This is a genomic window from Rhizobium sp. Root1212 (genome assembly GCF_001424985.1).
Classification (GTDB): Bacteria; Pseudomonadota; Alphaproteobacteria; order Rhizobiales; family Rhizobiaceae; genus Pararhizobium.
Window position 1 is genome coordinate 1 of sequence record NZ_LMDA01000024.1, and the last position, 223,304, is coordinate 223,304.

Consider the following 223,304-nt stretch of genomic DNA (forward strand, 5'->3'; position numbering starts at 1 on the left):
TCCAGAGCCCCCGCTGAAAACATGCGAGGGACGGTTGAAACATGGGTCAATTCTCAATGGAAATATCTGGCTGCGCCGGGTCAGCTCTCAGTGGAAATCAACACATGTGACCTCCAGTGATTCTGTTAAACGCGACAACGCGGATTTGTTCGTCGAATTCATTTTGAATACGTTAATGTTCAAAATGTCAACAATGACATTCATTTTGAATAATGTTGACATTTTTTCGCGTGCCGCGTTTTTCGCATTTATGGGGATAATTCCGACCGCAGAAATGTTGCGCGCTGCCAGGGCAATGGTAGGGTGGAACCAGCGTCAGCTGGCCGCTTCAGCGGGCGTGGCTCGGCCCACTGTCTATAAGCTGGAAACTCGTGGAGCCACTCGGGGCGACAGGGGGCGGGAGATTGCGGATAACGCCACGCTCGAATCTGTAGAGGCGATAGTTTACGCCTACGAAGCCCAGGGGATAGAGTTCATCGAGGCGACATCATCGACAGGGTCCGGCGTTCGTTGGCGGACGCCAGCGGGCCGAACCGGAGAGGACCCTTCGGAAGAATCCGTTAAAAAGAAGAAGTAGACGGATTAAGGCCTTTAAGCGCCTCTCAAAGCCCAGAGGGTCCGGAGCGGCTGATCGCCGATAAGGAGACGGCCCATGGCCGTCGCATTGTTTTTAGAAAGCCTGAATGAACGTCTTAGCAGCATTCATGCCGCTCATTCAGGCTTTCTAATCAAAGCGGAATCCGCCTGCGGCGGACGCATTGTTGGATGCGCTCGCGGTGCGAGCGATTTAAACTCTCAGAAAAGATGCAGTGATAACGAGAAAAGGCAGGCTATGAGGGAACGATAGCAGCATCGACGTCGACTAACTCATATCAGTTTGTCGTATAACGCCCCCGGGTCCAATAGGTTTATTTCATCGGCCGTTTATTGCCATAGTCGCCCGAAGACGACGTCTGTCATATAGGTCTTTCGGGCCACGGAGAAAAGGGGGTATTCCGCGAAAATCAACGCTGTACCCCTGTCGGCTGTTTTCATCTTGACTTGCTCGCCAAGCGTGAAAAAGTCCCGGCAGCGCCCGCAGTTGCTGGTGGCGCGGCTGTTCAGTCAAACAGAGTGAGGAAAAACCATGACCGACTATCTCGCAGACGTTCAGAAATACGACGCCGGTGCCGATGAGGCCGTCGTCGGCAAGATCGTGAAGCACCTCGGCATCGCACTGCGCAACCGCGACTCCTCGCTCGTGTCCGCGTCCGACCTGAAGGAACTCGACCGCGTCAAGGAAAGCTGGTGCGGCAAGAAGCTCGGCGTGACCGGCGGGGATGCCGACGCCGCCGTCGATGCCGCCGCCAAGGCGATGGCCGGCGACCGCTCGAAATCGCGGGTGACCTTCTACTATCTCGTCGCCAAACACCTCGACAAGCTCGCCACGCTTTAGGACCGACCGCCCTTCAGCCCATGCCGGCCTGCAAATGGCGCTTTCCCGTGCTTCCGGCGCTCACGTACCGAAGTACGCTCAAGCTCCGGGTCACGGAAAATCACCATTTTCGGCTCGACCTGAGCTGAATGTCGACCGGCCCTGCGTCTTTCATCGCCATCCCCAGACACTTGCTTCTGGGGATGGCCTGCCTTTGTTATTGGTTCGCGCGGCCGTTCGGCCTATCTTGCCGGCGATGGATCATTCGAGCGGGCTTTCATGAAACAGTATCTCGACCTTTTGCGGCATGTGATGGAGCACGGTTCCGACCGCGGCGACCGGACCGGCACGGGCACGCGCTCCGTCTTCGGCTACCAGATGCGCTTCGATCTTTCCGAAGGCTTTCCGGTCACGACGACCAAGAAGCTGCACCTGCGGTCGATCATCCATGAGCTTCTGTGGTTCCTGAAGGGCGATACCAATATCGCCTATCTGAAGGACAACGGCGTCACCATCTGGGACGAATGGGCCGACGAGAACGGCGATCTGGGACCGGTCTACGGCTATCAGTGGCGTTCATGGCCGACCCATGACGGACGTCATCTCGATCAGATCGCCGCACTTGTCGATGGCATTCGCCGCAATCCGAATTCGCGCCGGCATATCGTGACGGCGTGGAACCCTGCGCTGGTGGACGAGATGGCGTTGCCGCCGTGCCACTGCCTGTTCCAGTTCTATGTCGCGGACGGCAAGCTGTCGTGCCAGCTCTATCAGCGCTCGGCGGATATCTTTCTCGGGGTGCCGTTCAATATCGCCTCCTATGCGTTGCTGACGATGATGGTCGCCCAGGTTTGCGATCTGGAGCCGGGCGACTTCGTGCATACGCTGGGGGATGCGCATATCTACAAGAACCATTTCGAGCAGGCCGAGTTGCAGCTGACGCGCACGCCGAAGCCGTTGCCGAAGATGGAGATCAATCCCGACGTGAAGGATCTTTTCTCCTTTGTTTTCGAGGACTTCAAGCTGGTCGGCTACGAGGCTGATTCAAGCATCAAGGCGCCGATCGCGGTTTGATGAAAGCGGAGACTTGGGAGTTCGCCGCCTCACCCCCCTCTGTCAGCTGCGCTGACATCTCCCCCTCAAGGGGGGAGATCGGGCCGAGAGGTTGATCCCAGCTAATCTCCCCCCTTGAGGGGGAGATGCCCGACAGGGCAGAGGGGGGTGAGGCGGCTTGTTCTGACGTTGCGGAGGGTCCCCCTCATCCGGCCCTTCGGGCCACCTTCTCCCCGCTGGGAAGAAGGGAAGTATGCCGCACTTTCATTGATCATGGCTTCGGCCACAGGGAGGACACATGCTGACATTGATCCACGCACCGATGTCGCGCTCGTCGCGGATGATCTGGCTTCTGGAGGAACTGGGGGCGGAGTATGAAATCCGTTATGTCAGCATTCGTCGTCGCGACGGCTCGGGCGGGCCGGACGAGGCCAATCCGCATCCGCACAAACAGGTGCCGGCACTGCTGCATGGCAAGACGCTGGTGACCGAATCGGCAGCCGTCACGCTCTACCTCACCGACCTGTTTCCCGATTCGCCGCTCGGGCGGCCGGTCGGCCATGCGGAGCGCGGTCCGTATCTTTCGTGGCTCGCCTACTACGCGGGTGTCGTTGAGCCGACGGCGACCGCGCATCTGACGGGCATGACGGCGTCGAACCCGATGATGGCCAAGGGTTACACCGATATGGCCGCGCATGTGGTCGGCACGCTTTCCCGTCAGCCCTATCTGCTCGGCGACAAGATCAGCGCCGTCGACATCCTGCTCGGCAGCGCGCTTTCCTGGGTGCGGACACTGCTGCCGGAAAGCGAGGCGGTCGATCGTTACGTGACGACCGTCAATTCGCGGCCTGCGCTGGCCCGTGCCCGCGAGATCGACAGCAAGCCGGATGGTTTTCATGACTGAGGCGGATGTTCCGATCGAGATCGTGGTTGCGGTTTCCGAGAATGGCGTGATCGGCCGCGACGGCGAACTGCCGTGGCGGCTGCCGACGGATCTCAAGCGCTTCAAGGCGCTGACCATGGGCAAGCCCGTGGTGATGGGGCGCAAGACCTGGGCTTCGCTCGGCCGGCCGCTGCCGGGGCGGCCGAATATCGTCATTACCCGCGATCAGGGTTTTGCCGCGGATGGCGCCGTCGTTGTCCACACGCTCGATGCGGCGCTGGAAAAGGCGCAGGCGCTGGCGAAGGAGACTGGGGCCGGCGCGGTGTCCGTGATCGGCGGCGGCGAAATCTACCGGCAGGCAATCGGGCGGACGGATACGCTCTACGTGACGGAGGTCGCGGCTGTGGTCGATGGCGACACCCGCTTTCCCCATATCGATCCTGCCGTCTTCGAAAAGACCTCTGAAGAGAAAATGCCGCAGGGCGAAAAGGACAGCCATGCGATGACACTGGTCGTCTGGCGCCGTAAAATGCCTGTACGCTAACTATTTTCCGCGTTTTACGGTGAACTTGAAGACGCTGCGTTGAAAGCGGTTCCGGGGATACCTATAACGGGAAAACCTCGTTCCCGCGGGCATTCCGCGGGTGCGACGACATGGCAGTTTCAACGGAAGAGGTATTGATGCCCTGGAGCAATCAGAATGGCGGCGGCGGTGGCCCTTGGGGCGGCGGCGGCGGCAACAAGGGGCCTTGGGGCCAGGGGCCTAACCGCCCGCGCGGCGGCGGTGGCCGCGGCAATGGCGGTCCGCCGGATCTCGAAGAGATCTTTCGTCGCGGACAGGATCAGCTGAAGAGCGTCGTACCCGGCGGTTTCAACGGCGGCGTCGCCGTCATCATCGGCCTCCTGATCGTCGGCTTCTTCCTCATCAATTCCATCTACACCGTGCAGCCGGACGAACGCGGCGTCGAGATGCGCTTCGGCAAGCCGAAGGACGAAGTCTCCATGCCCGGCCTGCACTATATGTTCTGGCCGGTCGAGACCGTCGAGATGGTCAAGATCACCGAGCAGCAGCAGAATATCGGCGGCCGCGGTGCGGGCGAGCAGAATTCCGGCCTGATGCTTTCGGGCGACCAGAACATCGTCAACGTGCAGTTCTCGGTGCTGTTTTCGGTCACCGATCCCAAGGCTTTCCTGTTCAACGTCGAAAACCCGGCGGAAACCCTGCAGCAGGTCGCCGAAAGCGCCATGCGCGAGGTCGTCGGCCGCCGTCCGGCACAGGACATCTTCCGCGATAACCGTCAGGCGATCGCCGCCGACGTGAAGACGACGATCCAGGCGACCATGGACACCTATGGCGCCGGCATCTCCGTTAACACGGTCGCGATCGAGGATGCGGCGCCGCCGCGTGAAGTCGCCGATGCCTTCGACGAAGTGCAGCGCGCCGAACAGGACGAAGACCGCTTCGTCGAAGAAGCCAACCAGTATGCCAACCAGGTTCTCGGCCGTGCCCGCGGCCAGTCCGCGCAGATCCGCGAAGAGGCGGCCGCCTACAAGGACCGCGTCGTGAAGGAAGCCGAGGGTGAGGCCCAGCGCTTCATCTCCGTCTACGACGCCTATGCCAAGGCGCCGGACGTGACACGCAAGCGCCTCTATCTCGAAGCGATGCAGGACGTTCTCGGCAAATCCAAGAAGGTCATCATCGACGAGAAGAATGGCCAGGGCGTCATGCCCTATCTGCCGCTCAACGAAATCGGCAAGCCGGCGACGGTGGGAGGCAAGCAGTAAATGAGCAACCGACTTCCCTTTTTCCTGATCGCGCTCGGCGTGGTGCTGATGGCGGCCTATTCCTCGGTCTTCGTCGTCAATGCACGCCAGCAGGCGATCGTCGTGCGCTTCGGCCAGATCAAGGACGTGAAGACCGAGCCGGGCCTTTACTTCAAGCTGCCGTTTGCCTTCATGGATGCAGACCGCGTCCAGTATGTCGAAGACCAGGCCCTGCGCTTCGACCTCGACAATATCCGTGTGCAGGTCTCGGGCGGCAAGTTCTACGAGGTCGATGCCTTCGTGGTCTATCGCATCTCGGATGCCCGCCGCTTCCGCGAAACCGTCTCGGGCGATCGCGAATCGGCCGAATCACGGCTCCGCACCCGCCTCGATGCCTCGCTGCGCCGTGTCTACGGTCTGCGCGGCTTCGAATCGGCGCTTTCGGACGAGCGTGCCTCGATGATGCGCGAAGTGCGCGCCGATCTGACGCCGGACGCCGAATCGCTCGGCCTCAACATCGAGGATGTCCGCATTCGCCGCACCGACCTGACGCAGGAAGTTTCCCAGCAGACCTTCGACCGCATGAAGGCCGAGCGTCTGGCGGAGGCCGAACTGATCCGCGCCCGCGGTAACGAAGAGGGCCAGCGCCGCCGCGCCATCGCCGACCGTCAGGTCGTCGAGTTCGTCGCCGAAGCGCAGCGCGATTCGGAAATCCTGCGCGGTCAGGGCGAAGCCGAACGGACCCGTGTGTTCGCCGACGCTTTCGCTCGCGATCCGAAGTTCTTCGAGTTCTATCGCTCGATGACGGCCTATCAGGCCGCGGTCGGCAGCCCGGATACGACCTTCGTGCTGTCGCCGGATTCGGAGTTCTTCCGCTATTTCAATAGCTCGGAAGGCCAGGCGGCTCCCGCCGCTGCGGCGCCTGCAACACAGAACTAAGCAGGGCCATGAGCGATTTTCTGATCGGAATCGCATTCTTCCTGATCATTGAGGGGCTGGTGTACGCACTGGCCCCTTTGGTTTTGGTGGAAATGGCGAAGCGTTTGCCGCATATACCGGAGCAGCAGCTTCGGCTGTTCGGCCTTGTGTCGGTGGCCGCCGGCGTCGGGCTGGTCTGGATCATCAGAGGATAGAGAATGTCACGGAAATTGCTCATCCGCCTCGTGGACGCAGAGTATGCGATCACGCGGCTCAATATCGGGTCCCAGATTCCGGAGTGGCTGCCGGGCGCAGGCTTCTGGACCGTTTCCAGTTCACGTGAAGAAATGACGCTGGTCTGCCGTGCCGCGCGGATTCCCAATGGCGTGCAATCGTCGCTCGGCTGGCGCTGCCTGCGCATCGAGCAGCATTTTGCCTTCGACGTGCCGGGTGTGCTCGAATCCGTGCTGGCGCCGCTGGCGGCCGCAGGCGTCGGCGTCTTCGCCAATTCGACCTTCAGTACCGATTATATCTTCATCGGCGGATCGAGCGTCGACAAGGCCGTCGAGGCGTTGAAGGCCCATGGCCATGAGGTCACGATCTGACCTTGCGCCGGACGGTTGCATATCGCCGGGAAATCATGCAGGGATTCAAAATGTTACAGGCTGCATCGGGGTGTTTTCGCCTGCTGCGGCCGTAACGAAAAGATGACTGGACGCCTCCCAAAACAGCCTTATCTTCGGCTAGACTGAGCGGTAGTCCCGACAGGGCCGCGCGGCGACGGGCGGGCCGTCTAAAGCGCATTGCGATCTTTCAGATTCGCTCCCTGCGCTTTAGGTTCTTGATTTTTCGCATGTCGTTTGCGCAAAACCGCTGCACACTTTTGCGCGACATGCTTTAGTCGCAATCGAGAGGATACTCATGGGCTTGTCCATCCGTTCTTGCTTCTTCCGGTCGACCGCTGCGGCGATGGTGCTTGCTCTTTCCCTGCCGCCGGCGTTTGCCGCCGGGATCGAGACGGCGCAGGCGGGCGCCAACCCGGCCGTGGGAGCCGCGCCCCTGCAGGCGGTGCCGGGCAAATCGGCGCAAGCCGGCCACGGGCCGGAATCGGTCGCCGATCTCGCCGCCGGCCTGCTCGATGCCGTCGTCAACATCTCGACCTCCCAGAACGTCAAGAACGACGACGATGCGCCGATGCCGCAGGTGCCGGAGGGCTCGCCGTTCCAGGATTTCTTCGACGAGTTCTTCAAGGGGCAGGGTGGTCCGGGCGGGCGTGAACGGACCGTCAGTTCGCTGGGCTCCGGCTTCGTTATCGATCCCACCGGCTATATCGTCACCAACAATCACGTGATCGAGGGGGCCGACGATATCGAGGTGAATTTCGCCAATGGCGGCAAGTTGCAGGCGAAGCTGATCGGCAAGGACACCAAGACGGACCTCGCACTGTTGAAGGTCGAGCCGAAGAAGCCGCTGACGGCGGTGCCCTTCGGCGACAGCAAGACGATGCGGATCGGCGACTGGGTGATGGCGATCGGCAATCCCTTCGGGCTTGGCGGCACGGTGACCGTCGGCATCATCTCCGCGCGTGGGCGCAACATCAATGCCGGGCCTTACGACAACTTCATCCAGACGGATGCGGCGATCAACCGGGGCAATTCCGGCGGGCCGCTGTTCAACATGAAGGGCGAGGTCATCGGCATCAACACGGCGATTATTTCGCCGAGTGGCGGCTCGATCGGCATCGGTTTCTCGGTGCCGACGGAGCTTGCCGAAAACGTCATCAAGCAGTTGCGTGAATTCGGCGAGACCCGGCGCGGCTGGCTTGGCGTTCGCATCCAGCCGGTGACGGCGGATATTGCCGAGAGCCTGAAGATGGAGACGCCGAAGGGCGCGCTGGTCGCCGGCATCGTCGCGGGCGGACCGGTCGAGGGCGGGGCGATCAAGACCGGCGACGTGATCATCAAGTTCGACGGGCGCGATGTTGTCGAGATGCGTGATCTGCCGCGCGTGGTGGCGGAAAGCCCGGTCGGCAAGGCCGTCGATGTCGTCATTGTCAGGGACGGCAAGGAGATGACCGTCAAGGTGACGCTCGGCCGGCTTGAGGACGGCGAGGAGGCGGATGCGGCGGTTGTCGAGGATGCGCCGGACGGGCAGGAAGGCACCGATCAGGCCGAACCGCCGGCCGCCGAACTGCCGGCCGCCGATGTGGTGCTCGGCATGACGCTGGCGCCGCTTGATGCGGACAGCCGCAAGACCTATGGCATTGCCGAGGATATCGAAGGCGTGGTCGTCACCAAGGTTGCGGAGAACTCCGCAGCCGCCGAACGCCGGATCGTGCCGGGTGACGTGATTGTCGAGATCGGCCAGGAGGCGATGCGGGCGCCGGAGGATGTTTCGGCCCGCGTCGAGGAGCTGAAGGCGGACGGTCGGCGCAATGCGCTGCTGATGATCTCCAACAAGACGGGCGAGCTTCGCTTCGTGACCGTGCGGATGGAGTGACCCAGAGCATGTCTGGCTCAGACATGCTCTGGATTCCTTTGTCGTTTGTCTCTACGGGAACACCGGTTCCCACTTTTCCCTGACAAACTAGTGGGCGCGGTTGCGCCAGTCTTCGGCGGTGATGACGTAGAGCGCGTGGCGCTTCAGGTGCGGGGTCTCGTCGGGCACGCGGGGGTGGTCGAAATCCCTGAGATAGTGCATGCCGAGGCGCTGCATGACGGCGGTCGAGCGGGTGTTTTCCGGCACGGCGAAGGAGACGATTTCCGGCAGTTTCAGGGTTTCGAACGTGTGGTGGAGAAGGGCGTTTGCCGCTTCGGTCACGTAGCCTTTTCCCCAGTAACGGCGTGCCATGCGCCAGCCGATTTCGACCGCATCGGCGCCGAGGATGGGTTGAAGGTCCGGGCGGTTGAGACCGCAGAAGCCGACCAGTTCGCCGGTTTCCTTCAAGGCCAGCGCATAGAAGCAAAGGCCGGTTTCATCGATCCGTCGCTTCACTTCGTCGAAGAGAGCGTCGGACTCGGCAACCGTCCTCCTGCGGGGGAAGAAGGTCATGACCTCCTGGTCGGAATTGATCTCGTGGAAGAACGCCCGGTCTTCCGGCGTATCCTGCCAGTTTCGGATGATGAGGCGTCCGGTTTCGAGTTTCATAGGACGAAATCCGTCTTGCGGTAGCCTTGGATATAGAGAAGGGCGGTGAGATCGCCGTGGTCGATGCGGATATCGGCTTCGGCGGCGAGGGCGGGCTTGGCATGCAGCGCGACGCCGGCGCCGGCGAGATGGAGCATGCCGAGATCATTGGCGCCGTCGCCGACGGCGATAGCCTCCGAAGGATCGATGCCGAGCGTCTTGCAGATGTCGAGGAGGGCATCGACCTTGGCCTGCTTGCCGAGAATCGGTTCGGCGACCTTGCCGTTCAGGTGGCCGTTTTCAGAGAGCAGAATGTTGGCGCGGTTTTCGTGGAAACCGATGCGGGCGGCGATGGGACCGGTGAACAGGGTGAAGCCGCCGGAGACGAGCGCGGTGTAGTGGCCTTTGGCCTTCATGGTCGCGACCAGTTCGAGGCCACCTGATGTCAGCGTGATGCGCTTGGCGATGACGTCGTCGATGACGGCGAGGGGCAGGCCCTCCAGCAGCGCGACGCGCTCGATCAAGGCCGGTTCGAAGGCGATCTCGCCATTCATGGCGCGGGCGGTGATAGTGGCGACCTTTTCCTTCAGGCCGACTTCGGCGGCGAGTTCGTCGATGCATTCCTGGCCGATCATGGTGGAATCCATGTCGGCGATCAGCAGCTTCTTGCGGCGGGTCTCTGCCTGCTGCACCACGACGTCGATGGGCTCGCCGGTCATCAGGTCGCGCAGTTGCTGTTCGGCTTCCGTGGGGTCGGTGCCGTCGCGGAGCGCAATGTCGCAGGCGATGCCATCCGCCAGCCAGTAGAGGCCCGATGCCGAGAGGCTGTCGGCTGCCGCTTCCGCCAGGCGCGGCGTCAGCACGGGATTTGACGGATTGGCAACAAGCGTGGCAACGAAAGCCATGATGAAAAACCTTGAGAATGGACAGGACGCGATCCTGATAACCGGGCCGACCGCCAGCGGCAAGTCTGCTCTCGCCGTGGAGCTTGCCGCACGCTACGGCGGCGTGGTGATCAATGCCGACAGCATGCAGGTTTACGACACCCTGCGGGTGCTGACCGCGCGGCCTTCGGAGGCGGATATGGGCGGGGTGGCGCATCATCTTTACGGCCATGTGCCGGCGGGGCGGCTCTATTCCACCGGGGAATGGCTGCGGGAGGCGTCGGTTCTGGTCGAGCAGCTGCGGGGCGAGGGCAGGTTGCCGGTTTTCGTCGGCGGCACGGGGCTTTATTTCAAGGCGCTGACCGGGGGGCTTTCGGAGATGCCGGAGATACCGGCCGAACTTCGCGAGGTTTTGCGGTTGCGGCTCAAGGACGAGGGGGCGGAGGTGCTGCATGCGGAGCTTGCGATGCGCGATCCCGAAACGGCGGCGGCGTTGAAGCCGGCGGATGGGCAGCGCATCGTGCGGGCGCTGGAGGTTGTGGCTGCGACGGGGCAGTCGATCCGGCATTTCCAGACGGGGCGGGGGCCGGTCGTCATCGATGCCGAGCGGGCGATGAAGATCGTGGTGCAGCCGGAGCGGGATGTTTTGCGCGCGCGGATCGACCGGCGTTTCGGGGTGATGCTGGAGACGGGGGCAGTCGAGGAAGTGAAGGCCTTGCTGGCGCAGGATTTGCCGCCGGAGATGCCGGCGATGAAGGCCATCGGGGTTTCGCAGATCGCGGCGATGCTGAGGGGGGAGATGAGCCGCGACGAGGTGATCGAACGCGGCTCGGCGGCGACGCGGCAATATGCCAAGCGGCAGATGACGTGGTTTCGCAACCAGCTGGATAAGAGCTGGGAGAGGGTCGATCCGCTGGCGCGGGGGTGAGTGCAAAGCTTTCGCGTGTTGCGGATGCTCTACTGTGCGGTTTTTGACATTCCCCTGTGCCTGGTAGTCAACGGGTGATCGCCATCCAAATGAGGTTCAAGACAAGCATGAAGAGCATTACGACCGTCGGATAAAAGGTCAGGGCGAAGCCGAATGCCCGTGCCGATGCCCCATGCGCATATCCACGCCAAAAGAGCGCGCGGCCCAGGAAAAAGAGGATTGCCGCCACGGGAATTGCTGCCTGCCACCGCCATGGCATGGCTGCTGCCCAGATGAGGTGGATTACGAGCGCGAGAACCATTTGCTCCAGCGTGTTCTGCAGAACCGACTGGAGGATTTTGGTGGTGGGTGTCGCATCGGAAAGCCCGCCGCCATCGATATCCGATGGCGTAAAGAAACGATGACGCGCCAAGGCTGCTATGCTCGCGGCGAGCCATGCCACCACGAGAACATCCCATCGAAGGGCATGGGAAATTGCCGAGACGGCGTCGCTGTCATCCGGAAGAAAAGCGCGGGGCGCAAAAACGATCGCGAGCGCCAAGGCGAGCAAGGTGACGGTCAGGCCGCCCGTCATGCCCTTGAAGACCCCGTGCTGTTTTTCGGTAAACATCAATGATGGGTCATAGTTGTTGTGATGAAATCCCGTCCTAACAGGGCGCATGGGGCCATGCAAGGTTTGTCGCTCATTGGTCTTCATAGCTGCCGGCGAACATGCGCGGCATCGCTTGCGGAGCCCTTTCGGGCTATCTTCGGATGATACTGCTGAGCGGTTTTTTCAGCAGGCTTTCGCGCAGTGACTGCCTTGGCTGGTCGCTGGCGGTCGTCGGTGCATAGGACGGCTGGGGCGGGGCGGACTGATAGGGGCGCGGTTCGGCGCGGCGCGGATCGGGTTGCGGCGTGTCTTCGGCCAACAACTGGCTGCGGATCTGGTTGAAGCGTTCCAGTTGCGGATTGGCCTGCTCTGAGCGCGGCAGCATTCCCGGATTGTAGGGTTCCAGCTTTTCGTCGTCCTCAACGGATGCCGGGGCCGGGCGTTGCTGCGTCAAGGACTGATAGGATGATGCCGGCTGCTGCGGAGCGGCCTGATAGGCCGGTTGCGGGGGCGATTGCCGCAGGGGCGGTGTGGCGATCTCATCGTCATAGTCGACGAAATCGCTCTGGCTCAGGCCGCTGCTGTAGCTTTGCTGGAAGCTCGAAATATCCGGGCCGTGGATGGCGCGCATGCGGGCGACGACGTTGCGAAGGTCGATCGTGCCCGGCGTTTCCTCGGTCGCCTGCACGGCGACGCCGTTTGCCTTCGGCAGGTTTTGCTCGGCGACGCGGGTGAAGCGCATGCGCATCGGTACGGCGACGGCTTCGCCGAAGGCGATCGCCTCGCCGTTGCCGATCGAGGAGATGAAGCTGGTCGTCGAGATCGACGAGTTCGGAATGGCCGAGCGGATGATGTCCTGGTCGCGATCGTTGGCAAGGCGCATCGCAAAGACCGTCGAGCACTGCGACAGGATCGTCGGATCGAGTTCGCCGGGGCGCTGGGTGATGATGCCGAGCGAAACGCCGTATTTGCGGCCTTCCTTGGCAATGCGGGCGATGGCCTGGCGGGTCGGGACGAAGCCTAGATTGGGATCGGACGGCACGTAACGGTGCGCCTCTTCGCAGACGACCAGCATATGCACGCCGCCATTGCTCCAGAGACCGATTTCAAACGCCATGCGGCAGAGCACCGAAGCGACGGAATTGACCACTTCGGAGGGGATGCCGGCGAGCTGGAAGGTCGTGACCGGCCTGCCGTCTCCGGGAATGCGGAAAATCTTGGCGATGGTCTCCAGGATCGTGTCGGTGATCGTGTTCGAGGAAAACATGAAGTTGTAGCGCGGATCGTTGATCGCGCCCATGACCTTGACCTTCAGCGAGCGCAGATAGGGCTTGTCGGAGCGGCCTTCGAGGCGGCCGATGCGCTCGTCGATCATCGCGAGCAGGTCGGCCATTCGGTAGGGAACCGGGGTGTCGGCGGTGATCGAGCTTTTTTCGGTCTGGCGGCGCATCAGCCCGCCTTCGCCCTTGAAGGCCTTCTTTGCCTCGGGAATGACGTCGCGCAGGATATCGAGTTCTTCCGGCACGGCTGGGCGGCCACGGAAGATGACTTCCGCGAACTCCTCCAGCTTCATCAGCCAGAAGGGCAGGTCGAGCGTATCGGTGTCGATGACCACGGCATGGTCGGGGAAGGCGGCGGCGAACTCGTTGTGCGGATCGAGGATCAGCACGCGCAGCTTCGGATCGGACTGGATCGCCTTGTGGAGCAGCAGCGTCACGGCGGTCGACTTGCCGACGCCGGTCGTGCCGACGATGGCGAAATGCTTGGCGAGCATTGAGGGCACGTGGATGGCGGCATCCAGGCTTTCGTCCTGGGTCAGCGTGCCGATGACGCAGGTCTCGTTTTTGCCGGTGTCGTAGATGCGGGCGAGATCGGCGGTGCGGATGCGGTGGGCGATCGAGCCGAGATAGGGATACTGGCTGATGCCGGCGGAGAATTCTTCGCGGCCGCTCGGGCCGACATGGACTTCGCCCATCAGCTCGACCTCGATGCGGAAGGTGTTGTCGATTTCCTCGCCCCATTCGTTGGTGGCGGTCTGCATGGAATAGACCAGCGCGACGACGCGGTTTTCACCGACGCTGATGGAGATGAGGCGGCCGACGGACCAGAGTTCGGTGAGCGAGGTTTCGCCTTTTTCGGCGATGGCGGCGATCGTGGCGCGCGAGCCGCTGCAGGCGACGACGCGACCCAGGAAGCGATTGCCCCTTTTCAGGACATCGCGCCTTTCCTGTTCTCCCGCGCTCATCGCGGAATGGAGATCGCTGTTCAGCAAGTGGCACCTTTCTCGTGAATGTCGGAGTTTAACGCGATGGTTTTAACAAGTTGTTTCGCGCCGTGGCACGCCGTTGTGCCAATATGGCAGGCCAAAGGCCGTTGACGGGGCGGGGCTTTGCCGTTAACACTTGCCCCCATGAAAAATTTCTTCGCAATTCTTGTGGTGGGACGGCGCATGGGCAGGATGGTGTAACCATCCGGCGATAGCCACCCATGCGCGACACGAGGCTCCTGACGGGGCCTTTTTTTATGTCTTCAAACAAGATACTCACAGCCGAACGCGGGATAGGACGGAAACAGGCCAATGAGCGGTACAGACACAAAGACGGCAGCAAACCAGATGACGGGCGCGGAGATCGTTCTCCAGGCGCTCCGGGACAACGGCGTCGAGCATATCTTCGGGTATCCCGGCGGCGCGGTGCTGCCGATCTATGACGAGATCTTCCAGCAGGACGATATCCAGCACATCCTCGTTCGCCACGAGCAGGGCGCCGGCCACATGGCCGAAGGTTACGCCCGCTCCACCGGCAAGGTCGGCGTCATGCTCGTCACCTCCGGCCCCGGCGCCACCAATGCGGTGACGCCGCTGCAGGACGCGCTGATGGACAGCATCCCGCTCGTCTGCCTCACCGGCCAGGTTCCGACGACGCTGATCGGCTCGGACGCCTTCCAGGAATGCGATACCGTCGGCATCACCCGGCCCTGCACCAAGCACAACTGGCTGGTCAAGGACGTCAACGAACTGGCCAGCATCATCCATGAGGCCTTCCGCATCGCCCAGTCCGGCCGTCCCGGCCCGGTCGTCGTCGATATTCCGAAGGACGTGCAGTTCGCCACCGGCACCTATACGCCGCCGTCCGCCGCCCGCATCCAGACGAGCTACCAGCCGAAGGTTCAGGGCGACCTGAAGGCGATCGAGGAGGCCGTCGAGCTGATGAAGACGGCGCGGCGCCCGGTCATCTATTCCGGCGGCGGTGTCGTCAATTCCGGTACCGATGCCTGCCAGATGCTGCGCGAGCTGGTCGAACTGACTGGCTTTCCGATCACCTCGACGCTGATGGGGCTGGGCTCCTATCCGGCCTCGGGCAAGAACTGGCTCGGCATGCTCGGCATGCACGGCACCTACGAAGCCAACATGGCGATGCACGATTGCGACGTCATGGTCTGCATCGGCGCGCGTTTCGACGACCGCATCACCGGCCGTCTCAATGCGTTTTCGCCGAACTCCAAGAAGATCCACATCGACATCGATCCCTCGTCGATCAACAAGAACGTCCGCGTCGATATCCCGATCCTCGGCGATGTCGGCCGGGTGCTGGAAGACATGATCCGCCTGTGGCGGGCCAAGGCCGGCAACGTCGACAAGGCGCGCATGGACGACTGGTGGCATAGCATCACCCGCTGGCGTGCCCGCAACTCGCTGGCCTACAAGGCCAATGACGACGTGATCATGCCCCAGTACGCGATCCAGCGGCTCTATGAGCTGAGCAAGGACCGCGATACCTACATCACTACCGAAGTCGGCCAGCACCAGATGTGGGCGGCGCAGTTCTTCGGCTTCGAGCAGCCGAACCGCTGGATGACCTCGGGCGGCCTTGGCACCATGGGTTACGGCTTCCCGGCCGCCATCGGCGCGCAGGTCGCGCATCCGGAAAGCCTCGTCATCGACATCGCCGGCGATGCCTCGATCCAGATGTGCATCCAGGAAATGTCCTGCGCCGTACAGTATAACCTGCCGGTCAAGATCTTCATCCTCAACAACCAGTACATGGGCATGGTGCGCCAGTGGCAGCAGCTCTTGCACGGCAACCGGCTGTCGAACTCCTATACGGAAGCGATGCCGGACTTCGTCAAGCTCGCTGAAGCCTATGGCGGCGTCGGCATCCGCTGCGAAAAGCCGGGCGAACTGGACGACGCGATCCGCAGGATGATTGACACGCCGGCGCCGGTGATCTTCGATTGCCGCGTGGCAAACCTTGCCAACTGCTTCCCGATGATCCCCTCGGGCAAGGCGCACAACGAAATGCTGCTGCCGGACGAAGCCACGGACGAGGCGGTCGCCAACGCGATCGACGCCAAGGGCCGCCAGCTGGTTTGATGGAATAGGATAGAGGAACCGACATGAACGCACATCTTCAGCCGACGGGCTCTGCCTACTTCATCGCCAAGGAAACCGAAAAGGTCGAGAAGCATACGCTTTCGGTTCTGGTCGACAACGAGCCGGGCGTGCTTGCCCGCGTCATCGGCCTGTTTTCGGGCCGCGGCTACAACATCGAAAGCCTGACCGTTTCGGAAACGGAGCATGAAGCGCACCTATCGCGCATCACCATCGTCACCAGCGGCACGCCGCACGTGCTGGAGCAGATCAAGGCGCAGCTCGAACGGATCGTGCCGGTACACCGGGTCGTCGACCTGACGGTACGCGCCGGTTCGCTCGGCCATGACCGGCCGATCGAGCGCGAAGTGGCGCTGGTGAAGGTCGTCGGCGAAGGCGACCACCGCGCCGAGACGCTGCGGCTGGCCGATGCCTTCCATGCCAAGGTGGTGGATGCGACGGTCGATCACTTCATTCTGGAGATCACCGGCAAGTCGTCGAAGATCGACCAGTTCGTGGCCGTGATGAAGCCGCTGGGGCTGATCGAGGTTTGCCGCACCGGCGTTGCCGCGATGAACCGGGGTGGGCAGGGAATGTAAGGGAGGGGTGGTCCGGAGGCATCCGGACTGCTCGCAAAACTCCCTCCTTCGTCATGCTCGGCCTTGAGCCGAGCATCTGCTGGCCCTCGGTTTTCGCGGAGACGCTGGAAGATCCTCGGCACAAGGCCGAGGATGACGACGGAATATGACGACAGACTATGAAAGAAGCCGCTCAGATCATTTCGAGCGGCTTCTTTCGTTTCGGCGGGGCGAAGACCTGATCGAGGTTGGCGAGGTTTTCCGGGGTCAGGTGGAGATCGACTGATGCACGGTTTTCCTCGGCGCGCTGGCGTGAGCCGGTCTTCGGAATGGCGATGACGCCGGGGCGGCTGAGGAGGAAGGCGAGCGCCACCTGCGCGGGCGTCGCCTGATGCGCCTTGGCGATGTGGACGAGTTCGGGATGGCGCAGCAGCCGACCCTCGTCGAGCGGCGAATAGGCCATGACCGGGATGCCGCGCTTCTGGCACCAGGGCAGGAGATCAAACTCGATGCCGCGGCGGGCGAGGTTGTAGAGTACCTGGTTGGCGGCGCAGTCTTTGGAGAAAGAATCCAGTTCCTCCATGTCGTCGACATCGAAGTTGGAGACGCCCCAGGCCTTGATCTTGCCGGCCTCCAGCAGGCGCTCGAAACCTTCCAGCGTTTCGTCGAGGCCGTAACCGCCGCGCCAGTGCAGCAGGTAGAGATCGACATGATCGGTGCCGAGGCGCATCAGGCTTTCCTCGCAGGCGCGCACGGTGCCGGCGGTGCTGGCATTGTAAGGCAGGACTTTCGAGACGAGGAATGCTTCCTCGCGCCGCCCGCGAATGGCTTCGCCGACGACGGATTCCGAGCCGCCCTCGGCGTACATTTCGGCCGTGTCGATCAGCGTCATTCCGAGGTCGAGGCCATGGCGCAGGCTTTCCGCCTCCTGTTTCCAGTCTCCGCCGCGCTCGCCCATGTGCCAGGTGCCTTGGCCGAGAACGGGGACGTCGATACCGCCGGGAAAACGGGTTTTCGGGATGGGAGAGGTCATGGGACGGTCCTCGATGTGAAAGGTCGGATGAGCATATAGGCAAAGACACGGCCTTGTGGAGGGGAGGCGGGGAGAAGCAGTTTCTTGTGAAATGACATCACTGGGATGCCGCCGGTGCCCTTCCTTTCTTGTCACCATGACAAGTTTCGGGTGGTCGTTCGCAATAGGTCAGCTACCTTGACCTAAAATTCCGGAGGATACCCATGCAGGCCGATACGCTTCTGGCGCTGTTTCTTTTTGCCTTCACGACGTCGATCACGCCCGGCCCGAACAACATGATGCTGTTTGCCTCAGGCGTGAATTTCGGCTTCGTGCGCACCATTCCGCACATGTTGGGCATCGGGGTCGGGTTTCTGATCCTGCTGATCGCCGTGGGGCTCGGGCTCGGGGCGCTGCTGCATTCGGTGCCGCTCCTCTATACCATCCTAAAATTCGCCGGTGGGGCCTATCTGATCTGGATCACGTGGAAGATCGGTTCTTCGCGCAGCCTGTCGGACGGCCAGGCGGGAACGGAGCCGATGAGCTTCCTGCAGGCGGCGGCCTTTCAATGGGTCAATCCGAAGGCCTGGGTGATGGCGGTTTCGGCGATGGCGACCTATACCAGCGAGCAGAGCTATCTCACGAGCGTCATGATCGTCGGGGTGATCTTTGCCATCGTCAATGTACCGAGCGTTTCGACCTGGGCAGGTTTCGGCTCGGCGCTGCGGCAATGGCTGTCCGATCCCGTCCGGCTCAAATGGTTCAACATCACCATGGCAGTCTTGCTCGTGGTCAGTCTTTGGCCGATGCTGCAATAGCATCGGGTTGCAGGAGAGCGTGACATGCACGATCACGATGACGACCACCATCACGACAACCATTTTTCCGACATGCAGGCGCGGGTCAAAGCGCTCGAAACGCTCTTGACCGCCAAGGGGCTGATCGATCCGAAGGCGATCGATGCCATCGTCGAGACCTATGAGACCAAGATCGGGCCGCGCAACGGCGCGCATGTGGTGGCCAAGGCCTGGACGGACCCGGAGTTTGCGGCGTGGCTGAAGCGGGACGCCACCGCGGCCATCGCCAGCCTCGGCTATACCGGCCGGCAGGGCGAGCATATGCGCGCCGTGTTCAATACGCCGGAAACCCACAATCTCGTCGTCTGCACGCTGTGCTCCTGTTATCCGTGGTCGGTGCTGGGGCTGCCGCCGGTCTGGTACAAGGCGCCGGCCTATCGGTCGCGGGCGGTGATCGATCCGCGCGGGGTGCTGGCCGAATTCGGGCTGGCGCTGCCGGAAGGGCAGGCGATCCGGGTGTGGGATTCGACGGCGGAACTGCGCTATCTCGTCATTCCCGAACGGCCTGCCGGGACGGAAGCGATGGGCGAGGCGGAGCTTGCGGCGCTGGTGAGCCGCGATGCGATGATCGGCACGGCGATCGTGCACTTGGCGGAGGCTGCCTGATGAACGGGCCGCACGATCTCGGCGGACAACATGGGCTCGGGCCGGTCGCGCCGGAAAAGGATGAGCCCATTTTCCATGCCGAATGGGAGAAGCGGGCGCTGGGTGTGACGCTCTCCTGCGGCGCCTTCGGTGCCTGGAGCATCGACGAAAGCCGGCATGCGCGGGAAAACATTCCGCCGGCCACGTATCTTTCGGCCAGCTATTACGAAATTTGGATCAGGGCACTGGAGACGCTGCTGGAGCGGCATGGTTTTGCCACCACCGAAGAGCTTGAGAGCGGCGTGTTGGCCGGGCCGGGCAGGGCGCCGAAGCGGGTGCTGACGGCGGATATGGTCGAAGGCGTGCTGGCGAAGGGCGGGCCTTGTGATCGGCCGGCATCCGGGCCGGCGCTTTTCAAGCCGGGCGAGCGGGTGCGGACGCGGAATTTCAATCCGACGACCCATACGCGGTTGCCGCGTTATGCGCGCGGGCGGGGCGGTACCGTCGAGGCAGTGCAGGGGAGTTTCGTGTTTCCCGACGACAATGCCCATGGCAAGGGCGAGAGCCCTCAGTGGGTCTATACGGTCGTCTTCGATGCCGCCGAGATATGGGGCGAGGGGGCGGCGCCGGGACTGACCGTTTCGATCGATGCCTGGGAGAGTTATCTTGAACGCGCGTGATCTTTTGGGGACGCCCGGCCTGCCGCTGGCGCAGGATGGCGGGCCGGTTTTTGCCGAGCCCTGGCAGGCGGAAGCCTTTGCCATGACGGTGCGGCTGCATGAGCGCGGGGTGTTTTCCTGGAGCGAGTGGGCCGAAGTGCTGTCGCAGGAGCTTTATCGGCCGGGGCGCTGTGTCGATGGCAGCGACTATTATGATTGCTGGGTGGCGGCGTTGTCGCGCATCCTGTCGGAGCTTTCGATCGTGCGCGGGGATGATCTGGTGCGGCTGAGTGAAGCCTGGCAGCGGGCGGCGGAAGCGACGCCGCATGGGATGCCGATTGTTTTGGAGAATGATCCTCTGGGGAAGGGGGCGGCTTAGGACCGGCCGCCATTCAGCTTAGGCCGGTCTGCAAATGGCGCTTTCCCGTGCTTCCGATGCTCACGTACTCGAGTACGCTGCGCTTCGGGTCACGGAAAATCACCATTTTCGACTCGGCCTGAGCTGAATGGCGACCGGTCCTCGGCGACTGTGGGCAGCGGGCTTGGAGTTTGCGGAGAGACCCCCTCATCCGGCCCTTCGGGCCACCTTCTCCCCGCTGGGGAGAAGGGAGAACCGCATCAGCTTTCGAACTGCCGGTAGCATTCCTCGGCGATCTCCTGCAGGTTTTGGCGGGTGATCTCGCCGGTGACGGCGTAGCCGATCTCGCCGTCGATCCAGTAGAAGGTTTCGAGACTGCCGGCGCTGGCGAAGCGGAAGCTGGTCTCGGCATTGTCGGGATTGCGGCCGATGAGCACCGTCAGGCGCTTGCCGCTGTCGTCCTCGTACATCAGCATCGCGCCGGCCTTGCCGCTGACCGGCAGCAGGCGGCCGCCGATCAAATGGAAGCCTTGCGCCTTGAGATCGGGCGCGCGCAGCTTGTAATCCAGCCGTTTGCCCAGCCAGGAGACCAGATGCGCCTCCTGATCGGCGCCGACTTCCACCGGATGGCGGACTTCGCTCGTGTAGATGAGGAAGGCGGATTTGGCCTGGGCCGGCAGATCGGTAAGAGCAAAGGCCGTCTGCTGCAGCGGCGGGCGGGCGAGCAACTGCTGGCCAAAGATGCCGGTGGCGGCGCCGGCGATGAAAAGCGCGAGGCCCGCGGCAGCGGCGGGAAGCCAGCGCGGCAGGAAGCGGGCGTTTTTCGCCGACGTGGCGATGAGATCGCGGTCATCATCTTCCGCGTGGGCGTAGGCGGCAAACAGCGTGCGCAGGCCTTCCGCGTGGTTCCTCCATTGGCGGACTTCGTCGGCAGCGTCCGGGTTTTCGGCAAGCCAGGCCTCGACATCCGCGTGGCGTTTCTCATCGAGGAAGCCGTCGATATAAGCGTGCAGGTCGTTTTCGGTGACCGTGTTGTTTTCCGTGTTCATTTCGGTCTCCGCAGGGGGACGATATTGCTGCGCGACAGATGTTCCGCCATCTGCCGGCGGGCGCGCGACAGGCGCGACATGACGGTGCCGATCGGGACGCCGAGCGTATCGGCGACCTCCTGATAGCTGTAGCCTTCGACGACGACCAGCATCAGCACGGTGCGGTAATCCGGCGAGAGCGCGTTGACCGCCTGATTGAGCCGTTGTTTTTCAAGCGGATCGCCGGGTTCGGTCGCGCTATCCTGCGGGGCGGTTTCGTCGGTCAGCTCGACGGGTGGATGTAGCTTTTGCCGGCGATAGCCGTCGCGGTAGAGATTGGTCATGATCGTGAAGGCCCAGGAGCGCAGGCTGCCGCCGCGCCACTGGGCGCGGCGGACAAGCACTTTCTCGACGCAATCCTGCAGCAGGTCCTCGCCATCGGCATCCGAGCGGGCGAGGCTGCGCGAATAGCGGCGCAAGAGCGGGAGCAGCGAAAGCACCTGTTCCTCGAAGGGCTCGGTCTTCATGGCCGTTCTTTCCGCTGTCGGTTCGCGGCCATCAGGGGCGCGCGGCATCCCAGACGCTCTTCACGCCGTCGCCGGTGGCGTCGCCCTGCTTCTTGTCCTTGACCCAGAAATAGAGCGGCATGCCCTTCAATGCCCATTGCTTGCTGCCGTCCTCGCGCTCGACCAGCGTGTAATCGCCTTCCGGTGCGGCCGAGGCGTCGGCAAGGTAAGGCGGCCAGTTCTTGGCGCAGTCATCATAGCAATTGGACTTGCCGCTTTCATCCTTCTTGAAGGTGTAGAGCGTCATGCCGTTTGCGGCGGCGATCACGTCGCCCTTGTCGGTCTTGACGGTCTGCATCGGCGGGGCGGCAAAGGCGGGCAGGGCCGCAAGGAGCGTGAAGCCGGCGGCGAGAGACAGAATGGTTTTCATGGGATCGTCCTAGCTCGTGTTTCGCCGCTTCCTGCGGCACGCAGCTTAGGACCGATAAGGCACGGGTTTTATTCCCGCTTTCCCGCAATGTTTTTCATATCAGGGGTTTTGCGCCCGTCTTTGCCGCGACGAAGCGGGCGAGGCTCGGGCCGATGGCCATGATCATCAGCAGGCGCGCCGTTTGCAGCGACATGACGAAGGCGATATCGACATTGCTGGAGGCGGCGATGATCGCGATCGAATCCATGCCGCCGGGGCTGGTGGCGAGATAGGCCGTCAGCGGATCGATGCCGACCGTGCGCGTCAGGATGAAGGCGAGCAGGCCGGAAAAGCCGATCAGGACGAGGATGGAGAGGACGGTCGGGATCAGCGCGCGGCGGGCGTGGGCGATGATCGGCCGGGTGAAGCCGAGGCCGATGTTCCAGCCGAGCAGGCCGTAGCTGATCGCCAGCAGCCATTCGGGGATCTCGATAGTGATGAGGCCGGCCATGCTGAGCGCCGCGCCGATCAGGAACGGAAACAGGAAGATGCCGGCGGGGATGCGCAGCGTCTTGCCGAGGAAGGCGGCGATGGCGGCGAGCGCCAGTGTTTCGGCAAAGGCGACCGGGTGGATCGGCGCGAACCATGGAATCGGGGGCGGTGTGCCGTCGATGCCGGCCCAATAGCGGGCGACGAGGGAGGCTGCGGCAGCGACGAAGACGACGCGCAGATATTGCATGAAGGCGACGAGGCGGGTGTCGGCGCCATAGGCATCGGCCATGACCATCATCGTGGTGGCGGCGCCGGCCGACGAGCCCCAGATCGCCGTCGTGCCCGGCAGGATGCCAAGGCGGCTGATGGCATAGCCGGAAAAGGTGCTCATGCCGATGACGCAGGCGATGACGGCGAGGAACAGCGGGGCATTGGCGATGAGGCTGGTGAGGATGCCGGGGGTGATGGCTTCGGCGATCATCGTGCCGATCAGGGCTTGTGCGCAGTAATAGAGCGGGCGGGGCAGGCGGATCGACGCGCCGTTGATGCCGCAGATGGCGGCGGCGATCATCGGCCCCATCAGCAGAGCGGCGGGGATGCCGGTGAGTTCGAGAAGGGTGGCGAGGATGACGGAGAGGACGGTCAGCAGCAGCCATTGAAGGCTGGGGTGAAAACGGCCGAGGCCGGTTTTGAGCGGCGTCTTTTCCTGTGCGTCTTCCGCCGCACCGATGTCGGTCGGGGTTTCCTCGTCGGAGGTTTCGGGGAGAAGTTGGGAAAATTCCGGTCTCGTCACGGGCGCGATGTCCTTTGCCGGGGAGATAGCCGGATCGCGTGAGATTTCCAAGACGGATATGCGGCGCAGGCAAGATATCGGGACATGGGGCGATCCGTGGCGGGATTGGAAGACGATAGCAGGCAGAGCTGTCGATTGCCTGACAGGTCGTGAACGGCGCAGGGCTTGCATCCTCGCCCCGAATCCTGCCACTTCGGGCGATGGAATTTGCACCGCAACAGGATGAAGCGCTGAAAGCCGTCTCGGCGTGGCTGAAGGAAGGGCGCAAGCCACTCTTCCGGCTGTTCGGCTATGCTGGCACCGGCAAGACGACGCTGGCGCGGCATTTTGCCGAGCATGTCGATGGCGACGTGTTGTTTGCCGCCTTCACCGGCAAGGCGGCGCAGGTGCTGCGCTCCAAGGGCGCGAGCAATGCCAAGACCATCCATTCGCTGATCTACCGGCCGCGTGGCGAGGAGGAGGTTTCCGACGAGGAGACCGGCAAGACCTCGATCGCGCCGATGTTTGCGATCAACCGGCAGTCTCCGGTCGCCAAGGCGGCGCTGATCATCGTCGATGAATGCTCGATGGTGGACGAGGCGCTGGGGCGGGACCTCATGAGTTTCGGCACGCCGATCCTGGTGCTCGGCGATCCCGGACAGTTGCCGCCGGTTTCGGGCGGCGGTTATTTCACCAATGACGAGCCGGATTTCCTGCTGACCGACATTCACCGGCAGGCGCGCGACAATCCGATCATCAAGCTTGCCATGCAGGTGCGCGAGGGCCGGGAGATCGCTCCTGGCGATTATGGCGCGGCGCGGGTCATCTCCAAGAACGAGGTGACGCAGGAACTGGTGCTCGGGGCCGATCAGGTGCTGGTCGGCACCAATCGCACCCGGCGGCGCTACAATATGCGGCTTCGGGAGCTGAAGGGTTTCACCACCGACTATCCGCAATCCGGCGACAAACTGGTGTGCCTGCGCAACGATCCCGCCAAGGGGCTGCTCAACGGCTCGCTCTGGCAGGTGATGACCTCGTCCAAGGAAACGGTGAAGCCGGGCATCAACCTGCTGATCCGCCCCGAAGACGACGACATGGATCGCGGCGCGGCGAAGATCAAGCTGTTGAAGCAGGCCTTCGAGGACGTCGAGGGCGAAATTCCGTGGTCGACGCGCAAGCGTTACGACGAGTTCGATTACGGTTATGCGCTGACGGTGCACAAGGCGCAGGGCTCGCAGTGGAACAATGTCGTGCTGTTCGACGAGAGCTGGGCGTTTCGCGATACGCGGGAGCGCTGGCTTTACACCGCGATCACGCGGGCTGCGGAAACGCTGACGATCGTGCGTTAGCGTATTTCGGCGCATTTCCGGACGCAAAACCGCTTCGCACTTTTGCTGGAAATGCTTTAGTCTGCCGAAACAAACCCCATCAGCACGGCCTTTGCGACCGCCTGAAAGCGGTTGTGGCCGTTGAATTTGCGGATGATGTCGGATTCGAGCGTCAGCACCGCCGTCAAGTCCATGTTCATCAATGCGGCGATGCGGGTGGCCGGGTAGCCTTCGGCCATGAAGGCCACGCATTTGAGTTCGATGGGCGAGAGGTGGATCGGCTTGACCTGTTGGCGCTCGGCAGCACCGTCTTCCGCCGATTCGAGCAGTTCGCTGACGCGCTGCATCTGCCGGCGCAGGATCGATTGCTGGGCGGCGAGTTCGCGCTTGTGGGCATGCATGGCATCGCGGAAGGTTTGCGCGGCTTGCTCCTGGGAGGTGGCGGCGACCAGGGCGGCCATCAGTTCCTGGATGGCGACGATCGGCATGTCGATCTCGCGGCAGGCATTGATGACGGCCATGCGGCGGATGTCTTCAAGGCCGTAGACGCGCATGGGTCCCATGCGATTTGCAGTCAGAAGGCCCTTTTCCTCGTAGAAATGCAGGGTGCGGTGAGTGACGCCGAAGGCATCGGCCATGTCGGCGATGGCGACCTGATTTTCCGGGATATTGCCGGGCAGCGGCAGCTGCGGCAGATATGCACCTTGCGCGCGTGGCGCGAAGGTCTCCAGTTTCATTTCTTCCTGCATATGTGCTCCGCCCCAATCCGTCGGAAGCCTGCTCTTCTTGGCTTTGCATGCCATCGGAGATGGCGACGAGAGACCATTGCACCGACCTGACGAGCAATCAGGCTTCTTCACTTCCCGCATTTATGGTTACACGCGAAGCGGGAAGGTAAACAATTAGTAATATTAGGGAGAAAAACCGCTGCCGGCGGGCGGATCAGCGTTCGAGGCTGCCTGGCAGCGCGCCGGCGCTGACGATGAACTGCAGCGTGTTGCGGCGATCGATGGGAAGTCCGTCCTGGCACTTGCGCGCGCTGTGGAAGGCATCCTTGGTCTGTTCGCGCCGGTAGGTTTCGGTCAGCGCCATGCAGCTCATCAGCGGGCTTTCGAGGCCCTGGGCGCGGGCGTAGCGGTAGATCGCACCGTCGAGCGTCAGGACGCGGTTTGCGAGCGACACGCTTTCGAACAGGAGATCGCTCTCGTCCTCAAGCCGCTCGCTCTCGATGACCGTGGTGAAGACGCTGTCGGCGGTCAGGTCGTTGACGACGCTGATCTTGACGCCGTTTGTCTCTTCGTCGTCGGCAACCGTGATGGTGAAGGAAAGCTGCGTGCTGCGCAGGCGGGTGCCGCGGGTCGACACCGTCCGGAAATGCGATGCGGCGGTGCGAACGGTATCGGCAAACCGGGCCGGCAGGCTGCGGCGCGGCCACTGGCCGGAGACCGTCACCTGCGGCAGGTCCTGCGTCCGCTCAAGCTGCAGACCGCTTGCGGCCTGGGATGGGCCGAGGCCGGAATTGATGCTCATGGCCGGTGTCGCGAGCGGCGCGACGATCAGCAGCGGCAGAACCGAAAGCAGGGCGAAGTGCGAGGAGATCGGCGCGGGCAGCCAGGAACGGCGCGGGCGGATCGCCATGCGGCGCGGAGCGGCGTGGGGTTTGCCGGCCTTGGAGGAAGCGGCCGTGTTTTCGGGCTCTTCGGCCGCGGGGGTTTCGACGGGCGCGGCAGGTTGGCGCCGGTGGTATTCGGGGACGTAGCTGCCCTTGGGAATGACGATGCGCCATTCCTCGTCCGCGCCCTCGGTCTCGTAATAGGCATCGAGCAGCTTGCGCAGCTTGCCGGCATGGACGCGCACCAGCGGGTCGCCGTCGGCGTCGAAGGCGGCGGGGCGGCCGAAGACGTCGATGGCGATGGTGTAGCCCTTCAGCTGGGCGCCGCCGTTTTCCAGTTCCGTTTCGACGACATAGCTCAGGAAGGCGCGCAGCCGCTCCGAGCGGGAGAACGTGTTGCTCGCGAGAACGCGCTGTAGGGCGGACAGCAGGACAGCCGCTGCCGGGCGGTGCGCGTCGCGTGCCGTAGCGCTCATCGGGCGCTCCGCAGGCGGCGACATCTCGCAAATCGGGGCTCGATATGACGAGCAAAACGGTTCATCGGTTTGTTTCGGTCCTAACGTGGGATCATCCGCGCGCTGCAGGGAGCGACTGGCAGTGGATTGGTATTAAATCGGAAATTATTTGGCTTGTCAGGACCCCTTCCATTAAATTTTCATTGGATGTGAAATAGAGGCGGCGTTTTTCCATCGATTGCGGGGCGGGGAGAGACGCGATAGAACAGGCGACTACCCTCGCAAACTGTTCGAAAGTGCTGAAATGGCTGCGAAACTCTCCGTCAACCTGAATGCCGTCGCAATGCTTCGCAACCGCCGGGATCTGCCCTGGCCTTCCGTGACCGGGCTCGGGCGCATCGCGCTCGAAGCGGGCGCAAGCGGGCTGACGGTGCATCCGCGGCCCGATCAGCGCCATATCCGCTTTTCCGACCTCGCACCGATTCGCAATCTGATCGACGACGAATTCCCGGATGCGGAATTCAATATGGAAGGTTATCCGAACGCCGAATTCCTGGAACTGGTGGAGCGTCATCAGCCGGAACAGGTGACGCTGGTGCCGGACGATCCGTCGCAGGCGACATCGGATCACGGCTGGGATTTTCGCGCCCATGCCGATCTTCTCGCCGAGGTGACGGCGCGGCTGAAGAAGAGCGGCTTGCGCGTTTCCATGTTTGCGGACGGAACGCCGGACAGAGAGGCGCTGACCATCGCCAAGCAGGCCGGCGCCGACCGGATCGAGCTTTATACCGGCCCCTATGGCGGCTGTTTCGACGATGCGGACAAGGCGCAGGCGATCGCTGTCGAACTTGGCCGGACGGCTGCGATCGCCCATGAGCTTGGGCTTGGGGTCAATGCGGGGCACGACCTGACGGTTGATAATCTGCCGCTTCTGGCCCGGCATGTGCCGATGCTGGAGGAGGTCTCCATCGGCCACGGGCTGACGGCGGATGCGCTGCAATACGGTATGGCGGAAACGGTTCGGCGGTTCCGTCGGGCTTGCGGGCAGGCTGTTTAAGAGGTCACGGTCTTTTTTGGGATGCTCCGGCCACCTTCTCCCCGCTGGGGAGAAGGGAAAGCCGACCGCGGCGGCCTCGAATATCAGCCTGCGAAGGCTGCCTTGTTGGCTTCGAGGAAGGATTCGAGCGTCGTCAGCGGTTTGCCGGCGAGGGTGGCGGCATCGTCCGTGACCATGGCGATCTTGCCTTCGCGGGTGTTGGTGTCGAAGGAGACGATGACCGGGATCAGGACCGGGGGAAGGCCGGCGCCGGCAAGGCCTGCGGCCAGTTGGTCGTCGGTCACCGTCACGACCTCCAGCGGTTTGCCGACGGCCTTTGCTGCGATCTCGGCGATTTCCGCCGTCGTGCGGGCCACAGGGCCGGTCAGGGTGTAGGTCCGGCTTTCGCTAGAGGCGGAAAGCATGGCGTTGGCGATGGCGGCCGCCATGTCGGCGCGGGCGATATGGGCGATCTTGCCGTCACCGGAGGCGCTGTACCACTTGCCGCCGGCAAAGGCGTGCGGCAGGCCCATGAACAGGTTTTCCATGTACCAGCCGTTGCGCAGGATCGTGTAGGGGATGCCGGTCGCCTTGACGGCGTTTTCGCTGCCCAGATGCTCCGGCGCGAAGGTCACGGCCGAGTGTTCCGGGTTCGGCATCGAGGTGTAGAGGATGTGTTTCGCGCCGGCCGCCTTGGCGGCGTTGATCGCGGCCGTATGCTGAATCTGGCGCTTGCCGGGGGTATCGAGCGCATCGGTGGAAACCACCAGGATGCGGTCTGCGCCGGCAAAGGCCGTGGCGAGCGAGGCCGGATCGTCGAAATCGGCGCGGCGGGTCTGAACGCCCTTGTCCGCATAGGCGGCGAGCTTTGCGGGATCGCGCGAGGTCGCGATGATATCGGCCGGCGCGACCTTGTTGGAGGCAAGCAGCGCATCGAGCACGAGGCGGCCGAGGTGGCCGGCGGCGCCGGTGACGAGAAGTGTTTCGGACATGGCTTCATTCCCTGGCTGTCTCGAAACCGGTGCCTTTCTTGCTGAAAGTTCCGATTTGAGATATGGTTCCTTTTTGAGACCATATCTTATTCGCGAAGCGCCCGTCGCTGTAAAGACGGCAGTTTTTCATGCCATAGTTACGTCGGCGTAACCTCCAATTGGCGCCGACTCAGCTGGGGCAAGAGGTGGAGACCATGAACCAGATCACCAAGACATCCGCCGCCGAAAAGGTGATGGTAATCTGCGGCGTCGCCTACACCATGTCCAACTGCCCGGTGCGCGATGTGCTCGACAATATCGGCGGAAAGTGGAATACGCTGATCATTCAGGGGCTTGCCGATGGGCCGGTGCGCTTTTCGGCCTTGCGGCGGATGATCCCCGACATCTCGCAGCGCATGCTGACCCAGACGTTGCGCGACCTGCAGCGCGATGGTTTTTTGACGCGCACGGTGTTTCCGACGCAGCCGCCGAGTGTGGAATATGCGCTGACGGATCTCGGGCGGTCGTTTCTGGCGGTCGTGCTGCAGCTTGTGACGTGGTCCACCGACAATCACGCGCAGATCAGGGATGCGCGCAAGGCGTATGATGAGGCGGAGGGGTAGGGCGGCGCGACTTTAGCTCTTGCCTTCGGCATCGACCCCAAGGGCGAAGTTCACCGCGGCTTCGGCGTGGATGCGGGTCGAATCGAAGCCCGGCAGCGGCAGGTGTTCCGGGTCGAGGATCAGGCAGATTTCCGTGCAGCCGAGAATGATGCCATCGGCGCCGCGCGCCGTCGCCCGCTCGATGACGCCGAACAGCGCGTCGCGGGAGCTGTCCAGCACCTTGCCGGCGCAGAGTTCGTTGAAGATGATGTCGTGGACGAGGGTGCGGTCGTCGGCTTCCGGCACGACGACGTCGAGGCCGTGGGTCGCCATACGGTCGGTGTAGAAACCGTGCTCCATCGTGTAGCGGGTGGCGAGCAGCAGAGGCCGTTTCAGGCCGGCCCCGCGGATGGCGGCGGCGGTTTCGTCGATGATGTTGATGAGCGGGATCGCGGTTGCGGCCTCAACGGCGTCGGCGACGATGTGCATGGTGTTGGTGCAGATCAGCGTGCAGGCGGCGCCGGCGGATTCGAGGCCGCGCGCGACCCCGGCGAGATGCGCGCCGGCATCGTCCCAGCGGCCGGTCTTCTGCATATCGACGATGGTCTGGAAATCGACGGAATGCAGAAGCAGTTCGGCCGAATGCAGCGCGCCCAGGCGCTCACGCACCATCTCGTTGATCAGCTTGTAATAGACAAGCGAGCTTTCGAAGCTCATTCCGCCAATGAGGCCGATCTTGCGCATGGGTTTCTCCCCTTCTTTATTGTGGCGGGTCGAGATTGGGGTCGTTTTCGCATTTCGACAGCGGCAGCTGCCGGAAGGAAAGGATGCGGTTGATGCGCTCCTCGTCCGCATCGGTCTCGACCGACATGCAGGCGCAGGCATAGCCGTAATTGCCGTTGGTGCGGGCGTAATCGCCTTCGGAAATATCCGGAATGATATCCATGCCTTCCGGCTCATAGCCGCCGCCCTGGGTCATCAGGGTCCAGCTCGCGTCGGCGTCGTCGAGCCACCAGTTGCCGGGCGTCGGGTTCTGTAGCCAGCCGCAGCGGTTTTCGGCGGCTGCGAGCGGGGTGGCGGCGAGGCCGACGAGCGGGGTCGCGGCGAGGCCGGCGAGCAAGGTGACGGCGAGGAGGCGTTTCATGGCTTGATCTTCCTGCGGTGGGGGCGACGGTCAATTGTTGATGGCGGTGATCGCCCAATGGGAAATCGCGCAATCGTCGTCGTCGCAGATCGCGCCCATCCAGACCGCGCCATCGGCCAGCATCACGCCGTCGCTGTTGACGAAGAGCGTGTCGTAGCGCTGGCGGGCGACGGCCCTGCGGGTTTCCGCCATGACCAGCGAATCGAAATTGTCGATGAAATCCTGCGCGTTCTGGATGTCGTAGGTCTCGCCGTTGGCGTTGACCTGCAGCGGGTATTCGGCGAGGTCGGCGATGGTTTCGGCATCGCCTTCGCCCATGGCTTCCGTCAGGGCGGTAAAGGGGCCGGCGAAGGCTTCGGCATTGCCGTGCAGCTCTTCGATGCGGCTATAGACCTCGCCTTCGGATTGGGCCTGCACGGGGAGAATTGAAAATGCCAGCAAGGCCGCGGCGATAGCGAAGGAAAAGCGAGGGGACATGAAGGGCTCCGGCGGCTGAAATTGTCCGGGAAGGTAATGAAATGGTGGGCAAAACGGAAGGCCCGCCGGCCGCGCGGGATGTATCCATTTCGGGGTCGTTTTGTGCGATTTTCCATCACAAACACGCTTGACGGTTCGAAAGCTTTGCTGCATAAGCCGCGTACCGTACAGTACGGTACAGATTTAGGAGCCCAACGTGCAGATCGCCGTCCACACCAGCAAGCCGGATTATTCGCCGCGCCAGAACGCCGTTCTGGACAGCGCGCTGCGCTTGCTCGTCGATGGCGGTGAGAAGGCGCTGACGACGGCCGGCGTGGCACGCGCCGCCAACTGCTCCAAGGAAAGCCTCTACAAGTGGTTCGGCGATCGCGACGGGCTGCTGTCGGCGATGATCAGCTTCCAGGCGAGCAAGGTCCGGACCTTCGAGGCCCATGCGGGCCGGCTCGATGCCGCCAAGCTCCGCGACCATCTCATCGCCTTTGCCCATGACCTGCTCGACGTGCTCTCCGGCGATGTCTCGCTGGCGCTGAACCGGCTGGCGATCGGGCAGGCGAGCCGCGAGGGTTCCAAGCTCGGCCATATGCTGCAGGAGCGCGGCCGCAGCCAGATCGGTCGGCGCGCCGGTGCGCTGCTGGAGGCCGCGCGGCGTTCGCGGCTCATTCGTTTCGACGATGCCGACGAAGCCTATGGCACGCTTTACGGTCTGGTGGTATCGGACCTGCACTTGCGCATGCTGCTCGGCGAGCCGATCGCGGCCAAGGAAAAGAATTACGACCGGCGGGCGGAGAAGGCGATCGACGCTTTTCTCAAGCTCTACGGGACGAGTGAAGCTTCGGCAGCGGGCTGAAGGCGCTGCGGAAACCATTGAAGACAAGCAACGGGAAGGAACAATTCAATGCGCGTTTATTACGATCGTGATGCCGATCTCAATCTCATCAAGTCCAAGAACGTCGTCATCGTCGGCTACGGCTCCCAGGGCCGCGCCCATGCGCTGAACCTCAAGGACTCGGGCGCCAACAACGTCGTGATCGCGCTCAAGGCCGGTTCCGCCACGATCAAGAAGGCCGAAGCCGACGGCTTCAAGGTCATGACCGTTGCCGACGCCGCCAAGTGGGGCGACCTGATCATGATGGCGACCCCGGACGAACTGCAGGCCGACATCTACAAGAGCGAAATCGCTGGCAACATCCGTGACGGTGCTGCCATCGCTTTCGCCCACGGCCTCAACGTTCACTTCGGCCTGATCGAGCCGAAGGACACCCTCGACGTCGTCATGATCGCACCGAAGGGCCCCGGCCACACGGTTCGCGGCGAATACCAGAAGGGCGGCGGCGTTCCCTGCCTCGTTGCCGTCGAGAAGAACGCTTCCGGCAACGCGCTTGACCTCGCTCTCTCCTACGCCTGCGGCGTCGGCGGCGGCCGTTCGGGCATCATCGAGACCAACTTCAAGGAAGAGTGCGAAACCGACCTCTTCGGCGAACAGGTCGTTCTCTGCGGCGGTCTGGTCGAGCTGATCCGCGCCGGCTTCGAAACCCTGGTCGAAGGCGGCTACGCCCCGGAAATGGCCTATTTCGAGTGCCTGCACGAAGTGAAGCTGATCGTCGACCTGATCTATGAAGGCGGCATCGCCAACATGAACTACTCGATCTCCAACACGGCCGAGTGGGGCGAATACGTCACCGGTCCGCGCATCATCACCGACGAAACCAAGGCCGAGATGAAGCGTGTCCTGAAGGACATCCAGACCGGCAAGTTCACTTCGGACTGGATGCAGGAATACCGTTCGGGCGCTGCCCGCTTCAAGGGTATCCGCCGCGTCAACGACGCTCACCAGATCGAAGAAGTCGGCGCGAAGCTGCGCGGCATGATGCCGTGGATCGGCAAGAACAAGCTGGTCGACAAGGCCCGCAACTGATCGATCGTCCTTCGAGGCGATGTGCGAAAGCCGGGGCTCGTCCCCGGCTTTTTGCGTTTCGGGGTCGTTCGCAGTTGCGTTTTTCTGTGAGCGGAATTGTTGCGGTGCAGTATAAATTGATGATTTTATTGAAGAAATTAAGTTGAAAAAAGGAAGTATCAGGAACAGACTGAAGCTGCATCTCGTTCCGCAATCAGGAGGATCGCGTGATGACGGCCATTATGGATTATTTTGCCTGGTTCGATGCTGTAATACTCTGCGCCATCTGTTTGCTGGTGATCTTGAGCCTCTATACCGGGGAAGATGCCGGCGAGACCTGAACGACGCTTCGTTCGCAGGACTAGCCTGAAGAGGCTTGGTTTGGCGGGTTGCTTTGCCTTGGGCGATTGAGGTGCCTTGCGAGGGGCGCTGACCATGCTGCGATGTCAAAATTTGCCTCTACTTGCGGGGTTGTATTTAGGTCAGCAACATTGACTTAAATGGTCCGGCGTGGTCTTGTTTCCCAAAACATAATCTTGAGGAAACCTCCAATGCTGGATTGGGAAAAAATCTTCGCCACGCGCTCCGTGCGGATGCGCGCTTCGGAAATCCGCGAGCTGCTGAAGCTGCTAGACCGGCCGGACATCATCTCCTTTGCTGGCGGCATTCCTGACCCTGCGTTGTTTCCGGCCGAAGAATTCCAGTCCGTCTATTCCGAGATTTTCAGCGGCCCGGCGGTGAACGCAGCGCTGCAATATTCCGTCAGCGAAGGCTATCTGCCGCTGCGCCGCTGGCTTTCCGGCGAAATGGGCAAGATCGGCATCACCGCCGGGCCGGAAAACATCTTCATCGTTTCCGGCTCGCAGCAGGGGCTGGATTATCTCGGCAAGCTGTTCCTTTCGCCCAACGATACGGCGCTGGTGACGTGGCCGACCTATCTCGGCGCGCTGCAGGCCTTCAATGCCTATGAGCCGAAATACGACCAGCTGACGCCGGGCGGCAACCGCACGCCGGAAACCTACCGCACCAATGCGGCGGAAGCCGGCGGCGCGGTGAAGTTCGCCTATCTTTCCGCCGATTTCTCCAACCCGACGGGCGAGACCGTGGATCGCGCCGGCCGCGAAAAGCTGCTCGATCTTGCCGAAGAGCTGGATATCGCCGTGATCGAGGACGGCGCCTATCAGTCGCTGCGTTATGACGGCGAGCCGGTGCAGCCGATTCTGGCGATGGAACTGGCGCGCAATGGCGGCGACATCGACAAGACGCGCACGATCTATTGCGGCAGCTTCTCCAAGACGCTGGCGCCCGGTCTGCGTGTCGGCTACATCGTCGCCAATGCGACGGTCATCCGCAAGCTGGTGCTGCTGAAGCAGGCCGCCGACCTGCATTCCTCGACCATCAACCAGATGGCGATCTGCCTCGTGGCCGAGCGCGGCTTCGACAAGCAGGTCGACAAGATCAAGGCCGTCTACAGCCATCGCCGGGATTGCATGCTGGCGGCGCTTGAAAAATACATGCCGGAGGGCGTGAGCTGGACGAAGCCGGAAGGCGGCATGTTCATCTGGCTGACCCTGCCGAAGGGCATGGACGGTGCCGAATTGCTGGCGAAATCGCTAGAGACGGCCAAGGTGGCCTTCGTTCCGGGCAAGGCGTTCTTCGCCGACGGCTCGGGCGCCAACACCTGCCGCATCAGCTTCTCCTGCGCCAACGACGAGATGATCGAGGCCGGCATTTCCCGCCTCGGCAAGCTGATCCGCAGCGAAATCGCGGCCTGACGCTTCTCCGTTGCGCCCGGCTCAAGGTACGGTCACGCCCTTGAGCCGGCGCTTGAAACGCATCGTTTCCGGGGGGCGCGCAAAACCGCGCCCGCGACAACATCTAGTTTGTCGGCATGGTGACGGTGAAATACGCAACGAAATCGGGATCGATGACGTCCTGGCCTGATGGGCTGGTGTAGGTGCCTTCTTCCGCCGGTTCGAATGCGTCGAGGATCGGAGGCAATGTCAATTCCTCTTCCGCATCGTCTCCTTCGAGTTTGATCGTCACGCCTTCGTTCGGATCGACCGAGCGCACGTAGCCGTGAAAATGTTTTTGATCGACGGTGCCGCCGCCTGCATCCTGATACGTAATCCCGATTACGACGAGGCTGCCGAGCAATTCGTCGGCAAACTCCTGGTCCCAGTCCGCGTCGAACCCGTTTTCCGGAAACTGGTCTTCACCCATGCATGCATCCTCGTTTTCCCGCTTCGACATGAGCGGCAATTTTACTCGCGACACAACTGTTCGCGCTTAAAATTTATGCGAAACTTCAATGCTTGTGTCAGGCTTCAGTCGTTGAAAACAGCGAGCGCGCATTCGTAGATCAGGTCGGGCATGACCTCGAAGGCATAGGGCATGTGCACCCGCTCCCATTTCTGGTGATAGTCGCGGCCCCAGGGGCCGATATTGACGACGGGGTAGGCAAGGGCGGTTTGCGGCGGGCGGTCGACGAAGGCGGGAACGGGGGTGTTGTCTGCCAGAGTGCCCGCCTGCTCGGCTTGCGGCCGATGGCCGAAGAAGCTCATGTCGGAAATGCCCTGGAAATACTGCTTGAAGCGGATGCTCGTGCCGTGGCGGGTTTCGATGGTTCTGGTTGCCGTTTCCAGCCGGCGGGCGAAATCGCGGCCGGCGTTTCCGGCGTCATCGACATGCACGCGCGGATAATGCAGAGTCGAGAAGCCGATGACGACGAGCGGGCCTTCGAGGCCTGTGGCTGTCAGCATTTCGGAGACGACGGCGCGGGTGGCCGAGAGCGGTTCGTCGCTGGCGGAGAGCGAGGCTTCGAGCGCTTCGATGCGGGCAAGCGCCCGGCTGTCGGCGGTTTTTGCGGCGTGTCTGCGCAGATCGGCATAGGTCAGCACCTGTCCCCGGAGATCGATTGTCCGGTCGGAGCCTTGGCGCTCGAAGAAGATGCGGGCGTTTTCGGCCTGCGCCTGTAGCGCCGTGTCCATCGCGTTCGAGACCAGCGCGCGGAATTCCTCCAGAATATCGGTCGGGGCGCGGCGGTGGGTGAGCCAGTTGAAGGACAGCCAGACATGGGCGGGCGTGGTGACCTCGTAGCCGTGGCGCACGTCTTTGGCTTCCAGGCAGACGGGCGCGGGCGAGATTTCGCCATGGGCCTCGTCGCAGAGCGCGCTGTTGGCCTCCATGGCGCGGATGATTTCGGCTGAAATCAGATGGGCGCTGACGCCGTCATAGGCATAGCCGGCGTGGGTCGGTCGTCCGGCGACGAAAGCGAAGGGCGAGAATTTACCGACCGAACCGAGATAGACGGCGCGGCCCTGCTCGCCGTCGCCGTCATCGCCGCTGGCATCGAGATTGATGCCGCCGATGATATCGAGATCGAATTGTCTGGCGATGTCCGGGAGGTGATCGCGCAGGGCTCGCATGCCGCGGGAGCGGTTTTCCTCGTCGGGCGTGGCGACGAACAGCAGGTTGCCGGGGCGCTCGTCACGTTCGGCGAAGCGTTCCAGAGCCGCGATGCCGGCGGCGAGGCCGCTCTTCATGTCGAGCAGGCCGCGGCCGGCGAGGAAATTGCCGCTCAGGAGATCGGTCAGCGCCTTGTCTTCGACAGGGTTGCGGGGTTTTGCGGAAAGTTCTGCAATCAGTGCTTCGGTCAGGGCTTCGGGATCGCAGGCAAGATCGATCAGCGTGCCGTAATTGGCGACGGAGACGGTATCGAAATGGCCGGCAAGCACGAGACAGCGGCGGCCCTTGCCGCGCACCAGTGCCAGCACGTTTTGACGCGCGGGTTCGCCATGGGTGTCGAAGCCGACGAGGTTTTCCGGATGGTTGCGGAAGGCGGGGAGGGCGCCGAGGAGATCGAACAGGCGGACGGAAAAGGCCGCTTCGCCATCGCTGCCGGTGACGCTTGGCCAGGTGGTCATCTCGACCGAAAGCTGGCCGGTGCGCGAGAGAAGGCGGTTGGAAATCCGGTCGGGCATGAAGCGTCTTCCTCGGGATAGATAGTGGCGGCGATGTAACCGGGAGCGGTCTGCTGGGGCACGCTGCCCCTCATCCGACCTGTCGGCCACCTTCTCCCCGCTCGCGGGGAGAAGGGACAAGCGGCGACCTCCGTCATTTCCTCTCCCCGCGTGCGGGGAGAGGGCTAGGGTGAGGGGCAGACGTACCCCGCGGTTGCTTCGAGCCTAGCCGGGGGGGCGAGGTTACTTCAAGCCGGAATCGGCGCCCGCACACAGCTATCAATCGCGCGCCAGCACGATCACCCGATCCGCCGCCGTATAGCTCAACGCCTCCGACTTCAGCGGGTTGACCACCACGCCGCCGAGATTGCGGTGATCGGGATCGTCCTGCCGCTGGCGGCGGTAGCCGATGGCGACTTCGCCTCGGCGCAAGGCCGAAAGGGCGATAGTGTAGAAATTCACCGGCTTGTCGATCGCGACATATTCGGAGACCGGCCGCATGTAGATTTCCGAGCCCTCCTCGTCGAGCAGGTCGTCGAAGATGGCGGCCATGGATTCGTTTTCCGAGGCCTGGGCCAGCATCAGGCTGACCAGCTTGTTGCTGACGACGAAATCGTCGGCGCGGGTGACTTCGGCAAGCTCGCGGTTGCGCACGTCGGTCATCTCGCTGACGACGCTGATGTGCCGGCCCGCCTGTTCGGCGATCTTGCGTAGCTGCAAGAGAGTGACGAGGGTTCGGGTATCGGCCGGTTGCGGCGCCATGTGGTCGCTGTAGCCGAGCACCAGCACGTGGTCGTAGGCCGGGATATCCAGCGCATCGAGCGCGGCGCGGTTGCTGGTGTCGATGATGCTGTATTCGACGGCCATATGATCGTTGGCAACGCGCAAGGCGGCGATATCGGCCTCGATTTCCGGCGTATCGGCGGCGATGGTGAGCAGCGAGCCGGGAGCGACATAACGCGACAGTTCGAAGGTGATGATCGGACCACGGCGGTTCCAGCCGAGGATCAGGGTGCGCTCCGGTTTCTGGATGCGGGGCTCGGGTGCGCGGATGGCGTCCTTGTCGACGGTGAGGTTGCTGTCGCCGGTTTTGACTGCGGCGTCGTCCTCGGCGATGAGAATAGCGCGCTCGCCGGCGGCAAAGACGCGGTTTGCGGCGGGGTTGAGATGCACCTTGCCAGAGGTGTCACAGACGCCGATCAGGGTGCAGCCCTCATAGGCCATGACGGCGGCGGCGAAGGATTTGCCGGCAAGGTCCGGCTGTTCGAGCGTGTAGATTTCGCAGCCGTCGAAATCCAGCAGTTCCGAATAGACGGCGCTCAGGCCCGACTGGCGGCTGGAATGCACGACGATGCGGGAAATGAGGTCGTCGGCCAGCACCAGCTGCAGCTCGCTGCCGCCGACGATGCGGGCGACGTCGGCATTCTTGCCGTCGCGGATTTCGGCGGCGATCTGGTAGGGCTTTTCCCGGCGGGCCGGATCGTTGACGAGGGCAAGCACGCTCTTGATCACCTGCGAATCCGGGTCGTCTCCTTCGGGAGACAGAACGATGATCGAGCGCGAGGTCTGCGGGTTGATGATCGAGAGATCGTAAAGGTCGGTCGGATCGCCGCTGCGGCAGATGATGCGAGTGTTTTTAAGATCCGGCACCTTGGCGGCGATCTCGTCTTCCATCTCCACCTTGTCCTTGTTGGCCATGATGACGATGCGCGGCTTCTTGCGGCTGGCATTGGCGATGACCAACTCGGAGATGACGTCGAAGATCGAGGGCGACCAGTTGAGGATGACGGTCTGGTCTTTTTCCAGCACGAGCGAGCGGCCCTTGCGCAGCTCTTCGAGCTTGTTTTCGAGGCCGGCGCTCAACACGCCGATCAAGGCCGAGAAGACGAAGATCCCGGCGATGGTGACGACCAGCGACACGCCGCGGAACCCCCAGCCCATATCTCCGCCCATGGCGCCGGCATCCATGGTGCGCATCAGCGATTCCCAGGCGCCTTCGAAGAAGCTCACGGGCTCGCCGCCCTCGGGCGCGATGCGGGTGATGGCGAGAAAGGCACCGGCAATGACGATGACGATCAGCGAAATGACCGCCAGCCAGCCGATCAGCGCGATCGGCCCGGCGGCCATGCTCTTGTCGAACTCGTAGCGCAGCCGCGCGGCTAGACCCGTATTCCTGCTCATGCTTATCCCCGAAGTCTCTCTCTAGGCTGCCACGTCCCCGGCAATCGCGGCGGACTATACTTTCAAGGGATTAAGGCGAGCTAAAACAGGCCGCTCTTTCCATCGTCACTGCGCGCCGGAGCATTGCCAGCGGATGACCCGGCAGCCGCCGGAATGGCGCGCGCAGGCGGCGATGGCTGCCCGCTGGGCGCGGCGCGGCGTTTCCGCCCAATCGGCACCCCAGCCGTCCGGCCCGCGCGCGACGGCGCCGCAGGCATTGCGGAACCAGATGGCGACGCGGCAATCGGAAGCGTAATCGTAGCAATTGCCCTGCGAGATATCCTCGGCCCGCCAGCGCGACTGCGCATCGAAGGACCAGCCGGTGGCGCCGGTCTCCGGCGAAAGCGAAATCGCCCCGAAACTTTCGGCGTGGGCGGCGCCTGCGAGCAACGTGATTGCGACCGCAAGACCCAGGAATTTGAATGTCGTCATGGTTTTCCCCTCATGCCCCTCGGGCATATGTCGTTCTATCCGGTGGGAAAACGGGCGGGAAAGCGCCTTTATTCGGGAGACGGCCATTCACCCAAATATGGTCCCTTCGCGACTGCAGCTATTCGACATTTGCCGCCGAATGGCTACAGTCGCGGCAGCCCGGATTCGCCATGGATGCCCCGATGTCGCTTCGCCTTGCCACCTTCAACATCGAAAACCTGATGAGCCGGTTCGATTTTTCCGGCTATCGCAACCAGTTGAAGCAGGACCGTGTGCTCAGGCTGTTCGAGGTGCGAAGCGAGGAGGAATACCAACGGCTGGAAGAGGCGCGCACCATCGCCCATACCGACGATACCCGCCAGATGTCGGCGCTGGCGATCGCCGATTGCGATGCCGATATCCTCTGCCTGCAGGAAGCCGACAACATGGCGGCGCTGCAGGCCTTTGAATACGGCTATCTGTTCCGCATGGTCGGCAACGGCTACCGGCAGAAATATCTGATCGAGGGCAATGACCGGCGGGGCATTGATGTCGCCGTGCTGGTGCGGGAGGAGACCCGCGACGGCCAGCGCATCGAATGCGTCGACGTCAAATCCCATGCCGGCGTTACCTATAGCGATTTCGGCCTGTTCAACGACGGGCTGGCGAGCACCGAACTTCCCGGAGACCGCATCTTCCGGCGCGACTGCCTCGAGCTTGAATTCCGCATCGGCGGACGGCCGCTGACGCTGTTCGTCGTGCATTTCAAATCCATGGGCCCGGCGCGCGACGGGCTCGACGGGCGGATTGCGACCATGCCGGTGCGTCGCGCCGAGGCGCTGGCCGTGCGGCGCATCATCGAGGACCGCTTCGGTGCCGAGGGCGTGGCGCAGGCGAGCTTTGCGATCTGTGGCGATATGAACGACTATCAGGAGCGCGTCGATATCCTCGGCGACCGACGCACGGGCTATACCTTCCGCCCGGCGCAGGAGGCGGAAAGCGCGCTCGATGCCTTCAGCCATGACGGTTTTGCCGAAAACGTCATGCGCCGGCGACCGGAACTCGACCGCTGGACGCTGTTCCACAGCCGCGGGCCGCAGGAGCGGCATCTCTGCCAGCTCGACTATATCTGGCTGTCGCCGGCGCTGGCTGCCCGCAATCCGTCCGCCGTGCCGGAGATCATCCGCGGCGGGCAGCCATTCCGCACCATCTTTCCGGCGGGCCAGGAGGTCGAGCGATATCCGCGCGTCGGCTGGGATCGGCCGAAGGCCTCCGACCACTGCCCGGTCGTTCTTTCCATGGATATCTGACGATGCTTGCCAGCAATTTCGACAAATGGCCGGCGGCCGGCCACATCTTTCCGGTGACGGCGCTCGATCTGCGCGTGCTGGAGGAGCCGCATCCCTTCGAGCTTGCCGAACACGAGCGGGCGGCGGAGAACTGGAAGCGGGAGGTGACCCGCAACCCCGCGCTTTTCAACGGCAAGATGCTGTTGCAACGGGCGGTGACCATCGAGGACGGCGCGATATCGGGGGAAGCCCATATCATCGACTACGCCACCTTTCTCCTCTGGCGCAAGACGTGGCCGGGCGAGCGCGCCCTGCATCTTTTCAGCCTGCCGGTGATCCTGTCTTCGGACGGGGCCGTCATCGCGGTGCGCATGGCGCGGCATACGGCCAATCCGGGACGGGTCTATTGCGCCGCCGGCTCGCTCGACAACCAGGACATCCGCGACGGGCGCTGCGACCTCGAAGGCAACATGCACCGCGAGGTCAGGGAGGAAACCGGTCTGGATCTCGCGTCAGCCGCGACCGACGACGGTTTTCACGCGCTGCATGACAAGAGTGTCATAACGCTTTTCAAGGTTTACCGCTTTGCCGCAACCGCCGACGCGCTGATTGCCGCGATCGAACGGCATATCGCCTCCGAAACCGAATCGGAGGTCGACGCGGCGGTTGCGATCCGCACGGCCGATCCGGCCGCATACGACTATCCGTCCTTCATGCCCAAAATCCTCGACTGGATTCTTGTGCGCGAAGGATGACGACGGACAACCTTCCGCTTATGCTCCGTTGCATCCGACGCGTTTAAAAAGGAGAGTTTCGTGGCTCGACCCTATGCAATCTACGATGTCTTCACTTCGCAGAAGCTTGAGGGAAATCCGCTGGCCGTCGTCTTCGATGCCGAAGGGCTGGACGACCGGGCCATGCAGGTGATCGCCACGGAATTCAATCTTTCGGAGACAGTGTTCGTCTTCAAGCCCGAGCATGTATCCCATGTCGCACGCTTGAGGATTTTCACGACGACGCGGGAACTGCCCTTTGCCGGTCATCCGACCGTGGGGGCGGCCGTGGCGCTCGCCGAGCTTCGTAACGGCGAGGACCGGGACATCGTGCAGGTGCTGGAGGAGAATGTCGGACCGGTGCGCTGCGCGGTGCGGCTGAAGACGGGCAGCGCCACCTTTGCCGAATTCGACCTGCCGCGCAAATCAAGACGTCTCGACGCGCGTTTCGACCGGCAGGCGCTGGCTGATGCGCTGAGCCTCAAGAGCACGCAGATCGGTTTCGAGAATCACGTGCCGTCGCTCTGGAGCGCGGGCGTGCCCTTCGTCATGCTGCCACTGCACGACGTTGCCGCCGTGTCGGCGATCGATTTCGATCCCGCGGCCTGGGAGCAACTGGCGCCGATGGCCGATGGCGTGCTGGCCAGTGCTTACGTCTATTGTCGCGGCGGCATCAACCATCAGGCGCGGTTCCATGCGCGCATGTTCTCCTGCGGCCTCGGGATCATGGAAGACCCGGCGACGGGATCGGCGGCGGCGGCTCTTTCCGGTGCGATCCATCATTTCGACCAACTGATCGACGGGCATTATCCGATCCTGATCGAGCAGGGCGTGGAGATGGGCCGGCCGTCCTTCATCCATCTCCATCTCGATATCCACAAGAGCGAGATCGCCACCGCCCGGATCGGCGGCGCGGCGATCAAGGTTGCATCGGGAGAGCTTTATCTTTGAAAAACAGGGGGTAAGCGGCGCGTTCGCAAATTTTTTCGAATTTCTGCAAAGAAATTCGATTTCGGAACTAGACAATCCCGGACAAGCTCTTTATACGCCCAATCACACCGCGGCGACGCGGTCCGGATGGGTGATTAGCTCAGTTGGTAGAGCAGCTGACTCTTAATCAGCGGGTCCACGGTTCGAGCCCGTGATCACCCACCATTTTTCCTCAATGGAAATAATGGATTACGCTGATTTTTTATTAAAAATGAAATACGAATGCTTTGTTGGACGACCATTAGGTCGCGCTAGCTAATTAGCTGTTTTTCCGTTTTATTTCCGCTCCAAGTCGACAGACTTGTGGAGCGCCGTCGGCAGCTACCCGCAACTCCCCATGAAACGTGCAGAACTTGTGAATCCGAGAGCGTTTCTCGCGGGTCAAGTATTGCGACCACCTCCGTTAACCAAATTTTAACACTTCGCTCCCGGCTGGGGTTGGTTTCAACCATTTCCCTTGATAGGAATTACAACCAGAAGCCGCGACGGAAATGAATCGGGGCGTGCGTTTGAGTGTAAACGGGGCCAGAGAATGGCAACCTATACCTACTATTGGCCGGGCAAGACTTACCTTCCGAATGAAGGAAAAAATCCAAATTTTGCAGAGTATCTCGACTCGCAATGGAGGGATTCCGAAGTTTCGATGAGTTCGAGCGATGTCACGTTCGCGCATTGGAACGGCATGACTCTAAAATTTTCGGGAGAAAATCTTGAGTTTGAGGCGGATGGGCTGATCGGCAGCGGCGGTACGCTGACCGGCATCGAGTTGCGCGATGAAAACGGTACTCTCTATCAAAAGATCGACCTGAGCGCCGACAACGTCGCGTTTGCAGACTTCACGACCCTTATGGAGGTGAGCGATAGCTGGTCCGACATTTATCAGTGGCTCTTTTCCGGTAACGACACCATCCAGGGGACTACCGTTGATGACGTTTTTCTCGGTGGAGGCGGTAACGACACGCTGATTGGCGGAGGCTCGGTGCGCGGCGATTTCTTCCAGGGTGGCGCGGGTGTCGACACCTATGTCGCCAGTTCCGGCGAAACGAATACGTTGAGCTTCAGCGACGCCTACGGCGACTTAACCGCTCGTCGTGGGGTAACACTCGACGCTCATCTCGGCACGGTCACCGACCCGTGGGCGAATGCAGAAACATTCGTCGGAATGACCACGTTCTACGGTACTCAGTTTGGCGATACCCTGCTTGGGTCAGATGCCGATGAAACATTCAGAGGCCTTGGCGGCCGCGATGTAATCGATGGCCGCGGTGGATTCGATTGGGTCGAATATCAGAGCGACGCTTCAAAAAGCGGCTGGCGAGGTGTTACCGTCAATCTCGCAACGGGCTATGCCACAGATGGTTTCGGGCACCGTGATACGCTAACGGGGATCGAAGGCGTACAGGGTATCGATTCAAGCGACACATTGATCGGCAACAGTGACGCCAACACACTTCTTGGGCGAAACGGGGACGACTTTATCGATGGTGGTGCCGGAGCCGACCTCATGTCCGGCGGTACAGGCAACGATACGTATGTCGTCGATAACGTGGGTGATATCCTGCAGGAGAAGGGCGATGAATGGGATATCGATTTGGTGAAGTCCTCGGTAAGCTTCAGTCTTGCCAATAAAGCCCAGGTGACCGGCGTTATCGAGAACCTGACGCTCACCGGCAATGCCGCGATCAATGCCACCGGCAATGCGGGCAATAACGTGTTGACAGGAAACAGCGGCGCCAACGTATTGAGTGGTGGGGCGGGCAATGACACCTACGTCGTCGGCGCCGGAGACAAGGTGAATGAAGCCGGCTCCTCCGGGACCGACCTGGTGAAATCCTCGGTCAGCTTCAGCCTCGCCAATGCGGCTCAGGCGGTCGGCAGTATCGAGAACCTGACGTTGACAGGCACCGCTGCTATCAATGCCACGGGCAATGCTCTGAACAACGTGCTGACCGGTAACGCAGGCGCCAATGTGTTGAGCGGTGGGGCAGGCAACGACACCTATATTGTCGGAGCCAAAGACAAAGTCGATGAGACCGGGGCTTCCGGCACTGATCTGGTGAAATCCTCGGTTAGCTTCAGCCTCAGCAACAAGACGCAATCGCTCGGTGACGTCGAGAACCTGACGCTGACGGGGTCCGCCGCCATCAGCGCCACGGGCAACGCTTTGAACAATGTGCTGACCGGTAACGATGGCGCCAACACGCTCATCGGTCTCGCGGGCAACGACACCTATGTCGTCGGCGCCGGGGACTTCGTCGATGAATCGGTTTCCGGATCGGCCGGAACGGATGTGGTCAGGTCCTCGGTCGACTTCAACCTCTCGGACGCCAACCAGGCAGCCGGTAGTATCGAAAACCTGGTATTGATTGGCTGGTATGCGTATTCCGCCACCGGCAACAAGGGTAATAACGTGCTGACCGGCAACGGGAACGATAACATACTGAACGGCGGGGGAGGCAATGATACCCTGGTGGGCGGCGGCGGCGCAGACATCTTCAAATTCAATTCCGCGCTCAGTGCCACGAGCAATGTCGACAGGATCAAGGACTTTACTGTCGACAGGATGGATGAGTTCAACAAAGATTCCATCTGGCTGGAGAATGGTATTTTCACTGCGTTGAAGAAGACCGGCATGCTGTCGGCTGGCGCCTTTGCCAAAAACGCCAGCGGCGTCGCCCAGGACGCTGACGACCGTCTGATCTATGAGACCGATACGGGCAAGCTGTTCTACGACTCGAATGGTAATGCCGCCGGAGGCGCGGTGCATTTCGCCACGCTTTCGGCCAACCTGGCACTGACCAACGCAGACTTCTTCGTCATCTAGGGCACTCCGTGCGATTTCCGACCTCGAAAGCTGTCAGGCGTTTGAGATCGTGCTTTCCAAGGCTCAGATCGTGCTTTTCGTTCTGGATGTCGATGGCGATGGGCTCCGATCGCCGCTTAGGCAGGTTCTGCAAAGACCATCGGATGGTAACGAAAGGCGGCTATCAGGCCGCCTTTTTCTTGTATTCCTACAACCTCCGCCCTTGGTGGAGGTGATCTTAGACACAGGGTTCCAGCCTGCAATGTTGCCGTGAAATCATTTTTGCGCCACACTCGTCGCAAAAGTATCTAATCCACTGGTATAGCGTCTTTTTCCTGTCTAGATTGCCGCCGGGTGATTTGGAGGGGCGTGGCGTGGCATTAAGGCTTCATGGCCATTTCACCGTGGCGACGGCTGCCGGGGCGATCATCATTGCGATGTTCACCTCGCTCGTCATCCTGCTCAGCCTTTGGCTGATGATCAGCTATCAGGATGCTGTGCGCAGGACCGAGGAACGCGCAGTCTCCGCCTCGAAGATTGTGGCTACAAACGTGTCGTGGCTGGATTCGCTTGCGCGGCAATCGCTTCAGCGCATCGACGAGACACTTGGGCCGGATATCGTAACCACGGCCGGCGATGAGGTGCGCAACATCAACGAGACTGTGGCGGGACTTCCGGGGCAGGGCAAGGCCTATGTCGTCGACCGCTCCGGACGTACGCTCTTTTCGACCGATCCGATGGTCAAGCCGATCAGCATTGTCGACCGACCCTATTTCTCCGAACTGGCGAGGGGCAAGGATTCCTATGTATCCGGCCTCATGGTCAGCCGCCTGAGCGGCAAGCAGATTTTTACCTTCAGCCAGCGGCTCGAGCGCAAGGGGCAGTTTGCCGGCGCGGCCGTGATTTCCTTCGACGTTGATCTGATGGCGCCGATCCTGGAGGCGGTCGATCTCGGTCGCAATTCCACCGTCAGCTTCGTGCGGGCCGATGGCCTGCTCGTCGCCCGCTACCCGCTGGCGGAGGGGCCGCTCGACATGAGCCAGTATGTGCTCTTCACCGATTATCTGCCGAAAGCCTCCGAAGGCACTTATGAGGCCATTTCGCCGGTCGACGGCGCCCATCGGATCGTTGCCTACCGCAAGGTTGAGGGCACGGATTTCATTGCGCTGGCGTCGGCGGATTATTCGACCGGGATCAACGACTTCCGCCGGAATGTTTTCGTGGCGGTTTCGGTGATGGTGCTGGCGGCAACTGGCTCGCTTGCGGCGGGCAGCTGGATTCGTCATCTTCGCCGGCGCGACAGCGCCCAATCGCAGCGACTGGAAATCGCCCTTGAGGAAAACCGGCTGCTTTTGCGGGAAATCCATCACCGGGTGAAGAACAATCTGCAATCCGTACAGTCGGTCGTGCGCATGCAGCAGCTTGCGCCGGAGGTGCAGAAATCGCTGGCCGACCGCATTTCTGCGATGATCGCGGTTCATGAGCAGATCTATCGGCAGGACGAATTTTCGCAACTCTGCGCGCGCGATCTGTTGAAATCCGTCGTCGACAAGCTGCTGCAGGCGTTCGGATCGTCGGTCGAGGTGGATTTCGATGTCGATGATATCGCTATCTCCACCGACAAGGCGACGCCGCTGGCGCTTGTGACCAACGAGATCGTGACCAACTGCCTGAAATATGCTTTCCCGCCGGGTACTCGGGGGCGAATTTCCATCAGCTTCAAGAGGGTGGAAAACGATCTGTTGCGGCTCGTCATCAGCGATAACGGTTCCGGCTTTGACGAAGAGGCGCTGACGCCGGGCATGGGGACCCGGCTGATCAAGGGGCTGGTCGCGCAATTGCGCGGCACCTGCCAGATCGATGGCCGCAACGGCACAGTCTTCGTGGCCGAGCTGCCGATCGATTGAAGGCGGGCAGCGGGGTTTAAGGACGGTCGCCGGTAAGGTGGCGTTCGAGGAAGGGCAAGTTGTCCTGGCCCCAGTAGAGTTCGCTGTCGTAGCGGAAGGTGGGGAAGCCGAAGACGCCATGCTCGATCGCATGCTTGCGGTCGTTCGCCCATTTTTCGCGCACGTCTTCATCCGCCTGCCGGCCGCTGAGCGTAGCGCCGTCGAGGCCGGCGGCGGTGGCGATCGCTTCTCGTACCGTCGGTTTGCCGATGTCTTGTGCCTCGGCCCAGAAGGCGTGCTGCAGGGCGCGCGTGAGGCCGATCCAGTCCTTGCCGTCGAGGAAGGCGGCGATGACGATCAGCGATGCCGGGGCGGGGTCGCTGAGTTCGGGGCGGTTTTCGAGCAAGAGCGGTTTGCCGCGCACGCGCGCCCAGCGCTTGAGATCGCGCACCCAATAGGCGCGGCGGACCTCCGGGCGATTGCGGGAGAAGATGCCGCCGTTTTCCTCGACCACGGTGGTCAGGTAGGGCGTGATGGCGACGTCGTTATCCTTGGCGAGATCGACGAAGGTGTCGAAGCCAATATAGGACCAGGGCGAGCCGATGGAGAAGAAATAGTCGATGGTTTTCGTCACTTACGATGTTCCTGTCTGTTTCAGTGCGGGCAGCGCGTCGAGGCCGCTTTCCCAGCCGAGGGCGGGCGCGATCAGGGTGATGAAATCGTGGATGATCTGGCGGTATTCCTCGTCTTCGAACTCGTAGGGAAGCTCCAGCCGCAATTCGCCGATATGGGGGAGGATCGGGTCGGCGAAGAGTTTTTCGAGGATTTCGTCGGAGGTGCCGACGATGTCCTTTGCAAACAGGGTGCGCCGTTCGCCCTGAGGGGTGAGGGTTCGCTTAAAGCGGCCGGCGGCGTAGTCGCGGTAGCGTTGCCGAGTCTTGGCGTCGGCGCTGTCGAGGGGGACGATGACGCGGCCGAGCGCCACGCGCCGGGCCTCGCCGCCGGAGGCGCGGTAGGTTTCCAGCTGCCGCGACTGGGCCTCGAAGAAATCGTCGGTGCCTTCGCCGGTCGTCACATTGCCGATCAGCAGATTGAAGCCGTTGCGGCCGGCCCAGGTCGCGGAGCGCAGCGAGCCGCCGCCGTACCAGATGCGGTCGGTGAGGCCTTTCGCATGCGGCTGAAGACGCGGGCGCTGCGGGCCGAACGGGGTCTTGATGACGGTGATTTCATCGCCGATGGGGTGGCTGCGCAGGTTTTCGACGAAGCGCAGCACGCGGTCGTGGGAGAAGTCGAAATTCTGCCAGTCGCCATCGAAGACGAGGTTGCCGATGAGGTCGGCATGGAGGGGGCGACCGGCGCTGAGGCCGATATTCAGCCGTCCGCGCGAGAGCACGTCGACAGTCGAGAGGTCTTCGGCGAGCCGGTAGGGGCTTTCGTAGCCGATAGGGATGACGGCCGTGCCGAGCTGGATGCGCTTCGTGCGCTGGGTGGCGGCGGCCAAAAAGGCCGTGGCGGAGGAGATGCCGGGCTCGAGATGGCGCTGGCGGGCCCAGGCGCTCTGGAAACCGAGGTCTTCGCCGTATTCGAGAAGCTTCAGCGTCTTTTCGAGGCCGGCCAGCGGGTCGTCGGCCGGATAGTTGCCGGGCGTCAGGAAACCGATGTGGTGGATGTTCGGGGTCTTGTTGCTCATGGGCCTTGTCTCGCTCAGGATTTCGGCAGGCCGGGCGGGTTGGTTTCCGATTTCGGCAGGGCCTCTTCCTTCAGATGCCAGCGATCGAGGATTTTTTCGTAGGCGCCGCTTTCGATCAGGCCATGGTGGCGATGGTCAGGGCATCGGCGAGGCCTGCGCCTTTGCGGGTGGTGATCGCCACGTCGGAGCGGTCGGGCCAGCCGGCGCTCAAGGTGCCGACGCGCTTGATGTTGTGATCGCGGGCGGCGATGTAGACGAGTTGTGCGTGAGGTTGGACGATGACATCGGCGCGGCCGGAGGAGAGCGCGAGCAGGCTTGCGGCCTCGTCGTCGTAATATTGCAGCTCCAGCGGCTTCAGGCCGGCAGCGACGTTCTCGTCGTTCCAGCGCAGGAGAATGCGCTCCTGATTGGTGCCGGAGCCGACGATGATCTTCAGGCCGGCGGCGTCCTTCGGTTGGGCAATGGCGGTGACGGTGCTGTCGGATTTCACGAAGAAGCCGTGCAGGCCCTGGCGGTAGGTGGAGAAGTCGAATTTTTCCTTGCGCTGTTCGGTGACGCCGACATTGGAGATCACAGCATCGTATTTGCCCGAGGTCAGGCCGAGCGGCCAGTCGATCCAGGCGACGGGAACGAGTTCCAGCTGAAGGCCGAGGCTTTCGGCGATGGCCGAGGCGTAGTCGGGATCGGCGCCGACGACCGTCTTCGCGTCCGTCGCATAGGTGGCGAGCGGCGGGCCGCCGGGGGCAACCGCGACGGTGAACTTGCCGGGCGTGACGAAGGCGAAACTCTTGGCAATGGCGGTCACGGCCTTGTCGTTGCGCTCGGCGTGAATGCGGCCTGCCTGTTCGGGGTTGAGGTCGAAAGTTTCGCCGGCGAGCGCCGATCCGGCCAAGGCGAGGGTGGAGGCGAGCGCGCCGAGGAAAAAGCTGCGCAAAGTCATTTTGCCAGTCATGTCGTGGTCTCCATCAGGGGGATAAGGCCGGCGCCGCTTAAGGGGCGGCGCCGGGGAGGGATCAGGAACCGCTCTTCGGCAGGCCGGCCGGGTTGGTGAAGGACTGATCGACGCCTTCGGCTTCGAGGTTCCAGCGCTTCAGGACCTCGCCGTATTTGCCGCTCTTGATGAGGCCGTTGGTGGCGATGGTGAGCGCCTCGGCGAGGCCTGCACCCTTGCGCGTGGTGACGGCAATCTCGGCCGCCAGGGGCCAGCCGCCGCTGACGATGCCGACGAGCTTGGTGTTACCCTTCACGGCCGCGCCGTAGGACAGGGTCGCATTGGGGTTGAATTCGACATCGGCGCGGCCGGAGGACAAAGCGAGGTCGCTTGCGGCGCGGTCGTCGTAATACTGTACCTCGATCGGCTTCAGGCCGGCGGCGACATTCTGGCGGTCCCATTCCAGGATGATCTTTTCCTGGTTGGTGCCGGCGCCGGTGATGACCTTGAGGCCGGCGACATCCTTCGGTTCCTTGATCTCGGTGATCTTGCTGTCGGCCTTCACGTAGAAGCCGAGCACGTCGCGCCGGTAGGCGGAGAAGTCGAATTTCTCCTTGCGCTCCTCTGTGACGGTGACGTTGCTGATGACGGCATCGTACTTGCCGGAAGAGACGCCGAGCGGCCAATCGGCCCAGGCGACCGAGACGATTTCCAGTTCAAGGCCGAGCGAATCTGCCAGCAGCGAGGCGAAATCCGGGTCGGCGCCGACGATCGTCTTCGCATCATTGGCGAAGGTGGCGATCGGCGGGTCCCAGGCGTTGATGGCGACGGTGAACTTGCCGGGCGTGACGAACTTGAAATCGGGCGAGATCGCCTTGATCGCCTCCTCGTTCTTTTCCGCACGGATGCGGTTGGAGGTGTCGGGGCTCAGGTCGAACTTTTCAGCTGCCTGTGCCGCGCCGAGTCCGAGTGTGGCCACCGCGACCGCGCTTGCCATCAGAAGTTTTGCCGTGTTGAGAAATGTCATGTCCCGTCTCCTTTTTTTCATCTCAGGGTTGTGGTTGAGGTCGGTTCCATTCCGTCCGCTGTTTCGGGGCCGGAAATTTGCTAGAGGACTTTTGCCAGGAACTCGCGGGTGCGCGGGTGATCGGCCTGGCTGAAGATGCGGGCCGGCGGGCCGGCTTCGAGGATGTGTCCGGCTTCCATGAAGACGACGGTATCGGCGACTTCGCGGGCAAAGCCGACTTCGTGGGTGACGATGACGAGGGTCGTGCCGGTGCGGGCGAGTTCCTTGATGACGTCGAGCACTTCGCCGACAAGTTCGGGATCGAGCGCTGAGGTCGGTTCGTCGAAGAGCAGCACCTTCGGCTTCAGGGCAAGGGCGCGGGCGATGGCGACACGCTGCTGCTGACCGCCGGAAAGCTGGCGCGGATAGGCGTTGATCTTGTCGCTCAGGCCAACGCGGGCCAGAAGCTCGCCGGCGAAGCGGATGGCTTCCTCGCGGCTTGTGCCACGCACCTGGATCGGGGCTTCGATGAGATTTTCCAGCACGGTGAGGTGCGGGAAGAGGTTGAAACTCTGGAACACCATGCCGATATCGGCGCGGCGCTTGAGGATATCGTGTTCCTTCAGCTCATAGAGGGTGTCGCCCTTCTGGCTGTAGCCGACGAGATCGCCATCGATGGCGATGAAGCCGCTGTCGACACGCTCCAGATGGTTGATCGTGCGCAGCAGGGTGGACTTGCCGGAGCCCGAGGGGCCGAGGATGGCGGTGACGCTGCCGGCCGGCAGGACGAGATCGATATTGTCGAGCACTTTCAGCGAGCCGAAGCTCTTGGAAATCTTCTGGATACGCACGGCGCCGCCGGTTTTAAGCTGGGCCGCATCCTGAAAGCCGATCTTGCGGGCAGCGGGAAAGGCTGCCACCTCATGCTTTGCGGCGCGGTTGAACCTTGCGAAGAAGGACTGGAAGGGCAGCGGTACCGGGTTGCGCACGGCGCCTTTGGAGAAATGACGCTCGATATAGTGCTGGGCGATGGAGAGCACCGTCATGATGACGAGGTACCAGGCGGTCGCGACCATCAGCAGCGGAATGACCTCGAGGTTGCGGCGATAGATGACCTGCACGGTGTAGAACAGCTCCGGCAAGGCGAGCACGTAGACCATGGACGTGCTTTTCGCGAGGCCGATGATCTCGTTGAAGCCGGTCGGCAGGATGGAGCGCATGGCCTGCGGCAGGACGATGCGGAAGGCCTGGCGGCGGCGCGGCAGGCCGAGCGCGGCCGCCGCTTCCAGCTGACCCTGATCGACGGAGAGGATGCCGCCACGGACGATCTCGGCGAAGAAGGCGGACTGGTTGAGCGTCAGGCCAAGGAAGGCGGCGCCGAAGGGCGTCAGCAGCTGCACCATCGGGTAATCGACGAGCACGGTATCGCTGAAGGGGACGGCGATGCGGACTGTCTCGTAGAGATAGCCGAGATTGTTGAGCACCAGCAGCAGCACGATCAGCGGGATCGAGCGCAGGAGCCAGATATAGCCCCAGGAGAGGCCGGAGAGCAGCGGCGATTTCGACACGCGGGCGAGCGCCAGTGCCGTGCCGAGGATCGAGCCGGAGACGGTGGCGAGCGCCGTCAGAAGCAAAGTGCGGCCGAGGCCGGCCAGCACCGGCTCGGCGAAGAACCATTCGGCAAAGACGTTCCAGCCCCAGCGCGGATTGGTGGAGGTGGAGTAGACGACGGCGGCGATGACGACCGCTGCGAAGACCGTCCCGATCAGCCGGCCGGGATGGCGGGCGGGTACGATCCGGTAGCGGGCGTAATCTTGGCTGTGATGTTCCGCCGGCCGGTGCTCGGCCGCGATGCCGGTGAAATCTGTCGTGAGAGCCATGGTCTTCCCCTTTTTGGGTTTTCTGGGCCGGTCAGCGGTGGTCTGCCGCGAGCGCCAGCGCCGGCTGCGGCGCGATGACGGTGGCGGCGCGGTGGCCGATTTGTTTTTCGAAGGGCAGCGTCTTGTAGATTTCCGGGTCGGCATCGACGTCGAAAAGGGCGGTGTAGCCATATTTCAGGTAGAGACCGACCGCCTCCGGCTGGCGAAAGCCGGTGGTGAGATAGACGCGGGTGTAGCCCTGATGGGCCGCCTGCCGCTCCAGTTCCACCAGCACCTTGGCGGCGAGGCCCTGCCTGCGCAGGTCGGCGCGGGTCCAGATGCGTTTGAACTCGGCGGTCTGCTCGTCGTATTGCTTGAAGGCGCCGCCGCCGATGGCTTCGCCGTTGCGGATCAAGAGCACGAAATTGCCATAGGGCGGGGCGAAGGCTTCGGCCGGATAGCGGTTCATCTCTTCTGCAGCGCCGGCGGTGCTGAAATAGGAACCGTAGCGCTTGTCGTATTCGTAGGTCAGTTCGTCGATCAGCGGCTTGGCGCGGGGATCGAGGGGCGTGGTGTAGAGAAAAGCGTCGCTCATGTCGCGGGTCCGTCAGTTGAGAAAGGTTTCCGCCAGGCGCACCCAGTAACGGGCGGCCGGTGCGATGATCGCGTCGTTGAAATCGTAGTGGGCGCTGTGCAGTGGGGCGCTGTCGCCATTACCGATGAAGAGGTAGCTGCCCGGCTGCACCTGCAGCATGAAGGCAAAATCCTCGCTCGCCGTGCGCGGCTTGAAGCCTTCCTCGACCTTGATCGGGCCGAAGGTGTCGAGGGCGACCTGGCGCGCGAAATCCGTGCTCTCGCCATCGTTGACGAGGGCGGGGAAGCCGAGCCGGTAGTCGACATCGGCGAAGGCGCCGAAACTTTCGGCTTGGGCGCGGGCGAGCGCCGGGATGCGCTTGCGAAGCTGCTCGCGCACCGTTTCGTTAAAGGCGCGCATGGTGAGCTTCAGTTCGACGCTTTCGGGGATGACGTTGGAGGCCGAGCCGGCATGGATCGAGCCGACCGTCACGACAGCCGTTTCCTGCGGATCGATGTTGCGCGACACCACGCTCTGCAGCGCCGTGATGAAGGAGGCGGAGGCCAGCACCGGATCGACCGCGCGATGGGGCTCGGCGCCATGGCCGCCCCTGCCGATGATCTTGATCTGGGCCTGATCGACCGAGGCCATGGCGGGGCCGGCGACGAAGCCGAACTGACCCAACGGGACGCCCGGCCAGTTGTGCAGCCCGAACACGGCATCGACCGGGAAGCGTTCGAACAGCCCTTCTGAGATCATCTTTCGCGCACCGGCGCCGATTTCCTCGGCCGGCTGGAAGATCAGGTGCAGGGTACCGTCGAAGCTGCCGCTTTCGGCAAGATAGCGGGCGGCGGCGAGCAGGATCGCGGTGTGGCCGTCATGGCCGCAGGCGTGCATGACGCCGGGATTGTTGCTGGAATAAGCAAGCTCGGTCGCTTCCTCGATCGGCAGTCCGTCGATATCGGCGCGGATGCCGAGGCGGCGGGCGCCGTTGCCGCGCCGGAGCGTGGCGACGATGCCGGTGCCGGCAAGGCCGGTCGTGACCTCGTAGCCCCAGGCGGTGAGGTGCGAGGCGATGAGCTTGCTGGTGCGGTGTTCGCGGAAAGCTAGTTCCGGATATTGGTGGAGATCGCGGCGCAGCGCGACGATCTCGTCGAGATAGGCAGCGATGCCGCGTTCGATGGGGTCCTGAACGGAAGAGGGCGAGACGGTGACGTTCATGGGCTTTTCCCCGCGCCTCAGGCGCGGGCCGCCTTTCCGGGTTCGATCTCGTCGGTATCCGTCGCGTAACGGCTCTTCCTGTAGGGCAGGCCGAGATGGTCGCGCAGGGTTTCGCCTTCCAGCACAGGGTTGAAGTAACCGCGCTCCGTCAGGCGGGGCAGGACATGGGTTGCGAAGTCGTTGAGCCCTTCGGCGATGACGGGGAAGCCGAGGATAAAGCCATCGGCCGCGCCGCCGTCCACCCAGCGGATGATCTCATCGGCAATATGGTCCGCCGTGCCGATGAAGGCCGTCCGCGGGGTGGCGACGTCGAGCGCGATCTCACGCAGGGTGAGGTTCTGCTCGCGAGCGGTTTTCTTGATCCGGTCGGTGGTGGCGCGAAAGCTGTTCTTGCCGATATCGCCGAGATCCGGGAAGGCCTCGTCCAGCGGGTAGGCACTGAAATCGTGGTGATCGAAGAAGCGGCCGAGATAGAGCAGCGCTTCCTCTGTCGTGACGAGGTTGCGGATCGCCTGATATTTTTCCTCCGCCTCCTCGGCGGTCGCGCCGACGATCGGGCCGATGCCGGGGAAAATGCCGACATCGGCGCTGCCGCGGCCCTGGGCGATGGCGCTCTGCTTGACCTGTGCGTAAAAGGTCTTGGCTTCCTCGAAGGGGCCGCCATTGGTGAAGACGGCATCGGCATGCTTGCCGGCGAGCCGGATGCCGGAATCGGAGGCGCCGGCCTGGAAGACGACGGGCTGGCCCTGCTTCGAACGGGCAATGTTGAGCGGGCCTTCGATGCGGAAGAAGCGTCCCTTGTGGTTCAGGCGGCGGAGCTTGCTCTTGTCGGCATAGACGCCGGTTTCGCGGTCCCGCGGGAAGGCGTCGTGATCCCAACTGTCCCACAGGCCCTTGATCGCATCGAGATATTCGTCGGCGATTTCGTAGCGCAGCTCATGTTCGGGATGTTCGCGGCTGTAGTTGCGGCCGGAGCCTTCGAGCGGCGTCGTTACCGCATTCCAGCCGGCGCGGCCGCCGCTGATCAGGTCGATGGAGGCGAACTGGCGGGCAACGGTGAAGACATCGCTGTAGGAGGTCGAGACGGTGCCGACGAGGCCGATCTTCGAGGTCGAGGCGGCAAGCGCCGAGAGGATCGAGATCGGCTCGAAGCGGTTGAGGAAATGCGGGATGGACTGTTCGTTGATATAGAGGCCATCGGCCACGAAGGCGAAGGCGATGCCGGCGGCTTCGGCCTTGCGGGCGGTTTCCACGAAGAACGGGAAATTGACGCTGGCGTCGGCCGGGCCGCTCGGGTGTTTCCAGGCGTTCATATGTCCGCCGGGACCCTGCAGCATGATGCCGAACGTTACGTTTTTCTTCGTCATGGGGCGATCCTTTCCGGGAAATTAGGCGGCGAGCGACAGCCGCTCCTTGGCGAGCAACTCGATGGAGGTGAAGCGTTCGGCAGCGGTCAGCGCCGGCGTTTCGATGATGAATTCGGTGATGCCGTGCTGGTGATGCAGCGCGTCGAGTTCCTTGCGGACCTGGGCGGCGGTGCCGTGGAGGATGCCGGGGGCCTTTTCCTCGACGCGGTACTCGGTGATGCCGGACTGGCGGGCGAACTCGGCCGCCTGCTCCTCGCTGCCGACGTTGACGGTCTGGCCGTTGCTGAGGAAGACCTTGAAGATACGCATGCCGGAGACCCGTTCGCGGGCCTGTGCCTCGTCCTCGGCGACGAAGGCGGCGAGCGTGAGAATGGCAGGACGGCCGCTCTCTCGCCGGTAGACCTCGAAGGTCTCGCGCAGGTTTTCCGGGTCGCCGTTCAGGTGGCCGGCGAAGACGAGCTGCCAGCCTTTCTCCGCCGCAAGCCGGGCGCTGTCGACGCTGGCGCCGAGCAGGAAGCGTTCTGGCGGAGACGGGGGCAGGGGCGTTGCCGAAAGGCCTGAGGCATCCGACTGCTGCAGGAGGTAGGTGTTGAGATCGGCAAGCTGATCGGCGAAAGCCGGCTTGCGCTCGGGCGAGACGGCTGCCTGCAGGGCGCGGGTCGAGATCGGGAAGCCGCCCGGCGCCTTGCCGACGCCGAGATCGACGCGGCCTGGGGCGAGCGAGGCGAGGAGGTTGAAGGTCTCCGCGACCTTGTAGGCGCTGTAATGCTGCAACATCACGCCGCCGGAGCCGATGCGGATGCGGGAGGTTTTCGCCAGGAGATGGGAGATCAGGATCTCCGGCGCCGAGCTGGCGAGGCCTGCCATGCTGTGATGCTCCGCCACCCAGAAGCGGTGATAGCCCAGCGCCTCGGCCCTGAGCGCATATTTCAGCGAGGTCTGCAGCGCCTCGGTGGCGGTCTGGCCGGGATCTAGGGGGCTCTTGTCGAGAAGGCTGAGGTGGTATGACATAAGGCACCGGATGGTTCGTGTTTGTAGGCTATATAATCTATAAAAATACTAGCTTATTAAGGTAGGCCGTTCTGTTTGTCGTCACGGCAGCGGAATATCATTCCGATGAGGGGAGCCGTTTCCGGGTCGGCTTTTTCGGGTTCAGAATTGATTTGAGATCGGGCGCGGGAGCTGTTTAACTGCGGCCATGAGAAAGCTGATTTTTGCCGCCCTGCTGCTGTCGCCTTCCGTGGCCTTCGCCGTCGATGCCTATGAAATCAAGGCGCGGGACCACGATTGCAAATCGATTTCCGACATCATCCGGCAGCATGGGGCCGTGTTCGTGCGCACCGGTTTTGGCGGCCGCAGCTTTCGTTATCCGCCGGCGCAATGCGATCTCGGCGATAAATACGTGACTGTCACCCTGCGCGATATCAACAAGCAGCGGTGCGTGCTCGACTATGCCTGCGTCAACGACCCCGAGTCGTTCTACAACCGCATCTTCCACCACCACCGCTAAGCGGCTTCCGATTTCGCAGATCACAGAAATGCACCTTGCGCCGGATGGACATCGGCGTGATCCTCCATATGTAATGCTGTGAACCGGCCGCGTTGGGAGCGCATTCGGGGGAGGATGAGGATGTTTGATTTTTCGCTCGGCGAGACGGCGGATGCCATTCGCGAGATGACGGCGCGTTTTTCCACCGACAGGATCGCGCCGATCGCAGCCGAAATCGACCGGACAAACAGTTTTCCAGGCCAGCTTTGGCCGGAAATGGGCGCTCTGGGACTGCACGGGATTACCGTCGAGGAGGAGTTTGGCGGGTCGGGGCTCGGCTATCTCGAGCATGTGATCGCCATGGAGGAGGTTTCGCGGGCTTCCGCCTCCATCGGCCTCAGCTACGGCGCCCATTCCAATCTCTGCATCAACCAGATCCGCCGCTGGGCGAGCCCCGAGCAGAAGAACCGGTATCTGCCGAAGCTGATCTCCGGCGAGCATGTCGGCTCGCTTGCTATGTCCGAGGCGGGATCGGGGTCCGATGTCGTTTCGATGCAGCTGAAAGCGGTGAAAAAGGGCGACCGCTATGTGCTGAACGGCACGAAATTCTGGATCACCAATGCGCCGCATGCCGACGTGCTCGTCGTCTATGCCAAGACCGATATGATGGCCGGGCCGAAGGGTATTTCCGCCTTCATCATCGAGAAGGGAACGCCGGGGTTCAGCGTTTCGCCGAAGCTTGAAAAAATGGGGATGCGGGGCAGCGATACGGCGGAGCTTGTCTTTACCGATTGCGAAATTCCCGCTGAGGCGCTGATGGGCCGCGAAGGCGAGGGTGTGAAGATCCTGATGTCCGGGCTCGATTATGAGCGGACGGTGCTGGCCGGTGGGCCGCTCGGGATCATGCAGGCTTGCCTCGATGTCGCGCTGCCCTATGTGCGGGATCGAAAGCAGTTCGGAAAGCCGATCGGCGATTTCCAGCTGATGCAGGCCAAGGTCGCGGATATGTATGTGGCGCTGAATTCGGCGCGGGCTTACGTCTATTCCGTGGCGCGGGCTTGCGATGCCGGGCGCACCACACGCTCGGATGCTGCTGCTGCCATTCTGCTCGCCAGCGAGAATGCGGTGAAAGTGTCGATGGAGGCGATCCAGGCGCTGGGTGGGGCGGGCTATACCAAGGAATGGCCGGTAGAACGGTATCTGAGGGATGCCAAGCTCTATGATATCGGCGCCGGCACCAATGAAATCCGCCGTTACCTGATTGGCCGGGAGCTTGTCGCTTCATGACCATTCTCTCCACCGCCGTCGATCGCGACAGCGACGCGTTTCGTTCGAATCATGACTTTAATCTGGGGCTTGCCGAAGAGCTTCGGCGGCAGGCCGGGCTCTATCGCGAGGGCGGCCCGGCGCGGGCGCGGGAACGCCACACGTCCAAGGGCAAGCTTTTGGCACGCGACCGGGTGCAGGCGTTGCTTGATCCGGGCAGCCCCTTTCTAGAGCTTGGCACGCTGGCGGCAAACGGCATGTATCATGGCGAGGCGCCGGGAGCGGGCATCGTTACCGGCGTCGGCCGGGTCTCGGGCCGCGAGGTGATGATCGTCGCCAATGATGCCACAGTCAAAGGCGGCGCCTATTTTCCGATGACGGTGAAGAAGCACCTGCGGGCGCAGGAAGTGGCGCTGGAAAACCGGCTACCCTGCATCTACCTCGTCGATTCCGGTGGGGCGAACCTGCCGCATCAGGCGGAGGTCTTTCCCGACCGCGATCATTTTGGCGCGATCTTCTACAATCAGGCGCAGATGTCTGCTCAGGGGATCGCCCAGATCGCCTGCGTGATGGGAAGCTGCACGGCCGGCGGCGCCTATGTGCCGGCCATGTCCGACGAGACGGTGATCGTGCGCAACCAGGGCACCATCTTTCTCGCCGGCCCGCCTCTGGTGAAGGCGGCGACGGGGGAGGTGATCTCGGCTGAAGAGCTGGGCGGCGCCGAGACCCATGGGCGGCGTTCCGGTGTGGTCGATCATGTTGCTGAGAACGATACCCATGCGCTGATGATCGTGCGCGATATCGTGGCGCGGTTGAACCGCGTCAAGAGCGTCGATATCGAGCTTGCCGCGCCACGGGCACCTTTGCTCGATCCGACCGATCTTTATGGGATCGTACCGCAGGATGTGCGCATTCCCTACGATGTGCGCGAGATCATCGGGCGGATCGTCGATGGCTCGGAGTTTCATGAATTCAAGCAGCTTTACGGGACGACGCTGGTGTGCGGCTTTGCCCGGATCTGGGGCATGCCGGTGGCCATCATCGCCAACAATGGCGTGCTGTTTTCCGAAAGCGCGCTGAAGGGCGCGCATTTCATCGAGCTTGCCTGCCAGCGGCGCATCCCGCTGCTGTTCCTGCAGAATATTTCCGGCTTCATGGTCGGCGGGAAATACGAGGCGGGCGGCATTGCCAAGGATGGGGCAAAGCTGGTGACGGCCGTTGCCACCGCCAGCGTGCCGAAGGTAACGGTGTTGATCGGCGGCAGTTTTGGCGCGGGCAATTACGGCATGTGCGGGCGGGCTTACCGGCCGCGTTTCCTTTTTACCTGGCCGAACAGCCGCATCAGCGTCATGGGCGGCGAGCAGGCGGCTTCGGTGCTCGCCACCATCCGGCGCGACTCCATGGAGGCGCGCGGCGAGGACTGGCTGGTGGCGGAGGAGGAAACGTTCAAGAATACCGTCCGCGAGGGTTATGAGCGGGAAGGCAGCCCCTATTATGCGACGGCGCGGCTCTGGGACGACGGTATCATCGACCCGATGCAGACGCGCGACGTATTGGGTCTTGCCTTTTCGGCAGCCTTTAACGCACCGATCCCGCAAGCACCGCGCTTCGGCGTCTTCAGGATGTGAGGAAGCCATGTTCGAAAGCCTTCTCATTGCCAATCGCGGCGAAATCGCCCGCCGTATCATCCGCACGGCAAATGCGCTCGGCATCCGCACCATCGCCGTCTATTCGGAGGCCGATGCCGGCTTGCCTTACGTCAGGGAGGCGAGCGAGGCCGTTGCAATCGGCCCGGCGACGGCGCGGGAGAGCTATCTTTCGGTGCCGCGCCTGCTGGAGGCCGCCGCGAAGACCGGGGCTGCGGCTGTTCATCCGGGCTATGGGTTCCTTTCCGAAAATGCGGAATTTGCCGAGGCCGTGCAGGCGGCTGGTATGGCCTGGGTCGGGGCGCCGCCAGCGGCAATCCGCGCCATGGGACTGAAGGACGCGGCCAAGGCGCTGATGCAGCGCGCCGGCGTGCCGGTGACGCCGGGCTATATGGGGGATGATCAATCCGAGGCGCGGCTGGAGCGTGAGGCAGGCGAGATAGGGTATCCCGTTCTGATCAAGGCCGTGGCAGGCGGTGGCGGCAAGGGCATGCGGCGGGTGGATGATGCGGGAGATTTCATCGCTTCGCTTGCTTCCTGCCGGCGCGAGGCGGCATCTTCCTTTGGCGACGACCGGGTACTGATCGAAAAATACATCCGCAACCCGCGCCATATCGAGGTTCAGGTCTTTGCCGATAGTCATGGCAATGCTGTACATCTGTTCGAGCGGGATTGCTCGGTGCAGCGGCGTCACCAGAAGATCATCGAGGAAGCGCCGGCACCCGGCATGGATGCGACGACGCGGCAGGCGATCTGTGAAGCCGCGGTGAAGGCGGCGCGGGCCGTCGATTATATCGGGGCGGGGACGGTCGAGTTCATCGCCGATGCTTCGGAGGGCTTAAGGGCCGATCGCATCTGGTTCATGGAGATGAACACCCGGCTGCAGGTCGAGCACCCGGTGACCGAGGCGATTACCGGCGAAGACCTTGTGCTCTGGCAATTGAAGGCTGCGGCCGGCGAGCCGTTGCCGAAAACGCAGGGTGAAATCGCGATGCGGGGCTGGGCGGTGGAGGCGCGGCTTTATGCGGAAAATCCGCAGACCGGCTATCTGCCTTCGACCGGAGTGCTGCAGCATCTGAGGCTGCCGAAAGGCGTTCGGGTCGATAGCGGCGTCGAGGAAGGCAACGAGATCACCAGCTTCTACGATCCGATGATCGCCAAGATCATCGCCCATGGGCATGATCGGAACGCGGCTCTCGACCGGCTGGCGAAGGCCTGTGGCGAAATCGAGATCTGGCCGGTGAAATCCAATGCCAATCTGCTCTGCCGCATTGCCGAGGACGAGGATTTTCGGGCCGGTGCCGTCGATACCGGCTTTCTGGATCGGAAGGGTGAGCGGCTTGTTGCGGAGGAGCCGGACAAGGCTGTTATCGATGCGGCGGCGGCAAGTCTTGCCCGCCGTAGTGGCAACGATCCTTGGAGCGCGCTGACGGGATTTCGTGTTGCCGCCCGGCCTGATGTGCGGGCGAATGTGCTGGTGGGCGGCAAGCCCTATGTTGGGCATATCGAGGGGGTGGGGGGTGCCGTCTCCATCGCTGGCGAAACCGTGCTCTTTCAGGAAGGGTTCGCCTGGCCGATCGGCTTGCCGAGCGCCAGTCGCGTGGAGGCTTCCGACCACGGCGGGGATGGCGCGATCCTGTCGCCGATGCCGGGGCTGGTGACGCTGGTGGAAACGACGGAAGGCGCGAGCGTGCGCAAGGGAGACCGGCTGATGACGATCGAGGCGATGAAAATGGAACACAGCCTGAAGGCGCCCTTCGACGGCACCGTTAAGGGCTTGCGCGCCAGCGTCGGCATGAAGGTCAGCGAAAGCCAGGTGATGGCGACCGTCGTGAAGGATGAGGTGTGATGGCCGGGCGCTATTTCGATGAATGGGTTGTCGGAGACAAAATCGCCCACGATATCCGCCGCACGGTGACGGAAACCGACAATCTGCTGATCACCACGCTCACCCATAATCCGCAGCCGCTGCATCTGGATGCCGAATATGCCGGCGCGACGGAATTCGGGCGGATCGTCGTCAATGGCACCTTCACCTTCGCGCTCACGGTGGGCCTGTCCGTGGGCGATACGACGCTTGGCGTGCTCGTCGCCAATCTCGGTTATGACAAGGTGGTGATGCCGAAGCCGGTTTTTGTCGGCGATACGTTGAGGGTGGAGACGGAGGTGACCGCGCTTCGGCCCTCCGGTTCGCGGCCGGATGCGGGTATCGTGACCTTCGAGCACACGACGCTCAACCAGCGGGATGAGATCGTTTGCAAGATGCTGCGGATGGCGCTTTTGCAGAGGCGGCCGGCATGAGGCTGCGCTCGCTGCTTTTCGTGCCCGGCGACCGCCCCGAGCGCTTCGAAAAGGCTGTCGCCTCGGGTGCGGATGCGATCATTTTCGATCTTGAGGATTCGGTGGTTTCGGCCGCCAAGGACAAGGCGCGGGAATGTGTGGGGGATTTTCTTGCAAGGTTCGGGACGGCGCCGCTTGCTCTCTCTTCTCCCCGGCGGGGAGAAGGTGCCCGAAGGGCGAACGAGGGGATATCTCCGCAAACTCAGAGCAAGCCGGTCCCCTCATCCGACCCTGCGGGCCACCTTCTCCCCGCTGGGGAGAAGGGAAAGCAAGTGGCTGCTGCTGCGGCGTCTGATAGTCCAGCTTTGCGGCAACATCCCGACTGCGCGGTCTTCGTGCGCGTCAATCCGTTGGAAAGCGACGACCTGGAGAAGGATCTCGGCGTTCTCGCTTCGGGGCTTCCCGATGGGCTAGTGTTGCCGAAAGCGGAGGGGGCTGCTTCCGTGCGGGCGCTATCCGTTCGCGTGAGCAAGATGGCGGGTGCGGCCGTTCCGATCCTGCCGATCGCCACCGAAGCACCGGCGGCGATTTTTCAGCTTGGCACCTATGCGCAGGTCGGCCCGGAAATTTGCGGCCTGACCTGGGGGGCGGAAGACCTGCCGGCCGCAATAGGCGCGCTTTCGGCGCGGGAGGCGGATGGTGGTTATACCGATCCCTATCGGATGGTGCGGTCGCTGGCGCTTTTCGCCGCCCATGCTGCCGGGGTTGCGGCAATCGAAACGGTCTATCCCGATATTCGTGATCTTTCGGGGCTTGAGGCCTACGCTCGGCGCGGGCGGCGGGATGGGTTTACCGGGATGCTGGCGATCCATCCGGCGCAGGTGGAGGTGATCAACCGGGCGTTCACGCCAAACGAGGAGGAAATCGCACGTGCCGAGCGGATTATCGCGGCTTTTGCGGCAAACCCGGAGGCGGGGGCTATCCAGCTCGACGGGCGCATGCTCGACCGGCCGCATCTGAAGCTGGCGTTGGCTGTCACCGAGGCGGCAAGAGGGTTTTGACGCTCTGTTCACAGCTTCGGCATCGCCGCCGGATCGCGTTGTAAGTCGGCCGTCTTGAACCTACATATTGCCCGACCGAAAAACCATCATGGTCTCTCAAAGACGATCAAGGAGAGGACTGAATGACTGCTTATACCAAGAACCCGGATGCCATCGCTAAGCTCTCCCCGGAGCAGTATCGCGTGACGCAGGAAAGCGGCACGGAGCGGCCCGGTACCGGTGAATATCTCTACAACAAGAAGCCCGGTATCTATGTCGATATCGTTTCCGGCGAACCGTTGTTTGCCTCGTCCGACAAGTATGAATCCGGCTGCGGCTGGCCGAGCTTCACCAAGCCGATCGAGCCGGCGTATGTCACCGAATTGCGCGATGTCTCGCATGGCATGGTTCGCACCGAGGTTCGCTCCAGCCATGGCGACAGCCATCTCGGCCACGTCTTCCCCGACGGCCCGATCGATCGTGGCGGTCTGCGCTATTGCATCAATTCGGCATCCCTGCGCTTCGTTCCCCGCGAAGAGATGGCTGCGGAAGGCTACGGAGACTACATCAACCAGGTGGAGGATATCTGATGACGACTGAACGCGCAGTTCTGGCCGGCGGCTGCTTCTGGGGCATGCAGGATCTGATCCGCCGTTTCGATGGCGTGGTTTCCACGCGCGTCGGCTATTCCGGCGGTGATGTACCGAACGCCACCTATCGCGATCACGGCACCCATGCCGAGGCGATCGAGATCGTCTTCGATCCGGCAAAAACCAGCTATCGCCGCATCCTGGAATTCTTCTTCCAGATCCACGATCCCTCGACGCCGAACCGTCAGGGCAACGACCGCGGCACCAGCTATCGTTCGGCGATCTTCTACGAGAACGACGAGCAGAAACGCATTGCCGAAGATACGATCGCCGATGTCGATGCGTCCGGCCTGTGGCCGGGCAAAGTGGTGACGGAACTGAGCCCCGTGGGTGATTTCTGGGAAGCCGAGCCGGAGCATCAGGATTATCTGGAGCGTATCCCGAACGGTTATACCTGCCACTTCATCCGCCCGAACTGGCGTCTGCCGGTTCGCAGCGAGGCGCAGAAGGCGGCTTCGTAAACTTCGGTTTGCATATGAAAATCAGGCGCCGGGCACTCGTGTCCGGCGTTTTCATGGGCGGGTCGCAAATGCGCTGGTGCGACATGTGTTGCGGTGTTATTGAGCCCTGCGAAACGGCATCAAAGGTTATGCCCATGTCATTCCAAGCAGTTGCGATCGACCAAAGGGACAAGCCCGCCTTCTACCGTGAGCCGGCAGGCCGGCGGGATGACCAAGGCGATACCGTCTTTGCCGCGAGTCGCTGGAGCGAAACGGCCGGCTGAGCCGGTCGTATCCGCCCGTTCCTGCCGCTGCTGTCCCGCCATCTTTCTCCGGTTTCCGCCATGCCGCACTTTCCAAAATTGTTTCAGCCCATCCTTGCGGGGGCGACGTTGCGCGAGCGGGCTCTGGCCTGTGTCGGGGCGCTGGTCGGCATCGCGCTGACGGGGCTGATATCAGGTTACTTCTTTGGAGCAGGGCCTGAGCTGCCGCTGATCGTTGCGCCGATGGGGGCGTCGGCGGTGTTGCTGTTTGCGGTTCCCGCCAGTCCGCTGGCGCAGCCGTGGTCGATTGTCGGCGGCAATACGATTTCCGCGCTGGTCGGGGTTCTGACGGCGCGCTTCATCGGCGATCCCGTCATCGCGACCGGCGTCGGGGTGGCGCTTGCGATTGGCGCCATGTCGCTGACGCGCTGCCTGCATCCGCCGGGCGGGGCCGCGGCGCTGACGGCGGTGCTGGGCGGTCCGGTGGTGGCAAGCTGGGGCTTCCTCTTTCCGCTGGTGCCGGTGGCGCTGAATTCGCTTATTCTCCTCGGCCTCGGGCTCGTCTTCCACAAGCTGGCGCGGCGCAACTATCCGCATGTCGTGCCGCCGGCGCCGGTCAATACCCATGCGACGGCCGATCCGCCGCCGGCGGAGCGTGTCGGCTTTCGCGAGGAAGACCTCGACGCCGCCCTTGCTGCGCTCGACGAGACCTTCGACATCGACCGCGGCGACCTGAGCCGGCTCCTGCACCAGATCGAGCGGCAGGCTACGCTGCGCGCCCATGGCGATATCCTCTGCAGTGATATCATGTCGCGCGATGTGATCGCGATCGATGAGCAGACAAGCGTCGAGGAAGCGCGGGCGCTGCTGCTCAAGCACAATATCCGCACCCTGCCGGTGAAGGGCGCTGACGGCCGGCTGATCGGCACGGTCGGCCTGCGCGAGCTTTCCCAAGGCGGCGAGCATCTCGGCGGGCGGCTGACGCCGGCGATCACCGCCAAGGCCTATGATCACGCCTTCGGCCTGCTGACTGCCATGACCGACGGCAAGACCCATGCGGTGATCATCGTCGACGAGGCGCGGCATGTGGTCGGCCTGATTTCGCAGACCGATCTGCTGAGTGCCGTTGCCAGTGCGCTGCCGAAGGCGGTTGCATAAGCAATCGCCGATCTTCGGCCCGGTCGTGCTACACTCTTGGCTTGCGGGGCGAAATATGAGAAACGGGGTCCTGTTTTCGATCCCGTCCACGAGGCCGATATTCGTTCCCCGTGCGGCTGCTGATGAGCCGATCTCCCATGCTGCGTGAATTCTTCGCCTATTATCGCCCCTATCGCGGGCTGTTCATCCTCGATTTCAGCTGCGCGGTGCTGTCGGGCCTGCTGGAACTCGGCTTTCCGATGGCGGTGAAGCTGTTCGTCGACCGGTTGCTGCTCAGCCAGGAATGGCTGCTGATCGTGCTTGCCTCCGTGGCGTTGCTGGTGACCTATGTGGTCAATACCGGGCTGATGGCGATCGTCACCTACTGGGGCCATATGCTCGGCATCAATATCGAGACCGACATGCGCCGTCTCGCCTTCGATCACCTGCAGAAACTCTCCTTCGCTTTCTACGACAATCAGAAGACCGGCCATCTCGTCGGCCGTTTGACGAAGGATCTGGAAGAGATCGGCGAAGTCGCCCATCACGGACCGGAAGACCTGTTCATCGCGCTGATGACCTTCATCGGCGCGCTTGCCCTGATGATCTCGGTCAACGGGAAGCTGGCGCTGATCACAGCGGTCGTCGTGCCGCTGACAGCATGGGTGACGAGCCGCTACGGCAGCCGCATGACCCAGAATTTTCGCGCCCTTTACGGCCGGGTGGGCGATTTCAACGCCCGCATCGAGGAAAATGTCGGCGGCATGCGCGTCGTGCAGGCCTTTGCCAATGAGGATCACGAGCGGGCGCTGTTCGAGCGCGACAACCAGAATTATCGCCGCACCAAGCTCGATGCCTACCGCATCATGGCCGCCAGCACCTCGCTCAGCTACATGAGCATGCGGCTGACGCAGATGATCGTGTTGATCTCCGGCTCCTATTTCGTGCTGGCGGGCGAACTGAGTGCCGGCGGTTTCGTCGGCTTTCTGCTGCTCGTCACCGTGTTTTTCCGTCCGGTCGAGAAGATCAACTCCGTTATCGAGACCTATCCCAAGGGCATCGCCGGATTCCGCCGTTTCCGCGATCTGCTTTCCATCGAGCCGGATATCGCCGATGCGCCCGGTGCCGTCACCGTCGATCATCTGAAGGGCGATATCGTCTACAAGGGCGTGTCGTTCGGCTATACGGCGGAAAAGCCGGTGCTGAGCCATATCGATCTCACCATCAGGGCGGGCGAGACCGTGGCTTTCGTCGGCCCCTCGGGCGCGGGCAAGACGACGATCTGCTCGCTGTTGCCGCGTTTCTACGAGGCGACGGCCGGTTCGATCAGCATCGACGGCATCGATATCCGGGATATGACGCTGTCGTCGCTCAGGCGGCAGATCGGCATCGTCCAGCAGGATGTCTTCCTCTTTGCCGGCACCATCCGCGAGAATATCGCCTATGGCCGGCTGGGCGCGAGCGACGCGGATATTCGCGAGGCCGCGCGGCGGGCGGAGCTGGATGGGGTGATCGCCAACATGCCCGACGGTTTCGATACGGTGATAGGCGAGCGCGGGGTCAAGCTTTCCGGCGGCCAGAAGCAGCGACTTGCCATTGCCCGCATGTTCCTGAAGAACCCGCCGATCCTGATCCTCGATGAGGCGACATCGGCGCTCGATACCGAGACCGAGCAGGCGATCCAGCGCTCGCTAGCCGAGCTTGCAGAGGGCCGCACGACGCTGATCATCGCCCATCGTCTGGCGACGATCCGCGAGGCGGACCGTATCGTCGTGGTCGATCAATCGGGTATTGCGGAGCAGGGCCGGCATGGCCAACTCCTGGATGCCGGGCGTCAATACAGCCGGCTCTACAAGGCGCAGTTCGGCGGCACTTGAGGCGGCTCGCCGAAACTGTCCCCGGTAAAATATGGCGACTGCCACGATTTGAACCTGTTTTGCATGGAATGAGCGGATTGACCGAGCACACTGCCGGTGTGAATCGGGTATGGTATCCGAATGAGGGTTGCGGCTTTGACCGCCCGCGATTACCACGGGTCGCGGCCCATGATGCGTTAAAACAGGTGCAGCTGTGATCGATCCTTACGAGACTGTCGGTGTTGAACGGACCGCGGAAACAGCGACCATCAAGAGTGCCTATCGCCGCCGCGCCAAGAGCCTGCATCCCGATGCCGGCGGCGACGTCGATTCCTTCGACAAGCTGAAGACCGCCTACGAACTGCTGCTCGATCCCATCCGGCGCAAGGTGTTTGACGATACCGGTTATGACCCGGCGCTGGTCGATGCGGTCGATCGCAAGGGGCTGCTGGTGCTGGAGACCCTTGTCAACGAGGTGCTGCTCGACGAGCGCGAACCCGGCAGCTTCGATCCCGTCGCGGCCATGCGGCGAAAGCTTTCCGACGAGATCGTCAGCGCCCGTTTCCATATTCTCGAAATGGAGCGGCACCGCAGCCGGGTGCGCAACCATATGGACCGGATCGGCCGCCGCTCCGGCGCCGACGTGCTCGGCAGCATGCTGCGCTCGCGCTGCGATTCGATCGGGGACGCCATCACCAAGGCCGAGGGGCAGATCGAGGCGATCGAGAAGGCCTACAGCATGCTCGAAGGCTATTCCTATGCCATCGAGACCGAGATGCGTAACGCCGCCGAATAGCCTCAGGCGATCAGGCTCGACGTCAAAAGCACCGAAAATCCGGCAAGGATGACGGAGGCGATGCGGCGCATGGCCTGCGGTGCCGCCGATTGCACACGGCCGAGGGCGAAGGCGCCGAACAGAAGCCACGACAGCGAGGCGAAGACGATCAGGCCGGCAAACAGGGCGAGGTGGCCGGCGATTTCGTGGAGTGGGCCATGCGGCATGATCACCAGTCCGATGATGATCGCCTTCGGATTGAGCAGCGTGGTGACGAAGACGTGGCGGACGCTGACATCGCCGACATTTTCCGGTTGCGGCAGCCAGAGGCGGATGGCGAGGAACAGAATCCACGCGGCCGAGCAGGCTTTGAGGAGCGCGGCAGCCAGCGGATAGGCCAGCAGGAAGCCGGCCGCGACGGTGGCAAGCGGCGTCACGACCAGCACATAGGCGGACAGCTCGGCAAGGACGAGCGGCAAAGCGCGGCGGAAACCGGCGGACGCCGCGCCGATCGCCAGCAGCGTATTGGTCGGGCCGGGGGTCAAGAGCAGCGCCAGAATGGAAAGCACGAAGGGCAGGGCGGACATGAAGGCTCCGGGCAGATCAGGACTTTGTTCTATCCCGTCCTATGCCGCGGAAACAGCCGTCACCTTGATCGAGCGCAAGCTTTTTCGGATTTAAAGCATGTCGCGCAAAAGTGTGCAGCGGTTTTGCGATAACGACATGCGTGGACACAAAGACCTAAAGCGCACGAGCGAATTTGAAAGATCCCGACGCGCTTTAGTGCTTGGTCACGCCCGGATAGGCGTCCGAGAGGAAGCCGAAGGCGTCTTTAAGGGCTTCCACCAGGGCGTCCGTCAGTTCGTCGAACTGGTCTTCGCTGAGGTGGGAGACGAATTCGGCTGCGGCCATGCCGGTGGGAGTGTCTTGTGTCGTCGACATATCATTGTCCTTCAGAGCGGCTTCATCGCCGATCTCTGAAGAGTAGAGTTGCGGCCTTGCGTCGGGCTGATGTGTCCTAATGTGGGGCACCGCCGACCTGGCGGCGCAGCGGCGTGACGACGAAGCTCAGGAAGAGGATGGTGATGGCGCCGACCACGATGGCGATTACGGCCTGGGTGGCTGAGGTCGCCAGCCATTCCACGACGCCGTGGGCGAAGCCCATGAGTGCCGATGCGTTGACGGCGATGTCGTGGATGAGGTGTTCGGGGGCGTGGTAGCCAAGTTGGGCCAGCCCATGCACCAGAATGCTGCCGCCGACCCAGAGCATGGCGGCCGTGCCGACCGCAGCCAGTATCTTCAGGAAGACCGGCATGCCAGCCACGAGACCGCGGCCGAAGGCGCGCACCGGTGCCACGGAGGATTTGGCGAGCAGCAGGCCGGCATCGTCGGCTTTGACGATCAGCCCGACCACGCCATAGACGGCGAGCGTGATGAGGATGCCGACTGCCGCCAGAACAGCGGCCTGCGTGTAGAAATTGGAGGTTGAGACATTCGCAAGCGTCAGCGCCATGATCTCCGCCGACAGGATGAAATCGGTGCGGATGGCGCCGGATACCTTCTGGTTTTCCAGCGAGACGGCGTCGGCGGCCTGCGGCGACTGGTCATGTTCGTGTTCATGCGCCGCATGGGGGAACAGCGCTTCGTAAAGCTTCTCGGCGCCTTCGTAGCAGAGATAGACGCCACCGAGCATCAGCAGCGGCGTGATCACGAACGGCGCGAAATAGGATAGCAACAGCCCCGCCGGCAGCAGGAAGACCAGCTTGTTCTTCAGCGAGCCGAGCGCAATGCGGCCGATGATCGGCAATTCCCGTGCGGGTGACAGGCCGACGACGTAGCGCGGCGTCACGGCGGCATCGTCGATGACCACGCCAGCTGCCTTGGCCCCGGCCTTCGCGGTCTGGGCTGCGACGTCGTCGAGGGAGGCGGCTGCCAGCTTGGCGATAGCGGCGACATCATCGAGAAGAGCGATCAGGCCTGTAGCCATTGCGATTCCTTTTGTAGCAAAATCGGGGCGACGGTATCCGGCGGTCGCGAGAAAGTGAAGGCGCGGAACACGCCGGCGACACGTTTGTCATGTAAAGTGGCGATATTGGATCTCCACGGCATGGCTGCCCCAATGACAAAGAGCGGATCGCCTTTTCGAGGCTTCCGGGCCATGCCCTACCAGGAAAGGAGAACCGGATGGCCAACGCGATACATCAGGACATCCCCATCACACCCTCGGAGCTGGATATGCTGCACGGGCTTTTCCATTCCATCTGCCGCGCCAAATCTATCGAAAGCCAGTCGGAGGAAGGGTCCTCGATGGCGGTGCAACTGCTTGCCCGATTTAATGACGGCGCCCGCAACGAGGAAGAACTGCTGCTGGCGATGGGCGATTGATGACGATTTCCAGCCGGACTGAGGACGTCGGGCTGTTTGTCGCCGAATTGATGCCTTCCGGGAACTTCCGGGCGCTATCGGCGTTTTTGTTTCAGATTGTTACGACAGGGGAGGAGATGTCATGAAACTGATCCACCAGCAGGAAATCGAAACGGCGCCTGCACAGCGCGTGTGGAATGTTTCGGATTTCTGCCGCCGTTTTCGCCTGGATGCGGCGGAAGAGAAGCGGCTGCGTCTGCTGCTCGGCGAGTTCGCCAACCAGCAGGAATTGCTCATGAACGCAGAGCGCAAGCCCGACCTTCGCTAGCAGCGAAAGCGGATAACTCATTCCATCGCAGGCAGGCCCGTACACCGTTCCGGTGCGCGGGCTTTTCTACGCTCTTGGTCAGCCGAAGCGATCCATCTGAAAATCCGTCGGCGCGATCGCGCCGCTCAGGCGGCCGGTCTTCTGGAGGGTGCCGTCATGCATCGTAAAGCTGGTGATACCGATCAGCAGGCCTGCACCAATGAAAAATCCAAAAGCAAGATAGGAAAATTTAGCGAGCATGTGAGACACTCCCGTTTCCAAACTGCATAAAAAACAACACGTCAAATACCGATAAGTTCCATCAGGCTGGGAAGATTGATGACCTCGAAGTCCGATTCCGGAACTATAATCCAGAGCTAATATTCGGGGAAGGATGCGGGCGCGCGGAGCACGTCATCATAAAGGTTGAGGCCGATTATCCGCATCCTCATCCGGGCGGGCTAGCAAGAGGCTCAGCGGCGCGGGTCGCCGCCCGGCGCGTAATGGGATTTTTGTTTGAACGCAAAGACATGGCCGCAACGGCAGCGGATCATATGCTTGGCCGGATCGCGCGACGGGCGCTCGCTGGTGAAGCCCGCTGGCAGAAAATCGACCTTGAAATCCGGGTCCTTCAGGCGCTTGTCGTCGGCTTCCGAAACCTCGGCAAAACCTTCGTTGCGGCATCGCGCACATTCAAGTTTTCGTGAGTACCGGTCGCGCGCAGCCATGTCTTTTCGCCTCGTTCAAGATACCGTCCCCGTAGAGGATGCCGGAGCGCGGTTCAAGCCCGCAAAGATGCCGTCCACCGGTCGCGACCGGCGCAGCTCGCAGGGCGGGGCTTGAGAGCTAATCGGACGGGCAGGGCCAGCCGGTGGGGGCGGTGAGACCCTGCGGCAGCTTGGTGCCTGCGTTGCCGCAGGCCATGTCGATCTGCTCCTGCTCGAGGCCGGTCGCGCCTGAGAGATCGGTGTCCTCGATCCGCGTCAGGAACATGAAGGCGCCTTCGAAGGACAGCTTGCCCTCGATGGCCGCCTTGCTGAAAACCGCGCGCGAGAGATTGGCATAGGCAAAACGCACGTCGGCGAGCGTGGCGTTGTCGAAATTCACCCGGCCAAGCTCGGCCTTTTCGAAATCGACGCCATTCAGCACGGCCTCGGCGAAATTCGCGCGCTGCAGCTCGGCGCCGGCAAAATTCGCGCCGGTTGCCGCGACCTTGGCGAAATTCGAGCGGTAGGCCTCGACGCGGGAAAAATTGGCCTTTTCGGCGCTCGCGCCCTCGAACCAGGTGCGCACGATCGTCGCCTTTTCCAGATTGGCGCCGTTCAGGTTGGAGCCGCTGAAATCCGTCGTGGAAAAATCGGAATTGGCGAGGTTTGCCCCCTGCAGGTCGCTGGACGGCATCATGACGTTCTTCTTGTTGCAGTCGTGCCAGTCGATGCCGGCGGCCGGGGTGCCGGAACATTGGGCCGCCATGGCGGATGCTGCGGGCAGCATCAGGCCGGCAGCGAGAGCAACAAGGGCGATGCCGCCTGTACCGAGGCCACCGATTTTGCGGCCATGCTTGCCCTCTGATCCCGTGCTGTGCATCCGTCACTCCACCTCAAGCCTGTCTTCATCGTCCTTACGACAAACCGGGCGTGAGCACCAGCCGGGCTGGGTACACGTTGTGGTGTGTGATACCGTGCCGGTCTGCCTGTCCATTTCAGGGCGTTTTCCCCAGGAGGCTTGCCGTTTGCGTTCCCGCGGGAACACGCCCTCTTGCCAAGGTGGGGCATATCCGCAAATGTCCGATCATTCATTTTATTGATTTCGTTGGGGAACGGCGTGCATCACGACATTGCATTGATAGCCACGATTGCTGTCGGCTTCGTTTCGGCGGCCCTGCTCGGATATCTCGCCGATCGGCTGCACCTGCCGCCGCTGGTCGGGTATCTGGCCGCGGGCGTGCTCATCGGGCCGTTTTCGCCGGGTTTTACCGCCGATGGCGAAATCGCCTCGCAACTGGCGGAACTCGGCGTCATCCTCTTGATGTTCGGTGTCGGCCTGCATTTCTCGGCCTCCGACCTCAAGGCGGTGCGGGCGCTGGCGGTTCCCGGAGCGGTCATCCAGATCATCCTTGCGACGCTGCTCGGCATCGGCCTTGCCCATCTCTTCGGCTGGAGTCTCGGCGCGGGGCTGGTCTTCGGCCTTTGCCTTTCGGTTGCCAGTACCGTGGTGCTTCTGAAGGCGCTGGAGGAGCGCAATCTGGTAAATACCGCCGCAGGCCGCGTGGCGATCGGCTGGCTGATCGTCGAGGACCTCGCCATGGTGCTGGTGCTCGTGCTCTTGCCGCTGGTGGCGGAGCTTCTGGGCGGCCATGCCGTGGGCCATGGCGGTGAGGCGGCGGTGCCGGCGGATGCGATGGGCATTGCAATCGATATCGCGATCACGCTCGCCAAGGTCGGCATCTTTGCGGTGCTGGCCATCTGGCTGGGGCCGAAGACGGTTCCTTGGATGCTGACCCAGGTGGCGCGCACCGGCTCGCGCGAGCTTTTCACGCTGTCGGTGCTCGCCATCGCACTCGGTATCGCCTTCGGTTCGGCCATGCTGTTCGGCGTTTCCTTCGCGCTCGGCGCGTTCTTTGCCGGCGTGATCATGAGCGAGAGCCATCTCAGCCATCGGGCGGCGGCCGATTCGCTTCCGTTGCAAAATGCGTTTTCGGTGCTGTTCTTCGTCTCCGTCGGCATGCTGTTCGATCCGACGATCCTGATCCGGGAGCCGCTGGAGGTGCTGGCGACGCTGGCGCTCATCACGCTGGGCAAATATCTGGTCTCGGTCCTGGTGGTGCTGCTGCTGCGCTATCCCGTGGGCATGGCGCTGGCGGTTGGGGCGGGGCTTGCCCAGATCGGCGAATTCTCCTTCATCCTCGCCGGTCTCGGCATTTCGCTCGGTCTTTTGACGCCGGAGGGACAGAGCCTCATTCTCGCCGGCGCGATCCTTTCGATCACCATCAATCCGGTGATCTTCTGGATCACCGGCGAGTTGAAGCAACGGGTCCGCACCGCCTATCCGATCTGGTCGGCCCGGCATGGCAAGCGGCGTTTCGAGGCGCTGTCCTCTGAGCTTGCGGAAATCCAGGCGCAGCAGGAAGAGCGCCACCGCCATCATCATCGGAAGATCCAGCACATCATCGAGACCTTCCCGCTGTTTTCGTCGATCGACGAGGCCTCGCATGAAGAGCTGCTTTTGATGTTCCGGCCGCATTCGGTTTCGCCGGGCGACCGTATCCTTCGGGCCGGGGACCGGGGGGATTCGATGTATTTCATCGCCGCAGGCGCCGTCGAAGTGCAGGTGCCCACCGGTGAAATCCGGCTTGGAGCGGGGTCGTTCTTCGGCGAAATGGCGCTGCTCACCGGCGGCCGTCGCACGGCCGATGTCGTCGCCGTCGATTTCTGCGAACTCTTCATCCTCGACCGGCGGGATTTCAACGTCTTCATGTCGCGCCACCCGGCGCTGCGGGCCGCCGTCAGCGAAATGGCGCAGGCCCGCCGCAAGATGAACGAGACCGTCGAGGAAGCCGCGCCTCAAGAGGGTTGACCGGCGGCCACGCGCCCGGCCGGCGGAACCAGGTCTTCTCCCGTGCGTTTGCACTGCACATTGTTGCTCGTCAAACAGGAGAAGAGCCCATGAACCCGATTTTCAAACCGGTCTTCGCCGGCGGTTTGCTTGCTTTCGCGGCCGGCGCCGCGCAGGCTGAAATGCTGGCGACGACGGCGACGGATATCACCGTCTATTCCGGTCCGGGGGCCGAGTATCCGGCTGTCGGCATCGCCACCCGCGGCAGCGCAGGCTCGCTTGATGGCTGTCTAGACGGCGAGAACTGGTGCCGCATCGATGTCAACGGCATGCGCGGCTGGGTCTATGCCGAGCAATTGACGGTCGATTACAACGGCGCGCCGGTGGTGGTGCAGCAGCATCGCTCCGATCTGGCCGTTCCGGTCGTCAGCTACGAGCAGACGGGCAGTGTTGCGACGCCTGCGCCGGGCGATGAACTTATCGGCCGTGTCGACGATGGCGTCGTGGTGACGCCGCCGGCCGAGGTCCGCACCTATATCGATACGACGACCGTCGAGACCGTGCCCTTCGAGGGCGATCTGGTGGTGGGCGCCACGCTGCCGCCGGGCGTGACCGTCGCTGAAGTGCCGAATTATCGCTACAGCTATGTCCGGCTCAACGACCGCCCGGTTCTGGTCGATCCGCAGACGCGCCGCGTCGTTTACGTCTACGACTGAGATGACAATGCGTGGAATGATGCTCGGTGTGTTCGGGGTCGTGATCGGTTCGATCCTGAGCATTCTCGTGGCCCAGTATTTCGATCAGGGCGGCGGCTCTCGCAGCACGCAACCGCCTGATCCGCTTGTCGTCGATCCGCAACATGCGGCCGAGCAGACGAAGAAGCTGCCTTAGAGTCTGTCAGGTTCATTCTGAACCTGACAGACTCTCAATTCTTTTGTTTTCGTTTGTCTTTTCGGGAAAACCGGTTCCCACTTTTCCCTAACAAACTCTAGTTGCCGGCGAGTTTGTCTGCGTCTTGATCTCCTTCGTCGAATGAGCGCACCGCTTGCAGGATTGCCGGCGCCAGAAGGTCCGCGCCGGCATCCGAGGGGTGATCGTCGTCGAAATAGTAAATTGTCGAAGCATCGAGACTGTTGATGCAGCGGCCGGGAAGCGGCTTGCCGCAGAAATGCTCTGCCGGCTTCACCTTGCGCAGGTTGGGATGCGACAGCGTGTCGAAGGCCGCGATGATCTTTTCGTTGCGCTTGTTGTAGCGATCGTAGCTGGTGCTGAACTCCAGCCTATCGCGGCGGGTCAATGCTGCCTTTGCGACGATGCCGGGCACGTCCCAGCCTGCTTCCGGGACCGGATAAACCAACACCACGTGGAAGCCGCGCTTCAGGTAATCCTCGATATCGGCGAGGTATTGCTTCACCACACGCTCCTTGCGGGCGGGGTCGTCGCGGCCGGCGGGCGTGTCGCGGCGGTCGTAAAGATCGGCATAGAGGGGTTTCAGGCTTTCGACGCCGCCTTCGCCGTTGTCGAAGGGCGTTCCTTCGACATAGAGCGTCCAGCGGCTGAGCATGACAACAGTCTTGATGTCGCTGCTGCGGATGTACTCCTCTATCCCGGAGAAGAAGGAATTGCAGCGCATCTTGTATTTGGCGTCGAAGACGTAGAAGCCGGAAAAGCCGGCGCAGGCTGAATGGGCCATGACATAGAGATCGGCGCCCGCCTTTTCGAAGGTCCGCATCGTCTCGCCTGCCACGGCGGCGGCGTGGGAATCGCCGATCAGAATCGTATCCGGGGTCCTGGTATTCGGCGTCAGGCAGTCGCGCACGGGATGGTCGAGCTTGGCCTCCCCCTTGTCGTAGAGGCAGCGGAGCATGATCGGGTCGGGATTTTCCTTCACCTCCAGCGCCAGTTGCGCCTCAGGGGGAAGGCGGAACTCCAGGCCGCTGTCGCGCGTGGCGAGAAAACCCGCGGCAATGAATGCCGCCGCGACTGCCCCGGCACCGGCAAGGACACGCATCGAGTCCGGCAGGAAGGGGATCGGCCCCTTGCGGAAGGGTGTCTCGACGAAGCGCCAAGACAGATAGGAAATCGGGAAGGCGGCAATGGCAAGGGCGGCCATGACCATGGGCGACGGTTCCGTCAGGGCGCGGATGCGGGCAAAGGCAAAGAGCGGCTGGTGCCAGAGATAAAGACTGTAGCTGATAAGGCCGATGCCGACGAAGGGGCGGGTGGAGAGCAGCATCGCCGTCCACGTGCCCTGCCAGCCGAAAAGGATGACGAGCGCCGTGCCGATGACGGGGACGGCGGTGTAGAAGGATGGGTAGGGCGTTGCCGCATCATAGGCGAAGATGCCCCAGCCGATCAGCGCCAGGCCGAGAGCCGAAAGCAGGTTGCTGTTGCGGAAATAGCCGCCGGAAACGAGGAAGGCCGATAGCGAGCCGGCCAGCAGTTCCCAGGCGCGGCTGCTCGGCAGGTAGAAATTAGCCGAAGCGAAATTCTGCGAGCCGTATTGCGCAAGGCCGAGGCTCAGGAGCGCGACAGCGGCGATGACGCCGATCACCACCGGCTTGCCGAAGCGCCAGAGCAACATCACTGCCAGCGGAAACACCACGTAATATTGTTCCTCGACCGCCAGGCTCCAGGTGTGCAGCAGCGGCTGCAATTCGGCGGAAGGGGCGAAATAGCCGGCCTCCTGCCAGAAGAGCACATTGGAGGCGAAGAGGCTGACGGCGATCAGGCTTGCGCCGAAATCCTTCATCTGCTCTGGCAGCATCCAGGCCCAGGCGAAGGGCAGGCAGCAGAGCAGCACAAAGGAGAGCACCGGCACGATGCGCCGCGCCCGGCGCTCGTAGAAGCGCAGGATGGAAAAGCCGTCTTTCTCCTGTTCGTGGATGATGATCGAGGTGATCAGATAGCCGCTGATGACGAAGAAGATATCGACGCCGATAAAGCCGCCGCTGAAGGAGGCCAACCCCGCGTGGAAGAGGAGAACGGGAACCACGGCGACGGTTCGGAGCCCGTCTATTTCTCGTCTGTACTGCATACTACCCCGCATCCGAAACGGCCCTTTGCGCATAGAGCAGCAGAAAGCCGGCGGCGTCAACGCAACCGGTGCGTTCGTTCCGTGTGTGGTCAACTGTCTGGCGAGAGATCGGTGCATCGATGCGGGCAATGAATATGCCGCAGGCCCCCTGTCAGCTCCCTCCTTGAGGGCAGGGTAATCGCATATGAAAGCGCGGCTGGTTTTCCCTTCTCCCCAGTGGGGAGAAGGTGGCCCGCAGGGCCGGATGAGGGGGCGGCACCGGGTTCGCGGCGAAGACCCCCTCATCTGCCCTTCGGGCATCTTCTCCCCGAGGGGAGAAGCGGGAAGTCGCCGCGGCAACCGGGACCATATGCTGTTGCCCCGCCTTAATGGGCGATGCTGGTAGGGCAGAAGCGGGTCAAGCCGCAAGCTCGAGCCCTAACGAGGCCTTTACCCCGCAGCACCCTCCCGGAAGAGCCGCCAGCGGGTGGGGCGGAAGGCGAGGCGGGAGCCGTCGGCGGCGGCCATTTCCGGCGGCAGTTCGATTTCCACGCGGCAATCGGAAATGCCGATGTCGAGTTCGACATGGCGGGTGCCGGCCACGCGGCGGCTGACGGCGACGGTGCCGGCGATGCTGCCGTCGCTATCGTCGAGCAATTCGACGTCATGGGGGCGGAAATAGAGGTGGGCGAGGCCGTCTGCCTCGCCGCTGGCGCTGACGCCGATCGATCGATCGCCGATCCAGAGCTGGCCGTTTCCGACGCGCACCGGAATGATGTTCGATTCGCCGATGAAGCCGAAGACGAAGGGTGAGTTCGGCTGATCGTAGATCTCGTCGGGCGTGCCGATCTGCTCGATCTTGCCCTTGCTCATGACGACGACGCGGTCGGCAAGCTCCAGCGCTTCATCCTGGTCGTGGGTGACGAAGACGGTGGTGTGGCCGGTACGGTCGTGGATTTCGCGCAGCCAGCGGCGCAGTTCCTTGCGCACCTGCGCATCGAGCGCGCCGAAGGGCTCGTCGAGCAGCAGCACGTTCGGCTCCACCGCCATGGCGCGGGCAAGCGCCACGCGCTGGCGCTGGCCGCCGGAAAGCTGGGCCGGATAGCGTTTTTCAAGGCCGCCGAGTTGCACGAGTTCGAGCAGTTCGAGCGCGCGGGCACGGATTTCGGCGGCGGGCGGACGGCGGCTGGCCTTGCGCACCTTCAGGCCGAAGGAAACGTTGTCGAGCACCGTCATGTGGCGGAAAAGGGCGTAATGCTGGAACACGAAGCCGATATTGCGTTCCTGCACGGTCTTCTTCGAGGCATCCTCCTCACCGAAATAGACGGTGCCTTCGGTCGGGGTTTCGAGGCCTGCAATCAGGCGCAGAAGCGTCGTCTTGCCGGAACCCGACGGGCCGAGCAGCGCGATCAGTTCGCCGGAGCGGATATCCAGCGACACGTCGTTCAGCGCCGGGAAGCGGCCGAATTCCTTACGTATGTTTTGTACACGGACTTCCATAAATACTTGACCTTTCAGTGCCGGCGGCTGGCGGCGATCTGGGCGCTGAACTTCATTTCAAGCAGCGTCTTCAGGATGAGGGTAACGAGCGCCAGCAGCGCAAGCAGGGCCGCCACGGCAAAGGCGGCGACGAAATTATATTCGTTGTAGAGGATCTCCACTTGCAGCGGCATGGTATTGGTGAGCCCCCGGATATGGCCGGACACCACCGACACGGCGCCGAACTCGCCCATGGCGCGGGCGTTGCAGAGCAGAACGCCGTAAAGCAGGCCCCACTTGATGTTGGGAAGCGTCACGTACCAGAAGGTCTGCCAGCCGCTGGCACCGAGCGAAAGAGCCGCTTCCTCGTCGGACGTGCCCTGTTCCTGCATCAGCGGGATCAGTTCGCGGGCGACGAAGGGGAAGGTGATGAACACCGTGGCGATGACGATGCCGGGAACGGCAAACAGGATCTGGATGCCGTGGCTTTGCAGCCAGGGGCCGATCAGGCTGTGCGATCCGAACAGGAGCACGAAGATCAGACCCGACACGACCGGCGAGACCGAGAAGGGCAGGTCGATCAGGGTGGTCAAGAACGCCTTGCCCTTGAACTCGTATTTGGCGATCGCCCAGGCGGCGCAAACGCCGAACACTAGATTGAGCGGCACAGCGATGGCGGCGACGAGAAGCGTGAGGCGGATGGCCGAGAAGGTCTCGGGATCGCGCAGTACCGTCAGGAATTCGCCGGGGCCGTTGCGCAGCGCTTCGGTGAAGACAACCGCCAGCGGCAACAGCAGGAACAGCGCGACGAAACAGAGGGCGGTGGCGATCAACCCGTAGCGGGCCAGCCGGCTTTCGGAGGTCGCGGTGCGCACGGTCTCGCTGGTGTGGTGGCCGGTGGAGGTGAAATCATGCGCCATAACCGTACCTCCTTCTGCTCCAGGCCTGGATGAGATTGATGATCAAGAGCATGGCAAAGGAGATGACCAGCATGACGGCGGCGATGGCGGTCGCGGCCGGATAGTTGAATTCTTCGAGGCGGATGACGATCAAAAGCGGCGCGATTTCCGAGACGTAGGGAAGATTGCCGGCGATGAAGATCACCGAGCCGTATTCCCCGACGCCGCGGGCAAAGGCGAGTGCAAAGCCGGTGAGCACCGCCGGCGCAAGGCCGGGCAACAGTACGCGGCTGATGGTCTGGAAGCGTGTCGCGCCAAGCGTCGCTGCAGCTTCCTCCACCTCCTTGTCGATTTCCTCCATGATCGGCTGCACCGTGCGCACGACGAAGGGCAGGCCGACGAAGACCAGCGCGATGACGATGCCGAGCGGGGTGAAGGCGACCTTGATGCCAAGCGGCGTTATGAGGCTGCCGATCCAGCCGTTCGGCGCATAGAGCGTGGTGAGCGCGATGCCGGCAACGGCCGTCGGCAGCGCGAAGGGCAGATCGACCACGGCGTCGATGATGCGCTTGCCGGGAAACCGGTAGCGAACCAGCACCCAGGCGAGGATCACGCCGAAGACGACATTGACGGCAGCGGCCGCAAAGGCCGTGCCGAAGCTGATGCGAAGCGCGTTGAGGGTCCGCTCATCGGTCGCAAGCGACCAGAACTTTTCCCAGCCAAGGGCGCTTGAGCGCAGGGCGAGGCCGGAAAGCGGAATGAGAACGATGAGGAAAAGCCATGACAAAGTAACGCCGAGCGCCAATCCGAAACCCGGAATGACGCTCGGCTGTCTGAATTGCCACCGCCGAACTGTGCGTGCGGTCATTAAGAATTATTGCCCCGGCTTGTAGATCTGGTCAAAGAGCCCGCCATCTCCAAAATATTTTGGCTGAGCTTCCTTCCATCCGCCGAATTCGTCAATAGTGACGAGCTTCACATCCGCAAATCGCTTGATGTCGGCGGGGTCGGCAACCTCCGGCTTGAAGGGGCGGTAATAGTGCTTTGCCGCGATCTTCTGGCCGACGTCGGAGTAGAGGTATTGCAGGTAGGCTTCGGCCACCTTGCGGGTGCCCTTGGCATCGACGTTGCCATCGACCAGCGCGACCGGCGGTTCAGCCTTGATCGAGATGGAGGGGGTCACGATGTCGAAATTGTCGGGGCCGAGTTCTTCGAGCGAAAGATAGGCTTCGTTTTCCCAGGCGATCAGCACGTCGCCGAGACCGCGCTGGACGAAAGTCGTCGTCGCGCCGCGTGCGCCGGTGTCAAGCACCGGAACATGCTTGAAGAGCTGGGTTACGTATTCCTGCGCCTTGGCGTCATCGCCGTTGTTGGCTGCACGCGCCCAGGCCCAGGCAGCGAGGAAGTTCCAGCGGGCGCCGCCGGAGGTCTTCGGGTTGGGTGTGATCACCTGGATATCGTCCTTGACGAGATCGCCCCAGTCCTTGATGCCCTTCGGATTGCCCTTGCGCACCAGGAAGACGATGGTCGAGGTGTAGGGGGCGCTGTTGTTTTCGAGCCGGCTCTTCCAGTTTTCCGGGATCTTGCCGGTTCCCTTGGCGATCGCGTCGATATCGGCTTCGAGCGCCAGCGTCACCACATCGGCGTCGAGGCCGTCGATGACGGAGCGCGCCTGCTTGCCCGAACCGCCATGGGACGTCTGGATTGTCACGGTCTCGCCCGTGTCAGCCTTCCATTTTTCCGCAAACGCCGCGTTGAAGTCCTTGTAGAGTTCGCGGGTCGGGTCATAGGAGACATTGAGAAGCGTCGTATCGGCAAAGGCCATCCCCAGGCTGCCGATCTGCAGGGCCGCCGCCAGTGCGGCCGCTGTAAGAAGTCGTGAAACTGATGTCGCTCGCATCTCTACCTCCGTTGCTTGCAGGTATAGTCTATGCATTAGGTGGAATTATATAACGCAGAACTTTTTGTTGTCCCGGAGCCGATGAGAAAGTCGTGCCTTTTTCCGGCCGCAAATGGGAAAACAATTTGCCGTGCGCAGCATTTTCGCGGATCGACGAAAATTTTTGCCCGCAAATCGTTATATGCCGCAGCGCTGAAATTCCGATACCTCAATCGCGAAGGGCCGAGAAGATATCCTGACGCTCCCGCCACACCAGTTTCAACGACCGGTCCGGCTGGATGATATACGTTTCCTGGATGCGCTCGCCGTAAGGGCCGAAGAAATAGTTGCTGACGGTGCTGCCGATCGGCGCCTTGGTCAGCTTCGTGCGCGGCTGGCCGCCATAGGTGATGCTGCCGGGGATCGGCTCAAGGCCCGGTCCGCTGGTGTCGCCGACGACACATCCGCTCAGAACCACGCAGCCGGTCAGGACAAATGCGGCCGCGGCAATGATCTTCCTCATGATCTCCTCCTTTGCCGCCGGGTGCCCATCATGTGCACGACGGTCGTCTGGATATAACGCGAGGGTGGAAAATTTCCAGCGACGTTGTCGTGAGGGGGCAGGGCGTGGAAAGGCTCCCGCCCGACGCTGTTTTGCAGCACTTTGGGCCGCCGATGCGGCTACGCTTCGGCTGGAAATGCTCTATGTGTTCTCCTGCCCTGGCGAAGCACCGGCCGGGCGAATCGACGAAAGGAAATTTCGTGTCCGACCCCACCGCAATCTGCTCGCCCGAAGAGGTGTTGAGTTTCTGGTTCGAGGAATTGTCGTATGAGGCCTGGTTCACGGCGGATGCCGGGCTCGATGCCCAATGCACCCGTCGGTTCCGCGACACGCATCTGGCCTTGTCGCGCGGTCTCGACGAGCGCTGGCGCGCGACGCCCGAGGCGCGGCTGGCGGCGATCATCCTGTTCGACCAGCTGCCGCGCAATATGTATCGCGCTTCGCCGCTGGCCTTTGCGACCGATAGCCTGGCGCTGCGCGAGGCGCGGCTGGCGCTCGATGCCGGCATCGATGCGGATATGACGGTCCATCAGCGGGCATTCTTGTATTTACCGTTCGAACATTCCGAGAACCTCACCGACCAAACCGATTCCGTTCGGCTTTTTGCCGCGCTTGGTGATCCGAAATACCTCGATTTTGCCATCAGACATTGCGAGATCATCCGGAAGTTCGGACGATTCCCCCATCGGAACGCGATCCTCGGCCGTAATTCGACAGAGGCGGAGATCGCATTTCTCGCCCAGCCGGGATCGAGTTTCTGATCAAGGCGTCCGGTTTTTTGCATACCGGTGCCCCAGGCCTTATGCAGCATCTGCCGTGCCTGCCGATTCCTGGCCCCGCCTGATGGCGTGGCACACCCGACGAAGGATTTTAGACTGCCGATGATGTCCAGATTTTCCATCCTCCTTGCCGCATTGCTTTTGGCCGCGCCCGTTCTGGCGCAGCAGCCGCAGCAAGCGCAACCGACGGCGCAGCAGCCTGCAAACGGCAATGCGCAGGCCGCGGCCCCCGCCCAGAGCCAGCCGCCCGCGCAGGATCAGGCAACGGCGCAGCTCGATCAGGCCACCAAGGATCTGAAGCGGCTCAGCGCCGCCGTCGATGGCGCGCGTGATGACGACAATCGGCTGGCCGACATCAAGGTCGAGGTGGATGCGGTCGGCAAGCGAATCATCGCGACCTCAGTCGCGACCCGGCCGCGACTCGATGAGATCAAGGCGCGGCTGGCGGAACTTGGCGACCCGCCGGCCGAAGGCGCCCCGCCCGAAGCTGACGTCGTGACCCAGGAGCGCAAGCGCCTGACCGCCGAGCGTGGGGCGATCAATGCGCTGACCGGCAATGCCGAAAACCTCTCGATCCAGGCGACGAAGCTCTCCAACTCGATCACCGCCATCAGGCGCGATCTGTTCAGCAATGCCTTGTTCAAGCACACCGATATTTCCTGGGGCATGTTCGGCGATGCGGTCGGCTCGATCTCGGCCGAATATCAGGCGCTGAGCCGCAGCATCGGCAGCTGGCTGACCTTTGCCTGGAACTACAAGCGTTTCGCGCTGCTCTCCTCCATTTTCCTGTCGCTCTGCGCGGCGTTCGTGCTGGTTTCCGGCACACGGCGGCTGTTCTATCCGCTGATCCGCAACAAGGCCGATGTCAGCGAACCGGGCTACATAACCCGGCTGACCGTCGCCTTCTGGTCGACCATGGTGCCGACCCTCGTGATGGTGGTATTTTCGGCGTCGAGCTATTTCTTCCTCAACACCTTCAACGTGCTGCGCTCGGATATCGCGCCGCTGATCCTGGTGGCGCTCGGGCTTGGCGTCGTGCTGGTGTTCGTGTCGCAACTGGCGCGGGCGGTGCTGTCGCCACGCGAGCCGGCCTGGCGGCTCGTCAATGTGTCCGATCATGGCGCTGCACTACTCTTTCCGGCGATCCTCGCAATGGCGGTGGTCAACGGTTTCGACTATTTTCTCGCCACCGTCAGCGAGGTTCTCAGTTCGCCCGTGGTGCTGACCGTCGCCCGCAGCTTCGTGGCCACGATCGTCATCGGCCTCATCCTGATGGCGATGGCGCTGATCCGGCCGATGGTACCGTCGCCGGACGAGCCGCAAAGCCGGGGCAAGCCCTGGCCGCGCGCCATCTCGCTGAGTTTCGTCGTCACCGGCGGCGGTCTCATTCTCGCGGCGCTTTCCGGCTATGTCGGGCTTGGGCGGTTCATCGCCACGCAGATCGTCATCACCGGCGCGATTTTCGTGACGATGTATATCGGCATGCTCACGGGCAAGGCGATCGCCAAGCAGAATGCGCTCGCCGGTACCATTGTCGGGCGTTATCTGGAGCGCCGTTTCGGCATGGAGCAGATTGCGCTCGATCAGACCGGTCTCGCCTTCGGCCTCGGCATCTATGCACTGGTGATCCTGTTCTTCGTGCCGCTGATCCTGCTGCAATGGGGCTTTCAGATCGCCGATATCGAGTCCTGGGCCTATCGCTTCCTGACGGAAATCAAGATCGGCAGCATCACCATCTCGATCGTGGGCATCGGTGCGGGCATCCTGCTGTTTGCGATCGGCTATTTCGTCACCCGCTGGTTCCAGCGCTGGCTGGACGGCAGCGTCATGGCGCGCAGCCGGGTCGATGCCGGGGTGCGCAACTCGGTCAAGACCGGGGTCGGCTATCTCGGGGTCGGACTTGCCGGGCTCGTCGGCATTTCGGCGGCGGGGCTCGATCTTTCCAACCTCGCGCTCGTCGCCGGTGCTCTCTCGCTCGGTGTCGGTTTCGGTTTGCAGAATATCGTCTCGAACTTCGTCTCCGGCCTGATCCTGCTCGTCGAGCGGCCGTTCAAGGTCGGCGACTGGGTGGTGACGGGAACGACGGAAGGCTTCGTGCGCCGCATCTCCGTGCGCGCCACCGAGATCGAAACCTTCCAGCGCCAGACGATCATGGTGCCGAATTCGTTGTTCATCAACGCTTCGGTGGGCAACTGGACCCACCGCAACAAGCTCGGGCGCACCGATATCCCCGTCGTCGTCGGCTACGATGCAGCACCGCGCCGTATCATGGATATGTTGATGGAGATTGCCGAGAGCCATCCACTGGTGCTCAAGACGCCGTCACCGGTGGCGGTCTTCTCCTCCTTCGCCGATGCGACCATGACCTTCGAGCTTCGGGTCTACCTCGCCGACATCGTCAACGGCACCGGCGTCCGCAACGAGTTGCGGCTGGCGATCTTCGAGCGTTTCCGCGAGGAGGGGCTGGCAAAGCCCTTCACCGCCGAACCGGAGGTCGAACCGGAAGAGCCGATCGACGAGGCTTTCGAGGCGGCGGACGAGGAAGACGTGCCGCTGCTTCGCCCGGCTGAGGAAGCAGCGCAGCGCAGCGGCACCAAGCGCCGCCCGCGGCGGATCGTCGGCCTCGCCTCGGAGCCATCGGAAGGCTGAACGGCGCATTCAGCCTTCATTCAGCCGCCTGCGATTATATCTCTAGGCATTCCAGGGAAAGAGCGGCTATGCTTTTCTCCATTGGGTGGATGGTGTCCCGCACCTTGTTCAGGGCGGGGCTGTTGAGGGGCGGCGCGGCAAGCGCCGGTAAGCAATGAAGCAGGTTTTCAGTGCATGTCTTGTGGTTGTCGCGCTGGCGCATCCGGCCCTCAGCGCCAACATCACCAATAAGGACCCCGATCCTGCCGTGCTCGTCATCGTCGAAGGCGACAACCGCATGGAAGTGGCGATCGCTGCCGGCAGCACCGAAGCGGTGTGCCCGAGCGGCTGCTTCATCACCACGCCGAGCGGCGACCGTATCGGCCTCGAGGGCTCCGAGAACGTCGATATCGTCAAGGGTTCCGCGGTCATCAACTGACCGGGTTGCCTGTCGCCGGCACCATGTCGCCTCACCCATCGGGGCGACATTCTCGTTGCCCGGTATTTCAGCGACCGATTAACGACTGAGAAAACCTTTCCGCGTAGCTTGATTGCGGGGACAATCCTTTCAAGATGGGCAATCAATGTCATTTTTCGGCGTGTCCGGAATGTATTATTCCGGTGAATCCTTGCAGCAGAGCCGTATCGTGCTGGCTGAAGACAGCAATCTCTTCTCGGCGATGGCGTCGAAGCGGCTGAAAGAGCTTTTCGATATCGATGTCATCGTCTGCAAGGACTATGACGACCTGCAGTTCGCCGTCGAGAACGCGACCTTCCCAGCAACGCTGGCCATTTCCAACATCAATCTGCCCGGCGCCGAAAACGGCGAGGCGCTTTCCTATCTCATCGACATGAGCGTGCCGACGATCATCTTCACCGGCACCTTCCAGGAAAGCACCCGCGAGGCGATCCTCGCTAAGGATATCGTCGATTACGTCATCAAGGACAGCGTCTTTGCCGTCGATATGCTGGCGGAATCGGTCTGCCGCTTCCTCACCAATCATCGCCACCACGTGCTGATCGTCGACGATAGCCCGACGGCGCGGGCGCTGCTGACCAGCCAGCTGAAGCGCTACAATTTCCGCACCAGCTCCGCCGATTGCGGCGCGGCCGCGCTCGAAATCCTGAAGGCCAACCCGGATATCGGCCTCGTCATCACCGACTACAACATGCCTGATATTGACGGCTTCGAGCTGACCCGGCGCATTCGCGGCGCCTATGGTCCGCACCAGTTGCGCATCATCGGCGTTTCGTCTTCCAACAACCGCCTCTTGTCTGCGCGGTTCCTGAAGGCCGGCGGCAATGACTTCATGATGCGGCCGTTCATCAACGAAGAATTCTATTGCCGCGTGAACCAGAACCTGGACACGCTGACGAAAATCCAGAGCCTGGGTGCGAAACTGGCGAAGTCGGCCTGATCTATCAGAAAAATTGAATATTCATTTTCTTCTGAAATTCGCAATTCCCTTGGTAAACCAACGATTTCCGAGGGTATCTTAACCAAATTGCAATCTACCGTGGTTTTGATTGTCTGGAAGAGAGGGAAGGCGGCGGACGAGGGGATCGTAGCCGCCTTTCGCACAACGATAATCGAGAGCTGACGTTCAATCGCGTGACGCATCGGCTCAGAATGGCGGGACCGTGAGCTTTCGCATCAGGCCGAGGCGGGATTCAAACGTGCAGAAGCATGCCGACAGGCGCATGCTGCTGATCGAGGATTCCCGCATGTTCTCCACCGTGCTGACGCATGGGCTGGAGACGATCCATGGCCTTTCCGTTACCCATTGTCCGACCTTTGCCGCCGCCCGCCGGGCAATCGAGGCGGAACCGGGCGCATTTTCGCTGGCCGTGCTCGATCTCAACCTGCCAGACGCGCCCAATTGCGAGGCGCTGGATTTCGTTACCGCCCACCAGATCGCCGCAGTCGTCTTTACCGGTACCTTCAACGATACGACCCGTGACGCCGTTCTGGCGCGCGGCGTGGTCGATTGCGTGATCAAGAGCCAGCCCGATGCCATCGGCCATGTCATCGCCGTGGTGGACCGGGTGCTGACCAATGCCGCGACGCGGGTGCTGCTCGTCGATTCCGTCGAGGATTCGCGCCGGGAGCTGTCGCTGCTGCTGCGGCAGCAGCAATTCCAGTTGGAGGAGGCGGCGTGTGGCGCCGATGCTCTCGCCGCGCTCGATAGCAGTCAGAGCATCGACCTCGTGGTCACCGATCTCGAACTGTCCGACATGACCGCCTATGGGCTGCTTGCCGAAATCCGGCTGCGCCACGGCGAGGACGGCCTCGGTATCATCGCGCTCGGCAGCACCGAAAACCGGCTGCATGCCGGCCGTTTCCTGCAGAGCGGCGGGACGGATTTCCTGCAGAAGCCGTTTCTGGTCGAGGAATTCAACAGCCGCCTGTTCCACGCCGCCAATATCCAGCGGCGCATCCAAATGCTGCACGATATTGCGGCGCGTGACTACCTGACGAATATCTTCAACCGCCGCCACTTCTTCCAGCATGGACCGCGCATGGTCGAACAATGTCTGCGCCGCGGCCAGTCCACATCGATCGCCATTCTCGATATCGATCATTTCAAGCGCCTGAACGACACCTATGGCCACGAGGTCGGCGATATCGTGCTGAAGGCTGTGGCTGCCCGACTGCTGTCGCTGGTGGGCGACAATCATCTGCTCGCCCGTCTTGGCGGCGAGGAGTTCGGCATCCTGTTCAACAGCCTGCCGCTGATGGAAGCCAACCGGCTCTGCGAGATGCTGCGCCAGGAACTGGCGGCGACACGGGTGACGGCCGATGGCGAGGCGCTGTCGGTGACGGTGTCGATCGGCCTTGCGACCATCGAGACCGCCGAATCCTTCGACAACTATCTCAATGCGGCCGACCAGTTCCTCTACATGGCCAAGTTCGACGGCCGAAACCGGATCGTTTCGGAACTGACCCTGCTGCAATCCCTGAGCGCTTGAGGCGCCTTTCGGCGCCCCGGAACGGGTATTAGCGGACCGACTGCAGGGTGAGCTTGCGCTCGGCGCGCTCCTGCTGGGGTGAGCGATTGTAGAGTTCGCGATAACACTTGGAGAAGTGCGAGGCCGAGACGAAGCCACAGGCGACGGCCACCTCCACCACCGGCATGGCCGACTGCACCAGCAGATGACGGGCGCGGTCGAGGCGGATTTCGAGATAGTAGCGGGCCGGCGAACGGCCCATCTCCTGACGGAAAAGCCGCTCGATCTGGCGGCGCGACAGTCCGGCGCTGTCGGCGATTTCGAGCAGCGACAACGGCTCGGAAAGATTGCCTTCCATCAACTCGATGATCGACAGCACCTTGGAATTCTGCACGCCGAGGCGCGCGCGCAACGGCAGCCGCTGGCGGTCATGCGGGCCGCGCACGCGGTCGGTCAGCGCCTGTTCGCAGACGCGGTTGACGAGGTTTTCGCCGAAATCCTGATCGATCAGGTTCAGCATCATGTCGAGCGAGGCGGTGCCGCCGGCGCAGGTGTAGATATTGCCGTCGATCTCGTAGAGATCGGCATAGACGTCCACCTGCGGGAAGGCCTCGGCAAAGCCCGGCAGGTTTTCCCAGTGAATGGCGCAGCGCTTGCCGGTCAGAAGCCCGGCGGAGGCCAGCACATGCGCGCCCGTACAGAGGCTGCCGACGGCGACGCCGCGGTTATAGACTTCGCGCAGCCAGGCGTTGACGGACTTGTTGTGGAAGTCCTCGACATAGATGCCGGAACAGACCAGCACCATCGAGGGACGGCCTTCGCCGCCCAGATGCTTGCGCTCGTCGGCAAGCGAGGTATTGACCTCGAGCCCGATGCCGCTCGACGACAGAACCTGCATGCCGTCGCTGGAAGCTAGCCGCCAGGTATAGGCCTCATAGCCCAGCATGCGGTTGGCGATGCGCAGCGTCTCTATGGCTGCGGAAAAGGGCAGCATGGAAAAGTTCGGCACGAGAAAGAAAACTAGGGAACGCTTCTTGGTCAGTGGCTTGTTCATCGACGGGTTCCATGCGCTGGAGATGGCTCAGTTCAAGCCAAAGTCGATGGACTGGCTTTTCTGATTGCGACATTGGCATGGAAGGCCGCGACTGGGAAGGATTTAATGCAGCCCTGCTTGTTTATAAGTCTCGAAAGAACACGATATCAGCAAGAAAATGTCGTGGCGTTGTGTCGTCGCGACAAAAATGTCGTCTTTAAGGCCTTCTTCCTTGCGATGTGTTTCGCGGGGTATTTTGGGTGAAAAAACAGCCGGCCGATGGCGATGGGAGAATCTTGTCGGAAACAGGCAAGTTTCGAGGCGATGAAACCGGTGCCTTTCAACGCGGTGGCGGGCGCAAGCAAAAAGGGCATTCCGGTATTCGGAATGCCCTTTCAGCGCATGGCGGGACAGGGAGGATTGTCTGCTTTGCTATCGTCCGGTGTCATCGTGTAGAAATGCCCGCGTCGCACGCAGCCTTGGCTTCAAACGTGTCGGCGGAGGGAAAACCGATATCCTTGAGGGTGTCGAAAGGCAGGCCTTCGAGCGCCCGTTCGGTGCGGTGGCGACGCCAGGATGCGATCATGCGACGGCTGATGCCGCTGACGCCGTGAAAAACGCTGGAAAGCCGCACGGGCAGGCCGTGGGATTCGAAGCTGTGATGTGCCATTGTACTGGTTCCTTTTGAGAGAGGTTTTCAAAAGGTCGCGACCATGATGCTGTTATGCCGCTACCCTATTCATCATTCAAACGAATATGTTTGATGTGATGTATCACATTTTCTGATGTCTTGCGGTCAAGTCGATCCGCAGCTGTTCCGGCAGCGCCGCGATTTCCCGATAGGTATTGCGGCGGGCCTTTGCCGCGCGCCATTCCCGGCGTCGCTCATTCCACCAGCCAAGGATGGCTGTCATGTCGACGAAGCGGTGTTCCATGATCTCCTCCTTCCGTACTCCATCTCTATGCCTTGACTATCCCGCTTTCCTGATGTTCAATCAAACGAAATGCAATCATGCTATCTTTCAGTTTTTCTGATCGATGAGGTCGCCATGAATATGATGCTCCGGCACGTGCTGCCGCTTCTCGAACTCGATGTGCTGAAGACCTTCGTCGCGATCGCCGAGACGGGGAATTTTACGACCGCCGCCGAGACCGTCTATCGCACGCCGTCCGCCGTCTCCATGCAGATCAAGAAGCTGGAGGAGACGCTGGGCTGCGTGCTGTTCCTGCGCGATGCGCGCTCGGTCTCGCTGACGCCGAAGGGCGAGGTGCTGCTCGGCTTTGCCCGGCGCATGCTGGCGCTCAACAACGAGGCGGTGTCGCGCTTCCTGCTGCCCGATATGAACGGCGTCGTGCGTGTCGGCGCGCCGGAGGATATCGGCGAACGCATTCTGCCGGAGGTGCTGAAGCGGTTCGGCGAGTCCTATCCCAACGTCACCGTCGACGTGATGATCGGGTCCAGCAATCTCATGCGCAAGCGTGTGGACGAGCACCGCATGGACATCGTCATCTACAACAGTTTCTATGATGACGAGAGCAGCCCTTCCGAACTGCTGGTGCAGGAGAAGCTGGTTTGGGCCGGCGTTCGTTGCGGCACGGCCCAGACGCGCAATCCGCTGCCGGTTTCGATGTGGGAGGACGGTTGCGTCTGGCGCGCGGATGCCGTCGAGCGGCTGACCAAGGCGGGGCGCGGTTTCCGCGTCGCGTTCCTCAGCGCCCATACGACGGGCCAGCGTGCGGCGATCCTGGCCGATCTCGCGATTGCACCGCTGCCGCGTTATCTCGTGCAGGGGGACCTAGTGGAACTGGGCGAGGCGGAAGGACTGCCGGAACTGGGCCACTATAATATCGGCCTCAAGGTGATCAGCGATGCGCCGGCGCCGGTGCTTGCCGTTGCCGAGCATGTGCGGGCAGCCTTCAGCACGTTCTCCTGAAGGCCTAGCCGGCGTCTTTCGCCGCCTGTTCGAGCCAGCGCATGACGCGAATTTCGTCATCCTCCATCCAGCGCCGCAGCGAAGTGCTGCGGCTTGCCCGCATGCGCGCCAGTTCCATCAGGGCGCCGCTTTCGAAATCCGTGAACACGCGGGGGTGGATGTAGGACGACCGGCAGACGGCGCGGGTGTTGACGAGCCGGGCGGCGACCTCGTCGATGATCGCATTGACCTGTTGCTTCAGCAGCCGCTGGCTTTCCGGCGGCTGCAACGCCGCAAGAGCGACCGCCGCCATGTGGGTCGCGCCCCAGGTGCGGAACTGGCGGGAGGAGAAATCGGCGCCGGCCGCTTCCCGGATGTAAGCGTTGACGTCCTGCGAGCGGATCGGGTGGCGCTTTCCGTCCTCGTCGCGATACTGGAAGAGCTGCTGGCCCGGAAGCTCCTGCAAGGCGCGGATGGCGCGGGTGATGCGCCGGTCGCTATGCTTCAGCCTCCACTCCTTGCCGGATTTTCCCTTGAAATTGAAGAACACGCTCGATCCTTCGATCTTCACATGGCGGTTCTTCAGTGTGGTGAGGCCGAAGGAGCCGTTTTTCTCGGCGTAAACAGGGTTTCCGATGCGGATGAACAGTCTGTCGAGCAAGAGCACCACCGTCGCCAGCGCCTTTTCCGGGCCGGGCTTTCGCTGGCGCAGGTCGCGATCGACCTTCTCACGAATACGCGGCAGGGCGGCGGCGAAGGCGGGCAACAGCGCGAACTTGTCCCGCCCGCGTTCTTCCGACCAAAGCGGATGGTAGCGATATTGCTTGCGGCCGCGCTGGTCGTAGCCGGTCGCCTGCAGGTGGCTCATGGGATCGGGAGAGATCAGGACGTCGGTATAGGCCGGCGGGATGGCAAGGGCGGCGATCCGGTCGAGTTCGTCGCGATCGGTAATCCTTTGGCCCTTGGCGTCGTAATAGAGAAAGCCACGTTTGCCCGGCCGGCGGGTGATGCCGGTATCGAGGCCGGCGAGATAGACCAGTTCAGAGACAGGCTCGACCGTGGCAGCCTTCAGCGCAGAACCGGTTTTCAGGGCGAGTTTGACAGCGTGATCCACAGTGCCGCCAAAACGCGACACGGCCGGCGGAGTTCCACCGGCCGAGCGCTAAATTTCGGAAGGACTGATGTCGCCTATTCGCGGCTGCGACGGCGGCGGCGACCGCCCCCTTCGCCGCCATCGTCGGACAGCACTTTTCGCTCCGGCAGCGTCACCACCGCCGCGAGCTTCGGGAAGGTATCGACCTTGTTCGGCATCGCCATGGCGTAGACGAAGTGCTCCTGAAATTTCGATTCAAGCGCTGTCTCTATCTTCTCGATTTTCTTGACGGTTTCCTCGATTTCGCGGCGATGGCCGCGATTGAGCAGCGCCATCAGCGCGCCGGTGCCGGCGGCGTTGCCGACGGCCTTCACCTCGTCCAGCTCGCAATCGGGGATCAGGCCGAGCACCATGGCGTATTTCGGATCGATGAACGAGCCGAAGGCGCCGGCAAAGCGGATGGTGTCGACATGTTCGACACCCTGCTTTTCCATGAGCAGCTTGATGCCGGCATAAAGTGCTGCCTTGGCGAGCTGAATGGCGCGCACGTCGTTCTGGGTGACGGTGATGCGCTGGTCGCCGTCATGCAGCAGGTAGGAGAAGGTGCGGCCATTCTGGATGATGCGCGGGCTGCGCTCTGCCATGCCGCCATCGACGACACCGTCTTCGGAAATGATGCCGGAGAGATACATTTCGGCGACGACCTCGATGATCGCCGAGCCGCATATGCCGGTCACGCCGACGGCCGCTGCCGCCTCGCTGAAACCGTCCTCATCCGACCACTTGTCGACGCCGATCACCCGGAAGCGCGGCTCCAGCGTCACGGGATCGATGCGCACGCGCTCAATTGCGCCCGGTGCAGCGCGCTGGCCGGAAGAGATCTCCGCGCCCTCGAAGGCAGGGCCTGTCGGGGAGGAGGCGGCAACGACGCGCTGGCGGTTGCCGAGCACGATTTCGGCATTGGTGCCGACATCGACAAGCAGCATCATGCGATCCTGCCGATACGGCCCTTCGGCGAGCGTCGCACCGGCTGCATCGGCGCCGACATGGCCGGCGATGCAGGGCAGCATGTAGACGCGCGCGCCGCGGTTGACGTCGATCTCGATCTCATGCGCCCAATATTGCAGCGCGCCGGAGACGGCGAGCGCGAAGGGCGCCTGGCCGAGTTCGGTCGGATCGATACCGAGGAACAGGTGGTGCATGATCGGATTGGCGACGAACACGGCGTCGAGAATGTCGTGGCGATCGACATTGCCTTCCTCGCAGACCTTGCCGATCAGCTGGTTGACGGCCTCGCGCACAGCCTTGGTCATCGCCTCGCGACCGTCCGGGTTCATCATCACGTAGGAGACGCGGCTCATCAGGTCTTCGCCGAAGCGGATCTGCGGGTTCGATGTGCCGGAGGAGGCGGCGATGCGGCCGGAGAGCAGCGAGACGAGATGCATGGCGATCGTCGTCGAGCCGATATCGCAGGCGATACCATAGGCCTCGTTCTTGAGGCCCGGCCAGAGGCCGACAATGAAGGGGCGCGATGAATCCATGTCGCGGTGGATCGCCGCCGTGACCGCCCAGTTGCCCTTGCGCAGAATGCCCTGAAGCTGCGGAATGAGATGCGGGGCGATCAGCAGGTCCTTCCAGCCCCAGTCCTTCTGCAATACGGCCTTCAAGCGGTCGAGATCGCCGAGCGGCTTGTGCATGTCGGGTTCCTCGACCTCGACATAGCAGAGCTGGACGGCGGCATTGCGCTCGATGACGCGGTCGCTCGCGGCCTTGCGCACCACCTGCGCATTGATGACCGTATCCTGCGGTACATCCACCACGAGGTCGCCGAGGATTTGCGACGAGCAGGAGAGGCGGCGGCCATCCGGCAGGCCGCGAATCTGTTCGTAGCGTTCTTCCTTCGGGCCCTTGGGCGAGAGGTTCTCGATTCTCGAAACGATCTGGTGCTTGGCGAAACTGCCTTCCTGCACGGTGATCTGGCAGCGCCCGCAGGTTGCACGGCCGCCGCAGACGCTTTCGACATAGACGCCGAGCGAGCGCGCCGCATCCAGCACCGGCGTTCCGACCGGGAAACGGCCACGCTTGCCGGAGGGCATGAAAAGCACGAGGGGATCGCTGCGGTTTTCCTTGGGCGACACGATGGCTTCCTTCTACTTCACGAGACGCCGGGCGTTGGCGCGAATGCGTTTGCCGTAAGGTTTGAGCGCTGCGACCGCAAGGCGATCCGAAGCGCCCATCACACCGGCGCAGCGTCCGGTCGCAAGGGCGGCTGCGGCGGCAAGGCCTTCCTTGGCCATCGCCGCGTTCAACGCGACAAAGCTCTCGGCTGCGGCCGAGAGCTTTTCAGTGATCATGCGGTTTGTTTCCATGGCACTGCCGGGGAGAATGGTAAAATCCCGCAGGCGGGAGGAGATCACCAGCGGGGCCTGAAACCAGAAGCTTGCGACTTCCTGCAGGAGTTCTGCGCTCAAAAACATGACGTTTCTTTCGTTTTCCTGTCCTTCGATCAAGCGAAGGACAGGAATTTCGGTGAAACGAGGCGCAGATCATGCGCCTCGCGTTTATTCAGCGCGGGCGCCGCCACCGGCGCGGGCAGCACGGCCGCCGCGGCGGCCGCCTGCGGCAGGTGCAGAGGAAGCAGCGGCTGCCGGAGCACCGCCTTCCGCCGGCTTATGGTCGCGATAGGTCATGATCCAGTTGGTGCAATTCTGGTCGGTGCCGTTCAGCACGTTTGCGGCGCGCACGGCTTCCATTTCCTGCGGACGGCAGGGGTTCATGATGGCGGACGTCATGCCGGCGCCGATGACCATCGGGATGAAGCCGGCGTTGATGCCGTGACGGTGTGGCAGGCCGAAGGAGATGTTGGAGAGGCCGCAGGTAGTGTTGACCTTCAGCTCGTTGCGCAGCCGGTAGAGCAGCTGGAAGACCTGGCGGCCGGCATCGCCCAGCGCGCCGATCGGCATGACCAGCGGATCGACGACGATGTCGTGCGGCTTGATGCCGTGATCCATGGCGCGCTCGACGATCTTCTTGGCGACGGCGAAGCGGACGTCCGGGTCCATGGAGATGCCGGTTTCGTCGTTGGAGATGGCAACGACCGGGACGTCGTATTTCTTGACCAGCGGCAGGATGGCTTCGAGCTTTTCTTCCTCGCCGGTGACGGAGTTGACCAGCGGACGGCCCTTGGCAACCCTGAGGCCGGCTTCGATGGCGGCCGTCACCGAGCTGTCGATGGCAAGCGGGATGTCGACGAGGCCCTGGACGATTTCGAGCGTCTTGACGAGCAGGCCCGGCTCGGTCTCGTTCGGGTTGACGGAGGTGACGCCGGCATTGATGTCGAGCATGGTGGCGCCCGCCGCGACCTGCTCCAGCGCATCCTTGATCACGGTGTCGAAATTGCCTTCGATCATTTCGGCAGCAAGCTTCTTGCGACCGGTCGGATTGATGCGCTCGCCGATGACGCAGAAGGGCTGGTCGAAGCCGATGACGATTTCGCGGGTCGCGGAGGCAACGATGGTGCGGGTCATGTCTGGTCCTTTGTCGGTGGGGCTCTCTCTAGTAGTGCGCCCGGATGGATTGTCAAAAGGCCTGGCCCTTCGCCGTGCCCGATTGTTCTGTTTTTGCATGGAAAACGCCCGGCTTCAGGCATTTTCCCTTGTTTAGTGCGGGTGATGAGCCGCGGTTTCGGCCATCTGCTCCTGATTTTCCGTCTTGCCGTCCTTCAGTTCCTCGATGCGCTGCTGGACGGTGTCGTCGCCGGGATTGCGCTCGCGCTTCCAGGGCGTGCGGCCCTTCAGGACGCCGGAATCGTGGACGATTTCGGCGACATATTCCTCCTGCCGGTAGGCCATGACGTGGATGCCCGAGACGCCCTTTATCTCCTTCACCTCGTTGATGATGTCGATGCAGAGCTGCTTGCCTTCCTTCTTCTGGTCCTGCGCACCTTCCAGCCGCTTGATGACGGCATCGGGGATGTGAATGCCCGGCACGTTGTTCCTGATCCAGTTGGCAGTTTTGGCAGACGCCATCGGACCGACGCCGACGAGGATGTAGCACTTCTCGTCGAGGCCGAGATCGCGCACGCGGTTCATGTAGCGCTTGAACATCGGCACGTCGAAGCAGTACTGGCTCTGGACGAACTGGGCGCCGGCCTCGATCTTCTTGGCGAGCCGGAGCGGCCGGAAATCATAGGGCGGCGCAAAGGGGTTGATCGCGGCCCCGAGGAACACCTGCGGCGGCGTGGTCAGCTTGCGGCCGGAGAGGAACTTTGAATTGTCGCGCATGACGCGCACGGTTTCCAAGAGCGACATGCAGTCGAGGTCGAAGACCGGCTTTGCGCCCGGCTGGTCGCCGGCCTGCACGCCGTCGCCGGTCAGGCACATGATGTTGGTCACGCCCATGGCGGCCGCGCCGAGCACGTCGCCCTGGATGGCGATGCGGTTCTTGTCGCGGCAGGCGATCTGCATGATCGGTGCGTAGCCCATGCGGGTGAGCAACGCGCAAATGCCGACCGACGACATATGGCAGTTGGCGCCGGAGGCATCGACGGCGTTGATGCCGTCCACCCAGCCGTCGAAAATGGCGGCGCGTTCGTAGACGTCATCGGGATCGGCGCTGTCCGGCGGGTTGAGTTCAGCGGTGACGGCGAATTCGCCGCGGCGCAGAACGCGCTCCAGACGGCCACGCGAGGAATGGCCGGGCAGGGGATCGAGCGGCAGATGGCGGCCGAGCGGGTTTTCGTCGATATGGGCCATCATGCGTCCTTTGCAGCGGCTTCTTTTGCCTCGGCCGCCTGCGCGGTGACGCGCAGCCAGGAGGAGGTTTCACGCAGCGACTGGTTGACCGGTTTCTGCACGTTCATGATCGCATCGCCCTTGACCATGTTTCTCGATCCTTCCCAGGCCTTGACCCAGACGCAGGGCATGTCCGGCTCGACCTCGCAATTGCCATTGGCGCGCACGCCGCCGCAGGGGCCGTTGCGCAGCTGCTTGGGGCAATTCATCGGGCACGACATGCCCGTGGACGACAAGACACACTGGCCGCACATGCGACAGTCGAACAGCAGACCCTTGACGTTGCGCTCGACGAAGGTGATCGGTGTTTCGACCCGGTTGTAGCCGAGCGCCTTCCACAGCGGATGCAAAAGCAGGAAGACATCGGCGAAGCGGTGATAAAACCATTCGAGAAAACGCGAATGGCGGACCGCCCAGAGGCGGATCGTATAGCTGCGGCGGGCGCGGCGATTTGGCGAGACGCCCGAGGGCGTATAGGCGCCGGTCGCGGCCTTCTTCGCCGGGGCGGCATTGCCCTTGGCGGGCTTGTCGGCAGGTTTCAGGTCAGACATTTTCCTTGCCCCCGGCTTTGACGAGCGCAACGAGGCGCTCCCTGTCATAGGCGGCTTCGATGTCGGCTGCGGCCCTGTCGGCTTCCGCTTCGAGATCGTCGGATACCGGAACCGGATCGGCCTTGCGCCATTCGGCAAGATAGTCGTCGGTTTCGGCCGCGCCGGTGCGCATCGCCGCCATGTCGATGGCCTCGGTGAAGCGCAGCGAAAGCTCACGCTTGGCGTTCTTGCGGCCCTGTTTGATGATGACCTGCGCGGGTATGTCGCGCCAGTAAACGATAATGCGGTCTGCCATGCGCGTGTGTTCTCCTCTGGCCCGACAATGCGCAACTCGGCGCAAGCGGGCGCATCTTGTCACGACGCGCGGCGTGTTCAAAAGCGACCTCATAAAAATCGCAGTGGATTGTCACCAGATACCTTTGACGACGCCGTTCCAGGCCCAGCTCCAGATCGGCGGGTGATACCACTGGCGGGAGGGCGCATCGCTCGTTTGCGGCATCAGCCGGCCGGCGAGGGCATCCTCTATGGCGCAAATGGCGATATCGGTCGCGGCGGCGATCTGCAGCAGCGGGTAGGTGTGCATCGTGTCGTTTTTGGCGGGCGTCATCCGCGCCTGATAAAGGATGCCGCCTGTATCGACGCCGCCATCGACGAGATGCACGGTCGAGCCGAAATTGCCGAGATCGTCCCTGACGCGCGCCCAGTAGCCGCCCATCAGGCCGCGATATTGCGGATTGATGCCGGCATGGAAGTTGATGACCGGGCAGGCGATGGCGGCAAGCGTCGCTGCCGAGAGCATGCGGCAGCTGACGAGGAAGACGGCGGCTGGCCGCAGTCGGCCGATATGGGATATCGCCTCGGGTGAATTGATGCTGGTGATGCGGGTGACCGGCACCTTTGCGTTCGGCGCGTCGCTCACGCCGAATTGGCGGATGATGTCCTCAGCGCGTTTCTCGGTAAAGCGTTTGCCGAATTTCGAAGCCGCCATGGTCGCAAACTGGCCGGCGGCGGTGAGATAGCCAAGTTTCTTCGCGCGCCGCTTCAGGAACAGCTTTTTCGATTCGGGCTGTTCTTCCAGCACCGAGACATCGGCAAACCGGTCGGCCAGCGCATTGATCAGGATCTGCGGATTGCGGCCGCCTGCGGTGACGATGAGGATCGGTTTTCTGGTATCCACGGCGTTCCCTCAGAAGATCAGGCTGAGCAGCGCGCCGGCGGCGAAGATGACCGTGCTGACCAGAACGAGCGAGGCAATGCCGATCACGAGGCTTGCGGCGAGGCCGACGCCGTCGCGTTCGGTGAGCGCAAAGCCCATGACGGCGAGCGCAAAGGCCGGTAGCCAGTTGCCGAAGGGGATCGGCAGGAAGATGACGATGGCGAGTATAAGCGCCAGTACGCCGATCAAACGCTCGGCCAGCCGGCCGCCGACGAACCACGCCCGCGGCTTCACCAGCTTTTCCGCCCGCTTCAGCCAGGGCGTGATGCGAGAGGCCAGCGTCTGGAACGAATCCCGGTCGAAGGCATAGTCGCCCATGCGCTTGGGCAGGTGGATGCGATTGTCGCGCGAGGCGACCATCTGCCAGGCGACGAAGATCAGTGGCAGGCCGAGAATGAAGGTCGCGCCGGGCGGTAGTGGAATGAGGTTCGGCAGCGCGAAGACGACGAGGAAGGCGCCGAAGGAGCGATCCTGCATGGCGACGGCGAGGTCGCGCAGGGTGATCCGCGGGCCGGATTCGGCGGCGAGACGCTGCAGGATATCGGAAAGCTGAATGTGATCGGCGGCCTCTGCCGCCGTGGTTTTCGCCTGCCGTGCGCGGACGTGTCCGCCCAAGAAAATATCCGTCATCCCCGTGGCCCTTTTCTGGTTATGGGCCAAGTGTCGGGGGCGGCGCTTACGATGGGATTAAGGGGAGGGCGGAAGGCTCCGCCAACTTCGCCATAGGACTAATGAAGGGTTTCAGGCCGTCTTCAGCGCCGAGGTCAGGTCGCCATAGCCGGTAAAGCGGTATTCATAGGCAAGCCCCAGCTGCTCTGCCGCTTTCTCCGCTTTTTCCTTCAGCGCCTCGTCTTCGGCTTGCGAGAGATAGACGAGCTTCCTGTAATGCCCGAAATACATATCGCGCAGCTCCGGGTGGCGGTCGAGGCCGAGCGGCTCGATGACGAAGGCTTCGAACTGGCGGACAAGGAAATCCGTCAGGAAGAAGGAGGTGAAGTCGTCGTCCCAGCGGGCGGCGAAATCGTCATTGCCGGCAAAGAAGGAATAACAGTGCGGGCCGGCGATGCGTTCCACGCCCTCTTCCTCGCAGAGACGGTCGAGCGCGCCGCCGGTGCCGCAATCGGCATAGGCGATGAAGATGCGCTCGAAGCCTTTTGCCCGCGCCTTGCCGATCGCCTCCTTGAGGCCGGGGACGATCTTGTCGGGCGTGTTGTGCCAGATGGCGGGAAGACAGCTGAGGTCGATATGGTCGAGACCGTTGACCTGGCATATAGTCAGGATTTCCCGCGCGATCGCGCCACAACCGATGACGTGAACTTTTTCCCGGTTCGCGCGTTGTGTGGGCGACATCAGAATGTCTCCCCCGTGTTCAGTCTCAGCGTAAGGAACCCTACCATGACTGCAAAAACCCTTGCTACCATCGGCCTCGTCCTTTTCTCGATCACCACGCTCAGCGCTTGCGGCAATACGATCCGCGGCATGGGACAGGATACGGCCAATGCCGTCGATGCGACCCAGGATGCCGGCAAGAAAGTCGAGCGAGCAGCGAACTGACGCCCCTTGATGCGGCAGATTCGCCTCTACCCGTCAGGGGCGAATATAGGAAAGCCGGCCACGCCTTTCATCGGTGCGGCCGGCTTTCTTGATGTCCAAGCGATCCAGCCGGCTCAGGCGCCGGAAAGCTGGTTGTGCTTGCGCTTCATGAATTCCTTGGCCGTTTCGACCGCGATGGCGGCATCGCGGCAATAGGCGTCGGCGCCGACGGCCTTGCCGAATTCCTCGTTGAGCGGCGCGCCGCCGACGAGAACGACGTAATCGTCGCGCATGCCCTTTTCCTTCATCGTGTCGATCACGACCTTCATATAGGGCATGGTCGTGGTCAGAAGGGCGGACATGCCGAGAATGTCCGGCTGCTCGCGCTCGATGGCTTCCAGATAGTTTTCGACCGGGTTGTTGATGCCGAGATCGACGACGTCGAAGCCGGCGCCTTCCATCATCATGCCGACGAGGTTCTTGCCGATGTCGTGAATGTCGCCCTTGACGGTGCCGATCACCAGCTTGCCCTGCTTCGGTGCGCCGGTTGCGGCGAGCAGCGGCCGCAGGATGGTCATTCCGGCCTTCATCGCGTTGGCCGAGAGCAGCACTTCCGGCACGAACAGGATGCCGTCGCGGAAATCGATGCCGACGATGCGCATGCCTTCGACAAGCGCCTGGGTCAGCACGTCGTAGGGTGCCCAGCCGCGGCTCAGGAGGATGTTGGTGCCTTCCTCGATCTCTTCCTTCAATCCGTCATAGAGGTCGTCGTGCATCTGCTGCACCAGTTCCTCGTCGGAAAGCTCCTCGAGAATGATATCGTCGTCTGCCATGGTTAGGTTTCCTCGGTTCCCGGCCTGATCGGGATCTCACCCGACACAGGCACTATACTTAGCTTTCGCCGTCGCAAAAGCTCTTTTCGATTGCGACGTCGCATGCGATGAAAAGCGACGGCGTCTTTTTAAGATGTGGGCCACCATGCGCGTTGTGCATGGGAAAACAATATTTTAATCGGGCGTGTCTGAAAACGGCATGGCCGGAGCGACGTGTCGTAATCTGGCGGTTGGTTCTCTGTCGGGCTTGCGCCATCGGGCGGCGCATTGAGACCCGTCCGGGCCGGACGCCTTGGTAGCATAAGGGCATCATTCAAGCGCAGCCGATGCGTGGGAGAGGACTTGGAAAACATGAGCGATGTGACGGAACAAACAGCGGATGCAGGCGGTCGCCGTTCGCGCGGTGAAGGACGCGGAGCAGCGGCAAGGCGCGCCTCGCGCACCGGCGGCGGCCCAGGTCAGTCGCTCCCCTATATCACCCGCAAGATTCGTGAATACGAGGTTCTCGACGAGGAAGGCCTGGCGCTGATCGAGCGCAATGCCGACCTCATTCTCGAAGAGATCGGCATCGAGTTCCGCGACGATGCGGAAGCGCTGGAACTGTGGAAAGCGGCGGGCGCCGACGTGCGCGGCCAGCGTGTGCATTTCCCCAAGGGGCTTTGCCGCGACCTGCTCAAGACCGCGCCGAAGGAATTCACCTGGCATGCGCGTAATCCCGAGCGCAGCGTCCATATCGGCGGCAAGGCGACGGTGTTTGCACCGGTTTACGGCCCTCCCTTCGTGCGCGATCTCGAAGGCAACCGCCGCTACGCGACGATCGAGGATTTCCGCAATTTCGTGAAGCTCGCCTATATGGCGCCGTCGATGCACTCGTCGGGCGGCACGGTCTGCGAGCCTGTGGACGTGCCGGTCAACAAGCGCCACCTCGATATGATCTACAGCCATATCAAATATTCCGACAAGCCGTTCATGGGGTCGGTCACGGCGCCGGAGCGTGCGGAAGACACGATCGCCATGGCCAAGCTCGTCTTCGGCGACGAGTTCGTCGAAAACAACACGGTGACGCTGAACCTGATCAACGCCAACTCGCCGATGGTGTTCGACGAGACCATGCTCGGCGCGCTGAAGGTTTATGCCCGCCACAATCAGGCGAGCGTCGTTTCGCCCTTCATCCTTTCCGGCGCGATGAGCCCGGTGACGGTGGCCGGCACGCTGACGCAGATTCTGGCCGAGGTTCTGGCCGGCGCTTCCTTCACCCAGCTGATCCGCAAGGGTTCGCCGGTGCTGTTCGGCACGTTTGCCGCCTCGATCTCGATGCAGTCTGGCGCGCCAACCTTCGGCACGCCGGAACCGTCGCTGGTGTCCTATGGCGCGGCCCAGCTTGCCCGCCGTCTCGGCCTGCCGTTCCGTACCGGGGGTTCGCTCTGTGGCTCGAAGGTTCCGGATGCGCAGGCGGCCCACGAATCGGCCTCGACGCTGAACATGACGCTGCTGGCCGGCACGAACTTCGTGCTGCATGCGGCCGGCTGGCTCGAAGGCGGCCTCGTCTCGTCCTACGAGAAGTTCATGATCGACCAGGACCAGCTCGGCATGATGCAGAAGATGGCCGAGGGCGTGGATCTTTCCGAAAACGCCCAGGCGCTCGACGCTATCCGCGAAGTCGGTCCGGGCAGCCACTATCTCGGCTGCGCCCATACCCAGGCGAACTTCCAGACGGCTTTCTACCGCTCGGCGCTTGCCGACAACAACTCCTTCGAACAGTGGGAAGTGGAAGGCGAAAAGCGCATCGAGCAGCGTGCCAATGCGCTCGCCCGCAGCTGGCTCGACAGCTACGAAGCGCCGCCGCTCGATCCGGCGATCGATCAGGCGCTGCTCGACTACATCGCCCAGAAGAAGGATTCGATGCCCGACGCTTTCACTTGAAGAGAGCCCGAGCGCGCCAGGGAGCAAGGCGGCGCGGCGCAGGTGGCTGATTTCATTCAGAAGGAAGTCTGGCGACCGCATTACCAAACGATGGGACCGAAGCCGAAATGAGCGGCCTCGCCATGCTCGATGAACTCCGTGCGGCTTTGCGGCCGCACGGACTTTTTTTGCGCGGTCTAGTGGATTTCGGCGGGGAGAGCGTGCCTTTCCTTGACGACAGGGCTGTTGCCCCCGACTCAACGGCGGCTGCCGCGGTCTTCCCTTCTCCCCSCGGGGGAGAAGGGAAGCGCAAACCGCTTTTTTGGAGGTGACGGCCCTGCTCTTGATGATGGCGGGCAGGCGCGGAGCGTCGTGCTGATCGGCAATATCGGTGGTTCCCTGTGGCAGCCGTTTTCGGCGTGGCGCGATGCACAGCCGGAGAGCGCGCATCCGCTCGATACATGGTCGAAGGCAGTGCTTCGGCCGCTGGCACTGCGTTTTGGGGCGACGGCCTATTTCCCGTCCGATCCGCCATGGCAACCGTTCCAGCGCTGGGCGATGCAGGCAGAAGGGTTGAAACCGTCGCCGCTCGGTATCCTGATCCACCCTGTCTATGGGCTTTGGCATGGTTATCGCGGGGCATTCGGTTTTCAGCATTCGCTTGAGGTCTCAGCGCCGGAAGCGACTGATCATCCTTGCGAAAGCTGTCTAAGGAAACCTTGCCTGACGCATTGCCCCGCTGACGCGATTACGCTGGACGGGTTTCAGTACCAGCCATGCCGAACACATCTTGCAACCGAGGCCGGGGAGACGGGGTGCATGCAGGCAGGCTGTCTGGCTCGGGCAGCCTGTCCGGTCGGGGCGGGTTATCGGTATCCGCCGGAGCAGTTGCGGTTCCATATGGCAGCGCTTGAGCGTTGATTCGCCTCGTTTTTGCTGTCTTCCTTCTGCAAAGGTCGATTCTCCCCGCAACAGGGCATCGATATGCTTCGTCTCCTGAGTCTCGGAATTGTCATGGCCGCTCTCACCGTCACCGATGCCGCTGCCTGCGAGACGGTCGCGCATCTCGGTCAGTCCTATGCCGTTTGCCGTTTCGACCCGGCGAAGGACGATATCCGCATCTTTCATACGGGGCGGGATGGCAAGCCTTACGGCGGCTTCGTGCCGCTGGCCGATGATGTCAGGCGAGAGCAGGATTATCTCGTCTTCGCGATGAATGGCGGCATGTATGAGCACGACCTGAGTTCGGTCGGCCTGCTCGTCACCGACGGCGTCGAGCGCAAGCCGGCGGCGCGCGGCAATGGCTGGGGGAATTTTTATCTGAAACCGAACGGCGTCTTTTTCATCGAGGGCAAAAGCGCCGGCGTGATGGAGACGGAGGTCTATCTGGCCGGCGGCCACAAACCGGATTTCGCCACCCAGTCCGGCCCGATGCTGGTGGTGGACGGCACGCTTCATCCTGCCTTCCTGCCGCAAAGCGACAGCTTGCAAATCCGCAACGGCGTCGGCGTCGATGGGAAGGGGAAGGTGCTGCTGGCGATCTCGTTGGAGCCGGTGCGCTTCCACGATTTCGCGACCTTGTTCCGTGACGCGCTCGGCTGCCCGAACGCGCTGTTTCTCGACGGCTCGATTTCAAGCCTCTATGCGCCGGTCCTGAACCGCTACGACAACGCGCACCCGATGGGACCGATCATTGCGGTGACGCGCAAAATGCCCGGCGCGCCGGACTAAACTTCGGGATAGGCCCGCTGTAGCCCGCCGGAGCGCACGAGCCCGGCACGAAAAGCCTGATGGGCGGCATGCTGGCCGGAGCGGGCGACTTCCATCAGGCGAATCTGCAGGCGGCTCGGGGCCGTCTCGCCCAGCCATTCGCCGAGTTTTTCAAGCTTCAGCGAATTCAGGAATCGCCCGCCGGAAGCCGTGTCGAGATGGAGGTTCAGGCCCTCCAGCAGATGTTCGTCCTGCACCGGGTTCTGCATCAGGAGTTCCAGCCAGGAACGATCCGCATCCGCAAGTGCGGCCAGTTTTCCGGCAACGGTATCGCGATCGGGCAGGGTGGTCATGCACGTTTCCTCGTCAGTTCGTCGGCGGTGTCATCGGATTTGAAGGGGGCGGTGCGGGCGGGCAGGGCCGGCACGTCCATATGGTCAGGCTCCAGTCCCTCGCGGGCGCGATCGATCATCATCCGGTAGGCGGTTTCGAGATGGCGGGTGAAGCGTTCGGTATCGAACAGCGACGCGCGGAAACGGTTTTGGGTAAGCTTTTCCTTCAAGGCCTTCAATTCGGCGGGGTCGCCTGCGAGACGGACGCAGAGCGCAACATAATCGCGGGCATTGTCGGCCACCAGTTCCGGCGCGCCGAGGGCGGTGAGCAGGCTTTCGGAGACGCGCGAGGCGAAATGGGTGCCCCGGAAGGTCGGCACCGGCAGGCCTGCCCAGAGTTTATCCGAGGTTGTCGTGTGGCCGTTATAGGGAAAGGTGTCGAGGCCGATGTCGGCCGCCTGCAGCCGGGCGGCGTGGATCTCGTAATCCGCGCCATCGGCAAAGATGATGCGTTCGCGGGCGATGCCGTGCGAATCGGCGTAGTTCAGCATGTTCTCGCGGGCGAAATGATCCTCGCAATAGAGCCACAGCACGCTGTTGCCGGTCGCGTTCAAAATCTTCATCCAGAGCGATGCCGTCTGGGGCGTGATCTTGCGCAGCGCATTGAAAGCAGCAAAGACGATGGCGTCTTCCGGCAGGCCGAGTTTCTGCCGCGGCAGCGCCGGCGGCAGGGGGCGGTGAGTGTCGTCGTTGGCCTGATAGCTTTCCGGCAGGCGGCAGAGCTTTTCGTGATAATGCGGCTTGCTGGTATCGGGTGTGACGATCCCGTCGGAGACGACGTAGTCGCAATCGATACCGATGCCGCTGCCGGGAAAGCCGAGATAGGCGACCTGGATCGGCGCTGCGCCAAGATTGACGATGTTGGCGCGGGCGCCCTTGGTGTGCCCCTTGAGATCGACGAGGATGTCGATCTTGTGGCTGCGGATAAGGTTCACCGCCTTTTCATCGGTAAGATGGCCGATGGGTACGATCTTGCCGTACTGGCGGCGCAGGCCCTTGTCGCGCTTTATCAGGCCGGCGGGCGTGTGGCAGAACAGCGTCACCTCGAAAGCATCGCGGTCATGCTGCATCAGCACGCCCTGGAACAGCCGCATCGTGGCATGCTGGTCGCAGATGTCGCTGGAGAGATAGCCGATCCTGATCCTGTCGCCGAAGACATGCGGGCGCGCCCGGCGCTCTGCCCGCGAAGCCGCGGTGAAAGGGCGGGCATGCGGGACGCGGGTCTGGCGGGCATTGAGCGCCTCGTCGGCGCACCATGTGATGTGATCGAAGGGTTTTTCGATCGCGAGGTAGCGCTCGTCGCCCTGTTTCAGCATGGCAAGGAAGCGCTGGTCCTCGACCTCGCATTCGTCGAAATTCAAGGAGCCGTGCAGGCAGCGGCGGAAGGTTTCCTCGGCCTCGATATCGAAGGCGCCAGAGCGGGCGGCTATACGCGCGGCCTGCAGCGCCTGACGGGTCTCGCTGGTGCGGGTCAGCATGGTCGCGGCCATCAGCTTCAGCATCTGGGCCTTGTCCGGTGCTGTTTCGGCGGCGCGGTTGTAGAAAGTTGCGGCTTCTGCGAATTGTTCCGATTTCGCATGGCATTGGGCGGCGAGCAGCAGCACTTCGGTTGCCGCATCAGCGCGTTTCAGCATGGGGGCAATCTGCAGAAGGCAGTGCCGGTATTTGCCGGCGGAATAGCTTTTCAGAGCGCCTTGTAGAATTGCGGACATGGTAACCCCGTCACTGACCTCGATCTTTCCCATGATCTAGCGGATGAGGCTGGGGCAAGGCTGGTGTCGTGGGCGCAAGCCTCGGGCAGCGAAGGCCGGTTATGAGAGCGCGACGATAATTGGACGCCGCCATGACGCTTCTCACGATCTACATGCCCAGCAAACGTTCGCTTGCCGGCTCCCGCGACGCCATCGAAAGCGCGCTTGCCTATGCGGAGCACGCCGATGCGCGGCTGATCGTCTCCGACAATTCCGGCGATATGGAGAAGCGGCGCTGGTTGGAAGGTCGTTCGCCGCGGCTGCAGGCTGTCGTCTCCGACGCGATAAGTGCCGCCGACAATTGGCGGCCGGCCTTCGGCTTAGTGCGGACGCCGTTTCTGCTGCCGATGGGGGATGACGATATCGTCTCCTTCCGCGAGGACGAGGAGCCGGTCGATCTCGCGTCGCTGCCGGCCGATGTGATCGGTGCGCGGCCGGTGACACAGATCTGGACGCTGGCCGATGGCGTGCGCCAGACCGAACGCTTTCCCCTGATCGAGACGACACCGGGGGGGCGGCTTTCCGAATACAGCCGCAAGGCGCGCGGCAACAACAGCAGCTATTACAGCATTTTCCGTGCAGCGCCGTTTCTGTCGCTGATGCGGCTGTTCGTCGAGGACCATCCGACGAAGGGCGGTTATATCGACTGGGCGATCTGCCTCGCCTTGTTTGCGAGCGGCCGGGTGCTGCACGATCCGTCGCTGATCTATCGCTACGATCTCGGACGCTGGGCCGAGGCCGATAGCCTGCGGCAGACCAAGGCGAAGCTTTTCACGAATGCCGGATTGCCCGAGGATGCCGAGAAATTCTGGGGGCTGCTGCTGTTTCTCGATCTTTACGTGTTGCTGGCGCGCCTGCCGCTCGATGCGGCTGCGCGTCAGGATGCCAATGTCGCCAGCTACCGGATGTTCCTGAAACCCTTCCTGAACAGCGTCGTCGAAACCCCCGAGAGGTTCGACGAGACGACCTGCTATATCGCCGGTCTGGTCGCAGCCGAGCAACAGCTCGATACCGTTTTCCAGCTTTCGGTCTATCTCAGCGATTGCATCCGGCTGGGTCTGAAGGACGGCTATATCAGGTTCTTTCAGGCGGCCTCGGCCGCCTGAAGAGGGATTTCCGTTCAGCCGCGGCGGCGGCTGCCGCGTTCGCGGGCCGGAGCGGCGGCCGCTTCGCCGGCGGTCTTGTTGCGCAGTGGGCCGATGCGCTCGACGATGACCTCGAGCGTCGGGCGTTCGCCGGGCGTGTAGCTGTCGAGCGCGCCGCGCATGGCGGCAAGGTGTTCGCAGGAGGTGCCGCAGCAGCCGCCGATGATGCGTGCGCCGGCATCGCGGGCAAGGCGCAGATAGTCAGCCATCAGCGGCGGCGTGCCGGAGTAATGGATGACGGAGCCGCGGAATTCCGGAATGCCGCAATTGCCCTTGACGACGACGATTGCGTTCTGGTCCGCCTCGGTCATGTCGAGTAGCGACGACAGGATGTCGGAGGCGCCGACGCCGCAATTGGCGCCGACGGCGATCGGGCCTTCGCCGATATCCTTGCCGACGCCGTGGATATCCTTGGGATGCAGGCCCATCATGGTCTTGCCGGCGGTATCGAAGGAGCCGGTATAGACGTAGGGCAGGCCGACCTTGGTGGCGGCTTCGGCGGCGGCGCGGATTTCATCCGGCGACGACATGGTCTCGATCCAGGCCACTTCGGCGCCGCCATCCTTCAGGCCCTCGATCTGCTCGGCAAAGGCGGCGACGGCATCCTCGTAGCTCATTGCGCCGAGCGGGATCAGCAGTTCGCCCGTCGGGCCGACGGAACCGGCGGTGATCACCTTGCGCGGCGCGTTGTCGGCAACGGCGCGAGCGATCTCTGCGGCGCGGCGGTTGAGGTCGTAGACCCGGTCCTGCGCGTGGTGCAGCTTCAGCCGGTGGCGGGTGCCGCCGAAGGAATTGGTGAGGATGATATCGGCGCCGGCATCGACGAAATCCTGATGCAGCTTGGTGATGTTTTCGGGCTTGGCCTCGTTCCACAGCTCCGGGGCCTCGCCGGCTTCCAGACCCATGGCGAAAAGCGAGGTGCCAGTCGCGCCGTCGGCGAGCAGCACGCCCTTGGCCTCGAGAAGATCGGAAAGCGGATTGGACTGGGGCATGAGCGGGTTCCCGGATTGATGTGGTCAGAAGGATATAAAGATATCTTTATATGATTGCAAGCCGTCTCTCGCCCTGTCGGGCGGCAAATGGTTTCCGCTTGGTAGGGTTAATATCAAGCAAGGTTTGATCGCACGCGTAAAGCGGCGCATTTTGCGGGCCGCCAACAGGCTTGCCGCGCGCCATGGGGTCAGATCATGATCGACAAATACCGTTCCCTGCCAAGCATTGCAGACGTGCTCGACGCCAATAGGGGCGAGGGGCCGGGCTTCAATTTCATGCGGCTGGCATTGGCGATCCTGATCCTCGGCGCCCATTCCGCCTGGATCGCTGGCAAGGATATCACGCAGGATTGGGTCGGCCTGCATGGCCTGTTTCTTTTGAGCCTCGTGCCGGCCTTCTTTGCGCTCAGCGGCTTTCTCGTCACCGGCAGCGCGCTGCGCACCAATGCGGTGCGGCCATTCATTGCGCTCCGGCTCATCCGCATCGTGCCGGCGCTGTTCGTCGAGGTGGTGCTGTCGGCGATCATTTTTGGGCCGCTGCTGACCACCTATGCCCTGTCGGATTATTTCACCGATGTCCGCTTCTTCGAATATTTCGGCAATATCGTCGGTCGTATCCGCTTCGAGCTGCCGGGCCTGTTCGAGGCCAATCCGGTGCCGCATATCGTCAACGTCAACCTGTGGACGCTGAAGCCGGAATTCTATTGCTACATCCTGATGGCGGCGATGCTGGCGCTCAACGTCTTCCGCAGCCGCGAACTGTTCACCGGCTTCCTGGCGCTGATGATCGTTGTGGCCACAATCGCCTCCTATGCCTTCGGCTTCGGCATCAGCGAGGGCAATTATCACTGGACGATCATCGTATTCTTCTTCTTCGTCGGCTGCGCCGCTTTCCAGTGGCGGGAATATATCCGGCTGCATTGGGCGCTGTTTGCCGCCTCGGCCGCGATTTCGGTCGCGATCATGTCGATGGACCGGCAGCTCGCCTTTCTGGTGACGCCGTTCTTCACCTATTGCGTCGTCTATATCGGCATGCTGCCGCTGCGGTTGCCGAAGGCGATCACGCGCTTCGACGTGTCCTACGGCATCTATCTCTACGGCTTCCCGATTCAGCAGACGCTGGTCAGCCAGTTCGAATGGACCCATCACAACGGTTTGGTGCTGTTTTCGGTCGCCGCGCCGCTGACGATCCTGTTCGCCAGCCTGTCCTGGGTCTTTGTCGAAAAGCCGTTCCTGAAGCTCAAGCCCTATGTGACGGGCACCATCCGGCAGAAGGCGGCGGCTTGATCTACGGCGCCGCTGGCGTCGTCAGCGGCGCACCGTCCGGCGCGCCAGCATACTGAGGCCGAAGACGCCGAGCACCAGCATCATCCAGAGCGGATCGGCGCGCGACAGGATGAAGGATTCGAGCATTCCGCCATAGGTCATCAGCACGACGACCATCATGAAGAAATCGGCGAGACGCCGGTTGGCGGGTTCGCGGTAAGCCCTGATATAGTCGCGCATCGGCTTGACCACGAGGATCAGGATGATCACCAGCCCTGCCGGGATGCCGTAATACAGCATCGTGTCGAGATAGGAATTGTGGCCGGAGACGATGCCGCGCACGTCCCAGCTCGCTTCGTAGTTCGGCTCCTGCCGCGAGACGATCGGCGTCAGCCAGAAGCTGAAGGCGCCGAAGCCGGTCCAGGGATGCCGCATCAGGTTCTCGATGCCGAATCGCCAGATTTCGTCACGGCCGGTGAAGGTCGAATCCTCGATGATCGTTTCGGTGATCGGCACCATCTTCGGAAAGATGACCGTGCCGATGGTGAGGAGGCCGACCGCTACCGCGAGCACGGCGTGCACGGCCACCGTCAGTAGCGGCCGGCCCGTTATCCGCGTCAGGAACACCGTCATGATGGCGAGCGGCAGGAAGCCGATCGTCGTTTTCGACTGCGTTTTGTAAACAAAGAAAAACGCGAGCAGCGTGATGGCGGCGCCGCGCCAGTTGAGGCCGCTGCGCCAGCAATAGATGCCGAACGCCGCCAGCACCGAAAACAGCGGTGCGGCAAAATTTTTGTGCAGGAGATGCCCGCGCCACGAGCCCGCATGCCACGGCTCGCCGCCGCTGGCCGAATGGGTTGCGGCATCCGGGATGATGAAGACGGCGGCATAGTCGATCAGGATCAGCAGCAGCACCGCATTGGAAGCGGCATTGACGAAATCCCGCTCAGAGCGCGGCAAAAGCACCACGCCGGCGACCGGGATGGTGGCGATCAGCGTCAGCATCATGCCGCGCGTCGCGGCATCGGGCTGATAGGCATGCTGGGCGCCCCAAAAGGCGAGCCCGAAGATGACGATCCAGCTCGGCGATATCGCGCTCATCAGCACCCGCCGGTCGACGAAGGCGAGCATGGCGAAGAGATAGATCACGCCGAGGGTGAGGTAGCCGATCTGGTTGACGATGTTGCCGTCGTTGCTCGAATTTTCGCTATAGCCCGCCCCCTGGAAAGGCGTCAGCGTCAGAACGAGGAGGAACAAGCCGATCGCAGAAAGGCTGGCGGTGAGGGCACTGATGAGGCGGTCACGTGTATTCTCCGCCGCCGCGGGCGGAACGGGGTGGGCGACGAACCCTGTCGATAGTGCTGCCGCAGTCCGCGCCATGGGTGCCGTGCCGGAAAGTTTTTCGTGCGCCTGGCTTTGCCGGAGGGCGCGGGATTGTCCGACAATGGAAGAACTTGGTTAATCAATGCTGAAGGAGGCGGCGATTGCCGAGGGGGATACGGTGTTTGGCGGCGGCGGGGCCTTCATCCGGCCTGTCGGCCACCTTACTCCCCGCAGGCGGGGAGAAGGGACAAGCGGCAAACTCCGTAGTTCCCTCTCCCCACGAACGGGGAGAGGGTTAGGGTGAGGGGCAGTTCGCGGCGAATTGTGGGCTTTCGTAATCCCGTCAAGCCGCCTTCTGCTGGTGGTCGGCGGGGGTGACCATCGCGGTGATGATCGTTGCGAGGTCGAGCGCACCCACCGGCTTGCCGTTGGCATCGACCACGTGGGCGGTCGTGCTGCGGGCGGCACTCATCATGCGCGCGGCCCCTTCGAGCGCCGTGCCTGCCGCGACCGGAACGCCCTGCGGACCGGCGCCGAGCGGGTGCATGATGGTCTCGACATGGATGACGCGGCCACGGTTCACTTCCTTGACGAAGGCGGTGATGTAGTCGTCGGCCGGGTTCAGAACGATCTCCTGACCGGTGCCCTGCTGCACGACCTTGCCGTCGCGCAGGATGGCGATCTTATCGCCGAGGCGCAGCGCCTCGTCGAGATCGTGGGTGATGAACACCACCGTCTTCTTCAGCTCCTTCTGCAGGTCGAGAAGCACCGTCTGCATGTCGACGCGGATCAGCGGGTCGAGCGCCGAATAGGCTTCGTCCATCAGCAGGATATCGGCATCGTTGGTCAGCGCGCGGGCGAGGCCGACGCGCTGCTGCATGCCGCCCGAAAGCTGGTTCGGATAGTGGTTCTCGAAGCCCTTGAGGCCGACGCGCTCGATCCAGCCCTGGGCGCGCTTACGGCTGGCATCGGCGGCAACGCCCTGGATTTCCAAGCCATAGACGGTGTTTTCGATGACCGTGCGATGCGGCAAGAGCGCGAACTTCTGGAACACCATCGCGGTCTTGTGGCGGCGGAATTCGCGCAGGTCGTTCTCGTTCATCTTGCAGACGTCGACGCCGTCGTAGAGCACCTCGCCGGCGGTCGGGTCGATCAGCCGGTTGATGTGGCGGATCAGCGTCGACTTGCCGGAGCCGGAGAGCCCCATCACCACCATGACGCCGCCGGCGGGCATGGAGATGTTGATGTCCTGAAGGCCGAGCACATGGCCGTGCTTCTCGTTGAGTTCGGCTTTGCCGAGGCCCTTCTTCACGGCGTCGACATAGGCTTTGCCGTTCGGGCCGAAGATCTTGTAGAGGTTCTTCACCTCGATTGCGTGACTAGCCATGGATGACCTCCGAATGCTTCTGTAGCCGACGGCCGTAAGCCTGGCTGGTACGGTCGAAAATGATGGCGATCGCAACGAGCGCAAACCCGTTGAGGAAGCCGACGGTGAAGAACTGGTTGTTGATCGCCTGCAGCACGTTCTTGCCGAGCCCGCCGACGCCGACCATCGAAGCGACGACGACCATGGCCAGCGACATCATGATCGTCTGGTTGATGCCGGCCATGATGGTGGGAAGGGCAAGCGGCATCTGCACGTTTTTCAGCTTCTGCCAGCCGGAGGAGCCGAAGGCGTCGGCCGCTTCCAGCACTTCTTTGTCGACGAGGCGGATGCCGAGGTTCGTGAGGCGTATCATCGGCGGCACCGCATAGATGACCACCGCGATCAGGCCCGGCACCTTGCCGATGCCGAAGATCATGACGACGGGAATGAGATAGACGAAGCTCGGCATCGTCTGCATCACGTCGAGGATAGGGTTGATGAAGGACTGCACCCGGTCGGAGCGCGCCATCATGATGCCGATCGGGATGCCGATGACGATGGCGATCAGGGTACAGACGGTCACCATCGCCAGCGTGACCATCGTATCGTTCCAGAGCCCGAGCAGGCCGATGGCCAGCATGGAAACGGCCGTGCCGATGGTGATGCGGATATTGCGGCTGCCGAAATAAACGATGGCCAGCATGAGGATGAGGATGATCGGCCAGGGCGACGTGACGAAAAGTCGTTCCAGATAGTTCAGGAACCATTGCAGCGGCTGCACCGCCGCGTCGATGAGATCGATATAGCTTCGCACTATCGCCTTGAAGCCGTCGTCCACGGTCTTTCTCGCCATGCGGATCGAGGCTTCGTCAAAGGCTGGAAATTTACATAAGAACCCTGGCAATACGTCGCAGAGCGCCATTCCTGTCCCCTTTTTCTACCGGAAATGATCTGCCGTTCGCTCCCTTCGCCGCGGCCGGGGCCGCTTCGACATGGTCTCTTCCCGACAGGCACGGGGACTCTTCCGTTCCCTCTGTGCATTCGCTTTTCTGGCACGATCTGCCGCCTGGCCGTGCCCGGTTTGCGACATTTCGCGTTTTCATTGGGGCTAAAATACCCTCTTGACGCGTTTTTTGCCGCGATGAAAAACCCGGCCGGAGAGCCGGCCGGGGGAGGCGGTGTTAAAGAGCCGCCTTGATCTTCTCGGCGACATCCGGTGCGACCCACTTGGTCCACATGTCCGGATAGGTCTGCAGGAAGTACTTGGCGGCGTCTTCGTTGGTGCCCTGGTTGTCGCCCATCCAGGCGAGGACCTTGCCGACGGTGCCGTTATCCCACTGGCGGGTCTTCATGTAGTCCATGGCGACGCCGGCCTTTTCCGAGAAGGCCTTGGTGACGATGGTGTAGACGTCGGAGGTCGGGTAGGAATTGACCTTCGGTGCCGGGCAATCCGGAACGGCGGTGCAGGCATCCCACTCGGCCTTGTCGTGCTCGACGCCGAAGGAAAGCTTGGTCATCTCGTACTTGCCGAGGATGGCGGTCGGCGCCCAGTAGTAGCCGAGCCAGCCAGTCTTCTTTTCGAAGGCGTTGGCAATCGAACCGTCAAGGCCGGCGGCAGAGCCGGTATCGACCAGTTCGAAGCCGGCTTTTTCCGCGTTGATCGCCTTGTAGAGATTGGCGGTCGAAACCTGGCAGTTCCAGCCGGACGGGCAGTTGTGAACGGCAGCCTTGGACGGATCTTCGGGCGCCGGGAACAGTTCGGGATGTTTCAGTGCGTCCTGGACGGTCTTGATATCCGGGTGCGCGTCGGCGAGGAATTTCGGAATCCACCAGCCTTCGACGCCGCCTTCGGTGAGAAGCGGTGCTGCCTGGATCAGGCGGCCTTCCTTGATCGCCTGATCAAGCGCGGTGCGCACCGAGTTGACCCAGAATTCCGGCGCGACGTCCGGCTCGGCCTTTTCGTTCATCGAGGTGAAGGTCGGCATCGTATCGCCGGTGACCAGCGTCACCGTGCAGCCATAGCCGTTTTCGAGAACGAACTTGTCGACCTGCGCCGCCACGCCTGCCGAAGCCCAGTTCATTTCCGCGATGCTGACATCGCCGCATTCGGCGGCGGACGCCGATCCGGCGATCGCATAGAGGCCGGCGGCGAGGAAAGTGGAAGCAAGAAGCTTCTTCATATTTAAGACCTCCCAGTCTTAATGCAGTGATCGAACATGGCCGGAGCCGGGATACTGCACGTCCCGGTCGCCCAATGGATTGTTCTCATGCAGTCGGTGCCAACCGGCGAAGGGTTGGTCGCTCACCCCTGCGACGCCATCGGAGACATTGTTTTATCGCCGCGCGGTCCTCTGCACGCCGTTCCCTTCTTGTCGTCAACAGCAGCGTAAGTATTCCTCAGCAGAAATCAACCGCCGCGCGTCGCACTTCATCGTTTGCGGCCCTGAAAAGCGGCGTCGAAAGGCGCGTGCAAGTTGTTGAATTATAACGGGGCGGCCGAAAAATTGGGCAAAAGCCCGGCTCTGGGGCACAAATTTGCCGCCGGCTCACAAACTTGCCGCCTTGCCTGTTTCATTGCAGCCGGATCGTGTTCCGTCTGCGCCCTGGCGAGATTTTCTGCACATCGGACGCGATTTCTTCGACTGACGAAAAAAAATTGAAAAAATACCGATTTTCTCACGTCCGGCTGCCGATCATAACGATCCGGTAACCCTGTCAGGCTAATTGTCGTCCTGCGGCGGGGGACACTCGCTGCCCGGCCGGATCAGGTATTGCGTCCCGGACGGTGTACTGACGCAAGTCAGGCCATGCGTTTTTTTTGGCAAATCGCACGTTTCCGGGCCCGGACGTGCGGTTTTCGCGTTTTGGGCTCTTCCCATAGCTGTCGTCAGCCGAAAAGGGCGCAAAGAAAATGCCGTATCCCCGAGGGGATACGGCACAAGTTTTCACTTTGGGAGTGATTGCGGAGAAAAGATCAGCCGACGCTGCGGGTGCGCACGAAGCTCAGCGGGCCGAGCGGGGCCGACATTTCCGTGTTGCGGACGCGCGAATGGCCGCGCGGAGCGCAGGCGTTCCATGCGATCTGGACGAAATTGGGCTTGGAAAAGATGAACAGCATGGCAGTTGCGACCTTGGGTGTGGGGCGACCCGCGCCCCGGTGATTTCGATGGGCGGGATATACGCTCGATCCGGCCGAAAACCAAGGCCGATTTCGTCACGTTATGTCGCTTTCTGAACACTATGCGCAGGGTGCATAGCTCGACCGTCTCGGGTGCTCCTTCCGCTGTGAGGGAAGGCGGCAGAATTGCGGCAAAACATGGCTTTGCAGAGGCTGAGGGCAATGCTACGAGGAGACCATGACACGATCCATCATGCTTCAGGGAACCGGCTCGGATGTCGGAAAAACGGTACTCGTCGCCGGCCTCTGCCGGCTGGCCGCAAATCGCGGCCTGAAGGTTGCGCCGTTCAAGCCGCAGAATATGTCGAACAACGCTGCCGTTTCCGATGACGGCGGCGAGATCGGCCGGGCGCAATGGCTGCAATCCATGGCCGCGCGCATACCGTCGTCCGTGCATATGAACCCGGTGCTTTTGAAGCCGCAATCGGAGACCGGCAGCCAGATAATCGTGCAGGGCAAGGTCGCGGGTGCGGCCAAGGGGCGCGACTATCAGGCGCTGAAGCCGAAGCTGATGGGCGCAGTCATGGAGAGCTTCGAGACGGTGCGGGCGGGGATGGATCTCATCGTCGTCGAAGGGGCGGGTTCGCCGGCTGAAATCAATCTGAGGGCCGGCGATATCGCCAATATGGGTTTTGCCACCCGCGCCGGCGTGCCGGTGGTGCTGGTCGGCGATATCGACCGGGGCGGGGTCATCGCCTCACTGGTCGGCACGCATGCAATCCTGCCGGAGGAAGACCGGCGCATGATCACCGGCTATCTCATCAACAAGTTTCGCGGCGACGTGTCGCTTTTCGACAGCGGCCTTGCGGCCATCGAGCGTTTCACCGGCTGGCCGTCTTTCGGCGTCGTGCCGTGGTTGAAGGCCGCAAGCCGGCTGCCGGCGGAGGATTCGGTGGTGCTGGAGCGGCTGGCGCGCGGCCGGGGAGCGGCGCTGAAGGTCGCGGTGCCGGTGCTTGCCCGTATCGCCAATTTCGACGACCTTGATCCGCTGGCGGCGGAGCCGGAGGTCGATCTCGTCTTCGTGCGGCCTGGCGACCGGCTGCCGGCCGATGCGGGGCTGGTCGTCATCCCCGGCTCCAAGGCGACGATCGCTGACCTCGCCGATTTTCGTGCGCAGGGCTGGGATCGCGATCTCGACGCCCATGTGCGGCGCGGCGGCCATGTCATCGGCATTTGCGGCGGCTATCAGATGCTGGGCCGGCGCGTTGCCGATCCGCTCGGCATCGAGGGGACGGAGCGCGAGGTTGCCGGGCTCGGGCTGCTTTCCGTCGAGACGGAGATGGCGCCGGAAAAGACGGTGCGCAATTCCAGCGCCTGGTCGGTGGTTCACGATGTCGAGCTCAGTGGCTACGAAATCCATCTCGGACGGACAACGGGCGCGGATTGCGAGCGTCCCGCCGTGTTGATCGACGGCCGGGCGGATGGTGCGGTTTCCGCCGATGGGCGCATTTCCGGCACTTATCTGCATGGGCTCTTCTCCAGCGATGCCTATCGCGCGGCGCTGCTGCGCAGCTTCGGCATCACCGGCGGCGGAGCGAACTATCGCCAGTCCGTGGATGCGGCGCTGGACGATGTCGCAGCCGAGCTTGAGGCGGTGCTCGATCCGCGCTGGCTGGATGGGCTGATGGGGCGCTGAGACTTCAGAGTTCGCCCGAGGCTTCGCGCCGCCTGCGGTCCAGTTCTTCGCTGTAGCGGCGGAGTGTATGCGCTTCGGTCAGCAGGCCTATGACGCGGCGCTCGATGAGGTTGTTGACCACGGCCAGCGCGTCGCTTTCCGTCTTGTCGAACAGGGCTGCCGCCTGCTTGGCGTTCATCGTCGGTTGCAGGAAGTCATTGGCGAGCTTGATGAAGGAGCCCAGGCTCGTTTCGCCCTTTTCCTCCGTCGGACTTGCATAGACCTCCGCCACCTGTACCAGGCCCATATAGCGGTTGTCCTTGTCGACGATGATGACACGCTGCGTCGAGCCGAGGGGGAAGTCGCGGCGGAAGGCATCGAGCGACAGGTCCGAGCCTGCGGTTCGGACATCTGTGCGCATCAGCCGGTTGACGGTGAGGTTCCTGATCCAGCCGACGTCGTGGGCGCTGCGAATGCTCTCGCCGCGAAGATGGAAACGCCAGGTGGCGAAGGAGTAGCCGAATGTCGTGCGTACCACCAGTGATGACGTGATGACAGCCGCCAGCACCAGCACGGTGATCGGGAAGTCGCCGGTGATTTCGAGAGCGAGGAACGTCATCGTCAGCGGCCCGCCGATGACGGCGACGGCGAGCGAACTCATGCCGACGACCGCATAGATCACCGGTGTCAGCGTCGCATGGGCGAAGATATAGGGCGCGCTATAGGCGAAGAGCTTGCCCAGCAACGCGCCCATGAACAGCGAGGCGAAGAACAGGCCACCCCTGAAGCCGGAGCCGATCGAGACGGCTGACGCGACCGATTTCAGCAGGAACAGGCTGATGAGCATCGGGATGGTCGTCTCGTTCGACAGGTTGAGATGCAGGGCGCCGTGGCCGGCCGAAAGCACCTGCGGCGAAATCATCGCCAGCAGCCCGACGACGATGCCGCCGAGGGCCGGGCGCGCGATAGACGGGATCGCGCTCTTGCGCGCCACCTCTTCCGTCAGCGACACGCCCTTCATGATCAGGATACCCATGGCGGCGCAGAAAACGCCGAGCAGGAGGGCCGGCGGATAGTCCGCCGTCGCGACCGAACCGAAGGAGCCGACATCGATGGTGAAATCGCCGCTCGACAGATATTGCGCGACGATGTTGGCGACCAGGGCGGAGACGACGACCGGCGTCAGTGAGACGATCGTATAGGAGCCGATGATCAGTTCGAAGGCGTAGAAGGCACCGGTGAGCGGCGCATTGAAAGCGGCGGCGATCGCGCCGGCTGCGCCGCAGCCGAGCAGCACGCGCAGATCCGAGCGGCGCAATTGCAGGAGAACGCCGATCTTGGAGGCGAAGCCCGAGGCAAGCTGCGTATAGCCCGCCTCCAGCCCGACGGACGCGCCGAAGCCGTTGGAGATCAGGTTCTGCACCGCGACGATGATGCTGTCGGTCAGGGACAGCCGCCCGCCATGAAGAGCGTTCGCCTCGATCGGGTCGACGATCGGGCGCTTGCGCCACTTTGTCAGAATGAAGAGGACGAGGCCGAGTACCAGTCCGCCGAGAATCGGCGCCACAAGCACGGTGCGGTCGGCGCCGAAATCCGTTGCACTCAGGCGCTGGTCGTCGCTAATTCCGAAAATGAGCTGGTGCAGCCCGCTTGAAATCCAGCTCATGAGCGAGACCGCAAGCCCCGAGGTGACGCCGACGGCAAGGCCTGCGGCGACGAGCCCGAGTTCGCTGCTCCGCGCAAAAGCGCGCATGCGGCCGATATCGAGGAGCACGGACAGGAAACCCAACCGGCGCAGGTCGAATTTCGAAAGGGAGAATGGCATTTTCATCGGTTCAACGAAGCATCAGCTCAAGACAATCTTGTGACCCTTTCGGGCGCGGCACCACATAGCGCTCTGATTGACACATTCCAACCGAAAGCCTAATCATCGGCCATGGATGGTTCCCGAGGATGCGGAGCATTTTCGGGAGTAAATGGGAATGCGAAAGGATGGACCCAAGCAGGGCATCCCCATCGCAGCCGACCCCGCGACTGTAGAACGGTCAGGGTCCGCCATCCGGCGGGCAAGAGACGGGCGGATGGGTCGCATGGTGCGGCCGGCGCCGGTCGAACGCCATGCCGGAAAAGCCACTGAAGACTGTCACGATCAGCCGGGGTGGGACGCCTCTTCTTCTACGAATCGTCCGCCTTTTCGTGAAAGCTCCTTCGGGAAGGCGAGGCGGGCCCGTTCGCGCCTTTTTGGCGCGTGGCGCCGTGAGCCAGGAGACCTGCCGTCCAAGAAGGGCATCCGCCCGACCCAAGGGAGCATCGCTCCCGATGCCAGCACGGAGGTTGTCTTGGCTCCTGACATTTTCGCGCGCCGTTGCGGTGCGCTTGTTCGCCGCTGGCGTGAGGCCGAGGCGGGCTCATGACATCGCGTAGCGTGCTGGTGCTGGGCGGAGCCCGTTCCGGCAAATCTTCCTTTGCTGAAAATCTCGTCACCGAAAGCCGGCTTGGGCTCCACTATATCGCGACCGGCCGCGCCTGGGACGACGAGATGCGCGAGCGCATCCGCGCCCATCAGGAGCAGCGCGGCGAGGGCTGGATCACCCATGAGGAGCCGGTCGATCTCGTGGGCAAGCTTTCCGCCATTGATGCGCCGGATCGCGCCGTGCTGGTCGATTGCCTGACGCTCTGGGTCACCAATCTGATGCTGGATGAGCGCGCTATTCCTGCGGAATGTGCGCGTCTTGTCGATCTTGTGTCGCGTCTCAAGGCGCGCGTTGTTTTCGTTTCGAATGAAGTCGGCCTCGGCATCGTGCCGGAAAACCGCATGGCGCGGGACTTCCGCGACCATGCCGGGCGGCTTCACCAGTCTGTCGCGGCGCAGTGCGCCGAGGTGTATTTTATCGCGGCCGGATTGCCGCTGAAAATGAAGGGTTGATCATGACTTCCAAATCCACCGCCGCCCACGGCAAGATTCCGGCCACCGTCATCACCGGCTTCCTCGGCGCCGGCAAGACGACGATGATCCGCAATATTCTCGAAAATGCGCAGGGACGTCGTATCGCGCTGATCATCAACGAATTCGGCGATCTCGGCGTCGATGGCGACGTGTTGAAGGGTTGCGGTGCCGAAGCCTGCAGCGAAGACGACATCATCGAGCTGACCAATGGCTGCATCTGCTGCACCGTTGCCGACGATTTCATTCCGACCATGACGAAGCTGCTCGACCGCGACAACCGTCCGGATCATATCGTCATCGAGACCTCGGGTCTGGCGCTGCCGCAGCCGCTGATCGCCGCCTTCAACTGGCCGGATATCCGCACGCAGGTCACCGTCGATGGTGTGATCACCGTCGTCGATAGCGCCGCCGTTGCCGCCGGTCGTTTTGCCGACGATCATGACAAGGTCGATGCGCTGCGTGTCGAAGACGACAATCTCGACCATGAAAGCCCGATCGAGGAACTGTTCGAGGACCAGCTGACGGCTGCCGACCTCATCGTCCTCAACAAAACGGACCTGCTCGATTCCACCGGCCTTGCCTTCGTTCGCAAGGAAGTGGAATCGCGTACCCACCGCAAGCCGACGATGATCGAGGCGAAGAACGGCGAGGTTTCCGCCGCCGTGCTGCTCGGCCTCGGCGTCGGCACGGAAAACGACATCGCCAACCGCAAGTCCCATCACGAATTGGAGCATGAAAACGGCGAGGAGCACGATCACGACGAATTCGACAGCTTTGTAGTCGAACTCGGCTCGATTGCCGATCCGCCGGCCTTCATTGGCCGGCTGAAGGAAGTCATCGCCGCCCATGATATCCTGCGCCTCAAGGGCTTTGCCGATGTGCCCGGCAAGCCGATGCGCCTGTTGATCCAGGCTGTCGGTAGCCGCATCGACCAGTATTTCGACCGTGCCTGGGGCGCGAGCGAAACCCGTGGCACCCGCCTGGTCGTTATCGGCCTGCATGACATGGATGAAGCCGCCGTGCGCGCGGCGATTGCGGCAGCGGTATGATGATGACCGCAGGGCAGTTCCATATCTCGATAGCGGCGCAAGCCTGTGAAAAGGCGAGCGCACGAGGGGGCATGCCTTGCATCTTCTCCTAGCGCAGAAAGGCACCATCGCCGATGGCGAGGAGGCGATCGATCTCGGCCAGTCGCCGGGCGATATCCTGTTCCTGTCGGCGGCCGATACCGAACTTGCGGCTGTTGCCGCCGCCCGCCGCGGCCGTGATGGCGGGGCAAGCGTGCGGGTCGCGAGCCTGCTCAGCCTCAAGCATCCGATGTCGGTCGATACCTACGTCGAACGCACGGCCCGGCATGCGAAGCTGATCGTCGTGCGGGCGCTCGGGGGCGCGAGCTATTTTCAGTATGTTCTTGAAGCTCTGCATGCTGCTGCGGTCACCCATCGTTTTCAGATCGCGGTACTGCCGGGTTACGACAAGCCCGATCCCGGTATCGAGCCGTTCTCGACGGTCGCGTCGGCGGATAGGGATGCGCTTTGGGCTTATTTCACCGAGGGTGGCGCGGATAATATGGCGCGCTTCCTTACCTATGCCGGGGCGCTGGTGTCCGGGGGCGAGAAACCGGAGCCTGCGGCGCCTCTGCTGAAGGCCGGCATCTGGTGGCCGGGTGAGGGTGTTGTCGGCATCGAAGCCTGGAAAGGGCTGACAGAGGGGGGTATGGTCTCCGCGAATGCAGTGCGGCCCCTGATCGCCATCTGCTTCTATCGCGCCCTCGTCCAGAGCGGCGAGACCCGCCCGGTCGAAGCCCTGATCTCTGCCCTCGAGGCCGAAGGCATGGGGGTGCTGCCGGTTTTCGTCGCAAGCCTCAAGGATGCGGTTTCCGTCGGCACCCTCGAAGCGATCTTTGCCGAGACGCCGCCGGATGTGGTGATGAACGCCACCGGCTTTGCCGTTTCCGCGCCCGGTGCCGATCGTCCGCCGACGGTGCTGGAGGCGTCCGGTGCACTCGTGCTGCAGGTGGTGTTCTCCGGCTCGTCGCGTGCCGCCTGGGAAGCCTCGCCGCAGGGGCTGATGGCGCGCGATCTCGCCATGAACGTGGCGCTGCCCGAGGTCGATGGCCGCATTCTGTCGCGGGCCGTGTCCTTCAAGGCTGCCGCCATCTATGACGAGGCCGTCGAGGCCAATATCGTCGGCCACGAACCGCTTGACGATCGCGTGCGTTTCGCCGCCCGGCTTGCCGTCAACTGGGCGCGGCTGCGCCGTCGTTCTGCGGACGACCGGCGCGTGGCGATTGTCATGGCCAATTATCCCAACCGCGACGGCCGGCTCGGCAACGGCGTCGGCCTCGATACGCCCGCCGGCACGATCGAAACGCTGCGGGCGATGGCGGCGGCCGGCTATGCCGTCTCGGATGTTCCCGCAGACGGCGATGCGCTGATGCGCCACCTGATGGCCGGGCCGACGAATTCGGCCGACAAGAGCCGCGAAATCCGCGAGACCTTTTCACTCAAGGATTACAAGGCTTTCTTCGAGGCGCTTCCCGAACAGATTCAAGCCGAAGTGACGGCGCGCTGGGGCGAGCCGGAAGCCGATCCGTTTGTCCTTGGCGATGTCTTCGCGCTGCCGCTGTCGCGTTTCGGCGAAACGCTGGTCGGCATCCAGCCGGCCCGTGGCTACAATATCGATCCGAAGGAAACCTATCACGCGCCGGACCTCGTGCCGCCGCATGGCTATATCGCCTTCTACGCCTTCCTGCGCGAAAGTTACGGCGCCGACGCCATCATCCACATGGGCAAGCACGGTAACCTCGAATGGCTGCCGGGCAAGGCACTGGCGCTGTCGCAGACCTGCTACCCGGAAGCGATCTTCGGCCCGACGCCGCATCTCTATCCCTTCATCGTCAACGATCCGGGCGAGGGCACGCAGGCCAAGCGCCGCACCGCCGCCGTCATCATCGATCACCTGACGCCGCCTTTGACGCGCGCCGAAACCTACGGGCCGCTCAAGGACCTCGAAGCGCTGGTCGATGAATATTACGACGCTTCCGGCGGCGATCCGCGCCGGCTGCGGCTGCTCAGCCGCCAGATCCTCGATCTGGTCCGCGACATCGGCCTCGATGCCGATGCCGGCATTGCAGCGGGCGATGCCGAGGACAAGGCGCTGGAAAAACTCGACGCCTATCTCTGCGACCTCAAGGAAATGCAGATCCGCGACGGCCTGCATATTTTCGGCGTGGCCCCGGAGGGGCGGTTGCTGACCGACCTCGCCGTTGCGCTCGCCCGCGTGCCGCGCGGTCTCGGCGAGGGGCGGGAGCAGAGCCTCAACCGCGCCATCGCCGCCGATGCCTGCCCGGACAATGCCGATTTCGACCCTCTCGATTGCGCGATGGCTTCGCCGTGGACAAGCATGCGGCATGCGCTGCTGCAGTCGGTTTCCGATGCTCCCTGGCGCACGGTCGGCGATACGGTCGAGCGCATCGAGCTGATCGCGCAGCAATTTGTCGAAGGCGCGGCTCTTTGCCCGCTGGATTGGCAAAATACGGCTCTGGTTCTGGAGGAGGTGCTGACGCGCATCGTGCCTTCCATCACGGCTTGCGGTCCTGCCGAGATGGAAGCCCTGCTGCAGGGGCTCGACGGTCGCTTCGTCGCGCCCGGTCCTTCCGGTGCCCCGACGCGCGGCCGGCCGGATGTGCTGCCCACCGGCCGTAATTTCTATTCCGTCGACAGCCGCTCCGTGCCGACGCCAGCGGCCTACGAACTCGGCCGCAAATCCGCCGAGTTGCTGATCCGCCGCTACCTGCAGGATCATGGCGAATGGCCGACGTCCTTCGGTCTCACCGCCTGGGGCACCTCCAACATGCGAACCGGCGGCGACGATATCGCCCAGGCACTGGCGCTGATCGGCGCAAAACCCGTCTGGGATATGATGTCGCGCAGGGTCACCGGCTATGAGATCATTCCGCTTGCCATGCTCGGCCGTCCGCGGGTGGATGTGATCCTGCGCATTTCGGGCTTCTTCCGCGATGCCTTCCCGGAGCAGATCGCGCTGTTCGACAGCGCCGTGCGCGCCATCGGCGCCTTGGAGGAGGATGCCGCGGACAACATGATTGCTGCCCGCATGCGCGCCGATGCCGCCGATCTGGTGGCGGGCGGCATGGCGGAGAAGGAGGCGGCACGCCGTGCGTCCTACCGTGTCTTCGGCGCCAAGCCGGGCTCTTACGGCGCAGGGTTGCAGGCCCTTATGGATGAAGATGGCTGGCAGGATCGTGCGGATTTTGCCGAAGCCTATCTCACCTGGGGCAGCTATGCCTATGGCGCAGGCGAGGACGGGCGTGCGGAGCGCGGCCTGTTCGAAACCCGGCTCGGCTCGATCGAGGCCGTCGTCCAGAACCAGGACAACCGCGAGCACGACCTGCTCGACAGCGACGACTACTACCAGTTCGAAGGCGGTATGAGCGCGGCCGTGGAAAAGCTCGGTGGTAGCCGGCCAACGATCTATCACAACGACCATTCCCGGCCGGAAAAGCCGGTGATCCGCTCGCTGGAAGAGGAGATCGGCCGCGTTCTGCGCGGGCGCGTGGTCAACCCGAAATGGATCGAGGGCGTCATGCGCCACGGCTATAAGGGTGCTTTCGAGATATCGGCGACAGTCGATTATCTCTTTGCCTTTGCCGCGACGACAGGTGCGGTTCGCAGCCAGCATTTCGAGGCCGTCTATCAGGCCTTCGTCATGGATGAGCGGGTGCGCGCTTTCATGGAAGACAAAAACCCGGCCGCCCTTCGCGAGATGAGTGCGCGGTTGCTTGGGGCTATCGACCGGGGTTTCTGGTCGCCGCGCTCCAATTCGGCGCGGTTTGATCTGGCAGGCTTGTCCGGCCTGGAATTGATGAACAGTTGAGGGAGATGACGATGACCGACGAACAGGAAACCGGCACCGAAACCGGGCACGACGAAGCTCGCCATGCCATGAAGATGGCCAAGAAGAAGACGGCCCGCGAAAAGATCATGGCGACCAAGACCGATGAAAAGGGTCTGGTGATCGTCAACACCGGCAAGGGCAAGGGCAAGTCGACCGCCGGCTTCGGTATGATCTTCCGCCACATCGCCCATGGCATGCCCTGCGCTGTCGTGCAGTTCATCAAGGGCGCGTGGGATACCGGCGAGCGCGACCTGATCGAAAAGAATTTCGGCGATACCTGCCAGTTCTACACGCTGGGCGAGGGCTTTACCTGGGAAACGCAGGACCGCGCCCGCGACGTCGCCATGGCTGAGAAGGCCTGGGAAAAAGCCAAGGAGCTGATCCTTGACGAGCGTAACTCGATGGTGCTGCTCGATGAGATCAACATCGCGCTGCGCTATGATTATATCGACGTGGCCGAAGTCGTGCGTTTCCTGAAGGAAGAAAAGCCCTACATGACCCACGTTGTGCTCACCGGCCGCAACGCCAAGGAAGAACTGATCGAGGCCGCCGATCTCGTCACCGAGATGGAACTGATCAAGCATCCCTTCCGCTCCGGCATCAAGGCGCAGAAGGGCGTCGAGTTCTAAAGGTTCAGACCCCGAGCCAGATCCGGATAGGATGGCTCGGGTCCGCCAGCAGGCGGATGGCGAGCGCCAGCGACGAGATCACCAGAAGCGGCTTGATGAGGCGGGCGCCGGCCTTCATCGCAAAACGCGAGCCGAGCTGCGCGCCGGCAAACTGGCCCACGCCCATGATGATCCCGACCTTCCACAGCATCACGCCATAGGCGACGAAAACGGCGAAGGCGCCGATATTCGAGCCGAAATTCAGGAATTTCGTGTGCGCCGTTGCCTTCAGCACGCCGTAGCCGGCCAGCGAAATGAAGGCCAGCATGAAGAACGAGCCCGTGCCCGGCCCGAAGACGCCGTCGTAAAAGCCGATGGCCGGCACCACCGTCAGGGAAAACAGGAAGGGCGTCATGCGGCTATGCCGGTCGATATCGCTCAGGCTGGGCTTGACGGCGAAATAAAGTGCGATCGCCGCGAGCAGGAAGGGCATTCCCACCTTCAGGACATCGCCCGGTACCACGGTTGCCAAAAGCGCGCCGAGGGCAGACCCCAAGGCCGACATCACTCCCATCGGCAACTGGCTCTTCAGGTTGACATGGCCGCCGCGCGCATAGGCAATGCTGGCGGAGAGCGAGCCGAACAGCGCCTGCAGCTTGTTGGTGCCGAGCGTTTCGAGCGGCGGAATGCCCGCCAGCAGCATGGCCGGAATGGTCATCATCCCGCCGCCACCGGCAATCGAATCGATGAAGCCGGCGACGAAGGCGGCAAGGAACAACAAAAGCAGCGTGTGATAGGTCAGTTCGACGAGCAAGGGAGGGACTCAAAAAAGGAAATAGAGATGCGGGGAGGCCGTGGTTTGGCAGATATCGTATCCAGATGCAAAGCGCGATCGGCAAATGCCGCTCCTGCTGCCGGATATGGCGCAATCCGGTTTGACCCGTTCGGGGCGAGGGGATAGAACCGGGACATATGCGATAGCGTCCGCCCGGCGGACCGGAGAGATGTCCGACGCGGCCGACCTTGGAGGGGGCTTTTATCGGAGCTGTCGAGGCGGCCAGACGCTTCGCAAACGATTATCGTGGGAGCGAGGAATGGCAGAGCTGAAAGACGTCCGGGCGGGACTTGTGCTCGGCCTCGGCTGCGAGCGCGGCGCCGACCCCGCGGAGGTCATCGCGCTTGCTGAAACTGCTCTTGCCCGGTGTGGCCGCTCTGCCGGCGATGTGGCGCTGGTAACCTCCATCGAGGCCCGCAAGGACGAGCCGGCGATTGCCGCTGCCGCCCGGCATTTCGGGGCGCCTCTCACATTCTTTTCCGCCTCCACGCTTGAAGCTTTGACACCGCGGCTCGTCCATCCCTCGGACATCGTCTTTACCCATACGGGCTGCCACGGGGTCGCCGAGGCGGCGGCCTTGGCTGGTGGCGGCAATGCGGCTGAGCTGATCGTTCCGAAGCTAAAATCGCGGCAGGCCACGGTGGCGATTGCCGAATTTTTTCAGGGTGTTGCCCTTATCGCCTCGCAAGGTGAATCCGAGTCTTCACAAAGCGATTCAACGGCTGTTTCTTCGACAAGCCAACCGCTTGTTTTCCCTTCTCCCCAGCGGGGAGAAGGTGGCCCGCAGGACCGGATGAGGGGCCCGGCTGGCTCGGAATCTGCGGAGACACCCCCTCATCTGCCCTTCGGGCATCTTCTCCCCGTGGGGGAGAAGGGGGAGATTGCCGTAACTACTCGTGATCTTGAAAGTGCACGTCCATGAACCGCCTCTTCCAATCCCTGCCGGTTATCGAAGCAGGCAGCGTCTGGCTCGTGGGTGCGGGGCCGGGCGATCCGGGGCTTTTGACGCTGCATGCGGCCCATGCGCTGTCTGAGGCCGATGTCATCGTCCATGATGCGCTCGTCAACGAGGATTGCCTGAAACTCGCTCGGCCCGGCGCCGCGCTGGAGTTTGCCGGAAAGCGCGGCGGCAAGCCATCGCCGAAACAGCGGGATATTTCTCTGCGCCTTGTCGAACTGGCGCGCCAAGGCAAGCGCGTGCTGCGGCTGAAAGGCGGCGATCCCTTCGTCTTCGGGCGCGGCGGCGAAGAGGCGCTGACGCTGGTCGAGCATGGTATTCCCTTCCGCATCGTGCCAGGCATCACCGCCGGCATCGGCGGGCTTGCCTATGCCGGCATTCCGGTGACGCACCGGGAGGTCAACCATGCCGTGACCTTCCTTACCGGGCATGATTCCTCCGGTCTTGTGCCGGATCGCATCGATTGGGAGGGCGTTGCCCGCGGTTCACCTGTGATCGTCATGTATATGGCGATGAAACATATCGGGCAGATTGCCCGCAATCTGATTGCGGCGGGCCGCAAGCCCGATGAGCCGGTCGCCTTCGTCTGCAACGCCGCAACACCTGACCAGACGGTGCTGGAGACCACGCTTTCTACGGCCGAGGCCGATGCGGAGGCGGCGGGTATCGAACCGCCGGCCATCGTTGTCGTCGGCGAGGTCGTGCGGCTGCGGCCGGCGCTGGATTGGCTGGGCGCGCTCGATGGTCGCGCGCTGACGAGCGAGGGCGTGGACGGCCGTTTTATGAAGGACCCTGCGTGAGCGGCATCCTGATCGCAGCGCCGGCTTCCGGCTCCGGCAAGACGACGGTGACGCTCGGCCTGTTGCGCGCCCTGCGCCGCCGTGGCGTCGCGTTGTCGCCAGGAAAGGCCGGGCCGGATTATATCGATCCCGCTTTCCATGCTGCCGCGTCCGGCGAAACCTGCCTGAACTACGATCCCTGGGCGATGCGCCCGGCGCTGCTGTCCGCGCAAGCGGCCGAAGCCGGCGGAAAAATGCTCGTCATCGAGGCTATGATGGGCCTCTTCGATGCGGCGATGGATGGCCGGGGTTCGGCAGCCGATCTTGCGGCGATTCTCGGTTTGCCGGTGGTGCTCGTGGTCGATTGCGGCAAGATGGCCCATTCGGTCGCGGCGCTGGTGCGGGGTTATGCCACCCACCGCAGCGATATCCGCGTTGCCGGCGTCATCCTCAACAAGGTCGGCAGCGAACGTCACGCCGCCATGCTGCGCGGCGCGCTGGAGACGATCGGCATGCCGGTTCTGGGCGCGCTGATGCGCGACCCGCGGCTGACGATGCCGGAACGGCATCTGGGCCTCGTGCAGGCGCAGGAGTATGCGGGGCTCGATGCCTTCATCGAAGGGGCGGCGGCTCTGGTGGAAGAGGGGATCGATATCGATGCCCTCATGGCGATTGCCGGAACGGCGCCGCGCCGGCAGGCGGCCGGTGTCGCCGCGATTGCTCCCCTCGGCCAGAAGATTGCCATCGCCCGCGATATCGCCTTCTCTTTCGCATATCCGCATCTTCTTCAAGGCTGGCGGCGGCAGGGGGCTGAGCTTTCGTTCTTTTCTCCGCTTGCCGGCGAAGGTCCGGCCGAGCATGCTGATGCGGTCTATCTGCCCGGAGGCTATCCTGAGCTTCATGCCGGCACGCTTTCGGCGGCCACCGGCTTCCGGGCTGGCATGAAGGCTGCGCGGACGCGGGGAGCGCGGATTTTCGGGGAGTGTGGCGGCTATATGGTTCTCGGCGAGGGGCTTGTCGCGGCCGATGGCGGGCGTTACGAAATGCTCGGTTTCCTGCCGCTTGAAACCAGCTTCCTTGAACGCCGCCGCCATCTCGGCTACCGGCGCGCCGAGCCGCTGGACAGCCTGTTCTTCCAAGGACCCCTGATGACGCATGAGTTCCACTACGCCACGATCCTGTCAGAAGGGACGGCCGATCGCCTCTTCGCGGCGACGGATGCGGCTGGCAATGGGCTCGGCGAAATGGGTCTTCGCCGCGAACAGGTGGCGGGTTCCTTCCTGCATCTGATCGACAGGGGGGATGCGTGAGCCCCGCGCCGATCGTCCATGGCGGCGGCATCACCGAGGCGGCGCTGCAGTTCGGTGGTGCGCCCTCGGACTGGCTCGACCTGTCGACCGGGATTAATCCCAATCCCGTCATCCTGCCCGATATCCCGCAGTCCGCCTGGCATCGTCTGCCGGATCGGCATCGCTTCGATGCGGCAAGCGAAGCTGCGCGTGGCTATTATGGCAGTGGCGCCATCCCGCCATTGGCAGTACCGGGAACGCAATCGGTGATTCAGCTTCTGCCGCGCCTGCTTGCCCCCGGCCGCCGCGTCGCCATTCTCGGGCCGACCTATGGCGAATACGGTCGCGTCCTGCGCGCCGCCGGGTTTGCTGTCGATGAGATTGCCGATCTCGATGCTGTTTCGGCCGAACATGCCCTTTTGATCGTCGTCAATCCGAACAACCCGACGGGCAGGGTGGTTGCGCCGGATGTGCTGGAAGCGCTGGCAAAGCGGTTTGCGGTACAGGATGGATTCCTGCTGGTCGATGAAGCATTCGGGGATACATCGCCGGAAGCGAGCGTTGCCTCGCTGGTCGAAAGGCATGAGCGGCTGATCGTCTTTCGGTCCTTCGGGAAGTTCTTTGGCCTTGCGGGCTTGCGGCTCGGCTTCGTTATCGCGTCGGAAAATATCCGCTCCTCGTTTCGTGAATGGCTCGGTCCTTGGGCGGTCTCCGGCCCGGCTCTGGTCATCGCGGCCGGCCTGATGGGGCAGGATACGAGCCCGATTTCCACGGCGATCATGAAGCGCAAGCAGGCGCTTGATGGCGTGCTGCAAAATGCCAGGCTTGCCCTGCTCGGAGGGACGCCGCTTTTCACGCTCGTTAAACATCCCGAGGCCGTTGCGCTCCAAACGGCGCTCTGCCGCCGGCATGTACTGACGCGCCGCTTCGACTACGCGCCCACCTGGCTCAGAATCGGCCTCGCGTCCGATGAAGCCGCCGATGCGCATTTTGCCGGGGCATTGACGCAGGCGCTCCGCGAGATCGCGGCATGACGGCGCTTCTCATTCTGACTGCGGGTCTGCTGCTTGATCGGCGCGTTGGCGATCCCGATTGGCTGTGGCGGCGGTTTCCGCATCCGGTCGTGCTCTTCGGCAAGGCGATCGGCTGGTTCGATGCGACACTGAACCGCGATCGTTTCAGCTGTTATCAGCGCAGGCTGGCGGGTGTCGTGACGATTGTGCTGCTTCTCGCGGTAAGCCTGTTTGCGGGGGCGGCAATCCACCGCATCTTCCTGCCGCTCGGTCCTATCGGCTGGCTTCTCGAAGCCATCACCGTCGCCATCTTCCTTGCCCATAAAAGCCTGTCGGATCACGTCATCCGCGTCGCCCATGGCCTGCGGGCCGATGGGTTGGCCGGCGGCCGGCGCGCGGTTTCGATGATCGTCGGCCGCGATCCCGAAACGCTGGACGAGCCCGCCGTTTGCCGCGCCGCCATCGAAAGCCTTGCGGAGAATTTTTCCGATGGCGTCGTGGCGCCTGCCTTCTGGTATGCGCTTCTCGGCCTACCGGGGTTGTTTGCCTACAAGATGCTGAACACCGCCGATTCCATGATCGGCCACAAGAGCCCGAAATATCTCGCCTTCGGCTGGGCCTCTGCCCGGCTCGACGATCTCGCCAATCTGCCGGCGGCCCGGCTTTCGGCATTGTTGATCGCCATCGGCGCCTGGGGCCGCTTCGGCCGCCTGCAGGCTCGCAATGCGCTGGAGACGGCCTTGCACGATCACGGGCTGCATCGTTCGCCCAATTCCGGCTGGCCGGAAGCGGCGATGGCGGGCGCGCTCGATATCCAGCTTGCGGGGCCGCGTATCTATGGCGGCGCCCGCGTGGATGAGCCGATGATCAACGGCGCCGGCCGGCCGGTCGCAAATCTGATCGATATCGAGGATGGCGTCGCTCTTTTTCATGGGGCGGGGGCGGCGCTTTTTGCCCCGGTGCTCGCCTTGGCGGTGGTCTTCTCCGCCCTCTGAAGTGTGGCGAAACCGCCCTACAGATTAACGCCTTATTTTCCATCCGGCTTAAGTGTCTGTCATCCTGCTTACTTTATAGGTCTCAAATATACTGTTCCAAGGGATCGTATTGTAAGAGAGGGACCCGAAATGCGCCGCGTTATTATGGCCGCCCTGGCCGTTCTGTCTGTTTCATTTTTTTCCGCCCCGGCATCCGCCGCAAACCTTGTTGCCCAGATCAGCCTGTCGCAGCAGCAGATGACCGTCAGTGAAAACGGCATCGTCCGCTATCGCTGGAAGGTTTCGACCGCCCGCAAGGGCTATGTCACGCCGCAGGGCAGCTGGAGCGCCAAATGGCTTTCCCGCGATCACCGCTCGCGCAAGTACGACAATGCGCCGATGCCCTATGCCGTGTTCTTCAACGGCGGTTACGCGGTTCATGCGACTTTCGACTTGAAGCGGCTGGGACGCCCGGCTTCCCATGGCTGCGTGCGCCTGCACCCGGAAAATGCCGCCGAGTTCTTCTCGATGGCGCAGGGCGTGGGGCTGAAGAACACCCGCATCGTCATCACCCGCTGACGCGAAAGCTTGGTTGTTTTAGCAACACCGTAGCCAAAACGCAGCTTCGTTGCGCGCAAACCCATTGGCTTTTGCCCGTCATTTACCTATAGGTGCGCGCAACACGAATACGAAAGAGGTTATGGGCGTGACAGCTACATTCGACAAGGTTGCCGACATCATCGCAGAGACCAGCGAGATCGATCGCGAGACGATCACGCCGGAAAGCCACACGATCGACGATCTCGGCATCGACAGCCTCGATTTCCTCGACATCGTCTTTGCGATCGACAAGGAATTCGGCATCAAGATCCCGCTCGAGCAGTGGACGCAGGAAGTCAACGAAGGGAAGGCCTCGACCGAGGAATACTTCGTCCTGAAGAACCTCTGCGCCAAGATCGACGATCTGCGCGCCGCCAAGGGCTGAGACCGCCGCAAGGCGTGAAGCGACTTTATCCATGCCGCCTGTCGCGCGTTGCGCTTGACAGGCGGCATTTGCGTTTTTACTTGACGACTATGCCTGCGTCTTGCGCGCACTTTTTTGAAAAGCCGTCGTTGGCCGCCGGGCCTGAATACGTTGGACCCAGATGCTTCTTGAATATTTCCAGATGATCGATCGCGTCGAGACGGTCGATCTTTCGGCCCGCACGCTCACCGCCCGTTCGGTGGTGCCGGCCAAGAGCCCGGTTTTCGAGGGCCATTTTCCGGGCTATCCCATCGTGCCCGGCGTGCTTCTGATCGAAACCATGGCGCAGGCCTGCGGCTTCCTCGTGCTTGCCGCCACCGATTTTGCCGCCATGCCGCTGTTGATGTCCGTCGATAGCGCCAAGATGCGCACCTTCGTCGAGCCGGAAGCGGTGCTCGATATCGAGGCGTTCCTTGAGCATGACGGCTCCGGCTTTGCCGTCGTGAAGGCGAAGATCACCTCTGCGGGCAAGAAGATCTGCGATGCGCAGCTGAAACTGCGCACCATTCCCTTCGATCAGGTGCCGCTCGGGCCGATCGTCAAGAAGCGCGCGGGCGAGGTGGGGCTGTTCGATGCCCTGTCCGCACGGCCACAGGAGTAGCCATGTCCCCGGTCAAGCAGAAGTCTCCTAACGACGTCGTCATCACCGGCGTCGGCATCGTCACTAGCCAGGGTGTCGGCATCGCGCCGCATGTGGCGCTTCTGAGCGCCGAAAAGGCGCCGGACGCGATCGTCGAGACCGAGCGGTTCGCGCCCTATCCGGTGCATCCGCTGCCGGTCATCGACTGGTCCGAACAGATCGCCAAGCGCGGCGACCAGCGTCAGATGGAAAACTGGCAGCGCCTCGGCGTCTTCTCCGCCGGCCTCGCGCTTGATGATGCCGGCCTCAAGGACGATCTCGATGCCTGCGGCAGCATGGACATGATCGTCGCTGCCGGCGGCGGCGAGCGCGATATCAATGTCGATTCGCTGATCGTCGATGAGGCCCTGAAGCGCAACGACCGCGAACAGCTTTTGAACGAGAAGCTGACGACGGAGCTGCGCCCGACGCTGTTTCTCGCCCAGCTCTCCAATCTGCTCGCCGGCAATATCTCGATCGTGCACAAGGTCACCGGCTCGTCTCGCACCTTCATGGGCGAGGAAGCGGCGGGTATCTCGGCCATCGAGACCGCCTTTGCCCGCATCAAGGCGGGCCAGTCCACCCACACACTCGTCGGCGGCGCTTTCTCGGCCGAGCGTCTGGACATGATCCTGCTGATCGAAGCCATTCAGGGCCATGCGCTCGATGGCTGGAGCCCGATCTGGTCGCGTCCGGAAAGCGGCGGCATGATCCTCGGTTCGGTCGGCGCCTTCCTGGTGCTGGAATCGCGTGAGCATGCCGAGGCCCGCAACGCCCGCATCTATGCGACCATCGATGATATCGGCGGCGATCGCGGCAAGCGCGATGAAGGCAAGCTTGAAGCGCGCCTTGAAACGCTCGCGGCGGCAGCTGTAGATGCGGCCGATACGGTCGTCTTCTCCGGCACCACCGGCTTCCCCGATCTGGCAGCCCGTGAAAAAGCGTTTGTCGAGGCGAATCTGCCGAAGGCGGCGCTGCGCGGTTATAGCGGCCTTGTCGGCCATGGGCTTGAGGCGCAGTTTCCGCTCGGTCTCGCGTTCGCGGCGCTGACGCTCGGAGCCGGCGCCAAGGTTCCGCCTTTCGATCCGGCGGAAAAGCCGCTTGCTAGCCAGCCGAAGACGGCTGTCGTCACCACCATCGGCCATGCACGCGGCGAAGGCGTCGCCGTGCTTTCTGCGGAATAAGGAGCGAATGCCATGAGCGACGCTTACAAGGATCACCTCGGCCGCCCGATCATCGCCGTCACTGGCATGGGTGTCATCACTTCGCTGGGGCAGGGCCTGCAGGACAACTGGGCAGCCCTGACATCCGGCACATCGGGCATCCACAAGATCACCCGCTTCCCGACGGAAGGCCTTTCGACGAAGATCTCGGGCACGGTCGATTTCATTGAGTTGCCGGCCGCAAATGCTGTCGAGCGCTCCTATGCTATGGCCCGCGAAACCACGCTGGAAGCTCTGGCGCAGGCCGGCATTTCCGGCGATTTCAATGGCCCGCTGTTCCTCGCGGCCCCGCCGATCGAACCGGAATGGAGCGCCCGTTTCGAGCTTGCCGACCGCTCCGGCCCGTCCGAAAAGGCTGGCGATGCCTACAACCGTTTCCTCGCCGCCATGCGCGAGCGTCCCGATCCGGTCTTCCATGAAGCCGTACTGTTCGGCGCTATCTCCGAGCGTCTGTCCGATCGTTTTGGCACCCGCGGGCTTCCCGTGACGCTTTCGACGGCCTGTGCCTCCGGCGCAACGGCCATCCAGCTCGGCGTCGAGGCGATCCGTCAGGGCCGCACCGACCGGGCGCTGACTGTCGCGACCGATGGCTCCGTCGGTGCGGAAGCGCTGATCCGTTTCGCGCTGCTCTCGGCCCTTTCCACCCAGAACGATCCGCCGGAAAAGGCGTCAAAACCCTTCACCAAGGATCGCGACGGCTTCGTCATCGCTGAAGGTGCCGCGACGCTGGTGCTGGAATCGCTGGCAGCGGCCGTTGCCCGCGGCGCGCGCGTCTATGGTATCCTGAAGGGCTGCGGCGAAAAGGCCGACCTCTTCCACCGCACCCGCTCGTCGCCGGATGGCGGACCGGCGATCGCGACGATCCGCGCGGCGCTCGCCGATGCCGGCATCGACGAAGCGGATATTGGCTATATCAACGCCCACGGTACCTCGACGCCGGAAAACGACAAGATGGAATATCTCTCCATGTCGGCCGTCTTCGGCGAAAAGCTGCCGTCGATCCCGGTGTCGTCCAACAAGTCGATGATCGGCCATACGCTGACGGCGGCCGGCGCAGTCGAGGCTGTTTTCTCGCTGCAGACCATGCTGACCGGCACGTTGCCGCCGACCATCAACTACCAGAACCCCGACCCGGCCATCGTTCTCGATGTCGTGCCGAACGTGAAGCGCGACAAACAGGTTTCCGCCGTCCTGTCGAACTCCTTCGGCTTCGGCGGCCAGAACGCCAGCCTTGTTATGACCGCGGAACCAGCCTAAAGCCGGTCCCTTCAAAAAATCATGCCGTCCCGGCAAAGGAAATCCCATGCGCGCCCTGCAACTGCTCGATGACCGCAAGCTTGAAATCACCGACCTGCCTGAGCCGGAAGCACCCGGTCCGGGCGAGGTGACGCTGCGCGTCAAGGCCGTCGCCCTCAACCATATCGACGTCTGGGGCTGGCGCGGCATGGCCTTTGCCAAGCGCAAGATGCCGCTGGTCATCGGTGCGGAAGCTTCGGGCGTGGTCGATCAGATCGGCCCTGGCGTCGCCAATGTCCTTCCGGGCCAGCTCGTCTCGATCTATGGCGCACGGACCTGCGGTCTTTGCCGCCCCTGCCGCGAAGGCCGCGACAACCTTTGCGAACATGTCGGCGGCGTGCATGGCTTCCATCTCGACGGTTTCGCGCAGGAGAAAGTCAACCTGCCGGCCCGCCTGCTGGTTCCGGCTCCTCCGGGCGTCGATGCGGTTGGTGCGGCGCTTGCCCCGGTCACTTTCGGCACCGTCGAGCACATGCTGTTCGACAACGCCAAGCTTGAGCCGGGCGAAACCATTCTCGTTCATGCCGGCGGTTCCGGCATCGGCACGGCGGCGATCCAGCTTGCCAAGAAGATCGGCTGCACCGTCATCACCACGGTTGGTTCCGACGACAAGATCGAGCGCGCCAAGACGCTCGGCGCCGATCATGTCATCAACTATCGCACCGACCGCTTCGAAGGCGTGGTACGCAAGCTAACGAAGAAGAAGGGCGTCGATGTGGTCTTCGAACACGTCGGCAAGGATACCTGGGCGGGGTCCATGCTTTGCATGAAGCGGGGCGGGCGTCTGGTCACCTGCGGTTCGACCTCGGGTGTTTCCACCGACATGAACCTGATGATGCTGTTCCAGCAGCAGCTGAAGCTGCTCGGCTCGTTCGGTTGCCGCATGGAAAACATGGCGGATGCCATGCAGAAGATGGCGCGCGGCCTCGTGCATCCGGTCATCGATACGGAAGTCGGTTTCTCCGATATCGACCGGGCGCTGGAGCGCATGGAATCGCGTCAAGTCTTCGGCAAGATCATCCTGCGGGTGGATTGATCCGGTGAAGATGCTGATCACCCGGCTGGTGCTTGCCGCCCGTAATGCGCGGCAGTGGCTGCTGGCGCAGCTGGCCTTCGTGCCGCTGCAGCTTCTCAAGCTCTTCCCCGTCGATCCGGCGATGAATTTCATCGACCGGTTCGCCCGGTTCATCGGCCCGAAGACCTCGCGTCACAAGCTGATGCTAACCAATCTGCGCAACGCTTTTCCGGAGAAGAGCGAAGCGGAAATCCTCGACATCGCCATGGAGAGCTGGGGCGGCATGGGCCGTTTGCTGGCGGAATACGTCTTCCTCGACGAACTGTTCGACTTCGATCCCGAAAAGGTGGAGCCCGGCCGCGTAGAGGTTTCGGGTATCCCGCTGTTCCTCGAACTGCGCGACAATCCGCGTCCGTTCATCGTCTTCACCGGCCATACCGGCAATTTCGAGATGCTCCCGGTGGCGGGCTCGGCCTTCGGGCTCGACGTGACGGTTCTCTTTCGTCCGCCGAACAATCCATACGTCGCCGACAAGGTCTTCGAGTTCCGCCGCAAGCGCATGGGCAATCTCGTGCCGTCCCATGCCGGCTCGTCCTTCACCCTTGCCCGCCAGCTGGATCGCGGCAAGGCGGTCGGTGTGCTGGTCGATCAGAAGTTCAAGAAGGGTCTCGCAACCCAATTCTTCGGCCGAAACGTCAAGACCAACCCGTTGCTTCCGAAGCTCGCCCGCCAGTTCAACTGCGACGTCTATCCGGCGCGCTGCATCCGTCTTCCCGGCAATCGCTATCGGCTGGAGTTGGAGCCGGCCGTCACCATGCCGCGCAAGCCGGATGGATCGATGGATATGGTCGCGACGGCGCAACTGCTCAACGACAAGGTGGAGCAGTGGGTGCGCGAATATCCCGGCCAGTGGCTCTGGTATCACGACCGCTGGAACATCAAGCGCAGCCTGAAGGATTGATTCGCAGGGTGGTGCACTCGCGCTGCCCATAGGCTCTTTGCCCGACGGCCGACCTTCCTTCCCCCGTCGTATCGGCCAGAACTGGCTGAAATAATTCTGCTATAACGTTTCAGCTTGGTCGGGGAGGTGTTGAACCTGTGCCCCGCGCGTGTAAACTGTTTCTATTAAATAGATAAATGCATTTGCCCCGAAGTGGCTCGGGGCAAGAATAATTCGTATTGGGGTGTTGTCCGGGTCGATTCGAAAAGCCGGGACAGTATGGGGTGGACAATTGAAGTCACTTATCGAACTTTTCTGGTTCAAGTATACGCAACTGCAGCAAGCCGCGCGCGCCGGCGATGATCTGCTGATGGAAATTCTGGGACAGGAAATCGATCCGGTCCTGACGGCGATTTACGAAGAAGTAGCCACAAGCGTCGCAGAAGCGCGCATGCAGTTTCAGTTCGTGCTCGATCTCCTGCAAAAGGAGGCGGATGACGTTTCCAGCGTTTTGCGCCAGCGCGCCGCGCTCGCCCAGCTTGCCGATCGCTATTTTGGTGAAGCCGGCTATTCCTCGGCGCAAGCCTCTTCGCTTAGCATTCCCTCAATTCGCAAGGCACGCATGGATGAGGGCTTCCTCAACGAGGCGATCCTCGACTGCATGCCGGATCGCATCGCCGTGATCACCCGCGACTATCGCTATCTCTATACCAACCCGATCAATGCCGCCCGTCTCGATGAGCGTCCGATGGATCTCGTCGGCCGGCATGTCGTCGAGTTCGTCGGTCTCCAGCGGTTCGAAACGCGGGTGAAGCCCAATCTCGACAAGTGTTTTTCGGGTGAACTGGTGGATTACACCTTTGCCAAGGACGAGGGAGGCCGCACCGTCGTCGTGCGCTGCCGCATGACGCCGTGCCGCTCCAGCACCGGCAAGATCATCGGCGCCATTCTGATTCTCCAGGAAATCGCCGACAGGCGCCGGTCGATCGCGGCCTGAATCGTGTAGCTTCCCTTCTCCCCGGCGGGGAGAAGGTGGCCCGAAGGGCCGGATGAGGGGGATTATCTCCGCGAGTCTGGAACATGCCGCACCACCCCCTCATCGTCTCGCATGTGCTCGGCACCTCTCCCCGCTGGGGAGAAGAGGAAATGTGATCATTTCGCCTGTTCCTTACTGATCCGACCAGACGGCAAGTTCGTACCCATCCGGGTCTCGGAAATGAAAACGCCGGCCGCCGGGGAAGGCGAAGGTCTCGACCACGATTTTCGCCCCGGCTGCTTCCAGCCGCTTCTGCGTTTCGGCTAGGTCGTCGGCGTAAAGGATCACCAGCGGGCCGCCTGGGCGCACCTCGCCCATGATCGTCAGGCCGCCGGTTAGCCGGCCGTCGGTGAACTCGCAATATTCCGGCCCGTAGTCGGTGAACGACCAGCCGAAGGCTTCGCCATAGAACGCCTTTGAGCGGGCGATGTCGGCGACCACAAATTCGATGTTGTCGATCTGGCGGTCCTTACCCTTCTGTCCCATTTTGTCTTTTCTCCATGATGTCTTTCAACTGCTTCAGGTCCTTTTGGACCCAGGCGGCGTCGCGTTCGAAATCGGTGTTGCTCATACCGGGCTGGCGCAGCAGGGTGAACATCACCTCCGCGCCATCGCCGTTCGGCACCACGCGCAAGGCATTGTGAACCGCCGTTCCATCCGGAAGCGTCACAAGATGGTCAATGACGCCGAGGGTGTTCGGCGGACAGAAGCGCACGCGCGCTTCGCCCAGCGGGCCGGATGTCACCCAGTCTTCGCCATCGGGGCGAAGCCCTTCGCTTAAGCCCGAGGCCCAGCGCGGCATCTCCTGCGGTTTCGAAGCAAAGTCATAGACCTCCGTCCACGGCCTTGCGATGCTGGTATGAATGATCCGGGCCGTCATCACCGACATGTGAAGTTCCCCTTTCAAGGGCTGCGAGTCGCGTGGTCGTCTATGGTAGGGCGCGGGAGGGCGCGATCAACCGACTTGAATCCGTTCCATAATTTCCGGGCCGGCAGACAGGCTCGAACCATCGCCGGAAACCGGTTCGACTGCCGCCGGAAAAGTCTCGGCAAAGGCAACAATCGCTTGTCGTTAATCGATTTGAATGCCAAAACTTCGTGAGCAGACGCGCGACGGGCCGGGATTTTCCGTGCCCCGCGCTGATCGTGCGCGCGTTTCAAAAAAGCGGAGCTTTCCGCGATGTCCGTTCGGACAGGCAGGCTCCCAGTCTTACGGAGGCACATAGTGGCACAGGCGGAAATCGGCCTTATCGGGCTTGGCGTCATGGGATCGAACCTGGCGCTCAACATCGCTGAAAAAGGCAACAGGATCGCAGTCTTCAACCGCACGGTCGAGGTGACGCGCAAATTCTACGCCGAGGCCGGCGAACTACAGGGCCATATCATTCCCTGCGAGACCATCGAGGAATTCGTGGCCGCCATTCGCCCGCCGCGCCCGATCATCATCATGATCAAGGCGGGCGATCCGGTCGATCAGCAGATGGAGCTGTTGAAGCCCTATCTCGAAAAGAACGACATCATGATCGATGCCGGCAACGCCAATTTCCGCGATACGATGCGCCGCTTCGATAATCTCAAGGACAGTGGGCTGACCTTCATCGGCATGGGCGTTTCCGGCGGTGAAGAGGGTGCCCGCCATGGTCCCTCGATCATGGTCGGCGGCACGGAAGATTCGTGGAAGCGCGTCGAAAAGGTGCTGACTTCGATTGCCGCCAAATACAACGGCGATCCGTGCGTTGCCTGGCTCGGCGAAAACGGCGCAGGCCACTTCGTCAAGACCATCCACAACGGCATCGAATATGCCGACATGCAGATGATCGCCGAAATCTACGGCATCCTGCGCGACGGCCTGAAGATGAGCGCAACGGAGATCAGCGACGTCTTCGGCGCCTGGAACAAGGGGCGTCTGAATTCCTACCTGATCGAGATCACCGAGAAGGTGCTGAAGGCCGCCGATCCGATCACCGGCCAGCCGATGGTCGATCTCATCCTCGACAAGGCCGGCCAGAAGGGTACCGGCAAATGGTCGGTCATCGAAGCCCAGAACATGGGCGTGCCGGCAACCGGCATCGAGGCCGCCGTTGCCGCCCGCTCGATCTCCTCCATGAAGGACGAGCGCGAAGCGGCCGAGAAGGTGCTTGGGCTGCCGGGCGGCGAGTTGAAGGTTGCCGACAAGGCGGCCTTTATCAAGGATCTCGAAAGCGCGCTGCTGGCCGCCAAGATCGGCGCCTATGCGCAGGGTTTTGCCGTGATGTCGGCCGCCTCGAAGGAATTCGGCTGGAACCTGCCGATGCCTGTCATCGCCAAGATCTGGCGCGCCGGCTGCATCATTCGCTCGCAGTTCCTCGACGAGATCACCACGGCCTTCACCAAGGACCCTGATGTCGCCAACCTGATCGTCACGCCGGCCTTCGCCGCCATGGTCAAGGAAACCGATGGTGCGCTGCGCCGCGTCGTCTCGGCCGCGGTGCTGGCCGGCCTTCCGGTTCCGGCGCTCGCCTCCGCACTCGGTTATTTCGACAGCTATCGCCGCGGCCGCGGCACGGCCAACGTCATCCAGGCGCAACGCGATTTCTTCGGCGCCCATGGCTTCGACCGCACCGATGGAAAGGATGCTCACCATGGCCCGTGGGGCAGCGGTGCAGCGACCTTCTAAGTCCTTTGTGCTTTAAAAAGAAAACCGCTCGCAGCGACGGCTGCGGGCGGTTTTTCTGTGTCGATCTTGTTCTCGTCAGCGCTTGCGAACGAACTCGGTCCGCAGCACCAGTCCCTTGATGGCGTCATGCCGGCAGTCGATCTCTTCCGGGTTGTCGGTGAGCCGTATCGTGCGGATGACCGTGCCCTGTTTCAGGGTCTGGCCGGCACCCTTCACCTTGAGGTCCTTGATCAGCACAACGCTGTCGCCATCGGCGAGCAGATTGCCGGCGGCATCGCGGACTTCGGATGCCTTGGCGGCCTCTGCAGCGATTTCGGAAGCCGGGCGCCATTCGCCGGTGGCTTCGTCGTAGATGTAGTCGTCATTCTGGTCGGCCATGGTTCACTTCCGGCTGCGATGAGGGCACGCCGGGATAATCCGGCAGATGTCCGTCCTCTATAACAGCGGGGTGGGGTTGGCAAATCGCCGTTACGGCCAGACCGGCTTGCTGATGCTTTGCAGGAGTTCCGGCTCGACGCCGTCGATGCGGGCGATGACCGCCTTTGCCATCTCGCGGCCGGCTTGGCGCACGTCCTCGTAAGCCGTGATGATCTCCGGCCTGATCCAGTTGAGGATCGGCGCCGACTGTTTCGAGACCATATCGACATCCCGACCGACACGCTTGCCTGCACCCTCGATGCCGGCATTGACGGCGATCGCCGCGCTTCCTGCCGAGCAGACGATGCCGTCCGGTGCATTCGGCGAGCGCATCAGGGTCTCGACAGCGTTCTTGATCTCCTCGAGCGGCGCATCGATGTTGACGCGCAGCGGCACTTCCTCTGCGCCGAAATCGTGGAGGCCGGTCTGAAAGCCGATGCGGGTGTGGGTATAGTAGGTCAGCTTGCTCGGCGGCTGCAGCAGGGCGATGCGCCGGCGCCCGCGCTCGACGAGCTTCTTCACGGCTTCGTGAGAAAAGGCCTCGTTATCGAAATCGTGATAGGGGTGCACGAGGCCGCTATCGGTTCTGCCATGGGTGCAGAACGGCATATTGCGCTCTGCGAGCAGCCGCACGCGGGGATCGTCCGGCTCGATGCGCGAGATGATCACGCCATCGGCAGAGCCGGTATCGAGGATATAGCGCACCGGCAGCATCGGGTCCTTGCTGTGGGAATGCGGCGTGACGACGATATGATAGGGCGTGCCCGTCAGCACTTCCGAGATGCCGAAAACCATCTGGCTGGAAAAGCCCATGATCTCTTCGTCGATCGATAGAACCAGCGCGATCACGTTGGTCTTGCCGGTGCGCAGTCGCACGCCGGCGCGGTTGGGCTGGTAGCCGAGCTGGCGGGCGACGAGGCGCACGCGTTCCTTCGTGTCCGCGCCGATATCGGGTGCATCCTTCAGTGCGCGCGAGACCGTGGTGATGCCCAGTCCAGTCATGTAGGCGATGGTTTTCAGCGTCGGGCGGTCGCTGGCGGAGGCGGTCGCCGGCATATGTTTCTGTTTGTTTTTCTCGTCCATGCGCCGTCGTTGCCTTCCGATATCCGGCGTTACCGGAACCGACCGGAAGCCTTTCTGGATGCTTATATACGAATTATGCCTGCTGGGCACCGTCGGCCCGTTTCCTCGTTCTTTTCAGCAAAATCTGTAACGATACAGTAACAAAGTCGAGTGCTTTTTTATGGGAGTGTCTTCATCTTAAACGCGAAGTTGAATGTTGCATCGCATGATGGATGTTTTTGCAGGGCAGCATTCACGTTACCTGGTTTCTTCGCGATTTCGAAAATTTTTGTTGAAATTTACCATGTTTTTCCGCCTTTTCGGTTGTGGTTCAGCATGGGCGGCTTGTTGGGAAGTGGAAGGTATCTGCAATTTTCGGATGTGTTGAAAAATACATTGCCCGAATTCCGCTTTCGCTGTTGCGTCTGAAAAACACTTGGCTTAAGTTTTTCCGGCAACGTTACAGTGAGGGAGGAGATCTCATGAAATTGCGTTTGTTGGCTGCTGCCCTGGCGGCAACTGTGGTGCTTCCGTTCGGCGTGGCTAACGCGACGGACCTGGAAGTCACCCATTGGTGGACCTCGGGCGGCGAGGCTGCGGCCGTGGCCGAGCTTGCCAAGGCATTCGATGCGACCGGCAATCATTGGGTCGATGGCGCCATCGCCGGTTCCGGCGGTACCGCGCGTCCGATCATGATCAGCCGCATCACCGGCGGCGACCCGATGGGCGCCACCCAGTTCAACCATGGTCGCCAGGCTGAGGAGCTGGTACAGGCCGGGCTGATGCGCGATCTTACCGATGTCGCGACCAAGGAGCACTGGAAGGACATCATCAAGCCGTCCAGCCTGCTCGACAGCTGCACGATCGATGGCAAGATTTACTGCGCGCCCGTGAACATTCACTCCTGGCAGTGGCTATGGCTTTCCAACGCCGCCTTCGAAAAGGCAGGCGTTGCGGTTCCGAAGAACTGGGACGAGTTCGTCGCGGCGTCTCCGGCGTTGGAAAAGGCCGGTATCGTTCCGCTCGCCGTTGGCGGCCAGCCGTGGCAGGCAGCCGGCGCGTTCGACGTTCTGATGGTGGCGATCGCCGGCAAGGATACCTTCTACAAGGTGTTCAAGGACAAGGACGAGGATGTTGCCGCCGGTCCTGAGATCGCGAAGGTCTTCAAGGCAGCCGACGATGCCCGCCGCATGTCCAAGGGTACCAACGTCCAAGACTGGAACCAGGCCACCAACATGGTGATCACCGGCAAGGCCGGCGGCCAGATCATGGGTGACTGGGCGCAGGGCGAATTCGCGCTCGCCGGCCAGACCGCCGGCAAGGATTATACCTGCCTTCCGGGCCTCGGCGTCAACGAGATCATCTCGACCGGTGGTGATGCCTTCTACTTCCCGCTGCTGAAGGACGAAGAAAAGTCCAAGGCGCAGGAAGTGCTGGCCTCGACGCTCCTGGCACCGGCCACGCAGGTTGCCTTCAATCTCAAGAAGGGCTCGCTGCCGGTTCGTGGCGACGTCGATCTGACGGCTGCCAACGACTGCATGAAGAAGGGTCTCGACATCCTTGCCAAGGGCAATGTGATCGAGGGTACGGACCAGCTGCTTTCGGCCGACAGCCAGAAGCAGAAGGAAGACCTGTTCTCCGAATTCTTTGCAAACGCCTCGATGACGCCGGAAGACGCGCAGAAGCGCTTCGTCGACATCATCGCATCTGCCGACTGATCGCGGGACTTTGCTGCCGCAATCCGGCTCCGCTTCGGCGGGGCCGGTGTTCTCCGGGGCTCGCGTGACCATTGAACGGGTTGCGTCTGGAGAGGGCGGCGGCATTTGCCCATCCGCAGGGGAAACGTGGCGTCGCGGCGGGCGCACGGGCGGATCGGGTTCACCTTGGGAACGGTGCCGTGTGGCGGCGTTGGTTCCCGATCGTGCAAGCGCTTGCGATACCGGAGGAAAATTACATGACGGGTCAAGCGAAAGCCGGCCGGCCAAATCAGCTTCTGCGCAATCTGAATGCCAAGATTGCCTCGATCCCGATGATCCTGACCGCGGTCGTGATCTTCTTTGGCGGGACGCTCTGGACGGTTCTTTATTCTTTTACAAATTCCAAGCTGCTGCCGCGGCTGAAATTCGTCGGTTTCGACCAGTATGAACGCCTGTGGGCGGCGCCACGCTGGGTCATCTCGATTGAAAACCTCGCTATCTACGGCTTCTTCTCACTGATCTTCAGCCTTGTCATCGGCTTCGTGCTGGCGGCGCTGATGGACCAGAAGATCCGTTTCGAAAACACCTTTCGAACCATCTTTCTCTATCCCTTCGCGCTCTCCTTCATCGTGACCGGCCTTGTCTGGCAGTGGATTTTGAACCCGGAATTCGGCGTTCAGTCCGTCGTGCGGTCGCTGGGCTGGACGAGTTTTGTCTTCGATCCGCTCTATACGCCGAGCATCGTCATCTACGGTATCCTGATCGCGGCCCTGTGGCAGGGCACCGGCCTTGTGATGTGCCTGATGCTGGCGGGGCTTCGCGGCATCGACGAGGATATCTGGAAGGCCTCGCGCGTCGATGGCATCCCGACCTGGAAAACCTACCTGCTGATCATCATTCCGATGATGCGGCCGGTGTTCATCACCACGCTCGTCATCATCGCGTCAGGCATCGTCAAGGTCTACGACCTCGTGGTCGCCCAAACATCGGGCGGTCCCGGCATCGCCTCCGAAGTGCCGGCAAAATACGTCTATGACTATATGTTCCAGGCGCAGAACCTGGGACAGGGCTTCGCCGCCTCGACCATGATGCTGGTCACGGTCGCCATCATCATCGTGCCTTGGGCCTATCTGGAATTCGGGGGAGGGCGCAAGCGTGTCTGATATCGCCATCAATAAGCCGGTCGCCATGGCAGGCCCGCGCGGGAAAAGGCCCCGTCCGCTGTTCTCGCCGCGCAACATCATGATCTACGGCACCCTGTTCGTCGCTGCCGCCTATTATCTGCTGCCCCTCTACGTGATGGTCGTGACCTCGCTGAAGGGCATGCCGGAAATCCGCCTTGGCAACATCTTCTCGCCGCCGATGGAAATCACCTTCGAGCCTTGGGTCAAAGCGTGGGCGACGGCCTGCACGGGTCTCAACTGCGATGGTCTTTCGCGCGGCTTCTGGAATTCCGTGCGCATCACCATTCCTTCGGTGGTCGTCTCGATCGCCATCGCCTCGGTGAATGGCTATGCGCTTGCCAACTGGCGTTTCAAGGGATCGGAACTGTTCTTCTCGATCCTCGTCGTCGGCGCCTTCATTCCCTATCAGGTGATGATCTATCCGATCGTCATCGTGCTCCGGGAAATGGGCATTTACGGCACGCTGACGGGCCTGATCATCGTGCACACCATCTTCGGCATGCCGATCCTGACGCTGCTCTTCCGCAACTACTTCGCTTCGCTGCCGGAGGAGTTGTTCAAGGCGGCGCGCATCGACGGGGCGGGGTTCTGGGCGATCTATTTCCAGATCATGCTGCCGATGGCGCTACCCATTTTCGTCGTGGCGATGATCCTGCAGGTCACCGGCATCTGGAACGACTTCCTTTTCGGCGTCGTCTTCACCCGGCCGGAATATTACCCGATGACCGTGCAGCTCAACAACATCGTCAACTCCGTTCAGGGCGTGAAGGAATACAACGTCAACATGGCGGCAACGATCCTGACGGGTGCCGTTCCGCTTATCGTCTACTTCGTCTCCGGACGTCTCTTCGTCCGCGGCATCGCCGCCGGTGCTGTGAAAGGCTGATCCCCAATGAATTCAAGTGTATCCATCAAGGACCTGTCTTTGAATTTCGGCGCCGTCAGCGTGCTCGAACATCTCGACCTGGAAATCCGCGACGGCGAGTTCCTCGTGCTGCTCGGCTCTTCCGGCTGCGGCAAGTCGACCTTGCTCAACTGCATCGCCGGCCTGCTCGACATCTCCGACGGCCAGATCTTCATCAAGGGCAAGAACGTCACCTGGGAAGAGCCCAAGGACCGCGGCATCGGCATGGTGTTCCAGTCCTATGCGCTCTATCCGCAGATGACTGTGGAGAAGAACCTCTCCTTCGGCCTCAAGGTCGCCAAGCTGCCGCAGGCGGAGATCGACAAGCGCGTGGCGCGTGCCGCCGAAATCCTGCAGATTCAGCCGTTGCTCAAGCGCAAGCCCTCGGAGCTTTCCGGCGGCCAGCGCCAGCGCGTGGCGATCGGTCGGGCGCTGGTGCGGGATGTCGATGTCTTCCTGTTCGACGAACCCCTATCGAACCTCGATGCCAAGCTGCGCTCGGAACTACGCGTGGAAATCAAGCGGCTGCACCAGTCGCTGAAGAATACGATGATCTACGTCACCCATGACCAGATCGAAGCGCTGACGCTGGCGGATCGTATCGCCGTGATGAAAAGCGGGGTGATCCAGCAGCTCGCCGATCCCATGACCATCTACAATTTCCCGGAAAACCGCTTCGTTGCCGGCTTCATCGGCTCGCCGTCGATGAACTTCTTTTCCGGCGAAATCGTTGATCGCGATGACCACAAGTTCGTTCGCGTGAACGGCGTGGATTTCGGTCTCGACGCCTATCCGGCCCGTTCGCCGCTGGAGACGGGGCGCAAGGTCGTGCTCGGCGTTCGTCCAGAGCATGTGAAGGTCGATGAAGCCCTTGCCGGCGGCGAGTTCCACGATGCGGTTGTCGATATCGAGGAGCCTATGGGCGCCGACAACCTGCTCTGGTTGAAGCTTGCGGGACAGACCATGTCGGTCCGCATCGCCGGCAATCGCCGCTACGCGCCGGGCAAGCCGGTGAAGCTCAGCTTCGATATGTCGATGGCGTCGGTGTTCGACGCAGTGACGGAAAACCGGATTTGAGAATGCTGTGGCCTCGCTCGTCTCCATCGGCTGGTTCTCCCTTCTCCCCTGCGGGGGGAAGGTGGCGCATAGCGCCGGGTGAGGGGGCGTCTCCGCGGCTCTGAAGTTGCCGCACCACTCCTCGTTGGCGAGCAAGCCGCACCTTTTAATCTCCCTCTTTGCAGGGGGCTCACTGCATACCCAGAGAATTCGGAATCCTGCCCATGACCGCACCCACCGTCGCCCTCGACCTTTCCGGGACCTGGCAACTCGCCAGCACGGACAAATCCCATGCGTTGACCGCCGCCATTCCCGGCGATGTCCACAGCGCCCTGCAGACGGCCGGCGTCATCGCCGATCCCTATGCCGGCCGCAACGAGAATGACGTGCAGTGGGTCGCCCATAAGGATTGGGTACTGGAGCGCGGCTTCACACTCGATGCAAGCGATCTTGCCGGCAGCTGGTATCTCGATATCGAAAGCCTCGATACCGTGGCCGAGGTCTATGTGAACGACGCTCTGGTGCTGCAATCCGACAATTGCTTCCGCCGCTATCGCCCCGATGTCTCGTCTGTCCTGAAAGCCGGCGAAAACCATCTGCGCGTCATCCTTCGCTCGTCGATCGCCGCCGGTGCGGAACGGCAGGACAATCAGCCCTTCTACATTCCCTATTCGACCGGCAATTCCCCGATCCCCAACGGCAATATGCTGCGCAAGCCGCAATGCCATTTCGGCTGGGACTGGAACATCGCCGTCGCGCCGCTCGGCATCTACGGCAGCATCGCGCTCAGGAAAATGGCTGCCGCCCGCATTGAGCATGTGGTGACCGAGCAGGTGCCGCAGGCGGATGGCGCGGTCGATCTGCAGGTCACCGTCACGCTGCACGCCGCCGAACCCGGTATCGTCTCTCTCGCTCTTTCACTGGACGAGCAGAAGGATCACCTCGATTGCGCCGTCAACGAGGGCGAGACGGTCATTACCCATGTCTTTTCCGTCGAAAAGCCCCGTCTCTGGTGGCCGGCGGGCAGCGGCGAACAGGTGCTGAGCCAGCTCACGGTCTCCATACCCGGCGAAAGCGTCGTCAAGCAGATCGGCTTCCGTACCATCGAACTCATCACCGACAAGGACGAGGCCGGCAGCCGCTTCGCCTTCCGCATCAATGGCCGTGAAATCTTCTGCCGTGGGGCAAACTGGATTCCGGCCGATGCGCTGATGTCGCGCGTCAGTCGCGAGGGCGTCGAAGACCTGCTGCAATCGGCGGTCGATGCCAATATGAACATGATCCGCATCTGGGGCGGCGGCTTCTATGAGCCGGACTGGTTCTACGATCTCTGCGATCATCTCGGCCTGCTCGTCTGGCAGGACTTCATGTTCGCCTGCAACCTCTATCCCTCGACGCCGGATTTCCTCGAAAACGTGGCTAAGGAAGTCGATTATCAGGTGAAGCGGCTCGCCTCGCATCCCTCGATCGCACTCTGGTGCGGCGACAACGAGCTTGTCGGTGCGCTCACCTGGTTCGAGGAGAGCCGCAAGGATCGCGACCGCTATCTCGTTTCCTACGACCGCCTGAACCGCACCATCGAAACCGCGATGAAGAAGGCGGCGCCGCATCTTCTGTGGTGGCCGTCCAGCCCCTCAGTCGGCGTCCTGAATTTCGGCGACGCCTGGCATGCCGATGGCGCCGGCGACATGCACTATTGGTCCGTCTGGCACGAGAACAAGAGTTTCGACAATTACCGCACCGTGCGCCCGCGCTTCTGCTCGGAGTTCGGTTTCCAGTCCTATACCTCGATGTCGATCGTGCGGCAGTTCGCGGAAGCGAAAGACCTCAATATCGCGTCGCCGGTGATGGAATCGCACCAGAAGAATGCTGGCGGCAACGAGCGTATCGCCGGCACCATGTTCCGCTATTTCCGCTTCCCGAAGGACTTTTCGAATTTCGTCTATCTGAGCCAGATTCAGCAGGGCTTGGCGATCCGCACCGCAGTCGATTACTGGCGCTCGCTGAAGCCCCACTGCATGGGCACGCTCTATTGGCAGCTCAACGACACCTGGCCGGTCGCCTCCTGGGCAAGCCTCGATTACGGCGGCAATTGGAAGGCCATGCACTATATGGCCCGCCGCTTCTTCCAGCCGGTTGCCGTTGCCGCGATCCCGTCGGCGGATGGCAAGGACATCGCCTTCTCCATGGTCAACGACACCGCCGAGCCGGTGACTGTCGAGTTGCAGACGTTCCTTGTTTCTCTGGATGGAAAGAAGACGCCGCTGACGGCCGCCGCAGGCACCTGCAGTCCGGATCGGGCCGGCACGCTTGTCTCGATCCCGGCAAGCGATATCGCCGCCGATCACCTGCTGTTCTGGTCCTTCGAGGCATCGAACGGCATGCGTGGCGAGGGGCATCATGTGACCGGCACCTACAAGGCACTGGAATTGGAACCCTCCGGCCTTTCGCTGGCTTCCCGCCCGCTCGGCGACGGCAGCTTCCAAATCACCGCCTCGGCCACCGGCCTTGCGCTGCATGTGATGATCGAGGCCGACATCGAGGGCCGCTACTCCGACAATGCCTTCGACCTGACGGCCGGCGAAAGCCGCACGATCCGCTTCACCCCCCGCCAACCGCTCGCCGGCGCTCCGGTGTTCACCGGTTACGATCTCAAATCCTGCCAGGGCAACGGTTAAGTCCCTGGTTCCCATAAGACATGAGGAGGAATACCCATGAATGACGTCAGCTTCCAGCTTTACAGCGCTCGCAATTTCCCGCCGCTGGGTGATGTGCTGAAGACGGTCGGTTCGCTCGGCTATACCCAGGTCGAAGGCTATGGCGCGCTTTATGCGAGCCTCGACGATGCGGCGCTTGCCGCCCTGAAGGCAGATATGGATGCGGCCGGGGTCACCATGCCATCGGCTCATTTCGGGCTCGATCTCCTGGAAAGCGACCCCGATCGTGCGATCGCCATCGCCAAGGCGCTCGGCATCCGCTCCATCTATTGCCCCTATCTGATGCCCGACCAGCGCCCGACAGATGCCGCCGGCTGGCGTGCCTTCGGCCAGCGCCTGCAGAAGGCCGGCGAACCGATCCGCAAGGCGGGCCTCGACTACGGCTGGCACAACCATGATTTCGAGTTCTTCGCGCTGCCGGATGGCTCGGTGCCGCAGGATCACATCTTTGCCGGCGGCCCCGATCTCTCGTGGGAAGCCGATATCGCCTGGGTGATCCGTGGTGGCGCCGATCCCTTCGCCTGGATCGATAAATACGGCAATCGCATCACCGCCGTCCATGTGAAGGACATCGCCGCTGCCGGCGAAAATACGGATCAGGATGGCTGGGCCGATGTCGGCCACGGCACGGTGCCGTGGAAGAAGCTGTTTGCCGCGCTGTCGAAGACGCCGGCGAAATACTACGTCGTCGAGCACGACAACCCCAAGGATTACAAGGCGACGGCCGAGCGTTCGATCGCTTCGATCAAGACCTACTGAGAGAAAGACACGTCCATGACACGAGAACTTGGCGTCGGCATCATCGGATGCGGCAATATCTCAACCACCTATTTCAAGCTTTCGCCGCTGTTCAAGGGCATCAAGGTCGTCGCCTGCGCGGATATCAATCCGGCAGCCGCCGAGGTTCGCGCCTCGGAATACGGCGTCACCGCCCAGACCATCGAGCAGCTGCTGGCCAATCCCGAGGTCGATATCGTCGTCAACCTCACCATCCCCGAGGCGCATTTCCCGGTTTCCAAGGCGATCCTCGAGGCCGGCAAGCATGTCTACTCGGAAAAGCCGCTGGTGCTGTCGCTGGAGCAGGGCGAGCAGCTGCGCGGTCTTGCCACCGCCAACAACCTGAAGGTCGGCTGCGCACCGGATACCTTCCTCGGCGGCGCGCATCAGTTGGCCCGTGATTACATCGATCAGGGCAAGATCGGCCGCGTGACATCAGGCACCTGCCATGTCATGAGCCCCGGCATGGAGATGTGGCATCCGAACCCGGATTTCTTCTTCCTGCCCGGCGGCGGCCCGATCCTCGATCTCGGCCCCTATTACATCGCCAACCTGATCAATCTTATCGGCCCGGTGAAGCGCGTGGCCGCCCTGACCTCGATGGCAAACCAGACCCGCACCATCACCAGCGAACCGCGCAAGGGCGAGGTCATCCCGGTCAAGACCCCGACAAACATCCACGCGCTGCTCGAATTCCAGAACGGTGCGACGATCACGCTGTCGGCAAGCTGGGATGTCTGGTCGCACCGCCATGCCAACATGGAGCTTTACGGCACCGAAGGCTCGCTCTTCGTGCCCGATCCGAACTTCTTCGGCGGGACGGTTTCGGCCAGCGGCCGCGACAAGGACATCCAGCCGCTCGAAACGTGGGATCATCCCTTCGGCATCCCGAACCAGGAACACCAGCAAGGCCCGATGGCGAATTATCGCACCGCCGGCCTTGCCGACATGGCCGTTGCGCTGCTCGAAGGCCGCGACGCCCGCTGCTCGCTGGAGCGCGCGCTGCACGGCGTCGATGTGATGGTGTCGATCCTGCAATCGGGCAAAACCGGTCAGTTCGTCGAACTGACGACAACCTGCACCCAGCCGGCGGCTCTTGGCATCGAGGAGGCCAGGGCGCTGCTGCGCTGATGCGGCTGTATCACGCCGTCGGTGCTGTCGGCGTGATATGTCTGGATGCGCAGGGCGGCGGCCTTGCGCATCCATTCCAATAAAAATACAGATTTGTCGTACTTTATCCCGGAGCCATCGCTTCGGGACTTTCGTTTGAAGGAATGGGACCATGAGCTGGCAACCGGCGGAAAACCGCTATGAGAAGATGAAATACAATCGCGTCGGCACGTCGGGCCTGAAGCTTCCGGCCGTCTCGCTCGGCCTCTGGCACAATTTCGGCCACGACACGCCGCATGAGCGCAAGCTCGATATGTGCCGCACCGCCTTCGATCTCGGCATCACCCATTTCGATCTTGCCAACAATTACGGCCCGCCTCCGGGCTCGGCCGAAACCGCCTTTGGCGAAATCCTGCGCACCGAGTTCGCCGGCCTGCGCGACGAGCTGATCATCTCTTCCAAGGCGGGCTATGATATGTGGCCGGGTCCTTACGGCGAGTGGGGCAGCCGCAAATACATGATCGCTTCCTGCGACCAGAGCCTGAAGCGCATGGGTCTCGACTACGTCGATATCTTCTATTCGCACCGCTTCGACCCGGATACGCCGCTGGAAGAAACCTGCGCCGCGCTCGACCATATCGTCCGCTCGGGCCGGGCGCTTTATGTCGGCATCTCCTCCTATAACTCGCATCGTACCCGTGAGGCGGCCGCGATCCTGAAATCGCTCGGCACGCCGCTTCTCATCCATCAGCCGAGCTATTCCATGCTCAACCGCTGGATCGAGGACGACGGTCTTCGCGACACGCTCGACGACCTCGGTGTCGGCTCGATCGTCTTCTCGCCACTCGCCCAGGGCATGCTGACGACGAAGTATCTGAACGGCATTCCGGACGACAGCCGCGCGGCGCAGAATCACTTCCTCAAGAAGGATTTCATCCGCCCCTCGATCATCGAGAACATCGTCAAGCTGAACGAGATCGCGCAAAAGCGCGGCCAGACGCTGGCGCAAATGGCAATCGCCTGGACGCTGCGCGGCGGCCGCATCACGTCCGCCCTGATCGGCGCCAGCCGATCGTCGCAGATCGTCGACTGCGTCAAGGCGCTGGAAAACGAGACGTTCACCGATGCGGAACTGGCCGAGATCGATGTCTACGCCAAGGAAGCCGATATCAACCTGTGGGCCAGCTCGGCCGAGCGGGATTGATTGGCAGCCTTATCGAAACGCAAGACCGTTCCCCGAGGCTTTCTACCTCGGGGGATTTCGTAAGCCGCTGCAAACATTGAATTCCGGTCTTAGACAAAAGTCGAATAGAGCCGGTTTTTCGATGACTGGACAGCTGGGGGCCGGCGTGTAATCTGGCGATTGAAAGCTCCGGCGGCGCAACGCATCGCGGTGTCGCATCTACGTTTTCAACTGGAATACCGGCGTCCGGGCGTTCGTTTCCCGATCCGGGACCTGCGGGGAGGAGCGATCTCGAATGGCGAGATCGTCCGCGATAAAACAACAAGAGGAGAAGACATGGATCGTCGTTCATTCATCAAGCGCGCCGGCCTTGGCAGCCTGGGCGCCGCGGCAGGCGCCACGCTCGCAGCCCCCGCCATCGCGCAGACCAATCCCAAGGTGACCTGGCGCCTGACGTCGTCGTTCCCGAAATCGCTCGACACGATCTACGGGGGCGCGGAAGTGCTGGCGAAGCATGTGTCGGATGCGACCGACGGCAATTTCCAGATCCAGGTCTTTGCAGCCGGTGAAATCGTTCCGGGCCTGCAGGCAGCTGACGCCACGGCTGGCGGCACGGTCGAGGCCTGCCATACGGTTTCGTATTACTACTGGGGCAAGGACCCGGTCTGGGCGCTCGGCGCCGCCGTTCCCTTCGCGCTCAATGCCCGCGGTCACAATGCCTGGCAGTATCATGGCGGCGGCATCGAGATGTTCAACGAGTTCCTCGCGACCCAGGGCCTGATCGGGTTCCCCGGCGGCAATACCGGTGTGCAGATGGGTGGTTGGTTCCGCAAGGAAATCAAGACTGTCGCCGACATGCAGGGCCTGAAGATGCGCGTCGGCGGCTTCGCCGGCAAGGTCATGGAAAGCCTCGGCGTCGTGCCGCAGCAGATCGCCGGCGGCGACATCTATCCGGCGCTCGAAAAGGGCACGATCGACGCGGCCGAGTGGGTCGGTCCCTACGACGACGAGAAGCTCGGCTTCTACAAGGTCGCGCCGTACTACTACTATCCCGGCTGGTGGGAAGGTGGTCCGACCGTCCACGTCATGTTCAACAAGGCGGCTTATGAGGGTCTGCCGAAGGCCTACCAATCGCTGCTGCGCACCGCCGCCCAGGCGACGGACGCCAACATGCTGCAGAAGTATGACTATCTGAACCCGGCCGCGATCAAGCGCCTGGTTGCCAACGGCGCGAAGCTCAGCCCGTTCAGCCCGGAAATCCTGTCGGCCTGCTTCGATGCCTCCAACAAGGTCTATGCCGACATGGAGGCGACCAACCCGACCTTCAAGAAGATCTGGGACTCGATCAAGGCTTTCCGCGCCGAGTACTACCTCAACGCCCAGATCGCCGAATACAACTACGATACCTTCATGATGATCCAGCAACGCGGCGGCAAGCTCTAAGCCGTCCGCAGACTGACGTTTCAGGCCCCGGTGTTTCGGCACCGGGGTTTTTTGTTTTTGAGGGCCAGGGGTGGGAACACAAAAAAGGCGGACCGGAGGCCGCCTTTTCGTATCTTCGTGTCGCCTCAGTTGAACGACGGCGGGGCCGAGAGGTCTGGGGCCTTCTGCGGTTCGGCGCCGCCATTGGCGGGAGGCTGGGCATTGCCGCCGCCGTTGTTGTCCAAGGGGCTTCCGCCGGGAAGCTGAAGGCCGCCCGGAAGCCCGAGGCCGCCGCCATTGCCATCCTGCCCGAGACCGGTGCCAAAGCCAGGAACCTCGATCTTGATCGTCGCCGGATCGACGCCGGTGCCCGTTCCCTTGTAGTGCATGACCATCTGCGGGAACATGATCGTCAGTGCCACCATCACGATCTGGATACCGACGAATGGCACCGCGCCCCAATAGATCTGACCCGTCGTGACCGGCTGGATCGTCTTGCCGGTGATCCGGTCGAGATAGGGCACCTTGGCTGCCACCGAACGCAGGTAGAACAGCGCAAAGCCGAAGGGCGGGTGCATGAAGCTCGTCTGCATGTTGATGCCGAGCAGCACGCCGAACCAGATGAGGTCGATGCCGAGCTTGTCCGCCGCCGGCGCCAGAAGCGGCACGATGATGAAGGCCAGCTCGAAGAAATCGAGGAAGAAGGCCAGGAAAAAGACGAGCAGGTTGACCGCGATCAGGAAGCCGACTTCGCCGCCCGGCATCGCCGTCAGCAGATGCTCGACCCAGACATGGCCGTTGACGCCGTAGAAGGTCAGCGAGAACACGCGGGCGCCGATCAGGATGAACAGCACGAAGGCGGAAAGCCGGGTGGTCGCCGTGAGCGCGCCCTTGATGACCTCCATACTGAGCCGGCCCTTGGCCGCCGCCATGATCAGCGCGCCGACCGCGCCCATCGCCCCGCCTTCCGTCGGCGTGGCGATGCCGAGGAAGATGGTGCCGAGTACGAGGAAGATCAGCGCCAGCGGCGGGATCAGCACGATGATCACTTGTTGCGCCAGCCGCGACATCGCGTTGATGTTCAGGCTCTTGTCGAGCAGCGCGACGATATAGATGACGATCGTGCCGACGGTCGCGCCGAGAATATCCGCGTTTTCCCCGTGGGTCGGGGAGAGGTAGACATGGGCGCCATAAGCGATTGCCGCCGCGACGACCAGTGCTACGAACAGCGATGTCACGCCGGAGCCCAGCGTGCGCGCTTCCAGCGGCAGCGCCGGCATGAGGTTGCGGTTCACGAAGGACATGATCAGGATGTAGGCCATGTAGAGGCCGGTCAGGACCAGACCGGGGATCAGAGCGCCGGCATACATGTCGCCGACCGAGCGGCCGAGCTGATCGGCCAGAACGATCAGAACCAGCGACGGCGGGATGATCTGCGCCAGCGTGCCGGAGGCCGCGATGACGCCCGAGGCGATGCGCCGGTCATAGCCGTATCGCAGCATGATCGGCAGCGAGATCAGGCCCATCGCGATGACCGAGGCCGCGACCACCCCCGTCGTGGCCGCCAGAAGCGCGCCGACGAAGATCACCGCATAGGCAAGGCCGCCGCGGATGGGGCCGAAAAGCTGGCCGATCGTATCGAGCAGGTCTTCCGCCATGCCGGATTTCTCCAGCACGATCCCCATGAAGGTGAAGAAGGGGATGGCGAGCAATGTGTCGTTCGACATCACCCCCCAGAACCGGTCGGGCAGGGCCGTCAGCAACGGCCAGGAAAGGTTGATCGAATCCGACATCGGCGCCAGCTCGACGCCGATGAAAAAGAAGAGAAGGCCGTTTGCCGCCAGCGAGAACGCGACCGGATATCCCAGAAGCAGGAACACGATCAGCGAGGCGAACATGATCGGCGCGAGATTTTCCGCGATCAACTCGATCATGGGCGCGCCTCCGGGATTGTCACGTCATCGAGCGGCGCATGGCTCGGCACGTAGGGCGCGGGATCGTCCATGTTGCCGGTCATGATGGCGATCTTCTTGATGATCTCGGAAACGCCCTGCAGCGCCAGCAGCACGAAGCCGATAAGCAGGATGCCCTTGGCCGGCCAGATGATGAGACCGCCCGCGCTCGAGGAGACTTCGCCCGAGCGATAGGAAAGCAGCACGTAGGGAACGAGGTAATAGACCATCAGCAGCACGAAGGGCATGAGGAAGAGCAGGTGACCGAGCAGGTCGATCCAGTGCTGCACGCGCCGCGAGAAAGTGGCGTAGACGATATCGATTCGGATGTGCTCGTTCTGGCTCAGCGTATAGGCGGCCGCGAACATGAAGGCGGCGCCAAACAGGTACCATTGCGCTTCGAGCCACGAATTGGACGAAACGTTGAATATTTTTCGGATGATAGCGTTTCCGGCGCTGACGAGGACCGCGACCAGAATGAGCCAGGAAACCGCCTTGCCGATGAATTCGGTCACGGCGTCGATCGTTCGGCTGATGCCGAGAAGTGCTGCCATATATGCCTCCCCGCAGGGTCTGTTCGTTTTTCTTGCCCTGCCTGCTTCAGAGTGCCGATTTCGAGCGACCTTTCAAGGGAAAAGGCCGGGTTTTGCAACGCCGGATTTGCCGGGCAAGACTAAAGTCGAATGCCGTCCGTGGGTTCTCTGTTGTCTTCCTGCAACGTTGCAGGTGAAGTTGCCTTGACATCGCCGAAGAGGGCGGCCCGAGTGCTTGTCCTTCGATTTTCTTTGGTGCTGGATGCCGAGCAAGCGAAGAGGAGGTCGCAACATGGCTGCAACGATCCGCAACCCCATCCTGCCGGGCTTCAACCCTGACCCGTCCATCTGCCGGGTCGGCGAGGACTACTATATCGCGACCTCGACCTTCGAGTGGTATCCGGGCGTGCAGATTCATCATTCCCGCGATCTCGTGAACTGGACGCTGGTGCGCCGGCCACTGGAGCGGGCAAGTCAGCTCGATATGCGCGGCAATCCCGACAGTTGCGGCGTCTGGGCGCCGTGCCTGTCCCATGCCGACGGGCTGTTCTGGCTCGTCTATACCGATGTCAAGCGCTTCGACGGCAACTTCAAGGATGCGCATAACTACATCGTGACCTCGCCGACCATCGATGGTGAATGGTCCGAGCCGGTCTATGTGAATTCCTCCGGCTTCGATCCGTCACTGTTCCATGACGGTGATGGCCGCAAGTGGTTCGTCAACATGCAGTGGAATCACCGCACCGAAAGCTATGGCGGTGCGCCGAAATCGCCGGCCTTTGACGGCATTCTGCTGCAGGAGTGGGACCCGGTTTCGAAATCGCTGGTCGGGCCGATCCGCAATATCTTCGCCGGCAGCGAGCAGGGGCTGGTGGAAGGCCCGCATCTCTTCAAGCGCAACGGTTGGTACTACCTGACAACCGCCGAAGGCGGCACCGGTTACGACCATGTCGTGACGATGGCGCGTTCGCGCAGTATCGAAGGGCCTTATGAGATGCATCCGCAGGTGCATCTGATTACCTCGAAGGATCATCCAGAGGCTGCGCTGCAGCGCGCCGGCCACGGGCAATATGTCGAAACGCCGGACGGGCAGGTCTACCACACCCATCTGACCGGCCGGCCGCTGGCGCCGCACCGCCGTTGCACGCTCGGCCGCGAGACGGCCTTGCAGAAATGCGTCTGGAAAGATGACGGCTGGCTTTATCTGGAGCAGGGCGGTGTCGTGCCGGCCATGGATGTGCCGGCGCCTACCGAAGTTGCCGTCGTTGAAAAGCCGGCGAAGGTGGTGACGGATTTCGATACCCCTGACCTGCCGATCGACTTCCAGTGGCTGCGCACGCCGCTTCCGGAGCGGCTGTTCTCGCTGACGGTCAATCCCGGTTCGCTACGGCTCTTCGGCCGTGAAAGCATCGGCAGCTGGTTCGAGCAGTCGCTCGTCGCGCGCCGGCAGGAGCATCATTCGTTCCGGGCGGAAACCGTTGTCGACTTCGAGCCAGATACCTACCAGCAGGTCGCGGGACTGACGCATTATTACAATCGCCACAAGTTCCATGCGGTGGCCGTGACGCTGCATGAGAAGCTTGGCCGGGTTGTCACCATCCTGTCCTGCAACGGCGATTTCCCGCATGGACGGCTGAGTTTTCCGGTTGGAAGCGGTGAGGCCGTGCCGGCCGGGCGGGTGCATCTCGCCATGGAAATCCGTGACAACGACCTGCAATTCTTCTGGCATGCGGATGGCTATCGGGTCTGGCGACCGATCGGTCCGGTTCTCGATGCGGGTGTCGTTTCCGATGAAGGTGGGCGCGGCGAACACGGTTCGTTTACGGGCGCCTTTGCCGGCATGTTTGCCTTCGATACCTCAGGGCGGGCAAAGGTGGCGGACTTCGACCGCTTCTCCTATGAGGCCCTGTAAAGGCTCGAATATCCTTGATCGATTTATGAGTTAATTCTGATAAATATAGGAAATCATTACGAATATGTAATAATACCTTTCAGTTTTCGTTCATCATGCGGCCGCTAGTTTCGGGGTGTCAAACACGAAAGGACATCCCGATGAAACGTCTGTTCATTGCTCTGGTCGCAAGCTCTTTCCTTGTGGCGCCCACGGCTTTCGCACAGCCGGGCTCGTTTGAAGTTGCTCAGCAACGGCATGTCGAGCGCAACGTCTACAAGCACGGCAACACCAAGATCATCGAAAAGAAGGTCGTGGTGAAGAAGGATCGCTGGTCGCGCGGCCATCGCCTGTCGCCGGCCGAGCGCCGCCGCATCCATTCGGTCAATGACTATCGCCGCTACCGGCTGCACCAGCCGCCGCGCGGCCAGCAGTGGGTGCGGGTCGATAACGACTTCTTGCTGATCAGCGTCGCCACCGGCGTCATCGCCGGTATCGTGACGGCACGCTGATCGATTTTAGCGAAACGACGATGTGCGCGCCGGCAGGGCGGGCACATCGAAATGTTCGGGTGGCAGGCGGTTTTTTGCGCGTGCTGCCATGGCTTGATAGCCGGCTTCGAGATGCCGGCAGAAGCGCTCGGCATCGAACAGAGGTGCGCGGAATCGGTTTTCCGCTATCTTGCGTTTGAGCGGTTCTAGCTCTTCGGCGGAGCCCGCCAGTTTCACGGCGAGTTCGACAAACCCCTCCCGGTCATCTGCCACCAATTCCGGCAGGCTGAGTGCAGTCAACAGGCTTTCCGAGACGCGGGAAGCGAAGTTCGTGCCGCGGAAGGTCACGACGGGCAGGCCGGCCCAGAGCTTGTCCGATGTCGTCGTATGGCCGTTATAGGGGAAGGTATCGAGCCCGAAATCGGCCGCCTGCAGCCGGGCGATATGGTCCGCATAATCCGTCTTCGGCGCAAAGATAATGCGGTCGGGGGTGACGCCGCGTTTTTCCATCGCTTTCAGGAAGTTTTCTCGGGCAAGGGTTCCGTCGATCATGACCCAGAGCATGGTTTGCGGTACGCGGCCGAGGATTTCGGCCCAGCAATCGACAACGGTGAGGCCGATCTTGCGGGCGGTGTTGAAGGCCGCCAACACCACCTTGTCTTCGGGTAGGCCGAGTTCGGCGCGGGATTTGGCCGGGGGCAGGGCGCGGTGCACCGGGTCGTTGGGCTGATAGGTCTCTGGCATCCGGCAGAATTTTTCGTGGTAATGCGGCTTCGAACTGTCGGGCAGGACGATGGGGTCGCCGATCACATAGTCGCAATCGACATCGACCGTGCTGCCGGGAAAGCCGAGCCACGCGGCCTGTACCGGCGCCACCAGCCGGTTGAGGATACCGGCGCGCGAGCCGCCGGTATGGCCCTTGAGGTCGATAAGGATATCGATCCCGTCGCGGCGGATGGCTTCCGCCGCCTCGGCATCGCTTATCGCGCCGATCGGAACGATCCGGCCCCAGGTCTTGCGGTTGCCGCCATCGAAACCGACGAAACGTTCCGGTGTGTAGCAATAGAGCGTGATGTCGAACCGGTCGCGATCATGGGCTTTCAATACGCTCTGGAAGAGCCGCATCGTCGCGTGATCGTCCCAGAGGTCGTTGGAGAGGTAGCCGATACGGATCTTTTCCGTCCAGGTGTGGGGGCGCATGCGTCGCTGGCTGCCGAGCGTCATGATGTCTGCGCCGGCGGTGGTCGTGTTGTTGGTGGCGAGCCGATTCAGCCGTTCATCGCTACAATGCAGCAGATTGGAATAGCCCGTTTCTCCGCACAGCATAGCGGCACCGGCAGCAATGGCGCGGGGCAGGAAATCCCGTTCGATCCTCTCGATCGCCGCGTAGTCGCAGAAATTTCGGGCGACTGAGAGGTGCTTGAACTGGGCGAAGGGGTCGTCCGGATCGAGAGCGGCGAGTTTCGAAAAGAGCGTCAGCAGGATCGGATCGCGTTCGTCGTCGGAGAGGAGATGGCCCGCCATTTCAAGGTGATCGCGCCGGTTGCTGTTCACCAGCACCGGCGCCATCTGGGTGGCAAGCATCCTGTCGCCGCTGCGCATGCAGGATTGGGCGAGGATATGGGCAAGATCGATATCGTCCGGCAGCGCCTTACGCAACCGAAGGCCGATCAACTGGGCCGCATCGTCATTGCCGGCGGCGAAATGCAGGGCGGCGGCTTTCTTGAGGAGAAGTGCGGCTTGAGGGCTGCCGGAGCGGGCGGCCTGCTCAAAGGATTCGGCGGCTTCCGCCAGAAGACCGAGCTTTTCGAGGGTGGCGCCGAGCAGGGAGAGCACGTCCGAATTCGGCGTATCGGCCAGCGCGCCGTTGAGGATGGTCAACGCCTCGATATAGTCGGCACGCTCGAAGGCTGCCGCTGCGGCGGCAAAACCGTGGATGGTCATGGCTCATGCTCCTGCTGCGGCCCCTCCGGCAGGCCCGCCTCGTTCAGGGGCAATCTGCCCTGCCTTGCTTGTGCGAGGCAGGGCACCACATTTTAGCCGGCTGCGCCGAGGCAATCGGTGAGCGACGCGCCGATACCGTCCATGAGTTTGAAGTAGAGGTCGGGTCCCGCTTCGAGCGTTGCCGCTTCGGGGTCGAGCGTGCCGGATTTCGCCGTTGTTCCCTCCAGCACGACATTGACCAGCTTCGGCTCGAACTGCGGCTCGCTGAAGACGCAGGTGGCACCGAGCGTCTTGATCTTTTCGTGGATTTGCGAAAGCCGTTCGGCGCCAGGCAGCGTTTCCGGGCTGACGGTGATCGAGCCCGCGACCTTTACGCCGTAACGATGCTCGAAATACTGATAGGCATCATGGAAGACGATGAAGGGCTTATCTTTGATGGGGGCGATCTTGGCGGCAAGGCTGGTGTCGAGCGTATCGAGGCGCGCCTTCAATGACTCCAGATTGCTGCGATAGCGAGCGACATTGCCGGGATCAGCCTTTTCGAGCGTGGCTTCGATCTCCGCGGCCATTGCCTTGGCGATCATCGGATCGAGCCACAGGTGCATGTCGAATTCACCCTCGTCGTGATGATCGGCATGTTGCTCGCTGGCTTCATCGCCGTCGTCATGGGGCTCGAAAGCGCCGCCTTCGCGGAACTTCAGTTTCGTCAAACCCGGCGCATCGTCGAGTTCCACCACCTTGGCATCGCCGCCGAGCGATTCCAGCGGTTTTTCGAGAAAGGCTTCCAGCCCGTGGCCGATCCAGAAGACGATATCCGCATCCTGAAGAGCTGCGGCATTGGAGGGTTTCATGCTGTAGGTGTGCGGCGAGGCCGCGCCCTCGACGATTAGCGACGGTTCACCGACGCCCTGCATGATCGATGCGACCAGCGAATGGATCGGCTTGATGGACACGACCACCTTGGGCGCCTCGGCATGGGCGATGCCGGTTTGAAACAGGGCGGCCGTGCCGAGCAGGCCAGCCGCTATCATTTTGCGGGAAATGGGACGGACAGAAAGGGGGAGGGAGGCTTTTGCAAACATTCAGGACTCCTGTCTTGCATCTTGACGTAATGTTATTACATCAATTGCGTTATGCTATAACGTGTGGCATGACGGCTGGCAACACCAACATCGGAATTTTTCAACGATGAATATCCGTCCCTCCGAAGCCTCGGCTCCCCTTGTGACGCTGGCCAATGCGGGCGTGCGCCGAAACGGCCGCTGGCTGGTGCGCGGCGTCGATTTTTCTATTCGACGCGGCGAGATCGTCACGCTGATCGGGCCGAACGGCTCGGGAAAATCCACGACGGCGAAAACCGCCATCGGCGTGCTGAAGCCGGATGAAGGTGCGGTTTCGCGCCTTGCCGGCCTGCGTGTCGGCTATGTGCCGCAGAAATTGTCGATCGACTGGACGCTGCCGCTCACCGTCGAACGGCTGATGACGCTGACCGGCCCGCTTTCGCGCACGGACATCGACACGGCGCTGCATTCCACCGGCGTTGCTCATCTCGCCCGCGCCGAGGTGCAGCATCTGTCCGGCGGCGAATTCCAGCGGGCGCTGCTCGCCCGCGCCATTGCCCGCAAGCCCGATCTGCTCGTGCTCGACGAACCGGTACAGGGCGTCGATTTCTCCGGCGAGATCGCGCTCTACGATCTCATCCGCCAGATCCGCAACCGCAGCGGCTGCGGTATCCTGCTTATTTCCCACGACCTGCACGTGGTCATGGCCGAGACCGATACGGTCGTCTGCTTGAACGGCCATGTCTGCTGCCGCGGCACGCCGCAGGATGTCAGCCGAAGCCCCGAATACCGAAAGCTTTTCGGAGCCCGTGCGGCCGAAACGCTCGCCGTCTACAGCCACGATCACGATCATACCCATCTGCCGGATGGTCGCGTGCAGCATGCCGATGGCAGCGTCACCGACCATTGCCACCCCGAAGATGGCCACCATCATGGCGATGGTCATCATCATGATCAACATGATCATGAGGCACACGATCACGCCCACGGGCCAGATTGTGGCTGCGGTCACCATGCCCGCCTGCAGGGTTTCGAGACGAAGGAAGACCCCCGTGTTTGACGATTTCTTCACGCGCGCGCTTGTCGCCGGCATCGGCCTTGCCATCACTGTCGGCCCGCTCGGCTGCTTCGTCATCTGGCGGCGCATGGCCTATTTCGGCGATACCATGGCCCATTCGGCGCTGCTTGGCGTCGCGCTGTCGCTACTCTTCGATCTCAACCTGATGCTATCCGTCTTCATCGTTGCGGCTGCCGTTTCGCTGCTGCTTCTCCTGTTGCAGCGACGCGGAGCGCTGTCTACGGATGCGCTACTTGGCATCCTTTCCCATTCGGCGCTGTCGATCGGCCTCGTCATGGTCGCTTTCATGACCTGGGTGCGCATCGATCTCGTCGGCTTCCTGTTCGGCGATATCCTCGCAGTATCGGAGGCCGATATCGATCTCGTCTGGGGCGGCGGCATCCTGGTGCTGTTTGCCATGGTCTATCTCTGGCGGCCGCTTCTCGCCTCGACCGTCAATGCGGAGTTGGCGGAAGCCGAGGGAATGCGACCGGAGCGGGCGCGGCTTTATTTCATGCTGCTGATGGCGCTGGTCATCGCCATTGCCATGAAGATCGTCGGCATCCTCTTGATTACGGCGCTGCTGATCATTCCCGCTGCGACAGCCCGCCGCTTTGCCTCTTCGCCGGAAATCATGGCGGTGCTTGCCTCCGTCATCGGCGTGCTTGCGGTCACCGGCGGCCTGTTCGGGTCGCTGCATTTCGATACACCCTCAGGCCCGTCCATCGTCGTTGCCGCACTTGGCCTGTTCGTCGTCAGCCTGCTGCCGCTTTGGCCGGGGCGTTCGGCTGAAACGGCTATTCATTCCACCCATGGAGGACACCACTGATGGCCGAACATCAACTGACCCGCAACCAGTCGCTCGTCCTCGATACGCTCACCCATGCGGAAGCGCCGCTCAGCGCCTATACGATTCTCGACAAGCTGCGCGACCACGGTTTTCGTGCGCCGCTGCAGGTTTATCGCGCGCTGGAAAAGCTGCTTGAATTCGGCCTCGTCCACCGGCTGGAAAGCATCAACGCCTTCGTCGCCTGCGCTCATCAGCACGATCATGCCCATGAACACGGCGTGACCGCCTTCACCATCTGCGAGGATTGCGGCAACGTTGCCGAGCTTTGCGATCCGGTCATCGAGGAGCGGTTGTCCTTCCTTGCCACGCAGCAGCAGTTCAAGACGGAAAAGACCACGATCGAAATCCGTGGCCATTGCCAGAGCTGCGCGGCCTGAGCGCCGGCTGCGACAAGATAGAGCAGATTGGCCCCTCGGCGAAGCGACGGAAATGCTTTAGCTTTCTTCGCCTATGATCCGTTCCTGACGAGGCTTGCCTTGAACCCTATAGATCACCTGTTTTCGCCCGTTCTTTCCGCCCATGCCCATGGAACGGCCGAGGCGGAGCCTGCCGCCGAGACGGTGATCGATCCCGTCTGCGGCATGACGGTCAAGCTCGGCATCGGCAAGCCGAACCTCTCCTATCAGGGCATGACCTATCACTTCTGCAGCCAACGCTGCCACGACCGTTTTGGCGCCGATCCCTGGTTCTTCCTTTCCGGCCATTCGAAAAACAAGCCCAAGGTCGCCAAAAAGGCCGCGCTCTACACCTGCCCGATGGACCCCGAGATTATCAGGGATGCGCCGGGAACCTGCCCGATCTGCGGCATGGCGCTGGAACCCATGGGCGCACCAGTCGAGGGGCCGAACCATGAGCTTGTCGATTTTACCCGCCGCTTTTGGGTGAGCCTCGTCTGTGCCGCTCCGCTGGTCGTCCTCTCGATGGGGCCAATGGTCGGCCTGCCGGTGCGCGACTGGATCGGCGGACGGCTTGCCACCATCCTTGAGCTTCTTCTCGCCACGCCCGTCGTACTCTGGGCGGCAAAGCCGTTCTTCGAGCGTGGATGGGTGTCGATCCGTACCGGTCACTACAATATGTGGACGCTGATCGCGCTCGGGGTCGGCGCGGCCTATCTCTATAGTGTTGTGGCCACATTGGCGCCGGGGGTGTTTCCCATGGAGTTCGGCGGCCATCACGGCGAGGTCGCCGTCTATTTCGAAGCCGCGACGGTCATCGTCGCGTTGGTTTTCGTCGGCCAGATCCTCGAACTCAGGGCTCGCGAGCGCACCGGCGATGCCATCCGCGCGCTGATGAACCTTGCTCCACGTATCGCCCGGCGCATCCAGCCTGACGGCAGCGAGCAGGACGCGCCGCTCGAAAACATCCTTGCCGGCGACCGTGTGCGCGTGCGGCCGGGCGAAAGCGTGCCGGTCGACGGAATTGTTGTCGAGGGCAGTTCCAGCATCGATGAAAGCATGATCACTGGCGAGCCGGTGCCGGTGGAGAAAACACCGGGAACGACCGTGACCGGCGGCACGATTAACCGCAACGGCAGCCTGATCGTCAAGGCAGAGAAGGTCGGCAGCGATACGGTGCTGGCGCGCATCGTCGATATGGTTGCCTCCGCCCAGCGGTCGCGGCCACCGATCCAGAAGCTCGCCGACCGCGTGGCCGGCTGGTTCGTGCCGGCAGTGGTTCTGGTTGCCGTTATCGCCTTCTTTGCATGGTTGATTCTCGGCCCGTCACCATCCTTCGTCTACGGGTTGGTTGCCGCCGTGTCCGTGCTGATCATTGCCTGCCCCTGTGCGCTGGGTCTTGCGACACCGATCTCGATCATGACAGCGACGGGCAGGGGTGCGCAATCCGGCGTGCTCGTGCGCGAAGCAGCCGCTCTGGAGCGTCTTGCGGGCGTTGATACACTTATTGTCGATAAGACCGGTACGCTCACGGAGGGCAAGCCCGAACTCACGGATATCCTGACTGTCGGCGATTTTACCGAAGCGCATGTCCTGAAACTCGCGGCGTCCCTCGAAAAGGCATCCGAACATCCGCTGGCCGATGCCATCGTCGCGGGTGCTACGGATCGCGGTGTGGCCACGCTTGCGCCGGAACGGTTCGAGGCGGTGAACGGGCGGGGTGTTTCCGGCATCGTCGGGGATGAAGTCGCGGTTGTCGGCAATGCCGCCATGATGGCGCATAACGGCATCGATATCGCAGCCGTGGAAGGCGATATGCAGCGGTTGCGTAGCAACGGCCGCACCGCGCTCTATATTGCCATCGATGGTCGCCTGGCCGGCATCGTTGCGCTCGCGGATCGCATCAAGCCGAACGCCGCCGATGCGATCCGTGCCCTTCACGCCCAAAACATCCGCATCATCATGGCCACCGGCGATAATGCCATCACCGCCGGCGCCGTTGCACGCGAACTCGGCATCGACGAGGTGGCTGCCGACCAGATGCCCGAAAGCAAGCGCCAACTCGTCGAAAAGCTGAAAGCCGAAGGCCGCGTCGTCGCCATGGCCGGTGACGGTATCAACGATGCGCCGGCGCTCGCTACGGCCGATGTCGGCATTGCCATGGGCACCGGCGCCGATGTTGCGCTGGAAAGCGCCGGCATCACCCTTCTCAAGGGTGACCTGACCGGCATCGTCCGGGCGCGAAGACTGGCCGAGGCGACGCTGTCGAATATCCGGCAGAACCTGTTTTTCGCCTTTGCCTACAATGTCGTCGGCGTGCCGGTGGCGGCGGGCGTGCTGTATCCGATTACCGGCTCGCTGCTGTCTCCGATGCTGGCGGCGGCGGCCATGAGTCTGTCATCGGTCTCGGTGATCTCGAATGCCTTGCGGCTGAAGACGCTGCGTCTCTGATGAAAGACGTGTCAGCCTATAATGTCCAGGCTTACGGAAAAGCGCTGCCAGTTGCGGACGTAGCTGTCGGCTGATTTTTTCAGGCCGGCGACGGCAGCGTCGTCCAGCAGGCGAATGGCCTTGGCGGGGGCACCGACAATCAGGGAATTGTCGGGGAAGGCCTTGCCTTCGGTCACCAGCGCATTTGCGCCGACAAGGCAATTGTTGCCGATGATGGCGCCGTTCAGCACCGTGGCGCCCATGCCGATCAGGCTGTTGTGGCCGACGGTGCAGCCATGCACGATGGCCCGGTGGCCGATAGTGCAGCCTTCGCCGATGGTCGTCGGGAAGCCCGGATCGACATGCACCACCGCGCCTTCCTGGATATTGCTGCGGGCGCCGACGACGATCGGCTCGTTATCGCCCCGAAGCACCGCCCCGAACCAGATGCCGACATCCTCGCCGAGGATGACATTGCCGATCACGTGCGCGTCCGGCGCGATCCAGTAGCTTCCGTTCGGCGGTGTGGTCGGCCGCTGGGGGCCAAGGGCGTAGAGTGGCAAGGTTTCGCTCCTTTCAGACGACCGTCAGGGAAAGTGTGTCGACGCCATCGACGCCGCAATTGATCCGATCGCCGCGATGCACGGCGCCGACGCCGGCGGGCGTGCCCGTCAGGATGACATCGCCAGCGGCGAGCACGAAGAGACGGGAGAGTTCAGCGATGATTTCAGGAACCTTCCAGATCATCTGGTCGAGATTGCCGTCCTGCTTGATCACACCGTTGACGTTGAGCCAGATTCGGCCGTGCGACGGATGGCCTATGCGGTCGGTGGGCTGGATGGCCGAGATCGGCGCGGAATGTTCGAAGGCCTTGGCCACCTCCCAGGGACGGCCCGCCGCCTTCGCTTCCGCCTGCAGGTCGCGGCGCGTGAAATCGATGGCGACGCCGTAGCCATAGACGCAATCCAGCGCGACGGCGGCGTCGATATCGGCACCGCCTGATTTCAGCGCGACCGCCAGTTCGATTTCGTGATGCACATCCTGCGACAGCGGAGGGTAGGGGAAGTTCTCGTTCTCGAACAGCAGGTTGTCCGGGTTCTTCTGAAAGAAGAAAGGCGCTTCACGATTGGGATCATGGCCCATTTCGATCGCATGGGCGGCGTAGTTGCGCCCTACGCAGTAGACGCGCCGCACCGGGAAACGGTCTTCAAGACCGGCGACAGGCAACAGAACAGGCTGGGGAGTGGAGAAAACTGTAGACATGCGAATCCCGGCTGGCATGGGCGACGCATGAGGATAGCACCGCTTTGCCGGGTGGGAAGAGAAACTTCAGCTGCAGATATAGGCCTGCAACTGGTCGCGTGTCAGCAACCGGCTGCCAGTGCGGGTATTCTGCTCGGGATGGGTATATTCGAGGCTTGGCACATCCGGCAACTCCAGCGCCTGCCGAACATTCATGATGCCGACATCACGGCGGCCCGAGCTATCCCGGAAACTGACCTCGACGATGCGGTTGAGTTGTTCCGTGTGCATTGTTCTCTCCCTGTATGTTTTTTGTATTTCGCAGTTGCTACTCCGAAATTGGTTTTTATGAGGCGTTTGCTAAACGAAGATGCCATAGGCAAACCGATGAAAACAGTCGTTTTTCGCACCAGAGGTAACAAATATCAGGTTTGTGCGACAGAAACGTGATCAAGGCAGCCGATTCGACTGCAAAATTTCCTCGAAACGGCTGCAGGATCATCGCAATCGCAGCATTTTCTTCGAATATGCTGCAATGCAACCTTTTGCGCGGCTTGGAACCATTGGCGGATTCAGTTGTTTCTTTGCAAACAGAAGGAGGCCATCATGGCAAATGTGAAAAACCTGAGAAGCGGCTTTACTGGCGAATTGCCGGACAAGAGCACTGTCGCCGAGAAAGCCAAGGAAGCAGCCGGCTATATTCGGGACGAGGCCGGCGCCGTTACCCGCCATGCCCAGGACCATCCCTCCAGCACCGGCGCATTGGTTCTGACGATCGGCGCAATGGCGTTTTTGGCGGGCTATCTCATCGGTTCCTCTGCCGCGCCTCCGCCGCGAAGCCGTTTCTGGTAACGCAAATTCGAATTTTGTTGCGATGCATCCAAAACCTCTTGTTATTGCTGCATCGCAATATTATACTTCTTCCTGTCGCGGCGATTCACTCCTCCTCCCGGAATGCTGCGACGGGATCGATGACCATCCTCCTCCCGGTTGTCGATAAAATCGAAAGCCTGCCGCCTCCTCCTCCCGCGGCAGGCTTTCTGCATTTTAGGGCTTTCACAGGGAACCAAATCAGCTATCCTGAATTGACGTGTTGGCTGACTATGCGGAGGAGGTATTGATGCCACATGCAAAATGGGAAAACCCGGTCGAGCTTGGCTCCAACAACAGCGGAATGCAGCTTGTCCAGGGGCCTTTCGATGCCCTTATATGCCTGATGGATACCTGGCCCGATCTCAGGGGGCCGCGTTATGTCGCGGCGCGTAGCCTGTGCCGGGCGGCGCTCGACGGACGCCGCTCGCCGGAAGAGGCGCGCGAGGTTTTTGTCTCGGCCGCCAGAGAAGCAAATCTGGCCGCCAATTGACGATCCATCAACTGCGGTGTGCACGGACGCTGTCTAAAGCGTGACCGCCGCCGCAGCGGATCGCAGCGCGATCGAATGGGCTGCGGCGGGCGCTATGCTGTCGCCGCAAGGCTCGTTTTTGATGCGCGATCTCGCTTTTTCGCCCGTCCGGCTGTATAGGCGGGTTCGAAACCTGTTTCCTGAAAACGAAGATCCGTATTGATGTCATCCATCACTGCCGACCAGCCGCAAAAGGCCCGTGCATTTGCGCGGCCCATCTTTGCCGTGGCCCCCATGATCGACTGGACCGATACCCATTATCGGCGGCTGGCGCGGCTGCTGTCGGGGCATGCCTTGCTCTACACCGAGATGATCGTGGCCGATGCGATCCTGCGCGGCGACCGGCAGCGACTGCTCGGTCATGATGCCGCCGAACAGCCGGTGGCCCTGCAACTGGGTGGCAACGATCCCGCGAAGATGGCGGAAGCGGCTCAGGCCGGCGAAGCCTTCGGCTATGCCGAGATCAACATGAACGTCGGCTGTCCTTCCGACCGGGTGCAATCCGGCACCTTCGGCGCCTGCCTGATGCGCGAGCCGGCGCTGGTTGCGGAATGCGTGGCGGCAATGAAGGCGGCGGTATCGATCCCCGTGACCGTCAAGTGCCGCATCGGTGTCGACGACCAGGACCCGGAGATTGCGCTGCGCGACCTCGTCGCCCGCGTTGCGGATGCGGGCACCGATGCTGTGTGGGTGCATGCGCGGAAGGCCTGGCTGCAGGGGCTTTCGCCGAAGGAAAACCGCGATATCCCGCCGCTCGACTACGGTATCGTCCACCGGCTGAAGGCGGAAAATCCCAGCCTTTTCATCGGTATCAATGGCGGGCTTCAGAGTTTGAGTCAGGCCCTTGAGGTCTTGAATCAGGATACTCCTCTCGATGGCGTCATGCTCGGCCGTGCCGCCTATCATGATAGCGCGATGCTGACGGGCGTGGACGATTATTTTCCGCATCCGCTGACGGGGGATGTGCCGGTGTACCGCGTTTCCGAGGATTTCAATGCGCAGGGGCACCGGACGTCGCCGGATTTCTGGCTCGGCGTGCGCGACGCGATGATGGCCCATGCCGGCGAGCATATCGCGCGCGGCGGGCGATTGAACCACGTGACGCGGCACATGGTCGGCCTCTTCCAGGGCTGGCCGGGTGCGCGGCGCTACCGGCAAATCCTGTCGGCCGATGCGACTCGGGCAGGGGCGGGACCGGAGATCATCGCGGCCGCCTTCGATACGGTACTGACGGCTGCGGCTGGGGCGCAGGCGGCGGAATGAATTTTTTCAGAAGTCATGAAAACAAAAACGGCGCCCGAGGGCGCCGTTTTCGTATGTGGTATCCAACCGAGGCTTAGGCCTGCAGGTTGACGGCCTTCGGGCCTTTGCCCATGCGATCCGGCTCGGTGTCGAAGGTGACCTGCTGGCCGTCCTTCAGTGTCTGGAGGCCGGCGGCCTGGACTGCGGAGATGTGGACGAAAACGTCCTTCGCGCCGCCTTCCGGGGTGATGAAGCCGAAGCCCTTTTCCTGGTTGAAGAATTTTACGGTGCCTTTGGTGGCCATGGGAGAAGTCCTTTTTCCCTTTGATGTAGTATCCGAACCCCCCGGCGGGGATAAGGAGGCTTTTTTCCTTTCGCCTTTTCTCTTGCGAGAACCGACGAAAAGACAGTCGAGAAGTCACGAGAACGGGGAAAGAACGTCTACAGCAGCGCCTTTCGGCAATGCGCCCGGCTTCAAAAAGCCGGGACCATACAGCCAGTCCAGTCTCCGGGAAAACCCGAACGGGCAAATAGGTGGCAGTTTTCGCGGAAAAAGGCAAGCGATACAGGCCAAAAAAACACCAATCCGAAAAACGAGAACCTATTAGATTTCAGTGGTTTGCTCTACCGCAGCCGATCTCGCCCCAATTTTGGGCGTCTTGCAACGATACAGAGCCCGCCGCCAGAGCCGGGCTTCGGGGTGCAGCCTGTCGCTGCGCGGCAAACTGGCGGCGATGATTTCGACCGCGGCCTTGGCCAGCGGACTCAAGGTCGCCGCATCCGTGCCGTGTCGGACAAATGCGCCCGGCACCAGCCACACAGCCCACTGCCGCGCCAGATCGCGCAGGCTCTCGTAAAGCGCCTGCTGGTTGCCGGTGAGCAGGCCGAGGCACCACGGCGCTTTCGTTTCGCGGGAGATGTAGAGGCACCTGCGCCGCTGCCGGCATTTGCGGGTGCAGACGAGACCGGGCAGGGCCAGCATCTCGGCCGTGCGCGCCTGGATGGCGCTGTCGAGCTGTTGCGGGATGCGGCTGAAATCGACCATGGCGGTGTTCCTGTTCGAGGGCATGAGTCTTCCGCCCGCCGGGTGCGGGCTTGGCTGGCATTTGGACGGGGCACTGGAAAGAGCCTCTATGGTGGTAATGGTGTGGCTCTCGCCAGCGCCCCGTTCGGCGGTTTTTGCCCGCAACTTCGTTCCCTCTGCTTCCCTTCCCTGAAGAAGGGCGTTGTGTGCCGCACAGGCACGCCCGGAGCGAGAACCGGAACCGGCTTGCGCCGGCCCCGCCGTCTCCGGAAGGGGAACAGTTTCTGCGAACCCCGGAGGGACGGGTATGCGTCTGCCCCATCCGCCCGGCGCCGGTCCCGCCTCGCCATCACGCCTGATGGCCTATCCTTGCGACGGGACGAGATCAGTATGGCGCGGGGTTTTCAGGCGGGAATTGGCGGGGATAACATTTTTGATCGGGTGCGGAAGGTGCCGGCTCTTTCCGCTAAAGCGTATCGCGATCTTCCAGATTCGCTCCGTACGCTCTCGCTCCTTGTTTTTACGCATGTCTTTTCGCAAAACCGCTGCACGCTTTAGCGAGACATGCTTTGGGGAGACGAGGACGCGCGATCTCACTCCTGCGATGTGAACAGATCGACGAGGCTCCAGGGATATTCGCCCTGCTGGTTGGCGATGTCGTCCACTTTCCAGCCGCCATGCTCGTAAGCCAGCGTGTAAAACAGCGTGTGGCGGCCGCCATTGTCGAAGGACACTTCGACTTCGGCGGTCTTGTCGATGACGACGGGCTGGCCGATCTCGACATTATCAGCCTCGCCGTCCTGACCGTCGATGACCGGATCGAAATCGGGGATGCCGATCTCGCCTTCCGGGCGGTTGTTCCACTCGTCGGTGAAGAGCTGGTTGAGCGCATCGGAGAAATAAGCGGTGTAGGCGGTGGCGGCGTTCGGGTCGTCATCGAGGTCGTTGCCGCTGTAAAGCGCCTGCAGCAGGGCTTGCGGCGTTTTGTAGGGGCCGGCGGCGAGGCTTGGGGTGGCGATCAGGGCGGCGGCAAGGGTGAGGAGGGCAAGGCGCATGGCTGGTCTCGACGGGTTCATGTTTGCGAGACGCTAGCCGAGAAGGGCGGTGATGACCATGCGTGCGGCGGTGCGCGGAGCGTTCATTTTAGGGCCTATCGCTCGGACCGCGCTTGCCGTGATCGGGCCGATGCGCCAGTCTTGACCGTGCCTGGCCATGCGCCATGCCTTTGCCGCAAAAGGAATTTCCGTGCTCACCGCTCTCCTCATCCTCGCCGCCACCCTTTCCGCCGACGACATGGCCGACGTCACCACCCCGACGGAGGAATTGAAGGTGCTGGCGATGGAGGCGGAGGGCGATTGCCGCGGCTATTACCCCACCGATGCCCGTATGTTCGCCGGCTGCGCGGCGCGGGATATCTATCAGGATATTCTGGAGAGCCGCGGGATTTGCAACGCGGGACCGTTTATCGAGGAGGATAATTGGGGCAAGTGTCGGTGAGGCAATGCCAAGGCGTAATTCGTGGTGTTCCTGGACGCTACAATTCGCCGACGTTCAGCTTGTTCTAATGTTTTGGCCGTGCATTATCGGCTATCTGAACAGGGGGGGTGCTATGACAAAAGAAGGACGGGTGCCGGGGCGGCCTGGCGGGGACGGGATGACGCGGCGTGATGCCCTTCTCAGCGGGGCCGCTGTGTTAGCTTCCCGGTTGACGCCGCCGATTGCAGCGCTCGGGGGCATTATGGGATCGACGGTTGTAAGTGCGCAGCCGGCCCAGCCCAACATTATCTACATTGTCGCCGATGATCTCGGGTGGAGCGATACCGGCTATCGCGGTTCGGACATCAAAACACCTCATCTGGACAAGCTGGCGGAAGGCGGGGCTCGTCTCGACCAGTTCTACGCCCTGCCGATGTGCACGCCGACACGCGCTGCTTTCGTGACCGGGCGATATCCGCTTCGCTACGGATTGCAGACGGGCGTTATTCCGGCGGCAGGAACGTATGGAATTCCGCTTGACGAATATCTGCTGCCGCAGGTCCTGAAGGATGCGGGGTATGAAACGGCCCTCGTCGGGAAATGGCATCTCGGCCATGCCAAGCCGGAATACTGGCCGCGCCAACGTGGTTTCGATCATTTCTATGGTGCGCTGGTGGGCGAGATCGACCACTTCAAGCACTCCTCCCACGGCGTAAAGGATTGGTATCGTAACAACAAGCCGCTGGAAGAGGATGGTTTCGACAACAGCCTGTTTGGCGACGAGGCCGTGCGGACGATCGAACGACGTGACAAGGGCAAACCCCTGTTCATGTATCTGGCATTTACTGCGCCTCATACGCCATTCCAGGCACCGCAGGACTATCTCGACCGGTTTAAACATATCGAGGATGAAAATCGGCGCACCTATGCCGCCATGATTTCGGTCATGGATGACGGTATTGGCAGAGTGGTCGCCGCTCTGGACGAAAACGGCATGCGCGAGAACACGATCATCGTCTTCCACAGCGATAATGGTGGCGTGCGCAGCTCGCTCTTTGCCGGGGATTCAAAGGTTGGTGGCTCGCTGCCGGCCAATAATGGTGTGTACCGTGACGGCAAGGGAACGCTCTACGAAGGCGGAACGCGTGTCGGAGCAATCGCGAACTGGCCCGGCAAGATCAGGCCGGGCACCGTCGATGCGCTGATCCACGTGGTCGATATGTTGCCGACTCTTGCGGCGCTGGCCGGGGCTTCGACTGCCAAGGCCAAAGCTCTCGATGGCGTGGATGTCTGGCCTGCAATAAGCGAGGGCAAGGCATCCGGGCGCGAGGAGGTGATTTACAACGTCGATCCCTTGGCGGGTGCGATCAGGCGAGGGGATTGGAAGCTCGTGTGGAAAGCATCGCTGCCCCAGAAGCTGGAACTGTTCAATCTTGCCAATGATCCGTCGGAAACCAAGAACCTTGCAGAGCAGCATCCTGACAATGTTCGTGAACTCCAGGGCCGGATCACGGAACTGGCATCGGAAATGGCTCCGCCGCAACTGATCATGGAGGCCGTGCGCCTCACCTTCTATGTGCCGCCGGTAACCCCCGATCCCTCGGTTCTGTTCGGGTTGGGGGATTGAAAGCGAGAGCGCGCATCTTGCTGTGGTGGCTATGCTGCCGCCCGATGAGATAGCGCGCTCACTGCCCCGGCCGCCCGGTCTTACCCTTGGTCCGCCCCTTGCGCTTCTGCTCGCCTTCGTCCTCGTAGCTGCCGGCGCCGACCTTGCCGCGGACGAGCGGGCGGGCGTCGTTTGAGGTATCCGGCTTTTCCGGCAGCGTGCCGGTGACCGGCTTTTCGGTGCGGCCGACGGTCATTTCATCAAGGTCGTTCTTGCGGAACAGGCTCTTTTTCGCAGGTTCGGCGACGTCGCGGCCCATTTCGTCGAGGTCCGGCTTGCGGAACAGCGGGCGGGCGGTGTCGGTGCCCGGACCCATGTCGTCGAGCGAGGGCTTGGCGAAGTAGGAGGGGGTGGCGGCTTCCTTTTTCTTCTTGCCTTCCATGGCCTTGGCTTCTTCGCGGGCCATCGGGTCGTCCATGATGGCGAGTTCGGCGGCTTTGAGGCGCTTGATCTCGTCGCGGATGCGGGCGGCGGTTTCGAAGTCGAGGTCGGCGGCGGCGTTGCGCATCTGCTTTTCCAGGGCTTCGAGATGGGCGGCCATGTTGTTGCCGACCAGTTCGTTGACGCCGCCCTTGACGCCCTTGATGCCGATATCGGCGCGGACGTGGTCCTTCTCGTAGACCGAATCCAGGATGTCGGAAATCTTGGCCTTCACCGATTCCGGGGTGATGCCGTTGGCCTCGTTGTAGGCCATCTGCTTGTCGCGGCGGCGGGCGGTCTCGTCCATGGCGCGCTGCATCGAGCCGGTGATCTGGTCGGCATAGAGGATGACCTTGCCATCGACGTTACGCGCGGCGCGGCCGATGGTCTGGACGAGGGACGTTTCCGAGCGCAAGAAGCCTTCCTTGTCGGCATCGAGGATGGCGACGAAGCCGCATTCGGGGATGTCGAGACCTTCGCGCAGCAGGTTGATGCCGACGAGCACGTCGAAAGCGCCCAAGCGCAGGTCGCGGATGATCTCGATGCGCTCCAGCGTGTCGATGTCGGAGTGCATGTAGCGGACGCGGATGCCCTGTTCGTGCAGGTATTCCGTCAGGTCCTCGGCCATGCGCTTGGTGAGCACGGTGACGAGGGTGCGGTAGCCGGCGGCCGAGGTCTCGCGGATTTCGCCGAGCACGTCGTCGACCTGGGTCTTGGCAGAGCGGACCTCCACCGGCGGATCGATGAGGCCCGTCGGGCGGATGACCTGTTCGGCGAAGACACCGCCGGCCTGTTCCATTTCCCAGGCGGCCGGGGTCGCCGAGACGGCGATGGTATCGGGCCGCATGGCGTCCCATTCCTCGAAGCGCAGCGGCCGGTTGTCCATGCAGGAGGGCAGGCGAAAACCGTATTCGGCCAGCGTCGCCTTGCGGCGGAAGTCGCCGCGATACATGCCGCCGATCTGGCTGACGGAAACGTGGCTTTCGTCGATGAACAGCAGGGCGTTGTCGGGGATGTATTCGAACAAGGTCGGCGGCGGTTCGCCGGGCTTGCGTCCCGTGAGATAGCGCGAATAGTTCTCGATGCCGGCGCAGGAGCCGGTGGCTTCCAGCATCTCGATATCGTAACGGGTGCGCTGCTCCAGCCGCTGCGCTTCGAGCAGACGGCCGCCCTTTTCGAGTTCGGCGAGACGTTGCTTCAGCTCTTCCTTGATCGATTTGATCGCGCCGTTCAAGGTCGGGCGCGGGGTGACGTAGTGGGAGTTGGCGTAGATCTTGACCGATTTCAGGTCGCCGGTCTTCTGGCCGGTCAGCGGGTCAAACTCGGTGATACTGTCGATTTCGTCGCCGAACATGGAGATGCGCCAGGCGGCATCCTCAAGGTGGGCGGGGAAGATTTCGATCGTGTCACCACGAACCCGGAACGAGCCGCGTTGAAAATCCATGTCGCGGCGCTTGTATTGCTGGGCCACCAGATCGGCGAGCAGCTGGCGCTGGTCTAGCCGGTCGCCGACCTCCATCTGGAAGGTCATGGCCGTGTAGGTTTCGACCGAGCCGATACCGTAGATGCAGGAGACCGAGGCCACGATGATGACGTCGTCGCGCTCCAGCAGCGAGCGGGTGGCGGAGTGGCGCATGCGGTCGATCTGTTCGTTGATCGAGGATTCCTTCTCGATGAAGGTATCCGAGCGCGGCACGTAGGCTTCCGGCTGGTAATAATCGTAGTAGGAGACGAAATATTCGACGGCGTTGTCAGGGAAGAAGTTCTTGAACTCGGAATAGAGCTGGGCGGCCAGCGTCTTGTTCGGCGCGAGGATGACGGCGGGGCGCTGGGTGGCCTCGATCACCTTGGCCATCGTAAAGGTCTTGCCGGAACCGGTGACGCCCAGCAGCACCTGCGAACGCTCCCCGTTTTCCAGTCCCTCGACGAGGTCCTTGATCGCGGTCGGCTGGTCCCCGGCGGGCTCATAGTCGGATTTCATGACGATCGGCACGCCGCCCTCGGACTTGTCCGGGCGCGCGGGACGGTGCGGCGTCCAGAGCTGGCCGTCCTTGAACAGCGGATTGCCGCTTTCGATCAACGCGGCCAGCGCTTCGACCGTGGCGGTGACGCCGTTGCCGGAGGTCAGCTTGTCGGCGTCTTCCAGCGAGACATCGAGGCCGGCGACCGGGTTGAGGCCGGCGGCGGCGCGGGTCTTGGGATCGGAGGAGGCACCGATGGAGACCCCGCGGGAGGTTTTCTGGGTGGAGGTTTTCTCGGCGTGCTTGCGCGCCTCGTTCTCTACCTTCTTGCGGTGCTTGCCGGCTCGGGAGGCGACGTCGTGGCGGGTCTCGATGCTCTCGGCCTCGGCCATGCGCTGCAATTCCTCCGCCCAGTCGGCGACGTTGGAGGAGAGCGGCGTGCCGGAGAGCGAAGCCTGCGGGGCTTCCTCGAAACCGGTGGCGGGCGGGGCGGGTTTTTTCGGCGCTTTGGACATGCTGGGGAATATGGAGAGAGTCCGGGCGGAAGAAAAGGGGCAATGAGTACAAAAAGGAAACGTTTTAGCGGCTACTTCGCCGTGCCGCGCTGTCGTGATAATATCCGTCGATGGAGGGGCCTATGGCGAAGGTATTCGACGAGGCGAGCATCATGCCGGACGCGGCGGCCATGGAGCAAATCCGCGCTGTTATCGACGAATACAACGAAAAACGACCCGCTGCCGTCAAGGATATGAAAGGGCGGCGGATGATGATGCTCGTGCCCTATGGGGCGCTCTGCGTCATGGTCCTCGTCGGCATCCTGATGACGATGGGATGGCGGAAAATTCTTGGCTATGCCGCCGTGGTGATGGGGTTCATCGGCTATTTTCTCTGGCGTCAGGCGAACCTGCCGATGGAGAGGTTTCGCCAGTCGCTTCGCGACCGCATGCTGCCGGTGATCTTCGGTTTTGTCGACCGGATCAGATATGCCAACGGCATTGCGCCGGCCTTCATGAAGACGCTGCCGAAGCCGGGGCTGATCCGCTACGACACCGCCCATTATGACGATCTCGTTTCCGGCATTTATCATGGCATGGATTTCACGCTCGGCGAAATCCGGCTGACCACCGGCGGCAAGAACGAGCAGGACGTGTTCAAGGGCGTCATCGTCTATTTCAACCCGCCGCATCCGTTCGACGGCCGGCTTTTTGCGGCCAAGCGGCTTTATGGATTCAAGGGCTTCGTCGACGATCTCTTCGGCGATCGCAGTCTGGAGAATATCCGCAGCGGCTTCGGCGAACTGGACGCGACCTATGACTTCCGCACCGACCAGCCGGAAAAGGCGACGCCGCTGGTGGTCGGGCCGGTGGCCTCGGCCTTGAACTATCTGGCGGAGGCGTGGCCGGATGACACCGTGCGGCTGGCGCTGGCGGGCGGCGATGCCTTCCTTCTGGTGCCGACGAAGAAGAACTTTTTCGAGCTGCCGGGCCTCTACGAGGATATCGACTGGGAGCGGCATGTGCGGCCGATGATCCGCGATCTCGTGACCCTGCTGGCGGTGGCGCAACTCGTCTGCCGGATCAATGTGCCGCAGCCGGTTGGCGAGCCGCCAGCGGTTCCCACGGCTTGACTTCTCTCACCATGGATTTAACCCGGCGGGGAAACAATCTTTCCCAAAGGATTCGCACCCGTGCCCTTCACCGTCAACCCCGCCGCCGTCTGGCCGATCGTCCTGCTGCTGCTGTCCAACGTGTTCATGACCTTCGCCTGGTACGGCCACTTGAAATATACGTCGTCGCCGCTCTACATCGCCATCCTAGGCAGCTGGGGGATCGCCTTCTTCGAATATTGCCTGGCGGTGCCGGCCAACCGCATCGGCCATACCGTCTACTCGGCAGCGCAGCTCAAGACGATGCAGGAGGTGATCACGCTGCTCGTCTTTGCGGGCTTCTCGGTGTTCTGGCTGAAAGAATCCCTGACCTGGAACCATGCGATCGGCTTCTGCCTGATCGCTGGCGGCGCGGCCTTCGTGTTCAAAGGCTGAGGTGGCGTTACCGCTCCGGCGGCACCGGGGTCGGCTTGCCGTCCGCGTCGAGCGCGACCATGACGAAGCGGGCGTCGGTGACACGCTCCATGCGGTCCGACAGATAGCGTTGGGCCCAGGCCTCGACATTAAGGGTGATGGAGGTGCGGCCGACTTTGACGATATCGGTGTAGATGCAGAGCGTATCGCCGATCTTGACCGGCAGTGCGAAGGCCATCTCCTGCACGGCGGCGGTGACGACGCGGCCACGGGCGCGCTCGGCGGCGCGGATGCCGCAGGAAAGGTCCATCTGCGCCATGACCCAGCCGCCGAAGATATCGCCGGCCGCGTTCGCATCGCCCGGCATGGCCAGGGTCCGGAGCGTCAGTTCGCCCTTGGGCTTCGTCATGAAAGACTCCATTCTCGTTATTTTACGGTAGCCTAGAGCGCTTCCCTGTTAAATGGAACCGGGCTGCTCCGAGGAATTCAGTGCGATGCGCGATATCGCCGACGAGAAGGTCGAGCAGGATGTACCGGAAACCGACAGCCGCGCCGAGATCGGCCAGCCTGAGGCCGGAGACACGGAAATGATGAAAGGCCCACGCCGACGGGCGCGGGCTTTCCGCATTTCGACCTTTGGTGGAAACACTGGAATTTATGGGTTGACCGGACGTTGTTTGCGGGGAAAATGACTGTCAATCAATGTTTTAGGGTGTGCCAAAAACGTGCCCCCAACGGAGGAATATCCCATGGGTCTTTTCGAGGTGGCGCTGCGCCGTGTCAAAATCGTCGCCGTGCTGGCTTTTGCAGCGCTCGCGGGCTGCACGGTCGATACCGGCCCGGCGCCGGGACCACGGCCTCAGCCGCTGCCCCGGCCGCCGCAGGCTTGCACCATGGAATATATGCCGGTGTGCGGCATCCGCGGCCGCCGGCAGGAGACCTTCCCTAATGCCTGCACGGCGCGGGCCAACGGTTTCGACGTCATCGGCCGCGGCGAATGCCGTCCGAGCCGGCCGGAACGGCCGGTCGATCGCCCGCAGGCCTGCACCATGGACTACAATCCGGTCTGCGGCCGCAGCGGTAACCGCACCCGCACCTTCTCGAATGCCTGCATGGCGGAGGCCGGTGGTTTCCGGGTGATCGGCCGCGGTGAATGCCGTAGCGACGACCGGCCCGGCCCCGGTGGTAGCACTCCGGCCATCTGCACGCGGGAATACGCTCCGGTCTGCGGCCGCCGCGGCAACCGGGTGCAGACCTTCCCCAACAGCTGCATGGCGGATGCGGACGGGTTTCGTGTGGTCGGCAACGGCCCCTGCCGCTAGGACCGAATGTCGGTCGGTCCTAGGGCGTAACATGCTGTTTTTGCGTTCTCTTCTTTCCGGCGGGGCAGCATTGTCGTATACGGCAGGAGCGGCTTGCTCCTCCTTCTCCCTGCTGGGGAGAAGGGAAAACCCGGCCGCGCGGTCCATATCTGATAGCCTTGCCGGCGGGGAGGAGAGGCTTTGCCGTGCCACGCGTGCGGCCCTGCAAGACCTGGCTCCCGGCTGGAAAGCCTTCGTTTACCATGTTTCGTTAAATTGACGTCGTTTCGTGACGAAGGCGTCGGCGTGCCTGTGTTCTGACACAGGTGAGCCGCAGCCTCGTGGCGTCCGGGCGGATCAGGTCTTGCGTACCGCAGCGGACGAGGGGTGAGTGTATGGCGTATGGTGCCCTCTTTCGCAGGTCGGTTGCGGCGCTGCTCGTCTCGGTCAGCCTGGTGACATGCTCGACCGATGGTCTTGAGCCATCCGCGCGCATCGATTCCGGAACACGTGTCGGTGCGATCCGGCCCGTCCGCGAGGAGCCCGTTTCCGTCGCCTATCCATCAACAGACATGCCGGTCACGGCCCAGCATGCCGCCAATAGCCGGCTTCCGATGATCGACAGCGAGGCGGCTCCCGTGCAGCCTTCCGCCATCGTGCCGCCCGAGGGCGTCAACATGGATGCTATGCTCGGGGTCAGTGAGCAGCCGCGTGTGGTCGGGCTCGCCGAGGAGCAGAACCGTGAGATCGCCGAAGGCAATACCGCCCAGCCGGTCGTCGATGGCATCGGCGGCGACGTGCGTGCCGTCGGGCAGGGCCAGCAGGTGGCAATGGCGGCCCCGGTCGCGGCCGGCTACGATCCGGACCTGCCGCCGCTCAGCCCCGAAAAGATGGCCGCGGAACAGCGTCGCAAGGCGCAGTTCCTCGAACAGGAGGCGCGTGTTTCGATCCAGCCGCAAGCATCGGGACTGGAGCAGCAGGTCGCTTTCATCCCGCGGGCGGGCAATCCGCTGGAGGAGCCCGATTTCACCGGTCGGATGCCGGCTTCCGAAATTGCCTGCCGTCAGCGGCTGGCCAAGCTCGGCGTCGAATTCCGGGACGTCGAGCGGATCGCCAAGGGCCGCTCCTGCGGCATCGATTATCCGATCGAGCTTTCCGGTCTTGCCGGTGGCATTGATGTGAAACCGGCGGTCAAACTCAATTGCCAGGTGACGGAAGCCTTCGCCAAATGGGTGAAGAACGAGCTGGTACCCTCGTCGCGCGCCCGTTATCTCTCCGGCGTCAAGACGATCAAGCCGCTCGGCGGCTATTCCTGCCGGACGATGAATTCGCAGCGCGGCAATCCGATGTCGGAGCACGCCCACGGCAATGCCATCGATGTCGGCAAGTTCGTGCTGAAGAGCGGTAAGGAAATCGATGTGCGCAAGCCCGGCTTCTTCGCCTTCCGCGAAAAGGGACTGCTCAAGGCCGTGCGCAGCGATAGCTGCAAATATTTCAGCACCGTGCTCGGCCCCGGCAGCGATCCGCATCACAAGGATCACTTCCATTTCGACCTGCGCGCCCGCAAATCCGGCTATCGCCACTGCGATTGACGGGCATCCGCTCCCGCAGGGGACAAGGGCAATCGCCCATGGACGGAGCGGCTTGCTTCCCCTTCTCCCCGGCGGGGAGACGTGCCGAGCTTGCGAGGCGATGAGGGGGGCGCGGCACATTCAGTGCCAGCCGGCCCCCTCATCCGGCCCTTCGGGCCACCTTCTCCCCGCTGGGGAGAAGGGAAAGCGGCTTAGCGGAACAGGGCTGCCTCTTCGAAGAAGTCCTCAGGGCTTTCCACCTCCACCAGTTTCTTGCGGTCGATCAGCCAGAAGCGATTGCCGACGGCGCGCACGAAGCTGCGGTCGTGCGAGACGATCAGGCAGCTTGCCTGATGGTTCATCAATTCGCCCTCCAACGCTTCCTGCCCGTCGATGTCGAGATGGTTGGTCGGCTCGTCCAGCAGGTAGAAGTTGGGATCGGCAAGGCGCAGCATCAGCATGCCGAGGCGGGCCTTCTGGCCGCCGGAGAGGCGGCCGATCGGCTTGCCCTGCATCTCGATGCTCATGCCGACGCCCGCCAGCAGCGAGCGCGCACGTTGGTCGCCGATATCGAAGCGGTGGGTGACCGCCTCCATCGGTGTATCCGTGCCCTCGAGATCGGCCAGCGCCTGATCGCCATAGCCGAGCACCAGCGAGGGTGTCGCCCTGATGCCTTCGGCAGTCTGTCCGTTGGCGATCGCATTGCGCAGCATCAGGATCAGCCGTGACTTGCCGGCACCGTTCATACCAAGCAACACGATGCGGTCTCCCTGGCAGATGAACCGCTTGCCGGTCTTGAACAGCAGCGTGCCATCCGGCGTCTTGACCTCCGCGTCGTCGAGCGTCAGCAGCACCTTGGCATGGGTGCCGCTGTTGGCGAGGCGGATAGCGCCGGCCGAGCGTTCGAGATGGGCGGGTCTGGCCGCATCCTCCAGCTTTTCGGCGCGCTCCTTCAGTTGCTTGGTCTTGACGACAAGCAGGTCGCTGCCGGAGTTGATGCCGATATTCTTCAGCTTCGCCGCCTGCTTGCGCAGTTGCTCGGCCGTCTTCATGTCACGCTCGTAACGGCGGGCATCGGCCGCATCGACCTCGTCCAGTGCCGCCCGCGCGCGGGTGTAGGGCAGGGCGAAGACTTGCGACTGTTCCGGCCGCAGGAACAGGGTGCGGTCGGTGACCGCATCGAGGAAGGCGCGGTCGTGGCTCGCAAGGATGACCGGGATATCGCGGGGAAGGGCGTTCAGCCATTCCTCCAGCATGGCGATCTTGCCGAGATCGAGATGGTTGGTCGGCTCGTCGAGCATCAGCACATCCGGCTCGGTGACCCAGACACGGGCGAGAAGCGCCAGCCGCTGCCAGCCGCCGGACAGCGCCTTTAGGTGCCGGGTGCGAAATTCCTCGGGCACTTCGAGCGATTCCAGCACGACGTCGACGCGCCAGCTTTCGCTTTCGGCTTGCTCGGCGGGAAGGGCGTCGAGAACAGCGTCATAAAAGGTGCGGTCGAAGAGGGCGGGCGGAACGTTCTGCTCGACGGCGCCGATGGTCAGGCCGCGCGAGCGGGTGATCTCGCCTTCGGTTGCCTCCAGCGTGCCGGCGATGCAGCGGAACAGGGTCGTCTTGCCGCGGCCGTTGGCGGCGACAAGGCCGATGCGGTCGCCGGGATTGATGGAGATGTTCAGGTTCGAAAACAGCGGATGCGACAGGCTGATGCCGAGGTTGCGGATATTGATAAGGGACATGACGGTCTTCCGGTCTTGTCCGCCGGGATCACGGGCATTCGGCCGTCATCGATCCATCGGGCGGATATAAAATGCAGGCATGCTCAAGCCTAAGGCTTGGTGCTGCGGGCCACGAAGGGCAGACCAGGAAGAGGATGTCGTCTTTGAGAAACGGTCTCTGGTCAGCCCTGCAAACGCATTTGCAGGGCCTGGCCGGGGCCACGTTGCCGGTAGAACCGGAGATAGAAATTCTGCACGTGACCCTCCTTTCCTTAAGTGCGGTTTTCACGCTTTCGACGAGGGCCTTTTTACAGAAAAGCGCGGCGCGCGGCAAGAGCGGGCAAAAAAAGAGGGCCGGCAGACGCCGGCCCCAAAAAAGAACCAAACCGTAGAAGGGACTGCCGGCGGTTCTGCAAATCAGTCGCGTGGTGTGCATCGCACGGCCGGACCATGATCGAGCTGCGTCACCGTTTGATGACAGCGGGCGGGGAAAACTGCGGAAGGCAGGCCGGCGTCCGACTTTCTGCAAAGACGGTGATTTTGGGGCTGAAATTTTGTGCGATCGGCCCCATATAGGACAGCGTTCTCCGCACTCTCCGATTCCGGGACTTCTCCATGCCGCCGATCGTTTCCGTTTCTCACCTCGTCAAGACCTATGCCTCCGGTTTCCAGGCGCTGAAGGATGTCAGCCTCGATATCGAGGAGGGTGAAATCCTGGCGCTGCTCGGGCCGAACGGTGCGGGCAAGACGACGCTGATCTCGATCATCTGCGGCATCGTCAACCCGAGCGGCGGCACGGTGACCGTGGGCGGTCATGACGTGGTGCGCAATTTCCGCGAGACGCGCTCGATGATCGGGCTGGTGCCGCAGGAGCTGACCACCGACCAGTTCGAGACCGTGTGGAACACCGTGTCCTTCTCGCGCGGCCTGCACGGCAAGAAGCCGAACCCCGCCCATATCGAGAAGGTGCTGAAAGACCTCTCGCTCTGGGACAAGAAGGACAACATGCTGCGCCAGCTTTCCGGCGGCATGAAGCGGCGCGTACTGATCGCCAAGGCGCTGTCGCATGAGCCGCGCGTGCTGTTCCTCGACGAGCCGACGGCGGGGGTCGACGTGAACCTGCGCAAGGATATGTGGGAGGTGGTGAAGCGGCTGCGCGAAAACGGCGTGACCATCATCCTCACCACCCACTATATCGAAGAGGCCGAGGAAATCGCCGATCGCGTCGGGGTCATCAATGGCGGCAGGATCCTGCTGATCGAGGAGAAAGACGAGCTGATGAAGAAGCTCGGCCGCAAGCAGTTGCGCATCGAGCTTGCCGAGCCGCTCGCCGCCCTGCCGGAGGCGCTGTCCGGCTATCGGCTGACACTGGAAGACGAAGGCCACGGCCTGATCTACGACTATGACATCACCGGCGAGCGCACGGGTATCACCACGCTGCTGACCGCCCTGGCCGAAGCCGGCATTCGCCTCAAGGACCTTTCGACACGGCAGAGTTCGCTCGAAGACATCTTCGTCGAACTCGTGGGAGCCCGCGCATGAACATCGAAGCCGTCAAATCCATCTATTTCTTCGAGATGGCGCGCACGCGCCGCACGCTCTTGCAGAGCGTCGTCTCGCCGGTCATTTCCACCTCGCTCTATTTCATCGTCTTCGGGGCAGCGGTCGGTTCGCGCATCCAGCAGATCGAGGGCGTTTCCTACGGCGCCTTCATCACGCCGGGTCTGATCATGCTGACGCTGCTCACCCAATGCATCGGCAACGGTTCCTTCGGCATCTATTTCCCGAAATTCACCGGCACGATCTACGAGCTTCTGTCCTCGCCGGTATCGATGACGGAGATCGTGCTCGGCTATGTCGGGGCGGCGGCGACGAAGGGCATGATGATCGGGCTGATCATTCTGGCGACCGCCTCGTTCTTCGTGAATGTCTCCATCGCGCACCCGTTTGTGATGCTGCTGTTCTTCGTGCTGACGGCGGTGACCTTCAGCCTGTTCGGCTTCATCATCGGCATCTGGGCCAAGGATTTCGAGCAGTTGAACCTTATTCCGATGCTGGTGATCCCGCCGCTGGTCTTCCTCGGCGGCAGCTTCTATTCGGTGAACATGCTGCCGCCCTTCTGGCAGGCGGTCAGCCATTTCAACCCGGTGCTCTATCTAATCAGCGGTTTCCGCTGGAGCTTCTTCGAGATCGCCGACGTCACCCCCTGGATCAGCTTCACCATCATCGTCGGGTTTCTGGGCGTGCTGATGGCGTTGCTGACGTGGATTTTCCGGACGGGGTATCGGCTGAGGAATTAGCCCTAATCCCTCAACCTCAACTCATCCGTCTGCATCTGCAGGAAATCGAGGGTCGAGAGGAAGCTCATGCCGAGCAGGCTCTGGTCGAGCTTGCCCTTTTCGGCAACGCTGGCGCGGATATCCTGGCGCACGATCGGGCCGATGGCGACTTCGGCAAGGTTCACGGGTGCGGCGCGGGCGGTGCCGTTGGCTGTCGTGACCGTCTGGGTGAAATCGAGCGTTTCCGGCTTCAAACCGAGCTTTTCGGCATCGTCCCAGGAGATCGCCACCGTGCTGGCGCCGGTATCGACGAGCATATGCACGGTTTCGCCGTTTATGGTGACCGGCGTTTCGAAATGGCCGTTCAGCACCTTGTGCAGCACCACTTCCTGTTGTCCCTCGCTGTCGGTGAAGACGCTCATGCGGCCGGGAATCAGGCCGCCGGCCAGCCGGTCGCCGATATTGGAGAGGTCGTGGCGGTAGATGTAACCGGCCGCGAGCGCCAGGATGATCACCAGCCAGATCATGATCTGCCGCAGCGTTTCGCCGAAGCGGAAACGGCTGTGCAACACGCCTGCAGCCAGCATCACGGCGATGGCCGACAGCGAGACGAGCCGCTCGAAATCGTTGTTTTCGATGCCGAGGGTGCGGCCGCCGTCATGATTGAGGATGAGCAGGATGAGGCCGGCGGCGAGGATGCCGAGCAGCAGATAGAACAGTTTCATTCTGCGAGGCGCTCCCGCGCCATGCGAGCGCGGCGGGTTTCCCGGCGCGGCTTGCGCTCGACAGTTTCCAGCCGTGCCGGCAGGCCGGCCATGATCTCGCGGCGCTCTTGCGACGAATAGGTCATCCAGCCGGCGATCTCGTCGCGGGTGCGGCCGCAGCCGAAGCAATAGCCGGTCTTCATATCGATGGAGCAGACGAGGATGCAGGGCGATTCCATAAAACGTCCAAGGGGATCGCGGCGCCACCGTTAGAGCCCGGCGGCGGCCGGGTCAGGCTTCATTCCCTCGCCGTTCGGCGAAGATTATCAAATATATCGGCCTTTCAGGCTGTCAGCGCAAGGGCGGCGAGAACGGCGATTTCGGTCAATTGTTGTGCTGCTCCGATTGTGTCACCGGTATGGCCGCCGATCTTCCTCGCGACGATTTGACCGAAGGCCGGAACGGCGATGGAAAAGGCGACCAGCGTCACCATGACGGCCAGTGGCGGAACGCTGGTGAGGAACAACAAAAGCGTGGCGCTAACGATGCCGAAGGCCAGGCCGAAACGGGTCGCCGCCGCCTGCGGTTCGCCGGCCGAAACGGCGACGCCATCCCTGCGGGCGGGCGGCAGGCTCGACCAGTGCCAGACCATGGCGGTGCGGCTGAGCGCTGCAACGGCGAGGACGGCAATGCCGGCGCCGGTCGGGTTGAGATGCGGCAGGAAGGCGGCGAGCGCGGAAACCCGCAGGCCTATGGAGAGCACCAGCGCGATGGCGCCGTAAGAGCCGATGCGGCTGTCCTTCATGATGATGAGGGCGCTTTCGCGGTCCCGCCCGCCGCCGAGGCCATCGGCCGTATCGGCAAGGCCATCCTCGTGCAGGGCGCCGGTGATCAGCGCCTGCACGGCGACCACGGTAAAGGCGGTGAACAGCGGATCGATCCGGACGGCCGAGAAGATCGCGGCGATGGCGGCCGAGGGCAGCACGATGAGCAGGCCGGCCAGCGGAAAGGCGCGCACGGCCCGGCTGAGGCGGCCGTCGAAGCCGATGAAATGCCGCTGCGGCATGTGGATGCGGCTGAGAAACGCCACGGACCGGGCGGTGTCGTCGATGAAGTCGCTGAGATGTGCCATGCTTTCCCCTTGAGGCCGTTTCGCGCCCCCGCGAATCGAACTTTCGCCCCGATCATGCGACGGCGACAGCCGGTGGCGCAAATGCCGTTGCCCGAACCGGTGCGGCGCTCTATGAGAACACTGCACGCGGAGCGGCTCCGCGAAACGACCATACGAGGACATATCCGATGAGTGCCAGCGGCCTGCCTTTCGACGATTTCCGTGCTCTGCTGCGCGACCTGCCAGGCCCCGACGGTGCTGCGCTTGTCGCCGCCCGCGAGCGCGATGCGACGCTGACGAAGCCCGCCGGCGCGCTCGGCCGCCTCGAAGAGATCGCCTTCTGGCTTGCCGCCTGGACCGGCCGTGCGCCGGCCGTCAACCGGCCGCTGGTCGCGATCTTCGCGGGCAATCACGGCGTGACCAAGCAGGGCATCACCCCGTTTCCGTCGTCGGTGACGGCGCAGATGGTCGAGAATTTTGCGGCAGGCGGGGCGGCGATCAACCAGATCTGCGTCACCCATGACCTCGGCCTCAAGGTCTTCGATCTGGCGCTCGATTATCCGACCGGCGACATCACCGAAGAAGCCGCCCTTTCCGAGCGCGACTGCGCCGCGACCATGGCTTTCGGCATGGAAGCCGTTGCCGGTGGCACCGACCTGCTTTGCATCGGCGAGATGGGCATCGGCAACACGACGATCGCCGCTGCGATCAACCTTGCGCTCTATGGCGGCACGGCTGCCGAGTGGGTCGGTCCCGGTACCGGCTCCGAAGGCGATGTGCTGACACGCAAGATCGCCGCTGTCGAAAAGGCCGTCGCCTTCCATCAGGGCCACCTCAACGATCCGCTGGAACTGTTGCGCCGCCTTGGCGGCCGCGAAATCGCGGCGATGGCCGGTGCCATTCTCGCAGCCCGCATGCAGAAGATTCCGGTCATCATCGACGGTTATGTCGCGACCGCCGCCGCCTCTATCCTCAAGGCTGCGAACCCGTCGGCACTCGACCATTGCCTCATCGGCCACGTTTCGGCCGAGCCCGGACATATCCGCGCCATCGAAAAGCTCGGCAAGACGCCGCTGCTGGCGCTCGGCATGCGGCTCGGGGAGGGCACCGGCGCGGCGCTTGCCGCCGGCATCGTCAAGGCGGCGGCTGCCTGCCATTCCGGCATGGCAACCTTCGTTCAGGCTGGCGTCAGCAACCGCGAATAGCCATCCGCCCGCGAAGGACGTCTGTTTAAGCCTTGCCGGGGTTGAACGCGTGAGGCTTCTCACCTATTCGAATGCGAACACGAAAATCGGCGCCGCCCCGGATGCCGGGGCAGCCGCCGTGCGGATGCTCGCCGGGGTCGCCGGACGATCTGGAGACGATGGCGGAATGACGAAGCCGTTTGAGAAACTGACAGGCATCCGCCACTTCTTTGCCGCGGCAAGCTATTCGCTGGGGGGCGCCAAGCGCCTGTTGGGCGAGGCGGCATTCCGGCACGAGCTGGGTGCCTTTGCCGTCGCGATGATCGCCTTCGTCATCGTCGGGGCGACCTTCTTCCAGTATCTGGCGATGGGCCTGCTGTTCCTGCTGATGATCGCCTTCGAAGCGATCAACACGGCGATCGAAGAGATCGTCGACAGGGTTTCGCCTGAGATTTCCGACATGGGCAAGCATGCGAAGGACCTTGGCTCGCTTGCCTGCCTCTGCGTCATCGTCGCCAATGGCGGCTATGCGTTCTACGTCGTGTTTCTCTCGAAATTTTTGGGCGGCTGATCAGGCGAAGCTCTTGCGGCGCCGCTCGATGGCGGGCGCATCCTCGACGGCCGGCACACTCTGCAGCACCCGCTTCGACGGCAGGATGGCGATGGCTTCCGTGCCTTCGCGCAGGCGCGAGCGCAGGATGAATTCGCCGTTGTGCTTGGCGAGGATCGCCTGAACGATCGGCAGGCCGAGGCCGGTGCCCTGTTCGGCGCTCTTGATGGCGATCGAGCCCTGGCCGAAAGCGGAGAGTACCACGGGGATTTCGTCCTCGGGGATGCCTGGCCCGTTGTCCTTGATCGACAGATATTGGCCGCCGCCGGCCGTCCAGCCGACCTTGACGCTGATCTCGCCGCCCGACGGCGTGAACTTCACCGCGTTCGACAACAGGTTCAGGATGACCTGGCGCATGGCCTTCTCATCCACCCACACGGCCGGCATGCCGCGCTCGAACTGGTCGGATATGGTGATATTCTTGGCGCGGGCCTTGAGTTGCACCATGCCGATGCAATCCTCGGTGATTTCGAGGAGATGGATGGCCTCCTCGTTGAGATCGTATTTGCCGGCTTCGATGCGCGACAGGTCGAGGATTTCGTTGATGAGATCCAGCAGGTGCTTGCCCGAGCGATGGATGTCGCCGGTATATTCCTTGTAGATTGGATTGTTGAGCGGCCCCAGAACCTCGGTCGACATGACCTCGGAGAAGCCGAGGATGGCATTCAGCGGTGTGCGCAGCTCGTGCGACATCGAGGCGAGGAAGCGGGATTTCGCAAGGTTTGCCTCTTCTGCGCGGCGACGGGCTTCGTCCGACATGGATTTCGCCACCTCAAGTTCGGCGATCAGGTCGTCCTTTTCCGACTGGACGGAGAGGATATGCAGGTTCGCCTTGTGCATGCGGTCGGTCATGAACACGAGGAAAAGCAGCGAGGTGCAGATGACCGCCGTCAGCGCCACTGTGGACGCTGAGCCGCTGAACAGCGAAAGGCCGATCAGCGTGGCGACGACAGGTGCGAAGGTGACGGCAAGCGCGTTGCGCAGCAGGAACGTGCCCATTGCGGTCGCGGCGAGCGCAATCAGCAGCGCCGCTCCCTTGTAGAAGCCGAAGGCGACAGGGCTGCAGGCCTGGCACTCCTGCAGCAGGAAGGCCGCCCAGCAGATGCCGAACAGAGCCTGGAAGGCAAAAAGCCGCCGGCGCCACAACGCGACCTTTTCGGACGGCATTTCCGTGGCCTTGGCCTTGCGGGCGAGCACGAGGCCGAGCGCATGCACGCACAAGGTCATCACGCCCCAGGCGATGACATGCAGGCTCTGGGAAAGATAAACGCCGATGGCGGTGATGAGCGCGATGAAGATCGGCATGGCGATGGCGCCGTGCAGCATGGCATCGACATGCAGGCCGATCATATCCTTGTCGAAGCCTGCCATATTGGACGGGCCGATCTGCAGGCGCTCACGGGTCGCGCGCACGGCCTTGGACACCGCCTTGTTGCGGTGGCTGCGCGACTTGTCGACAATGATCTTGTCGGTCGAGGTGCTGACGCCCTGCTTCATGGTCTCAAACGGAATTAATGAAATCCTGCCGACGATAGGAGCAATTTCTTAAGAAGTTGCTGCCTGCTTCCAGGATTTCTGCCGCTTTTACCAAAAAGTAAGCATGGCGGCGCGGCGGCGGCATCCCATATGAAGGACATGAAAATTCGAGGAAAACACATGATCGAGGGCGACGCCCTGACTGCCGACACGCTGGGCAATCTTCGCCGATCCATCGCCGCCTGCCGCCTCTGTCGCGATGCACCCTGGGGCGGGGAGGACAGGAGGCTGCCGCACGAGCCGCGGCCCGTCGCCGTCATCTCCGAAAAGGCGAGGATCTTGATTGCCGGGCAGGCGCCGGGCCTGCGTGTCAACAATACCGGCCTTCCCTTCAACGACGCCTCGGGCGACCGGCTCCGGCAATGGCTCGCTGTGACGCGGGAGGAATTCTACGATCCCGACCGGTTTGCCATCGTGCCGATGGGCTTCTGTTTTCCCGGTTACGACGCCCAGGGCAGCGACCTGCCGCCGCGCAAGGAATGCGCGCCGACGTGGCGAACCGAGGTGATGGCGGCCATGCCGCAGATCGAACTGGTGCTGGCCATCGGCCAATATGCGCAGAAATGGCATCTCGGCGACATGAGGCTGAAATCCATGACCGAGACGGTCATGAACTGGCGCAGCTTTCTCGGCACGAACCAGGGGCCGGCCGTCCTGCCGATGCCGCATCCGAGCTGGCGCAACACAGCGTGGCTCAAAAAACACCCGTGGTTCGAAAGCGATCTGCTGCCGGTGTTGCAAGAACGGGTGAAATCATCCCTGCGTTAAAAATAAATTCTTCCATTTGGCGATATTCCGGGTATGAAAGGAATAATATTCGAAGAGGCTTCGCCAATGGACAGACTCGACCGTAAAATTCTGCGTCTTCTGCAGGAAGATTCCACACTTGCCGTTGCCGATCTCGCCAAGAAGGTCGGACTTTCCACGACGCCTTGCTGGCGGCGTATCCAGAAGATGGAAGAGGAAGGCGTGATCCGCGGCCGTGTCGCGCTGCTCGATCCGGTCAAGATCAACACCAAGGTCACGGTCTTCGTGTCGATCCGCACCAATGCCCATTCGATCGAATGGCTGAAGCGGTTCTCCGAGGTGATCGCCGAGTTTCCGGAAGTGGTCGAGTTTTACCGCATGAGCGGCGATGTCGATTACCTGCTGCGCGTCGTGGTGCCTGATATCGGAGCCTATGACGCCTTCTACAAGCGGCTGATCGCCAAGATCGAAATCCGCGACGTCTCGTCTGCCTTCGCCATGGAGCAGATCAAGTATACGACCCAGCTGCCGCTCGACTACATGATGCTGGAACAGGCGAAGTCGAACGAAGACTAGAGTTTGTCAGGGAAAAATGGGAACCGGTTTTCCCGAAAAGACAAACGAAAACAAAGCAATCTAGTGTCTGTCCGGTTCAATCTGAACGAGACAGACTCCAGGATTGAAGACCGGAGTCGCCGGAGAACGGCGGCTACGGTCAGTTCCCGGACGGCATGTTTGCCGATCCGTCGCCGGGCGGCGTTGTTGCTCCCGCCAAGGCAAACGCTGCGTCCGTGACAATGCCGAAGCGGCCATCCCTGCGAGGTTTTCCGCCTTTCGCAGGGACAGCAGATGATCCAGCGCCTCTTTTTGCGGAAGAGGCTGGGGGCAGCATTATTTCTCCAGACGCGCCAGAAGCGAGCAGGTATCCCAGCGGCCGCCGCCCATATCCTGGACATCGGCGTAGAACTGGTCGATCAGGGCGGTAACCGGGAGCTTGGCGCCGTTGCGGCGGGCTTCCGCCAGCACGATGTCGAGATCCTTGCGCATCCAGTCGACCGCGAAGCCGAATTCGTAATTGCGGGCGATCATCGGCTTGTGGCGGTTGTCCATCTGCCAGGAGCCGGCAGCGCCCTTGGAAATCACCTCGACCAGACGCTCGATATCGAGGCCCGCCTCGCGGGCGAAATGAAGCCCTTCGGCGAGGCCTTGAACGACGCCGGCAACGCAAATCTGGTTGACCATCTTGGAGAGCTGGCCGGAACCTGCCGGACCCATCAGGCCGACCATGCGGGCATAGGCGTCGATGACCGGGCGGGCACGCTCGAAAATAGCGGCATCGCCGCCGCACATCACCGTCAGCACGCCGTTCTCCGCGCCGGCCTGGCCGCCGGATACGGGCGCATCGATGAAATGGGCGCCGCGGGCGGTGGCGGCGGCGTCAAGCTCGCGCGCGACCTCGGCGGATGCGGTCGTGTTGTCGATGAAGATCGCGCCGGGCTTCAGCGTCTGGAAAGCGCCGTCTTTGCCGGTCGTCACGGCGCGCAGGTCATCGTCATTGCCGACGCAGGAAAAGACGAACTCGGCGTTTTCTGCCGCGGCTGCCGGGGTCGCCGCCCATTTGCCGTCGAACTCGGCCGCCCATTTTTCGGCTTTGGCGGCCGTGCGGTTGTAGACTGTAACGTCGTGGCCGCCCTTGACCTTCAGGTGCCCGGCCATCGGATAACCCATGACACCGAGACCGATAAACGCAACTTTCGCCATTCCCATTCTCCTGAAGCATTTTGTTCGGAGGACGGTTTAGCCGATGGCGGCTCCGCAAGGAAGCGCAAGACATGACAATCGATGCGACTGCCTGTGGCGGTCGCATCGTTCGAAGCGGCATTGCCGTGGATCAGGCCTTTTCGCCGAGGAATCGGGCGATGACGAGGTGGCCGGCGATCGGCTGGCCTTCTTCCAAGCGCACGGTGATGTCGTTCACCTCGACCATCTCGAAGCCGATTTCGGCAAGGCGCTTTTCGATATAGCTCAGGGAATGGGCAAAGCGCTGGTGCGGGCCGACCATGAAGGTGCGGCCGGCGAGCGCTTCCTCGGGCAGGGTTTCGCTCGAGAAGATGAAAAGGCCGCCCGGATTCATGTTTTCGGCGACACCGAAGAACATGCCTTCCAGCCCGCCGAGATAGGGCAGGACATCGGTCGCGGTGATCAGGTCGAACGGGCCGTCGTCATTGTCTTCGAGGTAGTCGACGACCTCGGCGACATAGAGCGTGTCGTAGACATCCTTGTCATGGGCGATCTCGACCATGTTTTCGGAAAGATCGACGCCGGTGATGTCATCGGCCATGTCGCGTAGCGCGCCGCCGGTCAGCCCGGTGCCGCAGCCGAGATCGAGAAGCTTGCCGAACGGATTGGCGGCAAGCGTCTGCAGGCGCTGACGCACCATCATGGGGACGTGATATTGCAACTGCTCGACGAGGACGTCTTCGAAGACTTCGGCATGCTGGTCAAAGAGGGTGGTGACGTAGGCGTCCGGCGCCTTGTCCGGGGTCTCGCCGCGGCCCATCGAGGCGATGCGGACCGCCGCGCCGCCGTGATCCTCGGGATCGAGGGCAAGGACTTCCTCATATGCTTTGACCGCGGCATCGACATCGCCGGATTTCTCCAGGGCGAGTGCGCGGTTGTAGGCTTCGGCAAGGGCTTCTTCGTCGATCTTCTTCATGGCCGGTGGTTTACGGCGGGAACGGGCATTTGGCAATCGTAAAGGCCTGCAAAGCGGGTTTTGCGGGGTGAAAAAGACGTTTGCGTGCAGCGATTTCCAGCGCATGATGCACAAAACAACAAAATATCGGAGGAAACGCCCATGGCCGTGGAACTGAGCCCGCGCAGCCTGATCGACAACACCGCCGAGCCGAAAAGTCCGCCCTTGCCGGCGACTTCGGCGGAAACGCTGACGGTGCTCGTGCACTATTACCGCGGGGAACTCGGCCGCATGGCGGGTTGGCGCGACCGGATCGACCGCACGACCAACTGGGCGATTACCGTCGTTGCGGCGCTGCTTTCCGTTTCGCTTTCGACCCCGACCTCCCATCACGGGGTTCTGCTGTTCGCCATGCTGCTGGTCTCGCTGCTGCTGTTCATCGAGGCGCGCCGCTACCGGTTCTTCGATGTCTACCGGGCGAGGGTGCGGCAGATGGAGCGGGGCTATTTCTCGCCGATGCTCGGGCCGACCGCTGCCTTCCAGCCGAACTGGTCGGCGCCGATCGCCGACAGCCTGCGGAAACCTGCCTTCCTGATGAGCTACCGCGAGGCGATCTGCCGGCGGCTTCGGCGCAATTATTACTGGCTGTACCTGATCCTGCTTCTGGCCTGGGCGCTGAAGCTCTACGCGCCGACGCTGCAGCCGGGTGGCGAAACCGGCACGTTCATGCAGGAATTGAGCAATGCCGCCACGCATGCCAGCCTCGGGCCGCTGTCCGGCTGGCCGGTTCTGGCGATCGTGGCCATCTTCTATGCCGTGCTCACCTATGGCGCGTTCCATCGCGAACCGGGCGAGGGCGAACTCGCGCACGGTGAGGTGCATGTCTGAGAGGGCGGTCGTCAGTTGATGACGAATTCGCCCTTCAGCGCGCGCCAGTCCGAGGCCGAAATCAGCTGACGGTGCACGAAGCGCACCGAATGGATCGGCCCGTCCAGCTTTTCCCGCCAGAATTTCAGAAAACTCTTCATTTCCGGGAATTCCGGCGCCAGATCGTAGTGCTGCCAGACGAAGCTTTGCAGCAGGCTCTGGTGATCGGGCATGCGGTAGAGGATCTCGGCTGTCGTGATGCCGTAACCCTTCATTTGCAGTTCCATGTCGTTTGCCATGGCGACCTCTCATCCTGTGGAGTGATGGTCCCTGTAAGGAAACGACCTGAGTGGTTAATTGGTTGCTAACGGCTGGTGCTACGGAGAAGAAAAACTTTTCTGTTCAATAGCTTGGCAGCACGTCGCATCGAGTGCTGCCAAGCTTTCCGCTTCACCTGCGCTTCAGGTGGCGGGTCAGGCGGTCTTCAAGCCAGACCCAGAGATTGCGCAACGCCTCGACCATGACGAGATAGAGCACGGCGGCCCAGATATACATCTGGTAATCGAAGGTGCGCGAGAAGGCCCGGCGGGTCTCGCCCATCAGGTCGAAGACCGTGACGATGGCGACGATAGCCGAACCCTTGATCATCAGGATGATCTCGTTGCCATAAGGGCGCAGCGCCACGATCATTGCCTGCGGCAGGATGATCTTGAAGAAGGCGATGCGGGCGGGAAGCCCAAGGGCGGCCGCCCCTTCGCGCTGGCCGCGCGGCACGCTTTCGATCGCACCACGCAGGATTTCGGCCTGATAGGCGGCGGTGTTGAGCGTGAAGGTCAGCAGCGCGCAGTTCCAGGCATCGCGGAAGAACCACCAGAGACCGACTGATTGCAGCTCCGGCCGGAAACTGCCTAAACCGTAATAGACGAGGAAGAGCTGGGTGATCAGCGGCGTGCCGCGGAAGAAATAGACGTATCCATAGGCAAGCCAGGAGAGCACCTTGTTCTTCGACATGCGGGCGAACACGATCGGCAGCGACAGTGCCGCACCGAGCGTAATCGAGCAGGCGACCAGCAGCAGGGTGACGCCCAGGCCGGATATGAAGCTTGGGCCGTATTTCTCGAATTTCGCCGGGTCCCAGCCGTCGACGATGATCAGGAAGAGGCCGACGGAGGCCGCAAGCCACACGCCGAGCAAGGCGCGGCCGATGAGGCGCTGGGTGGTATAGGTCTTTATCGCCTCGGGCGGCGCCGGCTGCGGCGGAATAAGGGTTTCGATCACGCTCATCGTGCCACCTCCGAGCGCTTGGCCCACCGTTCGAGCATGGCAAACGCGATGGACGAGACCATGGCGAGGATGAGGAAAAGCAGGCAGGCGACCCCGAAGAACTCGAAGGCCTTCTTGCTGACGCGGGCGGCAATGCCGGTCTGACGCAGGATATCCGGCAGCCCGATGACCGAGACGAGGGCGGTATCCTTCAGGAGCGCCATCCAGAGATTGCCGAGGCCGGGTAGCGCGATGCGCACCAGCTGCGGCAAAATGATGAGACGCATAGTCTTGCCGCGGTGGAAGCCGAGCGCATCGCCCGCCTCGTACTGGCCGTGCGGAATGGCCTTGAAGGCCGACAGCAGCACCTCGGAGCAATAGGCCGAGAACACCACGCCGAGCGCTATCATGCCGGCGACGAAGGCGTTGATCTCGACCGGCTCGTCATAGCCGATCGAAGCGAGGAAGCGTTGGGCCAGCACCTGCAGGCCATAATAGACGATGAATAGCGTCAGGAGTTCCGGCAGGCCGCGAAAGATCGTCGTGTAGATATTGGTGGCGAGCCTGAGGGATTTGTCCTCGCTCTGCTTGGCAAGCGCGATGAAGAAGCCGATGAACAGGCCGACGGGCAGGGTACAGATCGCCAGCGACGCCGTGATCATGAAGCCGTAGGCGATCTCGTCACCCCAACCTGCATCGCTGCAGGCGAGAAGCGTGCCGGAGCCGAAAAGCCGGAAGATGCCGATCGGGCCGCACAGCGGATCTATGATCGATCCGAACCACGATACGGCGGAAGAAAGCGCGGCGAAAAGTCCGCTCATGCCAGATGATTCCCCTTTGTTTCCAAAATGCGCCGCGGTTTCCGCTTGTCACACTCCGGGTCCCTGTTCTTGCGCATGCATGCGCGGGAAGTCTTTGAGCTTCCTCTTATGCAGTTCTTTTCAAACAAAAAGGGCGGAAGGACAAGCCTCCCGCCGCCGCATTTTTCAAGCCTTGCACGGCTTTCTCGGAAATCAGCCGCCGTAAACGTCGAACGGGAAGTACTTGGCGTTGATTTCCTTGTACTTGCCGTTGGCGCGGATCGCGTCGATCGCCTTGTTGAATTTTTCGCGCAGCGCGTCGTCGCCCTTGCGCACGGCAATGCCGGCGCCGGCGCCGTTGATGACGGGATCGACCGGCAGGGCGCCGAGCAGCTTGCAGCAGGCGCCGTCTTCGGTCTTCAGCCATTCGGAAAGAACGACGATATCGTCGATGACACCGTCGATGCGACCGTTGGCGATGTCGAGTTTATATTCTTCCGACGTCGGATAGAGCTTCAGTTCCGACTTCTTCATATGCGCTTCGGCATAGTTGGCGTGGGTGGTCGAGCCCTGCGCGCCGAGCGTCTTGCCGGCAAGCGCCTCTTCGGTCGCCTCGGTGATCGTCGAATCCTTCGGAACGACGATGGCCGGCGGGGTATTGTAATACTTGTTGGTGAAGTCGACCTTTTCCTTGCGCTCCGGCGTGATCGACATGGAGGCGATGATGGCGTCGAACTTCTTGGCAATCAGGCCTGGGATGATGCCGTCCCAATCCTGGGTGACGAAGGTGCAGTCGGCCTTCATTTCCTCGCAGAGCGCCTTGGCGATGTCGATGTCGAAGCCGGTCAGCGTGCCGTCTGCTTCCAGGTTGTTGAAGGGCGGATAGGCGCCTTCGGTGCCGATGACGATCTTGTCGCCGTCGGCCATGGCGGATGTTGCCATCAGCGCGAAAACGGCGGCCGAGACGGCGCCTGCGAAACGTTTGGAGATACGCATTTTGATCCTCTCTGTTGGCGGACATCCGATTATTTCTCTTGTCCGGATGCCGAAGGTCCGGCCTCTTGCGGGCCGGTCCGAGCGGATATTCTTATGCTTCAGAGACAAAAATCAACAGGAAAACAGGGGTATGTCAGTGATTTTTCACAAAGGCTGCTGGCCGTGGCGATGCTTGCGCCTATCTCCGCTCTCGATGAACGGCGCATTCATCCCGAGTTAATCCGGCTTTCTCTAAAAACGGATCGAGTGTGCTGCCACATGCCTTTGAATTGTCACAAGGCGTTTGCAAGGAAAGCCGCAGATAAGCCGGAATCGGCCTTTGCCGGTATCGGGCGAACGCGAAGGAGAAAAATAGCATGACCAAGCGATCGAGACTTTTTGCCACGGTGGCATTGCCGGTGCTTTCGGTATCCCTTGCTTTCGAACCGGCGCTGGCCGACAGCCTGAGAAAACCCTTCGAGGTGGCGCAGGAGGAGAGCATCCAGGCCCCGGACGGGGAGCAGGTACCGGAAGAGCTTCTGCGCAAGCGCCGCAAGAAGCAGGATGCCGAGCAGCAGCAGGAAGCCCAGCCCGAGCAGCAGGCCCAGCCGGAAGAGCAGCAGCAGGAGCAGCCCCGCCGCCGCAAGCAGCGTGATGCCGAACAGCAGCAGGAGGCTCAGCCCGAACAGCAGGCCCAGCCGGAAGAACAGCCGCAGGAAAAGCCGCGCCGCAAGAAGCACGATGCCGAGCAGCAGCAGCCGGAAGCCCAGCCCGAACAGCAGGCCCAGCCGGAAGAACAGCCGCAGGAAAAGCCGCGCCGCAAGAAGCGGGACGCCGAGCAGCAACAGCCGGAAGCCCAGCCCGAGCAGCAGGCTCAGCCGGAAGAGCAGCCGCAGGAAAAGCCGCGCCGCAAGAAGCACGATGCCGAGCAGCAGCAGCCGGAAGCCCAGCCCGAACAGCAGGCTAAGCCGGAAGAGCAGCCGCAGGAAAAGCCGCGTCGCAAGAAGCAGGATGCCGAGCAGCAGCCGGCTGAAGAGCCTGCGGCCACGCAGCAGGAGCCGACCGAGGCGCAGCCCGCCGACAAGAGCGACGCCGAAAAGGCCACCGAAGATCGCCGCAAGCGCGCCCGTGAAGAGCGCCGCAAGCGCGAGCAGCAGGAGCAGCCGGCCCAGACCGAAGAGCAGCAGAAGCCCGCCGACGAGGCCCGTCCGGCTGACAATCAGGGCGATGCAGACAAGGCAGCCGAAGAACGCAAGCGCGCTCGCGAAGAGCGCCGCAAGCAGCAGGAGACGGAACAGCCGGCGACGGAAGATCAGGCCCAGCCCGGAGTCGATGGCGAACTGCGTCCCTCCATCGACGGCAACAGTGATAATGCGGAAGGCCGCAAGCCCCGCGACCGCCGCCAGCCGCCGCCGGAAGTGAAGGACACCCGCACCGAAGCCGAGAAGGAAGCCATCGCCAAGGACCCGTCGAAGACCGACGAGACCGTGGTGCTGCCGACCGATAACGGCGCCGCCGTGCTCGACAGTGACAAGGACGCCGACAACCGGGGCGGCAACAAGGCGCGCGAACGTCGCCGCGAGCAGCGTGAGCGGGCGCGCACCGAGGATCAGAATATCGAGGTGCCGAAATCCGACGCCGAAGCCCAGGCCGACCGTCGTGACCGCCGTCCGAGCCGCGAGGAACTCGGCGAAGCCATCAACGAACGCGGCCGCCGCATCGACCAGGCGCCGGAATTCGGCCTGCCGGATCTGATCGACGCGCTCACCGGCAACAATCGCGAGCGTCCGCGCGTCGAGGAGCGGGGCAACCGCACGGTCATCGATTACGACGGCGAGATCTACGTGCGTGGCGACGACCGTCCGCGTCTGCGCCGCGATGCGCAGGACACCTACTACGAAGAGCTGCCACGGGGCCGTACCCGCGAGGTCATCGAGCGTCGCGACGGTATTCGCATCGTGACGATCTACAATCGCTACGGTGATATCGTGCAGCGTTCGCGTATCGATGCCGACGGGCGCGAATATCTGATGATCTATGCGCCGGAAGCCGATGAAGGTCCGCGTCCGCCGATGATGGATGCCGGCGAGGACCTGCCGCCGATGCGGCTGCGCATACCGGTGCGTGACTACATTATCGATACGTCGAGCGACCCGGATCGTAACTACTACGACTTCCTGGCCGAGCCGCCGGTCGAGCGTGTCGAGCGCACCTATACGATCGACGAAGTGCGCAACTCCGCCCGTATCCGCGACAAGGTGCGCCGTATCGACCTCGATACGATCACCTTCGCGACGGGCAGCGCCGAGGTGCCGATGTCGCAGGCGAAAACCCTGCGCAAGGTGGCCGACGCCATGCTGGAAGTCATCGACAAGGACCCCGGCGAGACCTTCCTGATCGAAGGCCACACGGATGCGGTCGGTTCGGACGAATCGAACCTGGTGCTCTCCGACGAGCGCGCCGAATCGGTCGCTTCGCTGCTGAGCCAGGTCTACGACATCCCGCCGGAAAACCTGGTGACCCAGGGCTATGGCGAGCGCTACCTGAAGATCCGCACCGATGGTCCGGAACAGGAGAACCGCCGGGTGACAATCCGTCGCGTCACCCCGCTTGTCCGGCCCGTCGCGCAGAAGTGATTGGCCCGCGCAAGGCGGACGATATAGGTGGAAGCAGCCCGGCATCGCGCCGGGCTGTTTTCGTTTTTGTGCTGTTGTTTTCCCGATGAACCGTCTCGCTATCCTCATCGCAGCCTTCGTGGCTGCCGCATCTGCCGCTTCGGCGGCAAGCCGCCTGTCGGAACCGACATTGCGGATCGAGCCGGCCGGCAAGGGCAGGGCGCCGCAGGTGGCGCTGACCTTCGACGCCTGCAGCGGCCAGACGGACATGCGCATCCTGACGACGCTGGTTGGCAACAATATCCCCGCGACGATCTTCGTGACCGCACGCTGGCTGAAGCGCAACGATGGGGCGCTGGCCATCCTGAAGGCGCATCCCGACCTGTTCGAAATCGAGAATCACGGGGCGATGCATGTTCCCCCGGTGGACCGGCCGGTTCTGATCTATGGCATTGCCGCAGCCGGAAGCCCTGAAGCCGTCGCTACGGAAGTCGAGGGCGGTGCCGAGGCGATGCGGGCGCGCGGTTTTGAGCCGCACTGGTATCGCGGCGCGACGGCCAAGTACACGCTGAGTTCGATTGGCGAAATCCGTACGCTCGGTTTCCGCATCGCCGGCTATTCGGTGAATGGCGACGATGGCTCGCTGCTTTCGGCCAAGGGGGTGGTGAAGCGCTATCTTTCGGCGCGCGACGGCGACGTGATCATCTCCCACATCAATCAGCCGACCCATGCGGCAGGCAGCGGCGTGGCCGAGGGTATTCTGGCGCTGAAGGCGAAGGGATACCGCTTCGTCAAGCTCGACGATGCCATCGAGGATGGCAGTGACGGCACTGTAAACTGACGGCCCACGCGGAAGACATTGAAAAACCTGTCGGGATGACCGATCTTATCGGTTTGGGCCGCCGGGGACGGCGGTCCCGTCGATCGATGGAGTTTTGAGATTGAGTGTTGCCTTCGTCAAAGAGGAAAGTGCCGAGACCGCGGCCGAAACGCAGCTGCCGGATCGTCCGATCTCGCCGCACACGAACCTCGTGACGGAGGCGGGCCTGAAGGCGCTGGAGCTGCAGCTGCAGGCGGCCCGCGAGGCCTATGAGGCGGCAAGCGCGGTCGAGGATATCAACGAGCGGCGCCGGCAGGCGGCCAATCCGGCGCGGGACCTCCGATATTTTTCCGAGCGGGTTCGCACCGCCCAGCTGATGCCGGCGCCTGCATCTGCGGACGCCGTTGCCTTCGGCAGCACGGTCACCTTCAGCCGCGACGACGGGCGGGTGCAGACCTACCGCATCGTCGGGGAAGACGAAGCCGATCCGAAGGCTGGTTCCATCTCCTATGTCTCGCCGGTGGCGCGGCTGCTGTTCGGCAAGGCTGTCGGCGATGTCGTGATGGTGGGCGATCAGGAGCTTGAGGTGACGGCTATTTCGTAGACAGGCCCGTTACTTGCTCCACGAAATCGGCAATGCTTGCCGTATCATCGAGATCGAAAATCTTGAGGTCTTTATCGGTGACCGGGTGATCGGCGGCGATGGCGAGGATGTGCGGGTCGGTCGGGGCGAGTGGCGTGCGGTTGGCAGCCTCCAGCCGGCGAGCCTCGATCTTGGGGATCGGTTCGCGCTTGTAGCCTTCGATCAGCACGAGATCGCATGGGGCGAGGCGGGAGAGGATTTCCTCGAAGCTCGGCTCGGGTGCGCCGCGTAGCTCGTGCATGATGGCGTAGCGCGTGCCGGAGACGATGGTGACCTCATGGGCGCCGGCCTCGCGGTGGCGATAGCTATCGGCGCCGACTTTGTCGATATCGAAATCATGATGGGCATGCTTGATCGTCGAGACGCGCCAGCCGCGGCGGGTCAGCTCCGTGACGAGGCGGACGGCAAGGCCCGTCTTGCCCGAATTCTTCCAGCCGGCAATGCCGAAGATTTTGGGTGCCGTCATCGCTGAAGCGCTCCGATATCTCTGAATATCTGTTCCGCCCGGACAAGGTCTTCGGGGGTGTTGACGTTGAAAAAGGGATCGAATGCCTCGATCGGCGTGAAGGGGACGGCGCGCATCCGGTGCCTTTCGATGAAGGCACGCACGCGGCGTTTCGGATCGGTGCGCAGGAAATGATCGAGGTCGTCGGCAAGCGAAACCGGCCAGAGGCCGAAGACGGGGTGCATCGTCTCTTCAGAGAAAGCGATGGCGATGTCATCGGGAGTTTCGATGGCGGCCGAGAGTTTTTCCACCAGATCCAGGGGGAAGAATGGCGCGTCGATCGGCACCGTCGCCACGTGGCTTGCGGCGTGGCCGGCCGTTTCCCTGATGGCAGTGAGGATACCGGCAAGCGGGCCGACGTGGCCGGGTACGACGTCGGCGACGGGCGTGAGGCCCTGCAGGCCTTCGGGCGGCACCGGGCCGTTCCAGTTGAGGGAAAGCCGCGCGGTCTGGGGCGCGAGGCGAGCGGCGACATGGGCAAGCAGCGGCGCACCGGCCAGCATCGCCAGCGCCTTGGGGTGACCCATGCGCGAGGAAAGGCCTCCGGCGAGGATGAAGCCGGGAGGCTTTTGGCTGGCGATTGCGGGTTGCTGCTGCATGGTTCTTTCGTCGCGGCTCTATTTAGCGATGACCGGTCGCCGCCTGTTTTCCCGCGCCAGCGTGTAGAGGCCGGAGCTAATGATGATGCCGACACCGGTCATCGTCCAGATATCCGGCTTTTCGGAAAAGAACAGAATTCCGATGCCGATCGACCAGATGAGACTGGTATAGCGCAAGGGCGCGACGATGGCGATTTCGCCGAGCCGCATGGCAAGCACGATGTACTGGTAGCCTATGAGCAGCACGAGGCTTGCCGCGGCCAGATGCAGGACGGACGTCATCGACATCGGTTGCCAGCCGCCAAGCGGCACGACCAGCACGGCGCCGGTCAGCGTGATGATGACAGCCGTCGTCGCGGAGATGAACAGCGACGGCACCTCCGGCGAAATGCGGCGGGTGCAGAGATCGCGGACCGCGGCGGCCACGACGGAGGCGGCAACGGCGATCGATGCCGCGCTGAAGCCGTCCGGGCCGGGGCGCAGCACGATGAGCACACCGATGAAGCCGACAAGGATCGCAAGCCAGCGCCTCCAGCCCACCGGCTCGGCAAGGAACAGGGCCGCACCTGACGTTACGGCAAGCGGCAGCGCCTGCAAGATGGCCGACGCATTGGCGAACGGCATCTCGCCGAGCGCCGAGATATAGGTGATCGCGGCAACGACTTCGGCGACTATGCGCAGCGCGATGATCGGGTCGAGCAGCAGGCGAAGCGAGCGGAAGGCGCCGAAATGGCGGGCCAGAAGCAGAACCAGCACGGAGGTCATGACGCCGCGCACCAGCATGATCTGCCCCGGATTCATCACGCCGGTCACGGATTTCACCAGCGCGTCGTTGACGGTGAAACCCGCCATGGCGAGGCACATGAAGATCGCGCCGCGCAGATTTGCCGAAGATTGCATTTTGTCCTGCGGGAGCGCCTGATGGCTGAAATGAGGAGGGGACTTCTCTAAAGCACCCGTATCCGATTTGTGCAATCGTCAATTCCGGGATGTTTCGATTTGGTGCACGCAATTGGATTTAGTCTTCAGTGCGCAACACGCATTGCGCGTATATTCGCTTTAGAAACAACACCCTGACTGCAACGATACGGACTTTATAGAGACAAAATTAAGTCTCGCCACCTATCGTCGCGGTACTCCGCTCTGATGTCGCATGATGCGAACGTGGTTGACGTTGCGTGAATCGTTCCGCCGCCGACCCAGCCGACTGGCCCGCCTATCTGCGCGCCGGTTCCTTGGCCCCTTCGCTGGTGGCCGGCGGGAATGTCCGGTTTGCCAAAGATGGAGTTTGGAATGTCCCTGATCGACCGGTCGCTGCAGCGTCTGCGCATCGTCACAAAGGTTCTGCTGTTCGTCGTGCCGCTGGTCGTTCTGATCGCCGGCATCGGCCTAGTCGGTTACAACACGGCCAGCACGCTCAATGGCCACATGACCGTGACGCGCGAGACCATCAACAATCTCTCGGATTTCCAGGCGCTGCGCAGCGGCCTGCAAGCCTTTGCCGACCAGCCGACGGCCGAGAATCTGGACGCGCTGAAGGCACGGATCGCCGATCAGGAGGCCGGGGTCGAACGGCTGGATGCGCTGCTTGTGGCCAATGCCGACAAGGCCAAGATCGAGGCCGTCGTGGCGCTCGGCCCCGCCATGCTCCAGCGCGCCGAAGACCTCTGGGCGGTCAAGAACGAGCGCGACACGGTGACCGCGTCGCTCGACAAGGCCATGGCCGACATGACCGCGCAGGGCAACGCCGCCTATCGCCAGATCGATATCATCCGCAAGGAATCGGACGAGAAGGAATCCTTCGCCAAGGCGCTGCTGTTCGATGCCGCCGCCTATCAGGGTCTTGCCGAACGTACCAAGAAATTCCGTCTGCCGGTCACGCTCGGCGCTTCCGCCGATGCCAAGATCGAGGCTGCCAACAAATTCCTGCCGCATCTCCTCAAGCAGATCGACGAAGCCGAGCGCATCGCTTCTCCCAAGGTGCAGGAGCAGATCAAGGCGCTGAAGGCCGAAGTGCAGAAGATCAGTGACGTACTCGTCAGCACCGACGACAACGAGACGAAGAAGACCAAGTTCATCCCCGTGATGAGCAAGCTGAACAAGTTCGAGGCCGATTTCGCCAAGGAAGCCGCAGCCAATTCCGATACGGCCGCCAAGCGGTTCGTCGGCATGGATGCCGAAATCACCACGCTGAAGACGCTGATCTCGCTGATGAGCGAGACTTTCAAGGGTCTTGACGTGACGCGGTTGCATATCAGCGAGCTGCACCGCTCGCTCGATGCCGGCAGCCGCGCCAAGGTCATCGAGGACATCGCCGCCGTCAAGGCGACCGCTGCCGAACTTTCGAAGCTTGGCGCCAAGAATGCGGCGCTGCGCGATCTCGCCGGCAAGCTTGAGCCGTCGCTTGCCGCTATCGACGCGGGCTCCGCCCAGCTGATCGATGTCGGCGCCCGCTGGCAGGCCGGCAAAACGGCCGCTTTCGATCTCGTCGCCTCCGCCAGCCAGACGCTGGAAAACTTCGTCAGCAGTGCCCAGGAAGCCGGCAAGAAGGACAGCCAGCGTTCGGCCAATGTCTCGATCATCGCCATGGTGGCCGGCACGTTGCTCGCCATCGTCGGCGGCCTGATGCTGGTCGAGACGCTGCGTGGCCCGCTGAAGCGCGTTACCGAAATCATGACCCGTCTTGCCAATGGCGATCTGGAAGTCGCCATCGAAGGCCGCAACCGCGGCGACGAGATCGGCGACATGGTGCGCTCGGTCGCCGTCTTCCGCGACAATGCGGTCGAAAACGTCCGGCTGGAACAGGAGGCGGAAGCGGCCCGCGTACTCTCCGCAGAAGAGGAAGCCAAGCGCAGCCGCGAGCGTGCCCGGATCGAGGCCGAGCAGATGGAGGCGTTGAATGCGCTCTCCGACGTGCTCGGCAAGCTTTCCGACGGCAATCTCGAAGCCGGCATGAGCGAAGACCTCGCCGCCGACTACGTGGTCATGGCCCGCACCTACAACAACGCCGTCGAGGCGCTCCGGGCAACGCTGACGGATGTTCGCGTCGTCACCGGCGAAATCACCGGCGGCACGGGTAATCTCTCGGCCTCGGCCGACGATCTCGCCCGCCGCACCGAGCAGCAGGCGGCAGCCCTCGAGGAAAGCTCGCGGGCGCTGCGCCAGTTGACCGAGATCGTGCGCTCGACGGCCGAAAGCGCGCGCAAGACCACGGTTTCCGTCGACGAGACCCACAACTATGCCCGCCATTCCGGCGAGGTGGTCTCCAAGGCGATCGACGCGATGGCGGCGATCAACCGCTCGTCGGAGAAGATCAGCACAATCATCGGCGTCATCGACGAGATCGCCTTCCAGACCAACCTCCTGGCGCTCAATGCCGGCGTCGAGGCGGCGCGGGCAGGCGAGGCGGGCCGCGGCTTTGCCGTCGTAGCGCAGGAAGTGCGTGAACTGGCGCAGCGTTGCGCCAGTGCCGCCCGCGAGATCAAGGGGCTGATTTCCGTCAGCGCCGAGCAGGTGCGCGGCGGCGTGGCACTGGTTCAGGAAACCGGCGATGCGCTGACGGTCATCAACGATCACATCTCGACCATCCATCAGCTCGTCAGCAACATCGAGGCGGCGGCGGCCGACCAGTATCGTGGTCTCAATGAGGTGAACCAGGCGGTGCACGAAGTCGAGTTGCTGACCCAGCAGAACGCGGCGATGGTGGAAGAAAATACCGCCGAAATCCACGGCCTGCGCCAGCAGGTGGACACGCTCAACGAGAAGATCGAGCGCTTCAAGACGGGCACGCGGGTCCAGTCGATGAGCTATGGCCGCAGCTACGCGGCGTAAACTGAAGCTTTGATTATGAAAAATGAAGGCCCGCGCATCGACGCGGGCCTTTGCATATGGGGATCAGCGTAGGCAATCGGGTGCGAGAATCGCCCCTCACCTAACCCTCTCCCCGCTTGCGGGGAGAGGGGACGACAGAGCGTGCGGCATCTTCCTTCTCCCCGCGGCGGGGAGAAGGTGCCCGACAGGGCGGATGAGGGGCTGGCAGGCTGTGAGATCAGCCGGATGGTTTCTGGACCGGGCCTCCGGGAGGCAGGCCGAAGAAGACTTCGACGGAGCGGATGCGACCGTTTGCCGTCGTGAAAAGCTCGGTGTTGCGGAAGGCTTTTCCGCGCAGGGATTTGGCGTCGTAGGTCACGAAGCAATGATCGCCGAATACGGCGAGATGGCGGATATCGAAATACTCGAAGCTGCCGGCTGCTGGCCAGCATCGCTCGAAATAGGTCTGGCGATCGATGTGGTCGTCATAGGGGCTGGTGAAGGTGAAGTCGGGGCCAAGCAGGCTTTCCATCCTGCCGCGATCCATCGTCATGTAGCAGTCGAAACTGCTGCGAACCAATGTCTCAATCGTATCCGTCATCACCGTGCCTCCGCTTGTGACGGAGGCGAACGTGCATGCCGTGCGCTTTGTTCCGGAGCGTCAGCCGCCGGTGACGCTCATGTGGCGCGACACGGCCGGGCGATTATGGGTGCGGTCGATGATGAAATCGTGGCCCTTGGGCTTGCGGGTGATGGCTTCGTCGATGACGCGGGAGAGGTAGGCGTCATCCTCCGAGGCCCGCAACGCGGTGCGCAGGTCGGCGGCGTCGTTCTGGCCGAGGCACATATAGAGCGTGCCGGTGCAGGTGAGGCGAACGCGGTTGCAGCTCTCGCAGAAATTGTGGGTCATCGGCGTGATCAGGCCGAGACGGCCGCCGGTTTCCTGAACGGTCAGATAACGGGCGGGGCCGCCGGTGCGGTATGGGTTTTCGCTGAGCGTGAACTCCTGCGCGAGGCGGTCGCGCATTTCCGACAGCGGCAGGTAATAGTCGGTGCGGTCTTCGTCGATCTCGCCCATGGGCATGGTTTCGATCAGGGTCAGGTCCATGCCGCGGCCATGCGCCCAGCGCAGCATATGCGGGATTTCCTCGTCGTTGAGGCCCTTCAGCGCGACGGCATTGATCTTGACGTGGATGCCGGCGGCCTGCGCCGCGTCGATGCCTTCGATCACCTTCGAGAGCTCGCCCCAGCGGGTGATGCGGCGGAATTTTTCCGGGTCCAGCGTATCGAGCGAGACGTTGATGCGGCGCACGCCGCAATCGGCCAGTTCGGCGGCGAAGCGGGCGAGTTGGGAACCGTTGGTGGTCAGCGTCAGCTCGTCCAGCGCGCCGGCCCGGACCTGTTCGCCAAGCGAGCGCACGAGGAACATCACGTTCTTGCGCACCAGCGGCTCGCCGCCGGTGAGCCGCAGCTTGCGCACGCCCTTGTCGATGAAGGCGCGACAGAGGCGGTCGAGTTCTTCCAGCGTCAACAGGTCCTTCTTCGGCAGGAAGGTCATGTTTTCGGCCATGCAATAGGTGCAGCGGAAATCGCAGCGATCGGTGACGGAAACGCGCAGGTAAGTGACCGCCCGTCCGAAGGGATCGATCATCGGGGCTTGGACGCTGCCAAGCGGCAGGGCGCCGGATGTATCTGCTACGACCGTATTCACCACGTACTCCTCTGGCGATAATGTCGTTTCGCGAAGCGGTCACGTCAAGGCATGGAAGCGAAAATGCGTTCCATTCCGGACGTTAAGTGATGGCATATCGCGCCGATAGCATCGGAAAATGTGAAAGAGTGTCACATCCAGCATGGGTTTCGTGGCCAAATCCTTGCAAGTGCGCTACTGGCAGTTTGCGGGCCGGAATCGTCCGGCGACCGGGAAGGAGGCGCGACATGAGCGAAATCTGGCCGACCGAATTGCGCGTGTCGAAGGACAGGCACCGGCTGACGGCGAGCTTCAACGACGGCAGCTCCTACGATCTTTCCGCGGAAATGCTGCGGGTGCTGTCGCCCTCCGCCGAGGTGCAGGGCCATGGGCCGGGGCAGGGCGTGACCGTGCCCGGCAAGCGCAATGTCGCGATCCTCAGCATGACGCCGACCGGCAATTATGCCGTCCGCATCGGTTTCGACGACATGCACGACACCGGCATCTTCACCTGGACCTATCTGCGGGAACTCGGCGAAAAGGGCGAGGCGATGTTTGCCGAATACGAGCAGGCGCTCGCTGAAAAAGGCATGAGCCGCGACAAGGCGGAACGGCCGCGCTGACCGGCGTCATGCGCCTGTCATGGTGCGCGGGCAGAGAGCGGTAAACGGCAAGGGGACCAGACGATGACCATCATCCGCAGTATCGAGGAACTGCACGCGCTCTACGGCGCCACCAGCGAGGCCTCCATGGTCAAGGTGACGAAGACCTTGACGCGGGATTATGCACGGATGATCGAGGCTTCGCCCTTTGCGGCTCTTGCCACGGTCGGGCCGGAAGGGCTCGATTGTTCGCCGCGCGGCGATGATGAGCAGGTGGTGCGCGTCGCCGACGACCGCACGGTGCTGATGCCCGACTGGCGCGGCAACAACCGGGTCGATTCGCTGGCCAATATCGTGCGCGATCCGCGGGTGGCGCTGATGTTCCTCGTTCCCGGATCCAATACGGCCATGCGCATCAACGGCACTGCGGTCGTCAGTGTCGATCCGGCGCTTCTGAATGCTTTCGAAGTGGATGGGAAGAACCCGCGCAGCGTCATCGTGGTGACGATCGGCGAGGTCTATTTCCAGTGCGCGCGGGCGTTGATGCGTTCGCAGCTGTGGAACCCCGCGCGGTTTGTCGATCCTCGGGCTCTGCCGACGCCGGGCGATCTGCTGAAGGCGGCGAAGGCCGATTTCGATGCTGCGACCTATGATCGGGAATGGCCGGAACGCGCGGCCAAGACGATGTGGTGATCTGCAAACGCCTAAAGACCGCGCCTCCATCTCGGAGCGCGGTCTTTTTCTGTCCACCGCATCAGTTGCGGACGATGACCTTGGTGCCGATCGTGACATTGGCATAGAGGTGCTCGACATCCTCGTTCGCCATGCGGATGCAGCCGGAGGACATGGCCTTGCCGAGAGACGACGGCTGGTTGGTGCCGTGGATGCGGTAGATGGTCGAGCCGAGATACATAGCGCGGGCGCCGAGCGGATTGTTGATGCCGCCCTTCATGGTCACCGGCAGGATATGGCCCTTCTTCGCCTCACGGGCGCGCATCTCGGCCGGCGGGTTCCAGGTCGGCCATTCGGCCTTGCGGCTGACGGTGTTTGTGCCGGTCCAGATGAAGCCCTTGCGGCCGACGCTGATGGCGTACTTCATCGCCGTGCCATCGCCGAGAACGTGATAGAGGCGGCGCTCGGAATTATCGACGATGATGGTGCCGGGCGCGACTTCCTCGGCGAAAGCGACCAGTTTGCGCGGGATCGGCGCGCGGCTGATGTCGTTCTTCGGCTTGGCCTTGCCCTGCGTCAGGGCCTGCAGCAGGCTGGTCCTGGCGGTGGCCGATTGCAGCGAGGCGACATCGTAGCTCGCGGTCTGGCCGGCGGCGAAGGCGGTGGTGGAAAAGAGCGTGGCGGCGGCGATCAGCGTGGCGGCGAAGGTTTTCATGTCCCATATCTCCCGGTTGTGGGAGCTTGCCGGTTCCTTCCGCTGCCCCCGTTATGGAGCCTTTTTAGCCTGGGGCAATAAAGCCCGCTGTTTCCTTGGGAACGGGGTGTTTGCAATACGAAAAAGGCCCGCGGCGAGGGCGGGCCTTTCTCAGGAATGGGACGGGTGACGCCTACTTGCGGTAGATCAGCCAGCTCTTGCCGGCATCCTTCTTCATGCCGTCTTCAAACAGCATGCAGCGGTTGCGGCCTGCATTCTTGGCGCAGTAGAGGGCGACGTCGGCCTTGTTGTAGAGATCGACCGGGTCTTCGGCGGCGGGCGCCTGGCAGACGCCGATCGACAGCGTGATCGGACCGTAATTGACGCCGGATTTCGAATTCTTGAACGGCGTGTTGGCGAGTGCTACGCGGATGCGCTCTGCCACCTGCAGGCTTTCTTCCTGGGTGCTGTCGGTCAGGATGATGGCAAACTCCTCGCCGCCGGTGCGGGCGACGAAGGCATCGCGGCGCAGATTGGTGCGGATGACCGTGCCGACGGTTGCCAGGATCTTGTCGCCGACGGGATGGCCGAAGCTGTCGTTGACCTTCTTGAAGTGGTCGATATCGGCGATCAGCAGGCCGGTGAAGCTCTGGGAATCGGAATTGTAGATGGCGGCCAGCCGCTCGTCGAAGGCACGGCGATTGGCAAGCCGGGTCAGCGAATCGGTGTTGGCGATGCGCTTGTACTCGTCGAGTTCCTGACGGATGACCTCCATCTCGAAGGATTTCATCGAGACGTTTTCGGCCCGCTCCTTGCCCTGGCTCATCGTATCGACGGTGGCTTCGGACAGAATGCCTACGGCCTGACGCAGGAGATCGGCGCTGGTGTTGCTCTTGCTGGAGATGTTGCGATAGGTCTCGTCGAGTACCTTGTTGTAGTTTTCGAGCGCGAATTGCTCCTCCCGCAGAAGCTTAAGCAGGTCGGCCAGCTCGAGGGCCATCTGGTTGTGCACCTTGTCGATGCCGGCGGGGTGAAGGTGGCTGAAATAGCGGGCACCGATCTCGTCCAGCTCTTCCTGCGTGGCGCGACTGCCGAGCGCTGCCAGTTCCTTGGTCAGCTTCGGGTTGGAGCCGATATAGGCCTCGTAGTAAAGCTCGTAATTGCGCGGGATCGGCGAGACACCCATCATCCGCATCGCATAGGTGACCTGCGCTGCGATATCCGGCATCTGGATCTTTCCCGAGGTTGCCGACTGCATCTGGCAACTCCTTCAGTGCTGTTGTTTCTGCACCGTTAGTTCTAGGGATAAAAGATTTTGGAAGCCTTAACGTTTCGTCTCGTGCATCGCCGGCATTCACTTCAACCACAATGAAAAAGCGGAGCGCCTGGACGCTCCGCTTCTTTTCAAGCGTTTGCCGCAAAAAGCATATCAGGCGGGGCTGATCATCGTTTCCGGGCGAACCACCTCGTCGAACTCGGCGTCCGTCACATAGCCGCCGCCGACGGCTTCCTCGCGCAGGGTCGTGCCGTTCTTATGGGCGGTCTTGGCGATCTTGGCCGCATTGTCATAGCCGATCTTCGGCGCGAGCGCCGTCACCAGCATCAGCGAGCGGTCGAGCGCCGCCTTGATGTTGTCCTCGCGCGCCTCGATGCCGACGACGCAATTGTCCGTGAACGAGATGGCGGCGTCGGACAGCAGTTGTACCGACTGCAGGAAGTTATAGGCCATCAGCGGATTGTAGACGTTCAGCTCGAAATGGCCCTGGCTGCCGGCGAAGGTGAGCGAGGCATTGTTGCCGAACACCTGCACGCAGACCTGGGTCAGCGCTTCGCACTGGGTCGGGTTGACCTTGCCCGGCATGATGGAAGAGCCTGGCTCGTTTTCCGGCAGCGACAGTTCGCCGAGGCCGGAGCGCGGGCCGGAGCCGAGGAAGCGGATGTCGTTGGCGATCTTGAAGAGGGCGGCCGCGGCCGAATTGATCGCGCCGTGCGAGAAGACCATGGAATCATGGGCGGCCAGCGCTTCGAACTTGTTCGGGGCGGTCTTGAAGGCGATGCCGGTGATGGCCGCGATCTCGTCGGCGACCTTTTCGGCAAATCCGATCGGGGCATTCAGGCCCGTGCCGACGGCCGTGCCGCCCTGCGCGAGTTCGCACAGGCCCGGCAGCGTCATCTCGATGCGCTTGATCGAGGAGGCGACCTGCGCGGCATAGCCGGAGAATTCCTGGCCGAGGGTGAGCGGCGTCGCGTCCTGCGTGTGGGTGCGGCCGATCTTGATGATGTGATCGAAGGCCTTGACCTTGGCTTCGAGGGCGGCGTGCAGATGCTTGAGGGCCGGCAGCAGGTCGTGGACGACGCGCTCGGCACAGGCGATGTGCATGGCCGTCGGATAGGTGTCGTTCGACGACTGGCTCATGTTGACGTGGTCGTTCGGGTGCACCGGCTTCTTGGAGCCCATGACGCCGCCGAGCATTTCGATCGCGCGGTTGGAGATCACTTCATTGGCGTTCATGTTCGACTGGGTGCCGGAGCCGGTCTGCCAGACGACGAGCGGGAAGTGGTCGTTGAGCTTGCCGTCGATGACTTCCTGCGCGGCCGACACGATGGCCTCACCGATCTTCGGATCGAGGCGGCCGAGCGCCACGTTGGCACGGGCGGCGGCCTGCTTGACGATGCCGAGGGCACGCACGATCGACAGCGGCTGCTTTTCCCAGCCGATCTTGAAATTGCCGAGCGAACGCTGCGCCTGGGCGCCCCAGTAGCGGTCGTTTGCCACTTCGATCGGGCCGAAGGTATCTGTTTCAGTGCGCGTCGATGTCATCCGTTATCCCTCATTTCCTCATGCGGCCGGGCGGAACTCTGGATCAGCCGGCGGCCGCGCTGGCCTTGGTGATGGGCATCTCTCTGGCCCAGCCGCAGGGGGTTGTAAAGGGGCCGGGAAGGCTGCGGCCATGCTACAATCGTTTAAATACGGGAAGGGATGGAATCGCCGGCTGACCAGTCTGTCCGGCGTGACGTTTCCGTCACATCCGCCACCAGATTTTTCCGGGTGCCGTTGCGCAAATTTTATCTCCGCACCCACCGTCGGGGTGCTCACGGAAAAATTATCGCAACAATTCAAATTTTTGCGGGGTCTTGCGCGTTTCCCCGGAGGCCGAAAATGTCACGTGAATGTGACGTCTCGGACGGGCTTGAAGGAGGGCGCGTTTCCTTTTCATTCACCAACCTTTCTTATAAGCAATTAAGCACGATCGCCGCAAAGCCTTCGTGCAGGGCCGGACCTCAAGCCGGCCACGGGCGGCAATGCGAGACAGGGACGACTATACTCATGAAATTTATGAAGACCGCAGCGATCGTAACCCTTCTTGCCGGGTGTGCGTCCGCGTCGTTCGGCGTAACGAACGCGAATGCGATAACCCTGATGGAATGGCTGAACAGGAAGAAGCAGCCGGTGGCCGAAGCGGTTCAGCCGTTGCCGGGCGTCGGGACATCGCTGCAGCAGCCGGCTGAAAAGCAGGCTTCGCGCCCCACGCCGAAGGTCAGCTCGCCGCGCTACTACACCTATAAGGCCGATCCGGTGCGCCGCATCCAGACGGCTGCCAAGGCGACCGATCCGGTCGTTACCGGTTCCGTGCAGAACAGCGACCTGCCGCCGATGCTGCGCGCGCCGCTGACCGATGTCCGCCAGTATCTCGCCGATGTCTCGGCGCTCGCGCCCGGCGAAGTCGCCAAGGCCGTCGAAGGGTACTACGGCGCGAATGGCAAGTTCATCTGGATCGAGGGCACGAGCATCAATGCGCAGGCGAAGTCCGTCGTCGCCGTGCTTGCAGATGCGGCGTCCGTCGGACTCGACCCGCGCGATTATGCCGTGGAGATGCCCACCGACGATTTCGATCGCAACGACATAGCCGCCCGCGAAAAGACGCTGGTCGATTTCGAAGTCCGCCTGACCTCTGCGGCGCTGACCTATATCCAGGACACGGTGCGCGGCCGCATCGATCCGAATAAAATCTCCGGCTATCACGATTTCAAGCGCAAGAGCGTCAATCTCTCCGGCAAGCTGAAGGTCATCGCCAGCAGCCATGACGCCGCCGCGTTCCTGAAGTCGCAGAACCCGTCGAGCCCGGAATTCCTGGCGCTCGTAAAAGAACTTGCAACCTTGAAGGCCCAGAACGACGACGCGCCGCGTATCGAGATCGCGCCCGGCACGCTGCTGAAGCCCGGTATCGCCAATCCCGAGCTTGCCAATGTCATCGCCGGCATCCGCCAGAAGGGTTCGGATGCGCTGAAGGCCGAGCATGCGGCAACGCTGGCCGCCTATCAGGGCACGCCGGATTACACGCCGGAACTCGTCTCGCTGGTCGAAGGCTTCCAGAAGGAAAACGGCCTGAAGGCGGACGGTATCGTCGGCAAGGCCTCGATCCGCTTGCTCGTCGGCGACGATTCGACGGCCGACCGTATCCACAAGCTTGAAGTGGCGATGGAACAGGCGCGCTGGCTGCCTGCCGATCTCGGCAGCCGCTACGTTTTCATCAACCAGCCGGCTTTCATGGTCTATTACCACGACCAGAACAAGGAACAGTTCTCGATGCGCGTCGTGGTCGGCTCGAAGTCGAACCAGACCTATTTCTTCGAGGACGAAATCCAGACCGTCGAGTTCAATCCTTACTGGGGCGTGCCGCAGTCGATCATTATCAACGAGATGCTGCCGAAGCTGCGCTCCGATCCGGGCTATCTCGATCGCCTCGGCTATCAGGTGGAAGTCGGCGGCCGGCCGGTCTCGTCCTATGACGTGAACTGGGGCGGCTCGACCTCGGGCATCGCCGTGCGCCAGCCGCCGAGCAGCGACAACGCGCTGGGCGAACTGAAGATCCTGTTCCCCAACAGCCATGCGATCTACATGCACGATACGCCGTCGAAGAGCTTTTTTGCCCGCGATCAGCGCGCTTTGAGCCATGGCTGCGTGCGCCTTGCCGATCCGCGCCGGATGGCGGCGGCGGTGCTCAATACCTCGGTCGACGATATCGCCAAGCAGATTTCGGGCGGCCGGAACAAGGGTGTGCAGGTGCCGCAGCGTATTCCGGTCTATGTCGCCTATTTCACGGCGTGGCCGAACAAGGACGGCAAGGTCGAGTATTTCGACGACGTCTACGAGCGCGACATGTATATGGACCGCGCCTTCGAGGCGACCCGCACGGCGCGTCAGGCCGAAGGCTGATTGCGATTGATCGATGAAACGAAAAAGCCGGCCCAGGAGGCCGGCTTTTTTGTCTATCGGAAGCGTCCGGAACTCTCTTTTCGTCATGCTCGGGCCTGTCCCGAGCATCTACCAGCCTCTCCGTTTATGCGGACAGGCTGGAAGATCCTCGGCACGAGGCCGAGGATGACGACGGTGGGTGAGAGGCCTGCAAGTCTCAAGCCGCCACGAACAGGCTTTCCACCAACTCCGGGGTCAACTGGTCGAAATGGGTGATGATCGTCGTCGGCGTCAGGCTTTCGATGGACACGTCGGAGTAGCCGAAGGGCACGCCGATCGAGGGTACCGAAGCATTGCGGGCGACGAGGATGTCGTTGAGGCTGTCGCCGATCATCACGGCGCGTTCCGGCCTGCCGCCGGCAAGGCGGATGGTGGCGAGCAGGTGCTCGGCATCGGGCTTGCGCACCGGGAATGTATCGCCACCGGTGATCGCTGCGAAGCGGGAGGTCAGGGACAGGCCGTCGAGCAGGCTGCGGGCCAGCATTTCCAGCTTGTTGGTGCAGACCGCGAGCGTGAAGCCCTTGGCCGACAACCGGTCCATGGCGGCGATCAGGCCGGGATAAGGCAGCGATTCGCCTGGCATCGAACCATGGTAATAATCGACGAATTCCTTCATCTGCCAGTCGAGATCGGCAGCGCTCAAGGGGGCGTTGCGCAGTGCGAATGTGCGCTCGATCATCGCCTTGGCGCCATGACCAACGAGATGGGTGAGGTCGCCATAGGTCACCGGCTGCAGGCCGGCCTGCACGACGGCGTGGTTGAGGCTGGCGATGAGATCGGGGGCGGTATCGACGAGGGTTCCGTCAAGATCGAAGACGACTACGGGGGCGGACACGGCAGGACCTTTCGGAACGGGCATTGGATATATAGGGGCCGGGGTAGGGGAAGCCTCGCGAAAAATCAATCGCGACTTGCGGGGATGGCTAATGGCCTCGAATTGGTCTCACGCCTCTTTTGGGCTTTTGTTTGCCGCGCGGCGCGTGTAAACGTCTGAACGGAATTGGAAGGGGCGCGCGGTTCTGCTGTGGCGCTCCTCTTGCTAACAGGGAGCACGCGGCGCATGGACGCCCGCCAAATGAAGATCAAGGCTGCCGCGGCAGCGCTCGAGCATGTCGAAGACGGCATGCGTCTCGGTATCGGCACCGGTTCGACGGCCGAGGAATTCGTCAGGCTTCTCGCCGAAAAGGTCGCGAACGGTTTCCGCATTCAGGGCGTTCCGACCTCTGAGCGCACGGCGCGGCTTTGCCTCGAACTCGGCATTCCGCTGAAATCGCTGGACGAACTGCCGGAACTCGACCTCACCATCGACGGAGCCGACGAAGTCGATCCTCAGTTGCGCCTGATCAAGGGCGGCGGCGGGGCGCTGCTGCGCGAAAAGATCGTCGCATCCGCCTCCTCGCGCATGATCGTCATCGCCGACGAGACCAAGGTGGTCGAGGTGCTCGGCGCTTTCAAGCTGCCGATCGAAGTCAATACCTTCGGTCTGGTCGCTACCCGCATCGCCGTCGAAAAACTTGCGGCACGCCATGGGCTTTCCGGCGAGATCGTCGTGCGCGGCTCCGGCGACGGCCCGTTCATGACGGACGGTGGACATCTTATTCTCGACGCATCTTTTGGCCGTATTCCTGATGCAGATGCGCTGGCGCGCGATTTGAATGCGATTCCGGGCGTGGTCGAGCATGGGCTGTTCATCGGCATCGCATCGCTCGCGATCATTGCCGGGCCGAACGGCGCACGGGTGTTGGGCGCCTAGCGACGGAACTTGAATTTGAGCCTTGCAGCCGGCCTGCTCGAACGGCGGCGGCGGGGCTGGAGAAATCGAATTATGCGCGGCGCCACGGCGTCTCGCCTTAACGGACACTGACAGGAGCGTTACAGACATGATCAAACTTGCAGGCCTTGGCCGGACCATCGGTGCCGCCGCCGTCATCTTCTCCGCCGTGATGGTGCCTGTCCTGAAGGCGCAGGATGTTAGCGAAGAGCAGCTGAAGGCCGCCCGTGCCGCCATCACCGCTATCGGCGCCACCAACGGCTTCGACAACATCCTGCCGAACTTGGCTGCGCGCGCGAAAACCTCGCTGATCCAGGCATCGCCGAACTACGAAGACCTGATCAGCAAGACGGTCGATGAAAAGGCTCTGGAACTCGCCGCACGTCGCGCCGATCTGGAGCACGAAGCCGCGACGATCTATGCCAAGACCTTCACCATCGACGAGCTGAACGCGATCGCTGCCTTCTACGGTTCCGATGCCGGCAAGAAGCTGCTCAACAACGGCCCGATCGCCTCGCGCGAAATGCTGAAGGCCGCCGACATCTGGGCCGCCGGCATCTCCCGCGATCTGAATGCCGCGACGTCCAAGGCGCTCGAATCGACGCTGGTTCCGAAGACCGAAGCCGCTCCGGCAGGCACCCAGCCGGCACAATAAGCCTTTCGGGCAAAATCACGATGTTCGGGCCGCGCGGGAAACTCCCTGCGCGGCCCGAACTGTTTTTACCTATCGGTGTGGATGAAGTACCGCGCGCGGCTCGCATGGCCTTTGCAGCATCGGCGGGCAATCCTATATCAGGAGCTGAATTGCCTTTCCCCGGCGCTGCCGTTTTCCGGCCGGCGCCCGCCTCTGACCCGTCCGGGAGTTTCGACCCATGGCTTCTTATGATTACGACCTCTTCGTCATCGGCGGCGGATCGGGCGGCGTGCGCGCCGGCCGTGTCGCGGCTTCGCTCGGAAAGAAGGTCGGCATTGCCGAGGAATACCGGTACGGCGGCACCTGTGTCATCAGAGGCTGCGTGCCGAAGAAGCTTTATGTCTATGCCTCGCAGTTTTCCGAGACCTTCGAGGATGCCAAGGGCTTCGGCTGGGAGGTCGGTGAAAGCCGCTTTAACTGGAAGGCGCTGGTCGCAGCCAAGGAAAAGGAAATCACCCGGCTTGAAGGTCTCTATCGCAAGGGGCTGGACAATGCCGGGGCGGCAATCTTCAATACCCGCGCCGAACTCGTCGGGCCGAACAGCGTGCGCCTCCTCAACGAGGACCGGGTGGTGACGGCCGAGCGGATCGTCATCGCCGTCGGCGGTCATCCGAGCCCGCACCCGGCTTTGCCGGGCAACGAATTCTGCATCTCCTCGAACGAAGCCTTCGATCTGGCCGAGCTGCCGAAATCGATCCTGATCGCCGGCGGCGGCTATATCGCCGTCGAATTCGCGAATATCTTCCATGGGCTCGGCGTCGAGACGACGCTGATCTATCGCGGCAAGGAAATTCTCTCCCGCTTCGATCACGACCTGCGCCACGGCCTGCACAAGGAAATGGAAGCCAAGGGCATCAAGATCCTGTGCGAGGACGTGCTGCAATCGATCACGGTCGATGGCGAGGGGCGTCGTGTTGCGGAAACGAAAAACCATGGCGTGCTGACGGTCGATCAGGTGATGCTGGCGCTCGGCCGTGTGCCGAACACCGGCGCGCTCGGCCTCGAAAAGGCGGGCGTCACTGTCGACGAGCAGGGGGCGATTGTCGTCGATGCCTTTTCGCGCACCAGCGCGCCGGGCATCTATGCGCTCGGCGACGTCACGAACCGGGTGCAACTGACGCCTGTCGCCATCCACGAGGCCATGTGCTTCATCGAGACCGAATACCGCAACAATCCGACCTCGCCGGATCACGACCTGATCGCGACCGCCGTGTTCTCGCAGCCGGAAATCGGCACGGTCGGCCTGACGGAAGAGGATGCGGCGCGCAAATTCGAAGACCTGGAAATCTACCGTGCCGAATTCCGGCCGATGAAGGCGACACTTTCGGGGCGTTCGGAGAAGATGATCATGAAACTGATCGTCAACGCCGTTGATCGCAAGGTTCTGGGCGCCCATATTCTTGGCCATGATGCCGGCGAAATGGCGCAGCTTCTCGGCGTATCGTTGAAGGGCGGTGTCACCAAGGATGTCTTCGACCGCACCATGGCCGTGCATCCGACTGCGGCGGAAGAACTGGTGACGATGTATTCGCCGACCTACCGCATCAAGAATGGCGAGCGGCAGTAACACAGCATTTGACTATACAAGCGGTCTGGCAGGGTCTATAAGCCCGAGACTTTTTTCGAGACCCGGATCGGCGATCAAAGCCGGTGAAGGAACAGGTGAGTATCATGGCGCAGAATTGGAACCCGAGCAGCTGGCGGCAGAAGCCTATCCAGCAGGTACCGGACTATCCGGATTTGGCAGCACTGGCTGCGACCGAAGCAACGCTTGCGACCTATCCGCCGCTGGTTTTCGCCGGTGAAGCCCGCCGCCTGAAGAGCGCGCTTGCCAATGTCGCCGAAGGCCGCGGCTTCCTGCTGCAGGGCGGCGACTGCGCCGAAAGCTTCGCCGAGCACGGCGCCGACACGATCCGCGACTTCTTCCGCGCCTTCCTGCAGATGGCCGTCGTCCTGACGTTCGGCGCCCAGCAGCCGGTCGTCAAGGTCGGCCGTATTGCCGGCCAGTTCGCGAAGCCGCGTTCCTCGAACATCGAGAAGCAGGGCGATATCGAGCTGCCGAGCTACCGCGGCGATATCATCAACGGCATCGAATTCAACGAAGCCGCCCGCATTCCGAGCCCGGAGCGCCAGCTCGATGCCTACCGCCAGTCGGCCGCGACGCTGAATCTGCTGCGCGCCTTCGCGATGGGTGGCTATGCCAACCTCGAAAACGTGCACCAGTGGATGCTGGGCTTCGTCAAGGACAGCCCGCAGGCCGAGCGTTACCGCAAGCTCGCCGACCGCATCTCCGAGACCATGGATTTC

At 62.4% G+C, this 223,304-nt stretch carries 219 protein-coding genes, 1 tRNA gene, 4 pseudogenes and 1 riboswitch (1 of these 225 running past the window's edge); of the genes and pseudogenes, 124 read left to right on the top strand and 100 right to left on the bottom strand.

What is annotated here, in order from left to right; translation table 11 throughout:
• The 11 genes from ASC86_RS19805 to ASC86_RS19850 all read left to right on the top strand — a co-directional run.
• The coding region (locus tag ASC86_RS19805; RefSeq protein WP_210170361.1) for a helix-turn-helix domain-containing protein at positions 1–577 on the top strand (577 nt) is incomplete at its 5' end.
• A 75-nt stretch (positions 578–652) separates the two neighbouring features.
• Complete coding sequence (locus tag ASC86_RS25935) at positions 653–847, top strand: hypothetical protein (RefSeq protein WP_156387130.1); 195 nt, start codon at positions 653–655, stop codon at positions 845–847.
• Positions 848–1,126: 279 nt separating this feature from the next.
• Positions 1,127–1,435 carry a DUF2853 family protein gene (locus ASC86_RS19810; RefSeq protein ID WP_056325246.1) on the top strand — a complete coding sequence of 103 codons (309 nt, stop codon included), beginning with the start codon at positions 1,127–1,129 and terminating at the stop codon, positions 1,433–1,435.
• A gap of 258 nt (positions 1,436–1,693) precedes the next feature.
• Positions 1,694–2,488: a thymidylate synthase gene (locus tag ASC86_RS19815; RefSeq protein WP_056325249.1), complete on the top strand. Its 795-nt coding sequence runs from the start codon at positions 1,694–1,696 to the stop codon at positions 2,486–2,488.
• Positions 2,489–2,765: 277 nt separating this feature from the next.
• Positions 2,766–3,371, top strand: coding sequence for a glutathione S-transferase family protein (locus tag ASC86_RS19820; RefSeq protein WP_056325251.1), 606 nt, complete (start codon positions 2,766–2,768; stop codon positions 3,369–3,371).
• Positions 3,364–3,894: a dihydrofolate reductase gene (locus ASC86_RS19825; RefSeq protein ID WP_056325899.1), complete on the top strand. Its 531-nt coding sequence runs from the start codon at positions 3,364–3,366 to the stop codon at positions 3,892–3,894. Before ASC86_RS19820 ends, ASC86_RS19825 begins: the two co-directional genes overlap by 8 nt.
• A 137-nt stretch (positions 3,895–4,031) precedes the next feature.
• Entirely contained in the window at positions 4,032–5,135 is a 1,104-nt protein-coding gene (hflK, locus tag ASC86_RS19830; RefSeq protein ID WP_056325254.1) for an FtsH protease activity modulator HflK, read from the top strand.
• On the top strand, positions 5,136–6,053 hold the full coding sequence (locus tag ASC86_RS19835; RefSeq protein ID WP_056325257.1) for a protease modulator HflC: 918 nt from the start codon (positions 5,136–5,138) through the stop codon (positions 6,051–6,053).
• Positions 6,054–6,061: 8 nt separating this feature from the next.
• On the top strand, positions 6,062–6,247 hold the full coding sequence (locus ASC86_RS19840; protein ID WP_056325260.1) for a DUF2065 domain-containing protein: 186 nt from the start codon (positions 6,062–6,064) through the stop codon (positions 6,245–6,247).
• Between the two features lie 3 nt (positions 6,248–6,250).
• On the top strand, positions 6,251–6,637 hold the full coding sequence (locus ASC86_RS19845; RefSeq protein WP_056325263.1) for an ACT domain-containing protein: 387 nt from the start codon (positions 6,251–6,253) through the stop codon (positions 6,635–6,637).
• Between the two features lie 316 nt (positions 6,638–6,953).
• Complete coding sequence (locus tag ASC86_RS19850) at positions 6,954–8,531, top strand: DegQ family serine endoprotease (RefSeq protein WP_082510327.1); 1,578 nt, start codon at positions 6,954–6,956, stop codon at positions 8,529–8,531.
• Positions 8,532–8,618: 87 nt separating this feature from the next.
• Here the strand turns inward: ASC86_RS19850 and ASC86_RS19855 are convergent, their stop codons facing one another.
• Both ASC86_RS19855 and serB read right to left on the bottom strand, forming a co-directional pair.
• Positions 8,619–9,179, bottom strand: coding sequence for a GNAT family N-acetyltransferase (locus ASC86_RS19855; protein WP_056325265.1), 561 nt, complete (start codon positions 9,177–9,179; stop codon positions 8,619–8,621).
• A complete protein-coding gene (serB, locus tag ASC86_RS19860) occupies positions 9,176–10,063 on the bottom strand; it encodes a phosphoserine phosphatase SerB (RefSeq protein WP_056325268.1) in 888 nt (295 codons plus the stop codon). The genes ASC86_RS19855 and serB overlap by 4 nt, the downstream gene beginning before the upstream one ends.
• Here serB and miaA point away from each other — a divergent pair.
• Positions 10,062–10,970 (top strand): tRNA (adenosine(37)-N6)-dimethylallyltransferase MiaA, encoded by a 909-nt coding sequence (gene miaA, locus ASC86_RS19865; RefSeq protein WP_056325270.1) that lies wholly within the window; start codon positions 10,062–10,064, stop codon positions 10,968–10,970. The genes serB and miaA overlap by 2 nt on opposite strands.
• A 67-nt stretch (positions 10,971–11,037) precedes the next feature.
• On the opposite strand, the gene ASC86_RS19870 is transcribed toward miaA, so the two are convergent.
• The gene (locus ASC86_RS19870; protein ID WP_200943838.1) at positions 11,038–11,667 is read right to left on the bottom strand and encodes an MAPEG family protein; all 630 of its coding nucleotides are present in this window, start codon (positions 11,665–11,667) and stop codon (positions 11,038–11,040) included.
• 46 nt (positions 11,668–11,713) lie between these two features.
• On the bottom strand, positions 11,714–13,807 hold the full coding sequence (locus tag ASC86_RS19875; protein ID WP_162245026.1) for an ATP-binding protein: 2,094 nt from the start codon (positions 13,805–13,807) through the stop codon (positions 11,714–11,716).
• A 333-nt stretch (positions 13,808–14,140) separates the two neighbouring features.
• On the opposite strand from ASC86_RS19875, the gene ASC86_RS19880 reads away from it, so the two are divergent.
• Together ASC86_RS19880 and ilvN are read left to right on the top strand one after the other, a co-directional pair.
• Positions 14,141–15,934: an acetolactate synthase 3 large subunit gene (locus ASC86_RS19880; RefSeq protein WP_056325275.1), complete on the top strand. Its 1,794-nt coding sequence runs from the start codon at positions 14,141–14,143 to the stop codon at positions 15,932–15,934.
• A gap of 23 nt (positions 15,935–15,957) precedes the next feature.
• Positions 15,958–16,530, top strand: a complete 573-nt coding sequence (gene ilvN, locus ASC86_RS19885) for an acetolactate synthase small subunit (RefSeq protein WP_056325277.1) — start codon at positions 15,958–15,960, stop codon at positions 16,528–16,530.
• Between the two features lie 172 nt (positions 16,531–16,702).
• Here the strand turns inward: ilvN and ASC86_RS19890 are convergent, their stop codons facing one another.
• On the bottom strand, positions 16,703–17,542 hold the full coding sequence (locus ASC86_RS19890; RefSeq protein WP_056325279.1) for an aldo/keto reductase: 840 nt from the start codon (positions 17,540–17,542) through the stop codon (positions 16,703–16,705).
• 203 nt (positions 17,543–17,745) lie between these two features.
• On the opposite strand from ASC86_RS19890, the gene ASC86_RS19895 reads away from it, so the two are divergent.
• From ASC86_RS19895 to ASC86_RS19910, 4 genes are read left to right on the top strand one after another with little or no spacing between them, the layout of a single operon-like run.
• Positions 17,746–18,339, top strand: coding sequence for a LysE family translocator (locus ASC86_RS19895; RefSeq protein ID WP_056325282.1), 594 nt, complete (start codon positions 17,746–17,748; stop codon positions 18,337–18,339).
• A 24-nt stretch (positions 18,340–18,363) separates the two neighbouring features.
• Positions 18,364–18,984: a nitrile hydratase subunit alpha gene (gene nthA / locus ASC86_RS19900; protein WP_056325284.1), complete on the top strand. Its 621-nt coding sequence runs from the start codon at positions 18,364–18,366 to the stop codon at positions 18,982–18,984.
• Entirely contained in the window at positions 18,984–19,643 is a 660-nt protein-coding gene (nthB, locus tag ASC86_RS19905; protein ID WP_056325287.1) for a nitrile hydratase subunit beta, read from the top strand. Before nthA ends, nthB begins: the two co-directional genes overlap by 1 nt.
• Positions 19,630–20,001, top strand: coding sequence for a nitrile hydratase accessory protein (locus ASC86_RS19910; RefSeq protein ID WP_244477655.1), 372 nt, complete (start codon positions 19,630–19,632; stop codon positions 19,999–20,001). Before nthB ends, ASC86_RS19910 begins: the two co-directional genes overlap by 14 nt.
• Before the next feature lie 239 nt (positions 20,002–20,240).
• On the opposite strand, the gene ASC86_RS19915 is transcribed toward ASC86_RS19910, so the two are convergent.
• From ASC86_RS19915 to ASC86_RS19930, 4 genes are all read right to left on the bottom strand, one after another.
• Positions 20,241–21,029 carry an anti-sigma factor gene (locus ASC86_RS19915; RefSeq protein ID WP_056325290.1) on the bottom strand — a complete coding sequence of 263 codons (789 nt, stop codon included), beginning with the start codon at positions 21,027–21,029 and terminating at the stop codon, positions 20,241–20,243.
• Positions 21,026–21,535, bottom strand: a complete 510-nt coding sequence (locus ASC86_RS19920; RefSeq protein ID WP_244477656.1) for an RNA polymerase sigma factor — start codon at positions 21,533–21,535, stop codon at positions 21,026–21,028. The genes ASC86_RS19915 and ASC86_RS19920 overlap by 4 nt, the downstream gene beginning before the upstream one ends.
• 31 nt (positions 21,536–21,566) lie before the next feature.
• Entirely contained in the window at positions 21,567–21,944 is a 378-nt protein-coding gene (locus ASC86_RS19925) for a hypothetical protein (RefSeq protein WP_056325294.1), read from the bottom strand.
• Positions 21,945–22,038: 94 nt separating this feature from the next.
• The gene (locus tag ASC86_RS19930) at positions 22,039–23,067 is read right to left on the bottom strand and encodes an AbrB family transcriptional regulator (protein WP_244477662.1); all 1,029 of its coding nucleotides are present in this window, start codon (positions 23,065–23,067) and stop codon (positions 22,039–22,041) included.
• A 341-nt stretch (positions 23,068–23,408) separates the two neighbouring features.
• Between ASC86_RS19930 and ASC86_RS19935 the strand changes: the two genes are divergently transcribed.
• On the top strand, positions 23,409–24,536 hold the full coding sequence (locus tag ASC86_RS19935) for an ATP-dependent RecD-like DNA helicase (protein ID WP_056325297.1): 1,128 nt from the start codon (positions 23,409–23,411) through the stop codon (positions 24,534–24,536).
• 56 nt (positions 24,537–24,592) lie between these two features.
• Here ASC86_RS19935 and ASC86_RS19940 read toward each other — a convergent pair whose 3' ends face one another.
• Both ASC86_RS19940 and ASC86_RS19945 read right to left on the bottom strand, forming a co-directional pair.
• A complete protein-coding gene (locus ASC86_RS19940; protein WP_056325299.1) occupies positions 24,593–25,264 on the bottom strand; it encodes a MerR family transcriptional regulator in 672 nt (223 codons plus the stop codon).
• A 193-nt stretch (positions 25,265–25,457) separates the two neighbouring features.
• Complete coding sequence (locus ASC86_RS19945) at positions 25,458–26,603, bottom strand: hypothetical protein (RefSeq protein WP_056325302.1); 1,146 nt, start codon at positions 26,601–26,603, stop codon at positions 25,458–25,460.
• A 283-nt stretch (positions 26,604–26,886) separates the two neighbouring features.
• Between ASC86_RS19945 and ASC86_RS19950 the strand changes: the two genes are divergently transcribed.
• Positions 26,887–27,639 (top strand): pyridoxine 5'-phosphate synthase, encoded by a 753-nt coding sequence (locus ASC86_RS19950; RefSeq protein WP_056325305.1) that lies wholly within the window; start codon positions 26,887–26,889, stop codon positions 27,637–27,639.
• An 83-nt stretch (positions 27,640–27,722) separates the two neighbouring features.
• Here ASC86_RS19950 and ASC86_RS19955 read toward each other — a convergent pair whose 3' ends face one another.
• Positions 27,723–28,610 carry an NmrA family NAD(P)-binding protein gene (locus ASC86_RS19955; RefSeq protein ID WP_056325307.1) on the bottom strand — a complete coding sequence of 296 codons (888 nt, stop codon included), beginning with the start codon at positions 28,608–28,610 and terminating at the stop codon, positions 27,723–27,725.
• Between the two features lie 194 nt (positions 28,611–28,804).
• Between ASC86_RS19955 and ASC86_RS19960 the strand changes: the two genes are divergently transcribed.
• A complete protein-coding gene (locus ASC86_RS19960; RefSeq protein ID WP_056325310.1) occupies positions 28,805–29,212 on the top strand; it encodes a helix-turn-helix domain-containing protein in 408 nt (135 codons plus the stop codon).
• Positions 29,213–29,224: 12 nt separating this feature from the next.
• Here ASC86_RS19960 and ASC86_RS19965 read toward each other — a convergent pair whose 3' ends face one another.
• The 3 genes from ASC86_RS19965 to ASC86_RS19975 are packed head-to-tail and all read right to left on the bottom strand — an operon-like array spanning position 29,225 to position 30,812.
• Complete coding sequence (locus ASC86_RS19965) at positions 29,225–29,935, bottom strand: aspartate/glutamate racemase family protein (RefSeq protein WP_056325313.1); 711 nt, start codon at positions 29,933–29,935, stop codon at positions 29,225–29,227.
• A 16-nt stretch (positions 29,936–29,951) separates the two neighbouring features.
• Positions 29,952–30,335, bottom strand: a complete 384-nt coding sequence (locus tag ASC86_RS19970) for a DUF4087 domain-containing protein (RefSeq protein WP_056325316.1) — start codon at positions 30,333–30,335, stop codon at positions 29,952–29,954.
• Between the two features lie 30 nt (positions 30,336–30,365).
• Entirely contained in the window at positions 30,366–30,812 is a 447-nt protein-coding gene (locus ASC86_RS19975; RefSeq protein WP_056325319.1) for a hypothetical protein, read from the bottom strand.
• Positions 30,813–31,008: 196 nt separating this feature from the next.
• Here ASC86_RS19975 and ASC86_RS19980 point away from each other — a divergent pair, with 196 nt between their 5' ends.
• The 3 genes from ASC86_RS19980 (at position 31,009) to ASC86_RS19990 (ending at position 34,481) form a co-directional block, all read left to right on the top strand.
• Complete coding sequence (locus ASC86_RS19980) at positions 31,009–31,659, top strand: TetR/AcrR family transcriptional regulator C-terminal domain-containing protein (RefSeq protein ID WP_056325323.1); 651 nt, start codon at positions 31,009–31,011, stop codon at positions 31,657–31,659.
• A gap of 48 nt (positions 31,660–31,707) precedes the next feature.
• A complete protein-coding gene (gene ilvC / locus ASC86_RS19985; protein WP_056325326.1) occupies positions 31,708–32,727 on the top strand; it encodes a ketol-acid reductoisomerase in 1,020 nt (339 codons plus the stop codon).
• 530 nt (positions 32,728–33,257) lie between these two features.
• A complete protein-coding gene (locus tag ASC86_RS19990; protein ID WP_056325329.1) occupies positions 33,258–34,481 on the top strand; it encodes a PLP-dependent aminotransferase family protein in 1,224 nt (407 codons plus the stop codon).
• 103 nt (positions 34,482–34,584) lie between these two features.
• On the opposite strand, the gene ASC86_RS19995 is transcribed toward ASC86_RS19990, so the two are convergent.
• From ASC86_RS19995 to ASC86_RS20010, 4 genes are all read right to left on the bottom strand, one after another.
• A complete protein-coding gene (locus ASC86_RS19995; RefSeq protein ID WP_056325332.1) occupies positions 34,585–34,929 on the bottom strand; it encodes a hypothetical protein in 345 nt (114 codons plus the stop codon).
• A gap of 104 nt (positions 34,930–35,033) precedes the next feature.
• Entirely contained in the window at positions 35,034–36,689 is a 1,656-nt protein-coding gene (locus ASC86_RS20000; protein WP_082510333.1) for a M20/M25/M40 family metallo-hydrolase, read from the bottom strand.
• A 258-nt stretch (positions 36,690–36,947) separates the two neighbouring features.
• The gene (locus tag ASC86_RS20005; RefSeq protein ID WP_056325336.1) at positions 36,948–38,849 is read right to left on the bottom strand and encodes a hypothetical protein; all 1,902 of its coding nucleotides are present in this window, start codon (positions 38,847–38,849) and stop codon (positions 36,948–36,950) included.
• A 105-nt stretch (positions 38,850–38,954) separates the two neighbouring features.
• Positions 38,955–39,320, bottom strand: coding sequence for a DUF4189 domain-containing protein (locus tag ASC86_RS20010; protein ID WP_056325339.1), 366 nt, complete (start codon positions 39,318–39,320; stop codon positions 38,955–38,957).
• Between the two features lie 182 nt (positions 39,321–39,502).
• On the opposite strand from ASC86_RS20010, the gene ASC86_RS20015 reads away from it, so the two are divergent.
• The 6 genes from ASC86_RS20015 (at position 39,503) to ASC86_RS20040 (ending at position 47,061) form a co-directional block, all read left to right on the top strand.
• Positions 39,503–40,609, top strand: a complete 1,107-nt coding sequence (locus ASC86_RS20015) for an endonuclease/exonuclease/phosphatase family protein (RefSeq protein WP_056325916.1) — start codon at positions 39,503–39,505, stop codon at positions 40,607–40,609.
• Positions 40,606–41,343, top strand: coding sequence for an NUDIX hydrolase (locus ASC86_RS20020; protein WP_156387131.1), 738 nt, complete (start codon positions 40,606–40,608; stop codon positions 41,341–41,343). Before ASC86_RS20015 ends, ASC86_RS20020 begins: the two co-directional genes overlap by 4 nt.
• Before the next feature lie 60 nt (positions 41,344–41,403).
• Positions 41,404–42,312, top strand: a complete 909-nt coding sequence (locus ASC86_RS20025) for a PhzF family phenazine biosynthesis protein (RefSeq protein ID WP_056325343.1) — start codon at positions 41,404–41,406, stop codon at positions 42,310–42,312.
• Between the two features lie 128 nt (positions 42,313–42,440).
• Positions 42,441–42,516 (top strand) — tRNA-Lys (locus tag ASC86_RS20030).
• Between the two features lie 367 nt (positions 42,517–42,883).
• The gene (locus ASC86_RS20035) at positions 42,884–45,175 is read left to right on the top strand and encodes a calcium-binding protein (RefSeq protein ID WP_056325346.1); all 2,292 of its coding nucleotides are present in this window, start codon (positions 42,884–42,886) and stop codon (positions 45,173–45,175) included.
• 353 nt (positions 45,176–45,528) lie between these two features.
• Positions 45,529–47,061 (top strand): cache domain-containing protein, encoded by a 1,533-nt coding sequence (locus ASC86_RS20040; protein WP_056325349.1) that lies wholly within the window; start codon positions 45,529–45,531, stop codon positions 47,059–47,061.
• 16 nt (positions 47,062–47,077) lie between these two features.
• On the opposite strand, the gene ASC86_RS20045 is transcribed toward ASC86_RS20040, so the two are convergent.
• The 9 genes and pseudogenes from ASC86_RS20045 to ASC86_RS20090 form a co-directional block, all read right to left on the bottom strand.
• A complete protein-coding gene (locus ASC86_RS20045) occupies positions 47,078–47,674 on the bottom strand; it encodes a DsbA family protein (protein WP_056325351.1) in 597 nt (198 codons plus the stop codon).
• Positions 47,675–48,730: an LLM class flavin-dependent oxidoreductase gene (locus ASC86_RS20050; protein ID WP_056325354.1), complete on the bottom strand. Its 1,056-nt coding sequence runs from the start codon at positions 48,728–48,730 to the stop codon at positions 47,675–47,677. It lies immediately after the preceding gene.
• A gap of 14 nt (positions 48,731–48,744) precedes the next feature.
• Positions 48,745–49,670: pseudogene (locus ASC86_RS20055) on the bottom strand (ABC transporter substrate-binding protein).
• 73 nt (positions 49,671–49,743) lie between these two features.
• Positions 49,744–50,688: an ABC transporter substrate-binding protein gene (locus ASC86_RS20060; RefSeq protein ID WP_056325357.1), complete on the bottom strand. Its 945-nt coding sequence runs from the start codon at positions 50,686–50,688 to the stop codon at positions 49,744–49,746.
• An 80-nt stretch (positions 50,689–50,768) separates the two neighbouring features.
• Entirely contained in the window at positions 50,769–52,547 is a 1,779-nt protein-coding gene (locus ASC86_RS26940; RefSeq protein ID WP_082510335.1) for an amino acid ABC transporter permease/ATP-binding protein, read from the bottom strand.
• Between the two features lie 31 nt (positions 52,548–52,578).
• Positions 52,579–53,121 (bottom strand): GNAT family N-acetyltransferase, encoded by a 543-nt coding sequence (locus ASC86_RS20075; RefSeq protein WP_056325360.1) that lies wholly within the window; start codon positions 53,119–53,121, stop codon positions 52,579–52,581.
• Positions 53,122–53,133: 12 nt separating this feature from the next.
• Positions 53,134–54,321: a M20 aminoacylase family protein gene (locus ASC86_RS20080; RefSeq protein WP_056325362.1), complete on the bottom strand. Its 1,188-nt coding sequence runs from the start codon at positions 54,319–54,321 to the stop codon at positions 53,134–53,136.
• A 17-nt stretch (positions 54,322–54,338) separates the two neighbouring features.
• Positions 54,339–55,688 carry an LLM class flavin-dependent oxidoreductase gene (locus ASC86_RS20085; RefSeq protein WP_056325365.1) on the bottom strand — a complete coding sequence of 450 codons (1,350 nt, stop codon included), beginning with the start codon at positions 55,686–55,688 and terminating at the stop codon, positions 54,339–54,341.
• Positions 55,689–55,709: 21 nt separating this feature from the next.
• Entirely contained in the window at positions 55,710–56,699 is a 990-nt protein-coding gene (locus tag ASC86_RS20090; RefSeq protein ID WP_056325368.1) for an LLM class flavin-dependent oxidoreductase, read from the bottom strand.
• A 187-nt stretch (positions 56,700–56,886) separates the two neighbouring features.
• On the opposite strand from ASC86_RS20090, the gene ASC86_RS20095 reads away from it, so the two are divergent.
• The 13 genes and pseudogenes from ASC86_RS20095 to ASC86_RS20150 all read left to right on the top strand — a co-directional run bounded on the left by ASC86_RS20095 (position 56,887) and on the right by ASC86_RS20150 (position 68,551).
• On the top strand, positions 56,887–57,198 hold the full coding sequence (locus ASC86_RS20095; protein ID WP_056325371.1) for a hypothetical protein: 312 nt from the start codon (positions 56,887–56,889) through the stop codon (positions 57,196–57,198).
• A 120-nt stretch (positions 57,199–57,318) separates the two neighbouring features.
• The gene (locus ASC86_RS20100) at positions 57,319–58,464 is read left to right on the top strand and encodes an isovaleryl-CoA dehydrogenase (RefSeq protein WP_056325374.1); all 1,146 of its coding nucleotides are present in this window, start codon (positions 57,319–57,321) and stop codon (positions 58,462–58,464) included.
• A complete protein-coding gene (locus ASC86_RS20105) occupies positions 58,461–60,071 on the top strand; it encodes a carboxyl transferase domain-containing protein (RefSeq protein WP_056325376.1) in 1,611 nt (536 codons plus the stop codon). Before ASC86_RS20100 ends, ASC86_RS20105 begins: the two co-directional genes overlap by 4 nt.
• Positions 60,072–60,078: 7 nt before the next feature.
• Positions 60,079–61,938, top strand: coding sequence for a biotin carboxylase N-terminal domain-containing protein (locus tag ASC86_RS20110; RefSeq protein ID WP_056325379.1), 1,860 nt, complete (start codon positions 60,079–60,081; stop codon positions 61,936–61,938).
• Positions 61,938–62,390 (top strand): MaoC family dehydratase, encoded by a 453-nt coding sequence (locus ASC86_RS20115; protein WP_056325381.1) that lies wholly within the window; start codon positions 61,938–61,940, stop codon positions 62,388–62,390. Before ASC86_RS20110 ends, ASC86_RS20115 begins: the two co-directional genes overlap by 1 nt.
• Positions 62,387–62,539, top strand: a pseudogene (locus tag ASC86_RS26295) (aldolase/citrate lyase family protein); the annotation flags it as partial. The gene ASC86_RS20115 and the pseudogene ASC86_RS26295, both read left to right, overlap by 4 nt.
• 162 nt (positions 62,540–62,701) lie before the next feature.
• Entirely contained in the window at positions 62,702–63,430 is a 729-nt protein-coding gene (locus ASC86_RS20120; RefSeq protein ID WP_280136990.1) for a CoA ester lyase, read from the top strand.
• Between the two features lie 122 nt (positions 63,431–63,552).
• Entirely contained in the window at positions 63,553–63,999 is a 447-nt protein-coding gene (gene msrB, locus ASC86_RS20125; protein WP_056325388.1) for a peptide-methionine (R)-S-oxide reductase MsrB, read from the top strand.
• Positions 63,999–64,520: a peptide-methionine (S)-S-oxide reductase MsrA gene (gene msrA, locus ASC86_RS20130; protein WP_056325390.1), complete on the top strand. Its 522-nt coding sequence runs from the start codon at positions 63,999–64,001 to the stop codon at positions 64,518–64,520. The genes msrB and msrA overlap by 1 nt, the downstream gene beginning before the upstream one ends.
• 134 nt (positions 64,521–64,654) lie before the next feature.
• Positions 64,655–64,783 (top strand): hypothetical protein, encoded by a 129-nt coding sequence (locus ASC86_RS26945; protein WP_280136989.1) that lies wholly within the window; start codon positions 64,655–64,657, stop codon positions 64,781–64,783.
• 60 nt (positions 64,784–64,843) lie between these two features.
• Positions 64,844–65,920, top strand: coding sequence for an HPP family protein (locus ASC86_RS20140; protein WP_056325395.1), 1,077 nt, complete (start codon positions 64,844–64,846; stop codon positions 65,918–65,920).
• A 137-nt stretch (positions 65,921–66,057) separates the two neighbouring features.
• Positions 66,058–67,776 (top strand): ABC transporter ATP-binding protein, encoded by a 1,719-nt coding sequence (locus ASC86_RS20145; RefSeq protein WP_056325398.1) that lies wholly within the window; start codon positions 66,058–66,060, stop codon positions 67,774–67,776.
• A 193-nt stretch (positions 67,777–67,969) separates the two neighbouring features.
• Positions 67,970–68,551: a J domain-containing protein gene (locus ASC86_RS20150; protein ID WP_056325401.1), complete on the top strand. Its 582-nt coding sequence runs from the start codon at positions 67,970–67,972 to the stop codon at positions 68,549–68,551.
• 2 nt (positions 68,552–68,553) lie between these two features.
• Here ASC86_RS20150 and ASC86_RS20155 read toward each other — a convergent pair whose 3' ends face one another.
• The 3 genes from ASC86_RS20155 to ASC86_RS20160 form a co-directional block, all read right to left on the bottom strand.
• Positions 68,554–69,117 (bottom strand): hypothetical protein, encoded by a 564-nt coding sequence (locus ASC86_RS20155; protein WP_056325405.1) that lies wholly within the window; start codon positions 69,115–69,117, stop codon positions 68,554–68,556.
• Between the two features lie 193 nt (positions 69,118–69,310).
• The gene (locus ASC86_RS25945; RefSeq protein WP_156387132.1) at positions 69,311–69,472 is read right to left on the bottom strand and encodes a hypothetical protein; all 162 of its coding nucleotides are present in this window, start codon (positions 69,470–69,472) and stop codon (positions 69,311–69,313) included.
• Positions 69,473–69,548: 76 nt separating this feature from the next.
• A complete protein-coding gene (locus ASC86_RS20160) occupies positions 69,549–70,517 on the bottom strand; it encodes a DUF808 domain-containing protein (protein ID WP_056325408.1) in 969 nt (322 codons plus the stop codon).
• Positions 70,518–70,714: 197 nt separating this feature from the next.
• On the opposite strand from ASC86_RS20160, the gene ASC86_RS20165 reads away from it, so the two are divergent.
• Together ASC86_RS20165 and ASC86_RS20170 are read left to right on the top strand one after the other, a co-directional pair.
• Entirely contained in the window at positions 70,715–70,915 is a 201-nt protein-coding gene (locus tag ASC86_RS20165) for a hypothetical protein (RefSeq protein WP_056325410.1), read from the top strand.
• 121 nt (positions 70,916–71,036) lie between these two features.
• Complete coding sequence (locus tag ASC86_RS20170) at positions 71,037–71,222, top strand: hypothetical protein (RefSeq protein ID WP_056325413.1); 186 nt, start codon at positions 71,037–71,039, stop codon at positions 71,220–71,222.
• Positions 71,223–71,300: 78 nt separating this feature from the next.
• Here ASC86_RS20170 and ASC86_RS25950 read toward each other — a convergent pair whose 3' ends face one another.
• From ASC86_RS25950 to ASC86_RS20180, 3 genes are all read right to left on the bottom strand, one after another.
• Complete coding sequence (locus ASC86_RS25950) at positions 71,301–71,471, bottom strand: hypothetical protein (RefSeq protein ID WP_156387133.1); 171 nt, start codon at positions 71,469–71,471, stop codon at positions 71,301–71,303.
• A gap of 203 nt (positions 71,472–71,674) precedes the next feature.
• Complete coding sequence (locus ASC86_RS20175) at positions 71,675–71,929, bottom strand: hypothetical protein (protein WP_056325417.1); 255 nt, start codon at positions 71,927–71,929, stop codon at positions 71,675–71,677.
• Between the two features lie 118 nt (positions 71,930–72,047).
• Positions 72,048–72,695, bottom strand: coding sequence for a pentapeptide repeat-containing protein (locus ASC86_RS20180; RefSeq protein ID WP_200943841.1), 648 nt, complete (start codon positions 72,693–72,695; stop codon positions 72,048–72,050).
• A gap of 330 nt (positions 72,696–73,025) precedes the next feature.
• Between ASC86_RS20180 and ASC86_RS20185 the strand changes: the two genes are divergently transcribed.
• From ASC86_RS20185 to ASC86_RS25955, 3 genes are all read left to right on the top strand, one after another.
• Entirely contained in the window at positions 73,026–74,777 is a 1,752-nt protein-coding gene (locus tag ASC86_RS20185; RefSeq protein WP_056325425.1) for a cation:proton antiporter, read from the top strand.
• Between the two features lie 89 nt (positions 74,778–74,866).
• On the top strand, positions 74,867–75,472 hold the full coding sequence (locus ASC86_RS20190; protein WP_056325428.1) for a DUF1236 domain-containing protein: 606 nt from the start codon (positions 74,867–74,869) through the stop codon (positions 75,470–75,472).
• Between the two features lie 7 nt (positions 75,473–75,479).
• Positions 75,480–75,647: a hypothetical protein gene (locus tag ASC86_RS25955; protein WP_156387134.1), complete on the top strand. Its 168-nt coding sequence runs from the start codon at positions 75,480–75,482 to the stop codon at positions 75,645–75,647.
• A gap of 97 nt (positions 75,648–75,744) precedes the next feature.
• Here ASC86_RS25955 and ASC86_RS20195 read toward each other — a convergent pair whose 3' ends face one another.
• The 6 genes from ASC86_RS20195 to ASC86_RS20220 form a co-directional block, all read right to left on the bottom strand.
• Positions 75,745–77,793, bottom strand: coding sequence for an acyltransferase family protein (locus ASC86_RS20195; RefSeq protein WP_162245022.1), 2,049 nt, complete (start codon positions 77,791–77,793; stop codon positions 75,745–75,747).
• Between the two features lie 429 nt (positions 77,794–78,222).
• On the bottom strand, positions 78,223–79,272 hold the full coding sequence (locus ASC86_RS20200) for a sulfate/molybdate ABC transporter ATP-binding protein (RefSeq protein ID WP_056325437.1): 1,050 nt from the start codon (positions 79,270–79,272) through the stop codon (positions 78,223–78,225).
• A gap of 14 nt (positions 79,273–79,286) precedes the next feature.
• Positions 79,287–80,171 (bottom strand): sulfate ABC transporter permease subunit CysW, encoded by an 885-nt coding sequence (gene cysW / locus ASC86_RS20205; RefSeq protein ID WP_056325439.1) that lies wholly within the window; start codon positions 80,169–80,171, stop codon positions 79,287–79,289.
• Positions 80,161–81,018, bottom strand: coding sequence for a sulfate ABC transporter permease subunit CysT (cysT, locus tag ASC86_RS20210; RefSeq protein ID WP_056325442.1), 858 nt, complete (start codon positions 81,016–81,018; stop codon positions 80,161–80,163). Before cysT ends, cysW begins: the two co-directional genes overlap by 11 nt.
• 6 nt (positions 81,019–81,024) lie before the next feature.
• Entirely contained in the window at positions 81,025–82,050 is a 1,026-nt protein-coding gene (locus ASC86_RS20215) for a sulfate ABC transporter substrate-binding protein (protein ID WP_056325446.1), read from the bottom strand.
• A gap of 208 nt (positions 82,051–82,258) precedes the next feature.
• Entirely contained in the window at positions 82,259–82,552 is a 294-nt protein-coding gene (locus tag ASC86_RS20220) for a hypothetical protein (protein WP_056325449.1), read from the bottom strand.
• Positions 82,553–82,656: 104 nt separating this feature from the next.
• Here ASC86_RS20220 and ASC86_RS20225 point away from each other — a divergent pair, with 104 nt between their 5' ends.
• The 5 genes from ASC86_RS20225 to ASC86_RS20245 all read left to right on the top strand — a co-directional run bounded on the left by ASC86_RS20225 (position 82,657) and on the right by ASC86_RS20245 (position 88,968).
• Positions 82,657–83,352: a DUF924 family protein gene (locus ASC86_RS20225; protein WP_244477657.1), complete on the top strand. Its 696-nt coding sequence runs from the start codon at positions 82,657–82,659 to the stop codon at positions 83,350–83,352.
• Between the two features lie 120 nt (positions 83,353–83,472).
• Entirely contained in the window at positions 83,473–86,019 is a 2,547-nt protein-coding gene (locus ASC86_RS20230) for a mechanosensitive ion channel family protein (RefSeq protein ID WP_056325452.1), read from the top strand.
• Between the two features lie 154 nt (positions 86,020–86,173).
• A complete protein-coding gene (locus ASC86_RS20235; RefSeq protein WP_056325455.1) occupies positions 86,174–86,437 on the top strand; it encodes a hypothetical protein in 264 nt (87 codons plus the stop codon).
• A 145-nt stretch (positions 86,438–86,582) separates the two neighbouring features.
• Positions 86,583–87,416 carry a response regulator gene (locus ASC86_RS20240; RefSeq protein WP_056325457.1) on the top strand — a complete coding sequence of 278 codons (834 nt, stop codon included), beginning with the start codon at positions 86,583–86,585 and terminating at the stop codon, positions 87,414–87,416.
• Positions 87,417–87,675: 259 nt separating this feature from the next.
• On the top strand, positions 87,676–88,968 hold the full coding sequence (locus ASC86_RS20245) for a diguanylate cyclase (RefSeq protein WP_244477658.1): 1,293 nt from the start codon (positions 87,676–87,678) through the stop codon (positions 88,966–88,968).
• 28 nt (positions 88,969–88,996) lie between these two features.
• On the opposite strand, the gene ASC86_RS27075 is transcribed toward ASC86_RS20245, so the two are convergent.
• The 3 genes from ASC86_RS27075 to ASC86_RS25960 form a co-directional block, all read right to left on the bottom strand.
• A complete protein-coding gene (locus tag ASC86_RS27075) occupies positions 88,997–90,001 on the bottom strand; it encodes a GlxA family transcriptional regulator (RefSeq protein ID WP_056325460.1) in 1,005 nt (334 codons plus the stop codon).
• Between the two features lie 424 nt (positions 90,002–90,425).
• Positions 90,426–90,650, bottom strand: a complete 225-nt coding sequence (locus ASC86_RS20255; protein ID WP_056325463.1) for a hypothetical protein — start codon at positions 90,648–90,650, stop codon at positions 90,426–90,428.
• A gap of 103 nt (positions 90,651–90,753) precedes the next feature.
• Positions 90,754–90,915, bottom strand: a complete 162-nt coding sequence (locus ASC86_RS25960; RefSeq protein ID WP_156387135.1) for a hypothetical protein — start codon at positions 90,913–90,915, stop codon at positions 90,754–90,756.
• 114 nt (positions 90,916–91,029) lie between these two features.
• Here ASC86_RS25960 and ASC86_RS20260 point away from each other — a divergent pair, with 114 nt between their 5' ends.
• A complete protein-coding gene (locus tag ASC86_RS20260; RefSeq protein ID WP_056325930.1) occupies positions 91,030–91,914 on the top strand; it encodes a LysR family transcriptional regulator in 885 nt (294 codons plus the stop codon).
• A 4-nt stretch (positions 91,915–91,918) separates the two neighbouring features.
• On the opposite strand, the gene ASC86_RS20265 is transcribed toward ASC86_RS20260, so the two are convergent.
• From ASC86_RS20265 to ASC86_RS20310, 10 genes are all read right to left on the bottom strand, one after another.
• Positions 91,919–92,932, bottom strand: coding sequence for a DNA topoisomerase IB (locus ASC86_RS20265; RefSeq protein WP_082510359.1), 1,014 nt, complete (start codon positions 92,930–92,932; stop codon positions 91,919–91,921).
• Between the two features lie 149 nt (positions 92,933–93,081).
• The gene (locus tag ASC86_RS20270) at positions 93,082–95,082 is read right to left on the bottom strand and encodes an ASKHA domain-containing protein (protein WP_056325935.1); all 2,001 of its coding nucleotides are present in this window, start codon (positions 95,080–95,082) and stop codon (positions 93,082–93,084) included.
• A 54-nt stretch (positions 95,083–95,136) separates the two neighbouring features.
• Positions 95,137–95,463 (bottom strand): hypothetical protein, encoded by a 327-nt coding sequence (locus tag ASC86_RS20275; RefSeq protein WP_056325939.1) that lies wholly within the window; start codon positions 95,461–95,463, stop codon positions 95,137–95,139.
• 84 nt (positions 95,464–95,547) lie between these two features.
• On the bottom strand, positions 95,548–96,513 hold the full coding sequence (locus tag ASC86_RS20280; protein ID WP_056325465.1) for a methyltetrahydrofolate cobalamin methyltransferase: 966 nt from the start codon (positions 96,511–96,513) through the stop codon (positions 95,548–95,550).
• Between the two features lie 132 nt (positions 96,514–96,645).
• The gene (locus ASC86_RS20285; protein WP_056325944.1) at positions 96,646–97,740 is read right to left on the bottom strand and encodes a methylenetetrahydrofolate reductase; all 1,095 of its coding nucleotides are present in this window, start codon (positions 97,738–97,740) and stop codon (positions 96,646–96,648) included.
• Positions 97,740–98,330, bottom strand: coding sequence for a methylenetetrahydrofolate reductase C-terminal domain-containing protein (locus ASC86_RS20290; protein WP_056325467.1), 591 nt, complete (start codon positions 98,328–98,330; stop codon positions 97,740–97,742). Before ASC86_RS20290 ends, ASC86_RS20285 begins: the two co-directional genes overlap by 1 nt.
• Positions 98,323–98,625, bottom strand: coding sequence for a virulence factor (locus ASC86_RS20295; RefSeq protein ID WP_056325470.1), 303 nt, complete (start codon positions 98,623–98,625; stop codon positions 98,323–98,325). The genes ASC86_RS20290 and ASC86_RS20295 overlap by 8 nt, the downstream gene beginning before the upstream one ends.
• 111 nt (positions 98,626–98,736) lie before the next feature.
• A complete protein-coding gene (locus tag ASC86_RS20300) occupies positions 98,737–99,507 on the bottom strand; it encodes a formyl transferase (protein ID WP_056325472.1) in 771 nt (256 codons plus the stop codon).
• 9 nt (positions 99,508–99,516) lie between these two features.
• Positions 99,517–100,161: an exopolysaccharide biosynthesis protein gene (locus ASC86_RS20305; protein WP_244477659.1), complete on the bottom strand. Its 645-nt coding sequence runs from the start codon at positions 100,159–100,161 to the stop codon at positions 99,517–99,519.
• A 126-nt stretch (positions 100,162–100,287) separates the two neighbouring features.
• A complete protein-coding gene (locus tag ASC86_RS20310; RefSeq protein ID WP_056325477.1) occupies positions 100,288–100,896 on the bottom strand; it encodes a DUF1638 domain-containing protein in 609 nt (202 codons plus the stop codon).
• A 45-nt stretch (positions 100,897–100,941) separates the two neighbouring features.
• On the opposite strand from ASC86_RS20310, the gene ASC86_RS20315 reads away from it, so the two are divergent.
• Positions 100,942–101,100, top strand: coding sequence for an entericidin A/B family lipoprotein (locus ASC86_RS20315; protein ID WP_056325480.1), 159 nt, complete (start codon positions 100,942–100,944; stop codon positions 101,098–101,100).
• A 113-nt stretch (positions 101,101–101,213) separates the two neighbouring features.
• On the opposite strand, the gene ASC86_RS20320 is transcribed toward ASC86_RS20315, so the two are convergent.
• Complete coding sequence (locus ASC86_RS20320; RefSeq protein WP_056325482.1) at positions 101,214–101,912, bottom strand: B12-binding domain-containing protein; 699 nt, start codon at positions 101,910–101,912, stop codon at positions 101,214–101,216.
• 351 nt (positions 101,913–102,263) lie between these two features.
• On the opposite strand from ASC86_RS20320, the gene ASC86_RS20325 reads away from it, so the two are divergent.
• The 3 genes from ASC86_RS20325 to ASC86_RS20335 all read left to right on the top strand — a co-directional run bounded on the left by ASC86_RS20325 (position 102,264) and on the right by ASC86_RS20335 (position 105,545).
• Entirely contained in the window at positions 102,264–103,835 is a 1,572-nt protein-coding gene (locus ASC86_RS20325) for a trimethylamine methyltransferase family protein (protein WP_056325484.1), read from the top strand.
• Between the two features lie 246 nt (positions 103,836–104,081).
• Positions 104,082–104,735, top strand: a complete 654-nt coding sequence (locus ASC86_RS25390) for a 4Fe-4S dicluster domain-containing protein (RefSeq protein ID WP_244477667.1) — start codon at positions 104,082–104,084, stop codon at positions 104,733–104,735.
• A gap of 63 nt (positions 104,736–104,798) precedes the next feature.
• Entirely contained in the window at positions 104,799–105,545 is a 747-nt protein-coding gene (locus ASC86_RS20335) for a phosphodiester glycosidase family protein (RefSeq protein WP_056325490.1), read from the top strand.
• Here the strand turns inward: ASC86_RS20335 and ASC86_RS20340 are convergent.
• Positions 105,542–105,877, bottom strand: a complete 336-nt coding sequence (locus ASC86_RS20340; protein WP_056325493.1) for a hypothetical protein — start codon at positions 105,875–105,877, stop codon at positions 105,542–105,544. The two genes, ASC86_RS20335 and ASC86_RS20340, sit on opposite strands and share 4 nt — an antisense overlap.
• Positions 105,874–107,628 carry a hypothetical protein gene (locus tag ASC86_RS20345; protein ID WP_056325495.1) on the bottom strand — a complete coding sequence of 585 codons (1,755 nt, stop codon included), beginning with the start codon at positions 107,626–107,628 and terminating at the stop codon, positions 105,874–105,876. Before ASC86_RS20345 ends, ASC86_RS20340 begins: the two co-directional genes overlap by 4 nt.
• 131 nt (positions 107,629–107,759) lie before the next feature.
• On the opposite strand from ASC86_RS20345, the gene ASC86_RS20350 reads away from it, so the two are divergent.
• The gene (locus ASC86_RS20350; protein ID WP_056325498.1) at positions 107,760–108,773 is read left to right on the top strand and encodes a hypothetical protein; all 1,014 of its coding nucleotides are present in this window, start codon (positions 107,760–107,762) and stop codon (positions 108,771–108,773) included.
• Positions 108,774–108,787: 14 nt separating this feature from the next.
• Here the strand turns inward: ASC86_RS20350 and bmt are convergent, their stop codons facing one another.
• Positions 108,788–109,804: a betaine--homocysteine S-methyltransferase gene (bmt, locus tag ASC86_RS20355; RefSeq protein WP_056325500.1), complete on the bottom strand. Its 1,017-nt coding sequence runs from the start codon at positions 109,802–109,804 to the stop codon at positions 108,788–108,790.
• A gap of 195 nt (positions 109,805–109,999) precedes the next feature.
• On the opposite strand from bmt, the gene ASC86_RS20360 reads away from it, so the two are divergent.
• Positions 110,000–111,091 (top strand): acyltransferase, encoded by a 1,092-nt coding sequence (locus ASC86_RS20360; RefSeq protein WP_056325503.1) that lies wholly within the window; start codon positions 110,000–110,002, stop codon positions 111,089–111,091.
• 21 nt (positions 111,092–111,112) lie between these two features.
• On the opposite strand, the gene ASC86_RS20365 is transcribed toward ASC86_RS20360, so the two are convergent.
• The 5 genes from ASC86_RS20365 to ASC86_RS26300 all read right to left on the bottom strand — a co-directional run bounded on the left by ASC86_RS20365 (position 111,113) and on the right by ASC86_RS26300 (position 116,877).
• On the bottom strand, positions 111,113–112,450 hold the full coding sequence (locus ASC86_RS20365; RefSeq protein WP_056325504.1) for an O-antigen ligase: 1,338 nt from the start codon (positions 112,448–112,450) through the stop codon (positions 111,113–111,115).
• A 286-nt stretch (positions 112,451–112,736) separates the two neighbouring features.
• Positions 112,737–113,780: a glycine betaine/L-proline ABC transporter ATP-binding protein gene (locus tag ASC86_RS20370; protein WP_056325507.1), complete on the bottom strand. Its 1,044-nt coding sequence runs from the start codon at positions 113,778–113,780 to the stop codon at positions 112,737–112,739.
• The gene (locus tag ASC86_RS20375) at positions 113,773–114,681 is read right to left on the bottom strand and encodes a proline/glycine betaine ABC transporter permease (RefSeq protein ID WP_056325509.1); all 909 of its coding nucleotides are present in this window, start codon (positions 114,679–114,681) and stop codon (positions 113,773–113,775) included. The genes ASC86_RS20370 and ASC86_RS20375 overlap by 8 nt, the downstream gene beginning before the upstream one ends.
• A gap of 259 nt (positions 114,682–114,940) precedes the next feature.
• Positions 114,941–115,939 carry an ABC transporter substrate-binding protein gene (locus tag ASC86_RS20380; protein WP_056325511.1) on the bottom strand — a complete coding sequence of 333 codons (999 nt, stop codon included), beginning with the start codon at positions 115,937–115,939 and terminating at the stop codon, positions 114,941–114,943.
• A 794-nt stretch (positions 115,940–116,733) separates the two neighbouring features.
• Complete coding sequence (locus tag ASC86_RS26300; RefSeq protein ID WP_200943839.1) at positions 116,734–116,877, bottom strand: hypothetical protein; 144 nt, start codon at positions 116,875–116,877, stop codon at positions 116,734–116,736.
• 238 nt (positions 116,878–117,115) lie between these two features.
• Between ASC86_RS26300 and ASC86_RS20385 the strand changes: the two genes are divergently transcribed.
• Entirely contained in the window at positions 117,116–118,573 is a 1,458-nt protein-coding gene (locus ASC86_RS20385) for a cobyric acid synthase (RefSeq protein WP_056325515.1), read from the top strand.
• A gap of 4 nt (positions 118,574–118,577) precedes the next feature.
• Here the strand turns inward: ASC86_RS20385 and ASC86_RS20390 are convergent, their stop codons facing one another.
• On the bottom strand, positions 118,578–120,305 hold the full coding sequence (locus ASC86_RS20390) for a chloride channel protein (RefSeq protein WP_244477668.1): 1,728 nt from the start codon (positions 120,303–120,305) through the stop codon (positions 118,578–118,580).
• Positions 120,306–120,476: 171 nt separating this feature from the next.
• Positions 120,477–120,845, top strand: a riboswitch (cobalamin riboswitch).
• 117 nt (positions 120,846–120,962) lie between these two features.
• On the opposite strand from ASC86_RS20390, the gene cobU reads away from it, so the two are divergent.
• The 4 genes from cobU (at position 120,963) to cobO (ending at position 127,045) form a co-directional block, all read left to right on the top strand.
• On the top strand, positions 120,963–121,478 hold the full coding sequence (gene cobU / locus ASC86_RS20395) for a bifunctional adenosylcobinamide kinase/adenosylcobinamide-phosphate guanylyltransferase (RefSeq protein ID WP_056325516.1): 516 nt from the start codon (positions 120,963–120,965) through the stop codon (positions 121,476–121,478).
• Positions 121,479–121,480: 2 nt separating this feature from the next.
• The gene (gene cobW / locus ASC86_RS20400; RefSeq protein WP_056325519.1) at positions 121,481–122,548 is read left to right on the top strand and encodes a cobalamin biosynthesis protein CobW; all 1,068 of its coding nucleotides are present in this window, start codon (positions 121,481–121,483) and stop codon (positions 122,546–122,548) included.
• 76 nt (positions 122,549–122,624) lie between these two features.
• The gene (gene cobN / locus ASC86_RS20405; RefSeq protein WP_056325522.1) at positions 122,625–126,395 is read left to right on the top strand and encodes a cobaltochelatase subunit CobN; all 3,771 of its coding nucleotides are present in this window, start codon (positions 122,625–122,627) and stop codon (positions 126,393–126,395) included.
• Positions 126,396–126,406: 11 nt separating this feature from the next.
• Positions 126,407–127,045, top strand: a complete 639-nt coding sequence (cobO, locus tag ASC86_RS20410; protein ID WP_056325526.1) for a cob(I)yrinic acid a,c-diamide adenosyltransferase — start codon at positions 126,407–126,409, stop codon at positions 127,043–127,045.
• Between the two features lie 4 nt (positions 127,046–127,049).
• Here cobO and ASC86_RS20415 read toward each other — a convergent pair whose 3' ends face one another.
• Complete coding sequence (locus tag ASC86_RS20415; protein ID WP_056325528.1) at positions 127,050–127,838, bottom strand: TSUP family transporter; 789 nt, start codon at positions 127,836–127,838, stop codon at positions 127,050–127,052.
• A gap of 280 nt (positions 127,839–128,118) precedes the next feature.
• On the opposite strand from ASC86_RS20415, the pseudogene ASC86_RS20420 reads away from it, so the two are divergent.
• From ASC86_RS20420 to ASC86_RS20480, 13 genes and pseudogenes are all read left to right on the top strand, one after another.
• A pseudogene (locus ASC86_RS20420) lies at positions 128,119–128,526 on the top strand (cobalamin biosynthesis protein); the annotation flags it as partial.
• Positions 128,527–128,777: 251 nt separating this feature from the next.
• Positions 128,778–129,617, top strand: coding sequence for a uroporphyrinogen-III C-methyltransferase (gene cobA, locus ASC86_RS20425; RefSeq protein WP_056325531.1), 840 nt, complete (start codon positions 128,778–128,780; stop codon positions 129,615–129,617).
• Complete coding sequence (locus tag ASC86_RS20430) at positions 129,614–130,906, top strand: cobyrinate a,c-diamide synthase (protein ID WP_056325533.1); 1,293 nt, start codon at positions 129,614–129,616, stop codon at positions 130,904–130,906. The genes cobA and ASC86_RS20430 overlap by 4 nt, the downstream gene beginning before the upstream one ends.
• On the top strand, positions 130,903–131,919 hold the full coding sequence (gene cobD, locus ASC86_RS20435) for a threonine-phosphate decarboxylase CobD (protein WP_056325537.1): 1,017 nt from the start codon (positions 130,903–130,905) through the stop codon (positions 131,917–131,919). The genes ASC86_RS20430 and cobD overlap by 4 nt, the downstream gene beginning before the upstream one ends.
• The gene (gene cbiB, locus ASC86_RS20440) at positions 131,916–132,893 is read left to right on the top strand and encodes an adenosylcobinamide-phosphate synthase CbiB (protein ID WP_056325538.1); all 978 of its coding nucleotides are present in this window, start codon (positions 131,916–131,918) and stop codon (positions 132,891–132,893) included. The genes cobD and cbiB overlap by 4 nt, the downstream gene beginning before the upstream one ends.
• A gap of 129 nt (positions 132,894–133,022) precedes the next feature.
• A complete protein-coding gene (locus tag ASC86_RS20445; RefSeq protein ID WP_056325542.1) occupies positions 133,023–133,451 on the top strand; it encodes a L,D-transpeptidase in 429 nt (142 codons plus the stop codon).
• A 121-nt stretch (positions 133,452–133,572) separates the two neighbouring features.
• Positions 133,573–133,857 carry an acyl carrier protein gene (locus ASC86_RS20450; protein ID WP_156387137.1) on the top strand — a complete coding sequence of 95 codons (285 nt, stop codon included), beginning with the start codon at positions 133,573–133,575 and terminating at the stop codon, positions 133,855–133,857.
• A 160-nt stretch (positions 133,858–134,017) separates the two neighbouring features.
• The gene (locus tag ASC86_RS20455; RefSeq protein WP_056325546.1) at positions 134,018–134,497 is read left to right on the top strand and encodes a 3-hydroxyacyl-ACP dehydratase FabZ family protein; all 480 of its coding nucleotides are present in this window, start codon (positions 134,018–134,020) and stop codon (positions 134,495–134,497) included.
• A 2-nt stretch (positions 134,498–134,499) separates the two neighbouring features.
• Entirely contained in the window at positions 134,500–135,699 is a 1,200-nt protein-coding gene (locus ASC86_RS20460) for a beta-ketoacyl-ACP synthase (protein ID WP_056325549.1), read from the top strand.
• 12 nt (positions 135,700–135,711) lie between these two features.
• A complete protein-coding gene (locus ASC86_RS20465; RefSeq protein ID WP_056325551.1) occupies positions 135,712–136,995 on the top strand; it encodes a beta-ketoacyl-ACP synthase in 1,284 nt (427 codons plus the stop codon).
• A 46-nt stretch (positions 136,996–137,041) separates the two neighbouring features.
• Positions 137,042–138,070: a zinc-binding dehydrogenase gene (locus tag ASC86_RS20470; protein WP_056325554.1), complete on the top strand. Its 1,029-nt coding sequence runs from the start codon at positions 137,042–137,044 to the stop codon at positions 138,068–138,070.
• Between the two features lie 10 nt (positions 138,071–138,080).
• Complete coding sequence (locus ASC86_RS20475; protein ID WP_056325952.1) at positions 138,081–139,010, top strand: lipid A biosynthesis lauroyl acyltransferase; 930 nt, start codon at positions 138,081–138,083, stop codon at positions 139,008–139,010.
• Positions 139,011–139,281: 271 nt separating this feature from the next.
• Positions 139,282–139,986: a PAS domain-containing protein gene (locus ASC86_RS20480; protein WP_056325556.1), complete on the top strand. Its 705-nt coding sequence runs from the start codon at positions 139,282–139,284 to the stop codon at positions 139,984–139,986.
• Between the two features lie 171 nt (positions 139,987–140,157).
• On the opposite strand, the gene ASC86_RS20485 is transcribed toward ASC86_RS20480, so the two are convergent.
• Positions 140,158–140,511, bottom strand: coding sequence for a VOC family protein (locus ASC86_RS20485; protein ID WP_056325559.1), 354 nt, complete (start codon positions 140,509–140,511; stop codon positions 140,158–140,160).
• The gene (locus tag ASC86_RS20490; RefSeq protein WP_056325562.1) at positions 140,495–140,914 is read right to left on the bottom strand and encodes a polyketide cyclase; all 420 of its coding nucleotides are present in this window, start codon (positions 140,912–140,914) and stop codon (positions 140,495–140,497) included. The genes ASC86_RS20485 and ASC86_RS20490 overlap by 17 nt, the downstream gene beginning before the upstream one ends.
• A gap of 336 nt (positions 140,915–141,250) precedes the next feature.
• Here ASC86_RS20490 and gndA point away from each other — a divergent pair, with 336 nt between their 5' ends.
• A complete protein-coding gene (gene gndA, locus ASC86_RS20495) occupies positions 141,251–142,681 on the top strand; it encodes an NADP-dependent phosphogluconate dehydrogenase (protein WP_056325564.1) in 1,431 nt (476 codons plus the stop codon).
• A 75-nt stretch (positions 142,682–142,756) separates the two neighbouring features.
• Here the strand turns inward: gndA and ASC86_RS20500 are convergent, their stop codons facing one another.
• Complete coding sequence (locus ASC86_RS20500; RefSeq protein WP_056325567.1) at positions 142,757–143,059, bottom strand: alkylphosphonate utilization protein; 303 nt, start codon at positions 143,057–143,059, stop codon at positions 142,757–142,759.
• 90 nt (positions 143,060–143,149) lie between these two features.
• Positions 143,150–144,181, bottom strand: coding sequence for a LacI family transcriptional regulator (locus ASC86_RS20505; protein WP_056325569.1), 1,032 nt, complete (start codon positions 144,179–144,181; stop codon positions 143,150–143,152).
• Between the two features lie 461 nt (positions 144,182–144,642).
• On the opposite strand from ASC86_RS20505, the gene ASC86_RS20510 reads away from it, so the two are divergent.
• The 9 genes from ASC86_RS20510 to ASC86_RS20550 all read left to right on the top strand — a co-directional run bounded on the left by ASC86_RS20510 (position 144,643) and on the right by ASC86_RS20550 (position 156,231).
• Positions 144,643–145,878 (top strand): ABC transporter substrate-binding protein, encoded by a 1,236-nt coding sequence (locus tag ASC86_RS20510; protein ID WP_056325571.1) that lies wholly within the window; start codon positions 144,643–144,645, stop codon positions 145,876–145,878.
• Between the two features lie 236 nt (positions 145,879–146,114).
• A complete protein-coding gene (locus tag ASC86_RS20515) occupies positions 146,115–147,020 on the top strand; it encodes a sugar ABC transporter permease (RefSeq protein ID WP_056325574.1) in 906 nt (301 codons plus the stop codon).
• 25 nt (positions 147,021–147,045) lie between these two features.
• Complete coding sequence (locus ASC86_RS20520) at positions 147,046–147,927, top strand: carbohydrate ABC transporter permease (protein ID WP_056325955.1); 882 nt, start codon at positions 147,046–147,048, stop codon at positions 147,925–147,927.
• Between the two features lie 6 nt (positions 147,928–147,933).
• Positions 147,934–149,022 (top strand): ABC transporter ATP-binding protein, encoded by a 1,089-nt coding sequence (locus tag ASC86_RS20525; protein ID WP_056325577.1) that lies wholly within the window; start codon positions 147,934–147,936, stop codon positions 149,020–149,022.
• A 203-nt stretch (positions 149,023–149,225) separates the two neighbouring features.
• Positions 149,226–151,679 carry a glycoside hydrolase family 2 protein gene (locus tag ASC86_RS20530; RefSeq protein WP_056325579.1) on the top strand — a complete coding sequence of 818 codons (2,454 nt, stop codon included), beginning with the start codon at positions 149,226–149,228 and terminating at the stop codon, positions 151,677–151,679.
• Positions 151,680–151,715: 36 nt separating this feature from the next.
• Positions 151,716–152,477: a sugar phosphate isomerase/epimerase gene (locus tag ASC86_RS20535; protein ID WP_056325582.1), complete on the top strand. Its 762-nt coding sequence runs from the start codon at positions 151,716–151,718 to the stop codon at positions 152,475–152,477.
• Between the two features lie 15 nt (positions 152,478–152,492).
• On the top strand, positions 152,493–153,626 hold the full coding sequence (locus tag ASC86_RS20540) for a Gfo/Idh/MocA family oxidoreductase (RefSeq protein ID WP_056325585.1): 1,134 nt from the start codon (positions 152,493–152,495) through the stop codon (positions 153,624–153,626).
• Positions 153,627–153,777: 151 nt separating this feature from the next.
• Positions 153,778–154,809, top strand: coding sequence for an L-glyceraldehyde 3-phosphate reductase (gene mgrA / locus ASC86_RS20545; RefSeq protein ID WP_056325587.1), 1,032 nt, complete (start codon positions 153,778–153,780; stop codon positions 154,807–154,809).
• A 315-nt stretch (positions 154,810–155,124) separates the two neighbouring features.
• Positions 155,125–156,231, top strand: coding sequence for a TRAP transporter substrate-binding protein (locus tag ASC86_RS20550; protein ID WP_056325590.1), 1,107 nt, complete (start codon positions 155,125–155,127; stop codon positions 156,229–156,231).
• Between the two features lie 125 nt (positions 156,232–156,356).
• On the opposite strand, the gene ASC86_RS20555 is transcribed toward ASC86_RS20550, so the two are convergent.
• Together ASC86_RS20555 and ASC86_RS20560 are read right to left on the bottom strand one after the other, a co-directional pair.
• Positions 156,357–158,144: a TRAP transporter large permease subunit gene (locus tag ASC86_RS20555; RefSeq protein WP_056325592.1), complete on the bottom strand. Its 1,788-nt coding sequence runs from the start codon at positions 158,142–158,144 to the stop codon at positions 156,357–156,359.
• Positions 158,141–158,716 carry a TRAP transporter small permease subunit gene (locus tag ASC86_RS20560; RefSeq protein ID WP_056325595.1) on the bottom strand — a complete coding sequence of 192 codons (576 nt, stop codon included), beginning with the start codon at positions 158,714–158,716 and terminating at the stop codon, positions 158,141–158,143. The genes ASC86_RS20555 and ASC86_RS20560 overlap by 4 nt, the downstream gene beginning before the upstream one ends.
• A 271-nt stretch (positions 158,717–158,987) precedes the next feature.
• On the opposite strand from ASC86_RS20560, the gene ASC86_RS20565 reads away from it, so the two are divergent.
• Together ASC86_RS20565 and ASC86_RS20570 are read left to right on the top strand one after the other, a co-directional pair.
• Positions 158,988–160,607 (top strand): glycoside hydrolase family 43 protein, encoded by a 1,620-nt coding sequence (locus ASC86_RS20565; RefSeq protein ID WP_056325597.1) that lies wholly within the window; start codon positions 158,988–158,990, stop codon positions 160,605–160,607.
• 140 nt (positions 160,608–160,747) lie between these two features.
• A complete protein-coding gene (locus tag ASC86_RS20570) occupies positions 160,748–161,098 on the top strand; it encodes an RcnB family protein (RefSeq protein ID WP_056325600.1) in 351 nt (116 codons plus the stop codon).
• A gap of 6 nt (positions 161,099–161,104) precedes the next feature.
• Here the strand turns inward: ASC86_RS20570 and ASC86_RS20575 are convergent, their stop codons facing one another.
• Both ASC86_RS20575 and ASC86_RS20580 read right to left on the bottom strand, forming a co-directional pair.
• Positions 161,105–163,021: a hypothetical protein gene (locus tag ASC86_RS20575; RefSeq protein ID WP_056325602.1), complete on the bottom strand. Its 1,917-nt coding sequence runs from the start codon at positions 163,019–163,021 to the stop codon at positions 161,105–161,107.
• Positions 163,022–163,113: 92 nt separating this feature from the next.
• A complete protein-coding gene (locus ASC86_RS20580; protein ID WP_056325956.1) occupies positions 163,114–164,052 on the bottom strand; it encodes a zinc ABC transporter substrate-binding protein in 939 nt (312 codons plus the stop codon).
• A 157-nt stretch (positions 164,053–164,209) separates the two neighbouring features.
• Between ASC86_RS20580 and znuC the strand changes: the two genes are divergently transcribed.
• From znuC to ASC86_RS20600, 4 genes are all read left to right on the top strand, one after another.
• Positions 164,210–165,142, top strand: coding sequence for a zinc ABC transporter ATP-binding protein ZnuC (znuC, locus tag ASC86_RS20585; protein ID WP_056325604.1), 933 nt, complete (start codon positions 164,210–164,212; stop codon positions 165,140–165,142).
• Positions 165,135–165,968: a metal ABC transporter permease gene (locus ASC86_RS20590; RefSeq protein WP_056325607.1), complete on the top strand. Its 834-nt coding sequence runs from the start codon at positions 165,135–165,137 to the stop codon at positions 165,966–165,968. The genes znuC and ASC86_RS20590 overlap by 8 nt, the downstream gene beginning before the upstream one ends.
• Positions 165,968–166,366: a Fur family transcriptional regulator gene (locus ASC86_RS20595; protein WP_056325610.1), complete on the top strand. Its 399-nt coding sequence runs from the start codon at positions 165,968–165,970 to the stop codon at positions 166,364–166,366. Before ASC86_RS20590 ends, ASC86_RS20595 begins: the two co-directional genes overlap by 1 nt.
• 183 nt (positions 166,367–166,549) lie before the next feature.
• Positions 166,550–168,835: a heavy metal translocating P-type ATPase gene (locus ASC86_RS20600; RefSeq protein ID WP_244477669.1), complete on the top strand. Its 2,286-nt coding sequence runs from the start codon at positions 166,550–166,552 to the stop codon at positions 168,833–168,835.
• 11 nt (positions 168,836–168,846) lie between these two features.
• On the opposite strand, the gene ASC86_RS20605 is transcribed toward ASC86_RS20600, so the two are convergent.
• The 3 genes from ASC86_RS20605 to ASC86_RS20615 all read right to left on the bottom strand — a co-directional run bounded on the left by ASC86_RS20605 (position 168,847) and on the right by ASC86_RS20615 (position 170,347).
• The gene (locus ASC86_RS20605) at positions 168,847–169,377 is read right to left on the bottom strand and encodes a gamma carbonic anhydrase family protein (RefSeq protein ID WP_056325612.1); all 531 of its coding nucleotides are present in this window, start codon (positions 169,375–169,377) and stop codon (positions 168,847–168,849) included.
• Positions 169,378–169,390: 13 nt separating this feature from the next.
• The gene (locus ASC86_RS20610) at positions 169,391–170,077 is read right to left on the bottom strand and encodes a fumarylacetoacetate hydrolase family protein (protein ID WP_056325615.1); all 687 of its coding nucleotides are present in this window, start codon (positions 170,075–170,077) and stop codon (positions 169,391–169,393) included.
• A 66-nt stretch (positions 170,078–170,143) separates the two neighbouring features.
• Entirely contained in the window at positions 170,144–170,347 is a 204-nt protein-coding gene (locus ASC86_RS20615) for a hypothetical protein (RefSeq protein ID WP_056325617.1), read from the bottom strand.
• 315 nt (positions 170,348–170,662) lie between these two features.
• Here ASC86_RS20615 and ASC86_RS20620 point away from each other — a divergent pair, with 315 nt between their 5' ends.
• The 4 genes from ASC86_RS20620 to dusA all read left to right on the top strand — a co-directional run bounded on the left by ASC86_RS20620 (position 170,663) and on the right by dusA (position 172,721).
• Positions 170,663–170,908 carry a hypothetical protein gene (locus tag ASC86_RS20620; RefSeq protein WP_156387138.1) on the top strand — a complete coding sequence of 82 codons (246 nt, stop codon included), beginning with the start codon at positions 170,663–170,665 and terminating at the stop codon, positions 170,906–170,908.
• A gap of 268 nt (positions 170,909–171,176) precedes the next feature.
• On the top strand, positions 171,177–171,419 hold the full coding sequence (locus ASC86_RS20625) for a DUF982 domain-containing protein (RefSeq protein WP_056325623.1): 243 nt from the start codon (positions 171,177–171,179) through the stop codon (positions 171,417–171,419).
• Between the two features lie 40 nt (positions 171,420–171,459).
• Positions 171,460–171,621 (top strand): hypothetical protein, encoded by a 162-nt coding sequence (locus ASC86_RS25965; RefSeq protein ID WP_156387139.1) that lies wholly within the window; start codon positions 171,460–171,462, stop codon positions 171,619–171,621.
• Positions 171,621–172,721 (top strand): tRNA dihydrouridine(20/20a) synthase DusA, encoded by a 1,101-nt coding sequence (gene dusA, locus ASC86_RS20630; protein WP_156387140.1) that lies wholly within the window; start codon positions 171,621–171,623, stop codon positions 172,719–172,721. The genes ASC86_RS25965 and dusA overlap by 1 nt, the downstream gene beginning before the upstream one ends.
• A 73-nt stretch (positions 172,722–172,794) precedes the next feature.
• Here dusA and ASC86_RS20635 read toward each other — a convergent pair whose 3' ends face one another.
• The 3 genes from ASC86_RS20635 to ASC86_RS20645 all read right to left on the bottom strand — a co-directional run bounded on the left by ASC86_RS20635 (position 172,795) and on the right by ASC86_RS20645 (position 174,779).
• Entirely contained in the window at positions 172,795–173,004 is a 210-nt protein-coding gene (locus tag ASC86_RS20635; RefSeq protein ID WP_056325627.1) for a cold-shock protein, read from the bottom strand.
• 300 nt (positions 173,005–173,304) lie between these two features.
• On the bottom strand, positions 173,305–173,745 hold the full coding sequence (locus ASC86_RS20640; protein WP_056325630.1) for a hypothetical protein: 441 nt from the start codon (positions 173,743–173,745) through the stop codon (positions 173,305–173,307).
• Positions 173,746–174,317: 572 nt separating this feature from the next.
• Positions 174,318–174,779 carry a DUF3828 domain-containing protein gene (locus ASC86_RS20645; protein ID WP_056325633.1) on the bottom strand — a complete coding sequence of 154 codons (462 nt, stop codon included), beginning with the start codon at positions 174,777–174,779 and terminating at the stop codon, positions 174,318–174,320.
• Positions 174,780–174,969: 190 nt separating this feature from the next.
• Here ASC86_RS20645 and ASC86_RS20650 point away from each other — a divergent pair, with 190 nt between their 5' ends.
• Complete coding sequence (locus ASC86_RS20650; protein WP_156387141.1) at positions 174,970–175,221, top strand: hypothetical protein; 252 nt, start codon at positions 174,970–174,972, stop codon at positions 175,219–175,221.
• A gap of 157 nt (positions 175,222–175,378) precedes the next feature.
• Positions 175,379–176,827: an arylsulfatase gene (locus ASC86_RS20655; protein WP_244477660.1), complete on the top strand. Its 1,449-nt coding sequence runs from the start codon at positions 175,379–175,381 to the stop codon at positions 176,825–176,827.
• 58 nt (positions 176,828–176,885) lie between these two features.
• On the opposite strand, the gene uvrB is transcribed toward ASC86_RS20655, so the two are convergent.
• Entirely contained in the window at positions 176,886–179,762 is a 2,877-nt protein-coding gene (gene uvrB / locus ASC86_RS20660; protein WP_056325640.1) for an excinuclease ABC subunit UvrB, read from the bottom strand.
• A gap of 122 nt (positions 179,763–179,884) precedes the next feature.
• Here uvrB and ASC86_RS20665 point away from each other — a divergent pair, with 122 nt between their 5' ends.
• Entirely contained in the window at positions 179,885–180,874 is a 990-nt protein-coding gene (locus ASC86_RS20665; protein ID WP_056325642.1) for a hypothetical protein, read from the top strand.
• Between the two features lie 60 nt (positions 180,875–180,934).
• Positions 180,935–181,288 carry a DMT family protein gene (locus ASC86_RS20670; protein ID WP_056325644.1) on the top strand — a complete coding sequence of 118 codons (354 nt, stop codon included), beginning with the start codon at positions 180,935–180,937 and terminating at the stop codon, positions 181,286–181,288.
• Positions 181,289–181,295: 7 nt separating this feature from the next.
• On the opposite strand, the gene ASC86_RS20675 is transcribed toward ASC86_RS20670, so the two are convergent.
• Entirely contained in the window at positions 181,296–181,676 is a 381-nt protein-coding gene (locus tag ASC86_RS20675) for an acyl-CoA thioesterase (RefSeq protein WP_056325962.1), read from the bottom strand.
• Positions 181,677–181,761: 85 nt separating this feature from the next.
• Between ASC86_RS20675 and ASC86_RS20680 the strand changes: the two genes are divergently transcribed.
• The 3 genes from ASC86_RS20680 to ASC86_RS20690 all read left to right on the top strand — a co-directional run bounded on the left by ASC86_RS20680 (position 181,762) and on the right by ASC86_RS20690 (position 184,160).
• Positions 181,762–181,959 (top strand): hypothetical protein, encoded by a 198-nt coding sequence (locus ASC86_RS20680; protein ID WP_056325647.1) that lies wholly within the window; start codon positions 181,762–181,764, stop codon positions 181,957–181,959.
• A 57-nt stretch (positions 181,960–182,016) separates the two neighbouring features.
• Positions 182,017–182,589 carry a Kazal-type serine protease inhibitor domain-containing protein gene (locus tag ASC86_RS20685; RefSeq protein ID WP_056325650.1) on the top strand — a complete coding sequence of 191 codons (573 nt, stop codon included), beginning with the start codon at positions 182,017–182,019 and terminating at the stop codon, positions 182,587–182,589.
• Between the two features lie 374 nt (positions 182,590–182,963).
• Positions 182,964–184,160: an extensin family protein gene (locus ASC86_RS20690; protein WP_056325652.1), complete on the top strand. Its 1,197-nt coding sequence runs from the start codon at positions 182,964–182,966 to the stop codon at positions 184,158–184,160.
• A gap of 191 nt (positions 184,161–184,351) precedes the next feature.
• On the opposite strand, the gene ASC86_RS20695 is transcribed toward ASC86_RS20690, so the two are convergent.
• Positions 184,352–185,875 (bottom strand): ABC-F family ATP-binding cassette domain-containing protein, encoded by a 1,524-nt coding sequence (locus ASC86_RS20695; protein ID WP_056325655.1) that lies wholly within the window; start codon positions 185,873–185,875, stop codon positions 184,352–184,354.
• A gap of 594 nt (positions 185,876–186,469) precedes the next feature.
• Between ASC86_RS20695 and ASC86_RS20705 the strand changes: the two genes are divergently transcribed.
• On the top strand, positions 186,470–187,396 hold the full coding sequence (locus ASC86_RS20705; RefSeq protein ID WP_056325660.1) for an ABC transporter ATP-binding protein: 927 nt from the start codon (positions 186,470–186,472) through the stop codon (positions 187,394–187,396).
• A complete protein-coding gene (locus tag ASC86_RS20710; protein WP_056325662.1) occupies positions 187,393–188,154 on the top strand; it encodes an ABC transporter permease in 762 nt (253 codons plus the stop codon). The genes ASC86_RS20705 and ASC86_RS20710 overlap by 4 nt, the downstream gene beginning before the upstream one ends.
• Before the next feature lie 2 nt (positions 188,155–188,156).
• Here ASC86_RS20710 and ASC86_RS20715 read toward each other — a convergent pair whose 3' ends face one another.
• From ASC86_RS20715 to ASC86_RS20725, 3 genes are all read right to left on the bottom strand, one after another.
• The gene (locus ASC86_RS20715; protein ID WP_056325665.1) at positions 188,157–188,858 is read right to left on the bottom strand and encodes a TIGR02281 family clan AA aspartic protease; all 702 of its coding nucleotides are present in this window, start codon (positions 188,856–188,858) and stop codon (positions 188,157–188,159) included.
• On the bottom strand, positions 188,855–189,076 hold the full coding sequence (locus tag ASC86_RS20720) for a DUF1289 domain-containing protein (RefSeq protein ID WP_056325667.1): 222 nt from the start codon (positions 189,074–189,076) through the stop codon (positions 188,855–188,857). Before ASC86_RS20720 ends, ASC86_RS20715 begins: the two co-directional genes overlap by 4 nt.
• Before the next feature lie 104 nt (positions 189,077–189,180).
• Positions 189,181–189,969 (bottom strand): adenosylcobinamide-GDP ribazoletransferase, encoded by a 789-nt coding sequence (locus tag ASC86_RS20725; RefSeq protein ID WP_056325669.1) that lies wholly within the window; start codon positions 189,967–189,969, stop codon positions 189,181–189,183.
• 167 nt (positions 189,970–190,136) lie between these two features.
• On the opposite strand from ASC86_RS20725, the gene cobT reads away from it, so the two are divergent.
• Together cobT and ASC86_RS20735 are read left to right on the top strand one after the other, a co-directional pair.
• On the top strand, positions 190,137–191,153 hold the full coding sequence (cobT, locus tag ASC86_RS20730; protein ID WP_056325671.1) for a nicotinate-nucleotide--dimethylbenzimidazole phosphoribosyltransferase: 1,017 nt from the start codon (positions 190,137–190,139) through the stop codon (positions 191,151–191,153).
• 166 nt (positions 191,154–191,319) lie between these two features.
• Positions 191,320–191,703 carry a diacylglycerol kinase gene (locus ASC86_RS20735; protein ID WP_056325965.1) on the top strand — a complete coding sequence of 128 codons (384 nt, stop codon included), beginning with the start codon at positions 191,320–191,322 and terminating at the stop codon, positions 191,701–191,703.
• On the opposite strand, the gene ASC86_RS20740 is transcribed toward ASC86_RS20735, so the two are convergent.
• The gene (locus ASC86_RS20740; RefSeq protein ID WP_056325675.1) at positions 191,704–193,239 is read right to left on the bottom strand and encodes a HAMP domain-containing sensor histidine kinase; all 1,536 of its coding nucleotides are present in this window, start codon (positions 193,237–193,239) and stop codon (positions 191,704–191,706) included. It abuts the gene before it with no gap.
• A 159-nt stretch (positions 193,240–193,398) separates the two neighbouring features.
• Here ASC86_RS20740 and ASC86_RS20745 point away from each other — a divergent pair, with 159 nt between their 5' ends.
• Positions 193,399–194,046 (top strand): uracil-DNA glycosylase family protein, encoded by a 648-nt coding sequence (locus ASC86_RS20745; protein ID WP_056325677.1) that lies wholly within the window; start codon positions 193,399–193,401, stop codon positions 194,044–194,046.
• 66 nt (positions 194,047–194,112) lie between these two features.
• Entirely contained in the window at positions 194,113–194,601 is a 489-nt protein-coding gene (locus ASC86_RS20750) for an Lrp/AsnC family transcriptional regulator (protein WP_056325680.1), read from the top strand.
• A gap of 315 nt (positions 194,602–194,916) precedes the next feature.
• On the opposite strand, the pseudogene ASC86_RS20755 reads toward ASC86_RS20750, so the two are convergent.
• Together ASC86_RS20755 and ASC86_RS20760 are read right to left on the bottom strand one after the other, a co-directional pair.
• Positions 194,917–195,795, bottom strand: a pseudogene (locus tag ASC86_RS20755) (NAD(P)-dependent oxidoreductase); the annotation flags it as partial.
• A gap of 121 nt (positions 195,796–195,916) precedes the next feature.
• Positions 195,917–196,741 (bottom strand): methyltransferase domain-containing protein, encoded by an 825-nt coding sequence (locus ASC86_RS20760; protein ID WP_056325686.1) that lies wholly within the window; start codon positions 196,739–196,741, stop codon positions 195,917–195,919.
• Between the two features lie 141 nt (positions 196,742–196,882).
• Here ASC86_RS20760 and ASC86_RS20765 point away from each other — a divergent pair, with 141 nt between their 5' ends.
• Entirely contained in the window at positions 196,883–197,608 is a 726-nt protein-coding gene (locus ASC86_RS20765) for a DUF2270 domain-containing protein (protein WP_056325689.1), read from the top strand.
• A gap of 11 nt (positions 197,609–197,619) precedes the next feature.
• Here the strand turns inward: ASC86_RS20765 and ASC86_RS20770 are convergent, their stop codons facing one another.
• The 4 genes from ASC86_RS20770 to ASC86_RS20785 form a co-directional block, all read right to left on the bottom strand.
• Positions 197,620–197,886 (bottom strand): aspartate-semialdehyde dehydrogenase, encoded by a 267-nt coding sequence (locus ASC86_RS20770; protein WP_056325691.1) that lies wholly within the window; start codon positions 197,884–197,886, stop codon positions 197,620–197,622.
• Between the two features lie 151 nt (positions 197,887–198,037).
• Entirely contained in the window at positions 198,038–198,871 is an 834-nt protein-coding gene (locus tag ASC86_RS20775) for an ABC transporter permease (RefSeq protein ID WP_056325694.1), read from the bottom strand.
• Entirely contained in the window at positions 198,868–199,671 is an 804-nt protein-coding gene (locus ASC86_RS20780; RefSeq protein WP_056325696.1) for an ABC transporter permease, read from the bottom strand. The genes ASC86_RS20775 and ASC86_RS20780 overlap by 4 nt, the downstream gene beginning before the upstream one ends.
• A gap of 192 nt (positions 199,672–199,863) precedes the next feature.
• Positions 199,864–200,646, bottom strand: a complete 783-nt coding sequence (locus tag ASC86_RS20785; protein ID WP_056325699.1) for an ABC transporter substrate-binding protein — start codon at positions 200,644–200,646, stop codon at positions 199,864–199,866.
• Between the two features lie 93 nt (positions 200,647–200,739).
• On the opposite strand from ASC86_RS20785, the gene ASC86_RS25970 reads away from it, so the two are divergent.
• The 4 genes from ASC86_RS25970 to greA all read left to right on the top strand — a co-directional run bounded on the left by ASC86_RS25970 (position 200,740) and on the right by greA (position 204,664).
• On the top strand, positions 200,740–201,006 hold the full coding sequence (locus ASC86_RS25970) for a hypothetical protein (protein WP_156387142.1): 267 nt from the start codon (positions 200,740–200,742) through the stop codon (positions 201,004–201,006).
• Entirely contained in the window at positions 201,003–203,261 is a 2,259-nt protein-coding gene (locus ASC86_RS20790) for an OmpA family protein (protein WP_056325701.1), read from the top strand. The genes ASC86_RS25970 and ASC86_RS20790 overlap by 4 nt, the downstream gene beginning before the upstream one ends.
• Positions 203,262–203,346: 85 nt before the next feature.
• A complete protein-coding gene (locus tag ASC86_RS20795; protein ID WP_056325704.1) occupies positions 203,347–204,081 on the top strand; it encodes a polysaccharide deacetylase family protein in 735 nt (244 codons plus the stop codon).
• 100 nt (positions 204,082–204,181) lie between these two features.
• Complete coding sequence (gene greA / locus ASC86_RS20800) at positions 204,182–204,664, top strand: transcription elongation factor GreA (protein ID WP_056325707.1); 483 nt, start codon at positions 204,182–204,184, stop codon at positions 204,662–204,664.
• On the opposite strand, the gene mobB is transcribed toward greA, so the two are convergent.
• Genes mobB through ASC86_RS20815 form a run of 3 tightly spaced genes read right to left on the bottom strand, consistent with a single transcriptional unit; the run spans position 204,654 to position 206,707 of the window.
• Positions 204,654–205,169 carry a molybdopterin-guanine dinucleotide biosynthesis protein B gene (gene mobB, locus ASC86_RS20805; RefSeq protein WP_056325709.1) on the bottom strand — a complete coding sequence of 172 codons (516 nt, stop codon included), beginning with the start codon at positions 205,167–205,169 and terminating at the stop codon, positions 204,654–204,656. The two genes, greA and mobB, sit on opposite strands and share 11 nt — an antisense overlap.
• The gene (mobA, locus tag ASC86_RS20810; RefSeq protein ID WP_056325711.1) at positions 205,166–205,807 is read right to left on the bottom strand and encodes a molybdenum cofactor guanylyltransferase MobA; all 642 of its coding nucleotides are present in this window, start codon (positions 205,805–205,807) and stop codon (positions 205,166–205,168) included. Before mobA ends, mobB begins: the two co-directional genes overlap by 4 nt.
• An 18-nt stretch (positions 205,808–205,825) precedes the next feature.
• On the bottom strand, positions 205,826–206,707 hold the full coding sequence (locus ASC86_RS20815) for a DMT family transporter (RefSeq protein ID WP_056325714.1): 882 nt from the start codon (positions 206,705–206,707) through the stop codon (positions 205,826–205,828).
• 393 nt (positions 206,708–207,100) lie between these two features.
• Between ASC86_RS20815 and ASC86_RS20820 the strand changes: the two genes are divergently transcribed.
• Positions 207,101–209,638 (top strand): methyl-accepting chemotaxis protein, encoded by a 2,538-nt coding sequence (locus ASC86_RS20820; protein ID WP_056325716.1) that lies wholly within the window; start codon positions 207,101–207,103, stop codon positions 209,636–209,638.
• A 217-nt stretch (positions 209,639–209,855) separates the two neighbouring features.
• Here ASC86_RS20820 and ASC86_RS20825 read toward each other — a convergent pair whose 3' ends face one another.
• Positions 209,856–210,218 carry a nuclear transport factor 2 family protein gene (locus ASC86_RS20825; RefSeq protein WP_056325719.1) on the bottom strand — a complete coding sequence of 121 codons (363 nt, stop codon included), beginning with the start codon at positions 210,216–210,218 and terminating at the stop codon, positions 209,856–209,858.
• A 60-nt stretch (positions 210,219–210,278) separates the two neighbouring features.
• Positions 210,279–211,268, bottom strand: coding sequence for a GTP 3',8-cyclase MoaA (gene moaA / locus ASC86_RS20830; RefSeq protein WP_156387151.1), 990 nt, complete (start codon positions 211,266–211,268; stop codon positions 210,279–210,281).
• Positions 211,269–211,555: 287 nt separating this feature from the next.
• Between moaA and ASC86_RS20835 the strand changes: the two genes are divergently transcribed.
• The gene (locus ASC86_RS20835; protein ID WP_056325722.1) at positions 211,556–211,930 is read left to right on the top strand and encodes a DUF971 domain-containing protein; all 375 of its coding nucleotides are present in this window, start codon (positions 211,556–211,558) and stop codon (positions 211,928–211,930) included.
• Positions 211,931–211,993: 63 nt separating this feature from the next.
• Positions 211,994–212,602: a pyridoxamine 5'-phosphate oxidase family protein gene (locus tag ASC86_RS20840; RefSeq protein WP_056325725.1), complete on the top strand. Its 609-nt coding sequence runs from the start codon at positions 211,994–211,996 to the stop codon at positions 212,600–212,602.
• Between the two features lie 61 nt (positions 212,603–212,663).
• On the opposite strand, the gene ASC86_RS20845 is transcribed toward ASC86_RS20840, so the two are convergent.
• From ASC86_RS20845 to fumC, 3 genes are all read right to left on the bottom strand, one after another.
• Positions 212,664–213,296 (bottom strand): L,D-transpeptidase, encoded by a 633-nt coding sequence (locus ASC86_RS20845; RefSeq protein ID WP_056325726.1) that lies wholly within the window; start codon positions 213,294–213,296, stop codon positions 212,664–212,666.
• Between the two features lie 172 nt (positions 213,297–213,468).
• On the bottom strand, positions 213,469–214,533 hold the full coding sequence (locus ASC86_RS20850; protein ID WP_056325729.1) for a GGDEF domain-containing protein: 1,065 nt from the start codon (positions 214,531–214,533) through the stop codon (positions 213,469–213,471).
• Between the two features lie 171 nt (positions 214,534–214,704).
• Positions 214,705–216,096 carry a class II fumarate hydratase gene (gene fumC, locus ASC86_RS20855; protein ID WP_056325731.1) on the bottom strand — a complete coding sequence of 464 codons (1,392 nt, stop codon included), beginning with the start codon at positions 216,094–216,096 and terminating at the stop codon, positions 214,705–214,707.
• Between the two features lie 507 nt (positions 216,097–216,603).
• Between fumC and ASC86_RS20860 the strand changes: the two genes are divergently transcribed.
• A complete protein-coding gene (locus ASC86_RS20860) occupies positions 216,604–218,493 on the top strand; it encodes a murein L,D-transpeptidase (RefSeq protein ID WP_056325734.1) in 1,890 nt (629 codons plus the stop codon).
• A gap of 196 nt (positions 218,494–218,689) precedes the next feature.
• Here ASC86_RS20860 and ASC86_RS20865 read toward each other — a convergent pair whose 3' ends face one another.
• Positions 218,690–219,367, bottom strand: a complete 678-nt coding sequence (locus tag ASC86_RS20865) for an HAD family hydrolase (protein WP_056325736.1) — start codon at positions 219,365–219,367, stop codon at positions 218,690–218,692.
• 225 nt (positions 219,368–219,592) lie between these two features.
• On the opposite strand from ASC86_RS20865, the gene rpiA reads away from it, so the two are divergent.
• The 4 genes from rpiA to ASC86_RS20885 form a co-directional block, all read left to right on the top strand.
• Positions 219,593–220,285 (top strand): ribose-5-phosphate isomerase RpiA, encoded by a 693-nt coding sequence (gene rpiA, locus ASC86_RS20870; protein WP_056325737.1) that lies wholly within the window; start codon positions 219,593–219,595, stop codon positions 220,283–220,285.
• A 127-nt stretch (positions 220,286–220,412) separates the two neighbouring features.
• Positions 220,413–220,958, top strand: a complete 546-nt coding sequence (locus tag ASC86_RS20875; RefSeq protein WP_056325740.1) for a DUF2059 domain-containing protein — start codon at positions 220,413–220,415, stop codon at positions 220,956–220,958.
• 217 nt (positions 220,959–221,175) lie between these two features.
• Positions 221,176–222,564, top strand: a complete 1,389-nt coding sequence (gene gor, locus ASC86_RS20880; RefSeq protein WP_056325742.1) for a glutathione-disulfide reductase — start codon at positions 221,176–221,178, stop codon at positions 222,562–222,564.
• Between the two features lie 104 nt (positions 222,565–222,668).
• Positions 222,669–223,304, top strand: partial view of a 3-deoxy-7-phosphoheptulonate synthase class II gene (locus tag ASC86_RS20885; protein ID WP_056325745.1) — the 5' portion only. 738 nt of this gene lie beyond the right edge of the window; the window shows 636 of its 1,374 coding nt (coding positions 1–636); the start codon lies at positions 222,669–222,671; its stop codon lies beyond the right edge, outside the window.

Excerpts from the sequence above, each read along its gene's own strand:
- ASC86_RS20515 (WP_056325574.1), top strand. The coding sequence starts at position 146,115 with ATGACGGGTCAAGCGAAAGCCGGCCGGCCAAATCAGCTTCTGCGCAAT.
- nthB (WP_056325287.1), top strand. The coding sequence starts at position 18,984 with ATGAACGGGCCGCACGATCTCGGCGGACAACATGGGCTCGGGCCGGTC.
- ASC86_RS20385 (WP_056325515.1), top strand. The coding sequence starts at position 117,116 with ATGACACGATCCATCATGCTTCAGGGAACCGGCTCGGATGTCGGAAAA.
- ASC86_RS20050 (WP_056325354.1), bottom strand. The coding sequence starts at position 48,730 with ATGAGCAACAAGACCCCGAACATCCACCACATCGGTTTCCTGACGCCC.
- ASC86_RS19890 (WP_056325279.1), bottom strand. The coding sequence starts at position 17,542 with ATGACCTCTCCCATCCCGAAAACCCGTTTTCCCGGCGGTATCGACGTC.
- ASC86_RS19825 (WP_056325899.1), top strand. The coding sequence starts at position 3,364 with ATGACTGAGGCGGATGTTCCGATCGAGATCGTGGTTGCGGTTTCCGAG.
- ASC86_RS20840 (WP_056325725.1), top strand. The coding sequence starts at position 211,994 with ATGACCATCATCCGCAGTATCGAGGAACTGCACGCGCTCTACGGCGCC.
- cysT (WP_056325442.1), bottom strand. The coding sequence starts at position 81,018 with ATGACCGCACGCACAGTTCGGCGGTGGCAATTCAGACAGCCGAGCGTC.
- mobB (WP_056325709.1), bottom strand. The coding sequence starts at position 205,169 with ATGACGGCACCCAAAATCTTCGGCATTGCCGGCTGGAAGAATTCGGGC.
- ASC86_RS20580 (WP_056325956.1), bottom strand. The coding sequence starts at position 164,052 with ATGATAGCGGCTGGCCTGCTCGGCACGGCCGCCCTGTTTCAAACCGGC.
- ASC86_RS26945 (WP_280136989.1), top strand. The coding sequence starts at position 64,655 with ATGTCATTCCAAGCAGTTGCGATCGACCAAAGGGACAAGCCCGCCTTC.
- ASC86_RS20750 (WP_056325680.1), top strand. The coding sequence starts at position 194,113 with ATGGACAGACTCGACCGTAAAATTCTGCGTCTTCTGCAGGAAGATTCC.
- ASC86_RS20555 (WP_056325592.1), bottom strand. The coding sequence starts at position 158,144 with ATGATCGAGTTGATCGCGGAAAATCTCGCGCCGATCATGTTCGCCTCG.
- ASC86_RS20195 (WP_162245022.1), bottom strand. The coding sequence starts at position 77,793 with ATGCAGTACAGACGAGAAATAGACGGGCTCCGAACCGTCGCCGTGGTT.
- ASC86_RS20035 (WP_056325346.1), top strand. The coding sequence starts at position 42,884 with ATGGCAACCTATACCTACTATTGGCCGGGCAAGACTTACCTTCCGAAT.
- ASC86_RS20815 (WP_056325714.1), bottom strand. The coding sequence starts at position 206,707 with ATGCAATCTTCGGCAAATCTGCGCGGCGCGATCTTCATGTGCCTCGCC.
- ASC86_RS20825 (WP_056325719.1), bottom strand. The coding sequence starts at position 210,218 with ATGACGGATACGATTGAGACATTGGTTCGCAGCAGTTTCGACTGCTAC.
- fumC (WP_056325731.1), bottom strand. The coding sequence starts at position 216,096 with ATGACATCGACGCGCACTGAAACAGATACCTTCGGCCCGATCGAAGTG.
- ASC86_RS20085 (WP_056325365.1), bottom strand. The coding sequence starts at position 55,688 with ATGACGAAGAAAAACGTAACGTTCGGCATCATGCTGCAGGGTCCCGGC.
- ASC86_RS20845 (WP_056325726.1), bottom strand. The coding sequence starts at position 213,296 with ATGAAAACCTTCGCCGCCACGCTGATCGCCGCCGCCACGCTCTTTTCC.
- ASC86_RS20820 (WP_056325716.1), top strand. The coding sequence starts at position 207,101 with ATGTCCCTGATCGACCGGTCGCTGCAGCGTCTGCGCATCGTCACAAAG.
- serB (WP_056325268.1), bottom strand. The coding sequence starts at position 10,063 with ATGGCTTTCGTTGCCACGCTTGTTGCCAATCCGTCAAATCCCGTGCTG.
- nthA (WP_056325284.1), top strand. The coding sequence starts at position 18,364 with ATGCACGATCACGATGACGACCACCATCACGACAACCATTTTTCCGAC.
- ASC86_RS20570 (WP_056325600.1), top strand. The coding sequence starts at position 160,748 with ATGAAACGTCTGTTCATTGCTCTGGTCGCAAGCTCTTTCCTTGTGGCG.
- ASC86_RS20715 (WP_056325665.1), bottom strand. The coding sequence starts at position 188,858 with ATGAAACTGTTCTATCTGCTGCTCGGCATCCTCGCCGCCGGCCTCATC.
- ASC86_RS20360 (WP_056325503.1), top strand. The coding sequence starts at position 110,000 with ATGATCGACAAATACCGTTCCCTGCCAAGCATTGCAGACGTGCTCGAC.
- ASC86_RS20240 (WP_056325457.1), top strand. The coding sequence starts at position 86,583 with ATGTCATTTTTCGGCGTGTCCGGAATGTATTATTCCGGTGAATCCTTG.
- mgrA (WP_056325587.1), top strand. The coding sequence starts at position 153,778 with ATGAGCTGGCAACCGGCGGAAAACCGCTATGAGAAGATGAAATACAAT.
- ASC86_RS20850 (WP_056325729.1), bottom strand. The coding sequence starts at position 214,533 with ATGCAGTCGGCAACCTCGGGAAAGATCCAGATGCCGGATATCGCAGCG.
- dusA (WP_156387140.1), top strand. The coding sequence starts at position 171,621 with ATGTCATCCATCACTGCCGACCAGCCGCAAAAGGCCCGTGCATTTGCG.
- ASC86_RS20710 (WP_056325662.1), top strand. The coding sequence starts at position 187,393 with ATGAACATCGAAGCCGTCAAATCCATCTATTTCTTCGAGATGGCGCGC.
- cobU (WP_056325516.1), top strand. The coding sequence starts at position 120,963 with ATGACATCGCGTAGCGTGCTGGTGCTGGGCGGAGCCCGTTCCGGCAAA.
- ASC86_RS20535 (WP_056325582.1), top strand. The coding sequence starts at position 151,716 with ATGAATGACGTCAGCTTCCAGCTTTACAGCGCTCGCAATTTCCCGCCG.
- ASC86_RS20720 (WP_056325667.1), bottom strand. The coding sequence starts at position 189,076 with ATGGAATCGCCCTGCATCCTCGTCTGCTCCATCGATATGAAGACCGGC.
- ASC86_RS19945 (WP_056325302.1), bottom strand. The coding sequence starts at position 26,603 with ATGAGCGCTACGGCACGCGACGCGCACCGCCCGGCAGCGGCTGTCCTG.
- ASC86_RS19935 (WP_056325297.1), top strand. The coding sequence starts at position 23,409 with ATGGAATTTGCACCGCAACAGGATGAAGCGCTGAAAGCCGTCTCGGCG.
- ASC86_RS20270 (WP_056325935.1), bottom strand. The coding sequence starts at position 95,082 with ATGCCCTCCGGCAAGCGTGGCCGTTTCCCGGTCGGAACGCCGGTGCTG.
- ASC86_RS20560 (WP_056325595.1), bottom strand. The coding sequence starts at position 158,716 with ATGGCAGCACTTCTCGGCATCAGCCGAACGATCGACGCCGTGACCGAA.
- cysW (WP_056325439.1), bottom strand. The coding sequence starts at position 80,171 with ATGGCGCATGATTTCACCTCCACCGGCCACCACACCAGCGAGACCGTG.
- ASC86_RS20745 (WP_056325677.1), top strand. The coding sequence starts at position 193,399 with ATGATCGAGGGCGACGCCCTGACTGCCGACACGCTGGGCAATCTTCGC.
- ASC86_RS20525 (WP_056325577.1), top strand. The coding sequence starts at position 147,934 with ATGAATTCAAGTGTATCCATCAAGGACCTGTCTTTGAATTTCGGCGCC.
- ASC86_RS20550 (WP_056325590.1), top strand. The coding sequence starts at position 155,125 with ATGGATCGTCGTTCATTCATCAAGCGCGCCGGCCTTGGCAGCCTGGGC.
- cobT (WP_056325671.1), top strand. The coding sequence starts at position 190,137 with ATGAGTGCCAGCGGCCTGCCTTTCGACGATTTCCGTGCTCTGCTGCGC.
- ASC86_RS20675 (WP_056325962.1), bottom strand. The coding sequence starts at position 181,676 with ATGACGAAGCCCAAGGGCGAACTGACGCTCCGGACCCTGGCCATGCCG.
- ASC86_RS20625 (WP_056325623.1), top strand. The coding sequence starts at position 171,177 with ATGCCACATGCAAAATGGGAAAACCCGGTCGAGCTTGGCTCCAACAAC.
- ASC86_RS20835 (WP_056325722.1), top strand. The coding sequence starts at position 211,556 with ATGAGCGAAATCTGGCCGACCGAATTGCGCGTGTCGAAGGACAGGCAC.
- ASC86_RS19925 (WP_056325294.1), bottom strand. The coding sequence starts at position 21,944 with ATGAAAACCATTCTGTCTCTCGCCGCCGGCTTCACGCTCCTTGCGGCC.
- ASC86_RS20790 (WP_056325701.1), top strand. The coding sequence starts at position 201,003 with ATGACCAAGCGATCGAGACTTTTTGCCACGGTGGCATTGCCGGTGCTT.
- ASC86_RS20540 (WP_056325585.1), top strand. The coding sequence starts at position 152,493 with ATGACACGAGAACTTGGCGTCGGCATCATCGGATGCGGCAATATCTCA.
- ASC86_RS19815 (WP_056325249.1), top strand. The coding sequence starts at position 1,694 with ATGAAACAGTATCTCGACCTTTTGCGGCATGTGATGGAGCACGGTTCC.
- ASC86_RS20505 (WP_056325569.1), bottom strand. The coding sequence starts at position 144,181 with ATGGACGAGAAAAACAAACAGAAACATATGCCGGCGACCGCCTCCGCC.
- ASC86_RS20770 (WP_056325691.1), bottom strand. The coding sequence starts at position 197,886 with ATGGCAAACGACATGGAACTGCAAATGAAGGGTTACGGCATCACGACA.
- ASC86_RS20260 (WP_056325930.1), top strand. The coding sequence starts at position 91,030 with ATGAATATGATGCTCCGGCACGTGCTGCCGCTTCTCGAACTCGATGTG.
- ASC86_RS20615 (WP_056325617.1), bottom strand. The coding sequence starts at position 170,347 with ATGCACACGGAACAACTCAACCGCATCGTCGAGGTCAGTTTCCGGGAT.
- ASC86_RS20100 (WP_056325374.1), top strand. The coding sequence starts at position 57,319 with ATGTTTGATTTTTCGCTCGGCGAGACGGCGGATGCCATTCGCGAGATG.
- ASC86_RS20295 (WP_056325470.1), bottom strand. The coding sequence starts at position 98,625 with ATGGCAGACCGCATTATCGTTTACTGGCGCGACATACCCGCGCAGGTC.
- ASC86_RS19995 (WP_056325332.1), bottom strand. The coding sequence starts at position 34,929 with ATGGGTGAAGACCAGTTTCCGGAAAACGGGTTCGACGCGGACTGGGAC.
- ASC86_RS20365 (WP_056325504.1), bottom strand. The coding sequence starts at position 112,450 with ATGGCGCGGACTGCGGCAGCACTATCGACAGGGTTCGTCGCCCACCCC.
- gor (WP_056325742.1), top strand. The coding sequence starts at position 221,176 with ATGGCTTCTTATGATTACGACCTCTTCGTCATCGGCGGCGGATCGGGC.
- znuC (WP_056325604.1), top strand. The coding sequence starts at position 164,210 with ATGAATATCCGTCCCTCCGAAGCCTCGGCTCCCCTTGTGACGCTGGCC.
- ASC86_RS20220 (WP_056325449.1), bottom strand. The coding sequence starts at position 82,552 with ATGAGGAAGATCATTGCCGCGGCCGCATTTGTCCTGACCGGCTGCGTG.
- ASC86_RS20510 (WP_056325571.1), top strand. The coding sequence starts at position 144,643 with ATGAAATTGCGTTTGTTGGCTGCTGCCCTGGCGGCAACTGTGGTGCTT.
- ASC86_RS20315 (WP_056325480.1), top strand. The coding sequence starts at position 100,942 with ATGACTGCAAAAACCCTTGCTACCATCGGCCTCGTCCTTTTCTCGATC.
- ASC86_RS20640 (WP_056325630.1), bottom strand. The coding sequence starts at position 173,745 with ATGGTCGATTTCAGCCGCATCCCGCAACAGCTCGACAGCGCCATCCAG.
- ASC86_RS20655 (WP_244477660.1), top strand. The coding sequence starts at position 175,379 with ATGACGCGGCGTGATGCCCTTCTCAGCGGGGCCGCTGTGTTAGCTTCC.
- ASC86_RS20165 (WP_056325410.1), top strand. The coding sequence starts at position 70,715 with ATGGCCAACGCGATACATCAGGACATCCCCATCACACCCTCGGAGCTG.
- uvrB (WP_056325640.1), bottom strand. The coding sequence starts at position 179,762 with ATGTCCAAAGCGCCGAAAAAACCCGCCCCGCCCGCCACCGGTTTCGAG.
- ASC86_RS19975 (WP_056325319.1), bottom strand. The coding sequence starts at position 30,812 with ATGTCCCCTCGCTTTTCCTTCGCTATCGCCGCGGCCTTGCTGGCATTT.
- ASC86_RS20875 (WP_056325740.1), top strand. The coding sequence starts at position 220,413 with ATGATCAAACTTGCAGGCCTTGGCCGGACCATCGGTGCCGCCGCCGTC.
- ASC86_RS20860 (WP_056325734.1), top strand. The coding sequence starts at position 216,604 with ATGAAATTTATGAAGACCGCAGCGATCGTAACCCTTCTTGCCGGGTGT.
- ASC86_RS20645 (WP_056325633.1), bottom strand. The coding sequence starts at position 174,779 with ATGCGCCTTGCCCTCCTCACCCTTGCCGCCGCCCTGATCGCCACCCCA.
- ASC86_RS20780 (WP_056325696.1), bottom strand. The coding sequence starts at position 199,671 with ATGAGCGGACTTTTCGCCGCGCTTTCTTCCGCCGTATCGTGGTTCGGA.
- ASC86_RS20290 (WP_056325467.1), bottom strand. The coding sequence starts at position 98,330 with ATGTCTGACCTGAAACCTGCCGACAAGCCCGCCAAGGGCAATGCCGCC.
- ASC86_RS20370 (WP_056325507.1), bottom strand. The coding sequence starts at position 113,780 with ATGGCTAGTCACGCAATCGAGGTGAAGAACCTCTACAAGATCTTCGGC.
- ASC86_RS20565 (WP_056325597.1), top strand. The coding sequence starts at position 158,988 with ATGGCTGCAACGATCCGCAACCCCATCCTGCCGGGCTTCAACCCTGAC.
- ASC86_RS20695 (WP_056325655.1), bottom strand. The coding sequence starts at position 185,875 with ATGTCCCTTATCAATATCCGCAACCTCGGCATCAGCCTGTCGCATCCG.
- ASC86_RS20105 (WP_056325376.1), top strand. The coding sequence starts at position 58,461 with ATGACCATTCTCTCCACCGCCGTCGATCGCGACAGCGACGCGTTTCGT.
- ASC86_RS20705 (WP_056325660.1), top strand. The coding sequence starts at position 186,470 with ATGCCGCCGATCGTTTCCGTTTCTCACCTCGTCAAGACCTATGCCTCC.
- bmt (WP_056325500.1), bottom strand. The coding sequence starts at position 109,804 with ATGCCCCAGTCCAATCCGCTTTCCGATCTTCTCGAGGCCAAGGGCGTG.
- ASC86_RS19950 (WP_056325305.1), top strand. The coding sequence starts at position 26,887 with ATGGCTGCGAAACTCTCCGTCAACCTGAATGCCGTCGCAATGCTTCGC.
- ASC86_RS19850 (WP_082510327.1), top strand. The coding sequence starts at position 6,954 with ATGGGCTTGTCCATCCGTTCTTGCTTCTTCCGGTCGACCGCTGCGGCG.
- ASC86_RS20275 (WP_056325939.1), bottom strand. The coding sequence starts at position 95,463 with ATGTTTTTGAGCGCAGAACTCCTGCAGGAAGTCGCAAGCTTCTGGTTT.
- ASC86_RS19845 (WP_056325263.1), top strand. The coding sequence starts at position 6,251 with ATGTCACGGAAATTGCTCATCCGCCTCGTGGACGCAGAGTATGCGATC.
- ASC86_RS20690 (WP_056325652.1), top strand. The coding sequence starts at position 182,964 with ATGGCGTATGGTGCCCTCTTTCGCAGGTCGGTTGCGGCGCTGCTCGTC.
- ASC86_RS19960 (WP_056325310.1), top strand. The coding sequence starts at position 28,805 with ATGAACCAGATCACCAAGACATCCGCCGCCGAAAAGGTGATGGTAATC.
- ASC86_RS19820 (WP_056325251.1), top strand. The coding sequence starts at position 2,766 with ATGCTGACATTGATCCACGCACCGATGTCGCGCTCGTCGCGGATGATC.
- msrB (WP_056325388.1), top strand. The coding sequence starts at position 63,553 with ATGACTGCTTATACCAAGAACCCGGATGCCATCGCTAAGCTCTCCCCG.
- ASC86_RS20325 (WP_056325484.1), top strand. The coding sequence starts at position 102,264 with ATGAGCGATGTGACGGAACAAACAGCGGATGCAGGCGGTCGCCGTTCG.
- ASC86_RS19810 (WP_056325246.1), top strand. The coding sequence starts at position 1,127 with ATGACCGACTATCTCGCAGACGTTCAGAAATACGACGCCGGTGCCGAT.
- ASC86_RS20470 (WP_056325554.1), top strand. The coding sequence starts at position 137,042 with ATGCGCGCCCTGCAACTGCTCGATGACCGCAAGCTTGAAATCACCGAC.
- moaA (WP_156387151.1), bottom strand. The coding sequence starts at position 211,268 with ATGATCGATCCCTTCGGACGGGCGGTCACTTACCTGCGCGTTTCCGTC.
- ASC86_RS20450 (WP_156387137.1), top strand. The coding sequence starts at position 133,573 with ATGGGCGTGACAGCTACATTCGACAAGGTTGCCGACATCATCGCAGAG.
- ASC86_RS19880 (WP_056325275.1), top strand. The coding sequence starts at position 14,141 with ATGAGCGGTACAGACACAAAGACGGCAGCAAACCAGATGACGGGCGCG.
- ASC86_RS20350 (WP_056325498.1), top strand. The coding sequence starts at position 107,760 with ATGACGCTTCTCACGATCTACATGCCCAGCAAACGTTCGCTTGCCGGC.
- ASC86_RS20460 (WP_056325549.1), top strand. The coding sequence starts at position 134,500 with ATGTCCCCGGTCAAGCAGAAGTCTCCTAACGACGTCGTCATCACCGGC.
- ASC86_RS20175 (WP_056325417.1), bottom strand. The coding sequence starts at position 71,929 with ATGGCTGCGCGCGACCGGTACTCACGAAAACTTGAATGTGCGCGATGC.
- ASC86_RS20795 (WP_056325704.1), top strand. The coding sequence starts at position 203,347 with ATGAACCGTCTCGCTATCCTCATCGCAGCCTTCGTGGCTGCCGCATCT.
- ASC86_RS20060 (WP_056325357.1), bottom strand. The coding sequence starts at position 50,688 with ATGACATTTCTCAACACGGCAAAACTTCTGATGGCAAGCGCGGTCGCG.
- mobA (WP_056325711.1), bottom strand. The coding sequence starts at position 205,807 with ATGCAGCAGCAACCCGCAATCGCCAGCCAAAAGCCTCCCGGCTTCATC.
- ASC86_RS19870 (WP_200943838.1), bottom strand. The coding sequence starts at position 11,667 with ATGAAGACCAATGAGCGACAAACCTTGCATGGCCCCATGCGCCCTGTT.
- ASC86_RS19915 (WP_056325290.1), bottom strand. The coding sequence starts at position 21,029 with ATGAACACGGAAAACAACACGGTCACCGAAAACGACCTGCACGCTTAT.
- cbiB (WP_056325538.1), top strand. The coding sequence starts at position 131,916 with ATGACGGCGCTTCTCATTCTGACTGCGGGTCTGCTGCTTGATCGGCGC.
- ASC86_RS20465 (WP_056325551.1), top strand. The coding sequence starts at position 135,712 with ATGAGCGACGCTTACAAGGATCACCTCGGCCGCCCGATCATCGCCGTC.
- ASC86_RS20115 (WP_056325381.1), top strand. The coding sequence starts at position 61,938 with ATGGCCGGGCGCTATTTCGATGAATGGGTTGTCGGAGACAAAATCGCC.
- ASC86_RS20775 (WP_056325694.1), bottom strand. The coding sequence starts at position 198,871 with ATGAGCGTGATCGAAACCCTTATTCCGCCGCAGCCGGCGCCGCCCGAG.
- ASC86_RS25970 (WP_156387142.1), top strand. The coding sequence starts at position 200,740 with ATGCTTCAGAGACAAAAATCAACAGGAAAACAGGGGTATGTCAGTGAT.
- ASC86_RS19855 (WP_056325265.1), bottom strand. The coding sequence starts at position 9,179 with ATGAAACTCGAAACCGGACGCCTCATCATCCGAAACTGGCAGGATACG.
- ASC86_RS20280 (WP_056325465.1), bottom strand. The coding sequence starts at position 96,513 with ATGACCCGCACCATCGTTGCCTCCGCGACCCGCGAAATCGTCATCGGC.
- ASC86_RS20335 (WP_056325490.1), top strand. The coding sequence starts at position 104,799 with ATGCTTCGTCTCCTGAGTCTCGGAATTGTCATGGCCGCTCTCACCGTC.
- ASC86_RS20620 (WP_156387138.1), top strand. The coding sequence starts at position 170,663 with ATGGCAAATGTGAAAAACCTGAGAAGCGGCTTTACTGGCGAATTGCCG.
- ASC86_RS20500 (WP_056325567.1), bottom strand. The coding sequence starts at position 143,059 with ATGGCCGACCAGAATGACGACTACATCTACGACGAAGCCACCGGCGAA.
- ASC86_RS20665 (WP_056325642.1), top strand. The coding sequence starts at position 179,885 with ATGGCGAAGGTATTCGACGAGGCGAGCATCATGCCGGACGCGGCGGCC.
- ASC86_RS19875 (WP_162245026.1), bottom strand. The coding sequence starts at position 13,807 with ATGAGCGCGGGAGAACAGGAAAGGCGCGATGTCCTGAAAAGGGGCAAT.
- ASC86_RS20520 (WP_056325955.1), top strand. The coding sequence starts at position 147,046 with ATGGCAGGCCCGCGCGGGAAAAGGCCCCGTCCGCTGTTCTCGCCGCGC.
- ASC86_RS20215 (WP_056325446.1), bottom strand. The coding sequence starts at position 82,050 with ATGCGAGCGACATCAGTTTCACGACTTCTTACAGCGGCCGCACTGGCG.
- ASC86_RS20180 (WP_200943841.1), bottom strand. The coding sequence starts at position 72,695 with ATGCTGCCCGCAGCATCCGCCATGGCGGCCCAATGTTCCGGCACCCCG.
- ASC86_RS25955 (WP_156387134.1), top strand. The coding sequence starts at position 75,480 with ATGCGTGGAATGATGCTCGGTGTGTTCGGGGTCGTGATCGGTTCGATC.
- ASC86_RS20090 (WP_056325368.1), bottom strand. The coding sequence starts at position 56,699 with ATGTCATACCACCTCAGCCTTCTCGACAAGAGCCCCCTAGATCCCGGC.
- ASC86_RS20575 (WP_056325602.1), bottom strand. The coding sequence starts at position 163,021 with ATGACCATCCACGGTTTTGCCGCCGCAGCGGCAGCCTTCGAGCGTGCC.
- ASC86_RS20190 (WP_056325428.1), top strand. The coding sequence starts at position 74,867 with ATGAACCCGATTTTCAAACCGGTCTTCGCCGGCGGTTTGCTTGCTTTC.
- ASC86_RS25935 (WP_156387130.1), top strand. The coding sequence starts at position 653 with ATGGCCGTCGCATTGTTTTTAGAAAGCCTGAATGAACGTCTTAGCAGC.
- ASC86_RS20455 (WP_056325546.1), top strand. The coding sequence starts at position 134,018 with ATGCTTCTTGAATATTTCCAGATGATCGATCGCGTCGAGACGGTCGAT.
- ASC86_RS20380 (WP_056325511.1), bottom strand. The coding sequence starts at position 115,939 with ATGAAGAAGCTTCTTGCTTCCACTTTCCTCGCCGCCGGCCTCTATGCG.
- ASC86_RS20785 (WP_056325699.1), bottom strand. The coding sequence starts at position 200,646 with ATGCGTATCTCCAAACGTTTCGCAGGCGCCGTCTCGGCCGCCGTTTTC.
- ASC86_RS20725 (WP_056325669.1), bottom strand. The coding sequence starts at position 189,969 with ATGGCACATCTCAGCGACTTCATCGACGACACCGCCCGGTCCGTGGCG.
- ASC86_RS20490 (WP_056325562.1), bottom strand. The coding sequence starts at position 140,914 with ATGTCGGTGATGACGGCCCGGATCATTCATACCAGCATCGCAAGGCCG.
- ASC86_RS20110 (WP_056325379.1), top strand. The coding sequence starts at position 60,079 with ATGTTCGAAAGCCTTCTCATTGCCAATCGCGGCGAAATCGCCCGCCGT.
- ASC86_RS20005 (WP_056325336.1), bottom strand. The coding sequence starts at position 38,849 with ATGAGCAGGAATACGGGTCTAGCCGCGCGGCTGCGCTACGAGTTCGAC.
- ASC86_RS20000 (WP_082510333.1), bottom strand. The coding sequence starts at position 36,689 with ATGCCCGACCGGATTTCCAACCGCCTTCTCTCGCGCACCGGCCAGCTT.
- ASC86_RS20735 (WP_056325965.1), top strand. The coding sequence starts at position 191,320 with ATGACGAAGCCGTTTGAGAAACTGACAGGCATCCGCCACTTCTTTGCC.
- ASC86_RS19955 (WP_056325307.1), bottom strand. The coding sequence starts at position 28,610 with ATGTCCGAAACACTTCTCGTCACCGGCGCCGCCGGCCACCTCGGCCGC.
- ASC86_RS20345 (WP_056325495.1), bottom strand. The coding sequence starts at position 107,628 with ATGTCCGCAATTCTACAAGGCGCTCTGAAAAGCTATTCCGCCGGCAAA.
- ASC86_RS20340 (WP_056325493.1), bottom strand. The coding sequence starts at position 105,877 with ATGACCACCCTGCCCGATCGCGATACCGTTGCCGGAAAACTGGCCGCA.
- ASC86_RS19990 (WP_056325329.1), top strand. The coding sequence starts at position 33,258 with ATGCTGGATTGGGAAAAAATCTTCGCCACGCGCTCCGTGCGGATGCGC.
- ASC86_RS19940 (WP_056325299.1), bottom strand. The coding sequence starts at position 25,264 with ATGCAGGAAGAAATGAAACTGGAGACCTTCGCGCCACGCGCGCAAGGT.
- ASC86_RS20285 (WP_056325944.1), bottom strand. The coding sequence starts at position 97,740 with ATGGCCCATATCGACGAAAACCCGCTCGGCCGCCATCTGCCGCTCGAT.
- ASC86_RS20475 (WP_056325952.1), top strand. The coding sequence starts at position 138,081 with ATGCTGATCACCCGGCTGGTGCTTGCCGCCCGTAATGCGCGGCAGTGG.
- ASC86_RS20635 (WP_056325627.1), bottom strand. The coding sequence starts at position 173,004 with ATGGCCACCAAAGGCACCGTAAAATTCTTCAACCAGGAAAAGGGCTTC.
- ASC86_RS20230 (WP_056325452.1), top strand. The coding sequence starts at position 83,473 with ATGATGTCCAGATTTTCCATCCTCCTTGCCGCATTGCTTTTGGCCGCG.
- ilvN (WP_056325277.1), top strand. The coding sequence starts at position 15,958 with ATGAACGCACATCTTCAGCCGACGGGCTCTGCCTACTTCATCGCCAAG.
- ASC86_RS20255 (WP_056325463.1), bottom strand. The coding sequence starts at position 90,650 with ATGGCACATCACAGCTTCGAATCCCACGGCCTGCCCGTGCGGCTTTCC.
- ASC86_RS20445 (WP_056325542.1), top strand. The coding sequence starts at position 133,023 with ATGCGCCGCGTTATTATGGCCGCCCTGGCCGTTCTGTCTGTTTCATTT.
- ASC86_RS19970 (WP_056325316.1), bottom strand. The coding sequence starts at position 30,335 with ATGAAACGCCTCCTCGCCGTCACCTTGCTCGCCGGCCTCGCCGCGACC.
- ASC86_RS20310 (WP_056325477.1), bottom strand. The coding sequence starts at position 100,896 with ATGTCGCCCACACAACGCGCGAACCGGGAAAAAGTTCACGTCATCGGT.
- ASC86_RS19920 (WP_244477656.1), bottom strand. The coding sequence starts at position 21,535 with ATGAAGACCGAGCCCTTCGAGGAACAGGTGCTTTCGCTGCTCCCGCTC.
- ASC86_RS27075 (WP_056325460.1), bottom strand. The coding sequence starts at position 90,001 with ATGAACAAGCCACTGACCAAGAAGCGTTCCCTAGTTTTCTTTCTCGTG.
- ASC86_RS20390 (WP_244477668.1), bottom strand. The coding sequence starts at position 120,305 with ATGCGCGCTTTTGCGCGGAGCAGCGAACTCGGGCTCGTCGCCGCAGGC.
- ASC86_RS20170 (WP_056325413.1), top strand. The coding sequence starts at position 71,037 with ATGAAACTGATCCACCAGCAGGAAATCGAAACGGCGCCTGCACAGCGC.
- ASC86_RS20595 (WP_056325610.1), top strand. The coding sequence starts at position 165,968 with ATGGCCGAACATCAACTGACCCGCAACCAGTCGCTCGTCCTCGATACG.
- ASC86_RS20095 (WP_056325371.1), top strand. The coding sequence starts at position 56,887 with ATGAGAAAGCTGATTTTTGCCGCCCTGCTGCTGTCGCCTTCCGTGGCC.
- miaA (WP_056325270.1), top strand. The coding sequence starts at position 10,062 with ATGATGAAAAACCTTGAGAATGGACAGGACGCGATCCTGATAACCGGG.
- ASC86_RS19895 (WP_056325282.1), top strand. The coding sequence starts at position 17,746 with ATGCAGGCCGATACGCTTCTGGCGCTGTTTCTTTTTGCCTTCACGACG.
- ASC86_RS20685 (WP_056325650.1), top strand. The coding sequence starts at position 182,017 with ATGGGTCTTTTCGAGGTGGCGCTGCGCCGTGTCAAAATCGTCGCCGTG.
- ASC86_RS20140 (WP_056325395.1), top strand. The coding sequence starts at position 64,844 with ATGCCGCACTTTCCAAAATTGTTTCAGCCCATCCTTGCGGGGGCGACG.
- cobA (WP_056325531.1), top strand. The coding sequence starts at position 128,778 with ATGAACCGCCTCTTCCAATCCCTGCCGGTTATCGAAGCAGGCAGCGTC.
- rpiA (WP_056325737.1), top strand. The coding sequence starts at position 219,593 with ATGGACGCCCGCCAAATGAAGATCAAGGCTGCCGCGGCAGCGCTCGAG.
- ASC86_RS20680 (WP_056325647.1), top strand. The coding sequence starts at position 181,762 with ATGCGCGATATCGCCGACGAGAAGGTCGAGCAGGATGTACCGGAAACC.
- ASC86_RS20485 (WP_056325559.1), bottom strand. The coding sequence starts at position 140,511 with ATGGGACAGAAGGGTAAGGACCGCCAGATCGACAACATCGAATTTGTG.
- msrA (WP_056325390.1), top strand. The coding sequence starts at position 63,999 with ATGACGACTGAACGCGCAGTTCTGGCCGGCGGCTGCTTCTGGGGCATG.
- ASC86_RS20320 (WP_056325482.1), bottom strand. The coding sequence starts at position 101,912 with ATGGCAGACGACGATATCATTCTCGAGGAGCTTTCCGACGAGGAACTG.
- ilvC (WP_056325326.1), top strand. The coding sequence starts at position 31,708 with ATGCGCGTTTATTACGATCGTGATGCCGATCTCAATCTCATCAAGTCC.
- ASC86_RS19965 (WP_056325313.1), bottom strand. The coding sequence starts at position 29,935 with ATGCGCAAGATCGGCCTCATTGGCGGAATGAGCTTCGAAAGCTCGCTT.
- ASC86_RS20200 (WP_056325437.1), bottom strand. The coding sequence starts at position 79,272 with ATGGAAGTCCGTGTACAAAACATACGTAAGGAATTCGGCCGCTTCCCG.
- ASC86_RS20530 (WP_056325579.1), top strand. The coding sequence starts at position 149,226 with ATGACCGCACCCACCGTCGCCCTCGACCTTTCCGGGACCTGGCAACTC.
- ASC86_RS19835 (WP_056325257.1), top strand. The coding sequence starts at position 5,136 with ATGAGCAACCGACTTCCCTTTTTCCTGATCGCGCTCGGCGTGGTGCTG.
- ASC86_RS20015 (WP_056325916.1), top strand. The coding sequence starts at position 39,503 with ATGTCGCTTCGCCTTGCCACCTTCAACATCGAAAACCTGATGAGCCGG.
- ASC86_RS20155 (WP_056325405.1), bottom strand. The coding sequence starts at position 69,117 with ATGTCCGCCCTGCCCTTCGTGCTTTCCATTCTGGCGCTGCTCTTGACC.
- cobW (WP_056325519.1), top strand. The coding sequence starts at position 121,481 with ATGACTTCCAAATCCACCGCCGCCCACGGCAAGATTCCGGCCACCGTC.
- ASC86_RS20075 (WP_056325360.1), bottom strand. The coding sequence starts at position 53,121 with ATGAGCGACGCTTTTCTCTACACCACGCCCCTCGATCCCCGCGCCAAG.
- ASC86_RS20080 (WP_056325362.1), bottom strand. The coding sequence starts at position 54,321 with ATGAACGTCACCGTCTCGCCCTCTTCCGTTCAGGACCCCATCGAACGC.
- ASC86_RS20765 (WP_056325689.1), top strand. The coding sequence starts at position 196,883 with ATGGCCGTGGAACTGAGCCCGCGCAGCCTGATCGACAACACCGCCGAG.
- ASC86_RS25945 (WP_156387132.1), bottom strand. The coding sequence starts at position 69,472 with ATGTCGACGACACAAGACACTCCCACCGGCATGGCCGCAGCCGAATTC.
- hflK (WP_056325254.1), top strand. The coding sequence starts at position 4,032 with ATGCCCTGGAGCAATCAGAATGGCGGCGGCGGTGGCCCTTGGGGCGGC.
- ASC86_RS20010 (WP_056325339.1), bottom strand. The coding sequence starts at position 39,320 with ATGACGACATTCAAATTCCTGGGTCTTGCGGTCGCAATCACGTTGCTC.
- ASC86_RS25960 (WP_156387135.1), bottom strand. The coding sequence starts at position 90,915 with ATGGAACACCGCTTCGTCGACATGACAGCCATCCTTGGCTGGTGGAAT.
- ASC86_RS20740 (WP_056325675.1), bottom strand. The coding sequence starts at position 193,239 with ATGAAGCAGGGCGTCAGCACCTCGACCGACAAGATCATTGTCGACAAG.
- cobO (WP_056325526.1), top strand. The coding sequence starts at position 126,407 with ATGACCGACGAACAGGAAACCGGCACCGAAACCGGGCACGACGAAGCT.
- ASC86_RS20160 (WP_056325408.1), bottom strand. The coding sequence starts at position 70,517 with ATGGCTACAGGCCTGATCGCTCTTCTCGATGATGTCGCCGCTATCGCC.
- ASC86_RS20145 (WP_056325398.1), top strand. The coding sequence starts at position 66,058 with ATGCTGCGTGAATTCTTCGCCTATTATCGCCCCTATCGCGGGCTGTTC.
- ASC86_RS19840 (WP_056325260.1), top strand. The coding sequence starts at position 6,062 with ATGAGCGATTTTCTGATCGGAATCGCATTCTTCCTGATCATTGAGGGG.
- ASC86_RS20760 (WP_056325686.1), bottom strand. The coding sequence starts at position 196,741 with ATGAAGAAGATCGACGAAGAAGCCCTTGCCGAAGCCTACAACCGCGCA.
- ASC86_RS26940 (WP_082510335.1), bottom strand. The coding sequence starts at position 52,547 with ATGGCTCTCACGACAGATTTCACCGGCATCGCGGCCGAGCACCGGCCG.
- ASC86_RS20235 (WP_056325455.1), top strand. The coding sequence starts at position 86,174 with ATGAAGCAGGTTTTCAGTGCATGTCTTGTGGTTGTCGCGCTGGCGCAT.
- ASC86_RS20375 (WP_056325509.1), bottom strand. The coding sequence starts at position 114,681 with ATGGCGCTCTGCGACGTATTGCCAGGGTTCTTATGTAAATTTCCAGCC.
- ASC86_RS20610 (WP_056325615.1), bottom strand. The coding sequence starts at position 170,077 with ATGTCTACAGTTTTCTCCACTCCCCAGCCTGTTCTGTTGCCTGTCGCC.
- ASC86_RS26300 (WP_200943839.1), bottom strand. The coding sequence starts at position 116,877 with ATGCTGTTCATCTTTTCCAAGCCCAATTTCGTCCAGATCGCATGGAAC.